This window comes from Streptosporangium sp. NPDC048886, assembly GCF_055586905.1.
In genome coordinates this window covers 55,087-277,959 of the sequence record NZ_JBVJHH010000006.1, presented here as the reverse complement: position 1 = coordinate 277,959, position 222,873 = coordinate 55,087, and the positions used below count along the sequence as shown (strand labels likewise).

The 222,873-nt window shown below is 71.8% G+C and carries 206 protein-coding genes, 1 tRNA gene, 6 pseudogenes and 1 riboswitch (2 of these 214 cut by a window edge); of the genes and pseudogenes, 100 read left to right on the top strand and 113 right to left on the bottom strand.

The window, feature by feature from the left end; all coding sequences use genetic code 11:
- Positions 1-866, top strand: partial view of a PucR family transcriptional regulator gene (locus ACZ6R6_RS09965; RefSeq protein WP_470091840.1) — the 3' portion only. It extends 658 nt beyond the left edge of the window; the window shows 866 of its 1,524 coding nt (coding positions 659-1,524); its start codon lies beyond the left edge, outside the window; the stop codon is at positions 864-866.
- Here the strand turns inward: ACZ6R6_RS09965 and ACZ6R6_RS09960 are convergent.
- Both ACZ6R6_RS09960 and ACZ6R6_RS09955 read right to left on the bottom strand, forming a co-directional pair.
- A complete protein-coding gene (locus tag ACZ6R6_RS09960; RefSeq protein ID WP_470091838.1) occupies positions 839-2,500 on the bottom strand; it encodes a hydantoinase B/oxoprolinase family protein in 1,662 nt (553 codons plus the stop codon). The genes ACZ6R6_RS09965 and ACZ6R6_RS09960 overlap by 28 nt on opposite strands.
- Entirely contained in the window at positions 2,497-4,527 is a 2,031-nt protein-coding gene (locus ACZ6R6_RS09955; protein ID WP_470091836.1) for a hydantoinase/oxoprolinase family protein, read from the bottom strand. Before ACZ6R6_RS09955 ends, ACZ6R6_RS09960 begins: the two co-directional genes overlap by 4 nt.
- A gap of 98 nt (positions 4,528-4,625) precedes the next feature.
- Here ACZ6R6_RS09955 and ACZ6R6_RS09950 point away from each other — a divergent pair, with 98 nt between their 5' ends.
- From ACZ6R6_RS09950 to ACZ6R6_RS09935, 4 genes are all read left to right on the top strand, one after another.
- The gene (locus tag ACZ6R6_RS09950; RefSeq protein ID WP_451928716.1) at positions 4,626-5,255 is read left to right on the top strand and encodes a YigZ family protein; all 630 of its coding nucleotides are present in this window, start codon (positions 4,626-4,628) and stop codon (positions 5,253-5,255) included.
- A gap of 406 nt (positions 5,256-5,661) precedes the next feature.
- On the top strand, positions 5,662-6,297 hold the full coding sequence (locus ACZ6R6_RS09945; RefSeq protein WP_470091834.1) for a DedA family protein: 636 nt from the start codon (positions 5,662-5,664) through the stop codon (positions 6,295-6,297).
- A gap of 162 nt (positions 6,298-6,459) precedes the next feature.
- Entirely contained in the window at positions 6,460-7,098 is a 639-nt protein-coding gene (locus ACZ6R6_RS09940; RefSeq protein ID WP_470091832.1) for a MerR family transcriptional regulator, read from the top strand.
- A 215-nt stretch (positions 7,099-7,313) separates the two neighbouring features.
- Positions 7,314-8,555 (top strand): S1 family peptidase, encoded by a 1,242-nt coding sequence (locus ACZ6R6_RS09935; RefSeq protein WP_470091830.1) that lies wholly within the window; start codon positions 7,314-7,316, stop codon positions 8,553-8,555.
- A gap of 212 nt (positions 8,556-8,767) precedes the next feature.
- Here ACZ6R6_RS09935 and ACZ6R6_RS09930 read toward each other — a convergent pair whose 3' ends face one another.
- Positions 8,768-9,997, bottom strand: a complete 1,230-nt coding sequence (locus tag ACZ6R6_RS09930) for an isochorismate synthase (RefSeq protein WP_470091828.1) — start codon at positions 9,995-9,997, stop codon at positions 8,768-8,770.
- 180 nt (positions 9,998-10,177) lie between these two features.
- Here ACZ6R6_RS09930 and ACZ6R6_RS09925 point away from each other — a divergent pair, with 180 nt between their 5' ends.
- The gene (locus tag ACZ6R6_RS09925) at positions 10,178-11,026 is read left to right on the top strand and encodes an SGNH/GDSL hydrolase family protein (protein ID WP_470091826.1); all 849 of its coding nucleotides are present in this window, start codon (positions 10,178-10,180) and stop codon (positions 11,024-11,026) included.
- 105 nt (positions 11,027-11,131) lie between these two features.
- Here ACZ6R6_RS09925 and ACZ6R6_RS09920 read toward each other — a convergent pair whose 3' ends face one another.
- From ACZ6R6_RS09920 to ACZ6R6_RS09905, 4 genes and pseudogenes are all read right to left on the bottom strand, one after another.
- Positions 11,132-11,737, bottom strand: a complete 606-nt coding sequence (locus tag ACZ6R6_RS09920; protein ID WP_470091824.1) for a response regulator — start codon at positions 11,735-11,737, stop codon at positions 11,132-11,134.
- Positions 11,734-12,786: a sensor histidine kinase gene (locus ACZ6R6_RS09915; RefSeq protein ID WP_470091822.1), complete on the bottom strand. Its 1,053-nt coding sequence runs from the start codon at positions 12,784-12,786 to the stop codon at positions 11,734-11,736. Before ACZ6R6_RS09915 ends, ACZ6R6_RS09920 begins: the two co-directional genes overlap by 4 nt.
- Positions 12,787-12,947: 161 nt before the next feature.
- Positions 12,948-13,682: an SGNH/GDSL hydrolase family protein gene (locus tag ACZ6R6_RS09910; protein WP_470091820.1), complete on the bottom strand. Its 735-nt coding sequence runs from the start codon at positions 13,680-13,682 to the stop codon at positions 12,948-12,950.
- A gap of 147 nt (positions 13,683-13,829) precedes the next feature.
- Positions 13,830-13,982, bottom strand: a pseudogene (locus ACZ6R6_RS09905) (AbfB domain-containing protein); the annotation flags it as partial.
- Between the two features lie 203 nt (positions 13,983-14,185).
- On the opposite strand from ACZ6R6_RS09905, the gene ACZ6R6_RS09900 reads away from it, so the two are divergent.
- Positions 14,186-14,701, top strand: a complete 516-nt coding sequence (locus ACZ6R6_RS09900) for a Pycsar system effector family protein (protein WP_470091818.1) — start codon at positions 14,186-14,188, stop codon at positions 14,699-14,701.
- 113 nt (positions 14,702-14,814) lie between these two features.
- Here ACZ6R6_RS09900 and ACZ6R6_RS09895 read toward each other — a convergent pair whose 3' ends face one another.
- Positions 14,815-15,546 (bottom strand): Crp/Fnr family transcriptional regulator, encoded by a 732-nt coding sequence (locus tag ACZ6R6_RS09895; protein WP_470091816.1) that lies wholly within the window; start codon positions 15,544-15,546, stop codon positions 14,815-14,817.
- 261 nt (positions 15,547-15,807) lie between these two features.
- On the opposite strand from ACZ6R6_RS09895, the gene ACZ6R6_RS09890 reads away from it, so the two are divergent.
- The 4 genes from ACZ6R6_RS09890 (at position 15,808) to ACZ6R6_RS09875 (ending at position 22,735) form a co-directional block, all read left to right on the top strand.
- Positions 15,808-17,979 (top strand): WD40 repeat domain-containing serine/threonine protein kinase, encoded by a 2,172-nt coding sequence (locus tag ACZ6R6_RS09890; RefSeq protein WP_470091814.1) that lies wholly within the window; start codon positions 15,808-15,810, stop codon positions 17,977-17,979.
- Between the two features lie 571 nt (positions 17,980-18,550).
- Positions 18,551-18,718, top strand: a complete 168-nt coding sequence (locus ACZ6R6_RS09885) for a hypothetical protein (protein WP_470091812.1) — start codon at positions 18,551-18,553, stop codon at positions 18,716-18,718.
- Between the two features lie 167 nt (positions 18,719-18,885).
- A complete protein-coding gene (locus ACZ6R6_RS09880) occupies positions 18,886-21,777 on the top strand; it encodes an AfsR/SARP family transcriptional regulator (protein WP_470091810.1) in 2,892 nt (963 codons plus the stop codon).
- A gap of 46 nt (positions 21,778-21,823) precedes the next feature.
- A complete protein-coding gene (locus ACZ6R6_RS09875) occupies positions 21,824-22,735 on the top strand; it encodes a zinc-binding dehydrogenase (protein WP_470091808.1) in 912 nt (303 codons plus the stop codon).
- Between the two features lie 876 nt (positions 22,736-23,611).
- On the opposite strand, the gene ACZ6R6_RS09870 is transcribed toward ACZ6R6_RS09875, so the two are convergent.
- Together ACZ6R6_RS09870 and ACZ6R6_RS09865 are read right to left on the bottom strand one after the other, a co-directional pair.
- Entirely contained in the window at positions 23,612-24,019 is a 408-nt protein-coding gene (locus ACZ6R6_RS09870) for a peptidase inhibitor family I36 protein (RefSeq protein WP_470091806.1), read from the bottom strand.
- Positions 24,020-24,205: 186 nt separating this feature from the next.
- Positions 24,206-24,952 carry an alpha/beta hydrolase gene (locus ACZ6R6_RS09865; protein WP_470091804.1) on the bottom strand — a complete coding sequence of 249 codons (747 nt, stop codon included), beginning with the start codon at positions 24,950-24,952 and terminating at the stop codon, positions 24,206-24,208.
- Positions 24,953-25,032: 80 nt separating this feature from the next.
- On the opposite strand from ACZ6R6_RS09865, the gene ACZ6R6_RS09860 reads away from it, so the two are divergent.
- A complete protein-coding gene (locus ACZ6R6_RS09860) occupies positions 25,033-25,986 on the top strand; it encodes a helix-turn-helix transcriptional regulator (protein WP_470091802.1) in 954 nt (317 codons plus the stop codon).
- On the opposite strand, the gene ACZ6R6_RS09855 is transcribed toward ACZ6R6_RS09860, so the two are convergent.
- Positions 25,958-29,125: a S41 family peptidase gene (locus tag ACZ6R6_RS09855; protein WP_470091800.1), complete on the bottom strand. Its 3,168-nt coding sequence runs from the start codon at positions 29,123-29,125 to the stop codon at positions 25,958-25,960. The genes ACZ6R6_RS09860 and ACZ6R6_RS09855 overlap by 29 nt on opposite strands.
- A 482-nt stretch (positions 29,126-29,607) precedes the next feature.
- On the opposite strand from ACZ6R6_RS09855, the gene ACZ6R6_RS09850 reads away from it, so the two are divergent.
- Positions 29,608-31,002, top strand: a complete 1,395-nt coding sequence (locus tag ACZ6R6_RS09850; RefSeq protein ID WP_470091798.1) for a sensor histidine kinase — start codon at positions 29,608-29,610, stop codon at positions 31,000-31,002.
- A 185-nt stretch (positions 31,003-31,187) separates the two neighbouring features.
- On the top strand, positions 31,188-31,469 hold the full coding sequence (locus ACZ6R6_RS09845; RefSeq protein ID WP_470091796.1) for a DUF3040 domain-containing protein: 282 nt from the start codon (positions 31,188-31,190) through the stop codon (positions 31,467-31,469).
- 46 nt (positions 31,470-31,515) lie between these two features.
- On the opposite strand, the gene ACZ6R6_RS09840 is transcribed toward ACZ6R6_RS09845, so the two are convergent.
- The gene (locus ACZ6R6_RS09840; protein WP_470091794.1) at positions 31,516-33,114 is read right to left on the bottom strand and encodes a penicillin-binding transpeptidase domain-containing protein; all 1,599 of its coding nucleotides are present in this window, start codon (positions 33,112-33,114) and stop codon (positions 31,516-31,518) included.
- 104 nt (positions 33,115-33,218) lie between these two features.
- Positions 33,219-33,869 carry a lysophospholipid acyltransferase family protein gene (locus tag ACZ6R6_RS09835; protein ID WP_470091792.1) on the bottom strand — a complete coding sequence of 217 codons (651 nt, stop codon included), beginning with the start codon at positions 33,867-33,869 and terminating at the stop codon, positions 33,219-33,221.
- A 489-nt stretch (positions 33,870-34,358) separates the two neighbouring features.
- Here ACZ6R6_RS09835 and ACZ6R6_RS09830 point away from each other — a divergent pair, with 489 nt between their 5' ends.
- Positions 34,359-34,895: a GNAT family N-acetyltransferase gene (locus ACZ6R6_RS09830; protein ID WP_470091790.1), complete on the top strand. Its 537-nt coding sequence runs from the start codon at positions 34,359-34,361 to the stop codon at positions 34,893-34,895.
- Here ACZ6R6_RS09830 and ACZ6R6_RS09825 read toward each other — a convergent pair.
- Positions 34,873-35,634, bottom strand: a complete 762-nt coding sequence (locus ACZ6R6_RS09825; RefSeq protein ID WP_470091788.1) for a TetR/AcrR family transcriptional regulator — start codon at positions 35,632-35,634, stop codon at positions 34,873-34,875. The genes ACZ6R6_RS09830 and ACZ6R6_RS09825 overlap by 23 nt on opposite strands.
- Positions 35,635-35,752: 118 nt before the next feature.
- On the opposite strand from ACZ6R6_RS09825, the gene ACZ6R6_RS09820 reads away from it, so the two are divergent.
- On the top strand, positions 35,753-36,298 hold the full coding sequence (locus ACZ6R6_RS09820; protein WP_470091786.1) for an MOSC domain-containing protein: 546 nt from the start codon (positions 35,753-35,755) through the stop codon (positions 36,296-36,298).
- 352 nt (positions 36,299-36,650) lie between these two features.
- On the opposite strand, the gene ACZ6R6_RS09815 is transcribed toward ACZ6R6_RS09820, so the two are convergent.
- Both ACZ6R6_RS09815 and ACZ6R6_RS09810 read right to left on the bottom strand, forming a co-directional pair.
- Positions 36,651-36,899 carry a hypothetical protein gene (locus ACZ6R6_RS09815; RefSeq protein ID WP_470091784.1) on the bottom strand — a complete coding sequence of 83 codons (249 nt, stop codon included), beginning with the start codon at positions 36,897-36,899 and terminating at the stop codon, positions 36,651-36,653.
- A 137-nt stretch (positions 36,900-37,036) separates the two neighbouring features.
- Positions 37,037-37,246, bottom strand: a complete 210-nt coding sequence (locus ACZ6R6_RS09810) for a heavy-metal-associated domain-containing protein (protein ID WP_470091782.1) — start codon at positions 37,244-37,246, stop codon at positions 37,037-37,039.
- On the opposite strand from ACZ6R6_RS09810, the gene ACZ6R6_RS09805 reads away from it, so the two are divergent.
- Together ACZ6R6_RS09805 and ACZ6R6_RS09800 are read left to right on the top strand one after the other, a co-directional pair.
- Entirely contained in the window at positions 37,215-38,531 is a 1,317-nt protein-coding gene (locus tag ACZ6R6_RS09805; RefSeq protein ID WP_470091780.1) for an NAD(P)/FAD-dependent oxidoreductase, read from the top strand. The genes ACZ6R6_RS09810 and ACZ6R6_RS09805 overlap by 32 nt on opposite strands.
- Before the next feature lie 969 nt (positions 38,532-39,500).
- Entirely contained in the window at positions 39,501-39,803 is a 303-nt protein-coding gene (locus ACZ6R6_RS09800; RefSeq protein ID WP_470091778.1) for an IS3 family transposase, read from the top strand.
- A gap of 59 nt (positions 39,804-39,862) precedes the next feature.
- On the opposite strand, the gene ACZ6R6_RS09795 is transcribed toward ACZ6R6_RS09800, so the two are convergent.
- From ACZ6R6_RS09795 to ACZ6R6_RS09745, 11 genes are all read right to left on the bottom strand, one after another.
- Positions 39,863-41,062, bottom strand: a complete 1,200-nt coding sequence (locus ACZ6R6_RS09795) for an MFS transporter (RefSeq protein ID WP_470091776.1) — start codon at positions 41,060-41,062, stop codon at positions 39,863-39,865.
- Positions 41,053-42,378, bottom strand: a complete 1,326-nt coding sequence (locus tag ACZ6R6_RS09790; RefSeq protein WP_470091774.1) for a hypothetical protein — start codon at positions 42,376-42,378, stop codon at positions 41,053-41,055. The genes ACZ6R6_RS09795 and ACZ6R6_RS09790 overlap by 10 nt, the downstream gene beginning before the upstream one ends.
- Positions 42,371-43,897, bottom strand: a complete 1,527-nt coding sequence (locus tag ACZ6R6_RS09785; protein WP_470091772.1) for an amino acid adenylation domain-containing protein — start codon at positions 43,895-43,897, stop codon at positions 42,371-42,373. Before ACZ6R6_RS09785 ends, ACZ6R6_RS09790 begins: the two co-directional genes overlap by 8 nt.
- On the bottom strand, positions 43,898-45,724 hold the full coding sequence (locus ACZ6R6_RS09780) for a hypothetical protein (RefSeq protein WP_470091771.1): 1,827 nt from the start codon (positions 45,722-45,724) through the stop codon (positions 43,898-43,900).
- Entirely contained in the window at positions 45,721-45,978 is a 258-nt protein-coding gene (locus ACZ6R6_RS09775; RefSeq protein ID WP_470091769.1) for a phosphopantetheine-binding protein, read from the bottom strand. Before ACZ6R6_RS09775 ends, ACZ6R6_RS09780 begins: the two co-directional genes overlap by 4 nt.
- 2 nt (positions 45,979-45,980) lie before the next feature.
- Positions 45,981-46,850: an aspartyl/asparaginyl beta-hydroxylase domain-containing protein gene (locus ACZ6R6_RS09770; RefSeq protein ID WP_470091767.1), complete on the bottom strand. Its 870-nt coding sequence runs from the start codon at positions 46,848-46,850 to the stop codon at positions 45,981-45,983.
- Between the two features lie 32 nt (positions 46,851-46,882).
- The gene (locus tag ACZ6R6_RS09765) at positions 46,883-47,884 is read right to left on the bottom strand and encodes a proline racemase family protein (protein WP_470091765.1); all 1,002 of its coding nucleotides are present in this window, start codon (positions 47,882-47,884) and stop codon (positions 46,883-46,885) included.
- Position 47,885: 1 nt separating this feature from the next.
- The gene (locus tag ACZ6R6_RS09760) at positions 47,886-48,719 is read right to left on the bottom strand and encodes a PhzF family phenazine biosynthesis protein (RefSeq protein WP_470091896.1); all 834 of its coding nucleotides are present in this window, start codon (positions 48,717-48,719) and stop codon (positions 47,886-47,888) included.
- Positions 48,720-48,721: 2 nt separating this feature from the next.
- Positions 48,722-49,699 carry a DUF6421 family protein gene (locus ACZ6R6_RS09755; RefSeq protein ID WP_470091763.1) on the bottom strand — a complete coding sequence of 326 codons (978 nt, stop codon included), beginning with the start codon at positions 49,697-49,699 and terminating at the stop codon, positions 48,722-48,724.
- 146 nt (positions 49,700-49,845) lie between these two features.
- Positions 49,846-50,631 (bottom strand): DUF6202 family protein, encoded by a 786-nt coding sequence (locus tag ACZ6R6_RS09750; RefSeq protein ID WP_470091761.1) that lies wholly within the window; start codon positions 50,629-50,631, stop codon positions 49,846-49,848.
- Between the two features lie 702 nt (positions 50,632-51,333).
- Positions 51,334-52,782, bottom strand: a complete 1,449-nt coding sequence (locus tag ACZ6R6_RS09745) for an MFS transporter (RefSeq protein WP_470091759.1) — start codon at positions 52,780-52,782, stop codon at positions 51,334-51,336.
- Between the two features lie 161 nt (positions 52,783-52,943).
- Here ACZ6R6_RS09745 and ACZ6R6_RS09740 point away from each other — a divergent pair, with 161 nt between their 5' ends.
- From ACZ6R6_RS09740 to ACZ6R6_RS09730, 3 genes are all read left to right on the top strand, one after another.
- Positions 52,944-53,567, top strand: coding sequence for a TetR/AcrR family transcriptional regulator (locus ACZ6R6_RS09740; protein ID WP_470091757.1), 624 nt, complete (start codon positions 52,944-52,946; stop codon positions 53,565-53,567).
- A gap of 385 nt (positions 53,568-53,952) precedes the next feature.
- Positions 53,953-54,612: a DUF305 domain-containing protein gene (locus ACZ6R6_RS09735; RefSeq protein WP_470091755.1), complete on the top strand. Its 660-nt coding sequence runs from the start codon at positions 53,953-53,955 to the stop codon at positions 54,610-54,612.
- A 277-nt stretch (positions 54,613-54,889) separates the two neighbouring features.
- On the top strand, positions 54,890-55,660 hold the full coding sequence (locus tag ACZ6R6_RS09730; protein ID WP_470091753.1) for an IucA/IucC family C-terminal-domain containing protein: 771 nt from the start codon (positions 54,890-54,892) through the stop codon (positions 55,658-55,660).
- Positions 55,661-56,122: 462 nt separating this feature from the next.
- On the opposite strand, the gene ACZ6R6_RS09725 is transcribed toward ACZ6R6_RS09730, so the two are convergent.
- Both ACZ6R6_RS09725 and ACZ6R6_RS09720 read right to left on the bottom strand, forming a co-directional pair.
- Entirely contained in the window at positions 56,123-57,070 is a 948-nt protein-coding gene (locus ACZ6R6_RS09725) for a M56 family metallopeptidase (RefSeq protein WP_470091751.1), read from the bottom strand.
- The gene (locus tag ACZ6R6_RS09720) at positions 57,070-57,438 is read right to left on the bottom strand and encodes a BlaI/MecI/CopY family transcriptional regulator (protein WP_470091749.1); all 369 of its coding nucleotides are present in this window, start codon (positions 57,436-57,438) and stop codon (positions 57,070-57,072) included. Before ACZ6R6_RS09720 ends, ACZ6R6_RS09725 begins: the two co-directional genes overlap by 1 nt.
- A 65-nt stretch (positions 57,439-57,503) precedes the next feature.
- On the opposite strand from ACZ6R6_RS09720, the gene ACZ6R6_RS09715 reads away from it, so the two are divergent.
- The 3 genes from ACZ6R6_RS09715 to erm all read left to right on the top strand — a co-directional run bounded on the left by ACZ6R6_RS09715 (position 57,504) and on the right by erm (position 60,984).
- Positions 57,504-58,544, top strand: a complete 1,041-nt coding sequence (locus ACZ6R6_RS09715) for a GNAT family N-acetyltransferase (RefSeq protein WP_470091747.1) — start codon at positions 57,504-57,506, stop codon at positions 58,542-58,544.
- Between the two features lie 132 nt (positions 58,545-58,676).
- Positions 58,677-59,771 carry a winged helix DNA-binding domain-containing protein gene (locus tag ACZ6R6_RS09710; protein WP_470091745.1) on the top strand — a complete coding sequence of 365 codons (1,095 nt, stop codon included), beginning with the start codon at positions 58,677-58,679 and terminating at the stop codon, positions 59,769-59,771.
- 484 nt (positions 59,772-60,255) lie between these two features.
- Positions 60,256-60,984 (top strand): ErmE/ErmH/ErmO/ErmR family 23S rRNA (adenine(2058)-N(6))-methyltransferase, encoded by a 729-nt coding sequence (erm, locus tag ACZ6R6_RS09705; RefSeq protein ID WP_470091894.1) that lies wholly within the window; start codon positions 60,256-60,258, stop codon positions 60,982-60,984.
- Positions 60,985-61,050: 66 nt separating this feature from the next.
- On the opposite strand, the gene ACZ6R6_RS09700 is transcribed toward erm, so the two are convergent.
- Positions 61,051-61,515, bottom strand: coding sequence for an Lrp/AsnC family transcriptional regulator (locus ACZ6R6_RS09700; RefSeq protein WP_306874205.1), 465 nt, complete (start codon positions 61,513-61,515; stop codon positions 61,051-61,053).
- 475 nt (positions 61,516-61,990) lie between these two features.
- On the opposite strand from ACZ6R6_RS09700, the gene ACZ6R6_RS09695 reads away from it, so the two are divergent.
- Entirely contained in the window at positions 61,991-62,641 is a 651-nt protein-coding gene (locus ACZ6R6_RS09695; protein ID WP_470091743.1) for a LysE family translocator, read from the top strand.
- 28 nt (positions 62,642-62,669) lie between these two features.
- Here the strand turns inward: ACZ6R6_RS09695 and ACZ6R6_RS09690 are convergent, their stop codons facing one another.
- Both ACZ6R6_RS09690 and ACZ6R6_RS09685 read right to left on the bottom strand, forming a co-directional pair.
- Positions 62,670-63,257 carry a DUF4865 family protein gene (locus ACZ6R6_RS09690; protein WP_470091741.1) on the bottom strand — a complete coding sequence of 196 codons (588 nt, stop codon included), beginning with the start codon at positions 63,255-63,257 and terminating at the stop codon, positions 62,670-62,672.
- A 26-nt stretch (positions 63,258-63,283) separates the two neighbouring features.
- The gene (locus ACZ6R6_RS09685; protein WP_306874196.1) at positions 63,284-63,853 is read right to left on the bottom strand and encodes a TetR/AcrR family transcriptional regulator; all 570 of its coding nucleotides are present in this window, start codon (positions 63,851-63,853) and stop codon (positions 63,284-63,286) included.
- A gap of 169 nt (positions 63,854-64,022) precedes the next feature.
- Here ACZ6R6_RS09685 and ACZ6R6_RS09680 point away from each other — a divergent pair, with 169 nt between their 5' ends.
- The gene (locus ACZ6R6_RS09680) at positions 64,023-64,253 is read left to right on the top strand and encodes a hypothetical protein (protein ID WP_470091739.1); all 231 of its coding nucleotides are present in this window, start codon (positions 64,023-64,025) and stop codon (positions 64,251-64,253) included.
- 86 nt (positions 64,254-64,339) lie between these two features.
- Here the strand turns inward: ACZ6R6_RS09680 and ACZ6R6_RS09675 are convergent, their stop codons facing one another.
- Positions 64,340-64,759, bottom strand: coding sequence for a hypothetical protein (locus ACZ6R6_RS09675; protein WP_470091737.1), 420 nt, complete (start codon positions 64,757-64,759; stop codon positions 64,340-64,342).
- 272 nt (positions 64,760-65,031) lie between these two features.
- On the opposite strand from ACZ6R6_RS09675, the gene ACZ6R6_RS09670 reads away from it, so the two are divergent.
- The 5 genes from ACZ6R6_RS09670 (at position 65,032) to ACZ6R6_RS09650 (ending at position 67,792) form a co-directional block, all read left to right on the top strand.
- Positions 65,032-65,292 (top strand): LacI family DNA-binding transcriptional regulator, encoded by a 261-nt coding sequence (locus ACZ6R6_RS09670; RefSeq protein ID WP_470091892.1) that lies wholly within the window; start codon positions 65,032-65,034, stop codon positions 65,290-65,292.
- A complete protein-coding gene (locus ACZ6R6_RS09665; RefSeq protein WP_470091735.1) occupies positions 65,223-65,441 on the top strand; it encodes a substrate-binding domain-containing protein in 219 nt (72 codons plus the stop codon). Before ACZ6R6_RS09670 ends, ACZ6R6_RS09665 begins: the two co-directional genes overlap by 70 nt.
- Before the next feature lie 169 nt (positions 65,442-65,610).
- Entirely contained in the window at positions 65,611-66,216 is a 606-nt protein-coding gene (locus ACZ6R6_RS09660; protein ID WP_470091733.1) for a helix-turn-helix domain-containing protein, read from the top strand.
- The gene (locus ACZ6R6_RS09655) at positions 66,213-67,556 is read left to right on the top strand and encodes an MFS transporter (RefSeq protein ID WP_470091731.1); all 1,344 of its coding nucleotides are present in this window, start codon (positions 66,213-66,215) and stop codon (positions 67,554-67,556) included. Before ACZ6R6_RS09660 ends, ACZ6R6_RS09655 begins: the two co-directional genes overlap by 4 nt.
- Complete coding sequence (locus tag ACZ6R6_RS09650; protein WP_470091729.1) at positions 67,553-67,792, top strand: VOC family protein; 240 nt, start codon at positions 67,553-67,555, stop codon at positions 67,790-67,792. Before ACZ6R6_RS09655 ends, ACZ6R6_RS09650 begins: the two co-directional genes overlap by 4 nt.
- Here ACZ6R6_RS09650 and ACZ6R6_RS09645 read toward each other — a convergent pair.
- A complete protein-coding gene (locus ACZ6R6_RS09645; protein WP_470091727.1) occupies positions 67,736-69,754 on the bottom strand; it encodes a HelD family protein in 2,019 nt (672 codons plus the stop codon). The two genes, ACZ6R6_RS09650 and ACZ6R6_RS09645, sit on opposite strands and share 57 nt — an antisense overlap.
- Positions 69,755-69,811: 57 nt before the next feature.
- On the opposite strand from ACZ6R6_RS09645, the gene ACZ6R6_RS09640 reads away from it, so the two are divergent.
- Positions 69,812-70,426: a TetR/AcrR family transcriptional regulator gene (locus ACZ6R6_RS09640; protein WP_470091725.1), complete on the top strand. Its 615-nt coding sequence runs from the start codon at positions 69,812-69,814 to the stop codon at positions 70,424-70,426.
- Positions 70,427-70,465: 39 nt separating this feature from the next.
- Here ACZ6R6_RS09640 and ACZ6R6_RS09635 read toward each other — a convergent pair whose 3' ends face one another.
- Together ACZ6R6_RS09635 and ACZ6R6_RS09630 are read right to left on the bottom strand one after the other, a co-directional pair.
- The gene (locus tag ACZ6R6_RS09635) at positions 70,466-71,029 is read right to left on the bottom strand and encodes a carboxymuconolactone decarboxylase family protein (protein ID WP_470091723.1); all 564 of its coding nucleotides are present in this window, start codon (positions 71,027-71,029) and stop codon (positions 70,466-70,468) included.
- Positions 71,030-71,155: 126 nt separating this feature from the next.
- Positions 71,156-71,644: a hypothetical protein gene (locus ACZ6R6_RS09630; protein WP_470091721.1), complete on the bottom strand. Its 489-nt coding sequence runs from the start codon at positions 71,642-71,644 to the stop codon at positions 71,156-71,158.
- A gap of 182 nt (positions 71,645-71,826) precedes the next feature.
- Here ACZ6R6_RS09630 and ACZ6R6_RS09625 point away from each other — a divergent pair, with 182 nt between their 5' ends.
- A complete protein-coding gene (locus ACZ6R6_RS09625) occupies positions 71,827-72,792 on the top strand; it encodes a helix-turn-helix transcriptional regulator (protein ID WP_470091719.1) in 966 nt (321 codons plus the stop codon).
- A 148-nt stretch (positions 72,793-72,940) separates the two neighbouring features.
- On the opposite strand, the gene ACZ6R6_RS09620 is transcribed toward ACZ6R6_RS09625, so the two are convergent.
- The 3 genes from ACZ6R6_RS09620 to ACZ6R6_RS09610 form a co-directional block, all read right to left on the bottom strand.
- The gene (locus ACZ6R6_RS09620) at positions 72,941-73,633 is read right to left on the bottom strand and encodes a formylglycine-generating enzyme family protein (protein WP_470091717.1); all 693 of its coding nucleotides are present in this window, start codon (positions 73,631-73,633) and stop codon (positions 72,941-72,943) included.
- Between the two features lie 244 nt (positions 73,634-73,877).
- Entirely contained in the window at positions 73,878-74,717 is an 840-nt protein-coding gene (locus ACZ6R6_RS09615) for an SMI1/KNR4 family protein (RefSeq protein WP_470091715.1), read from the bottom strand.
- Positions 74,718-74,906: 189 nt separating this feature from the next.
- On the bottom strand, positions 74,907-75,866 hold the full coding sequence (locus ACZ6R6_RS09610; protein ID WP_470091713.1) for a DUF5996 family protein: 960 nt from the start codon (positions 75,864-75,866) through the stop codon (positions 74,907-74,909).
- A 389-nt stretch (positions 75,867-76,255) separates the two neighbouring features.
- Between ACZ6R6_RS09610 and ACZ6R6_RS09605 the strand changes: the two genes are divergently transcribed.
- On the top strand, positions 76,256-78,217 hold the full coding sequence (locus tag ACZ6R6_RS09605) for a right-handed parallel beta-helix repeat-containing protein (RefSeq protein WP_470091711.1): 1,962 nt from the start codon (positions 76,256-76,258) through the stop codon (positions 78,215-78,217).
- A gap of 75 nt (positions 78,218-78,292) precedes the next feature.
- Here ACZ6R6_RS09605 and ACZ6R6_RS09600 read toward each other — a convergent pair whose 3' ends face one another.
- Positions 78,293-78,796 carry a universal stress protein gene (locus ACZ6R6_RS09600; protein ID WP_470091709.1) on the bottom strand — a complete coding sequence of 168 codons (504 nt, stop codon included), beginning with the start codon at positions 78,794-78,796 and terminating at the stop codon, positions 78,293-78,295.
- Between the two features lie 384 nt (positions 78,797-79,180).
- Here ACZ6R6_RS09600 and ACZ6R6_RS09595 point away from each other — a divergent pair, with 384 nt between their 5' ends.
- Both ACZ6R6_RS09595 and ACZ6R6_RS09590 read left to right on the top strand, forming a co-directional pair.
- Positions 79,181-79,759, top strand: a complete 579-nt coding sequence (locus tag ACZ6R6_RS09595) for an Rv1733c family protein (protein ID WP_470091707.1) — start codon at positions 79,181-79,183, stop codon at positions 79,757-79,759.
- Positions 79,760-79,895: 136 nt separating this feature from the next.
- Positions 79,896-80,099, top strand: coding sequence for a DUF1918 domain-containing protein (locus tag ACZ6R6_RS09590; RefSeq protein WP_306874153.1), 204 nt, complete (start codon positions 79,896-79,898; stop codon positions 80,097-80,099).
- A 66-nt stretch (positions 80,100-80,165) separates the two neighbouring features.
- Here the strand turns inward: ACZ6R6_RS09590 and ACZ6R6_RS09585 are convergent, their stop codons facing one another.
- Both ACZ6R6_RS09585 and ACZ6R6_RS09580 read right to left on the bottom strand, forming a co-directional pair.
- Entirely contained in the window at positions 80,166-81,185 is a 1,020-nt protein-coding gene (locus ACZ6R6_RS09585; RefSeq protein ID WP_470091705.1) for a zinc-dependent alcohol dehydrogenase family protein, read from the bottom strand.
- A gap of 332 nt (positions 81,186-81,517) precedes the next feature.
- The gene (locus tag ACZ6R6_RS09580) at positions 81,518-81,838 is read right to left on the bottom strand and encodes a hypothetical protein (protein WP_470091703.1); all 321 of its coding nucleotides are present in this window, start codon (positions 81,836-81,838) and stop codon (positions 81,518-81,520) included.
- A gap of 308 nt (positions 81,839-82,146) precedes the next feature.
- Here ACZ6R6_RS09580 and ACZ6R6_RS09575 point away from each other — a divergent pair, with 308 nt between their 5' ends.
- The 4 genes from ACZ6R6_RS09575 to ACZ6R6_RS09560 all read left to right on the top strand — a co-directional run bounded on the left by ACZ6R6_RS09575 (position 82,147) and on the right by ACZ6R6_RS09560 (position 86,148).
- Complete coding sequence (locus tag ACZ6R6_RS09575) at positions 82,147-83,469, top strand: ABC transporter substrate-binding protein (protein WP_470091701.1); 1,323 nt, start codon at positions 82,147-82,149, stop codon at positions 83,467-83,469.
- Between the two features lie 162 nt (positions 83,470-83,631).
- The gene (locus tag ACZ6R6_RS09570) at positions 83,632-84,570 is read left to right on the top strand and encodes a carbohydrate ABC transporter permease (protein ID WP_470091699.1); all 939 of its coding nucleotides are present in this window, start codon (positions 83,632-83,634) and stop codon (positions 84,568-84,570) included.
- Positions 84,567-85,403: a carbohydrate ABC transporter permease gene (locus ACZ6R6_RS09565; protein WP_470091697.1), complete on the top strand. Its 837-nt coding sequence runs from the start codon at positions 84,567-84,569 to the stop codon at positions 85,401-85,403. The genes ACZ6R6_RS09570 and ACZ6R6_RS09565 overlap by 4 nt, the downstream gene beginning before the upstream one ends.
- Before the next feature lie 181 nt (positions 85,404-85,584).
- A complete protein-coding gene (locus ACZ6R6_RS09560; RefSeq protein WP_470091696.1) occupies positions 85,585-86,148 on the top strand; it encodes a PepSY domain-containing protein in 564 nt (187 codons plus the stop codon).
- 192 nt (positions 86,149-86,340) lie between these two features.
- Here ACZ6R6_RS09560 and ACZ6R6_RS09555 read toward each other — a convergent pair whose 3' ends face one another.
- From ACZ6R6_RS09555 to ACZ6R6_RS09540, 4 genes are read right to left on the bottom strand one after another with little or no spacing between them, the layout of a single operon-like run.
- Complete coding sequence (locus tag ACZ6R6_RS09555; RefSeq protein ID WP_470091694.1) at positions 86,341-87,135, bottom strand: ABC transporter ATP-binding protein; 795 nt, start codon at positions 87,133-87,135, stop codon at positions 86,341-86,343.
- On the bottom strand, positions 87,132-88,130 hold the full coding sequence (locus tag ACZ6R6_RS09550) for a FecCD family ABC transporter permease (RefSeq protein ID WP_470091692.1): 999 nt from the start codon (positions 88,128-88,130) through the stop codon (positions 87,132-87,134). The genes ACZ6R6_RS09555 and ACZ6R6_RS09550 overlap by 4 nt, the downstream gene beginning before the upstream one ends.
- On the bottom strand, positions 88,130-89,155 hold the full coding sequence (locus tag ACZ6R6_RS09545; protein ID WP_470091690.1) for an ABC transporter substrate-binding protein: 1,026 nt from the start codon (positions 89,153-89,155) through the stop codon (positions 88,130-88,132). Before ACZ6R6_RS09545 ends, ACZ6R6_RS09550 begins: the two co-directional genes overlap by 1 nt.
- A 55-nt stretch (positions 89,156-89,210) precedes the next feature.
- Positions 89,211-89,768: an MFS transporter gene (locus ACZ6R6_RS09540; RefSeq protein WP_470091688.1), complete on the bottom strand. Its 558-nt coding sequence runs from the start codon at positions 89,766-89,768 to the stop codon at positions 89,211-89,213.
- A 345-nt stretch (positions 89,769-90,113) separates the two neighbouring features.
- Here ACZ6R6_RS09540 and ACZ6R6_RS09535 point away from each other — a divergent pair, with 345 nt between their 5' ends.
- Positions 90,114-90,284, top strand: a complete 171-nt coding sequence (locus tag ACZ6R6_RS09535; RefSeq protein WP_470091686.1) for a hypothetical protein — start codon at positions 90,114-90,116, stop codon at positions 90,282-90,284.
- Positions 90,285-90,295: 11 nt separating this feature from the next.
- Here ACZ6R6_RS09535 and ACZ6R6_RS09530 read toward each other — a convergent pair whose 3' ends face one another.
- The gene (locus tag ACZ6R6_RS09530) at positions 90,296-90,718 is read right to left on the bottom strand and encodes a winged helix-turn-helix transcriptional regulator (RefSeq protein ID WP_470091684.1); all 423 of its coding nucleotides are present in this window, start codon (positions 90,716-90,718) and stop codon (positions 90,296-90,298) included.
- Positions 90,719-90,860: 142 nt separating this feature from the next.
- Here ACZ6R6_RS09530 and ACZ6R6_RS09525 point away from each other — a divergent pair, with 142 nt between their 5' ends.
- Positions 90,861-91,268 (top strand): RidA family protein, encoded by a 408-nt coding sequence (locus ACZ6R6_RS09525; protein ID WP_470091682.1) that lies wholly within the window; start codon positions 90,861-90,863, stop codon positions 91,266-91,268.
- A 152-nt stretch (positions 91,269-91,420) separates the two neighbouring features.
- Positions 91,421-91,813 (top strand): SDR family NAD(P)-dependent oxidoreductase, encoded by a 393-nt coding sequence (locus ACZ6R6_RS09520; RefSeq protein ID WP_470091680.1) that lies wholly within the window; start codon positions 91,421-91,423, stop codon positions 91,811-91,813.
- Between the two features lie 107 nt (positions 91,814-91,920).
- Here ACZ6R6_RS09520 and ACZ6R6_RS09515 read toward each other — a convergent pair whose 3' ends face one another.
- The gene (locus ACZ6R6_RS09515; RefSeq protein ID WP_470091678.1) at positions 91,921-92,760 is read right to left on the bottom strand and encodes a GbsR/MarR family transcriptional regulator; all 840 of its coding nucleotides are present in this window, start codon (positions 92,758-92,760) and stop codon (positions 91,921-91,923) included.
- A gap of 376 nt (positions 92,761-93,136) precedes the next feature.
- Between ACZ6R6_RS09515 and ACZ6R6_RS09510 the strand changes: the two genes are divergently transcribed.
- Complete coding sequence (locus ACZ6R6_RS09510) at positions 93,137-94,366, top strand: serine hydrolase domain-containing protein (RefSeq protein ID WP_470091890.1); 1,230 nt, start codon at positions 93,137-93,139, stop codon at positions 94,364-94,366.
- A gap of 238 nt (positions 94,367-94,604) precedes the next feature.
- On the opposite strand, the gene ACZ6R6_RS09505 is transcribed toward ACZ6R6_RS09510, so the two are convergent.
- Positions 94,605-96,551, bottom strand: coding sequence for a serine hydrolase domain-containing protein (locus ACZ6R6_RS09505; protein ID WP_470091676.1), 1,947 nt, complete (start codon positions 96,549-96,551; stop codon positions 94,605-94,607).
- Positions 96,552-96,653: 102 nt separating this feature from the next.
- On the opposite strand from ACZ6R6_RS09505, the gene ACZ6R6_RS09500 reads away from it, so the two are divergent.
- Positions 96,654-98,360 carry a sensor histidine kinase gene (locus tag ACZ6R6_RS09500; protein WP_470091674.1) on the top strand — a complete coding sequence of 569 codons (1,707 nt, stop codon included), beginning with the start codon at positions 96,654-96,656 and terminating at the stop codon, positions 98,358-98,360.
- On the opposite strand, the gene ACZ6R6_RS09495 is transcribed toward ACZ6R6_RS09500, so the two are convergent.
- Together ACZ6R6_RS09495 and ACZ6R6_RS09490 are read right to left on the bottom strand one after the other, a co-directional pair.
- The gene (locus ACZ6R6_RS09495) at positions 98,301-98,909 is read right to left on the bottom strand and encodes a response regulator transcription factor (protein WP_470091672.1); all 609 of its coding nucleotides are present in this window, start codon (positions 98,907-98,909) and stop codon (positions 98,301-98,303) included. The two genes, ACZ6R6_RS09500 and ACZ6R6_RS09495, sit on opposite strands and share 60 nt — an antisense overlap.
- Positions 98,910-99,089: 180 nt before the next feature.
- A complete protein-coding gene (locus tag ACZ6R6_RS09490; RefSeq protein ID WP_470091670.1) occupies positions 99,090-101,054 on the bottom strand; it encodes a beta-galactosidase in 1,965 nt (654 codons plus the stop codon).
- A 162-nt stretch (positions 101,055-101,216) separates the two neighbouring features.
- Here ACZ6R6_RS09490 and ACZ6R6_RS09485 point away from each other — a divergent pair, with 162 nt between their 5' ends.
- From ACZ6R6_RS09485 to ACZ6R6_RS09470, 4 genes are read left to right on the top strand one after another with little or no spacing between them, the layout of a single operon-like run.
- On the top strand, positions 101,217-102,536 hold the full coding sequence (locus ACZ6R6_RS09485) for an ABC transporter substrate-binding protein (protein ID WP_470091668.1): 1,320 nt from the start codon (positions 101,217-101,219) through the stop codon (positions 102,534-102,536).
- Positions 102,533-103,402, top strand: a complete 870-nt coding sequence (locus ACZ6R6_RS09480; RefSeq protein WP_470091666.1) for a carbohydrate ABC transporter permease — start codon at positions 102,533-102,535, stop codon at positions 103,400-103,402. Before ACZ6R6_RS09485 ends, ACZ6R6_RS09480 begins: the two co-directional genes overlap by 4 nt.
- Positions 103,402-104,232 (top strand): carbohydrate ABC transporter permease, encoded by an 831-nt coding sequence (locus ACZ6R6_RS09475; protein ID WP_470091664.1) that lies wholly within the window; start codon positions 103,402-103,404, stop codon positions 104,230-104,232. The genes ACZ6R6_RS09480 and ACZ6R6_RS09475 overlap by 1 nt, the downstream gene beginning before the upstream one ends.
- A complete protein-coding gene (locus ACZ6R6_RS09470) occupies positions 104,229-105,224 on the top strand; it encodes a LacI family DNA-binding transcriptional regulator (RefSeq protein WP_470091662.1) in 996 nt (331 codons plus the stop codon). Before ACZ6R6_RS09475 ends, ACZ6R6_RS09470 begins: the two co-directional genes overlap by 4 nt.
- Positions 105,225-105,334: 110 nt before the next feature.
- Here ACZ6R6_RS09470 and ACZ6R6_RS09465 read toward each other — a convergent pair.
- Positions 105,335-105,592: pseudogene (locus ACZ6R6_RS09465) on the bottom strand (anthrone oxygenase family protein); the annotation flags it as partial.
- A gap of 165 nt (positions 105,593-105,757) precedes the next feature.
- Here ACZ6R6_RS09465 and ACZ6R6_RS09460 point away from each other — a divergent pair.
- On the top strand, positions 105,758-106,096 hold the full coding sequence (locus tag ACZ6R6_RS09460) for a hypothetical protein (protein WP_470091660.1): 339 nt from the start codon (positions 105,758-105,760) through the stop codon (positions 106,094-106,096).
- 203 nt (positions 106,097-106,299) lie between these two features.
- Here the strand turns inward: ACZ6R6_RS09460 and ACZ6R6_RS09455 are convergent, their stop codons facing one another.
- On the bottom strand, positions 106,300-108,027 hold the full coding sequence (locus ACZ6R6_RS09455) for a glycoside hydrolase family 35 protein (protein WP_470091658.1): 1,728 nt from the start codon (positions 108,025-108,027) through the stop codon (positions 106,300-106,302).
- Positions 108,028-108,125: 98 nt separating this feature from the next.
- Between ACZ6R6_RS09455 and ACZ6R6_RS09450 the strand changes: the two genes are divergently transcribed.
- On the top strand, positions 108,126-109,004 hold the full coding sequence (locus tag ACZ6R6_RS09450; RefSeq protein ID WP_470091656.1) for an AraC family transcriptional regulator: 879 nt from the start codon (positions 108,126-108,128) through the stop codon (positions 109,002-109,004).
- 47 nt (positions 109,005-109,051) lie between these two features.
- Here ACZ6R6_RS09450 and ACZ6R6_RS09445 read toward each other — a convergent pair whose 3' ends face one another.
- Positions 109,052-109,660: a TetR-like C-terminal domain-containing protein gene (locus ACZ6R6_RS09445; protein ID WP_470091654.1), complete on the bottom strand. Its 609-nt coding sequence runs from the start codon at positions 109,658-109,660 to the stop codon at positions 109,052-109,054.
- 79 nt (positions 109,661-109,739) lie between these two features.
- Between ACZ6R6_RS09445 and ACZ6R6_RS09440 the strand changes: the two genes are divergently transcribed.
- On the top strand, positions 109,740-110,477 hold the full coding sequence (locus ACZ6R6_RS09440; RefSeq protein WP_470091652.1) for an SDR family oxidoreductase: 738 nt from the start codon (positions 109,740-109,742) through the stop codon (positions 110,475-110,477).
- A gap of 27 nt (positions 110,478-110,504) precedes the next feature.
- Here the strand turns inward: ACZ6R6_RS09440 and ACZ6R6_RS09435 are convergent, their stop codons facing one another.
- Together ACZ6R6_RS09435 and ACZ6R6_RS09430 are read right to left on the bottom strand one after the other, a co-directional pair.
- On the bottom strand, positions 110,505-111,914 hold the full coding sequence (locus ACZ6R6_RS09435) for an NAD(P)/FAD-dependent oxidoreductase (protein WP_470091650.1): 1,410 nt from the start codon (positions 111,912-111,914) through the stop codon (positions 110,505-110,507).
- A gap of 186 nt (positions 111,915-112,100) precedes the next feature.
- Entirely contained in the window at positions 112,101-112,742 is a 642-nt protein-coding gene (locus ACZ6R6_RS09430; protein WP_306874080.1) for a response regulator, read from the bottom strand.
- Between the two features lie 381 nt (positions 112,743-113,123).
- On the opposite strand from ACZ6R6_RS09430, the gene ACZ6R6_RS09425 reads away from it, so the two are divergent.
- The 4 genes from ACZ6R6_RS09425 to ACZ6R6_RS09410 all read left to right on the top strand — a co-directional run bounded on the left by ACZ6R6_RS09425 (position 113,124) and on the right by ACZ6R6_RS09410 (position 117,428).
- Positions 113,124-114,101 carry an oxidoreductase gene (locus ACZ6R6_RS09425; protein WP_470091648.1) on the top strand — a complete coding sequence of 326 codons (978 nt, stop codon included), beginning with the start codon at positions 113,124-113,126 and terminating at the stop codon, positions 114,099-114,101.
- 197 nt (positions 114,102-114,298) lie between these two features.
- Positions 114,299-115,105, top strand: coding sequence for a hypothetical protein (locus ACZ6R6_RS09420; protein ID WP_470091646.1), 807 nt, complete (start codon positions 114,299-114,301; stop codon positions 115,103-115,105).
- A 179-nt stretch (positions 115,106-115,284) separates the two neighbouring features.
- Positions 115,285-116,127 (top strand): TetR/AcrR family transcriptional regulator, encoded by an 843-nt coding sequence (locus ACZ6R6_RS09415; RefSeq protein WP_470091644.1) that lies wholly within the window; start codon positions 115,285-115,287, stop codon positions 116,125-116,127.
- A gap of 278 nt (positions 116,128-116,405) precedes the next feature.
- Positions 116,406-117,428 carry a hypothetical protein gene (locus tag ACZ6R6_RS09410; RefSeq protein ID WP_470091642.1) on the top strand — a complete coding sequence of 341 codons (1,023 nt, stop codon included), beginning with the start codon at positions 116,406-116,408 and terminating at the stop codon, positions 117,426-117,428.
- Between the two features lie 16 nt (positions 117,429-117,444).
- Here ACZ6R6_RS09410 and ACZ6R6_RS09405 read toward each other — a convergent pair whose 3' ends face one another.
- From ACZ6R6_RS09405 to ACZ6R6_RS09395, 3 genes are all read right to left on the bottom strand, one after another.
- Positions 117,445-118,344, bottom strand: coding sequence for a GNAT family N-acetyltransferase (locus ACZ6R6_RS09405; protein WP_470091640.1), 900 nt, complete (start codon positions 118,342-118,344; stop codon positions 117,445-117,447).
- 163 nt (positions 118,345-118,507) lie between these two features.
- On the bottom strand, positions 118,508-119,764 hold the full coding sequence (locus ACZ6R6_RS09400; RefSeq protein WP_470091638.1) for a relaxase domain-containing protein: 1,257 nt from the start codon (positions 119,762-119,764) through the stop codon (positions 118,508-118,510).
- Positions 119,765-119,992: 228 nt separating this feature from the next.
- Positions 119,993-120,475 carry a nucleoside deaminase gene (locus ACZ6R6_RS09395; RefSeq protein ID WP_470091637.1) on the bottom strand — a complete coding sequence of 161 codons (483 nt, stop codon included), beginning with the start codon at positions 120,473-120,475 and terminating at the stop codon, positions 119,993-119,995.
- Between the two features lie 258 nt (positions 120,476-120,733).
- Here ACZ6R6_RS09395 and atpB point away from each other — a divergent pair, with 258 nt between their 5' ends.
- The 3 genes from atpB to ACZ6R6_RS09380 all read left to right on the top strand — a co-directional run bounded on the left by atpB (position 120,734) and on the right by ACZ6R6_RS09380 (position 123,939).
- Complete coding sequence (atpB, locus tag ACZ6R6_RS09390) at positions 120,734-121,507, top strand: F0F1 ATP synthase subunit A (RefSeq protein WP_470091635.1); 774 nt, start codon at positions 120,734-120,736, stop codon at positions 121,505-121,507.
- A 266-nt stretch (positions 121,508-121,773) separates the two neighbouring features.
- Complete coding sequence (locus tag ACZ6R6_RS09385; protein WP_470091633.1) at positions 121,774-122,592, top strand: putative protein N(5)-glutamine methyltransferase; 819 nt, start codon at positions 121,774-121,776, stop codon at positions 122,590-122,592.
- Between the two features lie 309 nt (positions 122,593-122,901).
- On the top strand, positions 122,902-123,939 hold the full coding sequence (locus tag ACZ6R6_RS09380; protein ID WP_470091632.1) for an ASCH domain-containing protein: 1,038 nt from the start codon (positions 122,902-122,904) through the stop codon (positions 123,937-123,939).
- A gap of 127 nt (positions 123,940-124,066) precedes the next feature.
- Here ACZ6R6_RS09380 and ACZ6R6_RS09375 read toward each other — a convergent pair whose 3' ends face one another.
- Both ACZ6R6_RS09375 and ACZ6R6_RS09370 read right to left on the bottom strand, forming a co-directional pair.
- Positions 124,067-124,963: an alpha/beta fold hydrolase gene (locus ACZ6R6_RS09375; protein ID WP_470091630.1), complete on the bottom strand. Its 897-nt coding sequence runs from the start codon at positions 124,961-124,963 to the stop codon at positions 124,067-124,069.
- A gap of 257 nt (positions 124,964-125,220) precedes the next feature.
- Positions 125,221-126,099 carry an alpha/beta fold hydrolase gene (locus ACZ6R6_RS09370; RefSeq protein ID WP_470091628.1) on the bottom strand — a complete coding sequence of 293 codons (879 nt, stop codon included), beginning with the start codon at positions 126,097-126,099 and terminating at the stop codon, positions 125,221-125,223.
- Between the two features lie 124 nt (positions 126,100-126,223).
- On the opposite strand from ACZ6R6_RS09370, the gene ACZ6R6_RS09365 reads away from it, so the two are divergent.
- Positions 126,224-129,559 (top strand): BTAD domain-containing putative transcriptional regulator, encoded by a 3,336-nt coding sequence (locus ACZ6R6_RS09365; RefSeq protein WP_470091626.1) that lies wholly within the window; start codon positions 126,224-126,226, stop codon positions 129,557-129,559.
- Between the two features lie 241 nt (positions 129,560-129,800).
- Here ACZ6R6_RS09365 and ACZ6R6_RS09360 read toward each other — a convergent pair.
- Positions 129,801-130,293, bottom strand: a pseudogene (locus tag ACZ6R6_RS09360) (transposase); the annotation flags it as partial.
- Between the two features lie 213 nt (positions 130,294-130,506).
- Between ACZ6R6_RS09360 and ACZ6R6_RS09355 the strand changes: the two are divergent.
- Positions 130,507-132,183, top strand: coding sequence for a protein kinase domain-containing protein (locus ACZ6R6_RS09355; RefSeq protein ID WP_470091624.1), 1,677 nt, complete (start codon positions 130,507-130,509; stop codon positions 132,181-132,183).
- An 86-nt stretch (positions 132,184-132,269) separates the two neighbouring features.
- On the opposite strand, the pseudogene ACZ6R6_RS09350 reads toward ACZ6R6_RS09355, so the two are convergent.
- Together ACZ6R6_RS09350 and ACZ6R6_RS09345 are read right to left on the bottom strand one after the other, a co-directional pair.
- Positions 132,270-132,470, bottom strand: a pseudogene (locus ACZ6R6_RS09350) (integrase core domain-containing protein); the annotation flags it as partial.
- Between the two features lie 15 nt (positions 132,471-132,485).
- Entirely contained in the window at positions 132,486-132,752 is a 267-nt protein-coding gene (locus ACZ6R6_RS09345) for a hypothetical protein (RefSeq protein ID WP_470091622.1), read from the bottom strand.
- 39 nt (positions 132,753-132,791) lie between these two features.
- Between ACZ6R6_RS09345 and ACZ6R6_RS09340 the strand changes: the two genes are divergently transcribed.
- Positions 132,792-133,196, top strand: coding sequence for a DUF1707 domain-containing protein (locus tag ACZ6R6_RS09340; protein WP_470091620.1), 405 nt, complete (start codon positions 132,792-132,794; stop codon positions 133,194-133,196).
- A 331-nt stretch (positions 133,197-133,527) separates the two neighbouring features.
- On the opposite strand, the gene ACZ6R6_RS09335 is transcribed toward ACZ6R6_RS09340, so the two are convergent.
- Positions 133,528-134,097 carry a hypothetical protein gene (locus ACZ6R6_RS09335; protein ID WP_470091898.1) on the bottom strand — a complete coding sequence of 190 codons (570 nt, stop codon included), beginning with the start codon at positions 134,095-134,097 and terminating at the stop codon, positions 133,528-133,530.
- Here ACZ6R6_RS09335 and ACZ6R6_RS09330 point away from each other — a divergent pair.
- From ACZ6R6_RS09330 to ACZ6R6_RS09310, 5 genes are all read left to right on the top strand, one after another.
- Entirely contained in the window at positions 133,985-134,299 is a 315-nt protein-coding gene (locus ACZ6R6_RS09330; protein ID WP_470091618.1) for a transposase, read from the top strand. The two genes, ACZ6R6_RS09335 and ACZ6R6_RS09330, sit on opposite strands and share 113 nt — an antisense overlap.
- 47 nt (positions 134,300-134,346) lie before the next feature.
- The gene (locus ACZ6R6_RS09325; protein WP_470091616.1) at positions 134,347-134,559 is read left to right on the top strand and encodes a zinc-binding dehydrogenase; all 213 of its coding nucleotides are present in this window, start codon (positions 134,347-134,349) and stop codon (positions 134,557-134,559) included.
- 55 nt (positions 134,560-134,614) lie between these two features.
- A tRNA-Cys gene (locus ACZ6R6_RS09320) sits at positions 134,615-134,693 on the top strand.
- Positions 134,694-134,980: 287 nt separating this feature from the next.
- Positions 134,981-135,799 (top strand): nitroreductase/quinone reductase family protein, encoded by an 819-nt coding sequence (locus tag ACZ6R6_RS09315; RefSeq protein ID WP_470091614.1) that lies wholly within the window; start codon positions 134,981-134,983, stop codon positions 135,797-135,799.
- Positions 135,800-136,109: 310 nt separating this feature from the next.
- Entirely contained in the window at positions 136,110-136,397 is a 288-nt protein-coding gene (locus tag ACZ6R6_RS09310; protein ID WP_470091612.1) for a hypothetical protein, read from the top strand.
- A gap of 503 nt (positions 136,398-136,900) precedes the next feature.
- Here the strand turns inward: ACZ6R6_RS09310 and metH are convergent.
- From metH to ACZ6R6_RS09295, 3 genes are all read right to left on the bottom strand, one after another.
- Entirely contained in the window at positions 136,901-140,641 is a 3,741-nt protein-coding gene (gene metH / locus ACZ6R6_RS09305; protein ID WP_470091610.1) for a methionine synthase, read from the bottom strand.
- Positions 140,642-140,655: 14 nt separating this feature from the next.
- Positions 140,656-140,730, bottom strand: a riboswitch (S-adenosyl-L-homocysteine riboswitch).
- Positions 140,731-140,906: 176 nt separating this feature from the next.
- Positions 140,907-141,329, bottom strand: coding sequence for a DoxX family protein (locus ACZ6R6_RS09300; RefSeq protein WP_470091608.1), 423 nt, complete (start codon positions 141,327-141,329; stop codon positions 140,907-140,909).
- A gap of 322 nt (positions 141,330-141,651) precedes the next feature.
- Positions 141,652-142,098, bottom strand: a complete 447-nt coding sequence (locus ACZ6R6_RS09295; protein ID WP_470091606.1) for an Lrp/AsnC family transcriptional regulator — start codon at positions 142,096-142,098, stop codon at positions 141,652-141,654.
- 93 nt (positions 142,099-142,191) lie between these two features.
- Between ACZ6R6_RS09295 and ACZ6R6_RS09290 the strand changes: the two genes are divergently transcribed.
- Positions 142,192-143,061, top strand: coding sequence for an LLM class flavin-dependent oxidoreductase (locus tag ACZ6R6_RS09290; protein ID WP_470091604.1), 870 nt, complete (start codon positions 142,192-142,194; stop codon positions 143,059-143,061).
- Positions 143,058-143,483, top strand: coding sequence for a nucleoside deaminase (locus ACZ6R6_RS09285; RefSeq protein ID WP_470091602.1), 426 nt, complete (start codon positions 143,058-143,060; stop codon positions 143,481-143,483). The genes ACZ6R6_RS09290 and ACZ6R6_RS09285 overlap by 4 nt, the downstream gene beginning before the upstream one ends.
- A 166-nt stretch (positions 143,484-143,649) precedes the next feature.
- Here the strand turns inward: ACZ6R6_RS09285 and ACZ6R6_RS09280 are convergent, their stop codons facing one another.
- The gene (locus ACZ6R6_RS09280) at positions 143,650-144,246 is read right to left on the bottom strand and encodes a TIGR03086 family metal-binding protein (RefSeq protein ID WP_470091600.1); all 597 of its coding nucleotides are present in this window, start codon (positions 144,244-144,246) and stop codon (positions 143,650-143,652) included.
- Between the two features lie 256 nt (positions 144,247-144,502).
- Here ACZ6R6_RS09280 and ACZ6R6_RS09275 point away from each other — a divergent pair, with 256 nt between their 5' ends.
- Positions 144,503-145,078, top strand: coding sequence for an ArsR/SmtB family transcription factor (locus ACZ6R6_RS09275; RefSeq protein WP_470091598.1), 576 nt, complete (start codon positions 144,503-144,505; stop codon positions 145,076-145,078).
- A gap of 112 nt (positions 145,079-145,190) precedes the next feature.
- The gene (locus ACZ6R6_RS09270) at positions 145,191-146,405 is read left to right on the top strand and encodes an MFS transporter (protein WP_470091596.1); all 1,215 of its coding nucleotides are present in this window, start codon (positions 145,191-145,193) and stop codon (positions 146,403-146,405) included.
- Positions 146,406-146,540: 135 nt separating this feature from the next.
- Here the strand turns inward: ACZ6R6_RS09270 and ACZ6R6_RS09265 are convergent, their stop codons facing one another.
- Positions 146,541-146,675 carry a helix-turn-helix domain-containing protein gene (locus ACZ6R6_RS09265; RefSeq protein ID WP_470091594.1) on the bottom strand — a complete coding sequence of 45 codons (135 nt, stop codon included), beginning with the start codon at positions 146,673-146,675 and terminating at the stop codon, positions 146,541-146,543.
- Positions 146,676-146,789: 114 nt separating this feature from the next.
- Between ACZ6R6_RS09265 and ACZ6R6_RS09260 the strand changes: the two genes are divergently transcribed.
- Positions 146,790-147,659 carry a Cgl0159 family (beta/alpha)8-fold protein gene (locus ACZ6R6_RS09260; protein ID WP_470091592.1) on the top strand — a complete coding sequence of 290 codons (870 nt, stop codon included), beginning with the start codon at positions 146,790-146,792 and terminating at the stop codon, positions 147,657-147,659.
- Between the two features lie 111 nt (positions 147,660-147,770).
- Here ACZ6R6_RS09260 and ACZ6R6_RS09255 read toward each other — a convergent pair whose 3' ends face one another.
- From ACZ6R6_RS09255 to ACZ6R6_RS09230, 6 genes are all read right to left on the bottom strand, one after another.
- Positions 147,771-148,859, bottom strand: coding sequence for a hypothetical protein (locus tag ACZ6R6_RS09255; protein WP_470091590.1), 1,089 nt, complete (start codon positions 148,857-148,859; stop codon positions 147,771-147,773).
- Positions 148,859-150,124: an MFS transporter gene (locus tag ACZ6R6_RS09250; protein ID WP_470091588.1), complete on the bottom strand. Its 1,266-nt coding sequence runs from the start codon at positions 150,122-150,124 to the stop codon at positions 148,859-148,861. The genes ACZ6R6_RS09255 and ACZ6R6_RS09250 overlap by 1 nt, the downstream gene beginning before the upstream one ends.
- A 59-nt stretch (positions 150,125-150,183) precedes the next feature.
- Positions 150,184-150,849 (bottom strand): pyridoxamine 5'-phosphate oxidase family protein, encoded by a 666-nt coding sequence (locus ACZ6R6_RS09245; protein ID WP_470091586.1) that lies wholly within the window; start codon positions 150,847-150,849, stop codon positions 150,184-150,186.
- Positions 150,850-150,878: 29 nt separating this feature from the next.
- On the bottom strand, positions 150,879-152,231 hold the full coding sequence (locus tag ACZ6R6_RS09240; protein ID WP_470091584.1) for a DUF6002 family protein: 1,353 nt from the start codon (positions 152,229-152,231) through the stop codon (positions 150,879-150,881).
- Between the two features lie 47 nt (positions 152,232-152,278).
- On the bottom strand, positions 152,279-153,751 hold the full coding sequence (locus ACZ6R6_RS09235) for an FAD/NAD(P)-binding protein (RefSeq protein WP_470091582.1): 1,473 nt from the start codon (positions 153,749-153,751) through the stop codon (positions 152,279-152,281).
- 98 nt (positions 153,752-153,849) lie between these two features.
- On the bottom strand, positions 153,850-154,746 hold the full coding sequence (locus tag ACZ6R6_RS09230) for a phytanoyl-CoA dioxygenase family protein (RefSeq protein WP_470091580.1): 897 nt from the start codon (positions 154,744-154,746) through the stop codon (positions 153,850-153,852).
- 534 nt (positions 154,747-155,280) lie between these two features.
- Between ACZ6R6_RS09230 and ACZ6R6_RS09225 the strand changes: the two genes are divergently transcribed.
- The gene (locus tag ACZ6R6_RS09225; RefSeq protein ID WP_470091578.1) at positions 155,281-156,048 is read left to right on the top strand and encodes a hypothetical protein; all 768 of its coding nucleotides are present in this window, start codon (positions 155,281-155,283) and stop codon (positions 156,046-156,048) included.
- 150 nt (positions 156,049-156,198) lie between these two features.
- Here the strand turns inward: ACZ6R6_RS09225 and ACZ6R6_RS09220 are convergent, their stop codons facing one another.
- Positions 156,199-157,110, bottom strand: coding sequence for a hypothetical protein (locus ACZ6R6_RS09220; protein ID WP_470091576.1), 912 nt, complete (start codon positions 157,108-157,110; stop codon positions 156,199-156,201).
- Positions 157,111-157,500: 390 nt separating this feature from the next.
- Between ACZ6R6_RS09220 and ACZ6R6_RS09215 the strand changes: the two genes are divergently transcribed.
- Positions 157,501-157,869, top strand: a complete 369-nt coding sequence (locus ACZ6R6_RS09215; protein WP_470091574.1) for a nuclear transport factor 2 family protein — start codon at positions 157,501-157,503, stop codon at positions 157,867-157,869.
- A gap of 43 nt (positions 157,870-157,912) precedes the next feature.
- On the opposite strand, the gene ACZ6R6_RS09210 is transcribed toward ACZ6R6_RS09215, so the two are convergent.
- Positions 157,913-159,286, bottom strand: coding sequence for an alpha/beta hydrolase family protein (locus ACZ6R6_RS09210; RefSeq protein ID WP_470091572.1), 1,374 nt, complete (start codon positions 159,284-159,286; stop codon positions 157,913-157,915).
- Between the two features lie 248 nt (positions 159,287-159,534).
- Between ACZ6R6_RS09210 and ACZ6R6_RS09205 the strand changes: the two genes are divergently transcribed.
- Complete coding sequence (locus tag ACZ6R6_RS09205; RefSeq protein ID WP_470091570.1) at positions 159,535-160,959, top strand: sensor histidine kinase; 1,425 nt, start codon at positions 159,535-159,537, stop codon at positions 160,957-160,959.
- Between the two features lie 171 nt (positions 160,960-161,130).
- Here the strand turns inward: ACZ6R6_RS09205 and ACZ6R6_RS09200 are convergent, their stop codons facing one another.
- A complete protein-coding gene (locus ACZ6R6_RS09200) occupies positions 161,131-162,759 on the bottom strand; it encodes a fatty acyl-CoA synthetase (RefSeq protein WP_470091568.1) in 1,629 nt (542 codons plus the stop codon).
- A gap of 242 nt (positions 162,760-163,001) precedes the next feature.
- Entirely contained in the window at positions 163,002-164,702 is a 1,701-nt protein-coding gene (locus ACZ6R6_RS09195; protein ID WP_470091566.1) for a right-handed parallel beta-helix repeat-containing protein, read from the bottom strand.
- A gap of 66 nt (positions 164,703-164,768) precedes the next feature.
- Here ACZ6R6_RS09195 and ACZ6R6_RS09190 point away from each other — a divergent pair, with 66 nt between their 5' ends.
- On the top strand, positions 164,769-165,599 hold the full coding sequence (locus ACZ6R6_RS09190) for a TetR/AcrR family transcriptional regulator (RefSeq protein WP_470091564.1): 831 nt from the start codon (positions 164,769-164,771) through the stop codon (positions 165,597-165,599).
- 216 nt (positions 165,600-165,815) lie between these two features.
- Positions 165,816-167,015, top strand: a complete 1,200-nt coding sequence (locus ACZ6R6_RS09185; protein WP_470091562.1) for an MFS transporter — start codon at positions 165,816-165,818, stop codon at positions 167,013-167,015.
- Between the two features lie 6 nt (positions 167,016-167,021).
- Here the strand turns inward: ACZ6R6_RS09185 and ACZ6R6_RS09180 are convergent, their stop codons facing one another.
- The gene (locus ACZ6R6_RS09180) at positions 167,022-169,484 is read right to left on the bottom strand and encodes a family 20 glycosylhydrolase (protein WP_470091560.1); all 2,463 of its coding nucleotides are present in this window, start codon (positions 169,482-169,484) and stop codon (positions 167,022-167,024) included.
- Positions 169,485-169,801: 317 nt separating this feature from the next.
- On the opposite strand from ACZ6R6_RS09180, the gene ACZ6R6_RS09175 reads away from it, so the two are divergent.
- The 6 genes from ACZ6R6_RS09175 to ACZ6R6_RS09150 all read left to right on the top strand — a co-directional run bounded on the left by ACZ6R6_RS09175 (position 169,802) and on the right by ACZ6R6_RS09150 (position 176,343).
- A complete protein-coding gene (locus tag ACZ6R6_RS09175; RefSeq protein ID WP_470091558.1) occupies positions 169,802-170,989 on the top strand; it encodes an ROK family transcriptional regulator in 1,188 nt (395 codons plus the stop codon).
- A 174-nt stretch (positions 170,990-171,163) separates the two neighbouring features.
- On the top strand, positions 171,164-172,669 hold the full coding sequence (locus tag ACZ6R6_RS09170) for a sulfatase-like hydrolase/transferase (protein ID WP_470091556.1): 1,506 nt from the start codon (positions 171,164-171,166) through the stop codon (positions 172,667-172,669).
- A gap of 1 nt (position 172,670) precedes the next feature.
- On the top strand, positions 172,671-173,480 hold the full coding sequence (locus tag ACZ6R6_RS09165) for an ABC transporter permease (protein WP_470091554.1): 810 nt from the start codon (positions 172,671-172,673) through the stop codon (positions 173,478-173,480).
- 5 nt (positions 173,481-173,485) lie between these two features.
- Positions 173,486-174,271 (top strand): ABC transporter ATP-binding protein, encoded by a 786-nt coding sequence (locus tag ACZ6R6_RS09160; protein WP_470091552.1) that lies wholly within the window; start codon positions 173,486-173,488, stop codon positions 174,269-174,271.
- On the top strand, positions 174,268-175,269 hold the full coding sequence (locus tag ACZ6R6_RS09155) for an aliphatic sulfonate ABC transporter substrate-binding protein (protein WP_470091550.1): 1,002 nt from the start codon (positions 174,268-174,270) through the stop codon (positions 175,267-175,269). The genes ACZ6R6_RS09160 and ACZ6R6_RS09155 overlap by 4 nt, the downstream gene beginning before the upstream one ends.
- A 150-nt stretch (positions 175,270-175,419) precedes the next feature.
- Positions 175,420-176,343, top strand: coding sequence for a formylglycine-generating enzyme family protein (locus tag ACZ6R6_RS09150; RefSeq protein ID WP_470091548.1), 924 nt, complete (start codon positions 175,420-175,422; stop codon positions 176,341-176,343).
- Positions 176,344-176,385: 42 nt separating this feature from the next.
- Here the strand turns inward: ACZ6R6_RS09150 and ACZ6R6_RS09145 are convergent, their stop codons facing one another.
- The 4 genes from ACZ6R6_RS09145 to ACZ6R6_RS09130 form a co-directional block, all read right to left on the bottom strand.
- The gene (locus ACZ6R6_RS09145; RefSeq protein WP_470091546.1) at positions 176,386-176,667 is read right to left on the bottom strand and encodes a hypothetical protein; all 282 of its coding nucleotides are present in this window, start codon (positions 176,665-176,667) and stop codon (positions 176,386-176,388) included.
- A gap of 215 nt (positions 176,668-176,882) precedes the next feature.
- On the bottom strand, positions 176,883-177,797 hold the full coding sequence (locus ACZ6R6_RS09140; protein ID WP_470091544.1) for an LLM class flavin-dependent oxidoreductase: 915 nt from the start codon (positions 177,795-177,797) through the stop codon (positions 176,883-176,885).
- Positions 177,798-177,882: 85 nt separating this feature from the next.
- A complete protein-coding gene (locus tag ACZ6R6_RS09135; protein ID WP_470091542.1) occupies positions 177,883-178,974 on the bottom strand; it encodes an NAD(P)/FAD-dependent oxidoreductase in 1,092 nt (363 codons plus the stop codon).
- A 99-nt stretch (positions 178,975-179,073) separates the two neighbouring features.
- The gene (locus ACZ6R6_RS09130) at positions 179,074-179,556 is read right to left on the bottom strand and encodes a MarR family winged helix-turn-helix transcriptional regulator (RefSeq protein ID WP_470091540.1); all 483 of its coding nucleotides are present in this window, start codon (positions 179,554-179,556) and stop codon (positions 179,074-179,076) included.
- Between the two features lie 271 nt (positions 179,557-179,827).
- Here ACZ6R6_RS09130 and ACZ6R6_RS09125 point away from each other — a divergent pair, with 271 nt between their 5' ends.
- A complete protein-coding gene (locus ACZ6R6_RS09125; protein ID WP_470091538.1) occupies positions 179,828-183,382 on the top strand; it encodes a protein kinase domain-containing protein in 3,555 nt (1,184 codons plus the stop codon).
- Between the two features lie 15 nt (positions 183,383-183,397).
- Here the strand turns inward: ACZ6R6_RS09125 and ACZ6R6_RS09120 are convergent, their stop codons facing one another.
- On the bottom strand, positions 183,398-184,006 hold the full coding sequence (locus tag ACZ6R6_RS09120) for an SDR family NAD(P)-dependent oxidoreductase (protein WP_470091536.1): 609 nt from the start codon (positions 184,004-184,006) through the stop codon (positions 183,398-183,400).
- On the opposite strand from ACZ6R6_RS09120, the gene ACZ6R6_RS09115 reads away from it, so the two are divergent.
- Both ACZ6R6_RS09115 and ACZ6R6_RS09110 read left to right on the top strand, forming a co-directional pair.
- Positions 183,902-184,147, top strand: a complete 246-nt coding sequence (locus tag ACZ6R6_RS09115; protein WP_470091888.1) for a TetR/AcrR family transcriptional regulator — start codon at positions 183,902-183,904, stop codon at positions 184,145-184,147. The two genes, ACZ6R6_RS09120 and ACZ6R6_RS09115, sit on opposite strands and share 105 nt — an antisense overlap.
- 68 nt (positions 184,148-184,215) lie before the next feature.
- A complete protein-coding gene (locus tag ACZ6R6_RS09110) occupies positions 184,216-184,347 on the top strand; it encodes a hypothetical protein (RefSeq protein ID WP_470091535.1) in 132 nt (43 codons plus the stop codon).
- Between the two features lie 17 nt (positions 184,348-184,364).
- On the opposite strand, the gene ACZ6R6_RS09105 is transcribed toward ACZ6R6_RS09110, so the two are convergent.
- Both ACZ6R6_RS09105 and ACZ6R6_RS09100 read right to left on the bottom strand, forming a co-directional pair.
- The gene (locus ACZ6R6_RS09105; RefSeq protein ID WP_470091534.1) at positions 184,365-185,609 is read right to left on the bottom strand and encodes a GNAT family N-acetyltransferase; all 1,245 of its coding nucleotides are present in this window, start codon (positions 185,607-185,609) and stop codon (positions 184,365-184,367) included.
- Positions 185,610-185,789: 180 nt separating this feature from the next.
- Complete coding sequence (locus ACZ6R6_RS09100) at positions 185,790-188,855, bottom strand: AfsR/SARP family transcriptional regulator (protein ID WP_470091533.1); 3,066 nt, start codon at positions 188,853-188,855, stop codon at positions 185,790-185,792.
- 94 nt (positions 188,856-188,949) lie between these two features.
- On the opposite strand from ACZ6R6_RS09100, the gene ACZ6R6_RS09095 reads away from it, so the two are divergent.
- A complete protein-coding gene (locus ACZ6R6_RS09095) occupies positions 188,950-189,810 on the top strand; it encodes an NAD(P)-dependent oxidoreductase (RefSeq protein WP_470091532.1) in 861 nt (286 codons plus the stop codon).
- A gap of 157 nt (positions 189,811-189,967) precedes the next feature.
- Here ACZ6R6_RS09095 and ACZ6R6_RS09090 read toward each other — a convergent pair whose 3' ends face one another.
- A complete protein-coding gene (locus tag ACZ6R6_RS09090; RefSeq protein ID WP_470091530.1) occupies positions 189,968-190,921 on the bottom strand; it encodes a S41 family peptidase in 954 nt (317 codons plus the stop codon).
- A gap of 95 nt (positions 190,922-191,016) precedes the next feature.
- Between ACZ6R6_RS09090 and ACZ6R6_RS09085 the strand changes: the two genes are divergently transcribed.
- Positions 191,017-192,258: an aminotransferase class V-fold PLP-dependent enzyme gene (locus ACZ6R6_RS09085; RefSeq protein WP_470091528.1), complete on the top strand. Its 1,242-nt coding sequence runs from the start codon at positions 191,017-191,019 to the stop codon at positions 192,256-192,258.
- A 501-nt stretch (positions 192,259-192,759) separates the two neighbouring features.
- Complete coding sequence (locus ACZ6R6_RS09080; RefSeq protein ID WP_470091526.1) at positions 192,760-193,347, top strand: MFS transporter; 588 nt, start codon at positions 192,760-192,762, stop codon at positions 193,345-193,347.
- Between the two features lie 64 nt (positions 193,348-193,411).
- On the opposite strand, the gene ACZ6R6_RS09075 is transcribed toward ACZ6R6_RS09080, so the two are convergent.
- On the bottom strand, positions 193,412-194,194 hold the full coding sequence (locus tag ACZ6R6_RS09075) for an alpha/beta fold hydrolase (RefSeq protein WP_470091524.1): 783 nt from the start codon (positions 194,192-194,194) through the stop codon (positions 193,412-193,414).
- 113 nt (positions 194,195-194,307) lie between these two features.
- On the opposite strand from ACZ6R6_RS09075, the gene ACZ6R6_RS09070 reads away from it, so the two are divergent.
- Together ACZ6R6_RS09070 and ACZ6R6_RS09065 are read left to right on the top strand one after the other, a co-directional pair.
- The gene (locus ACZ6R6_RS09070) at positions 194,308-194,472 is read left to right on the top strand and encodes a hypothetical protein (RefSeq protein WP_470091522.1); all 165 of its coding nucleotides are present in this window, start codon (positions 194,308-194,310) and stop codon (positions 194,470-194,472) included.
- A 223-nt stretch (positions 194,473-194,695) separates the two neighbouring features.
- Positions 194,696-195,796, top strand: coding sequence for a winged helix DNA-binding domain-containing protein (locus ACZ6R6_RS09065; protein ID WP_470091520.1), 1,101 nt, complete (start codon positions 194,696-194,698; stop codon positions 195,794-195,796).
- Positions 195,797-196,346: 550 nt separating this feature from the next.
- Here the strand turns inward: ACZ6R6_RS09065 and ACZ6R6_RS09060 are convergent.
- The 4 genes from ACZ6R6_RS09060 to ACZ6R6_RS09045 all read right to left on the bottom strand — a co-directional run bounded on the left by ACZ6R6_RS09060 (position 196,347) and on the right by ACZ6R6_RS09045 (position 198,944).
- Positions 196,347-196,658, bottom strand: a complete 312-nt coding sequence (locus ACZ6R6_RS09060) for a transcriptional regulator (protein WP_470091518.1) — start codon at positions 196,656-196,658, stop codon at positions 196,347-196,349.
- Positions 196,655-197,104, bottom strand: a complete 450-nt coding sequence (locus tag ACZ6R6_RS09055) for a hypothetical protein (protein WP_470091516.1) — start codon at positions 197,102-197,104, stop codon at positions 196,655-196,657. The genes ACZ6R6_RS09060 and ACZ6R6_RS09055 overlap by 4 nt, the downstream gene beginning before the upstream one ends.
- Positions 197,105-197,300: 196 nt before the next feature.
- Positions 197,301-197,507, bottom strand: coding sequence for a hypothetical protein (locus ACZ6R6_RS09050; protein WP_470091514.1), 207 nt, complete (start codon positions 197,505-197,507; stop codon positions 197,301-197,303).
- A gap of 216 nt (positions 197,508-197,723) precedes the next feature.
- On the bottom strand, positions 197,724-198,944 hold the full coding sequence (locus tag ACZ6R6_RS09045) for an MFS transporter (RefSeq protein WP_470091512.1): 1,221 nt from the start codon (positions 198,942-198,944) through the stop codon (positions 197,724-197,726).
- Positions 198,945-199,009: 65 nt separating this feature from the next.
- Between ACZ6R6_RS09045 and ACZ6R6_RS09040 the strand changes: the two genes are divergently transcribed.
- Positions 199,010-199,999: an ArsR/SmtB family transcription factor gene (locus ACZ6R6_RS09040; RefSeq protein ID WP_470091510.1), complete on the top strand. Its 990-nt coding sequence runs from the start codon at positions 199,010-199,012 to the stop codon at positions 199,997-199,999.
- Between the two features lie 34 nt (positions 200,000-200,033).
- Here ACZ6R6_RS09040 and ACZ6R6_RS09035 read toward each other — a convergent pair whose 3' ends face one another.
- Positions 200,034-200,282, bottom strand: a complete 249-nt coding sequence (locus tag ACZ6R6_RS09035) for a hypothetical protein (protein WP_470091508.1) — start codon at positions 200,280-200,282, stop codon at positions 200,034-200,036.
- Positions 200,283-200,459: 177 nt separating this feature from the next.
- Between ACZ6R6_RS09035 and ACZ6R6_RS09030 the strand changes: the two genes are divergently transcribed.
- Together ACZ6R6_RS09030 and ACZ6R6_RS09025 are read left to right on the top strand one after the other, a co-directional pair.
- Positions 200,460-200,732 carry a helix-turn-helix domain-containing protein gene (locus ACZ6R6_RS09030; protein WP_470091506.1) on the top strand — a complete coding sequence of 91 codons (273 nt, stop codon included), beginning with the start codon at positions 200,460-200,462 and terminating at the stop codon, positions 200,730-200,732.
- Positions 200,733-200,983: 251 nt separating this feature from the next.
- A pseudogene (locus ACZ6R6_RS09025) lies at positions 200,984-201,328 on the top strand (transposase); the annotation flags it as partial.
- A gap of 17 nt (positions 201,329-201,345) precedes the next feature.
- On the opposite strand, the gene ACZ6R6_RS09020 reads toward ACZ6R6_RS09025, so the two are convergent.
- On the bottom strand, positions 201,346-201,681 hold the full coding sequence (locus tag ACZ6R6_RS09020) for a hypothetical protein (RefSeq protein ID WP_470091504.1): 336 nt from the start codon (positions 201,679-201,681) through the stop codon (positions 201,346-201,348).
- Positions 201,682-202,320: 639 nt separating this feature from the next.
- Between ACZ6R6_RS09020 and ACZ6R6_RS09015 the strand changes: the two genes are divergently transcribed.
- On the top strand, positions 202,321-202,587 hold the full coding sequence (locus ACZ6R6_RS09015) for a hypothetical protein (RefSeq protein WP_470091502.1): 267 nt from the start codon (positions 202,321-202,323) through the stop codon (positions 202,585-202,587).
- A gap of 162 nt (positions 202,588-202,749) precedes the next feature.
- Here ACZ6R6_RS09015 and ACZ6R6_RS09010 read toward each other — a convergent pair whose 3' ends face one another.
- The gene (locus ACZ6R6_RS09010; RefSeq protein ID WP_470091886.1) at positions 202,750-203,373 is read right to left on the bottom strand and encodes a hypothetical protein; all 624 of its coding nucleotides are present in this window, start codon (positions 203,371-203,373) and stop codon (positions 202,750-202,752) included.
- Positions 203,268-204,494 (bottom strand): GTP-binding protein, encoded by a 1,227-nt coding sequence (locus ACZ6R6_RS09005; RefSeq protein ID WP_470091500.1) that lies wholly within the window; start codon positions 204,492-204,494, stop codon positions 203,268-203,270. The genes ACZ6R6_RS09010 and ACZ6R6_RS09005 overlap by 106 nt, the downstream gene beginning before the upstream one ends.
- A 253-nt stretch (positions 204,495-204,747) precedes the next feature.
- Here ACZ6R6_RS09005 and ACZ6R6_RS09000 point away from each other — a divergent pair, with 253 nt between their 5' ends.
- Positions 204,748-205,152: a nuclear transport factor 2 family protein gene (locus ACZ6R6_RS09000; RefSeq protein ID WP_470091498.1), complete on the top strand. Its 405-nt coding sequence runs from the start codon at positions 204,748-204,750 to the stop codon at positions 205,150-205,152.
- Positions 205,153-205,250: 98 nt separating this feature from the next.
- Here ACZ6R6_RS09000 and ACZ6R6_RS08995 read toward each other — a convergent pair.
- Positions 205,251-205,789 (bottom strand): annotated as a pseudogene (locus tag ACZ6R6_RS08995) (NUDIX hydrolase family protein).
- Positions 205,790-205,959: 170 nt separating this feature from the next.
- Complete coding sequence (locus tag ACZ6R6_RS08990; protein ID WP_470091496.1) at positions 205,960-207,036, bottom strand: glycerophosphodiester phosphodiesterase family protein; 1,077 nt, start codon at positions 207,034-207,036, stop codon at positions 205,960-205,962.
- Positions 207,037-207,296: 260 nt separating this feature from the next.
- On the opposite strand from ACZ6R6_RS08990, the gene ACZ6R6_RS08985 reads away from it, so the two are divergent.
- Positions 207,297-208,757, top strand: coding sequence for a serine hydrolase domain-containing protein (locus ACZ6R6_RS08985; RefSeq protein ID WP_470091494.1), 1,461 nt, complete (start codon positions 207,297-207,299; stop codon positions 208,755-208,757).
- A 193-nt stretch (positions 208,758-208,950) separates the two neighbouring features.
- Here ACZ6R6_RS08985 and ACZ6R6_RS08980 read toward each other — a convergent pair whose 3' ends face one another.
- Both ACZ6R6_RS08980 and ACZ6R6_RS08975 read right to left on the bottom strand, forming a co-directional pair.
- The gene (locus tag ACZ6R6_RS08980) at positions 208,951-209,331 is read right to left on the bottom strand and encodes an SgcJ/EcaC family oxidoreductase (protein WP_470091492.1); all 381 of its coding nucleotides are present in this window, start codon (positions 209,329-209,331) and stop codon (positions 208,951-208,953) included.
- Positions 209,328-209,993 (bottom strand): SDR family NAD(P)-dependent oxidoreductase, encoded by a 666-nt coding sequence (locus tag ACZ6R6_RS08975; protein WP_470091490.1) that lies wholly within the window; start codon positions 209,991-209,993, stop codon positions 209,328-209,330. Before ACZ6R6_RS08975 ends, ACZ6R6_RS08980 begins: the two co-directional genes overlap by 4 nt.
- Before the next feature lie 86 nt (positions 209,994-210,079).
- On the opposite strand from ACZ6R6_RS08975, the gene ACZ6R6_RS08970 reads away from it, so the two are divergent.
- On the top strand, positions 210,080-210,469 hold the full coding sequence (locus ACZ6R6_RS08970) for a MerR family transcriptional regulator (protein ID WP_470091488.1): 390 nt from the start codon (positions 210,080-210,082) through the stop codon (positions 210,467-210,469).
- A gap of 270 nt (positions 210,470-210,739) precedes the next feature.
- On the opposite strand, the gene ACZ6R6_RS08965 is transcribed toward ACZ6R6_RS08970, so the two are convergent.
- The 9 genes from ACZ6R6_RS08965 to ACZ6R6_RS08925 form a co-directional block, all read right to left on the bottom strand.
- Positions 210,740-211,738 carry a hypothetical protein gene (locus ACZ6R6_RS08965; RefSeq protein ID WP_470091487.1) on the bottom strand — a complete coding sequence of 333 codons (999 nt, stop codon included), beginning with the start codon at positions 211,736-211,738 and terminating at the stop codon, positions 210,740-210,742.
- A 169-nt stretch (positions 211,739-211,907) separates the two neighbouring features.
- A complete protein-coding gene (locus tag ACZ6R6_RS08960; protein WP_470091485.1) occupies positions 211,908-212,702 on the bottom strand; it encodes an MFS transporter in 795 nt (264 codons plus the stop codon).
- Between the two features lie 326 nt (positions 212,703-213,028).
- Positions 213,029-213,577, bottom strand: coding sequence for a hemerythrin domain-containing protein (locus tag ACZ6R6_RS08955; protein ID WP_470091483.1), 549 nt, complete (start codon positions 213,575-213,577; stop codon positions 213,029-213,031).
- Positions 213,577-214,482 (bottom strand): alpha/beta hydrolase, encoded by a 906-nt coding sequence (locus ACZ6R6_RS08950; protein ID WP_470091481.1) that lies wholly within the window; start codon positions 214,480-214,482, stop codon positions 213,577-213,579. Before ACZ6R6_RS08950 ends, ACZ6R6_RS08955 begins: the two co-directional genes overlap by 1 nt.
- A 516-nt stretch (positions 214,483-214,998) precedes the next feature.
- Positions 214,999-216,216: an MFS transporter gene (locus tag ACZ6R6_RS08945; protein WP_470091479.1), complete on the bottom strand. Its 1,218-nt coding sequence runs from the start codon at positions 216,214-216,216 to the stop codon at positions 214,999-215,001.
- Positions 216,217-216,375: 159 nt separating this feature from the next.
- Positions 216,376-216,972, bottom strand: a complete 597-nt coding sequence (locus ACZ6R6_RS08940) for a TetR/AcrR family transcriptional regulator (RefSeq protein WP_470091477.1) — start codon at positions 216,970-216,972, stop codon at positions 216,376-216,378.
- A gap of 89 nt (positions 216,973-217,061) precedes the next feature.
- On the bottom strand, positions 217,062-217,880 hold the full coding sequence (locus tag ACZ6R6_RS08935; protein ID WP_470091475.1) for a nucleotidyltransferase domain-containing protein: 819 nt from the start codon (positions 217,878-217,880) through the stop codon (positions 217,062-217,064).
- A 104-nt stretch (positions 217,881-217,984) separates the two neighbouring features.
- Positions 217,985-218,641, bottom strand: coding sequence for a class I SAM-dependent DNA methyltransferase (locus tag ACZ6R6_RS08930; RefSeq protein WP_470091473.1), 657 nt, complete (start codon positions 218,639-218,641; stop codon positions 217,985-217,987).
- A gap of 174 nt (positions 218,642-218,815) precedes the next feature.
- A complete protein-coding gene (locus tag ACZ6R6_RS08925) occupies positions 218,816-219,181 on the bottom strand; it encodes a YybH family protein (protein ID WP_470091471.1) in 366 nt (121 codons plus the stop codon).
- A gap of 96 nt (positions 219,182-219,277) precedes the next feature.
- Between ACZ6R6_RS08925 and ACZ6R6_RS08920 the strand changes: the two genes are divergently transcribed.
- Positions 219,278-220,183, top strand: a complete 906-nt coding sequence (locus ACZ6R6_RS08920; RefSeq protein ID WP_470091469.1) for a LysR family transcriptional regulator — start codon at positions 219,278-219,280, stop codon at positions 220,181-220,183.
- A 217-nt stretch (positions 220,184-220,400) separates the two neighbouring features.
- Here ACZ6R6_RS08920 and ACZ6R6_RS08915 read toward each other — a convergent pair whose 3' ends face one another.
- Positions 220,401-220,970, bottom strand: a complete 570-nt coding sequence (locus ACZ6R6_RS08915; RefSeq protein WP_470091467.1) for a dihydrofolate reductase family protein — start codon at positions 220,968-220,970, stop codon at positions 220,401-220,403.
- Positions 220,971-221,323: 353 nt separating this feature from the next.
- Between ACZ6R6_RS08915 and ACZ6R6_RS08910 the strand changes: the two genes are divergently transcribed.
- Positions 221,324-221,812 (top strand): hypothetical protein, encoded by a 489-nt coding sequence (locus tag ACZ6R6_RS08910; protein WP_470091465.1) that lies wholly within the window; start codon positions 221,324-221,326, stop codon positions 221,810-221,812.
- 76 nt (positions 221,813-221,888) lie between these two features.
- Here the strand turns inward: ACZ6R6_RS08910 and ACZ6R6_RS08905 are convergent, their stop codons facing one another.
- Positions 221,889-222,873: the 3' portion of an ArsR/SmtB family transcription factor gene (locus ACZ6R6_RS08905; RefSeq protein ID WP_470091463.1), read on the bottom strand. It continues 29 nt past the right edge of the window; only the last 985 of its 1,014 coding nucleotides appear in the window; its start codon lies beyond the right edge, outside the window; the stop codon is at positions 221,889-221,891.

Here is a 222,873-nt window from a genome sequence, read left to right as displayed (position 1 = left end):
TGGGTGCGGTCCTGTCCCTGGCGGCCGCCCCGCTGGCCGCCTGGGCCGCCACCGGACGGCTCGCCGCCGAGCGGGACGCGGCCGTCCGGTCGGCCCTCGCCACCCGGCTGCTGGCCCAGGCCGCCTCGCGGCCGCAGGCCCCCGCGGCGGCCGGGGGCGGGACGGCGACCGGCCAGGACGTAGGGACGGCCGGGCCCGCCGGTGACGGGGCCGGTACGGAGGCGGACGGGGCGCTCGCCCGCGCGGTCGCCCTCGGCTGGCCGGTCGGCGGGCCGCTCACCGGCTATGCCGTCCGGCCTGTCGGCGGCGGTCGGGACGAGACCGGGACGGCCGGATCGGTCATCGCCGCGATCCTCGGCCCCGGTCCCGTGCTGTCGCGGGGCGGGAGCTGGGCGGGCTGGTCGGACCTGCCTCCCGACCGGCTCGCGGGCCGCCTGACCGAGTGCCTCGCGGCCATGCCGATCCCCTGCTCGGCGGGGGTCGGCGCCCGGGTGCCCGATCTGAGCGGCATGCAGGAGTCACTGCTCGGGGCGGAGGCCGCCGCGGCCGCCTCCCCGGCCGGCGAGGTCGCCCGCGCCGACCGGCTGGGGCCGGCCAGGCTGCTGGCCGCGCTGCCCTCCGGTGTGCTCCGCGCCCAGGCGCGGGTGATCCTCGGTCCGCTGCTGGAGGTGGACCGGGAGGGGACGCTGCTGGAGACCCTCGCCGCCGTCCTGGATGAGGGAGGGGCCTCCCGCGCGGCCGAGCGCCTCGGCGTCCACCGCAACACCGTCACCACCCGCCTCGACCGGATCCGCGCGGCCGGCTTCGACATCGACGACCCGGCGTCCCGTCTCGCCCTTCACCTGGCCTGCCACGTGCTGTGCTGACGGCTCCGGGCGGTGACCACGCCCTCGGCGAGGTCGTGGGCCGTGGCCGAGCGGTCGCGGAGTCCGGCCGGGCCGTACCCGCCGCCACCGCCTGACTCGCAGCGCAGCACGTCGCCCCTGCGGACCGGCAGGGCGTTGACCTTGAGCATCTCGCGCTCGCCGGAGGTGCCCGGGTTGAGGGTGACCCGCGGCGGGGCCCCGGCACCGCCGCCGGCCAGACCCCAGGCGGGCGTGACCGAGCGTTCGAACCACAGCGACAGCGAGGTGTCCGCGCCGAACTCGTACTCCCGGACGACGCCGTGGCCGCCACGCCAGCGGCCGGCGCCACCGGTGTCCGGACGGATCTCGTACCGGGTGACGCGGACCGGGAAGAGGGTCTCCAGGACCTCGATCGGCATGTCGCGCAGGGAGCCGTTGACGCTGTTGATCAGGCAGGTCTCGCCGTCGCCGCCCTCCCAGGCGCCCCAGCCGCCGACGGTCGCCTCCTGGGAGACGTACAGCTTGCCGGTGCGCGGGTCCACACCGGACATCTGGACGATGAGGGAGTCGCCGTAGCTGGCCGCCGCGGCCCTGCCGGGCAGCGCCGGGGCCAGGGCCCTGACCACCAGGTCGATGACCAGACCCAGGTGGGAGTAGTAGTACTGGCAGGCGGCGGGAGACTCGGCGGCGAGCATCGAGCCGGGGCGGGTCGCCACCGACAGCGGGCGGAAGGAGCCTCCGTTGAGCGGCACCTCGCCGCTGACCAGGAGCTTGTAGGCGACCCGGACGGCTGCCACGGCCTGGGCGGCGCCGCAGTTGACCGGGCCGGTGGCCTGGTCGGCGCAGTCGGTGAGGTCCACCGTGACGCTCTCGCCGGCCACGGTCACGGTCACGTTCACCGGCAGCGGGGTGGCCAGGTCGATGCCGTCGTTGTCCAGGAACCCCCCGGCCCGGTAGACGCCGTCGGGGACGGCGGCGATCGCGGCCCGCTCCAGCCGTTCGGTCTGCGCGAAGATCTCATCCCGGGCGGCCGTCACCGTGTCGAGGCCCCAGCGGGAGACGATCTCGGCCAGGCGTCGCCGCCCGGTCGTCACACAGGCCACCTGGGCCCGCATGTCGCCGAGGGTGGCGTGCGGGAAGCGCACGTTGCGGGCGATCACCTGGTGCAGGTCCGCGCAGGCCGCGCCGTCCTCGTAGATCTTGACCGGACCCAGGCGCAGCCCCTCCTGGAAGATCGAGGTGGAGTCCATCGACCCGCCCGGGTCCTTGGAGCCCATGTCCAGCCAGTGCGCGCGGGAGGCGGCGAAGCCGGCCAGCTCGCCGTCGACGAAGATCGGTCCGTAGACGGTGACGTCGTTGAGATGCGTACCGCCGATGTAGGAGTCGTTGAGCATCCACACGTCGCCCTCGCGCCACACCTGGCGGCCGTGCAGGCGCTCGGTCTCGCGGGTGCAGACCTCCAGGTTGCCCAGGAAGATCGGCAGGCCGGAGGACTGGCCGAGCACGTTGTGGTCGCGGTCCAGCAGGGCGACCGCGCAGTCCTTCGCCTCGTAGATCACCGGAGTGTAGGAGGACCTGATCAGGGTGGTGTTCATGTCCTCGGCCGCCTGCAGCAGCGCGCAGCGGATGATCTCCGTGGTCACCGGGTCGATCATTTGGCCCCTCCCACCTTGATGACCAGAAATCCGTTGTCGTCCACCGAGGCCACGCAGCCCGGCGGGATCACCGTGGTCGCCGTCTCCTCCACGACGATCGCCGGGCCGGTGAGCTCCCCCTCCAGCGCGCCGCGGCGCAGCACGGGGGTGGGATGCGCCTCGCCGTCGAAGATCACATCCCGTACGGTCCGCGGCCCGCCGTCCGGCTGGGCGGCGTGGGTGGCGGCGGCCCGGGGGAACACCCCGAAACCGGTGCTGCGCAGCGCCACGAACTCCACCGGCGCCTCAGGGGTGGCATGGCCGTACCGCCTGGTGTGCGCCTCGGCGTAGCGGGCCGCGATCCGCTCCGGGAAGCCGGGCGCGCCCGGTTCGTCGGCGCTTTCCAGGGGGATGGTCAGGGTGTAGTCCTGGCCCTCGTAGCGCATGTCCACCGCGTGCTCGACCCGCATCCGGCCGCCCGCCACCCCCTGCCCGGCCAGCGCGTCGAGCGCCTGGGCCTGCAGGTCCGCCAGCCGGGCCGCCATGTCGGCGCCGTCCAGCTTCTCGCCCGCGCGGAAGTAGGGATGGCTCAGGTCGCGGCGGACGTCGGCCTCCAGCATGCCCCAGGCCGAGAACGCGCCGGGGAAGCGGGGGATGACCACCTCGGAGACTCCGAGCTCGCGGGCGATGAAGACCGCGTGCATGGCGCCGGCGCCGCCGAAGGCGACCAGGGCGAACTCGCGCGGCTCGACGCCGTGCTCCACGGTGAGGGTCCGGATGGCCTGGGCCATCTTGGCGTTGGCCACGCTGCAGACGCCCTCGGCGGTCTGGAGCGTCTCCAGGTGGAGTTCGTCCGCCAGGCCGGCCACGGCCCGGTGGGCTGCCTCGACGTCCAGGGTCATCAGCCCGCCGGCGAACCAGGCCGGGTCCACCCGGCCGAGGACCACGTTGGCGTCGGTGACGGTCGGCTGGGCGCCGCCCCTGCCGTAGCAGGCCGGCCCGGGGACGGCCCCCGCCGACTCGGGGCCGACCCGCAGCGCGCCGGCCTCGGCGTAGGCGATGGAGCCGCCGCCCGCGCCGATCGTGTGGAGGTTCACGATCGGCATCAGCACGGGGAAGCCCTCGACGCGTGCCTCGGCGCTGATGTCCGGCCTGCCGTCGACCACCAGGGACACGTCGAAGGAGGTGCCGCCCATGTCCACGCAGATGGCGTTGGGCCGGCCCAGGAGCCGGGCCGCCGCGACGCCGCCCATGGTGCCGCCGACCGGACCGGACAGCAGGGTCTGCAGCGGCCGCCGCATCGCGTAGGAGGCGTTGACCAGGCCGCCGGAGGACTGCATGACGTGCACCGGGACCGTCAGGCCCCGCTGGGCGAACCGTTCCTCGATCCCGGCCAGGTAGCGGCGGACCACGGGCCCGGTGTACGCCTCCAGCACCGCGGAGGAGGTCCGCTCGTACTCGCGCCATTCGCGGGCCACCTCGTGGGAGAGGACGACGAGGACGTCCTCGCCCAGTTCCTCGGCCAGGATCTCGCCCGCGCGGATCTCGTGGGCGGGGTTGACGTAGCTGAACAGCAGGCAGAGCGCGACCGCGTCGAAGCCCCCGTCGCGGGCGCGCCGGCCCGCGGCCCTGACGGCGTCCTCGTCCAGGGGGACGATCTCCTCCCCGCGCCAGTCCAGCCGCCCGGCGACCTCCACCACGTCCGAGCGGGGGACCAGCGGCTCGGGCTTGCGGTAGCGCAGGTCGAACATCCGGTCCCGGTTGCCGCGGGCGATGCGGTAGACGTCCCGGGCGCCCTCCCCGGTGACCAGCAGCACCCGGGCGCCCTTGCGCTCCAGCAGCGCGTTGAGCCCCTGGGTGGTGCCGTGCACGAAGAAGGAGATCTCGGCCGGGTCGTCCACGACCCGGCCCAGCGCGGAGAACACGCCCTCGGCGAGGTTCCCCGGCGTGGTCGGCGCCTTGGAGGCCACCACGCCGCCGGTCCGTTCGTCGTAGCGGACGACGTCGGTGAAGGTGCCGCCGATGTCCATGGCGGTTCGGAAGCTCATGCGGCGAAGGTATGTCAGGGCGCCGCGCCGCCCCTGGGCGCTCCGCACAGCCCGGGCCGTCCGCCCGGGCGATCCGCCCTCGCCGGTAGCCTGGCGGGATGGCCGCGCCGTACCTCACGTTGGAAGACGTCATGGAGCACGAGATCGAGATCAAGCGGTCACGCTTCATCTGCGCGCTCGCCCCGGCGGCCTCGGAGGAGGCGGCCCGGCGGTTCGTGGCCGGGCGCAGGCGGCTGTACGGCGACGCCACGCACAACTGCTCCGCCTACGTGATCGGCGGGGACCGGCTGGTCCAGAAGGCCGACGACGACGGGGAGCCCGGCGGCACCGCCGGGACCCCGATGCTGGAGACGCTGCTGCGCCGCGGGCTCGGCGACGTGGTGGCGGTGGTCACGCGCTACTTCGGCGGGGTCAAGCTGGGCGCGGGCGGTCTGGTCCGGGCGTACGGCTCGTCGGTCGGCAAGACGCTGGACCTGACGCCCCTGGTCGAGATGGTGCCGGCCAGGGTCATGTCGGTGACCGTGGACCATGTTCAGGCCGGGCGTCTGGAGAACGACCTGCGCGCCTCGCCGTACGAGGTCAGGGAGGTCGTCTACGGCGCCGAGGTCGGCTTCCGGATCGCGGTGCGGGAGGCGGAGCTGCCCGTCTTCCCCGGCTGGGTCGCCACGCACACGGCCGGCCGGGCGGAGGTCGGGGCCGGGGAGAGGGTCTATCTCAGGAAGATCTGAGTCTCCCCGGGGAGGGCCTGGGCGGTCCTCCGCCGATCCCGGGGAGGGCCCGGGCGGTCCTCCGCCGATCGGCCGCCTCCCGGGCAGCCGCCCGGCCCGGCGGAAAAATATGGGATGGATCACAGGCGGTCGCGGAACTTTACCGCGACCGGCCGGCCGGGGCCCGCCCGGCCGGGGACGGCGCCCGGTCCCCGGGCCGGCCCGCCGGCCGGCCGGGGGCGGCAGGTGGGGCGCTGACGTGCGGGAACCCCGGAACTCCCTGATCATCTGCGCGGACGGTCCGGATGCCGGGGCCGCGCGGCCGGGACCTGAGGTTTTCCGCACCCCGCGTGGTGGGGTGCGTGCGAGGCGGGTCCGACGGTCGCCCTCATTTCTGGCGTATTCAAACCTCTTTAGCCTTGTCGCCATGAGTGCAACCAACGTTGGCGGGATCGCCGGGTGGGCGATCAATCTTATGGAGACCCTGGGCGCGCCCGGGGCCGGGGTGGCGATCGCGCTCGAGAACCTGTTCCCGCCGCTGCCGAGCGAGGTGATCCTGCCGCTGGCCGGGTTCACCGCCAGCAAGGGGAACATGACGTTGTTCGACGCCGTCCTCTGGACCACCCTGGGTTCCGTGATCGGCGCGCTGGCACTCTACGGGATCGGGGCGCTGCTGGGCCGCGAACGGGTGGTGGCCATCGCGGCGAAGCTGCCGCTGATCAGCGTCTCCGACATCGAGAAGACCGAGGCATGGTTCGCCAGGCACGGCAGGAAGACGGTCTTCTTCGGCCGGATGATCCCCATCTTCCGCAGCCTCATCTCGATCCCGGCAGGGGTCGAGCGCATGCCGATCACGGTCTTCACCCTCCTCACCACGCTGGGCAGCCTCATCTGGAACACGGCCTTCGTGATGGCCGGCTACCTGCTCGGGGAGAACTGGTCGCTGGTCGAGGACTACGCCGGGATCCTGTCCAAGGCCGTGCTGGGCATCGTGGTGCTCGCCGTTGTGGTCTTCGTCGTGGTCCGGCTGACGGACCGGCGCAAGGGGAAGCACCACGCGTAGCGATGAACGGGTGACAAGGGCCCGCCGGGCGCCCGGCCGGACCGACGCCGGGGGTCCCGGCGGAGCCGGCAGGCCACCGCGGCGCCCGTCCGACCCGATCCGCGCTCATCGGAACCGGTAAGCAGTGATACTGATAACCGCGGACGAGGCAGAGGGAGAATCATGCGGATCGGCGAGCTGAGCCGGCGGAGCGGGGTCCCGATCCCCACGATCAAGTTCTACATGCGCGAAGGCCTCGTCTCCCAGGGCGAGCGCACCGGCCCCAACCAGGCGCAGTACGACGAGGACCACCTCAGGCGGATCAAGCTGGTGCGGGCGCTGGTCGAGGCCGGCGGCCTGTCCATCGCCGCGGCCCGCGAGGTGCTCGTGTTGGTGGACTCCCAGGTCACCGACCTCGGAGTCCTCGGCAAGGCGCAGTACGCGCTGACCCCGCGCAAGGAGGAGCCCGCCGAGCCCGACGAGGCGGGACGGTGGGCGGCCGGCCGGGTGGAGGAGCTGATCGGCGAACGCGGCTGGGCGGTGAAGCCGACCAACCCCGCCCGGCGGACCCTCGCCGACGCGCTGGCCGCGCTCCACCGCCTCGGTCAGGAGGACTTCGCGCCGATCCTGCGGGAGTACGCCGAGGTGGCCGAGCGTCTGGCGACCGTCGAGGTGGAGGCCATCCTGCGCCGGCCCGACCCGGCCGCGATGGCCGAGGCGGTCGTGGTGTGGACCGCCGTCGGTGACACGGTGCTGGGCTCCCTCCGGCGGCTGGCGCAGGAGGCCGAGTCGGCCAGGAGGCTCGGCCCGGCGGAGGGATGAGCGGTGGCTGTTTCAGCGGCCGGCTGTTCAAAATATGTGAATATAACGTGATTTCGTCGACCAAAAAGCCTTCCCGGGCCGTTCAATATCCCACGCCGGCAGACCGTGGGCACGGGGCCGGGTGAGAGGATCTAAGGGGCCGCGGGCCGGTGGCGGTAAAGGACGACGGGAGGGGGAGCGCTCATGGGTCGGCCGGAGAAGGAGGCTGGCATGCCATGGACGGACTTCTGCGCGTAGTCGCCTCGGCGCTGGCCGCGACGTCGCTCGCCGCGGCGGGGTGCGGCAGCGGCGCCACCTCGCAGGCCCCGCCGGCACCGCGGACCGCTCCGGCCACCGGGACCGCTCCGTCCGCGCCGGCCACCGGGACCGCTCCCTCTGCGCCGTCCGCTCCGTCGTCTCCGGCGTCCTCGGCCGCACCGGGCCGTCCGGCCCCCGGCCGCTCCCCTCCGGTGATCACCCCCGAAGAGCGCGCTTCGGCCCTGGTCCGTCCGTCCATCGTCTACATAAGGACGAACTGGTCGGGTTATCTCCGGAACCTGTCGACCGGGAAAATCTGGAAGAGCCGGCTCATAGGATTCACCTCCACCTGCACCGGATTCGTGGTCAATCCCGACGGATACATCGTCACCGCGGGCCACTGCGTCGACCCCGGCATCGATGGCGCTTCCCGCATATTCTTCGACACGGTGATAAAAGAGGAGCGGAAAGAGGGGAACAAGCACACCAAGGAGGAGCTGGACAGGGAGCTCGTCGGCGACTGGGTCGTCGAGGGACAGACGGCGGGGACGCCGGCGGACCGGGAGGTCCGCGTCCAGCAGGGCGTCGATTCCCTGGACGCCGGCGACTACGTGCAGAAACGCGCCCGCGTGCTCATGTTCGAGCCCGTCGGCAAGGGAGACGTCGCGCTGCTGAAGATCGAGAGCGAGAATCTGACGGGTGTCGAGATCGCCCCGGAGGGCGTGGTCGAGATAGGGCTGCCCGTCCTGGCGATCGGCTACTCCGGCAGCAAGGGCAAGGTGACGGACCGGACGCTGGAGCCGAGCAACAAGGACGGAAGGGTCAGCGCGCGGGACACCAGGGACGGGGTGCCCGTCTACGAGATAAGCGCGCCGGTCTCGGACGGCATGAGCGGGGGACCCGTCGTGGAGACGTCCTCCGCCAGGGCGATAGGGCTGGTCAGTTTCAACCTCTCGGAGGAGAGGCAGCCATTCAACTTCGTGGCCTCCTCCGCGCTCATCCGGGAGCTCCTCGGCCGGAACGCGGTGCGGAACGACATCGGCGCCACGGGCAGGCACTACCGCGCCGCGCTGGAGGACTACTGGGCCGGCGACTACGCCGGGGCGATAAGGGAGTTCGACGTCGTCCTCACCCTGGTCCCCTCGCATCGGCAGGCCCAGGAATACCGGACCAGGGCCGTGGCGCGCATGGCGGAGCGGTCCGGCCCTTCTCCCTCATGATCCGGGCCCCCTCCCGCGCAGCCCGCTCTCTTCACGGCGGATCCTCCGCCACGGCCTGGCCGTCCTCCCTGACCCGGCGGCGGGCCCCGCCGGGTCAGCCGTCCACGGGCATGGGAAGGGAGCCCTGCGCGCGGGAGGGCGCGGGCGTCTCCGGCCCCGTCCGGCGCCCGCGCCCGCGCCGCATCCGCGCCCGCGCCGCATCCGCGCGGTGCTCAGCCCTCCAGGGCGTACTGCATCACCCGGAGCTTGGCCTGGGCCTCGGCGAGCTCCGCGGCCGGCACGGAGTCGCCCATGATGCCGCAGCCGGCGAACAGGCGGGCCCGGCGGCCCTCGATCTGGGCGCAGCGCAGCGCGATGCCCCACTCGCCGTCGCCCCGGGCGTCGATCCAGCCGACCGGGCCGGCATAGCCGGCGCGGTCCATGCCCTCCAGCTCGCGGATGACGTCGAGCGCCGTCCCGGTGGGCGTGCCGCCGACGGCGGCCGTCGGGTGCATGGCGGCCACCACGTCCAGGACCGAGGTCCCGGCCGACAGGCGCCCGGTCACCGGGCTGGCCAGGTGCTGGACGTTGGACAGGACCAGGAGCTCGGGCTCCTCGGGCACCTTCAGCTCCGAGCAGAGCGGGGCCAGTGCCTCCCGGACCGACTCCACCGCGCAGGTGTGCTCGTAGCGGTCCTTGTCCGAGGCGAACAGGGCGGCGCCCCGCGCCATGTCGTCGGCCTCGTCGGTGCCCCTGGAGACCGTGCCGGCCAGCACCAGGGAGTCGACCGTCTCACCGGTGCGCCGGACCAGCAGCTCGGGGGTGGCGCCGACCAGCCCGGCGCAGGAGAAGGTGTAGCAGCCCGGATAGCGGGCGGCCAGGCGCGACAGCAGCAGGCGGACGTCGATCTCCCGCTCGGCCGTGGCGGTCAGGTCACGGGCGAGCACGGCCTTCTCCAGGCGCCCCGACCTGATCTGCCGGACGGCCCGCGCCACGGCGTGCTCCCACTCGGGAGCGGTCAGGCTGCCGTCGCCGTAGCGGATCCTGCCGGGGTCGCGGAGCGGGGCGACCAGGTCGAGCCGCTCCTCGCCGAGGGTGGTCAGCCAGGCGCGGCCGTCACGGCGGGCGAGGACGACCTGCGGCACGACGAGGACCGAGCCCGGGGCGTCCGGGTCGAAGGTGAACGAGCCGAAGGCGAGCGGGCCCGAGCCGGGGGCGCCCACGTCGTCGTCGACGTGGGCCTCGCCGAAGGTGGCCGACAGCCAGTCGCGAGCCCACTCGAAACGCCTGGGGCCGGGTGGCACAGCCACACGTGCGGCCTCTCCCCAGGCCACCAGACCCTCACCGTGCCTGATCCAGGCATAGGGGGCGGCCTCGGGAAGTCGCGCGAGCAGGTCGCCGGGGTCGCCGACGAGGGTGGTTCTCACCACGAGGGGACGGTTCAATCCGAGCGCGACACTCACCCGGAACACTCTATGCGGGAAACTGAACGTGTTCGGCGGGTGTCCCCCACTCTGCACGCCCGCCACGCTCTGTCAAGAAAGCCAAGGCACTCGGTCAATGGAGGGCACCGCGCTGTCCTGCGGTGATACATCCGATGCAGACCCGATCTCTCAGCCGGAGGTGCCATGGCCTGCAAGACTGTGACCGCATTCACAGGGATCGTGGTGTCCGCGGTCACCTGGGCGATCCCTCCGGCGGCGCTCGCCGCCGAGCCGTGGCGCCCGGTGGTGATGGCCGCGGTCGGAGACTCGATCAGCGCCGGGTTCAACGCCTGCGGCTGGTACGTCCCCTGTCTCGCCCGCTCCTGGTCCTCGGGTGACGGCCGGTCCTTCCAGAGCCACTACACCAGGCTCCGGAGCCTGGACGACGGCATCGCCGGGCACAACGTGAACCTCGCCGTCCCCGGCGCGACCAGCGCCGACCTCCCCGGGCAGATGGCCAGGGCCGTCGCCGCGCGTGCCGACTACGTGACGGTCCTGGTCGGCGCCCAGGACGTGTGCATGTCCGACGAGCAGCGGATGACCCCGGTGGCGCTCTACCAGAGCCGGGTGGCCGCGGCGCTGCAGCGGTTCCGGGAGGGGCGGCCCTCGGGCAGGGTGTTCCTGGCCAGCGTCCCCGACCTCAAGCGGTTGTGGCGCGTGGGCAAGGACAACCTGGTGGCACGCGGATTCTGGGCGATCGGCCGGATCTGCCCCACCATGCTGGCCAGGCCCACCTCGACCGCCGCGGCCGACCGGGCCCGCCGCCAGCGGGTGCACGACAGGGTCGCCGCCTACAACGCCGCCCTGGCCAGGGTCTGCGCCGCCTACGGCCCGACCTGCAGGTTCGACGGCAACGCCGTCTTCACCGCCCCGTTCACGCTGAGCCACGTCAGTAAATGGGACTTCTTCCATCCCAACGCCGCGGGCCAGGAGCTGATCGCGGAGCGGACCTTCCAGGCGATCCGCGACTGGGCCGAGGGCCCCGTGTGGGAGCCGGCGGAGCCCTGAGCCCCGGCCGGGCCGCCGGACGGGTGGTCCGGCCTTGAGCCCCGGCTGGGCCGTTGGACGAAGTGGTCCGGCCTTCAGCCCCGGCCGGATGACCGCGGCGACGGCCTACAGCCAGCCGTTGTGCCGGGCGCTGCGGGCGGCCTCGATGCGGTTGCGGGTGCCGGTCTTGCCGATCGCGGCGGACAGGTGGTTGCGGACCGTGCTCTCCGCCAGGTGGAGCCGGAGCGAGATGTCGGCGATCGTCGCGCCGTCGGCCGCGGCGGCCAGCACGTCCCGTTCCCGGCCGGTCAAGGGGTTGGCGCCGGTGCTCAGCGCGGCCGCCGCCAGGGCTGGGTCGATCACCTTCTCGCCCGCCAGGACCCGGCGGACCGCCGTGGCCAGCTCCTCGACCGGCCCGTCCTTGACCAGGAACCCGGCCGCCCCGGCCTCCATCGCCCGGCGCAGGTAACCGGGCCTGCCGAACGTGGTCAGGATCAGCACCCGGCAGCCGGGCAGCCGGTCCCGCAGCTCGGCGGCGGCGTCCAGGCCGCTGGTCCCCGGCATCTCGATGTCCAGCAGCGCCACGTCGGGGCGTGTCCGCAGCGCGGCGGGGACGACCTCGTCTCCCGTACCGACCGTGGCCGCCACCTCGATGTCCTCTTCCAGCTCCAGGAGCATGGCCAGCGCACCGCGCATCATGCCCTGGTCCTCGGCCAGCAGTATTCTGATCATGGAATCGTCACCCTCAGCAGGAAGCCGTCTCCGGCGCTCGTCTCCAGCGTCCCGCCCAGGGCCACCGCCCGTTCGGCCAGGCCGCGCAGGCCGTTGCCGGAGCCGGAGCCGCCGGGTCCCCGGCCGTCGTCGTGGATCTCCAGGATGGTCCCGTCCAGCCTGATCTCACAGGTGCGGGCGGCGCTGTGGCGGATGACGTTGGTCACCCCCTCCCGTACGGCCCAGCCCAGCAGGGCGTCGGCCTCCGGGGCGAGCGCCGCCGCGGGCACGGCCACCGTGGCGGCGATGCCCGCCTCGGCCAGAGCCGTGCGCGCGGCGGCCAGCTCGGCGGACAGGCCGCGGCCGCGGTAGCCGGTGACCGCGGCCCTGACCTCGGTCAGCGCCTGCCGGCCGATGGTCTCGATGTCGGCGGCCTGCCGTGCCGCCGCCTCCGCGTCACGGGGGACCAGGCGCCGTACGGCCTCCGCCTTCACCACCATCACCGACAGAGTGTGCCCGAGCAGGTCGTGCAGGTCCCGGGAGAAGCGGAGCCGCTCCTCGGCCACCGCCGCGCGGGCCAGCTCCTCACGGGCCTCGTGGAGCTCGGCGATCACGGAGAAGAGCTTCAGGACGACGCTGACCACCAGGCCGCCCGCGGCCGCTCCCCAGACGGCCACGGAGATCTGCTCCCCACCGGCCCCCGTGCGCCACATCAGCAGGACCATCGCGGCCGTCAGCGCCACGAGGACGGCGTAGGCCGCCCTGCCCCGGACCACCACCCCGCAGGCGATGGTCGTCAGCGGCGCCAGATAGAACCAGCTCTCCACGGACCGGGCCAGCAGGAAGGTCACCAGGAGGAGCGCGGCGAGCGCGACCGTCGCCGCGCCGCGACGGTCGCGGAAGGACAGGGCGACCGACAGCGCGTAGAGGGCGGCGAAGGCGGCCAGGCACAGCGCTGCCGGGCCCACCGGCCGGGCCGTCCCCTCGACGAGGTCACGGACCGGAGGGTAGGCGAGCAGCAGCCACGGGTAGAACGCGAGCTCGCCCGGTCCCCGATGCCTGCTCTTCACCGGTCATCCCTATCACGTGAGGCGCCACCGCGTGAGGCGTCCCGCGCGGCCCGGCGGCCGGACCCGCGTTCCCCGGCGCCGACGCCGCCGTCCCCCCGCCCCCCGCCCCGGACGTCGTCTCGCCCGCGGGGCGCCGGCGGCCCGGTCCGGGCTGGTCCTCCTCAGGGGGCCCAGGGAGCGCCGACGGCCCAGGTGGCGCCGGGCACGGAGGACAGCGCGGCGTACCATGCCGAGGCCATCCTGTCGTAGCCGGTGCGGTTGGGATGCACCCCGTCGGCCAGGTCGGCGGTGGTGACGGCGGCGTGCATGTCGACCAGGTGCACGCGCCCGCCCGCGGCGGCCTTGCTCCGGACGATGCCGGGGATCGCGGCGTTGTAGGCGACGGCCCGGGCCTCCAGCACGGGATCGGCCAGCGGGATGATCGTGGCGACGAACAGCTCGGCCTGTGGGGCCGCCGCGGCGATGCGGTCGATGAGAGCGGAGAGCCTGGCGGGCGCGCCGGCCAGGTCCCGGTTCTGGACCATGTCATTGGTGCCGATGTGCAGCAGCACCGTCCGCGGTGACGTCGCCCCGATCCACCCGGAGACCTGGGCGTCGATCTCGTCGATCCGCCATCCGGAGTGGCCCTCGTGGTCGTGGTCGGCCAGCTCGGCGGGGCCGTTGAAGCCCGAGCCCACGAAGTCGACGAGGTGGCCGGCGTCGGCGAGCGACCTCCACAGGTTGACGCGGTAGCCGCCGGGGACGTTGAAGCCGTCGGTGATGGAGTCGCCGAGCGGCATGATCCGCACGCCGCCGTTGGACTCGTCCGGGGCCGCGACGGGACGGGAGAGGGCCGGGGCGGCGCTGATCGCCACCATGAGCAGCGCGGCCGTCAGCCGCCTGAACCGAGAAGTCATGATGGGCTCCGTCGTGGGGGCGTGGCGCCCGGCGGTGACCGCCGGCCGCCGGGGTGGGGTCAGGGCGCGAGCGGGGCCGTGACCCGCCAGGTGGTGTCGGCGGCGTAGGAGAGCGGGCTGTCGGCCGGGTCGGGGGCCTCCGCCGGAGGCGATCCAGACCTGCGCGGAGATGTGCCGGACGCGATGGCCAGGATAGTTCAGCGACCTGAGGGAGACGCCGGAGCCCGACAGCCCGGGCTGCGAGCAGAACGTCGCGTCCCGGGTGAGCAGCGGGGAGCCGTCGTCGCGGTCGAGGCGGATCCTGATCGTAAACCGGGAGGTAATCGTGGCAAACGGTTGAACGTGTAGATATTTGCAGCGGATTGGCGGCGAATAAAAGGGCCGTCATCGACGGCACTCCTCCGCCAAGAAAAGGCGGAAAAGCAGCGGAAATGCGGATCCGCCCGCCGTGGGAGACCTGAAGCTGGAGGTGTCCGAGCAGCCCTGTTTCCGCGGAGGTCCCGATGGTGCGACGCAAAGTGAACAACGAGTTGAGTGCGGTCGAGTCCCTCAACATCGCGCTGCAGACACTCACCATCTTCCACGGGTACGTCCAGCAGGCCGACGCCAAGCTGGCCACCACGGCCACCGTCCATCTCGGCTTCACCGCCGTCGCCGCCACTCAGATCGGCGGCATGGGGAAGGTCTGGGCGGGCGGTCCACCACTGGCGGTCGCCGCGGTCATCGTGGTCCTGCTCTTCACGGCCGGGTTCCTCGTCGCGGGCCATCATCTCGTCGCCGCGTTGCGTCCCCGTCTCACCGGCCCGGCCGGGGCCAACAGGTTCGGTCTGGTGCGGACGGGCGGGGTGCCGTCGCCGGCCGACGCGGTGAGGCAGCAGCGCGAGGTGTGGGCACTGATCTCCACTCTCGCCGACGTCGCGCTGCACAAGCACGAGCGGATCCGGCGGTGCCTGCCCTGGATGGTTCTGATGCCCCTCGCCACTGTCGCCTGGCTGGCACTGACGGCGCTGACCGGCTGACGCCCGCAGAGGGCGGAGCGGACCGCTGAGCCCCGCTCCGCCCTCGCCGGTCTCCCGGAGCCCTTCAACCCGCGGCCGCGGCCCGCGTTCTGATCCCGTACCTGCCGGTCGACCTACGCCTGACCTTCGCCCGGGGGAGGCGGGCCGAGGTCGGCGAAGGCCGCCAGGCCCGGAAGGTCGGTGACGGTGACTCGCCGGTGGCCGGTGCGCACCAGCCCGCGCGCCGTCAGATCACGCAGGATCTTCTGGACAGTGCTCTCCTTGGCGCCGATCAGGCCGCCGAGCTCGACCTGAGTCAGCGGGACGCCCAGATCCGTGCCCTCCGGTCCGGTACGGCCGTGCCGGGCGAGCACGGCCAGCAACAGGCGGGCCAGGCAGATGTCGCTGTCGTATCCGGCGAACTCCAGCCGCCGCTGATTCGCCCAGCGCAGCCGGTCGCCCATCAGGGTGCTGAGGGTGAGCGCGGCGGAGGGATGCCGCCGGAGGTAACCGAGGAAGACCTCACCCTTGATCAATCGGACGACGGTCACTCCGCAGGTGACCACGTTCGCCGAGCGCGTCGACCCGTCCAGCACGGCCATGTCGCCGACCACGTCCCCTCTGACCTGCACCGCGAGCAGGGCCTCCCGGCCGTTCTCCGTACGGGCGGTCACCTTGACCAGGCCGTGCACGACGACGGAGACGAGGTCCGCGGACTCGCCCTGGCGGACGATCACGTGATCGGCGGGATAGGTGTGGATGACCCCCAGCGCGAGCAGTGTCTGCCTGGACGGCTCCGGCAACCGTGCCAGGAAGGTCTCCGACGGCCAGGGGGACGCTCCCGACGAAGCCGGAACCCACCGCATAGGAGCCCTCCCGGAGGTATGGGGCGAGATACTCTGCCAGCGCGAGAAATGCTATCCACGGAAAGGCTTTCAGCGCCCTGAAAGGCGGGGGCGGCATGGAGATCCCGACTCTCCGGCGGGTGCGGGCGTCGATGTGAAGGCTCCTTGACGCGGTGCCGGTGGTGCGACATGCTCGGCTTCCGCCTCGGCGTCAAGGAGCCTTCACATGAGGTGGCAGCACGGAAGGGGCGGTCCGCCCGCGACGCGGTCACGGAGTGAACGGTGGCCGAACTGTTCCCGCTGAGTGAGACCGACCCCCGCCGGATCGGCGACCACCGCCTGAGCGCCGTCGCGGGAGAAGGCGGTCAGGGCGTGGTCTACCTGGGGCACTCCCCGTCGGGCGCCCGGGTCGCGATCAAGGTGCTGCACGCCCGGATGGCCCGCGACCCCGGCGTGCGCCGGCGTTTCCTGCGCGAGATCGACCTGGCCCGTAAGGTGGCGCCCTTCTGCACCGCCCGTGTGCTCGACACGGGCATGACCGGCGATCGCCCCTACGTGGTCAGCGAGTACGTGCCCGGCCCCTCCCTGCAGGACCTGGTCACCGGCGACGGGCCGCGCACCGGGGGCGGGCTGGAGCGCCTGGCGGTCACCACGCTCACCGCGCTGGCCGCCATCCACCGCGCCGGCATCGTGCACCGCGACTTCAAACCGGCCAACGTGGTGATGGGCCCCGAGGGTCCCGTCGTCATCGACTTCGGCATCGCCCAGGCCCTGGAACAGGTCACCACCCGCTCCGGCCCCGTCGGCACCCCCGCCTACATGGCCCCCGAACTGTTCGCCTCCCAGCCGGCCACCACGGCCTGCGACGTGTTCAGCTGGGCGGCCACCATGGTGTTCGCCGCCACCGGCCGCCGCGCCTTCCCCGGCGACGACGCCACGGCGGTGATCGGCGCCATCGTGCTGGGACAGGCCGACCTGAGCGGCGTGCCCGCCCCGCTGGACGACCTGCTGGCCGCCTGCCTGGACAAGGACCCCGCCGCACGCCCCACCCTCACCGCCATGCTGGGCGTCTTGACCGGCGAACACGCCACCCCCGTCCGGGCGGCACCCGCCGGGGCACCGGCGGCGGCCCCTGGCTCCGGAGACTCGACCGGTCACGTCGTCGCCCGTCCCCCCGACCCCGTGCCGCCACCGGCACACGGCGACCTCGACCAGCCGATGGCCCCCTCCCGCCGACCGCCCACGATGCCCGCCGGCCCGGCCCGGCGGCGCGTCCTGCTCTCCCTCGCGGCGGTGGGAGTCGTCGGCGGGGGCGCCGCGATCATCCGCACCCTGCAGCGGGAGACCCCCACGACGCAGCGGGAGACCCCCGCGACGGGGTCGCCGGCCGTGGGCCGATCCGGCCGGCCGGCATCCGCTCCCGCGACGCCTCATGCCCCGGCGCAGACCTCCACACCGTCGCCGAGCACGGCGCGACCGCCGTTCGGGACCCCGCTCAGCCCCCCGCTCACCGGGCACACCCGCGAGATCAGCGCCGTGGCGATCGCCGCCGTGGACGGCAGGACCGTCGCGATCTCCGGTACCAACTACGACTACACGCTGCGGATCTGGGACCTGGCGGCAGGCCGGCAGATCCGCAGGATCGGTATCTCCTACTCCGTCTGGACGCTGGCCACCGGCACGGTGAACGGCACGCCCGTCGCCGTCACCGGCGACAACGCGGGCAGCGGCGGAGACAAGGGGGGCGCGCTCAACGTATGGGACCTGACCTCGGGCAAGCAGATCGGCGAGCCGGTCACCGGTTACACCGACGCGGTCAGCACGCTCGCGCTGGGCACGATGAACGGCAACGCCATCGCCGTCTTCGGCTACGACGACCGCTACACGATGTGGGTCTACGACCTGACCGCGGGCCGCCGGATCGGCCGGCCCCTCACCGGTCACACCGACGCGGTGACGGGAGCGGCGATCCATGCGCTGGGGGACAGGACCGTCGCCGTCACCGGCAGTTATGACAGAACCCTGCGCGTGTGGGACCTGGCCACGGGGCAACGCGTCGGCCGCCCCCTCACCGGTCCCGACCCCGTCCAGTCGCTGGCGCTCGGCACCTTGGACGGCAGGGTCGTCGCCGTCACCGGCGGCGGCAGAAAGATCCGGGTATGGGACCTGGCCGCCGGTGAGCTGATAGGGCGGCCGCTCACCGGCCACACCGATTCCGTCAACTCGATGGCCTTCGGCACCCTGGAGGGACGGCCCATCGCCGTCTCCGGCGGCGCCTACGACCGCACCGTGCGGGTGTGGGACCTGGCCGCAGGACGTCAGATCGGCAGAGCCCTCGTCGGCGACACCGGGTGGGTCCACTCGGTGGCGGTCGGGACCCTGAACGGCGTGACCGTCGCCGTGGCCGGCGGCGACGACCGCAAAGTCCGGGCGTGGAGTCTGGGCGCGACATGAGTGGAGTCCGGGCGCGACATGAGTGGAGACGCCAGCCCCGCAGGTCGAGGACGGGATCGACACCCCGGCCGTTGAAGCCGCACACCCGTTGAGGACATCCGCCGAGGGTCCCCGCCGACCTGGCCCCGCCCGGCACGCGTCCGGCGACGGCCGCCGCGGCGGTCCTGCCGGGCGGTCCCCACGAGGCCGGCTCCGGCGGCTCGCCCGCCTTCGCGCCCGTGCTGAGCCCGCTCCAGGGCGAAGTGCTACGGCTGGTCGCCGCGGGCGCGTCCAACGGGCAGGTCGCCCGCCGGCTGTACTGACCCGTCAGGCGGTGGACTACCACCTGGTACGGCTGCGCGCCAGGCTCGGCGCCGAGAGCCGGTCGGCGCCGGCCGGGGGGCGTTCGTGCTGGGCCTGTCCGTGTCCGGCGTGTGGCCGCCGGTCCCGCACCCGCCCCTGGCCGGGGTGGGTGCGCTGGAGTGCGGTTACTGGACGCCGGGGAACTGAACGGACCATGATCTCCCGGCTCGCGGACTCCAACCGGCCGCCAACGCTCACGTGACGACGGCACCGGCGGACGTCAGCGGACATGGTGGTGCTCACGGTCGTGGTGCTCCTCGAGGGCGTCGAGCAGGTGTTCGGCGGAGGAGTCCGGAGGGGGCCGGTGAAACGGGAAGCTGACGGGCTCGCCGACGCACACCGCTCCGAGGGCGGCGAACACCGGCCGGAGCTGTTCGACGGCTCGCAGACCGCCTGAGGCCTGCCCGTAGCCAGGCCGCGGCGGTGGGGCCGAACCTGCCCTCCCGCACGCTGCCGATGACGATCGCCACTCGCATTCCGCCTCCTGCCGTCCTGTTGGTGGATTCCACTGTGTCGGTGGCCGCGCACGATCGGCTGGGGGTCGGCTGGAGATAGCTTTATCCGGTGCGATTTGGAGTGCTTGGTCCGCTTTCGGTGTGGACCGCCGACGGGACGCCCGTCCGGGTCCCCGAGTTGAAGGTCCGCGCGCTGCTCGCCGACCTGCTGGTGCACGAGGGGCGGCCGGTGTCGGCCGACCGGCTCCTGGACGATCTGTGGGGCGAGGAACTGCCGGGCAACCCCTCCAACACGCTGCAGACCAAGGTTTCCCAGCTACGCCGCGCGCTGGGTGACCGGGAGCTGGTGGCCTACCAGCCGACTGGATACTCGCTGGTCAGCGACTCGGTGGACGCCGTCGAGTTCGCCCGGCTGCTCGCCGGTGCGCTGGCGAGCGATGATCTGCGGGCGAGAGCCGACCTGTTGTCCGACGCGCTGGCACTGTGGCGCGGTCCCGCCTACGCCGACTTCCGCGACTCCTTCGCGCACGCCGCGGCCTCCCGCCTCGACGAGCAGCGCCTGACGGCGCTCGAAGAGCAGGCGGAGGTGCGGCTGGCGCTCGGCGAGCACAGCCGCCTGGCCGACGAGCTGGGAGAGCTGGTGGCGGCGCACCCCCTCAGGGAGCGGTTGCGGGCGGCTCATCTGCGCGCGCTGTACCGCGCCGGGCGGCAGGGCGAGGCCCTGGCCGGATACGCCGAGCTCCGTGCCCTGCTGGCCGACGAGCTGGGTCTCGATCCCAGCCCCGAGCTGGCCGCGCTCCACCAGGCGATCCTGGTGCAGGACCCGGCGCTGACGCCCGCGCCCGTGTCCTCCTCGACGAACCTTCCCGTGCAGGTCACCTCGCTCCTGGGCAGGGACGGGGCGGTGGCGGAGGTCCATGGCCTGATGGATTCCTCCCGGCTGGTCACGTTGACCGGTCCGGGCGGGGTGGGCAAGACCCGGCTGGCGCTGGCCGCCGCGTCCTCGCTCGCCTTCCCCGACGGCGTGTGGCTGGTGGAGCTGGCCGGGGCCACCGGGCAGGTGGCCGAACTGGTGGCCGCCGCGCTGGGCGTCCGGGACGAGACCTCCTCGCCTCCTCAGGTGCCGGTGTCCGACCTGGCGGACCGGTTGGCCGCCGCGCTGCGCGGGCAGCGGCTGCTGCTGATCCTCGACAACTGCGAGCACCTGGTCGAGGAGGCGGCCGCGCTGGTGGAGCTGCTGCTGCGGACGGCTCCGGCGGTGCGCGTGCTCGCCACCAGCCGGGAGTCGCTGGCCCTGCCCGGGGAGGCGCTCTTCGTGGTGCCGCCGCTCGACCAGGCGAGCGCGGTCGCGATGTTCGCCGACCGCTCGGGCACGTCGCTGGACGCGGAGAGCACCCTGTGGGCCGAGGCGATCTGCCGGCGGCTGGACGGACTGCCGCTGGCGTTGGAACTGGCGGCGGCGCGGGTGCGGGCGCTGGGCGTACAGGGGGTGGCCGAACGGCTCGACGACCGGTTCCGGCTGCTGGGGGGCGCGGGCCGGGGCCGGCCTGCCAGGCAGCAGACGCTACGAACGGTGATCGACTGGAGCTGGGAGCAACTCACCGAGCCGCAGCGGGCCGCGATGCTGGCGCTGGCGGTCCATCCGGGCGGGTGCACGCTGGAGGCGGCCGAGGCGGTCGGGGTCGAGCTCGACCTGCTCGACCAGCTCGTGAACAGATCGATGGTGACGGGCGCGCCCAGATACCGGCTGCTGGAGAGCGTGGCCGCCTACTGTCTGGAGCGGCTCGACCAGGACGATCCGGTGGTCGGGCTCAGGGACGCCTACTACACCGAGCTCGCCGTACGGGCCGCGCCTCACCTGTACGGCAGCGCCCAGCGGCGGTGGCTGTCGCGGCTGGACGAGGAGGTGCTCAATCTCAGGGCGGTGCTGGAATCGGCGGAGTCACCGCGATTGGTCGAGGCGCTGACCTGGTACTGGTATCTGCGGGGCAGGTATCAGGAGGGGTATCGGCACACCAAGGGGACGGCTTGGGGCTCCGGGTTCGCGCTGCTGGCCGGCGCCGGCCGTACCGGGGGGACGGAGTTCCCCGACGCGAGGTCACGCTGGTTCCTCGCCCACGCCTGCATGAACTTCGGGGACGTGAGCACGGCGGCCGGGTTGCTGGAGGAGGCGCTGGCACAGTTCAGGGCGCTGGACGATCGCTGGGGTGAGGCGGCGGCCCTGGCCGGCCGCGCCAAGCAGGCGATGTTCCAGGGCGACTTCGACCTGGCCGCGCGCAGTGGCGCCGAGAGCATGGCGATCTTCGGCGAGCTAGGGGACCGGTGGGGGCAGCTCCAGGCCTCCGACATGCTCGGCTACCTGGCCGAGGTCACCGGTGACTACGCGCGCGCCGGCCGGCTGCACCGCGAGGGGCTGCGGACCGCCGAGGACCTGCGGTTGTGGACGGACGCGTCCTACCGGCTGTCCAGCCTGGGGAGGATCGCCCTGCTGACCGGCGAGCTGGAGCGTTCGGCGGAGTTCCACGAGCAGGGGATGCGGCTGGCGGGCGAGCAGGCGAACAGGTTCGCCGAGGAGTTCGCCAGGGTGGGGCTCGGGCTGGTGGCCCGTCGATCGGGTGACCTCGACCGGGCGGAGGAGCTGTTGCTGGAGTCGCTGGCCTGGAACCGGCGGCTGAAGACGGAGTTCGGCGTGCCGTTCTACGGGGTGACGTTGATCCTGGCCGAGCTGGGGTTCATCGCCTCGGGGCGGGGGGAGGCGGCCGCCGCCCGTGCGCTGCATCTGGAGGGGCTGGCCGCCGCCCGCGAGGTCGGCGACCCGCGCTCGGTGGCGTTGGCGCAGGAGGGGCTGGCGGAGGTGGCGGCGCTGGAGGGCTCCTTCGAGGAGGCGGCCCGGCTGCTGGCGGAGGCGGCGGCGCTCAGGGAGTCGGTCGGCGCGCCCCTGCCGCCGTCCGAACGCGGCGATGTGGACCGCGTCCTTCAAATGATCGCTTCGGGCCCGTAGGCCGACCATCAGCCGATCGTGCGTGGCGGTCGGCACAGTGGGACGCATGAGAGCACTGATCTTCAACCCTGACCTGTCCTTCGGCGTCGTCCCCGACCCGGTTCCCTCGCCCTCGCAGGTGCTGATCCAGGTGTCGGCCGTCTCGCTCAACTACGGGGAGATCGCCTACCGGTCCGTGCGGCTCCGGCCCGACCACGTCTCGGGATGGGACGCGGCCGGGGTGGTCGTACGTGCCGCCGCCGACGGCTCGGGGCCCGCGGTGGGCACGCGTGTGGTGACGTTCGGCTGGTCGGGGGCGTGGGCCGAGTTGCGGGCCGTGGACACCGCCGAACTGGCCGTCGTCCCCGACGGCGTCGATCTCGCCCTGGCCGGCGCGCTGCCGGTCGCCGGGGTCACCGCGCTGCAGGCGGTGCGGCGGCTCGGCCCGCTGTCCGGGCGCAGGGTGCTGGTCACCGGGGCGTCAGGAGGCGTCGGCAGGTACGCGGTCCAGCTCGCCGCCCGTGCGGGAGCACACGTGATCGCCTCCGTCGGCGCTGCGGCGCGGGCCGAGGGACTGCGGGAGCTGGGCGCGGCCGAGATCGTGCTCGGACCCGCCGGCCTGCGCGAGCGAGTGTACGGCGTGCTGGACAACGTGGGCGGGCAGCAGCTGGCCGAGGCGTTCTACCGGTTGGAGGACGACGGCGTGATCCAGGCCATCGGGAAGGCGTCCAAGGAGCCCACAGTGATCGACTTCGAGGAGGCCAGGACACGGTCCCAGCGTGGGCGGATCGAGAACTTCAACGTCACCACTCCCTTCGGCGACGACCTCGCCCACCTCGTCGACCTCCTGTCCAGAGGCGAGCTGGACGCCCAGGTGGGCTGGCGCGGCCCATGGGAGCAGGCCATGGCCGCGGCGGACGCCCTCCTGACCCGCCGGGTCCAGGGCAAGGCCGTCCTCACCCTTCTCCGGACCGACTGAACGGGTTCACCCGGCGACGCCCGCCCCGCCGGACGCCTTCTGGGAGTCGTCGCACCCGGCCGTGGGCAGCTCGCCGCGTCCGGCCATGACCCGAAGACGGCCGCATAGCCGCCCGGCGAGCCGCTCGGGCAGACCTCGCCGGGACCAGCGCAGCAAGAAAGCGCAGGAAGAAGGCGTACACCGCCTCGTGCGGGGGGAAGTCGACCGGCAGGGCCCGCCACTCGATCCCGTACCTGGTCACGTAGTTGATCGCGGCCAGCCTCCCGTAGGTTATGGACCATCGGCCTGCCCATGGGCGCGACCGGCTCGACCATCACCGCTCGCGCCTCGCCTCCCAGCACCCTTCACTCGGCATCGGTCGGATCCGACGGATATGACGGCTCCCGGCCATGACATCGGCGCCTCGGTGAAGCACAACCACGGGCGCCCACGGACGCGGGCGTGCAAACAGACAACCACGGGCTCCTGGCCGCCGAGATGCGTAGACAACACCTCAGCCACCAGGAGCCCGCTCCTGCCCGCAGGCGCATTCGAGATGCCCTCGGCCAGGGCCTCCCGGGTCCCGGCCTGAGCGACCGGATTCATTGTCAGCAGGCTCTTACGCGCGATCGACAAGGCCCCTGCGAGTGACAAGGCTCCCGCGACCGAAGGTTCCGCTCATTCGGGGGACGTCACTCTCCCGGGATGTCGCCACACCGGCTGGTGCCGAAGAGGTGTCCCACGTGTCGCCGTCCGCCCGCCGTCGTTGTCCGCCCACCATTGCCATACCCACCGCCCCGACCTCTCGTCCCAGTCGTAGCCGTAGACGTAGTGATTGCCGGGTCTTCCTCGATGATGTGACCGAACCGGGTGGGAGCGCCGGCGCCGGCGGATCGGTCAGCAGGCGCCGATCCGGTCCACGGCGTCGATCCGCTTCCCGAAGTTGGTGTCGTAGGCCTTGGCGTAGTCGCCGGGATTGGCCCTGCGCTTCTCCCTGGGGTCCCAGTCGATGAAGCAGGCGGAGGCGTTGGCGTAGAAGGAGTAGACGTGGTCGTGCAGGTTGGAGGGCATGTCGCGGTAGCCGCTCGAAGGCGTCCACCGCCACGGGGTGCCGCTGAAGTTGCGGGAGCGCCAGAAGCAGACCTGGCCGCTCCCGCACTGCTCGGCGGCGCGCCTGAGCGCGGCGGCCTGCTCGGCCCGCCCGGTGGACGGTCCGGTCTCCGCCTGGGCCGCAACGGTGGGTCCCGTGCACAGGACGCCGACGGCCGCGGCGGCGAGGCATGCCTTCCGGATGTTCGATCTCACTGTGGATCCTCTGGTCGGGGGTCTGCTCTTGCCCGACCGATGCTTCCTCAGCCACCGTCATCACTTCAAGTGAGTATTCCGTTACTAAAAGTGATCGCGATGTGATCGCGTCGCCCGCCGGGGCCGTCGGCGGGCGACGGCCCCGGCGGGCGGTGGGGGGCGGCCCGTCCGCCCCCCACCGCGATCTCAGCGCCCCAGCGCGGCGAGCGCGGCCGCGGTCTCCGCGGGCTTGGAGAACATCGGCCAGTGGCCGGTGGGCACCGCGTCGAAGCTCCACTCCGGCCCGGCGAGCGCCGCGAAGAGCGGATGGCCGGCCGCGATCATCGCGTGGACCTGCTCCAGCGGGAACGAGCAGGCGATGAGCGTCTTGGGCAGCCCGTCCACGCCGCCCTTCAGCGTCAGCGGCTGGGTCATGGTGCCGTACGGCTGAGCCGCCGCGCGGGAGGCGAACCACTCGCGTTCGGCCTCGCCCAGCCCCTCCAGGCTCGCCCCGGCCTGCTCCTGCTCCTCCCAGGAGATCAGCGGATAGCCCGTCCCGCCCCCCTGCTCGGCGACCCGCGTCTCGATGAACGCCTTCCACTCGGGCTCGTTGAGGTCCATGAACGTCATGCCGTCGGCCGCCGGGCCGGAGTCGAGGTAGACGAGCCGGGCGACGCGCTCGGGGATCCGGTCGGCCGCGCCCGTGACCGCGGCGCTGGCGCCGCTGTGGCCGACGAGGATCACCTCGCGCAGGTCCGCGGAGACGATGGTGCCGACGATGTCCTGGATGTGCGTCTCCAGGTCGACCTCGGGGCCGGCCAGGTGCGCCCGGTCGCCGAGCCCGGTGAGGGTGACCGGACGGACGTCGTGGCCGGCCTCGCGCAGCGCCGGGACGACCTTCTCCCACGCCCATGCGCCGAGCCAGAAGCCGGGGACCAGAACATATGTGCTCATCGCGTTCTCTCCTCTTTCGATTGGTTTCAGGCTAGGATCGAATCCGGACAGAATCAGTCCTGATTTCTGGGGAATCTCCGATGACCGTCACCCGTGTGCTCGCGCTGCTGGAACTCCTGCAGGCCAGGCCGGGCCTGACCGGGCCCGAGCTCGCCGCCCGGCTGGAGGTGGACGAGCGCACGGTGCGCCGCTACGCGGTGCGGCTCTCCGAACTCGGGGTCCCGGTGGAGGCCGAGCGCGGGCGCCACGGCGGCTACCGGCTCCTGCCCGGCTACAAGCTGCCGCCGCTGATGCTCACCGACGACGAGGCCACCGCCGTGGTGCTGGGCCTGCTGGCCGGGCGGCGGACCGGCCTCGCGGTGGGGGAGACGGCGACCGAGAGCGCGCTGGCCAAGATCCAGCGGGTGCTGCCGCAGGCGCTGCGCGAGCGGGTCGCCGCGGTGTCGGCGACGCTGGAGCACACCCGGGAGCCGGCGCCCGCGAGCGCCCCGAAGGCCGGGCCGCTGCTCGCGCTCGCCGACGCCGTCCGGCGCGGGCAGACGGTACGGCTGGCCTACCGGTCCTGGCGGGGCGAGCCCTCCGAGCGCGACCTGGACCCCTACGGCATCGTCTTCCACTCCGGCCGCTGGTATGTCGCCGGGTTCGACCACGACAGCGGGGAGATGAGGACCTTCCGGGTGGACCGGGTGGCGAGCGCCGCGGGGACCGGGCGCTCCTTCGACGCCCCGGAGGGCTTCGACCCCGTCGCGCACGTGGTCGGATCGCTGTCGGCGGTGCCGTACCGGCACGAGGTGAAGGTGCTGCTGGCCACCACCATGGAGGAGGCGCGTGGGAGGATCCCCGCCTCGACGGCGACGCTGACCGAGACCGCCGACGGGATCCTGCTGGAGACCAGGGCCGAGCGGCTGGACGGGATGGCGCAGATGCTGGCCGGGCTCGGCTGGCCGTTCACCGTGATCACACCGGACGGGCTGCGCGGGGAGATCAGGGCGCTGGCCGGCCGGCTCAGCGAGGCGGCAGGCGCGGGACCGTGAGCCGTGGCCGGTCGGCCGGGTTGGGCGTGTGCGGGGGGTGGACGAGCAGGCGCCCGAGGGCCACCTCGATCGCCCTGTCGAGCTGGGTGTCCACGCCCCGGCCATAGTCCTGGGGGGTGATGTCCACCTCGATGTCGGGGTCGGTGCCGTAGTTCTCCACCCGCCAGCCCACGTCGTCGAAGGCGAAGGAGAACTCCGGCTGGGTGGTCACCGTGCCGTCGGCGAGCTGGTGCCGGGGCCAGATGCCGACCACCCCGCCCCAGGTGCGCTTGCCGATCAGCGGGCCCAGGCCCAGCAGTTTGAAGGTGTGGCTGAAGATGTCGCCGTCGGAGCCGGCCCACTCGTTGGTGATCGCGACCATCGGCCCCCGCGGCGACTCGTCGGGATAGGGCTCTGGCACGCCCCAGCGGGGGAAGTTGTAGCCGAGGCGGCGGCGGGCGAGCTTCTCCAGCAGCAGCGCCGACACGTGGCCGCCGCCGTTGAAACGGACGTCCACGATCAGGCCCTCGCGGTCGTACTCGGTGAGGAAGCCGCGGTGGAACTCGGAGTAGCCCTCCGGGCCCATGTCGGGGATGTGCAGGTAGCCGATCCGGCCGCCGCTGCGCTCGTGGCAGTGGGCCCGGTTGGCCTCCACCCAGTCGCGGTAGCGGCCCGGCTGCTCGTCGCCGATGGCCCTGACGTTGAAGGTCAGCCTGTCCTCCCCGCGCCCGACGGTGAGCTGGACCTCCTGGTCGGCCTGGTTGACCAGCCGCTCGTCAGGGCCGGCCAGGGGCCCGACCGGCTGGCCGTTGATGGCCAGCACGGTGTCGCCCGGCCGTACGTCCACCCCGAGGCGGTTGAGCGGCGAGGTGGCGCCGGGGTCCCAGCGGTCCCCGTTGACGATCCTGGCGATCCGGTAGCGGCCGTCCTCGAAGGACCAGTCGACGCCGAGCTTGCCCTGCCGGTAGTGCGGCCGGGACCGGTAGGCGCCGCCGCTCTCGTAGGCGTGGGAGGTGCCGAGCTCGCCGAGCAGCTCCCACAGCAGGTCGGAGAACTCCCCCCGGGTGGTGACCCGGTCCACCAGAGGGAGATAGCGCTGGTAGACGCCCTCCCAGTCGATCCCGGCCATGTCCTGGGTCCAGAAGTTCTCCCGCTGCAGCCGCCAGGCCTCGCGGAACATCTGCCGCCACTCGGCCTCCGGGCGGATGGACACCTTGACCCGTGACAGGTCGACCCATCCGCCGGCCCGGCCCGGCGTGTCGTCGTCCTCGGGCGCCTCGCCCGCCTTGATCACCCGTAGCCGCTTGCCCGACTGGTAGAGCAGGGTGGCGCCGTCGCGGCCGAGCTGGAACTCCGAGACGTCCCCGACCAGGGTCTCCTGCTTCTGGTCGGCGAAGTCGTAGACCTGCAGCGTGCCGTCGGAGGAGTCGGCGTAGTCGTCGCCGAGGCTGCCCTCGACGGGGAAGGTCAGGTAGACGGCCTTGCCCTTGATCCCGGCGATGCGGTCGTAGCGCCCCTCGGGGACGGGGAAGACGACGACGCGGTCCTGGATGCCCTCCAGGTCGATGACCACCTCGATCTCCTCCTCCTCCTCCTCGTCGTCGTCCTCGTCGTCGTCCTTGAGCGGCCGGGGCTCGGGGACGAAGGGGGAGCGGACATCGGCGCGGAGCCCGATGGCGTAGGGGCGGGAGCCGAGAGGGAAGCCCAGGTCGAACTGGAGCTCGTCGTAGACCGGGTTGAAGACCCGCTGGCCGATGAAGTAGAGGTAGTCGCCGCCCGGATCGAAGGCGGGGCAGGTGTCCCACAGCACCGGGCGGGTGGCGGTGAAGGTCTCGCCCGTCTCGGCCCGGCACAGCTTGACGGCCATGGTCTGCGCGGTCTCCCGGCAGGCGTAGGCGAGCCAGCGGCCGTCGGGCGACCAGGCGAGGTCCTCGATCGGGCCGAACCTGCTGGAGTCGATCACCGTGCTCCCGGCGCCGGCCGCCGTGCCAGCGGTGAGGTCGATCATGAGCAGTTCGTTGCGGTGGTTGGCAATCGCGACCCGGTCCTCCTTGGGGGAGACCTCCAGCGCGGTGACGCGCCCGGTGTCGAGATGGCCGAGGCCGACCGGCTCGGCGCCGCCGTCGGCGGTGAGCACGGCCAGCACCTCACGGTCGCCGTCGTCGCTGGCCGCCGCGATGAGCCGCTCGCCGTCGTTCAGCCAGGTCAGCAGGCGGTAGCGGACGCCGTAGGGCGCGCCGTGCTGGCGGACCGGGCCCTCCCAGGCGGCGAAGGAGAACGCCTTGCCCCGGGTGGTGATGGCCAGGCCGCTGCCGTCCGGGCTGAGTGTCGCGCTGTCGAGGAAGTCCTCGGCCGGGGCGAAGCGGCGGTTGCGCTGGGTGCGGGAGCTGCGCAGGCAGACCCCGATGTGGTGCGACTCCCCGTCCTCGACCAGGTAGAGCTCGGCCCCGGCGTGGTAGACCAGCCGGCGGCCGTCGCCGGAGAGGTTACGGGCGTAGTAGTCGGCGTGGTCGGAGTGCCTGCGCAGGTCGCCGCCGTCGGCGGTGCAGGAGTAGACGTTGCCGACGCCCTCGTGGTCGGAGATGAAGTAGACCCGGTCCCCGGCCCAGCAGGGCGAGGCCAGGTTGCCCGGCAGGGCGATGAGCCGCCGGAACCGCTCGGCGCCGATCCACAGGTCGCCCACGGTGCCGCCCCGGTAGCGCTTCCAGCGGGCGGGGTCGGCGGTGTTGCGGCCGAGCACGATCTGCGGGCCGTAGGAGATGGAGTTGGCCGGGCCGTACGGCAGGCGCTCGGGGATCCCGTCAGGCTGGACGCGGTGCAGCCACTTCTGGCCCTCGAAGGGCTGGGCCTCGTCGCTGGCGTACAGGATGGCGCCGTCGGGATCCCAGCCGGTGACGGTGGAACGGGCCCCGTGGTAGGTGACCCGCCGGGCCGCCCCACCGTCGGCGGGCATCACGTAGACCTCTTCCGGACCCTCCTCGCGTCCGGCGAAGGCGAGCTGGTCGCCGCGCGGGGAGAAGCGGGGGTAACCTGCCTCGGCCACCCCGGCGGTCAGCCGGAAGGCCCGCCCGCCGGTGGCGGGCACCATCCACAGATCGTCCTCGGCGGCGAAGACGACCGTCTCGCCGAGGATCGTCGGGAATCGCAGGTAGGCGGACATCGTGTCACTCCATGATCGGGTGACCGGGGGGCGTGCTCCGGTCGCCTGATCATGATTTCACGGTTGCGGGGACCCGGTCCGTTCCGGGCACCTTGACCGGTTTATGGGTTTTCGGAGCGTTTATCCTTACGTTTGGCCTGCTTGGCCGTACGTACCGCCTTGATCGCGGCCTTCTTCTGCTTGCCCGAGGCTTTGGCGGATTTCTTCTTGGCGTCTGCCACGGTCCCCCCAATTGCTAAGTCAGACAATAAGCCTGTTTATCCGTATCAGGGTGGTTAGTACCCTTTAAGGGATTAACCACCCGTCCTCCGCGACGGGTGAGCCGCACCGCCGGGCAGGCGGGAGCGGGGATGCCCGGGGGGACGAGGTGCGCTCAGAGCCTGGCTGGAATGCTTGTGACATGCGGATACGCGTCGTCGAAGCCGCCCGGGCGCCGTGCGGGGCGGTGGCCGGCGGCTCAGTGGCGGCCCGGGCGGCCGGCGGTGGCTAGGTGGCGGCGGCTGCTGCGCTCGGTGCGCGGCCGGGCCGTGAGCGTCAACATGGCGATCACGGCGGTGATCCTCGCGCTGACCTTCGCGGTGCTGGTGACCCACATGCGCGACGACGCGGGAGACCGGGCCACCGCGGAGGCGGCGCAGGCCGCGCGCATGACCGGCGTGCACCTCTACAGGAACCCGGCGCCGGACCCGATCCCCACCGGGCCGGGCGGGGTGTCCCTGATCCAGGTGGTCAGGCCGGGCGACGGCCGGGTCATCGCGGCCGGCGCCGAGTTGGAGGGCGCTCCGAGGATCTCCCACCTCGTCCCCGTCGCCGGCGACAGCCGGGTGGACGGCGAGCTGTGCGGCCCCTACCTCACCCCCTGCGGCAAGCTCGTCGGAGTGCTCATCAGGACCGCCTACTACGGAGAGGTGCTGATCTACGCGGCGGCGCCGGTGCCCTACTTCACGGGATGGATCCTGCCGTCGGTCCTGGCGCTGCTGCTGCTGTTCGTCCTCCTGTGCGGCATCGTGGGCACCTGGCGGACCGTGGGCCGGGCCCTGCGCCCGGTCGAGGCGATCAGGGCCGAGACCGCCGAGATCACCGCGACGGGCCTGAGCCGGAGGGTCCCGGTGCCGGACACCGGCGACGAGGTGGCGGCGTTGGCCAAGACGATGAACTCCACGCTTGACCGCCTCCAGCACGCCGTGGAGAACCAGCGGCGGTTCGTCTCCGACGCCTCCCACGACCTGCGCAGCCCCATCACCGGGCTGCGCACCCGGCTGGAGGTGGCCTTGGGCGCCCCCGGCGAGGAACCCTGGGAGGAGACCGCGCGTGCGGCGCTGAGCGATGTCGAGCGCCTGCAGGAGGTCGTCGGCGACCTGCTGGAGCTCGCCAGGCTCGACGCCGGGGCGCTCTCGGACCGGTTGGAGCCGCTCGACCTCGGCCGGTTCGTCGAGGAGGAGGTCGCCTGCCGCAGCGGGCACGTGCCGATCAGGATCGAGCGGATGGACGGAGTGGTCGTGCGCGCCGACCACCTCAAGATGGCGAGGCTGCTGACCAATCTGCTGGCCAACGCCGAGCGGCACGCGGACCGGGAGATCGTCGTGAAGGTCTGCGCGGAGGAGGGGGAGGCGGTCCTGGAGGTGATCGACGACGGCGACGGGATCGCGCCGGCCGACCGGGAGCGGGTGTTCGACAGGTTCACCCGCCTGGACGCCTCCCGCAACAGGGACGCCGGAGGGAGCGGCCTGGGGCTGGCGATCTCCAAGGAGATCGCGTCGGCCTACGGCGGGCGCCTGTACGTCGCCGACAGCCCGCGAGGGGCCCGGTTCGTGTTACGGCTCGCGCTGGCCGGGACCCGAGGCGGCGGCCTGGACACACCGGAGGGGACCGCCTGACGGACGCCCCGCGAGGCGCGGCCGGGCGCCCGGCCGGGCGCGGCCGGACGCCCCGCGGGGACGGCCGCGCCGGGGCAGGTGGCGGGCGCGAAAAGAAGCGGTAAATCGCAGGGCTCGGAATGGATAACGATCTTCACGATTGGGCAGGAAACCCGCACACGCCTTGCGTTCCGGGGAGGTACGGCATGGCCTGGTCGCAGGACGAGGAGCGACTACTGCTGCAGATCGAGCGTCACCTCATCGATGAGGACCCGCGGCTGGCGGCACGGCTCGAGTCGTTCAACGAGCGTGTCCAGCGCAGGGAGCACGGCCGCCGCAGGCGTGACGCGAAGAAGGACAGGGGGTCCGGCCGGGCCCCCCGCCGCTCGACGGTCATCATCATGGTCAGCTGGGTGCTGATCGCGACTTTGATCACCACCCTGCTCATCCTGGTCCTGCGGCACGAGGCCGCCGCGCTCCCGCTGTAGCGCTCTCGCCCGGCGGTGCGACGGCCGGGCGGGCCACCGTGGGGCCTCAGCCCAGAGCGCGCAGGAAGGCCGCGGCCACCGGTGCGGCGACCGCGCCACCGCCCGAGCCCTCCTCCACGATGACCGCGAAGGCCAGGTCGCCCCGGAAGCCCATGAACCAGGCGTGGGTCTTCAGCGCGTCCTGCGCGCCGTACTCGGCGGTGCCGGTCTTGCCGCGGGTGCCGGACGGCAGGCCCGCGTCCTTGGCGGTGCCCTTGGTGACCACCGCGGACATCATCTGGTGCATCGGGGACGTGACGCCCTCCGGGAGCTCCTGCGGCGCGGCCTTCTGCTCCATGGAGGGGACCAGCGTCGGCGGGCGCCAGGTGCCGTCGGCCAGCGCGGCGGCGACCGAGGCCATCAGCAGCGGGCTGGCGGTGATCCGGTCCTGGCCGAAGGACTGCGCGGCGAGCTCTGCGTCGCTGCGGGCCTTGGGGAAGCTGCCCTTGGCCGCCGGGACGCCGATGCCGAGCGGCTTGTTGAAGCCGAACAGTTCCGCGGCGCTCAGCAACTTGTCGGCGCTCAGCCGCTGCCGGGCCAGCGGGGCGAAGGTGGTGTTGCAGGAGTAGGCGAAGGAGTCGGAGAAGGTCACCGAGCCGTATCCGGCGTGGTGGGAGTTGCGGATCGGCAGGCCGCCGACGTTGACGTCCTTGGGGCAGGTGGTCCGCTCGCCGGGGGTCATCCCCTCGGCCAGCAGGCCGACGGCGGTGATGGCCTTGAAGGTCGAGCCGGGAGGGTAGGCGCCGTCCAGGGCGCGGTTGAAACCACCCTGGTTGTTCACCACGGCGAGGATCTCGCCGGAGGACGGCTTGATCGCGACCAGCGAGGCGGTCTGCTTCAGGTCGCGCACCGCGTCGGCTGCGGCCCGCTGGACCCGCAGGTCCAGGCTGGTCTCCACGGCCTCGCCGCTCTCTCCCTCGATCTTGCCCAGGGACTTGACGGTCTTCTTGTCGGCGCCGACGAGCTGGATCTCGGTGGTGGGGGTGCCCGCCAGGCGCTGCTGGAAGGTCTCCTGCAACCCGCCTCGGCCGATCGCGTCACCCACCTTGTAGGCGGAGCCGAGCGCCTTGACGTCCTTGGCGGTGGCCTTGTCGAGGTAGCCGACGAGCTGCTGCACCGAGCCGCCCGCGTCGCCGCCGTCGATGCGCTCGCCGCCGGCGGCGACGATCCCCGCCCTCGCGGGCCATCTGGTCTTCAGCGCGAACGTGCCGCCGTCGGTCAGGTCGGGGTGGACGGCCTTCGGAGACCACTTGACCCGCCAGTTGCGGTCGACGACGGCCAGGTCGAGGACGCCGGAGTAACTCCACTCGCCGATGTTCTTCAGCTTCAGCGTGGCGGTGTAGGCGGCCTGGCCGGTGTCGTCGCCGGTCTCGCGCACCGAGTCGAGCCGCACCGTGGTGGCCTCGACCGCCAGGTTCTTGCGCATGTCCTCGTACGGCCGGCCGAAGGCGGGGTCGGCCACGCCGAGCTCGGCGCGCATGGCGGCCAGGTCGGCACGCTGCCACGCCTGGGCGAAACGCTGGGCGGTCTCCTGGGGGGTCCCCCGGGTGTGCAGGAACCACCAGGCCCCACCCCCGGCGGCCCCCGCCACCAACACGGCGGTCACCGATGTGATCGCGATCGTCCTACCACGTGGCATCTGACTACCCCCAGTCCTCTGGCCCAAGGGCGCAGCCTAGCGCGGACGCCGCGGCGCACTCCGGAAAATGATCACTTGGCCTGGCCGCGGGCGGGGGTGTAGTTCGGCACGTACTCCTGCCCGGACAGGTCCCGGATCGCCGCCATGATCTCGTCGGTGACCCGGCGCCGGTCGCGCGCGCTGGTCTCCGAGCCGGTGAACGTCATCGGCTTGCCGATCCGCACCCCGACCCGGCCCAGCTTGGGCACCGAGGCGCCGATCGGGAGCACCTTGTCGGTGCCGCTCATCGCCACCGGTATCACCGGCGCCCCGGTGGCCAGGGCCAGCCAGGAGACCCCGACCTTGCCCCGGTAGAGGCGGCCGTCGGGGGAACGGGTGCCCTCCGGGTAGATCCCGAACAGCTCGCCGTCCTTGAGCACCCGCGCGGCCGTGTCCAGCATGTCCTGGGCTGCGGTGGGGCTCTGCCGGTCGATGCTGAGCTGGCCGGTGGCCCGCATCCACGCCGCGGTGACGGGGTTGCCGGTGAAGTATTCGGCCTTGGCGACGAAACGGACCTGGCGCGGGAGCACCAGAGGCAGGAAGGTCGAGTCGAGGACCGACAGGTGGTTGGAGGCCAGGATGGCCGGGCCCGAAGAGGGCACGTGCTCTGCCCCGGTGACCTCGGTGGGCCACAGCAGTTGCAGGAAAGGAGTGCTGACGATCTTGGTCAGGCGATAGAGCACGGGCTCTCCTCATGAGGCGGGTTCACCACACTAGGTGGTGGCTGGACGGGCGGCAGGTGTGCGCACCCGCACAAGCGGAGCCCCCAGGTTTGTAGCCCTCCTCCAAAGTCGCGCCCCTTTTCTGGGCGGAGCCGGAGAAACAGAACGCCCCACGGGTGCCGGGGCACCCGTGGGGCGAGACGTCTAGTGCCGATGTGGCGGTCGCCTCCTCGGCGAGAGGCACAACACGGCTCCAGCCGAACGGTATTCCGTGAAGGCGGTAATTTGCGGCCCGGGGGACACAAACCACATCGGCACGATTACTCTAACTGACGTCCGCCGGTAGTTATTCCACCCCTGGGCCCCGGCGTGTCGGATGTGGCCGGGCGGTTCCGCCGCCCCGCAGGTCACGGTCCTCCGGTGCGGCTGGCCGCCCGTTTTCCGTATGCTCCCGTGGCGCGCGGTCCCCACTCGGCCGCCGCGGGAGCCGACGACCCGAGGAGAGGTGCGGTGGAGACCGAACGTCTGATCATGCGCAGGTGGCGGGAGGCCGATCGGGAGCCGTTCGCGGCGATGAACGCCGACCCCGAGGTGATGGAGCACTTCCCCGAGCCGCTGAGCCGTGAGCGGTCCGACGCGATGGTGGAGCGGATCGAGTCGGCCTTCGACGAGCACGGCTACGGGCTCTGGGCGCTGGAGGTGCGTGCCACGGGGGAGTTCATCGGGTTCACCGGGCTGGCCTGGCAGACGTTCGAGGCGCCCTTCACCCCGGCGCTGGAGGTCGGCTGGCGGCTCGCCCGCTCCGCCTGGGGGCACGGCTACGCCGGCGAGGCGGCCCGGGCGGCGCTCGACCACGGCTTCGGCCCGGCGGGGCAGGAGGAGATCGTCTCCATGACGGCCGTGGCCAACCTGCGCTCCCGGGCGGTGATGGAACGCCTCGGCATGACCCGGGACCCGGCCGACGACTTCGACCATCCGCGGGTCGCGGCCGGCAGCCCGATCCGGCCGCACGTGCTCTACCGGATCAGCCGCGACGCCTGGCGATGAGCATCTCGACGCCGTCGAGCACCCGCTCCAGGCCGAACTCGAAGAGCTGCTCGGGCGGGACGTAGGCGGCCTGGTAGGTCTGGCCCACCGCCCCGCCGACCCTGACCGCCGTCGGGTAGCTGGCCGGGTTGAAGATCTTCTCGAAGATCGGCCGGTGGGCCTGCCACCACTGCTCGCCGGTGACGCCGGTGTCCTGCTCGACCCGCGCGGCCGACACCGCGCCGCGCACGGTGCTGTGCACGTGGCCCAGGACCAGGCTGAGCACGGAGTCCATCTCGATCTCGGTCAGGCCGGTGCCGGCGACCGCGCCCAGCTCGTAGTCGTATTTCGCCATGAGGTTGGGGCCCAGCGGCGGACGCCCGATGTCGACCTGCAACATCCACGGGTGGCGGCGGCACAGCTCCCAGTTCTCCCGGGCGACGAGCGTGAGCCTGGCCCGCCAGCCCCCGGCGACGTCCTGGGGGCGGGCCGTCTCGCCGTACACGGTGTCGAGCATGACGTCGAGCAGCTCGGCCTTGCCCGGCACGTAGGTGTAGAGGGACATGGTGCCGACCCCGAGCCGCTCGGCGACGCGCCGCATCGACAGCGCGGCCAGCCCCTCGCCGTCGGCGATCTCGATCCCGGCCCGCACGATCCGGTCCACGCTCAGGTCGGGCTTGCCCTTGCGGCTGCTCCGCTCGCTGGTCCGCCAGAGCAGCGCCAGGCTGCGTGCCGGATCCCCCTTGCCGCTGTGTTCCATCGTGGTGAGCTTATCGGTCACGGCGGCCCGGGGCGGGCAGGGCGATTCCTGTAGAAATGATCATAAAGATGCGGATCGGTGCCATGACAGGGCAGACAGGACAGGGCAGGATCGTCTCATGAATGACGGACGAGTGACAGCAGTGAGCCGTAGCGCCACGCACACCTTCACCAAGACCCGCGAGCCGGGCATCCGGCTGCTGGCCGGACTCGGTGTCGAAGGCGACGCGCATCTCGGGGTGACGGTCAAGCACCGCTCCCGGGTGGCCCAGGACCCGACCCAGCCCAACCTGCGCCAGGTCCACCTGATCCAGGCCGAGCTCCACGACGAGCTGGCGGGCGCGGGATTCTCCGTGGCGGCGGGCGAGCTGGGGGAGAACGTCACCACCCGGGGGGTCGACCTGCTCGGGCTCCCGGTGGGGGCGCTGCTGCGGCTGGGGGAGGAGGCGGTGGTCGAGATCACCGGGCTGCGCAACCCGTGCCTGCAGATCGAGGCCTTCCAGTCCGGCCTGCTGAAGCAGGTCGTGGGCCGGGACCCGGCCGGCGAGCTGGTCCGCAGGGCCGGGGTGATGGGCATAGTGGTGGCCGGCGGCGAGGTGCGGCCCGGTGACGCGATCGAGGTGGCGCTGCCGGCGCCGCCGCACCGGCCGCTGGACCGGGTCTAGGGCCTGTGTCGAAGTCGGTCGGAGCCGTTCGTTGATCGTGGTGATGAGGATCGTGGCTGCGTGGCGCACGGTGGGCCTGTCGTACCGTGTGGCCGCAGCGCGAGGGCGGTAGAGCCGGTCGATGTCGCACCCGACGGCGTGGCGCTGCGGGTAGATCCGAGGGGGCGAGAGCGGGTGGCCGGCCGTCCTCGGATCCTTCGGCCCGGTGGTCGGTGTCCTGGGCGGCCTTGCCGGGATGGTGGCTTCGGTGCCGCGTCGCCGTAGACGGGTGCGGTCGGTCGTGGCGGTGTGGGCCTTGTCGGCCAGGATGCGGTCCGGTCGGGTCCGGGGGCGGTCCGCTGCCCAGGCGGTTTCAGCTCGAGGGCCCCCGGACGCCGTCGATGACCGTGGTGGACTGCGGGCTGTCGCCGCGCCGGTCGGCGGTGAGCACGATCGGCGGCGGCTTCTGGCCCTGTTCACGGGCCAGGGGCAGTTCGGTGGTCAGGCCGCCGCGGGAGCGCCGCTCGCTGAACAACGGCGGCCGCCCCGACCGCTTGGGCGTCGGCGGCAGCGCCTCCGGCGCCGCCCATCGCGCATCGGTCAGGTCGAACCGTCTCGTCACCGTTCAGACGGCCACGACCCGCCCGACCAAAGTCGGTCGGCCCTTCACCCGCTGGTCGATCCGCGAACTCCCTTGGAGCAGGCCGTGCGTAGCGGATCCGGGCCGGCCTCAGGGCCGACCCGGAGCAGGGATGCCGGCTAGACCAGGACTGCCTCGTAGCCGATCTCTTCGACCGCCTCCACGACTCGTACGTCGTCGAGCTGTCCTTCGCTGGTCACGGTGACGTGTCCGGTGGCGAGATCCACATCGATGCCGCTGACCCCGGCGACGTTGCCGATCTGAGCCTTCACCTTTCCCGCGCAGCCGTTGCACGTCATGCCGGTGACCTTGTACGTACTGGTGCTCATGCCCAACTCCTCCCTAATACCCCTGCTGGGTATTACGCCCAGGAAGTTACGCCACGGGCCGAGTTCACGCAACCCTAACCCCGTAGGGGTATATTCCCTCTCCAGGAGAAACCTGAACAGAGCCGCCGTCGTTGGCGCATCGCTCGCCGGCTTGCGTGCCGTACAGGCACTTCGTCGAGGGGGGTTCGACGGAGAGCTCACACTGATCGGCGTCGAAGCCCACATCCCCTACAACCGACCGCCGCTGTCCAAGAGTGTCCTGCAAGGAGATGGCGACGTCTCGTTGCCAGGAGCCGAGGACCTGGGAGAGGACTGGCTACGGGGGCGTGTGGCGGTGGGCCTTGACCCCGTCGGCAAGGCGGTCGCCCTGGACGACGGCTCCACGGTGCACTACGACGGACTCGTCATCGCGACCGGTGCGCGGCCCAGGCGGCTGGCCGAGCACCCGGCAGGCGTGCACACGCTGCGCACGATCGAGGACTCACTCACCCTGCGCGCAGAGCTGAACAACGGCCACCGGCGGGTCGTGGTGATCGGTGGCGGGTTCATCGGGGGCGAGGTGGCCTCGACCGCACGCGCTCTCGGTCACCAGGTGACGCTGGTAGACAGCGCACCGCACCCCACGCTCGCCGCGTCCGGCACGGACGCCGCCCGATGGCTTGCCCGGCACCACGAGAGCAACGGGGTGGAGTTGATCTCCGGAACTCGTGTCGTCGGCTTCGAGGGTGCTCCCCGGGTGACAGCGGTACGACTGGACGACGGCCGGTCCATCCCCGCCGATCTCGTGGTCGCGGGCATGGGGGTGATGCCCAACACCGAATGGCTCGAAGCCGGCGGCCTCATCGTCGAGGACGGACTGGTCTGCGATGCGACGCTGTACGCGCAGGGCGCCTCCGACATCGTGGCGGCGGGCGATGTGGTGCGCTGGCCGCACAGTCTGTACGGCGATGTCCTGGTCAGGGTGGAGCACTGGTCCAACGCGAACGACCAGGGAGCGGTGGCCGCCGCCAACCTGCTGGCGGGTCCCGAGAACGCCAAGCCGTTCGCGGATCTTCCTTCGTTCGCCACTCACGTACACGGCGCTCGGATCCAGAGCGCCGGGCTCCCGCAGTTGGCCGACGAGGCCAGGCTGGTGACAGGCGCGTTCGAGGAAGACAGCTTCGCGGTCGGCTTGGCCAGAGGCGGCGTGCTGGTGGGCGCGGTGGCGGTCAATTCCCCGAAGGACCTGATCAAGCTGGAGCGAGGCATCGTCGCCGGCAGCTCCCTCGATGCGGTCGTGGCCTGAATCGAGACACCGCCAGGAGACGGAGAAGGCGGGCGTGAGCACGGCGCCCACTCCTGCGCCGAGCAGCAGGGAGGTGAGAGCCGCTGAGTGGGCGATCCATCTCACACCTCCCCTCGGCGAGGACCGCATCGGCTCCGACCGGCCGGAAGGCAGGCCTGATCCAGTGAGCTCTTCGCAGATGCCTACGATGATGCATAGTAGACTGCGGCTGCACGGCTCACCGTCAGCGAGGTCGCCACATGCATGGAACGCGTCCCCTGATCCGGGCCGCGGCGTTGGTCATGGCTGCAACCGCCTGCACCCGGTCGCAACCCGGAGGCCGGGCGCACGGCCAGGATCCGGGGATCGGCCATATCCATGGGCTGGGCGTCGATCCCGCCGATGGCGCCATCTACGTCGCGGGCCACTACGGGTTGTTCAGGTTGAAGGACGCCCAGACGTCGGGCCGGACGCGGACGGCCGTATCCACATCAGCCGTGACGGCGGCCGGACGTGGGGATCCGGGGGCGAGCTCCCCGGCCCGGCGAGTGCTTTCACCGCCGTCGACCCACGGCGGCTGCTCGCCTCCATGGAGGACAACGCCGTCCTCGAGTCGAAGGACGGCGGCCGGACTTTCTCCACGATCTTCCGGCCCGCGAATGGCTGACGAATGCGCCGTGGCCAGGAGGCGGGAGAACTAACTAAACCAGATAGTAGGCTGCCGATCAGCTGACACCCCGGCGCATCCAGTGCTGCACTGCTCCGGCGATGAGCTGCACGGCTATCGCCGCCGCGAGCAGGCCCATGACGCGCGTGACCAGGTTGAGGCCGTTGGTACTGGATCCGCCATGCCGAGGTCGACACCGGCGATCGAGACGGGCTGACCAGTGGTGAACGCGAGGAGTTGGCCGCGCTGCGGCGCGAGAATCGTCGGCTGCGCGAGGACGTCGACATCCTCAAGCGGGCCACGGCTTTCTTCGCGGAGACCCGGTGAGGGTGCATCCCCTCATCAAGGCGGAAAAGCAGAGCGGACACAACGTCAAACGGGCGTGTGAGCCGCTGGAGGTCTCCCGAGCCGCCTTCCATGCCCGTCGTCCGGGCGTACCTGGCCCTCGTGCGGTGCGTGATGGGCACCTGGCTGAGCGCATCACTGAGATCCATCGGCACTCGCACGGCACCTACGGCGCTCCGCGCATTCACGCCGTCTCGCAACGAGAAGGGGCCGGCTGCGACCGGCGCCCAGTAGCGCGGCTGATGAGAGCGGCCGGGTTGCAGGGCCGTCACCGACGGTGATCTTTCATTCGGATCGCGGCTGCCGACACACCAAAGGTGTCCGCCAAAACGGAGCAAGCTCAGGCAGGGCGGGAGACATGGGCCATGAGGGGGCGGCAGGCCAGGCCCGTGGCGAGGAGCAGTGTGGCGAGCAGGAGCCAGCCGGGAAGGCCCAGTGCCAGGGGGAGGGCGCTCATGACCGCTGGTGACACCCCTTCGGCCAGCCCGTGACCCAGGCCGAAGACTCCCGCGTACTGGCCCTGCGCGTGAATCGGCGCAAGGCCGAAGGAGTACTCAGCTGAGGCGGCGCTGTGCCAGATCTCTCCCAATGTGTAGGCGATCACTCCTGCCGCAAGGAGGAGAACACCGAACCAGGGCGGGGTTCCCTCGGCCAGCGCCATCAGGAGCATGCCCACCCAGAGGGCCACGCCTGCCCAGCGCATCGCGCGTCCTGCGGACGGCACGTCGGCGACGTTCCGGCTGATGCGGACCTGGAGGACGACCACCAGGATCGTGTTGAGGACGAGTACCGCGGAGATCGTCCATCGGGGAGCGGCGGTGTGATCCACGATCCACAGCGGGAGCAGGAACGTGGGGACTGCGAAGTGCAGGGACATCACCGCGTTGATCGCGGTCGCGGTCAGATAGGTGCGGTCGCGCAGAGCCGCCCAGCCGCGGTCGGCGCTGCCGGAGCCTTCGGGGGTGAGGGGCGGAAGCCACAGGAGGATCAGCCCGGAGATCAGGTAGGTCAGCGATCGGCAGATCATGACGGTCAGGAAGGCCGCCCTGGTGTCCAGCTGGATGGCGAAGCCCGCCGCCACCGCGCCGAGCGCTATCGCGAGATTGCCCACAGACCGCAGATAGCCGCGGAAGACGGCCGGTGTCGGCCCGCCGAAACCGCGCACGAGCGGGGCCAGCGTCGACCAGCTCCCCGCGATCACGGCACCGGACAGCATGGAGACCAGGAGGTAGGTCCAGAACGTGTCGACCAGCAGCAGACCGGTGTTCACCACCGTTCCACAGACCGCTACCCCGATCTGGACGCGCTTCGGCCCCCACCGGTCCGCCAGGTGTCCGACATACACACCCGCGACCAGCCCTGTCATCGCCGCCGCGAACAGTCCGCCGGCCACCTGTGGCGCGGGAAGGCCGACAACCCGGGTGAAGAAGAGCGCGCCGGCCGCGATGAACAGTCCCGAGCCGAAGCTGTGCACGAAGGACGTCATCGCGACCACCCGCTGGCCCCTGTCGGCCGGGAGCAGGACGGCCGTCACCGCCACAGAGTGTCCCTGAAGTCGGCGGCCGGCCGCCATTCCCGCTGGAAGTCCCGCCTGCCTCTGGTCGGCAGCTCCTCGGGAAGCACCCAGAGGCGCTCGTCGAACCAACCTCTGACGTCCTCGAAGCGTTGGGTGAGCTGCTCGATCGAGTCCGCCACGACCATGAACTGCCCGACCCTTTGACTGGTGTTGGCCGGACCGGCGGCGAAGTGCGTGCCGACCGGGTGCTCGATCCGGGCGAACTCGACGTACGGCAGAGCGAGGAGGTCGGCCGGCGTGGGGCAGTCGAGCAACGTCCCCGGACGTCCGGGCAGGTAGGTGCCTCCGAAGACCTCCGGCCTGACTTTGGCCTCGATCCCGGGACGGCGTCCGAGGGCGATCTGGACAGCGCACTCGGCGATGTTCACCCCGAACTTCGCCTGGATCTGCTCGTGGATCAGCGCGCCCCCGCGACGGGCGCCGCATTCGCCGAACGTCAGCGCTCCGGACGATCGGTCGTGGAAGAGCTCCATGTGGAATGCCCCGTCTTGAAGCCCGAGTGCTCCGAGCGCGGATTCCACGAAGCCCTGTGCCTTTCCGTATACCCAGCTCTCCTCGACCGGGTCGAAGTGGCGCAGCCAGAGCGGCTTCCCGCTCTGGATGGCGGTCAGGCACGGATCCCCGTAGGTGCCCACGGCGCAGAACAGCAGTTCCCCGCCGTGGACGATCCCGTCCACGAACCACTCGTCGCCGGCGACGTACTCCTCCAGTACGAAGGTGCGCTGGCTGATCTTCTTCCGCCCGTACTCCTCACTCTGGGCCCGGAGGTCGTCGACGTTCCCGACCATCGAGGTGAGGGCAGTCGCGGCACCGGCTACCGGCTTGAGCACGGCAGGCTCGAAGGGCAACTCCTCGAGGCCGGAGACGGAGAGGACGTCCTCCACGACCACACACCGTGCTGCGGGCAGACCGGCGTCGCGCACCGCGGCCTTCTGCAGGCTCTTGTCGCGGAAGCGCACCGCCACCTCCGGATCGAGGCACGGCAGACCGAGATGGCGGGCCAGGATGCTCGCCGAGACCATGGAGTACTCGTCGGAGGTGTGTAGGGCGTCGAAGTCGTCGGCGCCCAGCCCGGCCCGGCGCAGCGCCATCAGCACGGCTTCGACGTCGCTCTGATCGTCGACCCTGAGCACGGAGAGCTCGGAGGGGATGGTTATGAGCCCGTCGTCCCAGCTGGCCGCGCCGCAGACGACGACGGCGGCCACGCCCAGGCGGACACAGGCGTCGAGGGTATACCGATCCAGTCCCACGATCAGCAGGCGGGGATGGCGCTCAGTCATGGTTGTTCCTCCTGAAATGCGTGCTTCCCCAGGCCTCCAGAGCGGCCCGGTCCAACTTTCCGTTCGGCGTCAGGGGCAGCGCGTCGACGGCCACCGCATGCGTCGGCACCAGATACTCGGGGAGCACCTCGGCCAGGGCCGAGCGCACTCCGAGCGGGTCGGCGGAGTCGGTCACGCCCTTCGAGCCGGACGTGTAGGCCAGCGCCATGGACTGGTAGCTGCCGTCCGCTTCGCGGATCGGTACCGCGGCGCAGTCGAGAACGCCCGGCACCGAGCGGGCGGCGTGCTCCACCTCGGCGGGCTCGACCCGGAAGCCGCGGAGCTTCACCTGGCGGTCCCTGCGGCCGAGGTAGCGCAGGTTGCCGTCGCCGTCCACGCGTCCCTGGTCGCCGGTGCGGTACACCCGCGTCGGCACACCTCCGATCGACACGGTGCGGAACCGCTCCGCGGTCAGTCCGTCCTGCCCCAGGTAACCCACGGCCAGGCCGTCGCCGGCCACGCAGATCTCGCCCTCTTTCCCGGAGGGGCACACCTCGTCGCCGGCCATCACGAAGATCCGTGTGCCCGGCGCCGCCGTACCCAGCGGGACGCCGTCGGAGACGTCGCAGTCCCGCGCGGAGACCTGGTGGGAGGAGACGAACATGCAACATTCGACGGGGCCGTAGCAGTTCACCAGCGCAGTCCCCGGATGGGCCCGGATGAACCTGGCGGCGTGCGCGCCGGACATCGCCTCACCGCTGACGAGGACCGTCCGCAGGCCGCCGAAGCAGCTGTGGTCCACATCGACGAACAGGTTGAACAGAGCGGTCGGCATGTGCACCGTGTTCGCGCCGTGCTCAGTGACGGCGGCGCGCAGGGTCTCCGGGAGGAAGATCCGGTCGTCCGGGAAGAGACAGGTTCCTCCCGCGACCAGAGTTCCCCAGACCTCCAGGGCGTACATGTCCCATGCCGCGTTCGACACCTGCGGCATGACGTGGCCGGGGCCGAAAGAGGCCGGGCTGTCTCCGCGGAACAGGCGCAGCGCCGCCCGGTGCGGCAGAACCACCGCTTTGGGCACCCCGGTGGTCCCCGAGGTGAAGATGACCATCGCGGGTGTGGCGCCGTCGGCGTCCCGCTGCGGCGGGGCTGCCGCACGGTCCGCGGATTCCCGCGCTGACTCCTGGGGCGGGGTCCAGACGGGGAACCCGTGTGCCTGCGAGTCCGCAACGGCCAGAGGCGACGGCAGGCGCCCGACGAGCGACTCCAGCCGCTCGGCGGGCCATCCCGGATCGAGCACGGAGTAGGCCGCCCCGCACTTCAGCAGTGCGAGCTGGACAACGACCAGACGCGTGGACCGGGGAAGGACGACGGGGACCGTGCTCCCGGGGCCGACGCCCAGGTCGGCGAGGAGCGACGCGAAGAAGTCAGCCGCCCGGTCGAGGGTGCGGTAGCTGACGGTCACTCCCCGCTCGACCAGCGCCGGATGGTCCGGCCGCTCCCGTGCCCGGCGGGCCACCGCCGCGTGGAGGGTACTGTCCACCTATGCCTCCTCGGGTGGCAGGACTGCGAAGGGGCAACGCAACAGGGAGATCGCGAGATCCTGAACGCCGAAGACCGTGAAGTGGTGCTCCTGCGGCGGCGCCGACGGGTCGAGACGTATGTCGAACAGGACGCTCCGGCGCTCCCGTCGGCCGAGCCGTACACCGTGCAGCGCCGGGGATATCTGGGCACGGAGGCTCCAGGGGACGATCACGCCCACCTGCACCGGCCCCGGCCGCGCCGGCTCGACCGTGGCCTCGATGCGCAACGTCGCCCCGGCGGAGACGGCCGGGGCGGCGTCCGCGTCGAGCCGTACCCCGCCGTCCATCGTGTATCCGACCGGGCCGCAGCTCAGGCAGACGTGCGCGGTGGTGTCGGGGACACACGCGCTGAACCCGCGACGCCGGTACTGCCACGCCGTCCGCCCGCACAGGACGCACGGCGTGGTCGTCGCGCCCGACAGGGAGACCGAGCTCCGGTCGCCGAAGAAGCGGGGGAACTCGGTGAGCCCGTCGTCGGGACGTTCCGCCATGCGTACGGCCATCGCCTCGTCAAGCGACCGGGTGTCGTCCCGGAGCGAGCGCAGGAACGCGGACCTTTCCGCGGCCAGGCCCATGACCGGCCGGACGGCCGTTGTCTCGGCCTTCTCCGCCACCCTCTCGAACCCTTCCCGCAGGGGATGGGCGGCGGGCAGCATGCCGGTCATGAGGAAGCCGCGGGCCCGGGAGCTGAGGTCCCTGACGAGTCCCGCGGGTTCCTCCTTGACTACCGGAGCCGGTGGCGCCGGGTCCCCGTAGGCCGAACTCGGTAGCCCTACCTGGATGAACGTGGGATATGGGTGCATGGTCGTGAGACTCGCGTTCAGCAGCCGAGCCGTACTGCCGCCCAGGTCCGCGGAGTCCAGCCAGATGAGGTTCTCCACCCGGGCCGACTGGTGCATGGACAGTGCGGCCACCACCGTCTGGGCAGGACCGTCGACGGCGTTCAGGAGCAGCTGGTAGCGCGGGCTGTAGGAGGCGAGATCCGCCAGGGCGCCGCTGTCGCAGCCGCTGAGCACGAGCTCCGCGGTGCGGACCCGATGTGCGGGGAGCAGCTTGTCCTCGGGTTTGTAACAGCCGCGTCGGTAGGCGCAGGTGGGACCGGGCCGCTCGGGACCGGCGACCGGGCTCCGGCCGCATACCGTGTGCGCGCCCAGGTTGATGCTGTCCTCGGTGCCGTGACCGCTGACCATGACGCGTTTCCAGACGCGCTCCGTCGCGACGCGGGTGAGATCCACACCGTCCACGGTCCGCGAGTCGTAGTAGGTCGCCGAGGTGGACACCGGCTCCGTGTCCAGGTCGGTGAACAGCCCGGTCCCGCCCCCGGCGGCCACCTCCCCGTACTGCTTGGCGATCATCCACGTGAGCGAGTGCAGGTCGCGGCCCGTCAACAGGAAGACGTCCCGGTCACGGCGGTAGGCGTCCACCAGGACCGGCCCGAGGACCTCCATCCGCAGATCCTCGTAGCGGCCGAGGACCACCAGCGAACCGTCGCCCGCGGACGGCCTGCCGTCCGTCCACTGCCGGGCCAGCGGGCGGGCGAACGAGCGGACCACCTCTGGAACGTCCCCCAGGACGACTCCCGCCGCGTACCTGGGGGGCTGCCGTATCGCGAGGTAGAGCCCCGCCGCGAGGTCGAGCGCCGCCCTGAGGTCGGCGCGTTCGCCGACCCACACCGGAACGGCCGCCTCGCGGCGGTCCTCCGACCAGGCCTCCTGGAACTCGGCCACCGCGCGTTCGAAGTCGGCGGCGCCCGCCACGGCACGGAAGACGCCCTGGAGCCCCGTCATTTCGTCGCTCCGATGTTCATGATCGCCGATGCGAGGGCCTCGACCGTGCGGTGCTCGAAGATCGCGCGGAGGGACAGATCGCAGCCGAGGTCGTCCATGAGCCGCGCGGCGGCCCGCATCGCCCCCAGTGAGTGGCCGCCGAGGTCGAAGAAGTCCTGGTCGGGCTCGATCCGGTCGAGGTGGAGGATCTCCCGCCAGACCGTGGCGATGTGCCCGCACAGCTCCGGATACGACAGCTGGTCCTTGCCGGTCATGCTCACCTTGGTAGGAAGGTGAAGTCCTCGTTGACTTCACGGGAGAGGACGAAGAACTCCTTGGCGCGTTCGGCGATGTCGATCAGCTCCGCGTCGCCGGACTGCCGGGTGATGTCGATGAGCCAGTCCCACGAGGCCCCGATCGGCACCTCCTCCGTGAGGTGGATCCGGCCCAGCAGGAAGGCGATGTCCTTGATGTTGTGCCGGGACACGACGGTGCTCAGGGCGCGCAGCCGTTCGGGCAGGTCCGGAGCGGCCGGCTTGCGCTCCACCAGGGTGGGCCGGAGGCTGGGGTCGTAGAATTCGGGCCGGGCGAAGATGTCCGCCGGCTGGAAACCCGGACCGGCGGCGAAGTCGAGGCAGAGCGACCAGCGGCTGCGTGAGGACATGTTCATGGCCGCGTGGACCTGGGCCGCGTCCAGGAACCACACCTCGCCCTTGCGCATGTGGAAGACCATGTCCTCGTCGGAGTTGACCGAGTGCTCGTTGTCCTCCAGAAGAATGATCACCCGGAAGAACTGCTCCACCTCGCCGGCCTCGATGAAGTCCCGGTGCGGGATGATGGAGAACTCGACGACGTTGCGCCCGCGCACCATCGTCAGCCGGTCCGGGGCGAACCAGGTGGTCAGGACCTCGTGAAGGTAGGGAACCTCGTCGAGGAGCGGGGTGGGGCGTCCGGGGCGCTGCTCGTGGCCGTACCAGAAGCCGTCGGCGTGGTCGCCGGAGGCGTTCCACAGGTTGATGTTCAGCCAGGTGCCCGTGGTGAAGACCCGGTACGGCTCCTGCGGGATCGGCAGGGACGCGAGCCTGGTGATGTCCTTGGCGATGCGCTCGTCGTCGAACGGTATCCGGCCAAGAATCGTGGAGGCCATGGGGAGGCGTGTCCTTCCTGACGGAGGGGTGGTCAGAGCTCGAAGCCCGCGGGGAAGGGGTCGTCGGGGGACAGGAAGTACTGCGCGGTGCCGGTGATCCAGGCCCGTCCGGTGACGGTCGGCACGACGGCCCTGCGATCGGCGACGGTCGTCTCCTCGGCGAGGCGGCCGATGAACTGCGACCCGATGAAGGACTCGTTGACGAAGTCGGCGCCGATCTCCAGCTCGCCGCGGGCGTGCAGCTGCGCCATCCTCGCGCTGGTGCCGGTGCCGCACGGCGACCGGTCGAACCAGCCGGGGTAGATGGACATGGCGTGGCGCGAGTACGACGCGTCGGATCCCGGCGCGGCGAAGTACACATGCCGGACGCCTCGGATCCGCGAGTCCTCGGGGTGGACCGGCTCGGCCGTGGCGTTGATCGCCTGCATGGTGGCCAGGCCCGCGGCGGTGATCTCGTGCTTGGCCTTCCTGTCGAACGGCAGCCCGTAGTCGTCGAGCTGCACGATCGCGTAGAAGTTACCGCCGTACGCGAGGTCGTAGCGGACGGAGCCGAACCCGGGAACCTCGAGCTCGGCGTCCAGCCGCTCGCAGAACGCCGGGACGTTCCGGAGGGTGACGCTCTGCGCGACCCCGTCGGAGACCGCCACATCGACGACGACCAGACCCGCCGGGGTCTCCAGGCGCACGGTGGTGACGGGCTCGGTCACGGTGACCATGCCCGTCTCCACCAGAACGGTCGCGACCCCGATCGTGCCGTGCCCGCACATCGGCAGGTAACCGGACACCTCGATGAACAGCACGCCCCAGTCCGCGTCGGACCGGGTCGGCGGCTGGAGGATGGCCCCGCTCATCGACGCGTGCCCCCGCGGCTCGGTCACGAGCAGGGTTCTGATGTGGTCGAGGTTCTCGCGGAAGTAGATGCGGCGTTCCGCCATCGTCGCTCCGGGGATCACCCCGATGCCGCCGGTGATCACCCGGGTGGGCATGCCTTCGGTGTGGGAGTCGACCGCGTGGAAGATTCGCTTGGTGCGCACGTTATCCCTCTCGGTTCTGGTCGAGGTCGTCTTCGGACAGGTGAATCGTTCCGGCCATGTACTGTCTGGCCGCGCCGGACAGGGCGACCCGGTCTCCGTCCAGGCCGCAGTCAAGGCTGATCGTGTGGGTGCGGCCCAGTCGTGGCGAGAACTGCTGGGCACGCATCCGGGACTTCCCCAGCCGTCGCGCCCAGTACGGAACGAGCGCGCAGTGTGCCGACCCGGTGATCGGGTCTTCGGGGATCGACAGCTTCGGCCCGAAGAAGCGCGAGCAGAAGTCGGCCCCGGCTCCCGGCGCGGTGATGACCACGCCACGCAGGTCGAGCGCGGAGAGAGCGACCTGGTCCGGCGCGACCGACCGGACCTGGTCCTCGGTGTCGTAGACCGCGACATAGTCCATGGACCTGTAGACCGCTGACGGTGCCGGCGACCCCAGTCCTCGCAGGAGGCTCTCCGGCGGTTCGACCGGGGAGAGGCCGAGAGCGGGGAATGTCAGGCCGAACCTGTCCCCGTGCCTGGCGACCACGAGCGGTCCGCTGGCCGAGTGGAACGTCACCTCGTCCCGGTCCGGCCTGAGATGTGTCAGCACGACGTACGCCGCGCCCAGTGTGGCGTGCCCGCACAGGTCGACCTCGGCGGCCGGGGTGAACCAGCGCAGATCGTAGGCGTCCCCGTTCCTGACGATGAAGGCCGTCTCCGGGAGGTTGTTCTCCAGGGCGATGGCCTGCATGACGGCCTCGGGCAGCCATTCTTCGAGCGGGCAGACCGCCGCCGGATTCCCCCAGAAGATCCGTTCGGTGAACGCGTCGACCTGGAAGATCGGGATACTGATCATGCTCACACGCCCAGCTTCCGCTTGGCCTCGGCGAAGAAGGGGATGTGACGGTAGTCCCTCGCCTCCTCGTCGTAGTCCGTGTACTTGTTGGTGAATCGCAGCAGCCGTTCCCTGACCTGTTCCGCGGGCTCGCTGTGGATGTGCCGCTCGATCGCCTGGATCTCGCCGAGAAACTCGGCCAGTACGGCAGGCAGATCCGGGCGGAGGTGAATCAGGCCGTTGTGCAGCCGGATCCCGTCCGCGGCGACGAGGTAGTTGAAAAGCAGCTGAGAGGCGACCGCGTCGTAGTTGGGCCTGGGTATTCCCTCCACCGCGTAGCGGAGCAGCCGCTCGGACAGCACGTACTCATAGGTGAGCCTCGCGCCGCGCTCGGGCAGGGCGGAGTCGTTGAGGCAGGCGAGCATCGCCGACACGTCCACCCGCAGTTCCTCGAGGCCCGCCAGCGGCTTGGACTTCTTCACCGGGAGGAAGTCGGGAATCGGCATGTCCCCCTGCCGGTGGTGGTATTCGTGCAACCGCACCCACCACGCCGAGGCCTGTTCGATGTCGCCCGGCCCCGCGGCTCCGACCAGCGGGAACGACCCCTCCGCCATGACGTTGGTCACGAGGAGCCGGGTCAGACGCAGATGCCGTTCGACGAACTTGTCGATGAAGTAGAAGATCAGGTCGCCGCTCTCCTGGCGGCCGTCGATGTGGTTCTCCGGGAAAAGCGCCACAACCGGCCGAGCCTCGAAGCCCTTCGACATCTGTTCGATCGTCACGGGCATCGTCGGGCTGGGGTACCCGGCGACCAGACGGTCGTCGGTCGGGAGCGGCCGGTACGTCAGGAAGTCGAGGGACAGCGTCGGGAAGTAGGACGCGTCGAACAGCGAGAAGATGAAGTTGTCGGTCTGGTTGTTGATGTGCGCCTTCGTCTGGAGCAGTCGGGGGTCCCGGCCGAAGGTCATGGCGTCGTCAGCGAACGCCTGGACGATTTGCACGCGCCGGAGCGTGGGTGAGGTGATCAGCTCATTGGACAGGTGCTTGAGGAATGCCTCGTCCCGGACTCTGTCACGTTGGACCAGGCCCCGTAGTGCGTTGACTGCGTCAATGACGTCGTTCACTGGCTTCGCACGCCCTTCCCGGGTCAGCCAGGGGAGATCTGATCGGCGAAGTCGTCGAGCGCGTCTGCCCAGTGGGCCGCGTAGTCCGTGGCGAGCAGCACGAACTCTTCGGCCTCCGCTCCGCTCTCGACCATGGCCGTCATGCCGGTCTCCTCGTCGCTGACCGACTTGGCATGGCCCGTCTCGGCTCTGATGTGCGCGTCGATCCATGTCAACGCGTCGGGCGCCGCGAACGGTCTCTGCCCGTCGACCAGCACCTTGCCGTACATGCGCCGGAACGCGACCGCGATGTCCAGCGCGATGGCCTCCACGACCCGCAGCTGCACCGCCGCGCCCAATCGGTGGTCGGCCATCGCCTCCATCGCCCCCAGGAGCTTGGCGACGCCTTTCGGAAGATCCCCTGCGGGCTCCTCGCCGACCACCCCGGCCAGCGGCTTCACGATCGAGTCGGCCCACCACAGATAGTGGATTCCGGCTGCACCCCGTGGCGCCACCGCGCTGAAATCCTCGGCCAGGTTGTCCAAGTCGTCTCCGATGACCCGGTAGGCCGTTTGGAACGCCGCCAGCACCTCCCGATCCGGAGCTTTCTGTGACGTGAAGTGCCGCGCCGCCGCACCCAGCCCCGAAATCGTGGTGAACATGAAGGTCTTGGTCATCACCTCCCACTGCCGCGCCACGGCCAGCGCGCCCGCCGCCGCGACCTGGTCGACGGCCTTCGCCTCGGCGAAGAACCGGTTTTCCGGCCTGACCAGCTGAGCCGCTTTCACCACTTCGGCTACACGTTCGTCAAGTCCTGCACTGCTTGACATGACACCCCTCCTCGGCCCGGTTGGGGAATTAATATGTCACACATCATAGATCACCTTGTATGAGATTGACCATTATGAGTCACTTGAGACTTCAGAAACTTTTCGGTCGGACCGAAATTCGCAACGGAGCAAGATTTTGGGCTGCCGGTCCGCTGGTTCCTTATGTGATGATTAGGGAAAACAACGGATACACAGTGCGACTCCCGGCTCTCCTGCCGGAAAACGCCGCCATTGTCCAAATCCCGCATCCCGCCCCGCTGGCCGACCTTGACCAGCGGGCTGGTCCCTCAGTGCTCACGCTGTCCCGTGAGGAGTCGTCCGCGGTAATCGAAGGCTCGGGCGCAATTCGACTCGCCCAAAACAACATTTATTGCATTGACGCGGGTCAGCAGGGTCCGAATCGAACTTTCCGGGTTCTCTCCGATGCTCTTCGACGAGTTCGATCGCGCGTACATCAGCTCCGCTGAGAACGCTCCTGACTCCGGTCGCGCGCGTGGACTTCCCTCCGCGGCCCGAAGGGGACGTGCTGGGTGACCCGCGCAGGTGGCCGGGGGCGTAGGCGCCGTCGGCCGGGCATGGATGCGGGTGGCGGCAAGACGGTGCGCGCCCCGCGGACCGGCGACATCCTCAAGGAGGTCGGACTCGACGACTGCTGGTGGGAACGCCTTCTCGGTGCTGTCCGGCCTCGATGAGAGTCGGCCTTCAGTGCCCGTGCCCATGCCCGACGGAAGCTCCGGACGGCTTGCCGGGCGGCACCAGGCCGAGTGCGACCACCGCCGCGGCCGCCGCGGTGACCGCGCACACGGTGAGCGCGGAGGTGAAGCCGCCGACGCCGGCGGCGCCGGGTGCGAGACTCGCGGCGGCCACTGTGGAGACGACGGCGACGCCGATCGATCCGCCGAGTTCGTGGAAGGTGTTGACGACGCCGGAGGCCACGCCGGCCTCGGCCGGAGGGACGTTGGCCATGGTCGTGGCGGTGGCGGTGACGAACGCCGGGCCGATGCCGAAAGCGGCGATGACGAAGCCCGGCAGGAGGGCGGCGTAGGCGTTGTTCCCGGGGGAGATCCGGGTCATCAGGGCCGCGCCGACGGCGGTGAGCAGGAACGCGGCCACGGCGACGGGCCGGCCGCCGACCTTCCCGATGAGGTGGCCGCCCAGGTGCGCGCCGATGGTGATGGCGATCGCGACCGGCAGGAACGTCAGGCCGGTCTGCAGTGCGCTGAACCCCAGCACGTGCTGGAGGTAGAGCGAGCTGAGGAAGAACAGCGCGAGCATCAGCCCGGTGGCGATCAGCATCACGAACGTGCCCGAGACCACCGGGCGGCGGGTGAGCGTCCCGGCTCGCATCAAGGGCGCCTCGACGGTGCGCTCGACCACCACGAACACCACGTAGAAGATCACCGCCGCGATCAGGGGGAGGAGGGTCCCGGCCGCGCCCCACCCGGCGTCGCCGGCGTTGACGAGACCGTAGATCAGCAGAGCGGTGGCGGCGGTGACGGCGAGCGCACCGGGCACGTCCACCCGCTGCCGCACCGGACGCCGTCCGTCGGCACGCACGACCGCGGGAAGGGCGAGGAGGACCAGCAGCCCGATCGGCACGTTGACGAAGAACACCCACTCCCAGCCCGGGCCGGCGGTGAGGATGCCGCCGAGCAGCACGCCCACCGCGGCTCCCGTCCCGCCGATCGCCGCCCATACGCCCAGGGCGCGGTTGCGCTGAGGACCGTGGAAGACGGTTGTGACGATCGCCAGAGCCGACGGCGACAGCAGGGCGGCGCCGATTCCCTGCGCGGCGCGGCCTGCGATGAGCACGGGGCCGTTCGGGGCCAGGCCGCAGGCCAGCGAGGCGAGAGTGAACAGGGCGAGCCCCACCAGCAGCGTGCGTCGTGCCCCGAACGCGTCGGCGAGTCGCCCGCCGAGCACCATCAGACCGCCGAAGCACAGCGTGTACGTCGTCACCACCCAGGTGAGCGCCTCGCGGTCGAGGGCGAGGTCGCCACCGATGGTGGGCAGGGCGACCTGGACGACGGTGATGTCGACGATCAACATGAACTGTGCCAGGCAGAGCAGGACGAGCGCGCTCCATCCCCGGGAATCGGGCGAGGTTCGAGCTTCGGGCGGCGCGGTGTGCGTGGGATGGCCATGACTCATGACGTGATCTCCTGATGATTCGCGAGCTCGACAGTGAGCAACAATAATCCGAACACTAATGTTCGGATTAGTCTAACCATACCGGGGTACGGCATGTCGAACCCCGGGGGTGTGAACCAGGGGCAGACGGGAGCGGGGGAGGTATCGCCTACTCTTCCGTCATGGCCACCACGCACAAGGACGCAGGCGCTGGAGAACCGACGCACAGCTCACCCTCCCGGGGGCGACGTCGGGCCGACGCCGAACGGAGCATCGCGGCCATCGTCGACGCCGCGACGGTGGCCTTCAGTGAGAACCCTGAGGTGAGCATGGTCGACATCGCGCGCGTGGCCGGCGTCGGCAGGGTCACCCTCTACAGCCATTTCTCCTCTCGGGAGGAGCTCATGGACGCGGTCATGGCGCGCGCCGTCCGCGAGGCCAACGCCGTACTCGGCGGGCGGGCCTCATCGGAGGAGATACCGGCGCGGGAGGCGCTGGGCGGCCTGATCCGCTCCTCCTGGCAGGTTCTCAGCCGGTACGGCCGGCTGCAGGCGGCCGCCCTGCGGGTGCTGGGCCCGGAGCGCACGCGCGAACATCACGACGAGCCGCTGGTCCGCGTCCGGAACATCATCACCCGGGGACGGCGGGAAGGGGTGATCCGCGATGACCTGCCCGAGGGCTGGCTCGTCTCCGTCTTCTACGGTCTCCTGCATACGGCCGCCCTGGAGGTCGACTCGGGCCGTCTGCGGCCGGAGGCCGCCGCCGACGTGCTGGAGATGACTCTCCTGTCCGCTATCGGGGCATAGCGCACCGACGGCGCGTCTCCATGCTCCAGCTGTGGAGCGGAGTCTCCAGGGAGTAGATGCCGTGTCTGAGCAGAGCGTCAGGAGGCGTTGAGGCGAGCAAGCGCAGGGTCGGATCGTGCCAGGGCGTTCTGGTTGGTGATGCCGACTGCGGTCGCGGTCCTGCTACTTGTCGTGCCACTGTCCAGTCAAAGCGTCAATCTTCAGCTGTGCTTGCCAAAACCTGCAGGTCACCCGTATAGCCAGGTCGCCTCCGGGCACATACGCGCTACGCCTGGCATGGCTTTCGGTTCTCCGTATATGGAGGCCGAGCGCACACGTGGGATGTTTCCGGGGTTTGCCCCTGCAAGGCGTGACGGGATTCGAGGATCCGAAAGGAGCAACATCCATGTTCGCCAACCGATCCGTCACCCGCAGGTCCGCGCTGACCGCCGCGACGGGAGCCGGTGCGCTCGCACTGCTCACCGCCTGTGGGGGCGGCGACGGCGTCACCGCCGGCCTCATCGACAGGCCCAGCGCTCCAGCTACCTCCCCGAGCCGGCAGCCAGGCGCGTCGGTCGACAACGTGGATCGCATGTTCACGCAGATGATGATCGAGCATCACAAGCAGGCCGTGGAAATGGCCGAGCTGGCCGAGACACGTGCCAAGAGCCCGGAGGTCAAGGATCTGGCGGCCAAGATCGGTGCTGACCAGAAGCGGGAAATCGCCACCATGACAGGCTGGCTGTCAGAGTGGGGCAGGACTGCGATGCCCTCTGGGGGAGAGGGGCATGGCATGTCCCCGATGCCCTCCGGCGGGATGGGGGGCCATGGCATGCCCGGGATGATGACCGATGAGGACATGAAGAAGCTCGAGGCGGCCAAGGGCACGGAGTTCGACCACATGTTCCTGCAGATGATGATCGACCACCACAGGGGCGCGATCGAGATGGCGAAGATGGAGCAGGAACAGGGGGCCAGCCCTCAGGCCAAGGAACTTGCCAGGGCCATTGAGACCACTCAGCAGGCGGAGATCAAGGAGATGCGGAAGCTGCTCGACCGGCTCTAGACCGAGTAACGGCCGGTGACGTCCAGGCGCGGCTCGCGCCTGGACGCCCCGGCTCCCAGCACTTCCAGGGCGCCGTCAGGCCGCGTTCGCCGGGAGAAGGCTCGTACTCGGCGAGTGGCGGACCTTCGGGGCGGCATCAGGGCGATCAGCCCGAGGCGCTCTGCGGCCCCCTGAATCAGTCCAGGTAGCGCGATAGCGCAGAATTGTTCGCGGCTACCGCCGTCCGTTACTCCAGGAGCTACCAATCGTGCCCCATCCCTCCGCTGACCTCGTCACCATGCTGGAGACCCTCGCGAGCTACGGCGAGCGCTATCGGCTGGAGGCCGGCCTGGATCCGGAGGAGGACTGGATCCCCGCGGACAGATTGCTGGACCCCGCATCGACGGAGTTGACCCGGGTTCTCGAGGCTGAGCGTATGGGCAGCGGCCAGGTTTCTGCACACGCGGTGGCTCTCACGGTCATGGCGGTCTACGCCGGCACCGTGACCGCTCCCACGCTGCTGGCTTGGGCGTTGTACGGCGTGGTGCTGGATGTCCGGCCGGAGAACGTGGCGCTCCGGCTCAGTGATCATCACGGGTTCGAGGCCGTCGCGCTACGCAGGCCGCAGCTGGCCGACGTCTCGGGCATGACCGCCGGCGAACGGCTGGGGCTGCTCGTGAACCAAGTGCTCGACGATCACCTGTTTCCTCTCGCCGACGCGCTGCGCGTGCGCAGCCGGGCAGGCAGGCGCCAGCTCAACGGCGGTATCGCCCAGGGATGTGCCGCGGCCTTCGGGGCCGCGAGCAGGATCCCGGGCGCCGACGTCGACGCGCTGCAGCGCGCGTATAAGGAATTCCTCGCCGCCTGCCCACCGGAGCTGGGCAGGCTCGGCGAAATGGTCCGGCTTGCCGAGGGCGACCGGGAAGGACTGTTCTATCTGCGCCGGACGTGCTGCCTGTTCTACACCGCGGACCACGGCGAGAAATGCGCCAGCTGCTGTCTCGACAGCGTGGAGGACCGCGTGGCCAACTACCGTCGGATCCTTACAGGCGGCGCTGTCCCGCACTGATCCGCTCACGCGGTTCATAGCGCCTTACCCGCAGGTCCACCTGGTCCGGGTCCGGAAAGTCGACCTGGGTTCCGGGGAGTCTGCCACACCTTGTTCTCGACCGCCCCCGCGACGTCGCTCAGGGGAGTCAACGTTTTGGCGGGGCTCCACGTCGACGGGTGAGTCGTCGAAACTCAGCTCAGAACGGGCCGGTAGACGATGGAGAACATGCGCCCTCCGTCTGGCGACTCCATGACTGTTCATCCTCCACCGTCGCGAGGAGACGCTGCCGGCTGACGGCGGTGAAGGCGGAGGCATGGCCAGGCAAGCGGCTGGACACCCGCCAGGTCTCGCCGCCGTCCTTGCCGGCTTGCGCCTGGCCGTCAGTGCCGACCCCGGTCAACTCGTTTCGCTCCGATCGATGAAGGTCATGCCGGCAGCCTGTCCCCATCTACTACTTATAGTCGTAGTTGGTTCGGCGGGCTAGAAGATCGAGATGTTGTGGCAGTGATGGGCCAGGAACGAGCGCAGGCCGGGAACCGCGGCCACGATCACAGGGCCGGCGAGGAGGAGAGCCACGGCGGCGAGCCCCGCGATACGTTCCCGGCGCCCGAGAGGAGCGGCCGGGCTGAGCATACGCTTGACCCGGGTGAGGGCCGTCGCGCCGCCGGCGCCCAACGTGAAGGCCGGAGCTCGACCGGTGGCCAGCCGTACCAGGGCGGCGGCGATGTGGATGCGGGAATGGCGGCGGGCCGCGATGTCGTCGGCGAGGAGCTCGATCAACCGCACGACCTCGCTTCTCGCCCGGACGAACAGCGGCAGGCGGGGGAAGGCCCGAGGGAAGGCTTCGGCGGCGGCCAGCACCAGGTGATGCCGCCCCCGCAGATGGGCCCGCTCGTGCGCGAGGACCGCGGCCACCTCTTCGGGGGCCAGGGATCGGAGGGCCGCGGTGGTGATGACCGCCCTGCCCTTCCGGCCGGGTAGGCAGTAGGCGGCGGCCTCGTCGTGATCCAGCACGACCGCCCCCAATTCGCCGTCGTGACGACCGAGGATGTTCAACATGTCGGCATGCTGCCGCCGCTCCCACCGAGCTCTGACCAGAATGGCCACGCCGCAGTAGGTGATTCTGGTCGTGACCAGAGCGGCGCCGAACAGGGCGGCACGGGCGCCGGAGGAGGTGGGGCCCGCATCATCGATGAGCATGCTCGCGCACGCTTCGAAGAAATCGGCCAGCCCGTGTCCGATCACATCGGCAGGGATCGCGGCGGCGAGTGCCGAGAGGGCCGCGGAGACGACCGCGGAGGTGCAGGCGGCCAGCCACACGGAGATCGCCAGACGGGGAGCACGTCCGGCCCATTCGCCCCGGCTCAGCAGCCGGGGAAGCACGACCACGGCGACCATGGCGTACAGCGCCAGGACGGCCGCGGCCATCACGTGTGGCCTCGGAGCGGATACACCTTGAGCGCGGCATCGAGCGCCTCGGCCTCCTGGGGAGTCAACCGCTCCAGGAAGTGGACGAGCGTGGCCGCCTGGTTGCCGCCGGAGGCCAGCGTGTTGCGCATCAGCTCGGCGGTGTAGGCCTCTTTCGTGCCGACCGTCTCGTAGATGTAGGCGCGGCCGACCGGCTTGCGGCGGAGCAGGCCCTTGGTGTGCAGCTTGTCCATCACCGTCATGACAGTGGTGTAGGCGATCTCCCGCTCGCGGCGCAGGTCCTCGAGCACGTCCCTCACCGATGCGGGCCGGTGATACGACCACAGACGATCCATGATCACCGACTCCAGGTCTCCCAGGGCGCGCATCGTGTGAGACTCCCATCTACCTGCGGATTGTTTGATGCTACCGGCCGTCGTAGACGCCTGGCCATGTGTCGTTCCTGCCATCCGCCTTCGCCCCGCGGATCTACCCGCAGCGCCACGCCGTCGGGTGCGACATCGACCGGCTCGAACGCCCTCGCGCTGCGGCCGCGCGGTACGACAGGCCCGCCGTGCGCCACGGAGCCACGATCCTCATCGCCGCGATCGACGAACGGCTCCGACCGACTTCGATACGGGCCCTGGACCGGCGGCCGCGGGCCCCCGGCGGCCGGCGCTGTGATTGGGTGGTCGCAATGGACATCTCATCGCGGGCTCAGGCCTATCTCCACGCCTATGACGGACAGCTGCGGGGCAGGCCGGTGCCCGGCCGTACGGTCGAGAGGGTCGGGCCGGTGCTGCGGACCGTCTCCGACGGGCATGGGCAGGGCTCCCTGACCTACCGGGACCTGGGCGGGCTGGAGGGCACGGAGCTGGACGCGTTCATCGTGGCCCAGCGCGACTTCTTCACCGAGATCGGCCGGCCGGTGGAGTGGAAGTACCACGGCTACGACCTGCCGGCGGACCTGCCCGTCCGGCTGGCCGCGGCGGGGTTCGAGCCGGAGGAGCGCGAGACCGTCATGGTGGGCGAGGCGGCCGGGCTGGCGGTGGCCCCCGTGCCACCCGAGGGGGTGCGGCTGCGGGAGGCGGTCGGCCGGGCCGACCTGGAGCGGATCCGGGAGATGGAGGAGGCGGTCTGGGAGGCCGACCGGGGCTGGCTGCCCGACCTCCTGGAACGGGACATGGCCGGGCCCGGTGACCGGTGCGCGGTGGTGCTGGCCGAGGCGGGGGAGCAGGTGGTCTGCGCGGCGTGGATGCGCTTCCACGAGGGCACGGACTTCGTCTCGCTGTGGGGCGGCTCGACGCTGAAGGAGTGGCGGGGCCGGGGCGTCTACCGGGCGATGGTGGCCCACCGGGCGGGGCTGGCGGTGGCGCGAGGGTTCCGCCTGGTGCAGGTGGACGCCTCCGAGGACAGCCGGCCGATCCTGGCCAGGCTGGGCCTGACGGCGGTCGCGACGACGACGCCCTACGTGTGGGTGCCTCCGACCGCCTGACCGGGTGGGGCGACGCGTCCGGCGAGCGGTTCGCGGATGTCGCGCATGCGCCGCACCGCCGGGATTGAGTGGAACGGACTGTTCCATTCTGTTAAGGTGAGTCCTGAGGAAGATCACGAGAAGAGGAGACGCATGCCCGAGGTGCTCAGCAGGCGCGCGCTCAACCGAGCCACCCTGGACCGCCAGCTGCTGCTGAGCCGGGCGGAGCTGCCGGCCTTCGACGCGGTCCGGCACCTGTACGGCATGCAGGCCCAGGCGCCGGACCCGCCCTACATCGGGCTGTGGAGCCGCCTGGCGGCCTTCGGTCACGAGGATCTGTCGCGGCTGCTGCACGAGTGCAAGGTGGTGCGGCTGGCCCTGATGCGCTCCACCATCCACCTGGTCGCCGCGGACGACTGCCTGGCCCTGCGCCCGCTGCTGCAGCCGATGCTGGTGCGGGCGCTGCTGGGCTCGCGCGGCAAGGGGCTGACCGGGCTCGACCTGGACGAGCTCGCCGCCGCCGGCCGGGCCCTGGTGGAGGAGGGGCCGCTCACCTTCGGCGAACTCGGGGAGCGGATGCGGGAGCGGTGGCCGGAGCGCGCGCCGGCCGACCTTGCCAACGCCGTGCGCAACACGGTGGCGCTGGTGCAGGTCCCGCCCCGGGGCATCTGGGGCGTGGGCGGGCAGCCCGCCCACACCAGCGCGGAGGCGTGGCTGGGCCGCCCCCTGGACGGGCGGGCCTCCCTTGAGGAGATGATCCGCCGCTATCTGGCCGCCTACGGCCCCGCGGCGGTGATGGACATCCAGCAGTGGTCGGGCATGACCCGGCTGGCCGAGGTCGTCAAGGGCATGGGGCTGCGGACCTTCGTGACCGAGGAGGGCGCGGAGCTGGTGGACCTGCCCGAGGCGTCCAGGCCCGGTCCCGACACCCCCGCGCCGGTGCGCTACCTGTCGGAGTTCGACAACATGCTGCTGTCGTTCAGCGAGCGGACCCGGACCAGGATCATGGCCGATGAGCATCGCGGGAAGGTCTTCACGGTCAACGGCATCATCAGGGCGACGGTGCTGGTGGACGGGTTCGTGCGGGGCAGGTGGAAGGTGGCCCGCAAGCGGGGCGAGGCGGTGCTGGAGGTGGAGCTGTTCCAGCCGGTGACGGCGGCGGAGCGGGCGGCGCTGGAGCGGGAGGGGATGCGCATGCTGGACTTCGTCGCCGGGTCCGCGGCGGTCCGGGACGTCCGGTTCGGCTGACGGCGCCGGGCCGCCGGGGCCGTGGTCAAGGTCCTCGCCGCCGGGCGCGCCGCCGGGAAGCCGCCCGCGTGCCCGGCGTGAGGCGGGCGGGCGGCGGTCCCGTCGGGCGGCGGCCCCAGCGCGGGAACGCGGCCCGGCCGGTGGCCGGGCCGCGAAAACAAGTTGCGCAGATGGCGAGACGATCCGTAGCGTCTGTGCCATGTGCATGTGCTCCGCCCCCTTCATGGGTGGCCTCGTGACGCGTCCCCGCTGCGGCCAGGCTCTGGCCCGCTAGGACGCGCTCCTTCCCCTTTCTCTTTTCTCCGCGTGTCCCCGATGCGTGCGCCCAGGGCCTCCGAGACCTGTTCACCTCGGACCCGAAAGGGCAACAGCTGTGGCGAAATCCTTCGCGCACGGAGACCATTCACACACCCAGAAGCAGGTCAGGAACGTCGGTGGCCGTACCGACCGTGACCGGGCCAGGCGTGTCCTCTCGCAGAACTTCCTGATCGATCCGCACGCCGTGCACCGGGTGGTCCAGGCCGCCGGGCCGCACGGGCTGGTCCTGGAGCCGGGTGCGGGAGAGGGCGTCCTCACCCGCGCGCTGACCGCGACCTGTAAGGAGATCGTCGCCTATGAGATCGACCCGCGGCTGGCGGGCAGGCTCGCCGGAAGCACCCGCGGCGAGGACGCGGTCAAGGTGGTCAGGGGAGACTTCCTGAGGGCCCGCGCCCCCCGGGAGCCGTTCGCGGTCGTCGGGAACATCCCCTACGCGATCACTTCCAAGATCGTGTCCTGGTGCCTGGCCGCGCCCGCGCTGACCTCGGCGACGCTCGTCACCCAGCTGGAGTACGCGCGCAAGCGCACCGGAGACTTCGGCCGGTGGAGCCTGCTGACCGTGCTGACCTGGCCGGAGTACTCCTGGCGGCTGCTGGGACGCATCGACCGGGAGAGCTTCCGCCCGGTGCCGCAGGTCGACTCGGCGATCCTGGGCGTCGAACGGCGGCCCGAGGCCCTGCTGCCCGGGGAGGCGTCGGCCGCCTACCGGGCGTTCGTCGAGTACGGCTTCACCGGGGTGGGCGGCTCGCTGCACGCCTCGCTGAGGCTGCGCCACCCGGCCCGCCGGGTGGACGCCGCGTTCGAGGCCGCGCAGGTGCGGCCCGACACGGTGGTGGCGTCCGTCCACCCCGAGCAGTGGCTGACCCTGTTCGGCCACCTCCACCCCGTGGGGTGACGGTAGCCGCACCGACGGTGCGGCGGTGTCCGTGGCCGGTCCGCGAGGGCCGGCCCCGGGCACGGCTCACGCCGGATCGGGCAGGCGGGTGAGCACGGTGTTGTGGACCCGCTGGAAGATCACCGAGGTGCGGAAGCCGGAGATCTCACGGCGCTGGCTGAGTTGGTCCAGCAGGAAGGCGTGCAGGTGGTCCAGGTCCTGCACGGCGACATGCAGCAGGAAGTCGTCGCCGCCGGCCAGGACGAAGACGCTCAGCACCTCGGGCAGGGCGCCGACCGAGTCCTTGAAGGTCTCGATGACGGCCCGGCTCAGCGGGCGCACCTGGACCGAGACCATGGCCTGCACGCCGCGGTTGAGCGCGGCGTGGTCGATGTCGGCGTGGTAGCCCCGGATCACGCCGCGCCGGGTGAGCGTGCGGACCCGTTCCAGGCAGGTGGAGGGGGCGACCCCGAGCTTGCGGGCCAGTTCCCGGTTCGACTGCCGCGCATCTGTCTGCAGAAGTCGGATGATCTCCGTATCAAGTTCGTCCATGGCCGGGATAATGGCACTCTGTCCAGTCAAACGTGCGCCTGATAGCGAGATTTGACGGCTATCTGGCTAATCTGTCCCTTGCGGAGCCGTCCGTTTGAAGGTGCACGGAGATGGAGCTGACGGCCAGGCTGGTCCTGGTGATCCGCGAGGGGCCGGGGCCGGCGGTGACACCCGCCGACTACGTCGCGGTGGCCTTTTCGGCCCCCGCAACCGGGTCACCGCGCTGACCGGACGGCTGCCGCTGCGCGTCTGAGGTCCGCGCGACGCTCTCCACGGCGCGGCCCGGACCCCGGGCCCAACATGATCTATCTGGTCTCCCGGTCGGTGACGCAGGGGCGCCGCGCCGGCCGGGTCCGCGCTGCGCCTCGCCACCGACCGCTCCCGCGCGGTCATCACGACATGGCTGCACGACGGCATGCTGCACGGCGGCATAGGCGGCGGATACCGCCTGTCGCCGGGAATCTACACTTCTGGGGTGATCGCCTCCGCTCTCGCCTTCATGCTCGTCGCGTTGATCCTCACCGTCTCTCCCGGGCCGGACACCGTGATCGTGCTCCGCACCACGGTCTCCTCGGGCCGTAGAGCCGCGTTCTTCGCCGGGCTGGGGGTCACCCTCGGCTGCTACACCTGGGGGGTGGCCACCGCGCTCGGCCTGACCGCGCTGCTGGCCGCCTCCGACGTCGCCTACACCGCCGTGCGGATCGCCGGCGTCGCCTACCTGGTCTGGCTCGGGGCGCGCGCGCTCTGGAACGCCCGCCGTCCCGCCGGCCCGGACGGATCCGCCGGCCCGGTCGGCCTCGCGGACGGGCTCCCCGGTGCTCCCGCCCGGGCCCTGGCGCTCATGCGGACCGGCTTCGTGACCAACCTGCTCAACCCCAAGGTGGGGGTCATCTACATGACCCTGCTGCCGCAGTTCATCCCCGCGGACGTCCCCGTGCTGCCCGCCACCCTGCTCCTGGTCACCCTGCACAACCTGCTGGGCATGGTGTGGTTCGCGTTCGTGGTCCTCGCCGCGAGCCTCATGCGGCGCGGCCTCACCCGGCCGAGCGTCCGCCGTCGCATGGAGCAGCTGACCGGAGTGGTGTTCATCGGCTTCGGCGTCCGCCTGGCGGCCGAGTCGGGCTGACGCGCGGCCGCACCCGGGCCGGGCCGGCCTACCACTGCCGGCCCGTTCCGATGTCGGCGAGGTGCGGGGCCGACAGGTGGAGCACCTCGTAGCGGGTGTCGGCCGTCTCCGGGGCGGCGTGCTCCCAGAGGGTGAAGTGGACCAGCTCCCAGCTCCGGGGGTCGACCCCCAGGGCGCCGGTGTGCACGCCCTCGGCGCGGGCCTGCCGCCGGAGCTCATCCAGCGCCCGCTCCACCGCCGGGGCCGGGTCGGCGCCGGCCGGGATCGGCTCGGTGCGGCGGGTGGCCGCGCGGGGGACGGCCCCGTGCGCGGGGCCCCGCTCCAGGGCGACGCCCGTCCAGTGCCGGACTTCGGGGCGGCCGAAGTCGTCGACGATCCCCCCGAATCCGGCGCCGCCCCACAGGAAGCGGTTCATCCCGCCGGTCCCGGCCCACAGGTAGAACGGGGCGTACTGGTTGACCGGCGAGCCGCCGCTGCCGCGTTCGCGGATGACGAACGCCTTGAGCCCGAGCCCGGGGAAGGCGTCGAGGGCCGAGCCTCTCGTCGCCACCCGGCGGCGGATGACGTCCATGTCGTAGTCGGCGGGCAGCGTGATCTCGTACTGCATGGCGTACATGAGGGAGGGCCTCTCCTGCGGGGCCGTCAGGCGGCCGTGGTGCGGGCGGTGAGCAGGCCGAGCACGCCGTTGACGGCCCGGTCGAACGGCTCGGCCGAGCCGGCGGCCCTGGCCAGGACGTAGCCGCCCTGCAGCACGGCGACGATCGTGGCCGCGGTGTCGTCCGGATCGAGGCCGGCGGCGAGTCCGTCCCGGGGCCGGTCCTCGGCGAGGATCCCCGCCAGCCGGCCGCGCAGCCACGCGAAAGTCTCCTCCAGCGGCTGCCGCAGGCTCGGGCTGGCGACGACCTCGGGGTCCTGCGTCAGTCGCCCGATCGGGCAGCCGCGCAGCACGTCCCGCTCCCGCCGCAGATAGGCCGAGATCCGCTCGACCGCGGTCCCCGGGCCGGACAGCTGCGCCTCGGCCGTGGCGCGCATCTCCTCGGCGGTGCGCCGTACGGCCGCCAGCGCGAGGTCGGGCTTGCCGGAGAAGTGGTGGTACATGCTGCCTTGGCCGGCACCCGCCCGCTGCTGGATCGCCTTGGGGCTGGTGCCGACGTAGCCCCGTTCCCAGAGCAGTTCTCGGGTGCTCTCGATCAGACGTTCCGGGGTGCTCATGCCATGACTGTACATACTAGTAGGTACAGTCTCAAATGCCTCGGCGACGACCGGCTCCCCGCGCCGCCGGAGAGGCCGGGAGCGCCGGAAACTTTACGGCGCGCAGGGGTTACCCGGCGCCGGAGGCGATCAGGGAGACCCTTGGGAGTGCTGGTGGAGGGCCGATGTCATGAACGGGTACGTCGAACTGGCCGCGGTCTGGAAGGTCATGGCGACCGGGGTCGGCGGTGGCGTGGGCCTGGTCGCGATCTACGCGCTCGGTCTCGCGGAGCTGTCGGCCGGCCTCGGAAGAGGCGGGGCCGGCGGCCGGCGGCCGCTCGCCCTTCTCCTCGCCGGAGTGTGCTTCCTGATCGTCGTCGCGGGGGTCGGCCTCGGGCTGTACGCGCTGCTGGCGAGGTGAGCCCGCGGCCGGCGGAGCCCTCGTACGCGAAGGGCAGGGCCGTGAGGGGGTGGGCCGTGAGGATGGGCCGGATGCGCCCGGCCGGCTCAGTCGCGGGTGAGCTCCTCGACGACCAGGCCGGCGCCGATCCCCAGGAGCCAGACGTCCTTGGCGACGCTGAGCCCTTCCTGGGTGGGCCGCAGGCTGCCCTCCTGCCGCAGGCCCGGCGTCCGCAGGTAGAGGCCGACCAGACCGCCGGCGAAGGCGGTGAGCGCGGCGCCCGCCAGCAGCGACGGCACCAGCGGGACCAGCAGCGCCGTGCCGACGGCGATCTGTCCCTTGGCGAGCCATCGGGTGAACTGCTCGGGGTCCATGTCCTTCAGGAAGGGGTAGGCCGTCGCCGCCATCCCGTGGATGTGGGCCGCGCTCTCCTTGTAGGAGTCCGCCAGGGTCAGCCCCGAGTTCAGGATGAAGGCGCCGGCGGCGAGCCGGACCGGGAACTGATGGGGACGGGTCAGGATCCGCATGAGTCCTCGCAGTGGTCGACGGGGCAGAAAGCATGCTCTTTCCCTGGTTTCTCGCAGGTCATCCGCTTATTGATCGTTTCTTGAACGTGGCGGGGCCTTCCATGGCCTCCCTGGTCCGGGGGAAGGGGTGGCTGTGGTGCGGGGGTCTCAGCGGGGGAGGGGTCTCAGCGGAGGGGCCTCGGAGGGAGGGGGCTCAGCGAGAGGGGCCTCAGGACGGGGTCTCCAGCCGTACGCCGCCGATGTCGGCGTACGGGGGCGGCCCCGAGGCGGCGATGACCGTCTCCCGCGTTCTCAACACGCCCGAGAAGGTGCGCCAGGACACCCGGGCCCGCGTTCTCGACGCGGTGCGCGAGCTGAGCTACCGGCCCAACTCCGCCGCCCGCTCGCTGGTGACCGGCCGCTCCGGGGTGCTCGGCGTGGTCAGCTTCGACACCACCCTGTATGGTCCCGCCTCGACGCTCGGGTGCCCCAGGACGTCAGCGTGGTCGGCTTCGACGACGTCCCCGAGGCCGCCTATCTCTGGCCGCCGCTGAGCACGGTCAGGCAGAACTTCACGGAGGTCGGGCGGCTGTCCTTCCGGCTCCTGCTCGACCGGATCGACGGCGGGACGGGCGCGCCGCACCAGATGATCGAGCCCGAACTCGTCGCGCGGGAGAGCACGGCCGCCCGCCTGCCCGGCTGATCCGTTCCGGCTGATCCGCCCCCGGCCGCCGCCCGGCCGGCCGTACCCGTGCGCCGGGCCCCGCCGCTCCCGCTCGATCTCGCGGAGACGCGGGCTGGACCCCAACTTGCAGAGGACACTCTGCCAACATCACTATGCAGAGGGTCCTCTGCAAGTTATGGTGACGGGCATGATCGACGACCCTGGCCCCGCGGCCGGAGCCCCCAGGCCCGTCCGGACAATCGACGCCCGCAGCCTGCGCGGGCTGGCGCACCCGCTCCGCATGCGACTGCTGGAGCTGCTGAGGCTCGACGGTCCCGCGACCTCCGCGGTCCTGTCCGAGCGGCTGGGGGAGAAGACCGGGACCGTCAGCTGGCACCTGCGTCACCTCGCCGAGCACGGCTTCATCGAGGAGGAGGCCGGGCGCGGCACCAGACGCGAGCGCTGGTGGCGGGTGGCGAGGGACCGGACGGTGCTCAACACCGCCGAGTTCCGCGACGACCCCGACACCCGGGGCGCGCTCTCCGTCTACCTGCACGAACTGGTGAGCCAGCACTTCAGCCGGGTCGTCGACTCCCTCACCGAGGACTGGGACGACCGGTGGCGCGACGCCCGGACCATCTCCGCCTGGAGTGAACTGCGGATGACGCCGGCTCAGCTCGCCGCGCTGAACGAGGAGCTGACCGCCGTCGTCGAGCGGTGCCTGCCGGACCCGGACGCCGAGCCCGACCCGGACGCGCTCCCCGTCATCGTGCAGCTCCAGTCCTTTCCCCGCCGGGAGCGTGGCGGCGCATGAACCAGGGCACGCGTGGCAGCCTGCTGCGCCGCCACCGCGACTTCCGGCTGCTGTGGTGCGGCGAGGTCGCGGGCAAGTTCGGCGCCTCCGTCACGGGGGTGGCGATGCCGCTGGTCGCCGTCTCCGTCCTGCACGCCGGCACCTTCGAGGTTGGCGTGCTGACCGCCGCCGCCTGGCTGCCCTGGCTCCTCGTCGCCCTGCCGGCCGGGGTCTGGGTGGACCGGCTGCGCCGCAGACCGATCATGCTGACCGCCGCGGCCGTCTCCTTCCTGCTGTTCGCCTGCGTCCCGGTCGCGGCGTGGTCCGGCGCCCTGAGCGTCGGGCTGCTGGTGGCCGTCGCCCTGCTGGCCGGCACGGCGGCGGTGTTCTTCCAGACCGCCTACAGCGCCTATCTCCCCTCCATCCTGGAGCCCGGCGACCAGTCCGAAGGCAATGCCAAGCTGCACGGGAGCGCCTCGGCCGCGCAGATCGCCGGACTCGGGGCGGGCGGTCTGATCGCGCAGCTGGCCGGGGCGGTGAACGGGCTGACCGCCAACGCCGTGACGTTCCTGGTGTCCCTGCTCTGCCTGGCCGGCATCCGGCACCGAGAGCCGCGCCCGGCCAGGGCGGAACGGCGGCCCGGGGCACTGGCCAGGGAGATCGGCGAGGGGCTGCGCCTGGTCGCCGGAGATCCCTGGTTCCGGACGTTGACGCTCTTCGGGGCCACCTCCAACCTCGCCCTGATGGGCTACCAGTCGATCCAGGTGGTCTTCCTGGTCCGGGACGTCGGCCTGGCCCCCGGGACCGTCGGCGGGTTGATCGCGGCCGCCGGCGCCGGCGGCGTCGCCGGGGCCTTCGCCGCCCGCCGGGCCGCCGTGAAGATCGGCACCGCCCGTGCGACGCTGCTGTTCGAGCAGGGGTTGGCCGTCTTCGCCCTGCTCATCCCGCTCACCTTCGACGGGGCCGGTCTGCTGCTGTACGTCGTCGGCGGCTTCTGCGTCTCCGCCGGCGTGGTGGCCGGCAACGTCATCAAGACGAGCTTCCAGCAGAGCTACTGCCCGCCCGGACTGCTCGGCCGGCTCACCGCGAGCACCGCGTTCCTCAACTACGGGACCATCCCGCTCGGCGCGCTGCTCGGCGGCACGCTCGGCACCGTCCTGGGGAACCGCCCGGCGATGTGGGTGATGACGGCGGGGGTCCCGCTGGCCGGGCTGATCCTGTGGTTCTCCCCGATCCGTCACCACCGCGACCTGCCGTCCTCGCCGCGACCCGCCGTCCTCGCCCCGGCAGGCCGCCGCGCCCTCGGCGCGGACGCGCCGGTGGGAGCCCCGGGCGGGCGGAAGGAGCGGGAGGAATCATGACCAAGATCGCAGTGGCCAGTGTCCTCGTCGAGGATCAGAGCAAGGCTCTCGCCTTCCACACGGAGGTTCTGGGCTTCGAGAAGAGGCAGGACATCCCGCTCGGAGCGGCCCGGTGGCCGGCCGTGGCCTCGCCCGCCGGGCCGGAGGGGGGAAGCTGCTCCCCGTGGCGGCGGGCCGTCTCACGCCCCGGCCAGCTGCGGCGGCAGCGGGCGGCGGTGCAGCACGTCGAGCCGTGAGACGGCGCGGGTGAGCACCACGTACAGCCGGTTGAGGCCCCGCTCCCCGGCTTCCACGATCTCCGCCGGCTCGACCACCACCACGTGGTCGTACTCCAGCCCCTTGGCCACCGTCGCGGGCACGACGGTCACCCGCGCGCCGCCCGCCTCGCCGGTCTCGGCGATCGTGACGCCCGCGTCCCACAGCGCCGCCGCCAGCCCTTCGACGGCGGCGTCGGCGGCCACGACGGCGATCGAGCCTTCGCGCAGGAGGGCCTCGCGCACCGCGGCGACGGCGGCCCGCGGGAGATCGGGCACCTCCTCGACGCGGAGCCGGCCGTCGGACCGGAAGGAACGGGTCGGCGGCACGTCCACCTCAAGCTCTCCCAGCAGGCGGTTGGCCAGCGCGACGACGGCCGCGGGCACCCGGAAGCCGGTCGTCAGCGCGATCACCTGGGCTTCCGGTTTGCCCAGATGGGCCAGCCGGTCGCGCCAGTCGCGGGCGGCCCACGGCGTCGTGCCCTGGGCCAGGTCGCCCAGCACGGTGATCGAGCCGTGCTCGCTCCTGCGGGCGACGGCCCGGCACTGCATCGCCGACAGGTCCTGGGCCTCGTCGACGATCACGTGCCCGTAGCTCCGCGGGCGCTCCAGCAGGCCGGCGACCTCGTCGATGAGCACGGCGTCGGCCGCCGACCACCTGGCGCTCTTGAACGTCCGCGGCGGTCTGGCCCACCCGATCGCCGCCTGCTCCTGCGGGGTCAGCGTCCCGTCCGCGGCGCGCGCCAGCGCCGCGGGGTCGCCGAGCAGCTCCGCCACCACCTCCTGCGGCCGTACGGCGGGCCACACCGCGTCCAGGAACGGGGTGACGGCCCTGCCCATCTTGCGTGTCCAGGCGGCGTTGACGGTCCGTCCCCGCGCTTCGGCCTGCCGTTGCAGCATGGCGACGGTGCGGGAGAGCACACGTTCGCGTCCGACGGCGTAGGGCGGAGCCTCGCGCCGGGTGTCGTCGACGATGCGGCGCAGCTCCTCCTCCGCGACGCGCCAGCGGTAGGAGCCGTCGGGGACGGTGACCGGCCCGGTGGGCCTGCGCACCCGCCCGTACAGCGCCCGGCGCAGCACGTCCGTCATGCGGGCGTCGTGCTTGACGGCCGCGGCGGCGTCGCCGTCCACTCCCTGCACCGGCCCGGGGGCCAGCAGCCGCTCCAGGGTGGTCTGCTCGACGTTGACCTCGCCCAGGGCGGGCAGCACCGCCGAGATGTAGCCGAGGAACGCCCGGTTGGGGCCCAGGACCAGCACGCCTCCGCGTTCGAGCCGCTGCCGGTGGGCGTACAGCAGGTAGGCGGCCCGATGCAGGCCGACGGCGGTCTTGCCGGTGCCGGGGGCTCCCTGGACGCAGATCGACTCCTCCAGGCCGGCGCGGACCAGCTCGTCCTGCTCGGGCTGGATGGTGGCGACGATGTCCCGCATCGGGCCGACGCGGGGGCGCTCGATCTCGGCCGCCACGATCCGGCTCGTGGCACCCAGATCCTCGCCGCGGTCGAGCCGCTCGTCCTCGAAGCCGGTCAGCGTCATGCCCGCCCAGCCGAACCGGCGGCGTACGGCGACGCCCTGGGGGTCACGGGCGCCGGCCCGGTAGAACGCCCTGGAGACGGGGGCGCGCCAGTCGATCACCATCGGCTGCTGCCCCACGTCGCCGGAGATGTGCCGCCGGCCGATGTAGTAGCGCTGGGCGCGGTGGTCGCCGGCGGCGGCGTCCGAGCCGAAGTCGAGGCGGCCGAAGAACGGCGGGCCGCCGGGCTCCTCTCCCAGCTCCTTGGCGAGGCTTTTGAGGTGCCGCCCGAGCCGCTCGGCGCTGTAGCGGTCGCCCGCCACCCGCTCGCCGATGACGACGTTCAGGCGGGCGCCGTCGAGCATCCTGCGCAGCGCCGCCTCGCAGCGTGCGACGTAGGCCTTCTCGTCGTCGAGCACGGTCACTCCAACCATCAAACGTTAACTCGGTTAAGATATTAACCAGGTTAACAGCATTGGTAGAGTGGAGGCATGACAGGACTCCGGGACATCAAGCGGCAGCGGATTCATGAGGCGATCTCCACGGCGGCGATCACGCTGTTCCTGGAGCGGGGCTTCGGGGAGGTTTCCGTCGCCGAGGTCGCGGCGGCCGCGGAGGTCTCCAAGCCCACCCTGTTCAAATACTTCGCCACGAAGGAGGACCTCGTCCTGCACCGGATCGCCGACCACCAGGGCGAGGCCGCGCGCGTCGTCCGGCGGCGCCGGCCGGACGAGGGGCCGCTGGACGCGCTGGAGCGCCACTTCATGGCCGGTCTGGACCGGCGCGACCCGGTCACCGGCCTCAACGACCACGCGGAGGTGCTCGCCTACCACCGCATGGTCTTCTCCACCCCCAGCCTGGCGGCCCGCCTGTTCCACCACATGGCCATGGACGAGGAGGCGCTGGCCGGGGCGCTCGCCGAGGACACCGACGATCTCACCGCGAGCCTCCTGGCCGGCCAGGTGCTCGCCGCGCAGCGCGTGCTGGCCCGCCGGAACTGGCTGCGGCTGGCCGAGGGGGAGACGGCCGCACGGCTCCATCCCGAGGCCGTCCGCGCCGCCGCGCACGCGTTCGCCCTGCTGCGCCGGGGCCTGGAGGCCGCGTGAGCCTCCGCGCGGTCCCCGGCGCGGCTCGGGCGGGGGCCGCTAGACGGCGTCGCCGTCCCAGGCGAAGGCCGCCAGCGGCGGGTCGAGGGGGGCGTCGATCATCCGGTTGGCGAAGGTCGAGATCGTGTAGGCGCCGATCCCCAGGACGACTTCGAGGGCGTTCTGCGGGGTGTAGCCGGCGTCGAGGAAGGCCCGCAGGTCCTCGTCGCCGACCGCGCCGCAGCGGTCCATGACGGTGTGGGTGAACACCCGCAGCGCCTCCAGTCGCGTGTCCGGGAGGGGTCTGCGGGACCGCAGCGCCTCGACGAGCTCGGGCGCGGCCTCCTGCCGGACCAGCGTGGCGGTGTGCATCGCCACGCAGACGTGGCAGCTGTTGCGGGTGGCGACGGTCAGGATGAGGACCTCGCGGTCGAGGGGGGCGAGGGTGGTCTGCTCGAAGATGCCGCTGACCGTCAAGAACCCCTTGAGCGTCTGCGGGGAGAGGGCCATCCGCCCGACCGCCTCGGGGACGTAGCCGAACTTCTGCTCCGAGGCCTCCAGGATCGGGCGGGCGGCGGCCGGTGCGCTCTCGGCGGTGAGGGTGGCGAAGACGTTCTCGGACATCAGACCTGCTTTCGGGGATGGGCGTGCCGGTGCACGCCGCGACATAATCGTCAACGTGGTTGTCCAAATGGTAAACCTGGTTGACGATTATGGCAACGAGGCGCCGGAACCCGGTGGTGCGCCGGCCTATGCGTGAGCGCCCACGGTCACGGTGCCGATCGTCAACCGGGGCTCCCCTTCGAGGAACTCCCCGACCCGCTCCACCTGGTCGTCGAGCTCGCTGCGCCGTGCCGCGGTGAGCGGGGCGAAGAAGTAGGGCAGCCACCGGCGCGGGCTGGTGTAGGTGACCTTCCGGCCCCGGTTGGGGCCGAAACACGGCGCGCCCCGGTCCGCCGCCGTGGCGAGAGCCTGGCGCCAGCGCGGCCACATGTCCTGGAAGCCGGGCATGACCAGGTCGCCGGCCCAGGGGCCGGTGGCGGCGATGACCTCCTGGCTCAGCTCGTCGATGGACAGCCCGGCGGCCGACAGCACCTGGGCGTGCGCGCCGCACATGGCGGCGACGACGTCGGCGGGCCGGGCGTCGCGGGACGGGACCGACAGGGCATGCCGCTCCAGGCGCCTGGCGCAGACCTCGCTCCATGACAGGTGTGACATCTGGCCCGTGCGGATGCTCATTCGGTGGTGCTCCTTCGAGGATCCCGTTCCGGGAGGGCGGAGCCGCCCGGAAGTCGGATGCGGCCACCGGGGCCACAGTCCGTTCCGCGATGCGGCGAGGCGAAGTGAGGTGAGGTGAGGTGTCCGACCCTGGAACCTATATAGGTCGGTTCCTGTCCCATATGACTGGCATCCTGGACTGCATGAGCGACACTCCCGCCCGGCTGTTCACCCTCCTGTCCCTGCTCCAGACCCCGCGCGAATGGCCCGGCAGCGAGCTCGCCGACCGCCTGCAGGTCAGCCCGCGCACCATCCGCCGCGACATCGACCGGCTGCGCGAGCTGGGCTACCCGGTGCAGGCGACGATGGGCGCGGTGGGCGGCTACCGCCTGGTCGCGGGCGCGGCCATGCCGCCGCTGCTGCTCGACGACGAGGAGGCCGTGGCCATCGCGGTCGGCCTGCGCACGTCGGCCGGACACCCCGTGGAGGGCATCGAGGAGGCCTCCGTGCGGGCCCTCGCCAAGCTCGAACAGGTGCTGCCCTCCCGGCTGAGGCACCGGGTCGGCGCCCTGAACGCCGCCACCGTCCAACTGCCGGTCAGCGGCGGGCCGACCGTCGCCCCCGAGGACCTGACCGTGCTGGCCGCGGCGATCGCCAACCGCGAGCGGCTGCGCTTCGGCTACCGCGCGGGCGACGGGACCGAGACCAACCGCCTGGCGGAGCCGCACCGCCTCGTGGCGGCCGGACGCCGCTGGTACCTGGTCGCCTACGACAACGACCGCGACGACTGGCGGATCTTCCGCGTCGACCGGATCCGGCAGCCGTGGCCGACCGGCGCGCGGATCACCCCGCGCGAGCTGCCCGCCGACGACGCGGCCGCCTACGTCACCCGCAAACTCCGCAGCCTGACCCCCACCTACCGGGCGGTGGCGACCCTGTACGCGCCGATCGAGGAGGTCGCGGGGCGTCTCGGCAGCGCCCCCGGCGACCTGGAGCCGATCGACGAGCACAGCTGCCGGTTGCACAGCCAGACCGACACGCTGGAGTGGCTGGCGTTCCGGCTGGCCATGCTCGGCTGCGAGTTCGAGGTTCACGGACCGCCGGAGCTCGCCGAATACCTGCGCGCCCTGGGAGGCCGGGCGTCACGCGCGGCGGGCGCGGTCTCGTAGCGCTCCAGCCGCGGATCGTGACCAGGCCGCCGGCCGACGGCAGGGACCGGTCCGGGCGCCGCGCCGCCGGCACCGGACGGCCCGGCTCAGTGGCGGGTCAGCCGGCACCCCGCCGGGAACGGGGCGGACCGGCGACGGGACGCGGCGCTCACCGCGATCGGGCGAGCCGGAAGCCGAGATCGTCGACGCGGAAGGTCGGATGGCTCTTGCGGCGGCACGACGCCCGGCATCCTCGGGGCCGATCGGACCAGCCTCCGCCGCGGAACACGCGGTAGGGGCCGTAGACCGTGGGATCGTAGACGTCCCAGCACCACTCCCACACGTTGCCGATCATGTCGTAGAGGCCCCACGCGTTCGGCGCCTTGGCCGCGACGTCGTGCACCTCGCCGCCGGAGTTGTCGCGGTACCAGGCGATCTCGTCCAGCTCTCCGTAGCGGACGCCGGAGGTCCCCGCCCTGCACGCGTACTCCCACTCCGCCTCGGTCGGGAGACGATAGCCGTCGGCCTCCACGTCGCGGACCACGTCTTGCCCGTCGGGGTCGTCGCCCATCGCGTAGCAGGGTCCGAGTCCCGCCGCCCGCGAGAGCAGGTTGCAGAAGCGGACGGCCTCCTTCCAGGAGACCTCGGTGACCGGGGTCCGCGGCCCCGCCGAGCTTGGCGGCCTCTCGCCCCGGACGGAGTGGTACAGCTCGCGGGTCACGGGGTAGGGCGCCAGCCGGAAGGCCCCGACCTCGACCTTCCAGTCCGTCTCCGTGCCCTCGTCCCGTAGGACGATCTCCCCGGCAGGGATCTCGATCATGGGCTCGGCAGGCGACCGGCGCAGCGTCGATTCAGGTCTCATCGCGGGCCCGAGCCTACATGATCGATACGCGGCGGTGACATGCGGGCACACCTGCGGCAGGGGCGGCTCGTCCGGGTCCGCGCCGACCGCCCCGCGGGGCGGTCCGGAGGTGTACTGCGCGGCGTTGCCCTCGACGTACTCGTTCTGCTGTACAAGGTGCTCCGCCGGGCCGGCTGCTGAGGGCCGAGAACCGGGGAGCCGGTGGTGGGGCCGCCTCGCGATCACCCGTGATCGTCGACAGGCCTCAGGTCCAGACGGGTTCTCCGAGGTGTGTCGTCGTCGACAGCACCTGGCAACCCATGCGGCGGGCCGCCTCGAGCAGCGTGACGCGGGCCCGCTCTCCGTCTTCAGGCGGGAAGGCGGCCCGGATCTGGTGACCGTAGGCCGTCTCGTAGGTCAGCAGCCAGCCGAGCTCCGTGGCGGCGAAGTGGTCCTGCCGGTCGCCGTCCTCGTCGCTGTAGCCGCCCCGGTCGGCCGTGGGCGCGAGCGCCTCACGCAGGATCCGCAACCGCTCGTGATAGGGCGACTCGCCCTCCGACAGCTTGATGTAGACGTGTTCGCGCTCGCGGAACGGCTCGAACCACGGCGACGCCTCGACCTCGTCGGGCAGTATCGGCGTGGTGAGCCGCCCGCTCAACCAGCCGTGGAGGAACTCCACGGCGCCGACGTCATGTGCGGCGTAGGCGACGTTGCGCGGATTCCAGACCACGACGCGCCAGCTGTCCGGTTCTCCCTCGGTCAGCCAGCAGAGCGAGTCACCGTTGTCGGTGCCGGCCCACTCCAGCAGCCCGCCGGGCTCCGGGTAGAACGGGTAGGGGCACTCGTCGGGATACTTCTCACGGAAGGACCGCTCCCTGTCCAGCAGCCGCCGAGCGTGCCGGATCAGCGGCTCGTGAGCGCCGAACGGGGTCAGCGGCGTGATGAGGTCGACGAACTGGCCGCGCCCGTACCGCTCGACGAGCGCCTTGAAGTCGGTGGGCAGCTCAAGCCCGAGGGCGGCCTCGGCCTCACTCCAGTCGCCTTGCGCGTCGACCGGTTCGGTGGGCGGCGGCACGAGGCGGATCAGTCCGTCAATCACTGTCATGGCCCGCGAGTGTAACGAGCCGGCGCGGCCGGAGGTCCGTCCCCCGGTCTCGCCGGGCCGCGTGAAGGCCGCGGCCGCCGCGCGGTGGCGTGGCGCTGCCCGCGGGAGAGCCGGCAGGTGGGGGAGGGGCACTCCCAGAAAGCCCCATGCGGAGGATCGACGGCTCGGGACAGGCCCGGGGCGGCACGGCTAGGGCTGCTCCGGCGGTCGCTGCGGGGCCTCCTGCTCGATGAGCGGGTCGGTGATCCCGGGCGGGCTGACGAGCAGGGCCCTGTCCCAGCGGGCCCGCCGGGCACCCGCCTGGTAGGCGCAGTCGAGGAAGTCCAGCACGGTGGCGACGGGATCGTCGTGGGCGCGCGCGTCGTCGTAGCGCAGGACGGCCAGGTGGCTGCCCCGCTGCGGCAGCCAGGCCGCCTCCTCGGGGCGGAGCGGCTCCTCGGCGAGACCCGCCGGTTCGGGTGCGGTGTAGGAGTAGAACGCCGGCCAGGGCATCGCGTCGTCGCCGAACCAGAATCCGCTGCTGACGACCTCCCGGGAGTAGGCCTCCCTGGTGACGGGATCGGCCTGGGGCTGTGCGCCGACCGAGCGGCCCGAGAAACGGGTTACGGCGATGTCGAAGGTGTGCCAGAAGTGGTGCACCGGGCTGATCTTGCCGCAGAACCTCGCCGCGAAGCGTTCCAGCACCAGGTTGACCTGCGACAGGACCTGCCAGTAGCGGTTGACCAGCACCGGGTCGTAGGCCGCGTGCTTGGTGTCCTGGGCGAACGGCGTGCTGTCGGCGAGCCCGAACGGCTCGGCCTCGATCGTCACCTCGATGCCCAGGTCCTCCAGCGCGGCGAAGAAGGTCCGGTGGAAGGAGGAGACCGACTGGCCCGTCAGGCCGAACGACACGCTGTGCCCGTCCAGCCGGTTGACGATCAGCCGGTGGGCGACGAAGTCGAAGTCGACGGTGAAGACCGGCACGCCGTCGAAGCCGCCTGACGGGCGTGTGGTGATGCCCCGCCCGGTCAGGTGGAAGGGGACGTTCCACCAGTGGTTGCGGCGGACGCTCGTGGCCAGCCGTACTTTGCCGACGATCTGGGTGAACCGGTGCACGGTCTCCTTCGAGTCGGCCCACTCCTCCAGCGGCATGGCGGGAAACCATTCCATCGCTGCCCCTCCCCTCGTCCGGCGCCGCGGCCCCTGACCGGCGCCCCCGGGGAGCCGGGGCCACGGCTCCCCGAGCATTTCCACTAAAAGTAGTCATATCATGGCTTAAAGTGATCACTTGCTGTGGAGGCCCCGGCGGACCGTACCGCAGGGGAGCGCGCGGCCGGCCCTGGAGAGCCCTGCTGATCTGCGCTTACTTCACCGGGAGGGAGGGAATCCAACTCCTGACCGGCCGTCCGGACCGGTCGGTCCTGGGGCGGGTGCGCCGGGGACCGTCACCCGCCGATACCGCCGCGGCCGATGTGACGCGGCCGATGTGACACCCGCCTCCGCGGTCCTCGCCCCTCGCGCCGCACCGGCGGGCCCAGTTTCGCCGAGAGGAGCCCGGGATGTATCTGCCCGGAGACCTGCAGACCGTCGTCGTGACCGGACAGTATCTGAACCCCGACGGCGAGCCCCGCCGCGGCAGCGTGCTCATCGAGCCCGAGCCCGCCACCCTCACCAGCGCCGAGCACGGCCTCATCGTCCTCGGTGGGACGGAGGCCCAGCTCGACGAGTCCGGTCGCTTCAGGCTCGAACTGCTGGCCACCGACGCCGCGGGCGTGACCCCCTCCCACTGGGTCTACCGCGTCACCGAGCGGTGGCCCGACGCCCCCGGCCGCACCTACTCCCTGGCGCTGCCCGCCGCCGTGCCGGTCGTCAGCCTGCCCGCGGCCGTCGTCCCGGTGGACCCCCTCGTCTACGACGCCCGCGAGCACGGCCTGGCCGGCGACGGCGTCACCAACGACCAGCCGGCCCTGGCGGAGCTGGTCCGCCGGGCCGGGGACGGCTACGCCGCCGACGGCCGGGCGCGCGTCATCTACTGCCCGCCCGGCGTGTATTCGATCCGGGACGCGGGCACCGTGTGGAGGAGCGGGGTCTCCCTCGTCGGCGCGGGTCCGGCCGCGACCCGGTTCGTGCTGTCGAACCCCGGCAATCCCACCGATCCGACACCACTGGCCTTCTTCACCGCCCTCCAGCACGGTGCCGGCCGCGACAACCACATCGCCGACTGCACCTTCGCCGACTTCGAGATCGACGGTTCCGGCGTCGGGCTCGGGGAGTACGACGTGCTCGCCAAGGGACTGGGTCTGCAGTACGTGCTCCGGGGCCATTTCCACGACCTGTACATCCACCACACCGCCGCCTCGGGCTTCGGCTGCGACTTCCTGCAGGACACGGTGGTGGAGAGCGTCATCGCCGTCGGCTGCGGGCGGCTGGACAGCGGCACGCAGATGGGCGGGGCCGGTCTGGGCATCGGGATCGGCGGCTGGGGCGCCGTCGAGCGCCTCACCATCACCGGCTGCACCGCCGTCGGCAACGGGACCAACGGCGTCTTCCTGGAACTCCAGGACCGGGATTGGACCCCGCCCCGCGGCATCCGCATCACCAACTGCCACGCGGAGGGCAACCGGTACGGCATCTCCGACTGGGGCGCCGACGGGCTCATCGTCGCCGCCTGCACCATGATCGGCAACCACGAGGCGGGCTACGACGTCTCGGGCCTGGGCACGACCTCCGTCGCCGGCCGGGGCGGCATCGTCACCGGCTGCGTCGTCGACGGCAACGTCCTCGACGGCATCAGCATCGGCAACACGCCCGGCCGTTACAGCGTCCAGGGCAACCGCGTCAGCCGCAACGGCCGCTACGGCTACCGCCAGCACAACATGCCCGGTGGCCCCGCGCACGCCTCCACCGAGATGGTCCTCGACGGCAACGACATCTGGGGCAACGCCCTCGACGGCGTCCGTGTCGACGGCACCCTCGTCGACGCCGCCCTGCTCGACAACCGGATCCGCGACAACGGCGAGCAGACGGCCCCCGCGGCCTCCGGCGAGGGCGACGGCGTCACCTACACCGCCACGTCCCTGACCGACACCGCCGCCGCCTGGCTCCCCGGAGGTCACCGCGGCAAGACGCTCACCGCCGGCGGGTGCAGGGCGATCGTCACCGCCAACACCGCCACCGAGCTGTTCCTCGCCCCCTTCCACCCCGGCGTGGCGACGGCCTGGGAGGGGGAGCCGCCCGCGGCGGGCACCCCGTACAGCCTGCCCGACCGTCCTGCCGTCCGCGCCGGCCTCACCCTGAACGCGCCGACCCTCAGCCCGATGATCCGCGGCAACCGCGTCTGGGACAACCAGGACCCCAAGACGCAGACCCATGGTCTGTGGATCACCGGCAGCGGCGGTTGCGTGGCGGGCGCGGTGCAGGACAACGATCTGGCGGGCAACGCCGCGGCCGCCGTCTGTTTTGACACCGCCCCCTCCGGCGGGCGCTGGGAGCGCAACCACGGGGTCGCCGCCCATCCCTGACCGCCCGGCACGGGGTGACCGCCTGGTCCGGGGCGGGCCCGCCGCCGTGCCGGGAAGGGCCCGGACCCCGCGGGATCAGCGGGACGCCAGGTCGCGCGGCCGCGCCGGCAGCCGGACGGTCCACGACAGGCGATCCACCGTGTCCGGGGAGGAACAGATCAGGATCGGGCACGGGCCCTCCCGCAGGACGGGGTCGAGTGTCGAGCCGTCCAGGGGCGTCCCGGCGGCCCTGGTGCCGATGATCAGCAGCTCCGCCTGCCGGGCGTGCTGGATGATCACATGGGCGGGGTCGCCGTGGGCGATGATCGTGCGGGCCGCCGCGGCGGACCCGTCCGGTAGGGTCGCGGCGACGAGCGCGTCCACCTCGCCCGCCCGGAGGCGGTCCCGGTCACCGGGACCGCCCGGCCCGTCGGCCCCGTCTGTCCCGTCCGGTCTGAGCGGCCTGTCCGGAAGGACGTGGACGACCACCAGCTGCGCGCCCGTCGCGCCCGCCTCCGCCGCCCCGCGGCGGAGTGCGGCGATGGAGCCCGGCGAGCCGTCAAGGGCGACGACGACATGGCGTGACGCGGGGAGGGGCATCTCGGTCGGGTCTCCGTTCCTGGGGTGGATGGCGTGCGGAGCCACTCTTGCGACGTCGAAAGGGCCGTTTCCAGAGGCGCACGGCCCTCTGCGGCCGGTCTTTGGTCCTTATCCGGGTACGGCTCCGCATAGTGCGTAATACGCGCAAGCCGTACAGAGTGCAGCAGGAGGGGCATCTCGCCCGCGGATGGCCATGACGGCGGGCAGGTCCCCGCCACACGGTGTGGGGGAGGAAAGCCGGGGAAGGACTCCCTGAGAAGGACCCAAGGTACCGGCCGGCGATGAGGCCGAAGGTCCCGGGTGGCCACGTCCAAAGACCCTGGCAGCACCGGGCGCGCGGGCCGGACCGTGAAGGTGTGCATATCGGCGGCAGGAGGTGGCCCGATGCGTTCCCTTGCCCGTTGGGCGATGCGCTGCCTGAATCTTCACCGCTTCGACGGCAACCCGTTGCGCAGGCGCTCGGACCGGATCGACACGGTGATCGTGCTGGTGAGCTTGATGATCTTCGTTGCCTTCCTGTGGCCCGCGGCCGCGTTCGGCCGGCAGGTCTACGCGAGCGGCCTGCGGGCCGAGCTCACCGGCCCAGGCCACCGGCAGACCGTCGCCGCCGAGGTCGTGGACGCGGCGCACGGCGCGGGATGGCGGACCCGGACGGTGCGGTGGACCACCCCGCAGGGCGGCACGCGGACGGGCCAGGTGGTGCTCTCGCCGAGCACACCGGTCGGCTCCCACACCCAGATCTGGCTCGACGGGAGCGGCCGGATCACGGCGCCCCCGCAGCGTCACGTGAAGACGATCACCGACAGCGCGGTCGCCGCGATCGCGGTGGCGGGAGGGGGCGGAGCGGTCCTGCTGCTCTGCCTCGCCGGTGCCCGGGGGCTGCTGAACCGGCACCGCGACGCCGAGTGGGAGAGGGCGTGGGTCCTCGCCGACCAGCGGTGGCGCCGGCCACGGCAGACCTGACCGCGCGGCCCCGGCAGGGGAGGGCCTCCGGCCGGGCCGCCCGGCCGGGCGGGCCCCTCCGGACGGCAGGCCGCAAGCGGCGGATTCTCCCCCCTGGGGCGGCGATGGCGGCCGCGTGAATGAAAAGGAGAGTGCTATGAAGGCAGCGATAGGTGACAAGCTGGTCGTCGAGGGCACCCGGCACGGTGAGACCCGGCGGATCGGTGTGATCGTGGAACTGCGCCACCCGGACGGCTCCCCGCCCTACGTGGTGCGGTGGATGGACGCCGACCACGAGAGCCTCGTGTTCCCCGGCCCTGACGCGCACGTGATGACCGAGAGGCACATGCCGGCCGGGTGACCGGCGGCCGGTCCCGGTCACGGCCCCGCGGCCGGCGCGCCACGGGCCGCCCGGAGCCGCCTGGGGCTATCTGAGGAGTACGGCGGCGCCTTCGACGCGGCCGGCGGCCAGGTCCTCCAGCGCCTGGTCCGCCGCGTCGAAGGGATAGGGGACGGTGGTGACCCGCGGGGGACGGGCCGTGGCGAGCTCCAGATATCCCCGGCCGTCGGCGCGGGTGTTGGCGGTGACGCTGCGCAGCGTCCGCTCCTGGAACAGGTGGCGCTGGTAGTTCAGCACGGGGATGTCGCTGAGGTGGATGCCCGCCACCGCGAGGGTGCCGCCCCGGTCCAGGGCGGCCAGCGCGACGGGCACCAGCTCGCCGGCCGGGGCGAACAGGATCGCGGAGTCCAGCGGCTCGGGCGGGGCGTCGGCCGCGCCGCCGGCGGAGGCCGCGCCCAGCGCCATGGCCAGCTCGCGGGCCCCGGCCGACCGGGTGAGGACGTGCACGCTCGCGCCCTGGGCGATGGCGAGCTGGGCGGTCAGGTGAGCCGAGGCGCCGAAGCCGTAGACGCCCAGCCGGCCGCCGGGGGGCAGATCGCAGCGGAGCAGGGCGCGGTAGCCGATGATCCCGGCGCACAGCAGCGGCGCCAGCTTCTCGGCCGGAGCGTCCTCCGGGAGCGGGTAGACGTAGTCCTCGGGGGCGATGAGATATCCGGCGTAGCCGCCGTCGGCGTCCCAGCCGGTGTAGGTGGAGGCGGGGCAGAGGTTCTCCATGCCCCGGCGGCAGTAGCGGCAGAGCCCGCAGGTCGAGCGGAGCCAGGCCACGCCCACCCGGGTGCCGGGCGCGAGCCGGGGCGCGTCCGGGCCGCTCGCGGCGACCCGGCCGACGACCTCGTGGCCCGGCACGGTCCTGGGACGCCGGGGGAGCAGGTCGCCCTCGGCGAGGTGGAGGTCGGTGCGGCAGACGGCGCACGCCTCGACCTCGACGAGCACCTCGCCGGGCCCCGGCGAGGGGATCGGGAGCCGGGCCCGCTCCAGCGGGCGCGAGGCGATCGGCCCCGGGCGGGCGACCACCCAGGCGTCCATCCCGCCGGTCCCGCCGGTCACCCGGCGCACCGGGCGCGGCGGCGGGTGACCCCGGCCCGCGGCCCACGGCGGCCGGGCACGTCGCCGGTGGCTGTCATGCGTTCGGTCGTCGAAGTCACGCCGGATCTCTCATACCTGCGCCTCCCATTACGGGGAAGGCTACCTGGGCGACGGCCGGAAGTCCCTGAGGACCGGGCCTCCGGCCTTCAGGGCCGGCTCCGGTCCCTGCCGGACCGTCCCCTCGTCTCCGGCGGTGATGACGGCGGCCCGGACCGTACGGCCGGCCGCGCCCGGCAGGCCGCCGCCCAGGGGCGGTGTCCTCGCCGCCCACCGGCGCGACCGCGATGTCCCCGCTACGGGATCCGGGCGGCTGCGGCGACCCCGACGTTGATCTCGGCGACCGCCGTCCACGCGTTGCCGTTCACCTCCGACAGCGCCCGCAGCCGCACGTAGCGCGCCGACCGGGGCGCGAACGTCACCGCCTGCTCGGCCGTGGCGGCGGGGAACGTGCCCGTCGCCGCGGCCGTCCAGGCGGCGCCGACCGACAGGGCGGCGGAGGAGATGGTGACGGGGCCGGCCGCGACCGCGGGCGGCGGCGCGGCCACGGTGGCGCCGAGGGCCGCGACGGCGATGCCGAGCGCGGCCGAGAAGGAGCAGCGGGGACGACGCATCACGCGTTCTCCCTTCCGAGAAGGTCACGCCGCATGGCGGAGCAGTCGGCTCCAGCATGAACAGCGGGTTCACGGCCCGGTAATGGACAAAGGGGCGCGGCACTTGGACGTTTGGCCGGCACTCCGGCGGCGGCCGGTCAGCGCCCTGCGGGGCCGCCTGTCCGGGAGTGCGCGGGGCCGCGGATCGGGAGAGCGCGGGGCTGCGGATCGCAAAGTGCAAGAATCCGGCGCCGTTTGTCCATGGAGGGGAGAGGTACCGACGGCGGAGGGTTGCCGCCACGGAAAAGGGTGCGCGGAAGGATATCCACGTCATGCGTAACGCACGAGCGGTCGCCGGGGCGGCGACCGCACTGATCACCACTCTCGCCGCGGCGGCCTGTGGTGGCGGCGACGGGACGCCGCGGCCCGCGGCCGCGTCCGCCTCCCAGGCGGGGCCGGTCACGATCGAGTGGTGGGGCTGGGCCCCCGGATACGACAAGGCCGCCGCCGCCTGGAACGCCTCCCACCCGGACATCCAGGTGAAGTACACCCAGGTCGAGCCGGGCGGCAAGGGCGGCTACCAGAAGATGCTCGGCGCCGTCAAAGCGGGCAACGCGCCGTGCCTGGCGCAGGTCGGCGCCGAGACGATGGCCAGTTTCCTCATCGAAGGGGCGCTGGAGGACATCACCGACCTCGCGAAGGACGCCAACTCCAAGATCCAGCCGTGGGCGGTCAACACGGTGACCTTCGGCGGGCGTCAGTTCGGCATCCCCGTCGACACCGGCCCGATGGGGATGTTCTACCGCAAGGACCTGTTCGACAAGTTCGAGATCGAGGTGCCGAAGACCTGGGACGAGTTCGCGGCGGCGGCCGAGAAGATCCACAAGGCGGACCCGGACGTCTTCCTCACCTCCTTCAACCCCGACGACATGTACGGCTTCAGCGGATTCGCCTGGCAGGCCGGCGCCCGGTGGTTCGCCACGGAGGGGGACTCCTGGAAGGTGAACGTGGCCGACGCACCGACGCTCAAGGTCGCCGGCTACTGGCAGGGCCTGCTGGACAGGAAGCTCCTGGACGTCAAGCCCGGCTGGTCGGACGCCTGGTTCAAGGACTTCAACGACGGGAAGATCGCCTCGCTGGTGTCGGCGGTCTGGATGACCAAGGTGCTGGAGGACTCGATCCCCAAGACGAAGGGCAAGTGGGCGGTCGCGCCCATGCCCCAGTGGGAGGCGGGCCGTACCGTCACCGGCAACGTCGGCGGCTCCCCGAACGCCGTGCTGAAGGGGTGCGCGGCCCCGCGGGAGGCCGTGGAGTTCGCCGGGTGGCTGTCCACCGACGCGGCCGCGGTCGACGGCCTGATGGCCGACGGCGGCCTCTTCCCGGCCGGCGTCGCGGGAGGGGCGTCGCCGAGCATGCAGGCCGGGCGGCCCTTCTACGGTGACCAGCCGGTCTTCCGGACCTTCGCCGACTCCGCCGGGGCCGTGGCCCCGGACTTCGGCTGGGGCCCGACCACGCCGGCGCTGAACGACGCCTTCGTCGCCGCGGTCGGGCGGGCCGTCTCCGGCGGCGGCACCCTGCAGGAGGCGCTCGGGACCGTCCAGGAGAAAGCCGTGGCCTCGATCAGGGACAAGGGCCTGAACGTCTCCCAGGGCTAGGCCGGTCCGCGTGATCCCGGGGCCGGGCCGGTCGCCGGGACCGCAGGGCCAAGCCGGTCGCCGGAATCCCGGGACCGGCCGGAAACACACGCGGCCACGCGGCGGCCGGCGGGCCCCGCGTGGCCTCCGCGTGGCACAGATGTCAGGAAAGGCGATCACCTCATGACAGTCTCCGAGTTGGAGGCTCCCCCGGGACAGGCCGCGGCCGTGGTGCGGCGGCGCGGCACGCGCGGGCGCAACCGGGCCGCGCTGATCTTCCTGCTCCCCTTCGGCGCGCTCTTCGCGGTCTTCTTCCTCCTGCCGATCGGCTACGCGATCGACGAGAGCTTCCACCGGGTCAAGCGGTCGGGGCTCGGGTTCGGCACGCCCGAGCGGGTCTTCGCCGGGATCGGGAACTACCTGGCGGTCTTCCGGGACGACACGTTCGTGGACGGTCTCGGCCGGCTGCTGGCGTTCGGCGTCGTACAGGTGCCGGTCATGCTCGGCGTGGCCCTGGTGCTGGCACTCCTGCTGGACAGCCAGTCCGCCCGGTTCGCACGGTTCTTCCGGCTGGTGTATTTCCTGCCCTACGCCGTCCCCGGGGTCATCGCGGCCATCGTCTGGTCGTTCCTGTACACCAAGGAGATCTCACCCCTGGCCTTCCTCGGGATCGACTTCCTCGCCGACGGCGTCGTCCTGTGGTCGATCGGCAACATCGTCACGTGGACCTGGACGGGCTTCAACATGCTCGTCGTCTACGCCGCGCTCCAGGCCATCCCGCGCGACCTGTACGAGGCGGCGTCCCTGGACGGGGCCGGCGCGTGGCGGATCGCCTGGTCGGTCAAGATCCCGCTGGTCCGGCCCTCGCTGATCCTGACCGGCGTCTTCTCGATCATCGGGACGCTGCAGCTGTTCAACGAGCCGACCGTGCTGAGCGGGGTCACCACCGCCGTCTCCAAGAGCTACACCCCGCTGATGTGGTCGGTGCAGGTCGCCCTGGACAACAACGACTACGGGCAGGGCTCGGCCATCGCCATCGTGCTCGCGATCGTCGCCGGCGGGCTGTCGGCGGCGTTCCTGCGCCTGTCCACCTGGCTGACCACCCGAGGAGTACGCCGATGAGGGCCACCGTCCGCTCGCAGGTCCTCACCACGGCCGTCCTGTGCGTGGTGGCGGTCTACGTCCTGCTGCCCCTGTGGTGGCTCGTCGTGTCGGCCACCAAGTCGGGCGCCGACCTGTTCGACACGCCCGCGCTCTGGTTCGGGAGCGTCGACCTCGGCGGCAACCTCGACCGGCTGATGTCGCAGGACAACGGGCTGTATCCCCGGTGGCTGCTCAACACCCTGGTCTACGCCGGGGGCGGGGCCCTGGGAGCCACCCTGCTGGCCGCCATGGCCGGATACGGGCTGGCGAAGTATCCCTTCAGGGGGCGCGGGGCGGTGTTCGCGGTCATCATGGGCGCGGTCCTCATCCCGACGCCGCTGCTCACCCTGCCCCTCTACCTCCTGCTCAGCGAGGTGGGGCTGCTCAACTCCATGTGGGGGATGCTGCTGCCGTGCATGGTGAGCCCGTTCGGCGTCTTCCTGGCCAGGGCCTACGCCGAGGCGGCCGTCCCCGACGACCTGCTGGAGGCGGGCCGCATCGACGGCGCCGGTGAGCTGCGGATCTTCTTCACCGTGGCGGTACGCCTGATGGCTCCGGCGCTGGTCACCCTGTTCCTGTTCCAGTCCGTCGCGATCTGGAACAACTTCTTCCTCCCGATGATGGTGCTCAACGACCAGTCGCTCTGGCCGATCACCCTGGGGCTGGCGAAGTGGAACGGCATCCGGACCGGTTTCCTCCGGGACGCCGTGGTGATGGGCTCCCTCATCTCGGTCATCCCGGTGATCCTGGCCTTCGTCGCGCTGCAGCGCTTCTGGAAGGCCGACCTGGCGGCCGGGAGCGTCAAGCTTTAGGCGGCGGCCCGCCCCCGGCCGGGCCCGCCCCCGGCCGGGGCCGCCGCCGCGCGGTCCCCGGGGGCGGGCGTGGAGCAAATTGCCCGACTTCCGGGCGTGCCTTTGTAGGGCCCCGGGCAGTGCCACCAGTATGAATGATGGAAAACGGACAAAGGCCATCATTAGTGCTATCTTCCCGGGCTTGGCCCTGCTCGCGGCCGCGGCCTGCGGGAGCGCCCACACCTGGTCCGGTGCCGTCAAGGCGGCGCCCGCGGGCGGCGCCGTCGCCGCTCTGGTGTCACCGTCGGGGGCGCCGGGCGACCCCAGCGGGGAACCCGGCGGCATGGCGAGCCTCGAGAAGGTGGCCGCCGCGGCCACGAACGCCGTCAAGGGCTCCACGGTCCTGTCGGTCCAGGCGGAGAACGACGGCCGGATCTGGGAGGTCCAACTGGCCGGACCCGACGGCACGGAGCGGCTGCTGGAAGTGGACGCGTCAGGGAAGGCGGTCTCGGGACCCAGGGTGAAGGACACCGGCGACGAGGAGAAGGCCAGGGTCATGGGCATGGTCAAAGACTCCGAGCTCACCTTCGGGGCGGCGGCGGAGAAGGTGTCCTCCTCGATGCCGCAAGGAAAGATCACCCACATGAGCCTGGACAGGTACGACGACAACCTCCTCGTCTGGGATGTCGATGTCGTCACCCCGGACGGCACCTGGCACGAGGTCAAGGTCGACGCCAGGAACGGCACCGTGACCAAGAACGGCTAGCGGAGCCGGGCCCGCGTCCGGCGCCGCGGACCCGCCTGCCGTCGAGAGGGCCGGCGTGAACGCCGGCCCTCGGTGCCCGGTCACCGCCTCGGCCACCGCCTCGGCCACCGCCTCGGCCTGCCCGGTACGGCGGACCTCTTCCGGCGACCGCCGCGCCGGGCATGCCCGGCGCAGCGGCTCATGCCGGAGGGATCACCTCTGCGGAGCGAGCCGGTCGGCCGCCAGGGGCCGGGCGGCGTAGGTGACACGTATGATCCCGTCGGGGTCGCGCGCGGCCCGGGCGTCCACGCCGAACACGCGGCGCAGCACCTGCGGTGTCAGAGCTTCGAGCACGGGCCCGGCCGCGGCGACCCGCCCGCCGTGGAGAACGACGAGCGAGTCGCACACGCGTGCGGCGAGGTCGAGCTCGTGCATGACGGCGAGTGTGGTGGTGCCGAGGTCCCGGACGAGGTCGAGCAGCTCGAACCTGGCCTTGATGTCGAGGTGGTTGGTGGGCTCGTCCAGGATGAGCAGGCACGGCTCCTGGGCGAGGGCGCGGGCGAGCTGGACGCGTTGCCGCTCGCCACCGGACAGCGACCCGAACCGGCGTCCGGCCAGGGCGAGAACCCCGGCGCGCGACATCGCCTCCCGCACCACCGCCCGATCGCCGGGGCCGTTGCGGTCGAACAGCCCGTGGTGCGGGGTCCGGCCGAGTTCGACCACTTCGGTGACGGTCATGGTCGCCGGTGTGGTGTCGTCCTGGAGCACGGCCGCGATCCGGCGGGCCGCCGTGCGTGCCGGCCAGGCCCACACGTCGTGTCCGCCGAGCCGTATGCCTCCCGAGTCCGGGCGCAGCGAGCGGTAGACCGTGCGCAGCAGGGTGGACTTGCCGCTGCCGTTGGGGCCGACCAGCCCGACGACCTCGCCCGCTTCCGCGGCGAGAGAGACGTCGAACAGGATGGGGACCCCGCCGAGCTTGACGCTGACGTCGTGGACGCGCAGTCTCATGCCTCCTCCCGGCGTAGCAGCCAGATGAAGAACGGGGCGCCGAACACCGCGGTGAAGATGCCCAGGGGCAGCTCCGCCGGGCGGTCCACGGTCCGCGACAGCAGGTCGACCAGCACCATGTAGATCGCCCCCACGAGCGTCACCAACGGCAGCAGCCGGCGGTGATCGGTGCCGAAGGCCAGGCGTACCAGGTGAGGGATCATCAGCCCGACGAACCCGATGCCGCCCGCGACCGCCACGACCGCGCCGGTGAGCAGGGAGGAGACGACCAGCAGCCCGATGCGGGCCCGCCGCACGTCAAGGCCGAGGGCCGTCGCCGACTCCTCCCCGGTGACCAGGGCGTTGAGCCGGCGGCCGTACAGCACCAGGCCCAGGGCGCAGGCGGTCACGGCGACCGCCACCGCGGGAAGCTGGTGCCACTGCGCGCCGGCCACGCTGCCGAGCATCCAGAACATCACCTTTCTCAGCTCGTCGGGGTCGGCCTGGAGCTGCAGGTAGCTGGTGGCGGCCAGCAGCACGTAGCCCACCGCCACCCCGGACAGCACCAGCCGCGTGGGGGTCAGGCGGCCTCGGCGCTGGCCGAGGGCGAACACGATCAGCGCGGCGGTCATCGCGCCGGCGAACGCGGCCGAGGAGACGCCGAGGCCGCCAGCGGCGGCCGAGCCCACCGTCATGACGAGGACCGCGCCGACGGAGGCCCCGGAGGAGATCCCGAGGACGTACGGGTCGGCGAGCGGGTTGGTCACCAGGGCCTGCAGGACGGCGCCGGCGATGGACAGGCCCGCCCCGGCGAGCGCCGCGAGCAGCACGCGGGGGATCCGGTAGTCCAAGATGATCTTGACGTTGACCGGGTCGCCCCCCTGGCCCGTCACGACGCTCCAGGTCTCGGCGAGGGGCACGTTGACCGATCCGATGCCGACGGCGACCAGCATGCCGGCCAGCAGCGCGGCGGTGAGGACGGCCACGCAGGGGATCAGGGGGAGACGGCGCAGCATCAGAATCTCCCCGGGTGGAGCAGCTTGGCGATCTTCTCCACGGCGACGGCGTTGTCGGGACCCAGATAGGCGGAGTCGGACAGCACGACGTAGCGCCTGTCCCTGGCCGCCTGCCAGTGCGGGAACTGGGCGAAGAGCTTCGCGGCCTCGGCGTCGGGGTCGGGATTGCGCCAGTTGATGATCACTATCGCGTCGACGTCGGTCCTGGCCACCTGTTCCTTGCTGAGGTTGGCGAAGATCTCATCGGTGACGCCGCCGAACGCGTTGACGCCACCGGCCCTTTCGAAGATGTCGTTCCAGATGCCGTTGGCGCCGATCGAGCTGAACTCCGCCGAGCCCATCTCCATGCCCGGGATGATGTACATCACCTTCGGCCTGGACGCGCCCCGGACCCTGGTCTCGATCTCCTTGATCCGCTGTTCCGACTGCTCGATCAACTTCTCCGCGCGGCCGCCGACCCCGTAGAGCTTCCCGAAGTCACGGAGCATGTCGTAGCTGTCCTCGATCGTCTGGGTGCCCCTGACGGTGCCGGGGCCGCCGCAGGTCGAGTCGGGCAGCCAGGAGTTGGCGCCGATCTCGAGCAGCTCCTGCCGGGTCGCGTAGCCGTTCTGGGCGTCGAAGTCGTAGCCGGTGGTGCCGATGACGAGGTCCGGGCGGAGCGAGAGCATCTCCTCGCGAGAGATGTCCCAGCCGCCCTCCCGGATCTTCGCCCTGGGGAGTCCGTCGATCGCCTCGGCCCGGCCGGGCACGTCCGAGGAGCCGTACGACTGGGCGTTGCCGATGATCCGGCCCTCCACCCCAAGGGCGATCAACGTGGACACCTGGCCGACCGCCCCGCCGCTCATGAGGACCGTACGGCTGGGCGCCCTGTCGAAGGTGTACGGCCGGCCGCAGTTGGTGATCGTGACGGGATAGCCGGGAGCGGGGGGCTGGGGGGCCGAGGCCGGTCGGGGCGGTTGCCCGCCGCACCCGGTCGCCGCCAGGCAGAGCACGGCGAGCAGGGGCAGGGCATGCGTGAGACGCATGAGAGAAGTCCTTTCAAGGCACGCCAAACAGGCGCTTTCTGGCAGAAGCAGGGATTCAGCGACAGAAAGCGACCGTGGGCGGGCCTCGCCTGCTGACCACGGACCGGAGCAGGACGGACCGTAGCCGGAGGACCCCGGGGAAGGTGGGAACGGGCCCGCGGCCGACCGCCGGCTCCGGTGCCAGCCAGGCGAAGATCAGCCGGATGACGCGGGCGCCGATCAGCCGCAACAGCGCCCACATACCCGCTTCGCCCCTGGCCAGCCAGATGGCGGTCAGCGTCACGGCGACCCCGTGCAGGACCGTCATGCCGGGGCCGGGCGTCGCGCAGTGGAGATGCTGGATGAGACTGTCTCCGGAAGGCGTGGCGTCCACGAGCGCGAAGATCACATGCATCCCGGCCTGCACACCCGCCAGCAGCGGAAGTATCACAGGCAGACCGCGCTCGCGCCCGGTCAGCGGCAGTGCGGCGAGCAGCGACAGACCCTGCCCCCACGCGGCCGTCTCCACGGTCACCGTGCCTCCGGCGAACACATGGGCGAGCACCCCGAGCCCGACGCACACCGTCGCGAAAGCGGTGGCGCGGGCCAGGCGTAGAAGGGGGGCCGCCAGCATGATGGAGACATCATGGCACGGGCGCCGGCCGCCCTCCCCGGCGGCGGTGACCCCGGGTGCGGACGCGCCGCACCCGGGGCCGCACCGGGATGGGCCGCACCCGGGGTCATGGATTTTCCCGAATGGAAATGGCGTTCCGGGCGACCGACGCCCTTTCTCGTCCGATCTGACGCGCCTCCCGTCAGGTCCGGCCCGTCCGCCCGGGGCGCATCATCAGGTCCCGATGACAGCCGGTCGAACTATTGATGGACACGCGCCGGTCGCGTGCTCACAATTCGAGGTGCCACGGGCTGTTCACCGACGCGATTCGGAGAAATCACGAACGGGCTGATCCGTAGGTCGAGGTTGTTCAGGGCGTCGGCCTCGCTGGTCGCCATGGTCGTCTTCTCCGTCGGAGCCGTGACAGCCGCCGCCACCGAGGCGCGGGCGGGTATGGTCGAGATCATCGACAGCCTCGAGGGCGGCGTCAAAACATGGGTCCGCTTCGACGACATGCAGCTCCGCTGCTACCACTGACGCCCCGCCGTTCACAGCGGCCGCCGGTGACCTGATCTCCGATGTTCATCATGAATGGAGTCGAAGCGGCGGCGGGAGGCCTCGATGTGACCGAGGTACCGGTGGGTCCAGTCGCACATTCCATGGACCGTCGCCCGTAGGGCCTGGCCCGACTCGGTGAGGGTGTATTCGACCCGCGGCGGCACGGTGGGGTGCACGTTCCGCTCGACCAGGCCGTTGCGCTCCAGCATGCGCAGGTTCTGGGTGAGCATCTTGTGGCTGATGCCCTCGATCCCGTTCCGCACCTCGCCGAAGCGCAGGGTGCGTTCCCCCAGAGCCTCGATGATCAGGAGCGCCCACTTGTTGGCGACGTCCGAGAAGATCTCCCGCGCCAGAGAGTCCGCGCGCCTCAGGTCCGCTTCCTCGGGCGAGCCCCTGAACTGCTTGGTCACCATAAGGTTCCCCAGTCACTGAAAAGTGCGTTCTTCCATGTCAGCGGACACTCTCCTACAGTTCCTCAGTAACCACAAGAGACCGAGAGCGTCTTGGTTCAAGGGAAGCGAGCCCACGGGCTCTCGTGACGAGGAGGCGGGCAGCATGGCCATCACCCTGGTTGACCCCGGCGGACTGCCGGAGATCGACGCCTACCGGCAGGTGTCGATCGCGACTGGGTCGAAGCTGGTCTTCATCGCCGGGCAGGTCGCCTGGGATGCCGATGGGGTCACGGTCGGCGAAGGTGACCTCGCCGCTCAGGTCGAGCAGTGCTACCTCAACATCGGCACCGCCCTGGCCGAGGTCGGCGCCTCCTTCGGCGACGTGGCGAAACTGACCGTCCACGTCGTCGACTGGACCCCCGACAAGATGCCCCTGCTCCTGGAGGGGATCTCCCGGGCGGCCGCGAAGCTGGGGGTCACCCCGGTCCCGCCGGCCACGCTGCTGGGCGTTGCGGCACTGGACATCCCCGACCATCTGGTCGAGATCGAAGCCACCGCGATCCTCGACTGAACGCTCCTCGCCGTGCGGAGTCACGGTCCCCGTACGGCGGGCCGGCTCCGTACGGCGGGCCGGCCCCGACCCCACCTTGCGGGTTGGAATTCCCAACCCATACGCTCCCTGCTGAGTTGGGTTTTCCAACCCACTATCGCTTGGGGCGGGATATGCAAGATCAGGGCATTGATCTCCAGGGCTGCACCGCCTTGGTGGCGGGCGCCAACCGCGGGCTCGGCAGGGCCTTCGCGCTGGCACTGCTGGAACGGGGTGCGCGCACGGTCTACGCCGGCGCCCGGGACCCGGGCTCGGTGACCGACCAGGATCTTGTCCCGGTCGAGCTCGACGTCACCGACCCGACCTCCGTCGCCGCGGTGGCCCGTAGCTGCGGCGATGTCACGCTGCTGATCAACAACGCCGGCATCGGGCTGCGCAGCGGGCTGATCGCGGCGCCTTCGCTTGAGGCGGCACGTGCCGAGATGGAGGCCAACTTCTTCGGCGCGCTGGCGATGTGCCGTGCCTTCGCCCCATCCTCGGCCGTAACGGCGGCGGAGCGATTGTGAACATGCTGTCGGTCCTGTCCTGGGCCACGCTGCCGGCGGTGGCCTCGTACGCCGCCTCCAAGTCGGCCTGCCCGCCGCCTGACCCGCACGGCATCGCGCGGAGCAGGCTATGAAACACCCTCCGCCCCCGAGGCGGGCCTGTCAGAGCGTTGCCGATCAGCCGCCGGCCGCCCGCTCGTCTTCTCGGTGCAGTCCGCGAGTCCGTCCCGTGTGGTCAGCGTGTCCGGGTGCTGGGCGCTCCGGGCGGCCGGGCGCTGCCGCCACTGCTCCATGACCTGCCGGTGGGCCTCGCTCACGAGGAGAAGGAGTTCGGCGGAGGACTCGAAGCGGGCGCCCGCCGGGGTCGCGACCCCGAGAATCTCGGCTCCGCGCTGCGATGCGGCCGCCAGGGCGTCGTTCCTCTGCAGAGCTGCGAGGAGGGACCGGAGCCAGATCTCGTCGTCGACGACATAGCGTTCGCGCCGCGCGCCGGGAGCCCGTTCCCGGCTGAGCATTCCCTGCTGTTCGAGGAAGGTGACGGCGTGCGAGACGGACGCCGGGCTGACGCGGAGCCGCTGGACCAGGTCGGCGGCGGTGAGGGCGCCGGAGTCGGTGATGTACAGGCAGGCCAGCACCCTGGCCTCCATGCGGGGCAGGCCCTGCTGCACGAGGAGAGCGATGAAGGACTCCGTGAAGTCCCGCACCGCCCGGGGGTCCCGCCCATGGCCGCTGTCGAGGATCGGCGGCGCCGGAGGCCGAGCCTGCTTGTGCCGGCGCGCACGGTGCCGGGTGGCCTCCTGCGCCCGGTCCGCCCGGTAGTCGTCGGGTCCGCCGTTGCGGGTGACCTCCCGCATGACGGTCGAGGCGGGCCGCTCCAGGCGCCGGCCGATCTCCGCGTATCCGAGTCCCTCGGCCAGCCCCGCAGCGATGTGCTGACGGTCCTCATCGGTGAGTCTGCCTCCGGGCATCGGTGCTCGTCCCCCAGCTGTCGACATGCGCGGGCTCGGCGCCCGCACACCCGCTGCACAGTATGTATTCACACGGATTCCATTGCAATGCAAATTCGATCATACATTGCGTTCAGCCTCATATTCATTGCAAAGAAAACCCTGTCATCTGGAGAGAGCAGGGGCAATGAACCTCATTTGCTGTTGACTGATTTATGAACGCAATGTAGCGTCGCAGGCGTTCAGCGATTCCCGAACGATGGCGGATGTCGGTGACGCCGTAGAGGGAGTCGCCAGGACTGAGCTCACCCCGCCCCGTGCGTCACTCGTCGAAACCGTGAGTGCCAGGCCGGGGTGGGTCTCGCAAGATCGAAAACTGTATGTAAGGGGATTCATGATGGGAACGGGCAACAGCGGCTTCTCCGAAGCGGGGTTGCGCAGGCTGCGCGAGGTGCTGGCACGGCATGTCGATTCCGGGAAGATTCCCGGGCTGGTCGCCCTGGTCGGCCGGGGCGGACAGACGCACGTCGAAGCGCTCGGGACGATGCGCCATGACGGTGGCGCGCCGATGCGCCGCGACACCATCTTCCGGATGGCGTCCACGTCCAAGCCGGTCGCGGTGGCGGCGGCGATGGTCCTGCTGGATGAGTGCCGGGTGCGGCTGGACGACCTGGTAGAGCAGTGGCTGCCCGAACTCGCCGACCGGCGGGTGTTGAAGCGGATCGACGGCCCGCTGGACGACACCGTGCCGGCGCGGCGGCCGATCACCGTGCGGGACCTGCTGACCTCCACCTTCGGACTCGGCATGGACATGACGGCGCTGGGCGCCCCGATCATGGGCGCGATCTTCGAGCAGGGGCTCACGCCCGATCTGCCGGAGCCGATGCCCGAGCCGGATGAGTGGATGCGCCGCCTCGGCGCGCTTCCGCTGATGTACCAGCCCGGCGAGCGCTGGCAGTACCACATCAGCGACGATCTGCTCGGCGTGCTGGTGGCCAGGGTCACCGGCCAGTCGTTCGAGGAGTTCCTGCGCGAGCGCATCTTCGATCCGCTGGGCATGAGGGACACCGCCTTCCACGTGCCGGCCGACCAGATCGACCGGCTGCCGCCCCTGTACGCCCCCGACCCGCAGACCGGCGAGTTCCACGTGTGGGACGAGGCGGCAGGTGGAAGGGTCGGCAAGCCTCCGGCGTTCCAGGGCGGCGGCGGCGGGCTGGTCTCCACCGTCGACGACTACCACGCCTACTTCCAGATGCTGCTGAACGGCGGGATGCACGGGAGCGAACGGATCCTGTCCCGGCCCGCCGTCGAGCTGATGACCACCAACCGCCTCACGCCCGAGCAGAACGCCGTCCGAAACGCCATGGCCACCAACAACGTCCATATGTCACACGGCCAGGGGCAGCACGGCGGCTGGGGCTTCGGGATGGCGGTGCGCACCTACCGTGGCGACTACGCGCCCATCGGCCAGTTCGGCTGGGACGGCGGAGCCGGCACCACCACATACGCCGACCCGGACAACCAGCTCGTCGGCATCCTGCTCACCCAGACCGGGATGTCCACCCCGGATTCGGCGCGGGCCATCCACGACTTCTGGACCACGCTCTACCAGGCCATCGACGACTGACACCGAGCCGCGCCCGGTAGGCCCGCCCGCGACCCACGGCACCCAACGGTCAGCCCCTGGCGGCCGCGCCGTCGACGGTTGCGCGCGGGGTCGGGCTCGACCCTGCCTGCCTGAGCCCGGGGTCGCCCGCCGTCGTCCGTCAGGACGGCCCTCCGCCCGGGGCCGTGCGATGAGCCCCGAGGTGGAGCGTTGTCGCGGGCCGGAGCGGGTGACCGTGGCGATCCGCACGGTCGGTTGATCAGTTGGTCGGGAAGGGCAGGGCGAGGAGGTTGTAGGTCATGGCGATCTTGAAGAACGCCACGCCGGCCAGCGCGAGCGCGGTGTAGCACAGCCGCCCGGGCCGGCCCCACCAGCCCTTCACCCAGGCCGGCACCGCGGCGGCGGTGACCAGGACGGCGGACAGGAGCCCGGCCGTGGCGAGGACCGGCAGCGCGGCGAGCCGGGGCGCGTTGAGGACGGTCAGCTCCATGACCACGTTCGGGTCGGACATGGTCATCGCGATCCCGACGACGAAGGCGGTCACCAGCGCGGCCGTGATCCAGGCCAGGAGCCGGGCGACACGGGCGCCGGTCGGCTGCTGCGGGGCACCGGCGCGGGAGCGCCGCCGCAGGAGGCGGACCGAGGCGCTGATCGGCAGGAGAAGGAAGGCCGACACGAACGCCAGGGCGCTGAGGCCGAACAGGATCAGGTGCGGCATCGGGGCGTCGTACCAGGCCAGCTTCTCCAGGGCCTCGGACGGGTTCATCGAGCTGGACAGCGTTCCCTCGCCGTCGAAGGCGATCCGCGCCTGGCCGTCGCGCTCCTGGAAGAGACCGGGACCGGCCGGCACCCAGTGCTGGGTCGTCCTGGCCGGGTCGGGCGACAGTCCGGTGGTCGTCAGGGTGCCGTCGGCGCCGGCCCGCACGGTCGGCGCGGCGAACAGGGAGCTCACCTTCATGAGGCTGGTACGGCTGGTGCGGGTGGAGCGGTAGGTACCGGCGTATCGCGTCATGTCGCCGTCCCCGGCGCCGGCACGTGCGGTCCCCGCGGTGGCCGATTCCGCGGGGAGGTAGCGGTCGACGATCCGGTCGACGAGGCTCTGGCCGTCCCAGCTCGCGACGGCGCCGGCGCCGTCGCCGTTGTAGACGACGTGGACACCGATGTCCTTCTCGGGGAGCAGGGCCATGACGTTGTGGTGGCCGGGCACGTCGCCGTCCTTGTAGACGAGCCGGTGACCGTTGCGCGAGCGCTGCTCGAAGGCGTAGCCCATGCTCGGGATGCGGGAGTCCTGGGCGTAGTGCCGCTCCTGCAGGCGGCGGGCGAGGTTCCTGCCCAGGCGAGGGTCGTCGTGGAGCTGGGCGAGCATGAAACGGCCCATGTCGGCCGGGGTGGAGACGGGGCCGGTTCCCGTGGGGGCCCACGGCGCGTACTGACCCTTGACGGCGGCGTAGCCGTCTCCGCTCGGGCGGTAGGCGCCGGCGAGGTCCGCGTTCAGCGCCGCGGCGTGCGGCACGGCCATGCTGGTGGCGTGCATTCCGAGCGGCTTGAGGATGTGCCGCTCGACGTACTGCGCGAACGGTTGCCCGGAGGCGGCCTCCACCAGATGGCCCGCGAGCGCCATGCCGTAGTTGTCGTAGGCGACGCGCGTGCCCGGAGGGCGCACGCGTCGCGGTTGCCGGTCGGCCAGGCTGCGCGCCAGCGGGCCGACGTCCTCGGGATCGGCCTCGGCGAGCCCGACGACGTCGTCGTCGAAGCCCGCGGTGTAGGTCAGAAGGTGCTCCAGGGTGACGGGCCGGCCGGGATAGGAGTCCTCGATCTTGAAGGAGGTCAGGTACCGGTTGACGTCCGCTCGCAGGTCGAGCCTGCCGTCGTCGACGAGTTGCAGCGCGGCCGTGGCGGTGAACAGCTTGGCGAGCGATCCGGTGAAGAATCCGGTGCGGCCGGGGTCGACCGGCCGCCCCGTGGCCACGTCGGCGACCCCGTACCCCCTGGCGAGGACCGTGCGCCCACCGGAGACCACGACGACCGCCGCGCCGGGGATGCGGTCGCGGGCCAGCTGCTCGGGGACGACACGGTCGACCAACTCGGCCAGTCCCGGCAGGCCGGCCTGTGGGGGCGGCTCGGCGGCCGCCAGGGCCGGTCCCGAGGCGAGGACCACGGCGCCGGCCAGCGCCGCCGCCAGGATGCGGGTGAGGCGGGTTTTCATGAGGTAGACCCTGCCGACCTGGGGCGATACCGGGCCAGTGTCAGGAGCACCGGCACCGCATGCAAAATCCACAATCAGTACATATCGCTATGATCCTCCGCTGTGACGGTCATCCTGGTGGTCCTGGCAGGCGTGATGTTCGACCCTCTGGCCCCACTGCCCGGCGTTCCGGCGGCCGCCATGCTCGCCCTGCAGATCGTGCACAGCCTGCCGCGCCTGCGCCGCCTGCGCGGTCCGTGGACGCTCGCCGCACAGGCGCTGCTGTTCCCGTGGGCCGGGCAGGGCGCCCCCGGGTTGCTCGCCGCCTCCGTGCTCCTGATCGCGCGAGGCCCCCTGCGCCGGGTGCTGTTCTGCGCCGTCGTGGCCGCCGCCGGCCTGCTCAACACGGCCGACGCCTACGCCTGCGTGAACGCCATGGTGAACGCGCTCACCCAGGGCCTGGTCGTCTTCGGCGTCACCCGGCTGAACGAGCTGCGCATCGAACTGCACGCCGCCCGCCACGAACTGGCCGAGGCGTCGGTCGCCGAGGAGCGCGAGCGTGCCTCCCGCGACCTCGAAAGCGTCCTGGGCTCCAGCCTGTCGGCCGTCATCGCCCTGGCGGCGCAGGGGCGCACCGGCGAGATCCTCACCCTGGCCCGCCGCGCCGCCGCACGTGCCCGGCAGGCTCCCCCCGCCCCGGCGCAGCCGTCCTTCGACGACCTCACGCCCCGGCTCGCGCTCCCCATCCTGGTGACCGCGCACCTGGGTTTCCTGATCGTCTCGGCGGTGTTCCTGTGGCGGGCGGCCCTGCCTCCCGCGGTCCTGGCCGTCGGCCTGCCGACCGTGGTCGCCGTCACGGTCCTGCAGCTCCACCACTCGCTGCCCCGGCCGCCCGGCGTCCGGCCCCGGCACGCGGGGTGGACGCTCGCGCTGCAGTCCGTCCTCGTCCTGGCGCCGCTGTTCTTCCCGGACCGCCCCTACCCGCAGTTGATCGGCTTCACCGCAGGCTCGATCCTCATCCTGTGGACACGCCGGGCGGCCTTCCCGGCGGTCGGCGCCGTGCTGCTGGCGACGGCCGCCACGATGGCGCTGCGCGGCACGCCCTCGGCCGAGAACCTCTACTGGACGTTCAACGCGCTGGCCATAGCGGTCATGTTCCACGGCCTGGCCCGGCACACCGACATGGTCACCCAGGTGCGCCAGGCGCGCCTGGCCCTGGCCGGGATCGCGCTGGCCGGGGAACGCCGCCGCATCTCCCGGGACATCCACGATCTGCTCGGCTACAGCCTGTCGGCCATCGTGGTGAAGGGGGAGCTGGCCGTCCACGTCCCCGAGCGGGCCGCCGAACAGCTCGCCGACATCGCCCGCATCGCCGAGCGCGCCCTCACCGACCTGGCCGCCATCCCCCGAGACAGCGGCCACGCGCTGTCGCTGGGGACCGAGCTGGCCTCCGCCCGCGAGGTGCTGTCCGCCGCGGGCGCGACCGTCCACGCGGATCCCGTCGTCGAGCTGCCGGGGGAGATCGACGCGCTGCTGGCCACCGTACTGCGCGAGGCGGTCACCAACGTCCTGCGGCACAGCCGCGCCCGGCACTGCCGCATCGAGCTCACCCGGCGGGACGCCACCGCACGCCTGCGGATCACCAACGACGGTGTCGGCGAGGCCACCGCGCAGCCCGGTCAGGGCCTGACCAATCTGGCCCAGCGGGTGACCGCCCTGGGCGGTGTCCTGCGGACCTCCCGCGTCCCCGAAGGGTATGAGCTCCTCGTCCTACAGCCAACCGGCCTCGGTCGCGATCCGGACGGCGTCAAGGCGGTTGCGCGCGTCTAGCTTGGTGACGATCGCCCCCAGGTAGTTGCGCACCGTCCCCTTGGACAGGAACAACGTCGAGGCGATGGCGGCCGGCTCCGCGCCGCCGGCCGCCATCCGCAGCACCTCGACCTCCCGGGCGCTCAGCGGGTTCGGCCTGCCCATGATCGCCTGCGCGGCCAGATCCGGGTCGAGCACGCGCTCTCCCGCGGCCACCCGCCGGATCGCCTCCGCCAGCTGCGCGGGCGGCGCGTCCTTGAGCATGAACCCGCTGACCTCGGACGCCAGCGCCTGGCGCAACGTCTCCGGACGCCCCAGCGACGTGAGGATCACCACTCGGCACTCGGGAAGCAGCTCCGCCAGCACACCGGCCGCGGCGAGCCCGTCCATCTCGCCTGGCATGTGCACATCGAGCACCGCCACGTCCGGCCGGTGCTCCAGGGCCGCCGCCACCGCCGCCCTCCCCGACGCGACCTCCGCCACGACCGTCAGGTCGCCCTCCAACCCCAACAGCGCGACGAGGGCCCCGCGGATGAGTTCCATGTCCTCCGCCAGCAGTACTCGAATCACGCTCGCTCCTTCATCCTCGCCGCACCGGCAGGGCGGAAGACTCATCATCCGCCCTGCCGCCGGACCTCGGCGCGGCGGGGGTCGGCCCGCGCGGCCGTCCGCGCGTGGAGTCCGGGCAGCCGGCCGCGACGCCGGCCCTCGGCGGCCCACAGGGTGGTGGCGAGGGGAGTCGCTCCGTCGTTACTCTTCTTCGCGGATGACGGCCACGGCTCCCGCGGGGACCGTGGCCGAGCCGGTATGGGGGGTGCCGTCGAGCAGGTCCGTACCGGTGACGCCCGCGACGGTCACGGGCGCGTCGCCGTGGTTGATCAGGAAGAGGTGGCGGCCCCGCCGTACGAGCTCCAGGGTGTCGGGCAGGTCGCGCGGCCTGGAGACGCCGGCGTGATCGAGCACCTCCGACAGCAGTTCGCGCAGGCCGGTGACCGGGGCGGTGGCCAGGTACCAGGCGCCACCCGCGCCCAGGTCGTGGCGGGTGAAGGCGGGATGGCCCGCGTCGGGGCCGGTGGTGAAGGAGCGCACCGGCGTGGCGCCGGCGGGGCGTACGCGCTCGGACCAGATCCGCCCCGGCAGGCCGCCGTCCACGGTGACGGTCTCCTGCTCGCGCAGTGGATGGAACTCCTCCACCGACAGCCCCAGCACCTCGCGCAGCACGCCGGGGTAGGCGCCGGGGTGCAGGGTGTCGTGGGCGTCGACGATGCCGGAGAAGAAGGAGACCAGCAGCCGGCCGCCGGCCTCGACGTAGCGGTGCAGGTTCTTGCCCGAGTCCTCGGTCAGCAGGTAGGCGCTCGGCGCGACGACGAGCTTGTAGGCCGACAGGTCGGCCGACGGGTGGACGAAATCGACGGTGACGTGCTCACGCCACAGCGCCTCGTAGAAGGCGTCGACCCGCTCGCGGAAGGCCAGGTCGACAGAGGGGCGCCAGTCGAGCTCCAACGCCCACCACGACTCCCAGTCCCAGACCACGGCCACCTCGGCGGTGACCCTGCCGCCGGCGACCTCCGCCAGCGCCGCGACCTCCCTGCCCAGGGCGACCACCTCACGCCACTGCCGGGAATCGGTGCCGGCGTGCGGGATCAACCCCGAGTGGAACTTCTCGGCGCCGAAGCGCGAGGCCCTGATCTGGAAGAACATCACGCTGTCGGAGCCGCGGGCCACGTGCGCCAGGCTGTTGCGGCGCATCTCGCCGGGCCGCTTGGCCACGTTGCGCGGCTGCCAGTTGACCGCGCCGGTGGAGTGCTCCATGAGCAGCCACGGCCCGCCGCCGGCCACCGAACGCGCCAGGTCGGCCGACATGGCGAGGTCGATGTGGTTGTCGGGCCGCTCAGCCACCAGGTAATGGTCGTTGGCGATCACGTCGATCTCACGCGCCCACCGCCACAGGTCGGTGGACTTGCAGTTGACGGTGCCGGCGAAGTTGGTGGTCACCGGCAGGTCCGACACCTCGCGGATGAGGTCGCGCTGCAGGGCGTAGTGCTCGCGGTGCTGCTCGTCGCTGAAGCGGGCGAAGTCCAGTCGCTGAGCGGGGTTGACCACGGTGTGGTTGAACCGGGGGGCGTCGATCTCCTCCCAGTCGCCGTAGCACTGGCCCCAGAAGGCGGTGCCCCAGGCGTCGTTGAGCGCCGCCGGGTCCCGGTAGGTACGGCGCAGCCACCGGCGCCAGGCCCGCACACTGTGGTCGCAGTAGCACTCGCCCAGCGGCGCGCCGTACTCGTTGTGCACGTGCCACATCACCACCGCCGGGTGGTCGTGGTAGCGCCCGGCCAGAGCGCGGACCAGGCGCTCGGTGGCGGCGCGGAAGGCGGGGGAGCTGGAGCAGGCGCTCTGCCTGCCGCCGAAGCCGATGCGGACGCCCTCCCGGTTCACCGGCAACGAGTCCGGATGTTCCCGGACGAACCATGCGGGAGGGACGGCCGTCGGTGTCGCCAGGTCCACCGCGATCCCGGCCCCGTGCAGGCGGTCGAGGATCTCGTCCAGCCAGCCGAACTCGAAGTGGCCCTCGCGGGGCTCCATCAGGACCCAGGAGAACATGCCGAGGCTGACCAGGTTCACCCCGGCCTCGCGCATGAGGACGATGTCCTCCTCCTGCGTCTCCCGTGGCCACTGCTCGGGGTTGTAGTCGCCGCCGAACGCGATCCCTTGCCGCATGGATGCCCCCAGATGACTTGTTCTGTGAACGTGCACAGTAGCGCTCACATCGGTGCACTGGGAAGCTACCTGGAGTTTAACGAGAACGTAACGACCCCTTGACGGTGGATTCTGGGCGTTCCAGTCTGTGCACGTTCACAGAGTTATCTCCGGAGGTCCCCCATGCGTACCCGACTTCTCGGCGTGGCCGTCCTCGCGGTCACCCTGACCGCCGCGGGCTGTGGCGCCCCGTCGCAGGAGGCCGCCGCGGCCCCGGGCGCGGCGCAGAGCCCCGCCGCCCCCGTGGGCCCGGTCAGGCTCACCTACTGGACCTGGGCCCCGAACATGGACAAGGTCGTCAAGGTCTGGAACAGCGCCCACCCCGACATCCAGGTCGCCATCAGCAAGCAGGCCGGCGGCGACGACGCGGCCGCCAAGTTCCTCACCGCCGCCAAGGCGGGCAACCCGCCGGACCTGGTGCAGGCCGAGTACCAGCACCTGCCGTCCTTCATCGCCGCCGACGCGGTCGCGGACCTGGCCGCCACGCCCGCCGGCGCCACCAAGGGCGAGTTCTCCGAGGGCCTGTGGGCCCTGGTCACGCTCGGCACCGACGCGGTCTACGCCATCCCGCAGGACAGCGGGCCGATGATGCTCTACTACCGCAAGGACCTGTTCGACAAGTACGGCATCGAGGTGCCCAGGACCTGGGACGAGTACGCCGACGCCGCCCGCAAGGTCCACGAGGAGGACCCCGAGGTCTTCCTCGGAACCTTCTCCAGCAAGGACCCCGGCGCCTTCACCGGCCTCGCCCAGCAGGCCGGCGCCCAGTGGTGGGGCATCAGCGGCGAGTCGTGGAAGGTCGACGTCGCCGACGCGGCCACCGTCAAGGTCGCCGACTACTGGGGCGGCCTGGTGAAGGAGGGAGTCGTCGACGACATGCCGTACTTCACCCCCGAGTGGAACAAGGCGCTCAACGACGGCAAGCTCCTCACCTGGCCCTCGGCCATCTGGGCGCCGGGCGTGCTGGAGAGCAACGCGCCCAAGGCCAAGGGCAGGTGGGCGGTCGCCCCGCTGCCGCAGTGGAACGCGGGTGAGAGCTACAGCGGCTTCTGGGGCGGCTCCTCCGTCGCCGTCACCGCCAAGTCCCCGCACCAGGCCGCCGCCGCCCAGTTCGCCACCTGGCTGAACACCGACCCGCAGGCCGTCGACCTGCTGGTCGAGGAGGCCTTCATCTACCCGGCCTCCGCCAAGGGCCAGGCCGCGCTGAGCGAGCCGCCCGCCTACTTCTCCGGCCAGAACGACTTCTGGCAGCAGGCGGCCGCCGTCTCCGCCGGTGCCCGCGGCTTCACCTTCGGGCCCAACATCGGCGTCACCTACAACTCCTTCAAGGACAACTTCGACAAGGCCGTGCGGGCCAGGTCCTCCTTCTCCGACGCCGTCCGCGCCATGCAGGAGACCACGGTCGCCGACATGCGCAAGGCCGGATTCCAGATCGCGCCATGAGCCGACGCGTCAAAGCCGCGCCGTACCTCTTCCTGACCCCGGCCATCGCGCTGTTCGCGCTGTTCCTGGTGGTGCCGATCGGCTACACGGTCTACCTGTCCACGCTCCGCACGAAGGTCTCCGGGCTCGGACTCGGCAGGGGCTCGCGCCAGGAGGTCTTCGTCGGCCTGGACAACCTCGCCGCCGCCGTCGCCGACGGTGAGCTGTGGGCCGGATGGCTGCGCGTCCTGGGGTACGGCGCGCTGGTCCTGGCCGTCATGCTCGGACTGGCCCTGCTCTTCGCGCTGCTGCTCGACTCGGCTCACGTACGGCTGGCCCGCTTCTCGCGGATCTCGCTCTTCCTGCCGTTCGCCGTGCCGGGGGTGGCGGCCACCCTCATGTGGGGCTTCCTCTACCTGCCCTCGCTCAGCCCCTTACCCCTCGACTTCCTCGGTGAGGCGGCCGTCACCTACTCGATGGCCAACATCGCGGTGTGGGGCGGGGTCGGTTTCAACATGCTCGTCCTGTACACCACGCTGCGGGCCATCCCGCGCGAGCTGTATGAGGCGGCCAGGATCGACGGGGCCTCCGAGATCCAGATCGCGCTCCGGGTGAAGATCCCGATCCTGATCCCCGCGCTCATCCTCACCACGGTCTTCTCGATCATCGCGACGATCCAGGTGTTCGCCGAGCCGACCACACTGCGCCCGCTCACCAACACCGTCAGCTCGACCTGGAGTCCGCTCATGAAGGTCTACCGCGACGCTTTCGTCACCGGCGACCTCTATTCCGCCGCCGCCACCTCGATCGTCATCGCGGGCATCTCGCTCGTGCTGTCGTTCGGATTCCTGCGCGTCGTGCGCGGCCGCGCCTTCGGGGAGGGCTGATGACACGCCGCCTCGGACTGGCCCCCACCGGACTCCTGCTGCTGGGCGCCGTCTACGGTCTGTTCCCCGTCGGCTGGCTGGCGCTGGCGGCCACCAAGTCGCCGGGCGAGCTGTTCACCCTGAACACCCTCGCCCCCGGCACCGGCCTGCTGTCCAACGTCGCCGAGCTGTTCGCCTACCGCGACGGCGTGTTCTGGCTCTGGCTGCTCAACACCGTGCTGTATGCCGGAGGCGGCGCGCTGCTGTCGACGGCCGTCAGCGCCGTGTCGGGCTTCGCGCTGGCCAAGTACCGCTTCCCGGGCAGGAACCTGATCTTCAACCTGCTCATCGGAGGAATCCTCGTGCCGGCGGTCGTCCTGGCCGTCCCGCAGTATCTGCTGTTCTCCAAGATCGGTATGGCCGACACCTACTGGGCGGTCCTGCTCCCGCAGATCCTCCACCCCTACAGCATCTACCTGGCCCGTATCTACGCCACCGCGGCCATACCCGACTCCCTGCTGGAGGCCGGCCGGCTCGACGGGGCGGGGGAGTGGCGGCTGATGTCGCGGGTGGCCGTACCCCTCATGGTGCCCGGTATGGTGACCATCTTCCTGTTCCAGTACGTGGCCATCTGGAACAACTTCCTGCTGCCGTTCATCATGCTCGGTGACGACGGCAAGTTCCCGCTCACGGTCGGCCTCTACACGCTGCTCGCGGCGGGCGCGAACCAGCCCTCGCTGTACAACCTCATCCTCACCGGGGCGCTGCTGTCGATCATTCCCTTGATCGCGCTCTTCCTCACCTTGCAGCGATACTGGAGGACCGACCTGTCCTCCGGAGCCGTGAAGTGAAGCGTCCCACCATCCACGACGTCGCCGCCTCCGCGGGCGTGTCCCGCGGCACGGTGTCGCGCGTGCTCAACGGCGACAAGTACGTCAGCACGGCGGCCCGCGCGGCCATCGAACGCGCCATCGCCGAGACGGGGTACGTCGTCAACCGCGCGGCACGCAGCCTGGTCACCCAGAAGACCGGGTCGGTGGTCATGGTGCTGTCCGACCCCCATGAGAAGCTGTTCGAGGACCCCAACTACAGCGTCCTCATCCGTACGGCGGTGCGGCGCCTGGCCGAGCGCGACATCTCTCTCGTCATGATGATGGCCGCCGACGACGGCGACCGGCAGCGCGTGATCCGCTACGTCCGCGGCGGCCACGCCGACGGGGTCTTCCTGGTCTCCACGCACGCCGGTGACCCCCTCGTCGACGCCCTGGGCACCGACGTGCCGGTCGTGGCCCAGGGCGCGGTGATCGGCAAGGAGGGCGTCATCCCCTACGCCGCCGCCGACGAGCGTCTCGGCGCCCGCCAGATGACCTCCTACCTGGTCTCCCGGGGCCGCAGGCGCATCGCGATGATCACTGGCCCGATGGACACCCCCGGCGGGACCCAACGCCTGGAGGGCTTCGCCGACGTCCTCGGGCGCAAGGCGTCCAAGAAGCTCATCGCACACGGGGACTGGTCGCGGGCCAGCGGGGAGCGGGCGATGAACGAGCTGCTGGGCCGGTCGCCCGACCTCGACGCGGTCTTCGTCGCCTCCGACCTCATGGCGGCGGGAGCGCTGGCGGCGCTGCGGGCCGCGGGGCGGCGGGTGCCCGACGACGTGGCGGTCGGAGGCTTCGACGACTCCTCCGTGGCCGTGTCGACGCATCCTCCGCTGACGACGATCCGGCAGCCGCTCGCGCTGGTGGCCGAGGAGACGGTGCGGTTGCTGCTGACGTTGATCGACGGGGCCGGGCAGGTGGCTCCGGTGATACTGCCCACGGAGTTGGTGATCCGCGAGTCCGCCTGACGGGCCGCCGCCTCGCCGGAGCCCTGGAGTCGCGCGGCCGAGTGCGTGCCGACGGTCTCACCTCCTGCCCGGTCGACCACCTGGGCGACCAGGAGAGCGAGGAAGGCCAGCGTCGCCATCGCGGTGCGGACCGTGTGCAGCCTCCACCAGCGCAGGCGGGCGTCCGCCCAGCCGGACGGCGGCTGATCGGCGTTCCAGGAGTCGGCGAGTCGATTGAGCGGATCCAGCGCGGTCACGGTGAGCGCGATTGTGGCCACCACGAGCAGCGAGGCGGCGACGGTGAGCCAGAAGACGGGCCGGCCGCGCTGATAGGACGCGGCGCAGGTCACCAGGAGCAGGGCGAGGCAGGTGAGCAGGAGCACGGGCATGGCGCGGCGGTAGTCGGCGTTGAGCGCCTGCCAGTACCGGACATAGGCGGGGCCGGGTAATGATCGCAGCGATGGAGCCAGCAGGGTGAACACGAGGCCGCCGGCGAACAGGCCGAGCAGTGACGTCGCACCCGTCCGGGCGACCTCCAGCAGCACGATGCGCAGATGGCACTGGCGATCTATCAACGTGTCGGTCCGGTGCATCGTGTGCTGCGCGCCGCCGCGGCCACCGACGCCGGCCTGGCCGGCCTGCTGGCCGAGACCGAACGGCAGCGATTGACGGGCAGCCGTGGTCCTGCCGAACATCTGGCGGCCGTGGGCGCGCTGCGTGCCGGTCTGAGCGTCGAGCGGGCGGCTGATCACATCTACGTCCTGACGTCGATCGAGCTGTTCGAGCGGTTGACCGAGGTCTGCGGCTGGAGTGTGCGTGACTGCCAGGACTGGCTGGCCCGGACTCTGGGCGAGACCCTGCTCGAACCGGCCGGCTTCTCCTCCGAGGCATAGAGATCGCAGGCGGAGGGGCGGCCGTGGGGCCGCCCCTCCGCTTCCGGCGCAGCCGTCGGCCAGGGGCGCGACCTGGTCGAGCGGTGTTCCGGCAAGCTCGGGCGGTGGCCGCGGTGGCCACCGGTTCCGGCGGACTCGCCGGCCGCTGTCTCGCGGGCGCCGTCATCGCGTCCTTGACGCTCCGGCTCCGCCGGGTGGGATCGTCAGGCACGCTCCGGCCGGCCGAGGTCGGGCGAGGCGCGGATCTCGACGACCGGCTCGCCCACGGCGTCGAGTTCGAGGACCACGATCTCGTTGGCGCCCGGCCGCAGCACGGGGCCGGGCAGGTACAGGGTCCGCTGCGGGCCCCGCGACCAGTATCGGCCCAGGCCGAAGCCGTTGACCCACACATAACCGTGCTCCCACCCGGGCAGGGCGAGGAAGGCGTCGGCGGGCTCCTCCACCTCCAGCGAGCCGCGGAAGAAGGCCGGCACGGGGCTGCCCGTGCCCTCCCGGAACGGGACCGGGGGGAGCTCCTCCAGCGACAGGGCCTGGGCGGTCACGCCGTGCAGATACTGCCGCTCGTGCAGGATGCCTCCCACGATGCCCTTGCACTCCCCGAGCCGGGTGCCGTAGTTGACCCGGCCGAGCGATTCCACCAGCAGTTCGACCCGGGCCGGTCCGGCGACGTCCACCGACTCGCCGCCGTCCCGCGACAGGGTCGCCACGCGCGCGCCGTCCACGTACACGTGGGCGCGGTCGTGCAGCCCGTCCACGGTCAGGGGGTACGGCTGCCGCGGTCCGGGCACGTCGACCCGGTAGCGGACCAGGCCGTGGACGAGACCGAGCTCCTCGAAGGTCGGCGGCACCGGAGCCGTCACCGAGTCCGCGGGGAAGGCGTCGGCGAGGGCGGCCGACCCGGTCATCCTGACGCGGGACGGGGGCAGGACGGGCGGGGCCGGCGGGGGCTCCGGCGTGCTGTTGTAGCGGCTGAGGATCTCCCGGAACCGCCAGTACTTCTCGGTGGGCCTGCCGTCCTCGGAGATCGGCGCGTCGTAGTCGTAGGAGGTGACGGTGGGCCGGTAGGTCCCGTCGTGGTTGGCTCCGGCCCAGGTGCCGAAGTTGGTGCCGCCGTGAGCCATGTAGATGTTGACCGAGCCGCCCTCCTTGAGGAGGCGCTCCAGCACGTCGGCGGCGTCGGCCGCGGCGCGGGTGACGTGTCCGCTGCCCCAGTGGTCGAACCAGCCGAGCCACAGCTCCATGCAGGTGGCCGGATCGTGCGGGCGGTGGCGGCGGAGGGCGGCGAGGGCGGCCTCCGGCTCGGAGCCGAAGTTGGCGGTCGCCAGGATGCCGGGGACGGCGCCGCCGGTCAGCATGTGGTCCTCCGGCCCGTCGGAGGTGAACAGGGGGACCTCGATCCCCGAGTCGCGCAGGAGGTCCACGAGGTGGAGCAGGTAGCCCGAGTCGGATCCGTAGGAACCGTACTCGTTCTCCACCTGCACCATGATCACGTTACCGCCCTGGGTGATCTGATGCTCGGCGATCCTGGGTATGAGCTGGTCGAACCAGTGGTCCACCCGTTCCAGATAGGCGGCGTCGCCCGTGCGGACACGCCTGCCGAGGGTGTGGGTCAGCCAGGAGGGGAGACCGCCGTTCTCCCACTCCGCGCAGATGTAGGGACCGGGGCGGACGATCGCGAGCAGGTCGTGGCGGGCCGCCGCCTCCAGGAAGTCCGTGAGCTCCTCCAGCCGCCTGAAGTCACCCGGCCGTGGCTCGTGAAGGTTCCACGGGACGTAGGTCTCCACCGTGTTCAGGCCCATCGCGCGCAGCATCGCCAGCCGGTGATCCCATTGACCCGGATGCACGCGGAAATAGTGCATGGCCCCTGACAGGAGCCTGAAAGGCGCACCGTCCAGGCGGAACTCCCCGCCCGCCGCCGAAAATTCACGCATCAACCGGTCCCTTTCATCCTGTGATGGGATCGTCATCCTGAACTACTACGATCCCCAGGTCAGCACCGCAAGCCTGCCGATCGCAGGCGGGGGAGGCCATGGACAATTCGCGGCGGCCTGTTGGACCGATCGAGTGGATCGAGGGGCAGGAACACTGGGATCACTGGTGGCGTTATCTGACGCCCAGCCCCGCTCACCAGCGGCTGGGCCTGACCTGCCTGGGCGTGGGCATGCAGCAGGGCCGGCTGCCGGCCGTCGGTCCGCGCACCCTTGACCACTATGTCGCCGTGGTCATCACCTCCGGTGCGGGCTGGTTCTCCTCGGACGGGCGGCCTCCCGTCGACGTGCGGGCCCCCGTCCTGCTGTGGCTGTATCCGGGGGTCGTCCACCACTACGGCCCGTACGAACCGGGCTGGTCGGAGTGCTTCGTGGACTTCACCGGATCGGCCGCGGCCGCCTACCAGGAGCTGGGCTTCATCGACAGGCAGGAGCCCGTCGTCCCGCTCTCCTCGGCCGAGGCCGTACAGCACCTGATCAGGAAGATGGCGACCGTCTGCCGGCAGGGCGGCCCGCACGTGGAGGTCGAGACCTCGGCGGGCGTGCACGAACTGCTCGTCACCCTCCGCCGCGGCCGGGCCGACCAGGACCCGAACGGCCACCCGGTGCTGGACAACCTGGCCAGGGACGCCTGCCTGCCGCTGACCATCCCCGAGCACGCGCGGCGGATGGGCATGACCGTCGCGGAGCTGCGCGACTCCGTCCGCAGGAGCGCCGGCTGCAGCCCGAAGGACTACATCCTGTCGATCAGGCTGACCCGGGCCAAGGACCTGCTCGCCGGCACCGACCTCGGTGTCGCCTCCGTCGCGCGGCGCGTCGGCTACGACGATCCGGCGTACTTCACGCGCCTGTTCACCCGGCGCGTCGGATCGGCGCCCAGCGCCTTCCGGGAGCAGCAGACGCGGGGGCTCACCGGCTGAGCCTCGGCCGCCGCGCGCGGAGGGGGCCGGTGACCCGGGAGCGGGGCTCAGGGGCGGCTGATCCCGGTGAGCAGGTTGGCGACGACCGCCTCGGCGAACTCGTCGGTCAGCGGCTGGTCGGGGATGAGCAGGCGGTGGTAGCAGGCGCCCCAGAGCTGGTCGACGACCACCTCGGGGTCGACGTCGGCCCGTATCTGACCCCGCTGCTTGGCCCGCTCCAGGGCCTCGACGGCCAGTTCCCGGCGCGGGGCCGAGTAGCGCTCGCGGTAGAGGGCCGACAGTTGGGGGTCGGTCTGGGCCTGGCCGATGAGCTCGGGCATGACACGTCCCGCCCGAGTGTCGCGCATCAGGCGGACGAACGCCCGCACCTGCCCGGTGAGGTCGGCGGCGATGTCGCCGGTGTCGGGGAAGGCCAGGGTGGGGCCGACCACGCTGAAGTAGCCGTCGAGTGCCAGTGCGCCCCTGGAGGGCCACCACTTGTGGAGCGTCACCCGGCTCGCGCCCGCGAGGGCGGCGACCTTCTCGACGGTGAAACCGGCCATCCCCTCCGCGAGCAGGAGCTCACCGGCCGCCCGCAGGATCTCCCGTCGCACCTCGTCGGCCGGGCGCCGTCCACGCCCCCGGCGGACCGGCTGGGCGGATTCGGTCACGCTCACCTCCAGTGAATATATGGACACTGTGTTCATAATCCTATATATGTACATAGTGTACACAGATTTTCGAGGGGGATCGATCATGAGCACTCCAGCAACCCGCGTCGCGATCGTCACCGGAGGCTCGCGCGGCATCGGCCGTCGGGTGGCCGAACGCCTGGCCGCCGACGGGTTCGCCGTCGTGGTGAACTACGCCGGCAACCAGACCGAGGCCGAGGCCGTGGTCACCGCCGTCACCGGAGCCGGGGGCCGGGCGATGGCGGTCCGTGCCGACGTCGCCGACGAGGCCGCGGTGGCCACGCTGTTCGACGCGGCCGAGGAGACCTTCGGCGGCGTCGACGTCGTCGTGCACGCCGCCGGGGTGATGCGCCTGTCCCCGGTGGCCGAGCTCGACCTCGACGACCTGGACCGGATGCACCGCACCAACGTCCGCGGCACCTTCGTCGTCGACCAGCAGGCCGCCCGCCGGGTGCGCGGGGGCGGGGCGATCATCAACTTCTCCTCGTCGGTGCTCGGCCTGGCCCTGCCCGGATACGCGGCCTACGCGGCGACCAAGGGCGCGGTCGAGGCGGTGACCCTGGTCCTCGCCCGCGAGCTGCGCGGCCGTGACGTCACCGTCAACGCCGTCGCCCCGGGGCCCACCGCCACCGCGCTCTTCCTGGACGGAAAGGACGAGGAGACCATCGCCAGGATGGCGGCCCAGCCGCCGCTGGAGCGCCTGGGCACCCCCGATGACATCGCCGAGGTCGTCGCCTTCCTCGCGGGCCCGGGCCGCTGGGTCAACGGCCAGGTCATCCGGGCCAACGGCGGCATCGTCTGACCCGTGCCCGGTGCCCCCGACGGCCGGTCAGGCGGCCGGGCCGCCCGGAGCGGGGCCCGCCTTGGCGGAGGTGCCCGCCTCTGGCGGGGCGCCGGTCGTGGCCGGGGCGCCGTCCCCGGGGGAGGCGCCGGTCGCCGGGGAGGCGCTGGTGTCGGGGGAGGTGCTGGCGAGGGGCACCTCCTGGCCGTGGACCAGGTCGAGGTGGACCGTCTGGCGCGGCAGCAGCGCGTCCAGCAGCCAGTCCCCGGCGATGCGCGCCCGGCCGCCGGGCACGGCCAGCAGATGGTATCCCCGGGTGATCGCCTTGGCCGGGAGGCCGGACAGCGGCACGCCCAGCGGGTTCGCCGCGGCCCTGGCCCCGCCCAGATCGACGACGAACCCCAGGTCGTGGTGCTTGTACGGCAGGCGTTCCGCGCGACCGTAGGAGGCGGCGACGTTGTGCGCGACACGCTTGCCCTGACGGCTGGCGTGCTGGGCGGTCATCGGGGTGTATTCGCCCGGCCTGGTCAGGTCCGGCACGGCGGCCGCGTCCCCGCAGGCGAAGATCTCCGGGTGGCCGGGGACGTTGAGATACTCGTCCACCAGCAGCCGCCCCTTCTCGGTGGCCAGCCCCAGCGACTGCACGAGGGGGTCGGGCCGTACGCCCACGCACCAGATCAGCGAGCGGGTCGGCACGGACTCCCCGTCGGAGAGCGTGACCCCCTCCGAGGTCGCCTCGGTCACGCTGGTGCCGGTGCGGATCTCCACCCCGCGCTCGGCCAGGGTGCGGTGCGCGGCCTGTGACAGGCGCTCGTCCAGCTCGGGCAGGATGCGCGGGGCCAGGTCGGCGAGGATCCAGCGGATGGTCTGCTCGCGCAGGCCCGGCCGGCGCCTGCGCGCGTCGAGGGTCAGCAACTGCCCCTGCGCGGCCACCTCGGTGCCGGTGTATCCGGCGCCCACGACGACGAAGGTGCAGCGCGCCTGCCGTTCCTTGGGGTCGCCGGTGGCGTCGGCGAGCTCGATCTGGCGGATGAGATGGTCGCGCAGGTAGAGGGCCTCGGCGATGCTGCGGAAGCCGTGCGCGTGCTCGGCCACCCCGGGGACGGGCAGGAGCTTGTTGACGCTGCCGACCGCGAGTACCAGGCGGTCGTAGCCGAGGTCGCGGGGCCTGCCCTCGGGATCGGTGCACCTCAACCGCCGGCTCCGCACGTCCACGGAGTCCACCGTGGCGAGCAGGTGCCGCACTCCCGGGCAGCTGCCGGACAGCGGGATCGCGACCTTGCGCGGGTCGAGGATCCCGGCCGCCACCTCGGGCAGCAGCGGCAGGTAGAGGAAGTAGTCGGTCGGGTTGATCAGGACGATCTCGACCGCCCCCCGGGCGATCCGGGAGAGGGTCCGCGCCGCGGTGAAGCCCGCGAACCCCCCTCCCACGACGACGACTCTCTGCCGTTCGGCCATGCCCGTGGTCCTTCCCGGTCGCGGAGTTCCAGCTCATAGCCGCGTGCCCTTTTTACGACGGATCAAGCATCCGTCCGGGGGCTCCGGTGTCACCGCGTCCATGCGCGCGATCAGGGGGCTCCGGTGTCGCCGCGTCCACGCGCGTCGTCCGGCCGCTCCGGTGTCACGCCGTCCGGCCGCCCGGCCTCATCTCCAGCGGTCGGCCTTCAGCCGTGCGGCCAGGGCCGCCGCCTGGGTGCGGCGCTCCATGCTGAGCTTGGACAGCAGGTTGGAGACGTAGTTCTTGACCGTCTTCTCGGCCAGGTAGAGCCGCTCGCCGATCTGCCGGTTGGTCAGGCCCTCGCCGATCAGCTCCAGGATGTGGCGCTCCTGCTCCGACAGCGCCTGCAGCGGGTCCTTGCGGGTGGCCTGCTCGCGCAGCCGCGCCAGCATGGCGGCGGTGGTCTGGGGGTCCAGCAGCGACTGGCCGGCCGCCACCGTCCGTACGGCGCCGACCAGGTCCGAGCCGTGGATCTGCTTGAGCACATAACCCGACGCGCCCGCCATCACCGCGTTGAACAGGGCCTCGTCGTCGGCGAAGGAGGTCAGCATCAGACAGGCCAGCTCCGGTGTCATGGAGCGGACCTCGCGGCAGACGTCCACCCCGCTGCCGTCGGGCAGGCGCACGTCCAGGACCGCGACGTCCGGCCGCAGGGCGGGGATGCGGGCCATGGCCGACTCCGCGGTGCCGGCCTCGCCGATCACCTCGATGTCGCCCTCGGACTCCAGCAGGGCGGCCACGCCCCGGCGCACCACCTCATGATCGTCAACGAGGAAAACGCGAATCATGTCCTGAACGCTAGCGCTCCCGCGAGAGCGCCGGTAGGGACCAAGGTCCCGGGTCTCGCCGCCCGATGCGGCGGCCGGTGAACCGCGGTGCCGATCCCCCCGATGCCCGCCGTGTGGCGCACCGATGGCGGCGGTGTGCCGTGCGCGGGGCTATCGCAACTTCTGGTTGCGATGGAGGGCGCCCTGTGGCAGGCTCGGCCCATCGCAACAAGGAGTTGCGATAGCGGGCGGTCCTGCCACGGATACGGCCGGCGCGGCGTCGTCCACGAGAAGGCGCCCGCCGTGCCGGCCCGGCATCCGCCCACGGAAGGAGACAGCCATGCAGACCGCCCTCACCGGCGCGTTCGCCGCCGGACCCGCAAGCTCGGGGGAGGACCGGACATGACGACGGCATCCCGCGCCGCGCGGTACGGGCACGGCGCCTCCTCGGCGTGGACCTTCGGCTCCATCCCCGACCAGTCCGGCCGCCTGGCCGTGGTGACCGGCGCCAACAGCGGCATCGGTCAGGTCACCGCCCGCGAGCTGGCCCGCCGTGGCGCCCACGTGGTGCTGGCCTGCCGTGACCCCGGACGCGGACGGCTCGCGCTGGACCGCCTCCGGGACGAGGTGCCGGGCGCGCGGGCCGAACTGCGCCGTCTCGACCTGGGCAGCCTGGAGTCGGTCCGCGAGTTCGCCGCCGCGTGGGACCATGACCGGCTCGACCTGCTGGTCAACAACGCCGGCGTCGCGATGGTGCCCCTCGCCCGGACGGCCGACGGGTTCGAGTCGCACTTCGGCGTCAACCACCTGGGCACGTTCGCGCTCACCGGCCTGCTGCTGCCCCACCTGCTCGCCGCGCGGGCTCCCCGGGTGGTCACCGTCAGCAGCGAGGGCCAGCGCTTCGCCCGCTTCGACCTGGCCAACCTCAACGCCGAACGCGGCTACAGCGCGGTCCTCGCCTACGTGCAGTCCAAGCGGGCCAACCTCTACTTCGCCGTCGAGCTGCAGCGCCGGGCCGCGGCGGCGGGCCCGGCGCTGCGCAGCATGGCCGTCGCGCCCGGCCTCACTCGCACCAACGTGCTCACCGGAGGTGCCAACACCGGCCGGGGCCGGCTGTATCGGACCCTCGTGCCGCTGCTCGTGCGTTCCCTGTTCCGGCCCACTCCCGAGGGCGCCAGGACCTCCCTGTACGCCGCGACGGTCCCCGGCCTGCCGGGAGGCTGCTATGTCGCCCCCGACGGGTTCCTGGAGCTGCGCGGCGACCCCGTGACCCGCCACGGGCACCGGGCCGTCCACGACACCGCCACCGCGCGCCGCCTGTGGGAGATCTCGGAGAGGCTCACCGGCGTGCGCTACCGGTGGCCGGCGGACACCGCGTGATCCCCAGCGGGCCGCGCCGCCCCGGGTGGTCGCGGACCGGTGCCGTCGGCGGCGCCCGCGCTCTGATCGACCGATGCCACCATCGCGAGGCCGGGCCGTCCCCGCTTCACGCGGTCGTGATCATGATTTATCAAATCATGATCTTAGGTGTCATGAGATGAGTAAAGCCGAGGTAGATCAATAAATATCATCCTGCCATGAAGAATCACGGGGTGGCGCGGATGGCGTTGGCGGGATGTCTGGCGGCGACGCTGACGGGGTGCGGGGTGCTCGGGGAGCTGGCGGCCGACCAGGCGGTGATCACCGCGAGCCAGCCGTTCCGGGGGTCGCCCGCGGAGAAATTCGCCGAGGGGATCGGCGGCATCGTCGTCCCCGAGGCCAGGCCGGTGAAGAACTTCTCCGCCAAGGACGTCCGCTCGGCCTTTCTGACCAGCCGGCGGATGTTGGGGGCCGCCCACCTCGACAGGCGGACTCTGCTCGGCGGAGAGCCGGACGCCTTCGCCGAACTGCTCGACGCCGAGCAGCGAAAGTTCTTCCTGCGCGACCTGGACCACAAGGACCAGAAGAAGAACACCCGCAGCTGGGTGACCAGTTTCGCCCCTGGCTCGGCCGAGTTGGTCGGCGACGCGGTCAAGGTGCGGGGGAAGATGGCCGCCGAGTCGGCCGTCGACGAGGACGGCCGGCCCCAGCTCCGGGTGAACTACGAGGCCCGGTTCGTCTACGCACTCCGCCCGGCGGCCAAGAGCGGCCCCATCGTCCGGGTGATGGTCTACGTCAAGGCCCGGCACGAGTTCTGGCGGGATGAGCCGGGCGCCCGGCTGCGCAACTGGGACGGTGAGAGCGTCGAATTCTGGTCGGCGGGGACGGAGTGCGAATCTCCCGACGGGTTCCTGCGGCCTGACTACACGGGCGAGGGAGGCGGGGGCGGCCCGGTGGACGACGCTTACGACGACAGGGCCGCCCCGCTCAAGGAAGGCGAGTGCGGGACGGTCGATGAGGTCTGACCCTCCACCCCGCGGTACGGCTCCCGCCTGCCGGCGCGCAGGACCGGGGGGCGCGGCATGATCGGCCGCGCCGCCCCGGCCGGTGACCCGGCGGCGGGGCCGGGCCCGTCCTCCCTGATATCTTTAGGGCATAAGGAGATGGCTGGGGAGAGCCGGTTCAGGCCATAAGGAGCTGCGAGTTGGTCGTCTTCGCCGGCCAGGGTGACGCACGCCGTTCGATGGCCCTGCTGTGGCGTGCCGCCAGGCCCGAGGGGGCGCGGACCGCTCCCGGGCCCAAACCCGGGCTGAGCGTGGACGTGATCGTGGACGCGGCGATCGCCGTCGCGGACGAGCAGGGGATGGCCGCGCTGTCCATGCGCGCGGTGGGTGAGCGGCTCGGGCGTACGGCCATGGCCCTCTACACCTACGTCCCCAGCAAGAGCGAGCTGGTCGACCTGATGTACGACCGGGTCCTCGCCGAGCTGCCCGCCGACTACGGGCGGGCGGCCGGCTGGCGGGCGGCCGCGACGGCGTGGGCGGACGACGTCTGGGCGTTCTACCTGCGGCACCCGTGGGTGCTGCAGGTGTCGCAGGCACGGCCGGTGCTGGGGCCCAACGAGTACGTCATGCTGGAGACGGTGCTGCGGATCCTCCACGGGGCCGGGCTGGAGGCCGGGACCGTGCGGCGCGTCGTCGGGACGCTGTTCCACTTCGTGCGCGGTGCGGCGCAGACGATCGCGGAGGCACGGCAGGCCCCGGCGGCGACCGGGGTGTCGGACGAGGACTGGTGGTCCGCCCGGGCGGCCCTGCTGGAGGAGGTCGCCCCCGACTTCGCCGGGCGGTTCCCGATGGTGGCCGCCTTCGAGAGCGCGTGGGCGCTCCAGCGGGACGACGAGGACGAGGACAAGGACGAGAGCGTCCCCTACCTGGAGCGCGAGGCGAAGGAGACCTTCCGGATCGGGCTCACCGTCATCCTGGACGGGATCGAGATGGCCAGGGACCGGACCGGGGCCGCTCCCGCGGCCGGTGCCGACGGGCGGTAGCCGGAGGATCCCCGCCCGGCCGCCGGGTGTCCCGGAGCAGGCCGGTGGGAGGCATGCGTCCGGAGCCCGTGCGGGCCGTCCCCGACCGGCCGGCCTGGATCCTGTGGGGTCAGCGGTCGGGACCGGTGAGCCACGGCGGGCGGAGCCTCCGGCGGCGCGCGACGGTGCCTCTCCCGCCCACCGGCCCGGTGCCGGGGTGATGCTCTCCCCCGCGTGGGGGAAGGGCGTCCCCCCGGGTGGGGAGGCGCCCGCCGTACGGCCGCCGCAGGATTGTGATCATGTTGAGTCGAACAGTGCGGGGACGGTCGCCGGCGGCCGGCGGGCCCGCGTCGGGTAAGCCCGCGCGGGCGGGCGGGCTGACGGGTGTCGCCCTGGGACTGGTGGTCCTCTACGGCGCCCTCCGGATCCGCTGGCAGTCCGGCCACATGCCGGAGCAGCTGTCTCCGGTCGGTCCCGACCTCGTGGTCTTCACCGGCTGGTGGGCCGTCCTCCTGTGCGCGCTGGCCGCGCTGGCCCTGACGGTCATGATGACGGCCCGGCTGGGCGGGCTGCCCCGGCGGTTGCTGCTGGTGGGGGCGTGGGCGGTGAGCGCCGCGCTCGTCGCGGCGGGGGCGCTGCTCCTCCTCGACGTGGTCGGCGGGATCCTGCCGGGGCTGGGGATGGGGTTCTACCCGCTGGGCGCGCTGAGCAGGGCGGCGTGCGTCGGCTCGGGGATCCTGCTCGGGCGGGCGGCGCGGACCTACCAGCGCGGGACCCGCCGGGGCTGCGCCGAGTGCGGGAGCACCGAGACGTCGGCGGGCCGGCTGGAGCGCACCCCGGCCTGGGCGTTCTGGGCCGCCTACGCCGCGGTCGCCGGGTGCCTGATCAGGGTCATCGCGCAGGTCTGCGTCGGGTTCGGCGAGTCCCCGTTCGCCGGTGGCGCTTCGATGGTGCTGTTCGAGATCGGGTTCCTCCTCGGCGGCCTGCTGCTGCCGCCGGCGCTGGTGCACGGCTGGGGGCGGGTCTGGCCGCGCTGGGTACCGGGGCTGGCCGGACGGCCGGTCCCGCGCCGGCTGGTGCTGTGGCCGGCCGTCGGGGTGTCGGGCGGGCTCGTGGTGTATTTCGGGCTGATGTTCCTGACCATGGTTTTCGAGCGGCTGAACGGCCGCGATCCGTTCCCGCCGGAAGGCGGGCTGGACCTGCCCGAGATCTTCTTCTGGGCCGCTGTGCCGGGCTATCTGATCTGGGGCGTCGGGATGGCCGTCGCGGCGCTGGCCTACGCGCGCCGTACCCGTCTCCCCTGCGGGGCCTGCGGCCGGTGAGCCGGGCCGCCGGGCTTCAGCGGTCGCGCACGTAGGAGACGTTGCGGGCGTAGGGGCGGAACCCCAGGGCCTGGTAGGTCGCCCGGGCGGAGGGGTGGTCGTCGTCGCCGCGGGCGCAGACGCGTGCGGATCCGGCTCCTAGCCGCCGGGCGGCGTGCAGGGCGGCGAGTATGGCTGCGCTGGCCAGGCCGAGGCGGCGGTGTTCCGGAGCGGTCCCGACCGGCTCCAGGACGGCGCTCCGGTTGTGCCCGTCCAGCCAGACGAGGCAGAAGGCCGCGGGCGTGCCGTCCGGCGCTTCGACGAGCCAGTCCAGCTCCGTGCGGTAGGGCCAGGCGCGCATGACCTGGAGGTAGCTGTCGGCGGTGACCCCGGAGGGGGGCAGGCCCGGCAGTGAGAACGCGGCCCGGTGAACGGCGGCGCGGGCCTCGGCGTCGTCCTCGCCGCGCACCGGGCGTAGCGTGTATCCGTCCGGGACCCGGGGCTGCGGAAGGCCGTCGAGGCTCCGGCGGAGGTGGACGAAGAACGGCCCCGCGGTCCGTTCCCGGTATCCGTGCTCGCGCAGGGCGTCGATGAGGGCCGTCTCGGCGTCCAGGAGCGTGACCGTGCGCTCTCCGTCGTGAGGCGTGCCGTCGAACCAGCGCAGGATCTCGCCCGCCAGCTCCGGGTGCGCGGGGTCGAGATGCAGGTCGAGGCGGCCGGGCGGGCGGGCCCATGCCCAGGCGACGACCTCCGGCCCGGCCTGCCACAGGGACGTCCGCCACTCCGGCTCCCGGCCGAGGTGCTGGAGGCGGAGCCAGGCGAGCTCGCCGGCATGCCACCGGCTGGCCGGCGACCACAGCCGCTGGGTCAGTGACTGCATCGAGCGCAGGTCGGCCGGGCCGGCGTAGAGCCGCTGCTGGTATCGCGTCTGTCGCATTGGTGGACGATAACCGAATGATCGTCGGCCTTGGGCGCCGCCCGCCCGGGAGGACGGCCGGGCCGCCGGCGGGCCTGCCGTGCGCCCCGCCACCGGAGACCGGCGATGGAGCGGGTGGCGGTGACGTCCCGGGGCGGACGGCGCGGGCCGGCATCACCCGCTGTCAATGAGATGTGCGGTGGGGAGGGATGAGGTAACACTGGCTGTTGCTGAGGACGGAGGGCCGGTCGGCCGGCACCGGCACGGCGCGCAGATGGGTGAGGACCTCGTCGGTGAGGCGCTCGGCGTCGGGCAGGTCGGCGACGCCGTCCGGCATGGCCTGCAGCACCTCGCGCAGGACGTTGACCCGGGCGGCCTCGTCGTGGTGCGCGGTGACGCCCCGCTCGGGCCGCACCACCCACCGGGTGATCTGCGCCGTGCCGGGGCGGCGCGGCGGCCGGAGGGCGGTGCTGAGGCACTGGACGACCAGGCGGGCCGGATCGACGCCCAGCTGCCGGACCTGGCGGCGCCAGGCCGCGCGCACGTCGCAGAAGTGAAAGGACGTGCTCGGCGTGGCGGGCGCGTCGCCGGAGGCGGGCTCGATCGTCCCGTCGTCCTGGCCGGTGTCGTCGGGGTCCTGGGGCCGCGCCTGCCGCTGGGCCGGCGGCGTGTGATGTTCGGAGAACAGCTCGCGCACGTGGGCGGGGACGGCGTCGACCTCCCACAGACCGCGGTGGGGGTCGAGGGCCCAGCCGAACCCGAAGCGCTCGGAGGTCATGCGGCGCACCCGGGCCTGCAGGTAGGCCTGCGCGAGCAGGGCGTGGCGGCGCAGGTCGCGGCCGCCGCCGCCGGCGACCGCCGACCAGCGGCCGTCGCGGCCGCGCACCATGTTGGCGATCACGAGTTTGGCGTGCAGCCGGGGGGCGGGCAGGATGCGGCCGGCGGGCAGGGTGAGGTATCCCCACACCACCCACCCCAGCAGCCCGCTGCCCTGGATCCGGGCGGCCGCCCGCCCGGCGCCGTTGCCGCCGCGCAGTCCGTAGGCGGTCCACTGCTCCAGGACCGCCACGGTCTCGGTCACCGCGGCCGCCACCGCGTCCTCCAACTGCAGGGCCAGGTGGTGCGGGGCCAGCCCGTGCAGCACGCTGACGGACCGCGGAAGCCCGAGGGTGACCTGATGGCCGTGATTGCCGGCGCGGACCAGCCTCCGCCCGGTGCGCGGATCGCGGCCGTCCATCAACGCCCGGGCGATCGGGCGCTGGTCGGCGCTCAGGACGGTGCCGGGCTGTAGACCGAGATCGCGCAGGCCGTTGCCGGCCCAGTTCAGGGTGCGCTGCCCCGGCTGGCGTCCCTGGCGGGTTTCGTGCAGGAGCAGGTGGCTCTGCCGGAGCCGGTGCTCGACGCTCCGCATGGATCCTTCGATGGCGTACAGGCGAGCCATGGCGAATCCCCCCAAGATCACAGAAGATTGTCGGATATTTTTACTTCATCCGTCAATGTTGTGTCTACGGGCGTGTCCGGCAGGGCCGTCTCGCGCTGTCACGGGTGGAGACGGGACGGCTGTCCTGGACACGCGGGGGAGCGCCGGACTCCGCGGACGCGGGTGGTCCGGACGGAGGCGGGGCCGGACGGGCCCCGCCTCCCTCGGGGCGGGCTGTCGCCGCCTCCCTCAGGACGGGCCGGTGTGGAAACGGCGGTGCAGGTCGCGCACCTGCTCGGCGAGTTCGGGGATCGGTCCCTCGACCACGAGACCGGGGACGATCTCGTTGATGGGCAGGGTCCGCACCGGAGGCGCGGGGACGCCCAGCTCGGCGAGCCAGGCCGCCAGCTGCTCGGAGGAGCTCACGTACACGATGCGGCCCAGCCCGGCCCAGCCGTGCGCGGCGGCGCACATCGGGCAGTGCTCGCCCGAGGTGAAGACGGTCGCCGCCGCCCGCTCCCCGGGGGTCATGTTCGCCGCGGCCCAGCGCGCCAGCTCGAACTCCGGGTGGCGGGTCCGGTCGCCGGAGGCCACGCGGTTGTGGTCCTCGGCCATGACGGTGCCGTCCGCGGCGACGAGCACGGAGCCGAACGGCTCGTCGCCCACCCGCAGGGCCTCGGCCGCCAGCTCCACGCAGCGGCGCAGGTGCCGCAGGTCGGCGTCGTTCACCATGATGACCTCCCTGAATGTGATCTTCAGTGCAATGCTAGGTCGTCGGCCCGTCCGGCCGCCCGCACCGGGGGAGCGGGCCGGACGTGGTCCGGGCCGCCGCCGGCGGGGGTGCCCGCGCGGTGCCGCGCGTCCGCCGGGCGGCCGGCGGACGCGCCGCGCCGCAGCCCCATGATCATGATGTTGACCCGCCGGGGAATGGCCGGACGGCAGGCTTTGTGAAAGCTTTCACAAAAGGCCGTCCCTCCGAAGGAGCCGTCAATGAGGCCATCCGACGACTTCCAGGCGCCAGGTCTCGACCTGTTCCGTTTCCCCCCGCTCTGGCCGGGCGCGCCGTACTGGCTGACCAAACCGATCCTGATGGCCGGGGTGGGGGCCGTCCTGATCTGCGCCCTGCTGTGGGCGGCCTTCGCCAGGCCCGCGCTGGTGCCGCGCGGCCTGCAGAACATCGCGGAGATGGGTTACCTGTTCGTCCGTGAGCACGCGGCCAGGCCCTTCCTCGGCAAGGACGCCGACCGCTGGATGGGCCTGCTGCTCAGCATCTTCCTGCTGACCTGGATCTGGAACCTGATGGGCGTGATCCCGCTCGTCCAGCTCCCGGTCACCTCCTTCCTGGCCTTCCCCGCGGTGATGGCTCTCACGGTCTACGTCATCAAGATCTACGTGGGTGTCCGCAAGTGGGGGGCGGGGGCATACGTCGGCAACCTCATCCCCCGCGGCCTGCCCAAGCTCGCCTACGTCCTGCTGGTCCCGCTGGAACTGCTGCAGAACTTCGTGACCTCGCTGTTCACCCACATGCTCCGGCTGGCCGCCAACATGTTCGCCGGACACCTGCTTCTGGCGTTCTTCAGCGCGGTGGGCTTCTGGTTCCTGTTCGAGCGGCCCACCCCGCTGGGCGTCCCGGTGGGCGTGCTCGGGGTGGTCATGGCCATCGTGATGACCGGGTTTGAGATGTTCATCCAGTTTCTCCAGGCATACCTCTTCGTGCTGCTCACCGCTATGTTCCTCGGTGACTCGCTGGATCCCGAGCACTGAGCGGACCCCGGCGCGCGCCCCGGGGCGGTGGGAGGCCGGCGGGCGCCGCCGGCCGCTCACCGCGCCGGCCCCTCCCCCGGGCAGGCCGGGGGGCCGTCCGCGCGGTGGCCGGGCTCTGGTAGCGTTTCGGTCCTCAGCAGTGAACGATCGAGGAGGTGAGACCCATTACCGCTGTATCAGTCTGGGTGCTCCCATCTCACAGCCGTGCGGTCCCTCTGCCATAGGTGACCGCGGGAGCGCCCATCGGCATCCCGAAAGGTTTTCCTGTGTCGGTCTCTCCCTCCCCGCTGCCTCGATCCGTCATCATCACCAGGCTCCGCTCCGCCGGCTGTGTCTTCGCCGAGGACGAGGCGCAGTTGCTCATCTCCACGGCCCGGACGCCGGCCGACCTCGCCGACATGGTGGAGCGGCGAGTCGCCGGCCTGCCCCTGGAGCACGTCCTCGGCTGGGCGGAGTTCTGCGACCTGCGGATAGCCGTGGACCCCGGGGTCTTCGTCCCCCGCCGCCGCACCGAGTTCCTCATCGGCCAGGCCGCCGGCCTCGCCCGCCGGGCCGCCGGGCGGCGGGCCGTCGTCGTCGACCTGTGCTGCGGCTCCGGCGCGATGGGCGCCGCGCTGGCCGCGGCCCTGGACGGGGCCGAGCTGCACGCCGTCGACATCGACCCCGCCGCGGTGCGGTGCGCCCGCCGCAATCTCGCCGCCGTCGGCGGCCAGGTATACGAGGGTGACCTCTACGAGCCGCTGCCCGCCACGCTGCGGGGCCGCGTCGACGTCCTGATCGCCAGCCCGCCCTATGTGCCCACCGAGGCGATCAGGCTGCTGCCCCCGGAGGCCCGCATACACGAGCCGCGGGTGGCGCTCGACGGTGGCGCGGACGGGCTCGACATCGTGCGGCGGGTGGCCGCCGCGGCGCCGCTGTGGCTGGCGCCGGGCGGTCGCCTGCTGGTCGAGACGGGCGAGCACCAGGCGCCGCAGACCGTCGAGGCCATCGCCGGCAACGGGCTGATCCCGCAGGTGGCCGGCTGCGACGAGCTGAACGCCACCGTCGTCATCGGGACCGTGGGCCGGCCTTCCACGCCCTCCTGACCGGTAAACGCCACTGCCGTCATCGGGGTCGTGGGCCGGCCTTCCGTGGCCTCCTGATCTGTAGCGGCATGGTCTTCCGGCGGCGTACGGCGGGCCGCGCCCGCCGTACGCCGCAGCCCGCCGGACCGGCCCCCTCCCGATGCGGCGGCGCCGGGCCGGGACGGCGCCGAAGGCCCTGTCGTCCCGGGGCCGGCGGGCGCGCGCCCGAGCGGGGCGGTGCCGCGTTTTTTCACGGATGACGGTCGCATTGTCCGCCGCCGCGACTTGCCGCCCGAATTTTGTCGGATAGCTGCCGTAGCGTGATGTCTCGTGAGTGATCTGTCGGCAAGTCAGATATTGAGCTCTCGAGAGGAAACGCGTCTCCGCTTCAAAGAGGCGCGCCGTGAATTGGATTGGGCCAAAGGCCGCTACGGCCGGGCCCAGGACGCGGTCGAGGCCGGTAAGGGATCGGCGTTCGAGCTCAACCAGGCGCGCCAGTCGTGGAGCTGGGCGCAAATGGAATGGGTCCGTGCGCTGATCGCCCGTGAATCGTCCCAAGACGGATTATGGTGGCCGGACATGCCCGGAGTCGAGGATTCAACGCCGGGCGCCGGGTGGCCCGCGGGCATTCCCGTCGCGCTTTCCGAGGCCCGTCACCAGGTCGAACAGGCCACCAACGGATACGAACGGATCCGCCGGGGCAACGGATCACGCGCCGATCTCATCCGGGCACGCCGGTTCTGGGCCATGGCATTGACGGCGTGGGCCCAGGCGTTGATCGCCCGGGAAGAAGCGCGCGACCGGCTACGGCTCGTGGTGTGTGATGACTGGGAAATGGGCGGCTCGCAGAGCGCCCTCGACGACGTATCCGGGGGCGGCGCTATTCCGTGGCCGGATGCGCCGTCCCCGATACCGGTGGATGCGCCGCCCCGGATACATGAGCTCGTCCCTCATGGCCGGGAAAGCTCCCGGGCCGATAACTCCGCGCTCCGCGATCATCTGCCCCGGGGCAGACCCATGCCCCCCGGACGGGTGAGCCGCTCGCCGTTCGTGATGAGCGTTTCCGAGCGCCGTTTCCGGCTGATCGTGGCCGGCCGGGTGACGGTGCTGCCCGAGATCGCCTCACCCCCGGTGCGCCGGCTCCGCGCCGGAGACTACCTGCGGATCTCCTGCGGCACGGTGGTGGAGCACTGCGAGCAGGTCCGGCGGGTGGAGCTGTACGCCGACTTCGACAGCCTGCTGGCCTCCGAGGGGCCGATCCGGCTCGATCCGGACCAATCCCACCACCAGCAGCTGGCCATGCTGCGCGGCCGCTACGGCTCGGGCAAGGAGGCCCGGGGGGTGCTCGCCATCGACATCGGCCCCTGAGCGACATCGGCCCGTGAACGCGGGGAGACGGATGCTCCCTCCGGGCCTCCGGGCTCCGCGGGTGGCCTCCGTCCGGGGCGTCCCGCGGCCGCCGGAGGGATGCCCTCCGGCGGCCGGTGACCTGTGGCTAGCGGCTCCCCACCTGGGAGGCGAGCCACGGGCGCAGTATCGGCAGGACGCGCGCGGCCTGCATGGCCTGCATGTGGTCGAGCCCGTCCAGGACGTGCACGTCCCAGCCGAGGGCTTCGAGCTCCCCGCGCCGCTCCATGACCCTGCCGCCCAAGCTCACGTGCACGCCGCCCCAGCGTTCGCTGTAATCTATTTCGTCCGCCGAGCCCACGAAGCAGAGGCGGGGACAGCCGATCCGCGCCTGGGCGGCCCGGTCGTCGAACTCCTGCAACGCCTGATACAGCGTGACGAACTGCATGGTCTGTGCGGTCGTCATGGTCACCTCTACCGACGACCAGTCGGGCCCGTCCGACGTCTGCGGGGCCTCACCGTCCGATGCCCGCGGGGTCTCACCGGTCGCCGTCCGCGGGGCCTCAGGGGTGTCCTGCGGCGATACGGCCATCTCATGGGTCGCCACGGTCACGCGCAGCATCTCCTCGTACGGTCCGTCGAGCGGCGGGAAGCCGCCCATGACGAGCGCCGAGAGGCGGTCGGTCCGGATCGCGAGCTGGAGTCCGCTCAGCGCGAGCCAGGAGTAGCCGTAATAGGCGAACCGGTCGGCTCCCACGGCGTCGGCCACGGCGAGCAGGTCGGCGGCGACGTTGGCGGGTGTCAGCGTGTCCGGTCTGGGGTTGCCCAGGACATGCCCCTCGTAGTCGAAGGCGACCACCTGGAAGGCGTCGCTGAGGCCCTCGATGAGGGAGCGGCCCAGGGCCGGGTCGGTGCCCCACCTGCGCATCTCGTCGGCCTGCGCTCCCTCGATCGGCTTGGGGTTGACCGGGAGCAGCAGGGTGGGGCCGGCGCCGTGGACCTCCACGTCGACAGTGGTTCCGTCATGCAGTTCTGCCTTGGTCATCGAGTCGTCTCCAGCTTCGGGGCGGATAATTCCGTATGGCGTAAGGTATTGCCTGCAAGACAATAGCTTATGCCGTAAGGAGTTGTCTCCGAGGCGCTCGCCGCCGACCCGTGCCCGTGATCGTCAGGGGAGGCCGGCGGTGAGTTCCTCTCCACCACGGCGCCGGGCCCGGCACTCTCCACCATGGCGCCGGGCCCGGCACCCGTCGTGCGGTCACGGGCGGCCGGCCGCCGTGGCCCGTGCCGCGGCGGGGCCCGCTACCTGGCGAGCAGGTCGCGCAGGGCCTTGATGACCTCGGCCGGGGCCTCTTCGGCCATGAAGTGCCCGCAGGACACGGAGCTGTGCTCCAGGTCCGGTGCCCATGCCCGCCAGCGGGCGGCGGCGTCGAAGCCGAGGGCGGCGCCCCAGTCCTGCTGCAGTACGGTCACCGGCATCCGCAGCCGGTTGCCGGCCTGCCGGTCGGCCCGGTCGTGTTCGACGTCGAGGGCGGCTGAGGCCCGGTAGTCGGCGACGATCGAGGGGATGGCCTCACGGGAGGCCTTCAGGTAGGCGGCGCGGACGTCGGCGGGGATCGCGTCCGGGTCGATGGCCCAGATGTCGAGGAAGTGGCCGAAGAACGCGTCCGCCGATCCGCTGATCATGGTCTCGGGCAGTCCGGGCGGCTGGGCCATCAGGTAGAGGTGGAAGCCGACGGCGGCGGAGGCGCCACGCATCACGTCCCACATGTCGAGGGTCGGCAGGACGTCCAGCGAGGCCAGGTGGGTGACCGCGCCGGGGTGGTCGAGCCCGGCGCGGATGGCTACCAGCGCGCCCCGGTCGTGGCCGGCCAGCGCGAAGCGGTCGTGCCCGAGGGCCCGGGCGAGGGCGACGATGTCGGCGGCCATCGTACGTTTGGAGTAGGTCTGCCCGTCGATGTCGGCAGGCTTGTCGCTGTCGCCGTAGCCGCGCAGGTCGGGGCAGATCACCGTGTGATCGGCGGCCAGGTCGGCGGCGACGTGCCGCCACATCAGGTGGGTCTGGGGGAATCCGTGCAGCAGCACGACGGGGCTGCCCGAGCCGCCCACCGCGACGTTGAGCTCCACGCCCTCGGCGACGGTGACGCGCCGCCGGGCGAATCCAGTGATCTTCGGTGCCATCTCGGCTCTCCCTTTCGGTCTGGTCGGGGTAGGCCCCCAACCTGCCGTCCGCCGATCAGCACGCGGTCAGCGGCGACTCAGCAGGGCGGCGGGGAGGGCCACGCGGGCGGATAGGTTGGTGCCGATGGTGCGTTTTGGTGTGCTGGGCCCGCTGGAGGCCGAGAACGAGCACGGCCCGGTCAACCTCAGGGGCCCGCGGCACCGGGCCGTCCTGGCCCGGCTGCTGGTCGCCGGGGGCCGGGTCGTGCCGGCCACGTGGCTGATCGGCGACCTCTGGGACGACCCGCAGGAGGGTGCCCTCGGCGCCGTCCAGACCTTCGTCGGCGCGCTGCGGAAGGCGCTCGAACCGGACCGCCCGCCCCGTACGCCCTCCCGGCTGCTGGTCACGGCGTCACCCGGCTACGCGCTGCGCGCCGAGCCCGAGGCGGTGGACGCCTGGCGCTTCGAGACCGCGGTCGCCGAGTCCGCCCGGCTGCTGGCCGGGGGCAAGGCCGAGCAGGCCCGCGTCCTGCTGGACGATGCGCTCGGGCTGTGGCGGGGACCGGCGTATGCGGAGTTCGCCGAGCAGGACTGGGCGCGTGGCGAGGCCGCCCGGCTGCACGAGCTGCGGCTGCTGGCCGTGGGACGCCGTGCCGAAGCGGCGTTGGCCTTGGGGCGGGCAGCCGAGTCGGTGCCCGACCTGGAGGCCCATGTCGCGGCTCATCCGCTGAGCGAGGACGGCTGGCGGCTGCTGGCGCTGGCGCTCTATCGGACCGACCGGCAGGGCGACGCGCTGGCCACGCTCCGCCGGGCCCGCGAGGTCCTGCGCACCGAGCTCGGCGTGGACCCCGGCCCGAGCCTGCGGCAGCTGGAGGCGGACATCCTCGCCCAGGCCCCGCACCTCACCGCCCGCCCCGCTCCACAGCCTCGGGGTCCGGCACCGGCACCGGCACCGGCACCGGCACCGGCACCGGCGCCGGCCGGCCGGCCCCGACCGGTCGAGCACCCGTTCGTCGGCCGCGCCGGCGAGCTGGCCGGGTTGGAGGAAGCCGCGAGGGCCACGGCGACGGCAGGCCGGCCGCGGCTCGCGCTGCTGTCCGGAGCCGCCGGCGCGGGCAAGACCGCGCTGGCCAGGATCCTGACCACACGCCTGGAGGCCGCCGGCTGGACCACCGCGTGGGGCACCAGCCCCGAACTCCCGGGCGCGCCCGCGGCGTGGCCGTGGACACAGCTGCGCGAGAGCCTCGTCGCGGCCGGACACGGGCCCGCGCCCACCGACGCCGTCGGCGGCGAGGCCCCGGGGGACGATCCCGTCGCGGCACGCTTCCGCCGGCACCGCGCGATCGGCTCCCACCTGGCCGCGGTCGCCGCGCAAGGCCCGGTCCTGCTGGTCTTCGACGACCTGCACTGGGCCGACGAGGAGACCCTCGCCCTGCTGAGCGCGCTGGCCACCGACCTCGACGCCGGGCCCCTGCTGATCGTCGGAACCTACCGTTCGACGGAGATCTCCGCCGGCCTGGCCGAGGCGCTGGGCCGCGCCGCCCGCGCCGAACCGGCCCGGATCTACCTGGGCGGCCTGACCGAGCCGCAGGTACGAGAGATGGTCCAGGCCATCACCGGCCGCGAGACGGCCCCGCGCGAGGCACGCGTGATCCACGCGCGGAGCGCGGGCAACCCGTTCTTCGTCCGGGAGCTCACCCGGCTCTGGGAGAGCGAGGGCGAGGCGGCCCTGCACGCCGTGCCGGCAGGCGTACGCGACGTCATCCGCCACCGGGTGGCCAGGCTCACCGAGACGGCGCGGACACACCTGCGCCAGGCCGCGGTCGTCGGCCAGGAGGTCGACCTCGACGTGCTGGTCCCGCTCGCCGGGGACGAGGACCTGGTCCTGGACTCCATCGAGTCCGCCCTCCTCGCGGGCTTCCTGGTCGAGCAGGACGCCGACCGTCTGCGGTTCGCCCACGCCCTGGTGCACGAGTCGCTCTACGACGACATCGCGCGCGCCCGCCGGGCCCGGTGGCACGCCGCGGCCGCCGAGATCATCGAAGGGGCACGGCCCGGCGACGTGGAGGCGATCGCCCACCACTACCTGCGGGCGGGGAGCCGGGCCACCGCGGCCCGTACCGCGCATTACACGCGCGCCGCGGCCGAACGGGCAGAGCACCGATCCGCCCCGCACGAGGCGGCACGCCTGTGGCGGGAGACGGTCGCGGCCCTGGACCGCTCGGGCGACGGCGACGCCCGCGCCCGTCTCGAGGCGGTCATGGGCATGGTCCGGGCCCTGGCGGTGACCGGCGACCTGCGGCGGGCGCGGCGCCACCGGGCGGCGGCGATCACCGCGGCCGAGGCCCTCGACGACCCGGTGCTGACCGCCGGTGTGATCGGCTCCTTCGACGTGCCCGCGATCTGGACGGCCAACGACGACGAGGCCCTGTCCGCCCGCCTCGTCACGGCCGCCGAACACGCGCTGGCCACCCTGCCCTCCGGCCACGAGGCCGAACGCGCCCGCCTCCTCGTCACCATCGCGATGGAACGGCGCGCCGACGCCGGGCGACGGGGTGACCAGGCGGCCCGGGAGGCCGAGACCATCGCCCGCGGCCGGCCCGACCCCACCCTGCTGGCCTACGCGCTCAACGGCCGTTACATGCAGACCTTCCACCGGGCCGGGCTCGCCCCGCACCGGGCCCGCATCGGCGAGGAACTGCTCGACCTGGCCACCCGGCACGGCGGCCTGGTGACCTTCGAAGTGCTCGGACACCTGATCCTCCTCCAATCCCGCGCCGCGCTCGCCGACCTCGAGGCCGCCGACCGGCACGCCGCCGCGGCCGACCTCCTCGCCGAACGCTACGGACTGCCCCTCGTCGGCGTGTTCACCGGCTGGTACGCCGCGCTCCGGCTCGCGGTGACCGGCAGGCACGACGAGGCGCAGACCGCCTACCGCGCCGCCGCCGCCCGGCTCACAGGCGCCGGGATGCCCGGCGTGGAGGAAGGGATCCTCCCGCTCGCCCTGCTCTGCCTCGGCGCCTCCGACACGGGGCCGGCCGGCGTGACGGACGCCGACTGGGGTCCGTACGAGAGCTGGGCCCGCCCGCTGGTCCTGCTCGCCCAGGGCGACCGCGACCAAGCGCTCACCGCCGCGCGCGCCATCCCGGACTCCCCGCGCGACCTGCTCTTCGAGGCGCGGACCTGCCTACACGCCATGATCGCGATCCAGGCCGGAGACCGGTCGAGCATGGAACGTCTCTACACCCGGCTGCTCCCCGCAGCCGGAGAGCTCGCCGGAGCCGGCAGCGGCCTGCTCAGCCTCGGCCCCACGGCACACCACCTCGGCCACCTGTCCACCGCCCTCGGGCGACACCACCAAGCGGCGGAGCACTACCGGCAGGCACAGGCGGTCGCCGACAGAGCTCGGGCGCCGCACTGGTCCGCCGCCGCCCGCAACGCGCTGCACCGCCTCGGCGAGCGGTCCGCGACGGCGGGCTGACCGGCGACCGCACGACGTCGGCACCGCTGGGCGTCCAGCATGCGGGGCCTGTGTGGGGGTGGTGCCGGAGGCGGTGGGATCGGGGACGGGGCGCTGGACGTACTGGGCCTGGCCGCCGTCGCGCCAGCGCGGTGCGACGCAGGAGCGGGCGACCTCGTTCCATGGCCATCGGGCCCCTACCGGGGGTCTTTCCGCCCGGGCAGCCTTAGGGCCTGTTCTGAGTTCGGATCTTTAGGCGGGGTCAAGGCTTCGGATCCATAGGTATGGCGCCTCGTATGTAAAGCCCGGCGAGGTAGCTTTCCGGGGTCTTGTCGAAGCGGAAGGCCGGCCCCCGCCATTCCTTCATCAGGTTGATGCAGCGCTCGGCGGTGTTGCGTTCCTTGTACAGCACCGCGTCCCTTGTACAGCACCGCGTCGTGACCGATGGGGCGGCCTCCGCGTGAGCCTCGCTGCTTGCGGTTGGCCGCCTGGTCCTTCTTCTCCGGGATGACCGCCCGGACACCGCGCCGACGCAGGTAGAGGCGGTTGGCGCGGGAGGAGTAGGCCTTGTCCGCGGCCACCGCACCGGGCCGGGTGCGGGGCCGGCCAAGCCGGAGGCGGACCTTGATGGCGGCCAGAACGGCGATGAAACGAGGACTGTCGGCGGCTTGGCCAGGGGTGGGCAGGAACGACAGCGGACGGCAGCGCCGGTCGGCCGACAGGTGCACCTTGCTGGTCAGCCCACCCCGGTCGCGCCGCTCGACATTCGCCGACGCGACCGACTGGGCAGTGTCCTCAGGGAGTACCACCATGCGGCTTGACCTGGCCGGATGAATAATCGGCACCCGCAACCGCCGTCCGGTCTAGCGGATCGCTCAGCCTCTGCGCCATGATCGTCCTTCAGAACGCGCGCCTTTTTGGGATCATCGGCACCGACAGACGAAGATCCACGACGCGAAAGTGGTGCCATGCCCGACCCCCTGCACGACGACGATCCGGCTCACATCGGCTCCTACTGGTTGCACGCGCGGCTCGGCGGGGGCGGGATGGGGCAGGTGTTCCTGGGCCGTTCCCCGGGCGGGCGCCTGGTGGCCGTCAAGGTGGTCCGTCCCGAACTCGCCGACAACACCGACTTTCGGCGCCGCTTCGCCGCCGAGGTGGACGCCGCTCGCAAGGTCGGCGGGTTCTACACCGCCCAAGTCGTGGACGCCGACACCGACGCCGCCCGGCCGTGGCTGGCCACCGCCTACATCCCCGGCCCCTCCCTGCACCAGGCCATCGAAGAGCATGGGCCGCTCCCCCTGGAGTCGGCCGCGGTGCTAGGTGCCGGGCTGGCCGAAGGACTCGCCGCCGTGCACACCTGCGGGATGGTGCACCGCGACCTCAAACCCGCCAACGTCATCCTCGCCGACGACGGTCCCCGCCTGATCGACTTCGGCATCGCCCGCGCCCTGGATGCCACCAGCCATACCCAGACCTCCACCGTGCTGGGCACCGCCGCGTTCATGTCCCCCGAACAGGCCGCCGCCCAGGAGGTCGGGCCGCCCTCGGACGTGTTCTCACTCGGCTGCGTCCTCGCCTTCGCCACCACCGGCCGCAGCCCCTTCGGAAGCGGCCCGGCCCACGCGGTCGTCTACCGCGTGGTGCACGCCGACCCCGACCTGCACGGCATGCCCGCCCCCCTGGCCGATCTGGTGGCCGCCTGCCTGGCCAAGAACCCCGCCGCCCGGCCCGGCCTGCAGCACGTGCTGACCCACCTCACCGCGCTCGCCGCTCCCGACCAGAGACGATGGCTGCCGGAGACGCTCACCCAGGTCATCACCGAACGCCGGACCATGGCATTGACTTCCTTGCACGACCGGGCTGCCACCGGCGGCGGCCCCCAGACGATGGCACCGCTGCTGGACGACCCAGGTAAGTCGCGCGCACCCCAGCCGTTACTGGTCAACGAACGCCGTCGGCGCCGCGGTAGCGAACCACAGCCTGCCTCCACCGGCTACCAGATCGCCGTCTACGTGCTGCTCGCCCTGTTCGCCCTGGTCTCCGTGAGCACGGTGATTCACCAGATCGATGTTGCCGACGATGCAGGGCGGTGGCACGACGAGTTGACCTTCGATGGCATACGCGACTTCAACGAGATGGTCAGCAAGGTCCTGTTGGCGGCGCAGGTGATCTCCGGCCTGGGGCTGGTGGCAGCCTGGCTGCTCTGGTTCTACCAGGTACGGGCCGTCGCCGAACGACTCGCGCCCACTCGGCTGCGCTACCACCAAGCTATGGCTGTGTACGGCTGGCTCATCCCGATCGGCAACCTGGTACTGCCCAAGCAGATCGCCGACGACATCTGGCACGCCTCGAGCCCGCCGGAACGCGGCGGCACGCCAGCTCCGGCCGGCCTCCTGCACACATGGTGGGCCTTATGGGTGGTCACCTTCCTGACCTGGCCTTTGTTCTGGATCGAGTGGACGACACTTCTCAAAAATCATGCCGAGCCTCAGCAGGACAACACGCTTGATCTCATGTACGAGGTCGCGCCGGCTGCCTGGGCCAGCCTGGCCCTGCACATACTGGTCGTGCCGACGGCGATCGTCACTGCCCTGTTCGTGCGGCGGCTGGGCGCCACGCAGGCGGCCAGACTCGACAGCTGACAACCGCGCGCAGGCCAGCGCAAGTGTCGGCCTGTACCGCCTCAAAACTCGTACACGTGGTCTGAGCTGGCGTTTCATCAGGTCAGTCACGCGGCTCGGTGGTACTCGTTGATCGCTCCGCTGAGCACCTTTCGGCGCCGAATCCGGCCCTCCAGTGGCACGACGATTTGTTTGTCTTGGTTGGGTGGGCGTTGTTGGCGGGACTGGTGCGGTCGATGCTCGTTGTAGTGCTTGGCGTACTCTTTCAGGACTGATCGAAGGCGGCGTTCGCCGTAGATCAGCATCTGGTCGGTGCATTCGGCTCAGACGGTGCGGACCCAGCGTTCGGCATAACAATTGGCTCGAGGCGTCCGCGGCGGAGTCTTGAGCACCGTGACACCTGCGCCGGCGAAGATCTCATCGAAGACGGCGGTGAACTTGGCATCCCGGTCACGGATGAGGAACCAGAATGAGCCGGCCCTCTGCCCGAGGTTGATGAGCAGATTTCGGGCCTGCTGGGCCGTCCAGGCGCCTGTTGGACGGGCGGTCACACCCAGGACGTGCACGCGCCGCGTCTCCACCTCCATCACGAACAACACGTACAGGTGTTTCAAGAAGACCGTGTCGACGTGGAAGAAATCGCAGGCCAACAACCCTTTCGCCTGCAGGCGCAGGGACGCCCGTCAGGAGGTGTCCAAGCTTCGGGAAGCCGGGCCGGATCGGCGGGAGCGCAGGATCCGCTCGAGTTCGACGAGCGGCTGGACGCGGCGCTGACCGCCCGCACCATCGACGCGCTGGCCCCGCTCATCACCGATCTGATCGCGGTGTCAGGCGGCGGCGCACTCACGCTCCCGCTCGCTGGGACACCGGCCGAGCCGGCCGCCGAACGGCTCACCATCAAGAAGCACCACGGCTCGGTGCGCCGTGACGGCCGGTGGATGCTGCCGCACCGGCTGGCCCTGCGTACCGCGTGGTGCGAGGCGATGCTGGACCTGACCAGCGCGGCATCGGCGCTCAACACCCTGAGTAACTGATCATCGAGAGTGAACCAGAGTAATTGATGTCAGTGTCGACGGCGTCCCCGTCGTTCGCGGTGGGCGACGAGTGGGCGCCCTGCCAGCTTTGCCCCATGATCATGGGAGCTTGGACGCAGCGCCGGCGCCGACCCGGCTGCCGGGCTTCACGACCAGGTCGCGAACGTCCCGGCCACGGCAGTCATCGCAACGACCCTCACCCAGCTCCGGTGGTGGCGGTGCCGACATAGAGATGCCGACGGGATGGGCTCTGCCGTGGAAGCCGGGCATTCAACTCGGCGAGAAGGAGCACCTCAACGCCTGTCATCGGAGATTGTCGGAATCTGGGATGTCAGCTGATGAGCAGGTCCCGGCGGCGAAGGCCGGTGAGTCCGGCGACGGCCAGCGCCACGGCGACGGCCGACAGCCATACGAGCGGCGCCACGCTGAATTGCCCACCGGGGAGCCGGGGGAGGTGGGTGAACGGCGAGATGTCCAGGACCCACTGGTCGAACCCCGAAGCGGAGCCGACCAAGGCGACCAGCAGGCAGATCGCCAGCGCGCCCCAGCTGACGGCCGCGAGCCGGGGCAGCAGGCCGAAAAACGCGATCGTGATCGCGGCCAGAACCCAGACCGCGGGCAACTGCACCATCGCACCGGCCGGAATCCGCGGCAGCTCACGGCCGATCTCACCGGTGTTCAGAGCGTGGGCCAGCCCCATGGCCAGCCCGGGGGCGGCCAGGACGGCGGCGGGGCCGAGCAGAGAGAAGACCAGATGGCTGTCCGCCCGATGGAACCGCCCGACCGCGGTGCCCAGCACCGGCTCGGCGCGCGACTGGTACGAGAGGGTCCGCCTGGTCTGGGCCGACAGCGCCTCCGCGGGCAAGCTCGTGACCTGGGCCAAGAAGCACGTCCAGCTCACCTTGGAGATCGTAAAGCGCAGTGATGATGTCAGCGGCTTCGTGATCCTGCCCCGCAGGTGGGTGGTAGAGAGGACGCTGTCGTGGATCTCCCAGCGCAGGCGGTGCGTGCGGGACCATGAGCGGTTGTCCGAGCATCACGAGGCCATGGTCCTGTGGGCAATGATCATCCCCATGGGACGACGACTGGCCGAAACGACCTGACGATCAGTTTGTACACGGGCACTTAGGAAGGCGTCGGCCACCTGGCCGTGCAGATCGTCAAGGCTCGCGGCGCGTACGCCATCGGTACGGCCGGCGCCGCCGAGCACGAGCTGCTGCGCGAGGTCACCTCCCTGGTCGAGGGCGGCCGCCTGGGCGTGATCGTCGATGAGGTCTTCCCCCTCGAAGAAGCCGCCCGGGCCCACACGCTGGGTGAGGCCGGCCGCACCACCGGCAAGATCGTCCTCTCCGTCACCCCCTGACCCCCGCTGCTTCTGTCCTGCGGCAGCCATGCCGCCGGCTCCCCGGCCTGTGTCAGGCAGGACCCAGTTCGCGGGTGCCGGGAGCAGGCCTGCACAGCCCGTCCGTGCGAGTTCGACTCTCGCCCGAGTCTCCACTGAAAGGGGTTCCGCTGCGGAGTCCGTACGGCTTGACACTTCTTTGGGAATGTGGGCGTAATAGCTGCCGCGTCGCGTGTCGCCGCCAGGAGGACGGACGGAGGCATGGAGGCGCCGAATCAAAGGGGATGACACCGTGGCCACTCACACCGTCGGTCGTGCCTGAGCACACCGCGCCCGCGCGTCGTCCCATGCCTCTTGCGGTGTCGTAGAACCCGCTTGCGCCGGCATGCCCGTGCGGGTTTCCCATGTCATCGACACCCGCCGCAAGGAGCCAGAACTCAGCATGCCCATGGACTTCAACCAGCAGATCATCGACGAATACCGCGCCAACAAGGGCCAGGTCGGCGGCCCCTTCGAAGGAGCCCGGCTGCTCCTGCTGACCACCGTGGGCGCCAGGACCGGCGCCGAGCACACCACGCCGCTCGGCTGCCTGCCCGACGGCGACCGCATGCTCATCATCGCCTCGGCCGGCGGCGCGCCCCGGCATCCGGCCTGGTATCACAACCTGCTCGCCAACCCGCAGGTCACCGTGGAGGACGGCGTCTGGACGTACCAGGCCAAGGCGGTCGTGCTCGAGGGGGAGGAACGAGAGCGCGTGTTCGCCCGCGCCGTCGAGGCGGACCCGGGTTGGGGCACGTACCAGGAACAGTCGGGCCGCGTCCTGCCGGTGGTGGCGCTGATGCCGATCGAATACCGGCCGATCGCCGACACTTTCGGCGACGTGCTGATCACCATGCACGACGGCTTCCGCCGCGAGCTGGCCCTCATCCGCGCGGAGGTGGCCCGGTCGGGGCCCCGCGTGGTCGCGCAGCTGCGGGTCAACTGCCTGACCATGTGCCAGGGTCTGCACGGTCACCACTCGAAGGAGGACGCGTTCATGTTCCCGGACCTGGAGAGCCGCCATCCGGAACTGGCCGCGGTGATGGCACGGCTGCGGGCCGAGCACGGAGTGATCGCGCAACTGCTCGACAAGCTCAAGACGCTGCTGGCCGCCGACGATGTCGCCCCTGAGACGCTGCTGAGCGAGGTGAACCGGCTCACCCAGGAGCTGGAGGCCCACCTGGACTATGAGGAGGAGCAGCTCGTACCGCTGCTGAACTGATCTTCCGGGGTGCCGCGGAGGCGGTCGCGGTGGCGTCGAGCCGGCCTGGCCGACACCACCCGCGCCCGCTCATCGACGGAGAAGCCGACACGGTGCCGGCCGTTTACGTCTTCCATGGCCAAGGTGACTACGAGGACCGGCGCCGCGACCACGGCGACACTCCGGCTGTTCGGTATGTCCTGACCCGATGGCAGGAAGCTGCCAGGGGCGGGGAACTTGCTGACTCCGTTTCACCTGGTTCACGGGCCCGCCGGAGCGCAGAGTTGGTTGTGCGAGGACAGGACAACCACTCAAGAAATGAGAAAAAGAAATGCAGAACTCCGCCGCCTACCCGGTCAAGAACGCTTTCGCCGCCAAGCTGTCGACCGCGATCGTCACCGGGGTCATCGCCTGCACCGCCGTCATCGGCGGCTACTCCGTCACGGGCGCGGCGGGCACCACGTGGGACTCGGCGTCGGCGGTCGTGGCGGGCACCACCTGGGACTCCACGGACGGCACCACCTGGGACAGCACGGACGGCACCACCTGGGACAGCACGGACGGCACCACCTGGGACAGCACGGACGGCACCACCTGGGACTCCGCCGGCACGCTGTGAACCACTCCGGTAAAACAATTCAGAGAACGGAAAAAGAGAACAGAAAAACGCCGGCCGGGCCGTACCGGCGGCAGGCCGCATCGGAAACACCGCGTGAATTCACCGATCGGCGGAGTGCGGGCAGTAACCCGCCCGCCCGGACCGCGGCATAAGAGCTCACGACAGCCGCCGCGGACAGCCTCATCCGGACGCACACCGACGGGGACGCCCCCACCGCACAGACCCGCGTGACGACGACCGCGGATCCCCTCCAGACGACGGCCGCCGGCCCCCGGAGACCCGCCGCACCACGGCGCCGGCCACCGGTCACACCACAGCCCCCGGCCGGTCACCCGCCGCCGGCGCGACGATCTCCGATCCGGGCCCGAGGTGGACGGCCCCGTGCCGCCGGAGCCTCCTCCACCCGGCTCTCCACGACCGCGCCCGGCTCTCTCCCCGATCGAAGATCTCCGCGGGCGTGCCCCGGACGCGGCCGGCACCGCGGACGGCGCCGGCCGCCCGGGTCACTGGGGGTCGTAGGCGAGGTTCGGGCGCAGCCAGCGTTCGACCACGGAAAGGTCGAGCCCCCGCCGGAGGGCGTAGTCCTCGGTCTGGTCCTTGCCGACGCGTCCCACGGTGAAGTATCGCGACGACGGGTGGGCGAACAGCAGCCCGCTGACGCTGGCGGCCGGGGCCATCGCGAAGGACTCGGTCAGGGTCATGCCGAGCTGCCCCGCGTCGAGCAGGTCGAACAGGACCTGCTTCTGGCTGTGGTCGGGGCACGCCGGATAGCCGAGCGCGGGACGGATGCCGCGGAAGCGCTCGGCGTGCAGATCCGCCAGCGAGGGATCGGCATCCGGCTCGTACCAGTCACGCCGCGCCTGGAGATGGATGTGCTCGGCGAACGCCTCGGCGAGCCGGTCGGCGAGGGCCTTCACCATGATCGCGCGGTAGTCGTCGTGGCGGGCCTCGAAGTCGGCGGCCAGGGCTCCGGCTCCGTGGACGGCCACGGCGAACCCGCCGATGTGGTCCCCGGCCGGGGCCACGTAGTCGGCCAGGCACCGGTTGGGCCGTCCCTCGGGCTTGGCCGTCTGCTGGCGCAACATCGGCAGACGGAGACCGCCGCGCTCACCCGTTCCCGGTGCCCCGGCCTCGATCAGGATGTCGTCGCCCTCGGACCGGGCCGGCCAGAAGCCGTAGGCGCCTCGGACGTGGAACGAGCCGTCCGCGATGATCTGGTCGAGCAGGGCGTTCGCGTCGTCGTAGAGCTCACGGGCCACCGGCTGGTCGAGGATCGCCGGATACTTCCCCTTCAGCTGCCAGGCGAGGAAGAGGAACTGCCAGTCGATCATCCCGCGGAGGGTGGTCAGGTCCGGCTGGACGGTGCGGACACCGGTGAAGGGGGGGACGGGCAGGTCGTCGAACGGGACCCGCTCCCGGTTCGCGCGGGCCTGCGCGAGGGTCAGCAGGGGACGCCGCTCCTTGGTGGCGTGCTGCTCGCGCAGGCGCTCCTGCTCGGCGCGGTTGGCGACGGCCAGTTCCTCGGCACGCTGGGGGTCCAGCAGATCCGCGACCACGCCGACGACGCGGGAGGCGTCGAGCACGTGAACCGTGGTGCCGTCGTAGGCGGGGGCGATACGGACCGCGGTGTGCTGGCGTGACGTCGTGGCGCCGCCGATCAGCAGGGGCAGCTTCAGCCCGCGGCGCTGCATCTCCGCGGCGACGGCGACCATCTCGTCCAGCGACGGGGTGATCAGCCCGGAGAGCCCGATGGCGTCGGCGCCTTCGGTGACCGCGGTGTCGAGGACGCGGGCGGCGGGGACCATGACACCGAGGTCGATGACCTCGTAGTTGTTGCAGCCGAGGACGACGCCCACGATGTTCTTGCCGATGTCGTGCACGTCGCCCTTGACGGTCGCGAGCACCACCTTCCCGCTGCCGCGACCGGTGTCGGCGCGTCCGGCCAGCCGCGCCTGCTCCTTCTCGGCCTCCATGTAGGGCTCGAGGTAGGCGACCGAGCGCTTCATCACCCGCGCGCTCTTGACCACCTGCGGCAGGAACATCTTCCCGGAGCCGAACAGGTCGCCCACGGTCTTCATGCCGTCCATGAGCGGTCCCTCGATCACGTCGAGGGGGCGGGCCGCCCGCTGCCGGGCCTCCTCGGTGTCGGCCTCGATGAAGTCGACGATGCCGTGCACGAGCGCGTACGCCAGCCGCTCCTCCACCGGAGCGTCGCGCCAGGACAGGTCCACGCTCCGGCGGGTGCCGGCCCCGCTCACCGTCTCGGCGAACGCGACGAGCCGGTCGGTGGCGTCGGCCCGCCGGTCGAAGATCACGTCCTCGACGAGTTCGAGCAGGTCCGCGGGGATGTCCTCGTAGACCGCGAGCTGTCCCGCGTTGACGATGCCCATGTCCAGCCCGGCGCGCACGGCGTGCAGCAGGAAGGCCGAGTGCATCGCCTCACGCACGACGTCGTTGCCGCGGAAGGAGAACGACAGGTTGGAGATGCCGCCGCTGGTCCGTGCCCCCGGGCACCGCTGTTTGATGAGCGGCAGCGCGTCGATGAACGCCTTCGCGTAGCCGTTGTGCTCGGCGATGCCGGTGGCGACCGCGAGCACGTTGGGGTCGAACACGATGTCCTCGGCCGGGAAGCCGGCCTGCTGTGTGAGCAGGTCGTAGGCGCGGGCGCAGATCGACACCTTGCGCTCGGCGGTGTCGGCCTGCCCCTGCTCGTCGAAGGCCATGACGACCACGCCGGCGCCGTAGTCCCGGATGCGCCGGGCCTGCTCCAGGAACGGGCCCTCGCCCTCCTTGAGGCTGATCGAGTTGACGACGCCCTTGCCCTGCACGCACTTGAGCCCGGCCTCCAGCACGCTCCACCGCGAGCTGTCGATCATGACCGGGATGCGGGCCACCTCGGGCTCGGTCGCGATCAGGTTCAGGAACGTGGTCATGGCCCGCTCGCTGTCGAGCAGGTCGGCGTCCATGTTGACGTCGAGCAGGTTGGCCCCGCCGCGCACCTGCTCCAGCGCGACGTCGACGGCGGCCTGGTGGTCGTCCGCCTCGATCAGGCGCCGGAAGCGCGCCGAACCCGTGACGTTGGTGCGCTCGCCGATCATGACGAACCCGGTGTCCGCGCCGATCTCGAAGGGCTCCAGACCGCTGAAGCGGGTGCGCGCCGGCGGCGCCGGGACCGGACGCGGCGGGAGGGCGGACACGGCGGAGGCGATCTGCGTGATGTGCGCCGGCGTCGTCCCGCAGCAGCCGCCGACGATGTTGACCATTCCCGACGCGGCGAACTCGCCGAGCATCCCCGCGGTCTCCTGCGGCGTCTGGTCGTAGCCGCCGAACGCGTTGGGCAGACCGGCGTTGGGATGGCAGGCCGTGTAGACGCCGGCGAGCCGCGACAGCTCGGCGACGTGGGGACGCATCTCCTCGGCGCCCAGCGAGCAGTTCACGCCGACCACCAGCGGATCGGCGTGCTCGATCGAGTTCCAGAACGCCTCGACGGTCTGCCCCGACAGCGTGCGCCCGCTCAGGTCGACGATCGTCACCGAGATCCACAGCGGCAGGTCCGGCGCGACGTCTCGGGCGGCCGCGAGCGCGGCCTTCGCGTTGAGCGTGTCGAAGATCGTCTCGATCAGCAGCAGGTCGACCCCGCCGTCGGCCAGCGCCTGGATCTGCTCGGCGTAGGCGGCGTGGACCTCGTCGAACGACACCGCGCGGAACGCGGGGTCCTCCACGCGCGGGGACAGCGAGAGCGTGACGTTCAGCGGGCCGATCGAACCGGCGACGAAACGGCCGCCCGCCTCGTCGGCGGCCTGGCGCGCCAGCTGGGCTCCCCGCAGGTTCATCTCGCGCACCAGCGGCTGCAGCAGGTAGTCCGACTGGCCGATGCTCGTCGCGGTGAACGTGTTCGTCGTGGTGATGTCCGCGCCCGCCGCCAGATACTGCCGGTGAATGTCGAGGATGACATCCGGGCGGGTCAGGTTCAGCAGGTCCGGGTCGCCGGTCACGTCACACGGGTGGTCCGGCAGCAGCTGTCCGCGGTAGTCGGCCGGGGTGAGCGCGGCGCCCTGCAGCATCGTGCCCCAGGCTCCGTCGAGCACCGCGACCCGCCGGTCCAGAAGCTCCTTCAGGGCCTGCGTCCGGCTGCCCGTCCCCGCCGTGGGGCTCGCCTGCCGCGCTCGGTCCGCCCCGATGCCGGGTGCGTGCCGGACGGTGTCACGCCCGTGCCCGTCACTGTGGTTTGAAGACGACCTCACCTGAGCACCTCCGCTGCCGGAGGCGCCCTTGGGTAACAGCCCAGACCGAGCGTGGCGGGCCTGAGCCCGTCGCAGCGCCTCTCGGCCTGGAGGTCGAGAATATCAAGAGGAACGGCGCGCCGGAACGCCTCCACGCCATGCCGGGCCGTACCGCCGCGGACGCGGGGAGCCGCGGGCGGCCGCAGATCCGGCCGCGGGGTGGCCCAGCCGGAGGCAGGCAGGGCCAGGACGTGGTCGCGGGGCCGGCGAGGTGGCTGCCGCCGGGTCAGGCCGCCCCGACCGGTGTGGCGGACGCCCGCCCGCGGGTACGGCCCAGCCATGTGTCGAGCGCCCACGCTCCGGGACCGGCCACCGCGATCAGCAGGAAGGCCCAGGAGTAGACGGCGGCCAGCTCGCCGTCGTTCTCCAGCGGCCACAGGGCCTTCGGCTGGTGGACGACGAAGTACGCGTAGGCCATCTCGCCCGAGCAGATCAGCGCCGTGATCCGCGTGCCGAGGCCGAGAACGAGCAGGATGCCGCCGAAGAGCTCGATGACGCCCGCGTACCAGTGCGGCCAGGAGCCGACGCTGACCGCCTCGGCGCCGAACGCGCCGAAGATCTTGGCCGCGCCGTGGCAGGCGAAGAGCAGCGCGACGACGATGCGGAACACCGACAGGACGTACGGTGTGGCCGGCTCGACGGATTTCATGGTGGCTTTCCTCTTCTGCTGCGCCCCGCCCCGGATGGGAGCGCGGAGGCGGAATGGGAGACGGCGTCCTCCGCACAGGCGTCGGCTCGCCGGAATCACCATGGTGTTCAGGCGCAAGCCGCCGATCTGCCCCTTCTCACCCTTTCGGGGCTGGTGACAAGCCTGCCCGCCTGGCGGGCGGCTTCCCGGTAGCTCAGGGAAATTTTGGCTGGATTTCGCTGACCTGCGAAAAACCGGTGGGTTGGCGGCCCCGGACCATCCGAAGGCCAGGTCGGATCGGTGACCGTCATATATCCGGCCGGCCCCCTGCTCCCGGCCCCGGTCAGGGCCCCTGGGGGCCGCGGTAGGGCAGGGTCTGGCTGTAGACGATGTTGGTGGTGGTGCTGCCGAACTGGGCCAGTTCGTTGATGAGCTGTTCGAGGTGGGCCATGGAGGCCGCGGCCACCTTGAGCGTGTAGCAGTCGTCGCCGGTGGTCCGCAGGCATTCCAGGATCTCGAAGCGCTCGCCGAGAAGCTGGTGCAGGGGCTGGTGCCGGCTGCCGGGATATTTGAGGCGCACCACGGCGAGCACCGCGAAACCGGCCTTCACCAGGTCGACGGTGGCCTGGTAGCCGGTGATGACGCCCGTCGCCTCCAGCCGCTTGACCCGCTCGGTCGTCGCGGAGGCGCTGAGGTTCACCCGCCGTCCCAGCTCGGTGAGCGGGATGCGGCCCTCTCGCTGGAGTTCGACCAGGATGGACCAGTCGGTCGCGTCAAGATTCTCGGCCATCTGGCAAAGATACCGGCAGATCCACGGCCGATCAGCCGCTGCGCCGGGAAGAATCTCTTCCGGCCGGATACGATCACTGGATAGCCTGAAATAGTGCAAATAGGAGTTAACGTCCCGAATTTCGGGCCTGGCACCGATCCCGGCGTGCTACGGCGCTGGGCGCAGACGGCGGAGGGTCTCGGCTTCGACCTGCTGATGGTCTCAGACCACATCGTGGTGACACCCGATGTCGCCGAGCAGTATCCGGGGCCGTTCTACGAACCCTTCACCACTCTCGCCTGGCTGGCCGGCATCACCGACCGGATCCGGCTCGGGACCACGGTGCTCATCGTGCCGTACCGGCATCCGCTGCTCGTCGCCCGCATGGCGGCCAATCTCAACCAGCTCAGCGGGGGACGGCTGGTCCTCGGCGTGGGCGTCGGCTGGGCGCGGCAGGAGTTCGACGCGCTCGGGGTCCCGTTCCAGCAGCGCGGGAAGCTGACCGACGACCACCTCCGGGCGATACGTGCCGCCTGGGACGATGACGAGGACTACCGCAGCGGGCGGATACCGATCTGGATCGGCGGCAACAGCGACGCCGGCCTGCGCCGGGCGGTACGGCTCGGCGAGCCGTGGCATCCGCTCCGGTCCACCCTCGCCTGGCTGCGCGAGGCGCCGGCGCGGATGAAGGCCGCCGCGGACGAGCAGCGGCGGCCGGTGCCCGCCCTGATCCCCCGCATCGCCCTGCGGCTCACCGACGCGCCGATCACCGACCCCGGGCGGCTCGCCGGTGAGGGCACGATCGACCAGGTCCTCGACGACCTCGAACAGCTACGCCTCCTCGGAGCCGACACCGTCGTGCTCGACCCGTTCAACGGCGACCCGTACGAGACCTGCCGCCCGCAGGTGGCGTGGCAGGCGCTCGCGACCCTGGCCGCCCACCGGGACCGGGGCGCCCACCACACACAGACGGAGCAGCCGTGACACACGACGACGAACGCTTCCTCCGCAGGGCCATCGAGCTCGCCGCGACGTCACGGGCCACCGGGGACGCGCCGTTCGGATCGCTGCTGGTGGGACCGGACGGCACGGTGCTCGCCGAGGACCACAACACGGTTCTCAGCGACGCCGACATCTCCGCCCACCCCGAGCTGAAGCTGGCCAGATGGGCGGCCCGGGAACTCGACCCCGGCACCGCGGCCGCCACCACCATGTACACCAGCTGCCAGCCCTGCGGCATGTGCGCGGGCGCCATCGAACGGTCCGGCCTCGGCCGTGTCGTGTTCGCGCTCTCCAACGAGCAGCTCGCCGCCCTCAAGCCGGGCGGCGGCTGGCCGCACGTGCCCCAGGAGGGGCCCGCACTGCTCGACGAGGCGCGCGTCCCGATCGAGGGTTACTACCACTGATCCACCACGGCGGAACGGATCCCCGCGCGGGCGTCTCGTCCATACGCCTCATACGCCTCATGCGCCGGCCGGGTGAGTGCCCCTCGCCTGGAGGTGGGGCGGGTCCGGCTCCGGCCGGACCCGCGGTCCCCTCCGGACGACCGCCGAGGGTGAGGCGGATCGCCGGTCAGGCGGTCCAGTCGGGACGGCGGCCGAGGTAGCGCAGCAGTGCGGCGACCTCGTCGTCCCCGTCCTCGGCTCCGAGCGCCGGCGCGTAGGCGCCGAACGCCCTGAGCGGCTCGACGATGGCGGTGGCGACGGGCATCAGCTCCCGGGCGAGCTCCGGGGTGAGCGGTGAGGGCCGGCCGGTGGCGACGGCGATGTCCCAGGCGTGGACCGCGGCGTCGAGGGCGCAGGCGCCGGCCCCGAGCGGGGCGGGCATCTTGCCGGGCGGCACCGGGACCGAGACCTCCTGGACGTCCTCGCCGACGGTCGCCCAGGCGTCGGCGGCGGCCTTCATCGCCTCCTCCGCCGTGTCCAGGGGGGAGCCGTCCAGCTTGCCGGAGGGCGCGAACGGGTTCTCGGACGGCCCCGGGCCTCCCGTGATGAAGGAGGCGAAGCCGATCTGGTCGCCCGCGGCGTGCTGGAGCACCTGGGTCACGGTCCACCCCGCGCAGGGGGTGGGGCGGTCCCAGTCTTCGGCGGCCACGCCGCGGACGGCCGTGCGCAGCGCCTCATGCGCGTCGTTCAGCACGGTCCACCCGGTCACGGTGTTGTCGCTCATCGCTTCCCCGTCTCTCGATCCGGTCGGAACCGCCGCCCTCCGGGGCGGTCCGTCATGTCTTCATCATAGCAGAACGGAATCATCTATTCCATAATTCTCGGCCAGGCCTTCCCGGGTCGGACCGGCCGCCTCCCGGGTCGCTGGAGCTCGTCCCGGCGGCCCCGCGCCGCCGGCTTCCCGGGACGGCCGGCTTCGGTCGCGCCAAAAGCCAAAGAGTTGTTTGACACTTGGCATATGCCAAAGATATCTTTGGCATATGAAGATCACCGATCCGCGCGCCATGCGTGCGCTGGCCCACCCCCTCCGGCTGGAGCTGATAGACCTGCTGGGCCGGATCGGCCCCGCCACAGCGGCGGTCTGCGCCCGGCACCTGGGCACGACCCAGGCATCCTGCTCCTTCCACCTGCGCCAGCTCGCCAAGTACGGCTACGTCGTCGAGGCCGAGAGCGAGGACCAGCGGGAGCGGCCCTGGCGGGTCGCCGACATGGAACAGAGCTGGTCGTCGAGCGCGGGCGGCGTCGCGGCCGCCGAGCTGGAGCGGGTCTTCGTCGAGCGCGAGGCCACGCGGCTCCTCGACTGGACCCAGGCCCGCCCGCACACTCCTGAGGAGTGGCGCACGGCCGCCTTCCTCAACGGTGTCACCGCGCCGATGACCGCGCAGGAGCTCGACGGACTGGGCGAGCAGCTCGCCGCGGTGCTGGCCCCCTACATCGAGCGGGCGACCGGCCGCGCCGCCGTCCCGCAGGACGCCAGATACGTCCGGATCCTGCTCTCCGGGACACCGCTCCCGGACTCCCCGCCCGGCCCCGCCTCCCCGCCCGTCCCGGACTGACCGCTCCGGAGCGCCACCCCGGACCGCCCCCTGGCACTCCGCCGTCCCGGGGTGACCGGCCCCGGGCCCACTCCGCCGCCTTCCCCTTCCCCCCGCCCGCGAAAGGTCGACAGTGACCGCCCTGCGCAACCCCCTCTTCCGCCGGCTCCTGGTCGGCGAGGCCGTCTCCAGTTTCGGAGACAGCGCGCTGTACCTCTCCCTGGGCATCTGGGCCAAGGACCTCACCGGCTCCGACGCCGCCGCCGGACTGGTCTTCCTCTTCCTCGCCCTGCCCGGGCTGATCTCCCCGCTCTACGGCCACGTCGTGGACCGCGTCCGCCGCAGGCCGCTGCTCGTCGCGATGTACGGCACGATGGCGCTCGTCGTCCTGGCCCTGACCCTGGTCCGCTCCGCCGACCAGATCTGGATCCTCTACGCCGTCGCCCTCGCCTACGGGGTCACCTTCTCCGTCCCCGCGCACGGCGCGCTGCTGAAGGACATCCTGCCCTCCGCGGCGGCGGTGAGCGCCCGTGCGGCCCTGATCACGGTACGGCAGGGGGTGCGGATCGCCTCGCCCGTCGCCGGAGCCGGCATCTACCTGGCCTTCGGCGGCGGGACGCTCGCGGTCGTCGACGCCGTGACGTTCGTGGTCGCGATCCTCGTCCTGGCCTCGCTCAAGATCGTCGAATCCGAGCCGGAACCTGTCGGCCAGCTCTTCCTCCCGGCCGTCACCGCCGGATTCCGCTACCTGTGGCGCGTGCCGCTCCTGGTCCGGCTGGCCCTCGCCTCGACGATCTTCATGGCGACCGTGGGCCTGATGGACACGGCCGTGTTCATCGCCATCGAGCGTGGCCTGGGGCAGCCCGCCGCCTTCTTCGGCGTCCTCACCACGGTCCAGGGCGCGGGCTCCGTCGCCGGCGGTCTGCTGGCCGGGACGCTGGTCCGGCGCCTCGGCGAGGCGCGCGGGTCGAGCGTCGGCTACGCGGTCTTCGCCCTGGGCGCCGGGACCTTCCTGGTGCCCTCGCCCGTGCTCTTCCTCACCGGAGCGGCGATCTACGGCCTGGCCATCCCCCTGTTCGACATCGCCCTCGGCACCGCGCAGCACCTGTACGTCCCCGCCCGGCTCCAGGGCCGCGTGGGCGCGGCCATCGGCATGCTCTCCACCGTGGCCCAGTCGGTCTCCATCGCCGCCGGAGCGGCGCTGGCCGGAATCGTCGACTACCGCATCATGTACGCCCTGATCGCCCTGACGGCTCTGGTCTGTGCGGCGCTCATCCTGCTCCGCCCGGCTCCCGTCCCCGAGGTAGTCCCCTCCGTCGCCGACGAACGGGCCGTCGAGCACGCGTGAGCCGTTCGCCGGCGGGGGCCACCGCATGGTAAGGGCGGTGCTCCTCGCCACCGCCAACCGGCGCGGCCTGATCGTCGTCATCACCGACAATCTGTCCAGCCATTTCAGCTGGCGAGTTCGCCAGTGGCCGGCCCGTCATCCGCGGATCCGCCGTTCACGGCCGGCGCCGGGCCGATCTCCCAGCCCGTCCAGACCTTCGGCGTTGAAGCGTGCCAGCCGGTAGCGCACCGTCTTGTCCGCACAACCGAGCTCGCGGGCGATCTGCGGCACCCACAGCCGTTCCGCTGCGATCCCCAGGGTGGTCGTTGACTCCTACATCCCTGGTTGGTAATTTTGTCAGGACAAATAATATGTCTTTACAAACTCTACCTGCGGAGGACTGTCATGGCTGCCACGGTGGGTAAGATCGTGCGCACGCGGGTGCACAACCCCGAGGCGATTGCCGAGGCGGCGAAGCGACGTGTGCCGGCGTCTTCCGTGGTGGGGGAGCATGGCCGGGCGATGATCATCGCTGCGGACCATCCGGCGCGCGGCGCGCTCGGCGCCGGCGGTGATCCGATGGCCATGGCCGATCGGGGTGAGCTTCTGGACCGGCTCTGCAGGGCGCTCGAACGCCCTGGGGTGACCGGGGTGATGGGCACCGCCGACATCCTGGAAGACCTGCTGCTGCTCGAGGTGCTGGATGGCAAATCGGTGTTCGGTTCGATGAACCGGACCGGCCTGGCCGGCTCGACGTTCGAGATCGACGACCGCTTCACCGGCTACGACGCGGAGACCATCGCCGCCATGGGCTTCGACGGGGGCAAGACGCTGACCCGGATCGCGTTGGAGGACGCGGCGACGCCTTCTGTGCTGGAGAACACGGCCCGGGCCGTGAACGAACTCAACGACCGCAAGCTGATCGCGATGGTCGAACCGTTCATTTCCCGATGGGACAACGGCAAGATCTACAATGACCTGTCGCCGGAGGCCGTGATCCGGTCGATCACGATCGCCTGTGCGCTGGGGCGGCACACCGCCTACACCTGGCTGAAGCTCCCCGTGATCGAGGACATGACCGAGGTTCTGGCGGCATCGACCTTGCCCGTGTTGCTGCTCGGGGGCGACGGCACCGACCCGGAGCAGGTGTTCGCCAGGTGGGAACGCGCGCTGAAGATGCCCACCGCGCTGGGACTGGTGCCTGGCCGGACGCTGCTGTATCCGGCCGATGGAGACGTGGCCGGTGCCGTGGACAGGGCCGTCAGCCTGCTGTGATCCAGCTCTGCGCCCGGCGCATGAAGGTCGCCTTGGACGGGGTGGCGGACCGTTCAAGGCGGACCGTCCGGGGAAGGCCCCCTCGGGCGGGGCGGCGGCAGGGCGGATCATTCAATGGTGGTCGGCTGAGGCGGCTTGGATCCGCCGCAGGCGGCCTCTCAGATCCAGCAGGCGTGAGCAGAGCTCCGGGATGTCCCTCGCGTGCACCGTGCTCGGGAAATCTGGAAGCTCGGACCTGATCGCGAGCGAGGCCCACGCGGAGAACCTGATCTCCCCGTTCTCCTCGACGCTGACCCCGTCCCGCTCCGCCCACGCGCTGTTCAAGGCGACGGCCTGCGCCGGCGGCATGCTCGCGGGCAGATCCAATGCGAGGCTCCGCCCGTAGATGCGGACGGGATACCCACCGGGCAGCCCGAGCGGGCCCGGCAGGCTGGTCCGCACTTCGCGCCCGGTGACGAGGTCCGCCAGCAGCAGCGCGGTGACGTGGCCGGTCACGGCGTTCAACTCGGATCGGGCCGCGGCGCGCTGACGCCGGAGCAGCGGGCCGACCTCGCGGACCGGCGTCCCATCCAGCCAGGCCAGCGCCTCACCGGCGGCGTCGGGGGTGTGCAGGTGCCAGTGATGCCCCAGGACCTGAAGGCGTCCCCCGCGGGCCGGGCGGAGTGATTCTCGCAGCGAGGCGGCGAGCAGCGCCACGTTCCCCACGCCGCAGAAGATCGGCAGTTCGAGCGTTTTGAGCAGCGGATTCACCGCGTCGGGAAAGCAGGCGTTGAGGAAGAGGGCAGGTAGGTCCAGGGCGGCGATCGCCGAGGCCGCTTCGATGGCGACGGCCGCCTGGAGGGGGAGGGTGAGCCCGAAACCGGATCTGTTCATCAGCGCGGTCCACGCCGAAGGCGCGCGGGTCTTCTCCCAGGGAGACTGGTAAGAGGCACAGTTCAGGACGATCCGCGGACGGACCTGCCGCAGGATCGAGGAGATGGACTCGGCCGCGTACCGGTCCACCGACAGGGCACGGAACCGCACCGGGGTGCCGCTCAACGCCGCCCGGACATCCGCGACGTAACACACTTCCGCTGAACTCGACGGCGTCGTCGACACGACGGTCACGACGCATTCCTCGGCGCAGACGGCCGCCAGGGAGTAACAGATCGATCGGGCCAGCGAGCCGCTGCCCAGAATCACGATGCCGCACTCGGTCATCACATCACCTTCCGACTGTGTCGCGGCGGAGACCACGGGGTGCTCCGCTCCCGGTAGCTCATGACGATGCCGGCGCCCAGGAGCCCGAGTACGGTCAGAGCCGTCAAGGCCGTCCCGTACCCGCCGGTGCTCTGGACGAGGTAGCCGACCAGCGCGGGGCCGAGGGCGGAGCCCGCGCCGAGCGCGGTGAACAGCAGGCCGAGCAGCCTTCCGAGGCGTGCCAGGCCGAACTGGTCGGCCAGCACGACGGGGAGGAGGGCGCTGTAGCCGCCGTACATGGCGCCGTGGATGATCGCGAACGTCAGCAACCCCCCGTAACCCCGTGCGGTCGTCCACACCACCAGGCCCAGGCCGACCCCCGCATGACAGGCCTTGAAGAGGGCGAGTGACCCGAACCGGTCGGCGAGGGCGCTGATCACCAGGCGGCCCGCGATGCTGCTGATGCCGATGGCGGAGATCAGGGCCGCGGCGGCCAGGGCGCCGATGCCCAGGCGCTGCGCCGAGGGAACGAGGTGCGCGAACGGAACGTAGTTGGCCATGCAGACCAGCAGCGACGCCGCGTAGAGGGTGCGGAATCCACGGGCCGGCGGCCGTTGCGCGGCAATGGGGAAGTCCGGCGCCTGTGGCGGCCGGCCGACGAGGGCGGCGGCCAGCAGCAGCAGAGCGGCTCCCCCGACGGCGTAGTACTCGTAGGCGTGCCGCCAGCCGAAATGGCTCACCATCCAGGCCGACAGCGGCGAGCTGACGACCGTGCCGATCCCCACGCCGGTGACCACGCTGCCGGTGGCGACCGCTCGGTAGCGGTCGAACCAGCGGCCGGTGGCGGTGACCACCGGGACGTACACGCACCCGACTCCCAGCCCAATACCGAGCCCGTAGGCCAGGTAAGCCTGCCACAGCGCGTCCGAGATCGCGGTGAGGTGGAGGCCGAGCCCCAGGCAGACGGCGCCGACGAGCAGCATCACGCGGGGCCCGGCGCGGTCCGCGACAGGGCCGGTGACGGCGCTCAGGCCGAATCCCAGCAAGGTCGTGATCGAGAAGACCACGGATGCCGCGCCGTCACCGGCACCAAAGGCCTGGGCCATGGGCCCGAAGAACTGCCCGTAGCTGTACGCCAGCCCGTAGACCACGGATGCGGCGAGCGTCGCGCCCGCCGCCGCCAGCCACGCGCGGCGCGAGTCTCGCGCGCCGCCGGCAGGCGCGTGCGCGGGCGCCGACGGACACCCGGCCCCGGCCACGGCCGGTGGTGTTTCGGGGAACGACATGGTCACTCACCTGCGCTTTCTGGAACGCTGCTGAGACGGCCGGGGGCGGGCACGCTCCGTCACATCCGGCGGGAGCGGATGTGCTCCGGCACCGGCAGCCCGTCGGGCACCCGCGCCTCAGGCTGGGGGACGCCGAAGGACGTGCGTACCGGCAGCAGACCGGCCCACTTGTCCAGGTCGACCTGGTCGCCGTGATCATTGGGTGGCGCGTCGCGGATCTTCACCGACGCCTCGGTCAGGTCCAGGGTCATGACGGCGACCCGGGCCAGCACCTTGCGGTCCGGTCCGTGCCCGTAGTCCCACGCGCTCGGCGCGAGATGCTCGGCCACGACCCACATGCCGTGCCGCTTCTCCTCCTCCTCGCGCAGGAGCCGGCCGGTTCCGTGGACGATGGCCGAGCGGTAGTTCACCGAGTTGTGGTAGACCGAGCGCGCGTAGACGATGGCATCGAGATGGGTCACCGTCACGCATATCGGCGCTCCGGCGGCGAGGACGCGCGCGCTGCGGGCGCCGGCCGATGCGTGCAGGTACAGCGTGTCGCCCTCGCGGCCGTACACGCTGGGCAGCACGACAGGTCCGCCGTCCGCGACGAAGCCCAGGTGGCAGACGAGCCCGGCGTCCAGCACCTCGTACAGAGCCTGACGGCCGGTCGCGGCGCGCTCGTGGTAGCGGCGTACGGTGCTGCGTGCCGTGGGTGACAGGGGGCCATGCCCGGTACTGCTCATGTCGGCCTTCTTTCTGTTCCGCCGCGCGTTTACAGCACGGCCTTGGCGACGTCTTCGGCCGAGCGGACCTCGATGACCTGAGACCGTTCCGGCATCTGGTCCGGTTCGGCGACGTACATGCCGGAGCCGTGCAGCACCACGCCGTCGAAGCCGCAGACCAGGCCCCGGTCCAGGCTGTTGAGCACGCCGGTGAGCCCCATGACCAGCGACCATTCGGCCAGGTGGCGGGGATCGGCGGGCAACGGCCGGTCGCTGGCTTGGAAGTGGTGTCGTACGGTGCCGTAGCGCTGAACGCACTCCAGCAGCGACACCACGACGGCCGATCCTCCGTGCTCGGCGATCAGCGCGGTCATCTCCGGCGCGGTGGGCGGATTGCAGGTGTAGAAGGTGGGCTCGAGATTCTCCCGCGGATCCCACGTCACCTGGGGGAAGTGCGGGGAGTCTTGCTGCTCGTACACCTCGTCGGCGTCGCGGCGCTTCCAGTTCGGCTGCGGGTCGTGGTCTTTCGTCTCGGTCAGGTAGTGGCGGACCATGTCACTGGTCGCCAGATGCTGGACCAGGAGGAATCCCGGCTGCGGGTGCGTGATGCCCAGCGCGGCCATGGTGTCGATGCCGTGCTGATAGCCGAGCAGGCCGTACGCGCTGGAGACGGCGTGCGCGTGCAGGAGCCGGTGGCCGGGCCGGTCGTCGCCGAATTCGTGCTCGTAAAAGGCGCGGCAGGCGTCGGCCACCTTGTAGTTGGCGATGTCGAGGGAGTACCAGACCCTTTCATCCATCCCGGCCGCAGCTTCGGCGAACGTCCGGCCGATGGTCTTGACGGCGCCGGCCTCGGGCCCGGAGTAGACGAGGATCGGATTGCGGGCCCGCAGTTCGTCGGACTCGGTCAGGACGTTGCGCCGGAACTTGTACAGCGTGGCCGCCGGCGTCAGCGTGACGATGCGCAGTTCGTCGGGGGTGGCCAGCTTCAACTCCAGAGCACGGGCCACGGCGTCGCGCAGGGCGACGGCCTTGTTTCCCGAGGACGGGGTGAACAGGAGGACCGATTCGCCGGTCCGATCGATGTGCTGCACCGCCCGGGCCACCATCAGAAGGGACGCCGTGGTCTTGGTCGTACGGGTTCCCGGATTCTTCATCAGGTCCAGCAGGACCAGATTCCGGCCGGCGTAACTGCCCAGCGGACTCAGCGAGGCGCCGGCGACGGCGAAATACTCCTCCCACGCGTCGGTCAGCACTGGGTAGGAGAATTCCGGGGCGAAGCCGGTGGACCGGGCCGGTGCGCAGCGCCGGGAGGCCTCCCGCACGCCGTTGTAATAGCGGGTGATGACGCTCTCGGAGTCGGTGGTCTTGATTTTGGCCGCGAAATTGCGCGCGCCAAGGCTCATGGAATGGCACCTTTCGCTCAAGGGAAGGCGTGCGGGTGGGGGCGGATCTAGTAGTGGCGCAGGAGCTGGTCGGCGACGATGCGGGCCTGCCGTCCGATGATGAGCATCGAACTGGTGTAGTAATGGGTGCCTGCTGTCAGATGCCCCAGAGCGAACAGGTCCCGGTTCTCGCTCCCGTCCGCTGCCAGGACCCTGTTGGTGTACCGGGCCACGTCCACGCCTCCCAGGGGATGCCGCCGCGCCACGCCGGCTTTCACCAGGCTCTCGACCAGCGGAACCGCCGCTTCAGGAATGGCCGCGGCGGCCGGGCGCGTCGTGTTGACCACGATGTCGGCCGCGATGTCGCCCGCACCGGTCGAGGCGAGAAAGGCGGGAAGCGGGAATTCGCCGGGCCTTATCCCGCGGACACCGCGCACGACCCGCAGTTGTCCCGCGTCGGCGGCCGTCTGCAGCCGGACGGCCGTCTGCTGAGGCATCGGGCTCAGCAGGCTGACGAATTTCCGATGCCAGCGAGTGAGAAACCGGCGCCGTTCAGCGTCGGGCATGGCGTGCCAGATGAGCTCGACCGACTCGTGCATCGCCTCGATGATGACGGGCTGCCAGAGTGCGCCGCCGTCGCGGGCCTGCTGGAGCTGGCGGCGCAGCCGGCGGGCGACTGGCTCGCCCGGTACGGTCTCGGCGCACGCGCGGTTCAGGCCCGTCCCCGCCCCCTGCAATTCGCGGTCGAGCAGCGCCAGCAGCCGTTCCCCGGTCATGACCGGGTCGACCGCCAGGGCGGCGCGAACGGCGGCATGGGAGAGGTGCCGCAATTCAGGCGTGGGGGCGCTGGTGCGCACGGTCGGCAGCAGCCCGTTCCTCGACGCCATGGTGATGCCGCCCCGATGGCCGTTCTCCAGCAGGAACAGCACGGTGTCGACGGCGGTCAGACCCGTTCCCAGCACCAGGACATGGGCTTCATGCTGTATGGCGGCCAATTGTGCGCTCAGCGGATAGGAGTCGTTGATATATCCCGGCGCCCGGGCCAGCCGGTACACATCGACCGGCCCTCCGGTGCCCACGCACAGCACGACGCGGTCCAGGCCGTCGAAACGCCGCCCGTCCTCGGTGAGCGCGTGAAAGCCGACCGGCCCCTGACGCAGCCGTATCACCGGCGATCCCACCGTGCGCACGCTTTTCCCGCGTCCGGCCAGCCGATCGGTGATCTCGGCCGCCACGTCGGCGAGATACTCGCCGAACAGCCGACGGGGAAGAAACGCCGCCGGGGAGACAGGGCGTCCGTTCAGGCCGCCCCGTTCCTTGACCCATTCCAGGAAGTGCCCGGGTGCGTCCGGCAGTACGGACATGCGCTCGGCCGAGACGTTCAACAGCGCGATGTCGGAGTCAGGGAGATAGGCCCGGCCGGGCCCGACGTTCTTCGCCGGCTCGAAAACCGTGATGTCGAGGTCCGGCAGGCGGTCGCGGGTGAGTGCGGCCAGCAATGCGACGGCCGCACCGCCGCCCCCGATGATTCCCAGCTTCATGTCGTCCTCTTCGTGCGCGGAGGTACGGCCAACGGCGGAATTCCGGGCAGCACTGAGCGGCAGCGCGGCTCCCGTTTCCTGCGAGATACGCCGCGCCTCTAGCGCCGCGTGGTCTCCCGCTGCTGGGTCACGAACAGGCTGGTGTAATCACCGCCGGACCAGTCCGGCGGCAGGAGACAAGGGCGAGGGTCGTGCACCGCCCACCGGGCCGGCTCACCGCGTACGATCTCACCCGCATGGCTGCTGGGCAGCGGATTCGCGGTATAGGGCATGGAATTGGCCGCGCTGTACACGTTGAGCAACAGCGGCCGGCCGAGGTCCGACTCGTTCTTGGCCGAGCAGTGCAGGGTCCGGCAGTTGTGAATGGTCACCGATCCGGCCCGCCCCGGGAGATAGACCGCGCGGTCGGCGGGCAGCGCGGCGGCGTCGGAATCGTTCAGCGCCCCCGTCCAGACGCCGTCGGAGCCGTAGAGGTCGTAGAGTTCGCCTTCATGGCTGCCCGGAATCACGCCGAGCGGCGCCTGGTCCGGGGAACAGTCGTACAAATAGGTGCCGAAGGTCAGCGAACTGTAGTTGGTGTGCGGCCAGAACTGCACATCCTGGTGCCACTTCACCTCGGCGCCGCCCCGGGCCCACTTGAAATTCAGCTTGGAATGATGGAATTTCACGTCCGGGCCCACCAGGTCGGCCGCGATGTCGGCGAGCACCGAGTCCCGCGCGAAGCGCCAGTAATCCGGGTGCTGGTCGACCGGGCTGGTCACGCGCCGTAGCCGGGGGGTTTCGGCAGAGTGCCCCGGCTCGATGTCGAACACCGCGTCGGAGCGGTCGATCGTCCGGCTGTGCTCGACCATCTCGTCGGTCGCCGCCCGGAGGCGGGTGAGCCATTCGCTGGAGATCACCTCCTCCAGGAGCAGATAGCCGTTGCTGAAGTAGCACTCCCGCTGCTCTTCCGTCAGGACCTTGGGGGTAATGCGACGGACCTCATCGACCAGCATGTACGTTCTCCTCGACCAGAGACACGGACCCGGGGTGTACGCACATCCTTGTGCGATATGTCCTTACATATGGACAAGCTATTGTCCGCATCGGCTGTTGTCCAGCGTTCCGATCAATCTTTGCCGCGGGGCGCGGCCGGTCTGAGGAAGGTTCTCGGCGGGCGATGGGCGGAGCCGGACCCGGGGTTGCGAAATAGCGGAACGGCCATTAGCGCTGGGGTATCCCGTCGCAGGTCAGGAGAGGGTCAGGCGGACGCGGCAGCAGTTTTCGCGTGGTCGTGGCCCTCGTTGTGCTGCGTTCCTCATAGCAGGTAGACGAACTTGCGGCGTAGGGTTCGGGGCTGTGGCGGTGGTCGCCCCCAGACCCAGGGTGGGCGCGGGCGTTGAGTTGCGCGGTGGCAAGGGTGCCCACCGGGGGGAGCACGGCTCGCCACGGAGGTTCAGGACCGGACACCTTCATGCGCACCCACGGGTCCGGTAAAGTAGCGATCTTCGGCTGGCACGAGCCCCCGGAGTCCATGAAGGCGAACGCCCATGATGAGCTTCGACCAGACGCCCACACGAATCCGTCTCGACGCCGCGCTGAACCGCGTGGCCGTCACCTTCCACGGCATGACCGCCCGTCCCGACGAGCGCAACTGCGAGTGCCACTGGGGCAGCGCGGAAGAGCTCGCGCAGCTGAAGGTGCCGGATGTGGAGTTGGACCCCGACCTGCTGCGTCGCACCTGGGAGGCCGTCGACTGGGATGACCATGCATCCGTGCTGCGCCGCATCCTGCCTCAGTTCTCCAGGGCCCTCGTCCACGGCCTCGTCGAGCCTCTCTTCGGCATGGATGAGGTCGGACATTCACTCGCTCGCGGTCACTGGCAGCAGTGGCCTGCCGAGCAGGCCGCGGCGGTACGGGAGTTCCTGCACGCCTGGTGGGCCCACACTCTCACCGACCCGGATCCCGCCGTGCCCGCGCACGAGGTCCTCGCCCTGTGTGCCGAAGCCTCCGCCACGCTCAGCCCATGGCTGCACGCCTGGGAAGCGCAGCCGCACACCGTGGCTGACCGGCATCTGGTCGCAGCGGCGGCGCACTGGGAGTACGACCTGCTGGGAGATCAACTCCCTTGGGAGGCCCGGAACTGGGGGGACCAGGAAGAGACGCGTACCGAGTTGACGGCCTGGCTGATCCGTCATGCTCCTGCCCGGCTCCACACTCAGAACGCCCCCGCGGAACTGCTCCACCGGATACGGCTGCTCGGCCTCACCGGCCCCGCCCGCTGGGAGGACCCGCACTGGCCCGGCCACAGATACTGAGCCACCGCCCACCGCTGATCTCCGCACTCAGCCTTCTCGAAGGCCGCACGGTGACGTCGCCACGGGCCGGCGGTCGCCGGGATCCCCCTGAGCGGCGCCGATCGACATGCCGGTCACGCGTTGCACGATGGGAGGCCGTATCGGCGGCCGTCAGCCTCTGGCGTTGCGGCGCAGGATGTCGATGGCGCGCACGGTGACGTGGCCGCGCCAGTCGAGGGCGCCGCCCGGTGAGATCTCGGCGTAGTCGACCGTCCATCCGCCGTCGTCCTGTTGCAGGGCCGCCAGGCGGTCCAGGTCGGCGGAGATCACCTCCGGGGCGAACAGCGCCCGCGCCGGGCGGCCGGGGAACGGCGCGAAGTCGAGCGGGTGCAGCGTCTCCTCCTCGGTGCCGCCCTCGACGTGCAGCCGCCCGTCGGCGGGGATGTGCCCGCCGAGACGGCTCAGCAGGCCGGCCGCCTCGGGGTGGACGTCGTGCACGCTGTCGAGGAAGCGCACCGCGAAGGCCAGCACGTACGCGTGGGGCGTCCGGTCGATCGCCTCGATGGCGGCCAGGCAGTAGCGGGTGACCCAGTCGAGCCAGGGATGGGCGGCGACGGCCGGATCGTGGGCGGCGACGCGGCGGGCGGCGGCCGCGGTCACGGCGCTGATCTGCAACGAGGAGACCGTGGGGTCGGCGCTGCTCCACCAGGGGGCGGTGCCGGCGCCGGTGGTGAGGGGCAGCGCGAACGGCAGGCCGCCGTCGGGCAGGGAGACCGATTCCAGCCAGTCGCACAGGGCGGTGGCCTGCGGGGCGGTGGCCGGGGCGATGTCCTCGAACACCTCGAAGGCGTGCAGCGCGGCCCCCGGCTGGCTCTCGGGGGAGCGCAGGTCGGGCTCCAGCCCCCAGCCGTAGCCGCCGTCGGGGTTGCGGTAGCCGTCCAGCGCGGTCAGCGCCGGTGCGGGGTCCCCGCCGCCCGTCAGCAGCTGGAAGCGGCGGCGGTCCAGGACGCGCGCGTGGCCGGCCATGAATGAGGCGGCCGCCGAGAGGTCGATGTCCGTGCGTTCGTGTCCTGGCCCGTTCATGCGTCCATCCTGTCCCAGTCGTGGAGGTGCGGGTCCGCGGGCCCCGGCCGTCGCCGGACGCCGGCGGGCGTCATGGACGGTCGCCGCCGGTGGTGATCCGATCCCCGCCCGTCTGTCACCATCCTCCCGACGGCGCCGGCGGGGCGTCTTGCAGATTCCGGACACGCCTGGCCCGGAGCCGCCGGGTGGGAGACCGACGCCCACCCGGCGGACCGGCTCACCGCCGTGCCTGGCCAGGTCATCGCCTGGGCGGTGCCACGAGGACGCCGCGGAACGGCTGAGGCGCCGCCGCGTGGGCGGAGGGCAGTCCGTTGACCAGGAGTTCCCAAACACCTCCCACCGGACGGGTCGCGGGCCCCGGCCCGCCGGCCGGTGAAGTAGAACGGCTCCATGACAGATCTCAGCCGTGTCACCACGTGGATCGACGGCTACGTCCAGGCATGGAACTCCAACGATCCGGCTCACATCGGCGCCCTGTTCACCGAGGACGCCACGTACTACACCGCACCCTTCCAGCCGCCCTGGCGCGGTCGCGGGCAGATCGTCGAGCGCTGGCTGGAGGCCAGGGACGAGCCTGGCGAGACCACGTTCGACTGGCGTCCGGTGACCGTCACCGACGAGGTGGCGATCATCCAGGGGACCACCGCCTACCCGGACCGCGCCTACAGCAACCTGTGGGTGATCCGCCTCGACCCCGAGGGCCGCTGCCGCGAGTTCACCGAGTGGTGGATGGAACACCCCTCCTCTCCGGCCGGCTGAAGGGCGGCAGGGGAGGCGGGGACGGGGCGCACCGGGCGATGCCCTACTCGCAGGTCTTCGTCTCCGGAGCGCAGAGCTTGACCTCGGGGTAGCGTGCCGACGGCCTGTCCAGCAGGGGCTGCGCCTTCTTCAGCAGGTGCAGGTCGAAGAAGGCGCGGACGTACCTGCGGGTGATCTCCAAGGAGCGGGCCCCGGACAGCTCGGCGCCGCCGTCGATGCCGAATTGGTCCGCCAGCGGCATGATGTCGGTGAAGGACTCGTGCGCCGCGCCGGTCAGCAGAAGCCAGCGCTTCCATCCGGTCAGGAGCTTCCAGTCGCGCTCCCAGGTGTCGGCCGGGCCGCCGGCCCCCGGGGTGTAGGTGGCGGGCTTGCCCAGGAACATGAACGGCCGCGACAGCCCGCTGTCGAGGATCCCGGTGGGCGTGGTGCCGTCGATGTCGATCCCGGCGCGGAGCCGGGAGTCCTTGACCATCGCGGCGATGGTGCTCGCGCCGCCCGCGGAGTGGCCCGCCATCGCGATCCGGGACGGGTCGATCAGTGAAGCGCCCTTCCACCTGGGGCGCGGCCCGGTCAGCTGATCGATCACGAAGGAGACGTCGGCCGCCCGGCCCTTCGACAGCTTCGTGAAGAGCGACTGGTCGTGGTCGCCCTCGCAGGGGACACAGGTGGTGACCCGTCCGTCGGGGAAGGTCGTGGCCACGTTCTCGTAGGTGTGATCGATCCCGGCCACCACGTAGCCCCTGCTCGCCAGATCCTCGGCGAGCGCGGTCAGCGTGCTGCGGGGCTTGGTGAAACCGGGGGAGAGCACCACGAGGGGCAGGCCGCGCCTGCGCCCCGCCGGTTTCACGTCGGTGAAGGCGTTGGTGCGCGTCCTGCTGAGCACATCGAGCGGCACACCGGTTATCTTGCCCTCTTTGAGGAGGAGCTCCGACTCCTTCGGCGTCATGTACTGCGCCCGCCGGCGGCCCGGTGACTTCGCCGGGTACCACAGGGAGACCATGAGCTCCCGGGCCTTCACGGTGGGGACCCAGGGATCGGGGCGGGAGGTGTCCTTCAGGTACAGGGACGTGGTGCCGACCGGATGGGAGCCGGTCGGCTCGGGCAGGGACGGCGTGCGGCTCGGCGCGGCCGAGGAGGCGGCGGAGGCCGGCGCGGGCGCGGACGCGGAGGAGGCGGCGGAGGCGGGCGCGGCGGCGGATCCGGACGCCGAGGAGGCAGGCGCGGGCGCGAGGGACGCCGACCCCGCGAAGGCGAGCAGCCCGGCGACGGCGACCACGCCGCCACGCAGGACCGGATTCCGCCACCTCGGCTCTCCGCGGCCGGAGGGCCCCGTCACGGCGGCGGCCTCGCCTTCTCCGGCGGGGAGCGTCGGCACGCCTCCGTCGTACCGCCTGGCCGCGCCTTCCGGCTCTGTCACACGACGCATGGGATATCCGTTCTTCCGGTCGGGAGGGCCGCCTCGACGGGGAAGCCCCGCGGCGGCCTGGTGGCGGGAACGAAGCTAGGCGCAGCCGATCTTCACGCGCATCGGCCGCCGCGCCGACATCGGATACTTCCCGGGAACGACCCGCCCCGACGTCATCCCTGGGATGTACTCCCGACGGGCACCGCCTTGGTCACTCGGGACGATGCGCGGCTGATCACGCGGACGCGACAATGTCGCCGGTGACAGCAGATGAACGACGGCTCCGGCGGCGGTACACGCTCGACATGCTGCGACCGGAGGCGCGGACCGCCCGGCCGTCTCGCGGAGCACTCGTCGCCGACGCGCTGCTCGCGGCCGTCCTGACCGTCGCCGCGGTTTTCGCGGCGACGGGCTTCCAGAGCCCTGACCGTCACGTCGGCGAGGGGCCGCACCCGGTGTTCGAGCTGCTGCAGCTCCCGTCCGATCTCCGGGCCTCACCTCCCTCACCTCCCCTGCCGCCACCCTTGCCGGCCCTGCCGCCCCCGGGCGCGAGCACCGGCACGCGGCCGCCCGAGCCGGTCCGGCCCACTCAGCCCGTTCCGCCCGCTCCGCCCGGTCCGCTTGTTCCGCCCGCGGAGGCCGGTCTCGACGGGTACGGCCCGCCTCTGCCCCTGGTGGTGCTCACCGCGTCGCCGCTGGCGGTCCGGCGCCGGTATCCCCTCACCACCTTCTGGGTGGTGCTGTCCGCGACGCTGGCCACGAACGGGGGCGAGACGTGGATCACCGTGTTGACCTGTGCGATCGCCGCCTACAGCGCCGTCGCCCACAGCCGCAACCGGGTGCTCGCGGTGGCGGGCATCCTGCTCGCCGCCGTACTGGCCGGCGCGGTGGACCGGGACATCGTCCCCAGCCTCCCCAGCTGGCTGGGGCCCTACGTGATCCTGCTCAGCGCCGGGGCTTTAGCGAGCTTTGTCCGGTTCTGGCAGCGCAGCCGGAGCCGGCTCGCCGAACTGCAGCAGGCCCAGGAGGACGCCATGCGCAAGGCGGTCCAGGCCGAGCGTTCCCGGATCGCGGGCGAACTCCACGACGTGGTGACCCACAACGTCAGCGTGATGGTGATCCAGGCCGGTGCCGCGCGCAAGGTGATGGACATGCGGCCGGAGCAGTCCAAGGAGGCCCTGATCGCGATCGAGGCCAGCGGCCGGGCGGCCATGGCCGAACTGCGCAACGTCATGGGCCTGCTCGCCGGCCCGGAAAGCGGGCGCTCCGACGGCTCGGGTGACGGACTCGAACCGCAGCCCGGTCTCGACCAGCTCGACGGCCTCATCGAGCGGGTCCGCGCCGCCGGGGTGGCCGTGGACGTCAAGGTCTCGCCGCCGCGCGGCCCCCTTCCTCCCGGAGTCGACCTGGCGGTCTACCGCGTCGTGCAGGAGGCCCTGACCAACACGATGAAGCACGCCGCCGGCGCGGCGGCGTCCGTCGCGATCGGCCACCACGGCGACTTCCTGGAGATCGAGGTCACCGACACCGGAGGCACGCAGACCGCCCGGTCACGGAGCGGCGACGGCCGCGGGCTGATCGGACTGCGCGAGCGGCTCGCCCTCTACGGCGGAACCCTGGACGCCACCCGCGGCACGGGCGGCGGATACCGGCTCAGGGCCCGCATCCCGTGGAGAGCCGCGTGAGTCCGCCGCGTGGCGGACCGCCCGTCGGACAGGGGCGGGCGTCAGCACGTGACCGGCGCGGCGGCAGGCCGCCGCGACCCGGCCGACGTCGATCCGCCCGCTCCGCCACGGTCTCCTCCCACGCGGCGGCGTGATCCCCGAGAAGGCTCCGGAGGCTCGAGCGACGGCCGCTCAGCGTCCGGCGCCCGCGCCGGCGATCCGGTCCGCGAGCCCGCCGTGCAGCTCCCGGAGCTCGCGCTTGAGGATCTTGCCGCTGGGGTTCTTCGGGAGCGCGTCGACGAACGCGAACGCCTTGGGAACCTTGAACGGCGCCAGCCGTTCACGGGCGTGCGCCCGCAGCTCCTCCTCGGTGAGGGCCGCACCGGCCCTGGTCACCACGATCGCGACGACCGCCTCGATCCAGCTCGGATGGCTGACTCCGACGACCGCCACCTCGGCGACGGCGGGGTGCAGGTAGAGCGTCTCCTCGACCTCGCGGCTGGCGACGTTCTCCCCGCCGGTCTTGATCATGTCTTTGATCCGGTCGACGACCGTGAGGTAGCCCTCCTCGTCCATCGTCCCCAGGTCGCCGGAGTGGAACCAGCCGCCGCGGAACGCTTCGGCGGTCTTGCCGGGGTCGTCGAGGTATTCGAGGATGGCGTGCGGGCTCCGATGGACGATCTCCCCGATCTCACCGGCGGGCACGTCCCGGCCCTCCGCGTCCACGACGCGGGTCTCCACGTTCAGGGCGGCCTGACCGGCGGATCCGGCCTTGCGGATCTGGTCCTCGGGTTGGAGCATGACGGCGACGGGCGCCATCTCCGTCTGGCCGTAGAAGTTCCACAGGCGCACGCCGGGCAGCCGCTCGCCGATCTCCCGGAGCACCTCCACGGGCATGATCGCCGCTCCGTAGTAGCCCTTGCGCAGGGAGGAGAGGTCGCGCTTGTCGAAGTCCGGATGGCGCAGCAGGCCGATCCACACCGTCGGCGGCGCGAAGAACTTGGTCACCCGGTGGCTTTCGATGGCGGCGAGCACCGCGGCCGGGTCGGGGCCGGGCAGGATGACGCTGGAGGCTCCGAGCTGTATGTCGGGCACCAGGAAGCAGTGCTGCTGCGCGCAGTGGAACAGCGGCATCGAGTGCAGCTCCACGTCATCGCGGTCCATGCCGCCGTCGATAATGCAGCTGCCGTACTGGGCGATCAACGCGGCGTGGGACAGGACCGCGCCCTTGGGGCGTGACTCGGTGCCCGAGGTGTAGAGGATCTGGGCCGGCGCGTCCGGCGCGATGGGCACCGCGGGCTCACGGGAGTCGGCGTGCTCCAGCAGCGCCGAGAACGGCTCCCACCCCTCCGCCGCCGCGCCGTACACGATCCGGGTCCGCGGGCCCTCCGTCGCCTCGATCGCCGCTTCGGCGACCGGCAGGAGCGACTCCTGCACGAGCAGGGCGACAGCCGAGGAATGACGGACGACGTATCCGACCTCCTCACCCCGGAGCATGAAGTTGATCGGCACCAGCACGGCCCCCGCCCGGGCGACGGCGAAGATCGTCTGGACGTACTCGACGCTGTTGCGCGACAGCACCGCCACCCGGTCGCCGGCGCCCACGCCCCTTTCGACAAGCGCGTTGGCGATCCGGCAGGCGTCCTCGTCGAGCTGGGCGTAGGTCCGGCTGCTCACGCCGTCCGACACGGCGAGCCGGTCGGGGTGGCGCCGGGCGGACCGGCGGAGCAGGTCGGCCAGCGATTGACGACGGGCAAGCGCGACATCCGCCTGTTCCGATGCTCCGGCAAGAGACATGGGCTTCTCCAGAATGGTCGCCACAGACAAAACTTCTGGTAAGAGTAGCGATATCCACCCTTGTCGCGTCCAGTGGCGATCCGACCTGGCCGGCGCTCCGCGGACCGCCGCCGCCCGCCGCCTCCGCGTCCCGGACGCCCGTCATCACCGCCCGCCGTCACCGCCCGCCGTCACCGCCCGCCGTCACCGCGTCCCGGACGCCCGCCGCCTCCGCGGACCGTCACCGCCCGCCGCTTCCGCGGCCCGGACGCGTGCCGACCGGGCCGCTACGGAATGACGGAACGGAGGGGCCCGCTCGGCCCCGCACCGGCCACGATGTCGGCGACCGCCGGATCGTCGCCGAGCGCCCCGTCCGGCAGCGTCGTGTTGCCGGCCAGCGTCACGCCCGCGGGGGGATCACCGGGATCGGCGTCCCAGAAGTTGCCGAGGAACGCCACCTGCTCCAGCGGCGGCGAGACGTTCAGCGCCACCGGGGCGTCGGCCCGGTGGACGAGGTTGCCCTGGACCGTGACCCAGGCGGCGCCGTAGTCGGTGTAGAGGCCGAAGTTGTAGGGGGTGATCGTGTCGCGGACGACGTTGCCGCGGACCAGCGCGCCGCTGGCGTGCGAGGTGCCCTGGCTGCCGGACAGGTAGATGCCGCCGCCGTCGGCCAGCACCTGCATCGTGTCGTGCACCAGGTTGTTCAGCACCTGGGCGCCGCGCCCCTCGTAGACCACGATGCCGGCGTGCGGCACGTCGTTGACCTGGTTGTGCGCCACGACGGTGTCGCGGGTGCCGCTCAGCAGGACGGCCGGTGAGCCGTGGTAGTCGCGGCCGACGTGGTGGATGTGGTTGTTCTCGACCCGGTGGCGGCGCGCCCCCGAGCCGATCACCACGCCTCCGCCGGACACCTCGTCGACCACGCTGTCGCGCAGCACGTTGCCCGTGCCGTCGCCGCGGAACTCCAGCGCGACCGCGCCCAGCCGGGTGAACCGGCATCCCTCCAGCGTGACCCGCGAGGCGTTCTCGAAGATGACGTTGCCGGGCATGGCCACACTGTCGCCGGGGATCGTGACCTGCCCCTGGCCCTCGGCGAAGGTGACCGTCCGCAGCGGGCCGCCGTCGTGGTAGCCGTTGCCGTGGTAGTGCAGGAATCCCTCCGGCGCGCTGGGCCGCAGCCAGGTCGCCTCGGCGAAGGTGATGCCGCGGAAGGCGACATCGTGCACGTCCCGGGCGTGCAGCAGCGTCTCCAGCACCGGCGCCACCACGTCGTCGAGGTCCTCGCCGGGGAGCGGCAGGTAGTGCAGGACGCCGCCGCTCAGTGCGAAGGTGCCCTCGGTCAGGAACGCGGGGCTGTTCTCGGCGAAGGTCGGGGCGTCGACGCCGTTGAACTCCCCGGCGCCCGGGCCGTCCCAGGTGATGACCGACCGGTAGAGCCGCGCGGCCCAGCCGAAGGCGGGCTGCGCCATGGTGACGGTGGTCGAGCGCCCGTCCCCGGAGATCCGCGCCACCTGGCAGCGGGCCTCGGACCAGGGGTAGGCGCCCCGGTAGACGAACTCCACCTCGCCCTGCCAGGAGCCGGGCGCGGGGTCGTCGGTGACGTAACCGGTCTCGGTCCTGGTCAGGCCGTGCTCCAGGGGGACGGCGGCCCGTACGGCACGGCGCCCGGAGACGTAGAGCTGGCGGGTGGCCAGGCCGGGGACCTCGGCCAGGCGGACGCCGCCGGCGCCCTCGCGCCAGCCGCTGATCTTCCGGCCACCACTGACCACGACCTCCTCCTGGGCGGCGGTGCCGTAGCCGTGGGCCTGGTAGACGACGCCGGAGTCGGCGGCGGCCAGCCGGAACGGCTCGGTGAGGCGGTAGGTGCCGGCTCTGAGGGTGACCACGGTGCCCGGCACCGCCGCCGCGCGGGCCCGCTCCAGTGTGGCGAACGGCCGCTCCGGGGTGCCCGGGCCGGAGTCGTCACCCGACGGGTCAACAAAGAACATTGAGTGTCCTCTCATGTGTATGGCGTACACATCTGGTATACAGCATATACAGGGAGGGGAGTCAAGATGGGGGATCCGGAGCGCAGCACCGAACTGCTGTGGGGGACGGGCTCCAGGCGCGGACTCAGCCTGGAGCGGATCGTGCGGGCCGCGATCGAGCTGGCCGACGCGGAGGGCCTGGCCGCGGTCTCCATGCGGCGGGTCGCCGAGCGGCTCGGCTTCACCACCATGTCGCTCTACCGCCATGTGCCGGGCAAGTCGGAGCTGGTCGCCCTCATGCGCGACGAGGTGCTGGGCGGGCCGGAGGACTCCGGTGCCGATCACGCGGGAGGCTGGCGGGCGGAGTTGGAGGTGTGGGCGAGGGAAGGGCTGGCGCGCTGCCTGCGGCATCCGTGGCTGGTCGAGTCGTCGGAGCCGCGGCAGGTGCCCGGGCCCAACGCCGTGGCCGGCTTCGAGCGGGCGCTGGCGGCGGCGTCGCGGGCCGGGCTGCCGCCAGCGCAGGTGGTGGCGGTGGTGACCCTCGTCGGCGGGTTCGTCGAGAGCGCCGCCCGGCAGGTGGTGCGGACCGAGCGGACCGAGCGGCGCACCGGTGTCGGCGAGGAGGAGTGGTGGGGGGCCCGCGCCTCGCTCTTCCAGCACCTGGACCGGTATCCGACGCTGAGCCGCATCTACCGGGAGGGGGGATACGACGCGCCGCTGGACCCGTTCGAGTTCGGCCTGCAGCGGGTGCTCGACGGGATCGAGGCGCTCATCCATGACGGAACCAGTGACGAAAGTCGTGACGAAACACGGTGTGCGGTGTGCGGTAAGCCGGTTGCCCCCGCGGCCACCGGCCGGCCGCGGGACTACTGCTCCCGCGCCTGCCGGCAGCGCGCCTACCGGATGCGCAAGGGCTGAGCGTGCCGCCGACGCGCCGGGCACGCCGCGGGGTGGGCGTCTGCGGCCCATGACGGCCGTGACCGTCGCCGGAGCCGCGCCGGTCCGAGCCGGAGCCGGAGCCGGAAACAAGACGGAAACGAGACGGCGACGGAGGCGTGGGCCGGGCCGCCCGGCCCCGGTGGTGAGGTCTCAAATCCGCCAGCCGACGGCCGCGACGGCTGCTGGACTGGGCGCATGTCCACGATCACCTCCCCTACCGCCCCTGCCGCCGCTCCGACGCGATCACCGCTGATCGGCTGGCTGGCCGTCGTCTCAGTGATGTTGGGGATCTTCTCGATCGTCACCGCCGAGATCCTGCCGATCGGCCTGCTGACGCCCATCGGGTCCAGCTTCGACGTCTCCGACGGCGCGGCGGGCCTGATGATGACGGTCCCCGGCGTCCTGGCCGCGGTCGCCGCCCCGGTGGTCACCGTCGCGACCGGACGGCTCGACCGGCGCCTGATGCTGTGCGCCCTGATGCTCCTGCTGGCCGTCGCCGACTTCCTCGCGGCCGCCGCGCCGGCCTACTGGGTCATGGTGGTCTCCCGGGTCCTGGTCGGGCTGGTCATCGGCGGCTTCTGGTCGATCGGCGCCGGTCTCGCCGGACGGCTGGTGCGGGCGGAGCGGGTCGGCACCGCGACCGCGGTGATCTTCTCCGCCGTCCCGCTGGGATCCGTGCTCGGGGTGCCCGCGGGCACCTTCATCGGGCACCTCGCGGGCTGGCGGACGGCCTTCGTCGTCATGGGGGTGCTGGCGCTGGGGGTGCTCCTCGCGCTGATCGTGCTGGTGCCGCCGCTGCCCGCCGTCCAGGTGACGCGGCTGAAGGTCCTCGGCGGCCTGTTCCGCAGTCCCGGCGTCCGGGTCGGGCTCGTTCTGACGTTTCTCGTAGTGACGGCCCATTTCGGCACCTACACCTATGTGACCCCCTTCCTGCGGCAGGTCACCGGGGTGAGCCCCGACCTGATCACCGCGTTCCTGCTCGTGTACGGCGTCGCCGGCATCGTCGGCAACTTCATCGCGGGCGTGACGGTGACCCGCCGCCTGCGGGCCACCTTCATCACCAGCGGCTGCATGCTCGCCGGCGCGACCCTGCTGCTCCCGGTCCTCGGCACGGGAGACATCGGTGCGGTCGTGCTGCTCGTCGTGTGGGGACTGGCCTACGGCGCCGTCCCGGTCTGCTCGCAGATCTGGTTCTCCACCTCGGCGCCGCACGCCACGGAGGCGGCCTCCATCCTGTTCACCTCGTCCTTCCAGGCCACCATCGCCATCGGTGCCCTGCTCGGAGGTGTCGTGGTGGACGCCGCCTCCCCGTCGGCCGTCATGGTGCTCGGCGGCGCGATCGCGGTCCTCATGGTGCTGACCGCTGCCGCCGCCGGCCGGGCCGTACGGGACTGATCGACGTCAGTCGTGGTCGCCGACGGTGACGGTCAGCCGCCCTTCGACCGCTGATCGGCCGGGCACGCGGACCGAGAGCGTCCCGGTGTACTTCCCCGGCCGGTCGAAGACGCGTCCGGACTCCGCGGTGAACGCGTCGTTGACCTGCATGCCGGGGATGCTCGCCGGGCGCGCGGTCGTCAACGCGACGTCCTCCTCCACCCCGTCGCTCCAGGTGACGGTGGCCGTGAGGTCGCCGGACGCGTGTCCCGGAGCGGTGACGGTCCAGGTGGCCCGGGCCGGCTCGCCGCTCCTGGCGGTCGTCGGCGCGCCGAGCACGTCCATCCGCCAGGCGACGTCGGCGGTGGGGAAGAAGTTCGTCCCCTGGACCGTCAGCCGGCCGCCGACCTTGGACAGGCGCGTGGTGAAGTCGCCGTGATCGCGCCGCGACTGCGGGCTCCAGCCGACCTCGGCCGTGGCGATGACCCGCGGGAAGCTGTAGTACTGCGCCTGCCCGACGCGCCGGATGAACTCCCCCCACAGGGCCGACTCGACGCCCAGCACGCTGCTCTCCTGGATGCCGGGGATGAACGTGCCGGGATCCCAGTTGTAGTGGCGGTCCAGCCCGCACGGCCCGCCGCACGCCCATGTGCCGCCCTGAGGCTGGCGGGAGTCCTGCTTCTGCGGCACGTAGGTGTTGGCCGCGGGGGAGAGGATCACCTTGGCGCCACGGTTGTTCACCGCCGCGGCCACGGCGTTGCGGTTGCCGTTCCAGAACTGGACGACGGCCTTGCCCTGCGGGAGCGCGGTCCCGGCGTATTCGTTCCAGCCGACGACGGTCTTGCCGAGGGAGGCGACGTCCCGCGTGAACGCGTCGACCATCGTCGTGTAGTCGGCGTGGTCGGTGACATGCGCCTCGTCGCCGCCGATGTGCAGATACGGCCCCGGGGTCATCTCGGCGATCTCGGCGAGGACGTGCCTGACGAACTCGTACGTCACGTCGCTGCCGGCGTCGAACGACGAGTAGCCGACCGAGCCGGTGCCGTTGTGCGGCACGGTCGCCTGCCCCGGTTGCGGCCGTGGCCGGGCACCGGGGGTGTTGAGCTGCGGGATCGCGTGCAGCGCGGCGTTGGTGTGGCCGGGCATGTCGATCTCGGGGATCACCGTCACGCCGTTCTCGCCGGCGTAACGGATGATCTCGGCGTAGTCGGCCTTCGTGTAGTGGCCGGTGATGCCCAGCTCGGTGCCCATCAGCTGGCCACTGGCGTTGTACGTCATCGCGGTGGCGCCGCTCACCCCGGTGAGCAGGCCGTAGTCGATGCCGGACGGGTTGTCCCGCGGGTCGTCGATCGCGATGCGCCACCCCTGGTCGTCGGTCAGGTGCAAGTGGAGGCGGTTGATCTTGAACTGCGCCGCGGCGTCGATGGTGGCCTTGACCTCCCCCACGGGGTAGAAGCTGCGGGCGACGTCGAGCATCACGCCGCGGTGCTCGAAGCGTGGGTAGTCGGTGATCGTCACCGCGGGCACCGTCCAGTCGGCGGCGACGACGGTGTCGGACTCCACCCACTGGGGCAGCAGCTGGCGCAGCGTCTGCACGCCGTTGAGCGCGCCGTTGGGCGTGGCGGCGCCGATCCTGACGCGGTCGGCGGAGGCGGTGAGCGTGTACCCCTCGGCCTCGTGACCGGCGGGCCCCTTCCCCGGCCCGACGTCGACGACGATCGGCGCGGGCCCCCATCCCCGGCCGACGACGGGCAGGCGGTGCCCGGTCGAGCGGCGGAGCACACCGGCCAGATAATCCGCCGGTGCCTTCGCGCCGTCGCCGAGGGCGACGATGCGGGTGTTGGCGTGCAGGGTGAACGGCGTGCCGCCGTGCTCCTGGACCGACACCGGCTCCGGCAGCAGGCCGAGCGTCGGCTCGGGCGGCGCGGCCGGGAGGTCCCAGATCTCGAACTCCGAGACCGAGTATCCGTAGCTTGCCCAGCGCTGGCGTCCCTGCATCCGGACGAAGGACACCGGGTCCTTGGACCTCACCTCTATGACGTCGGTCCGGGGACAGGTGTCGCGCCGCAGGTCGGCGACGTCGGTCCAGGTGGCGCCGTCGGCCGAGGTCTGCAGGACGAACTCACGGGCACAGGCGTTGGGCCAGGAGATCTTGACATGGTCGACCGTGGCCGGCCTGGCCAGCGCGACCTGCACCCAGTTGTCGTCCTGGTACTTCGACGACCAGCGGGTGCCCGGGGCGCCGTCGTTGACGTGCGCCGCGACGAAGTCGCCGCGGTCGAGTTCGACGCTGGAGGCGGTGGCCGTGCCGGCCAGGGCCAGGTTGACCGGGGTGGGGGAGGAGGTGGCGGACGCCTGCGCGGCGCCCGGTGGCGCCAGCAGCGCCGCGGCGAGCAGGGCCGGCAGGGCCGCCGTGAGCAGGGCCGGCAGGGCGGCGGAGATCGGGCGGCGTCGTGGTCGCAAGGGGGGACGGGACGGGGCATCCGGCATGGGGGCTCCTTCGCGGCATCCGCCCGGTACCGGCCGGGCGTGCTTCCGATGTGGCACTCGGTAACGCCAGAGTGTGGGCGCCGCGCCCTATTACGTCAATGCTTGGGACATAAATAGCCAGGGTGGTGGTCCACTTTCTGGGACGCGGCCTGCCCGGTAGGCGGTCTTCTGTCAGCGTGACTGTTTTTCCATCAAGGGATCGGAAAATATCGAGGGAGCAGGGGCCCCGGCCCGGCGCCCCGGGCTGGAGGTGCCATCTGGACGCCATTTATTCCGAAGAGTTGACTATATTGGTCAGGGGGCGTCATCATGGCTCCATGACCAGGCCCACCGACGCGCTGCAGCGACTCCGCCGGGTGCACGAGGAGGCGGTGCTCGACGCGCTGCGCTCATCGGGGGCGCTGAGCCGTACCGAGCTGATCAATCGTACCGGCCTGTCCCGCACCACGCTGTTCGCGATCATCTCCGAGATGGTCGAGCGGGGCGCGGTCGTCGAGATCGAGGCGCCCGTCTCCGGCGCGCGCGGGCGCGGCCGTCCCGCGACGCTTGTGGCGCTCAGCCCGGAGGCGGGCCAGCTCGTCGGTCTCGACCTGGCCCGCCACCGGGTCCACCTGGCCGTGGCCAACGTCTCGCACCAGATCATCGCCACCGGCATGGAGGACGTCCCCGAGGACGCCGGCGTCACCGAGCAGGCGGAGGCCGCGGTGCGGCTGATCCGGCGGGTGATCGGGGAGCGGGGGGTGCGCCTCGGCGCGCTGGAGGCGATCGGGCTGGGCCTCGTCGGGGTCATGGACGACCCGGCCCTGCCCGCGGGCATCGTGCCCGCGCGCTACACGCCGGTCACCGAGCGCCTGGAGCGGGAGTTCGGCGTGCGCGTCGCGGTCGACAACAACGCCAGGCTGGCGGCGCTGGCCGAGAACACCTGGGGCGCGGCCCGGTCGGTCGACGACATGGTCTACGTGCGCTGGTCGGTCGGGGTGGGGGGCGGGTTCATCGTGGGCGGCCGGCTCGTGCGGGGCGCGCACGGCGCGGCGGGGGAGATCGGCCACGTCTCGCTGGATCCCGACGGCCCCGCCTGCCACTGCGGCAGCCGGGGCTGCCTGGAGCGGCGTATCGGCGGCCGGGCGCTGCTGGAGTCCTGCGCGGCGCGGGGCGTCCGCCTCGCCGACCTCGACGCACTGGTCGGCGCGGCGCAGGACCGGGTCCCCGAGGTGTGCGAGCTGATCTCCGCGGCCGCCGCCGACCTGGGACGGATCCTGGCCGACACCGTGGTCCAGCTCGATCCCGAGCGCGTGGTGGTGGGCGGTGAGCTCGCCTCGCTCGGCAGCCTGGTCCTGGAGCCGATCCGCGCCGCGATCGCCCGGCTCTCCCTGCCGAACTCCCCCCGCGCCATCGAGGTGACCCCCGCCGATCTCGGCGTGAACGCCTCGGCCATGGGCGCCATCGCCCTCCTGCTCCACGAGGAGCCCACGATCCCCGCGCACCTGCGCCCCGCCAGCGGCTGATTTCCGCCGCCCTCCGGAAGATCCACGCTCCCGTCCCGGGCCGCCACGCGTCCCTTCGGACGGGTCCACCCGGGGCTGAGCAGGCACCATCCGGACGGGCGGTCGCTGCAAAGGATCATGTCCTGCCTCTTGCCGCACTCTTTCGCGGTCATTAATGTAAAGCCTCGGGAATAAATGATGATCGGAGAGAGTGTGACCACCCCACGCAACGTCCTCTTCCTGATGACAGACCAGCATCGGGTCGACACCCTCGGCTGCTATGGCAACCCCGTGGCGCGCACGCCGGCACTGGACGGTCTGGCCGCGGAGGGCGCCCGCTTCGACCGTTTCTACACGCCGACGGCGATCTGCACCCCCGCGCGGGCGTCGCTGTTCACCGGCCTGCACCCCTTCAGGCACGGCCTGCTGGTCAACCCCGAGCGCAACGGCGGCGCCCGCGACGAGGTCGCCGACGGCCACCCCGTCCTGTCGGCGCCGCTGCTGGCCGCGGGCTACAACCTGGGCCACGTCGGCAAATGGCACATCGGCCGTGAGCGCGGCCCCGAGTTCTACGACATGGACGGCGAACACCTGCCGGGCGCGCTCAACCCCTTCCACCACCCCTCCTACGAGCGCTGGCTCAAGGAGCACGGCCACCCGCCGTTCGCGGTGCGCGAGGCCGTCTTCGGCCGGGCGCCCAACGACTCCGGGCGCGGCCACCTGATCGCCGGCCGGCTCCGGCAGCCGGCCGAGGCGACCGTCGAGGCGTTCCTCACCGACCGCACGCTGGAGCTGCTGGAACGCTACGCCCGCGACTTCCACGACGGCGGCCGCCGCTTCGTGCTCTCCTGCCACTGGTACGGCCCGCACCTGCCGTACCTGATCCCCGACGAGTACTACGACATGTACGACCCCGAGCTGGTGCCGCTGCCCGCCTCGATGGCCGAGACCTTCGCCGGCAAGCCGGACGTGCAGCGCCGCTACGCCGAATACTGGTCGGCCGACCACTTCGACGCCGACGCCTGGCGCAAGCTGATCGCGGTCTACTGGGGCTACGTCACGATGATCGACGACCAGGTCGGCCGCCTGCTCGGCGCGCTGCGAGAGCTGGGGCTGTGGGAGGAGACCGCGGTGGTGTTCACCGCCGACCACGGCGAGTTCACCGGCGCCCACCGGCTCAACGACAAGGGCCCGGCGATGTATGAGGACATCTATCGCATCCCCGGCATCGTCCGCGTCCCCGGCGCGCCGCCGCGGGCCGTCGACGAGTTCGCCACGCTGATCGACCTCAACCCGACGGTCCTCGACCTGGCCGGGCTGCCCCCGCAGGAGCCCTGCGACGGCCGGAGCCTGCTCCCGCTGGTCAACGGGGAGCGGGTGGACGGGCGCTCACAGGTGGTCGCCGAGTTCCACGGCCACCACTTCCCCTACTCCCAGCGCATGCTCAGGGACCGCGGCCACAAGCTGGTGTTCAACCCCGAGAGCGTGCACGAGCTCTACGACCTGGAGGCCGACCCGCACGAGCTGCACAACGTCTACGAGGCCCCCGCCTACGCCGAAGTGCGGCGCGACCTGACGGCGCGGCTCTATCGGGAGCTGCTGCGCCGCGGCGACCCCGCCTACACCTGGATGAGCTACATGGCCGACATCGGCGGGGAGCGCGCCCCCGACGTCGACGGCGTCGCCGACGAGGTGGCCTGAGATGACCGTCGTGCAGAAGCGGTCCGCCGCGCGGACCTCGCCCGGGGCGGGGCGGGGGGGAGGCGGGACACGCTCGACGCTGGCGCTCACCGCGGGGTCGGGCATCCTGGGGCTGCTGGTGTGGGTGGTCCTGGCGGGCAGCGGGATCCAGGGCTTCCCCGGTCCGGTCGCGGTCGTCGAGCGCGCCGTGCAGTCGATCGGCGACGGCACGCTGCCCGGTGATCTGCTGGCCAGCCTGCGCCGGGTCCTGACCGGTTTCGTGCTCGGCGTGGCGCTGGCCGTACCGGTCGGGTTCCTGATGGGCTGGTACCGGCCCGTGCGCGGGCTGGTCGAGCCCTGGCTGCAGTTCTTCCGCATGGTGCCGCCACTGGCGATCATCCCGCTCGCCATCGTGCTCATGGGCATCGGGGAGACCCCCAAGATCTTCGTGATCTTCCTGGCCTCGTTCCTGTCGTCGGTGGTCTCCACCTTCCAGGGGGTGGTCTCGGTCGACTCCACCCTGATCAACGCCGCCCGGGTGCTCGGCGCCAGGGACCGCACGGTCTTCACCGGGGTCGTGGTGCCGGCCTCCACCCCGTTCATCCTCGTGGGCATGCGCATCGGCCTGGGCGCCTCCTGGGCCACGGTGGTCGCCGCCGAGCTGATCGCCGCGCAGGAGGGGCTGGGCTACCGGATGCAGCAGGCCCAGCTCTACTACGACCTTCCCACGATCTTCGTCCAACTGATCGTCATCGGCCTCGTCGGGCTCGTCATGGACCGCGCCCTGCTGCTCGCGGAACGTCGCCTGACGAGCTGGCAGGAACGGAGGTGAACGCGGTGGCTCCCAAGATCGAGTTCCGCGGGATCTCGCACCGGTTCGACCTCGGCGGAAGCGACTTCGCCGCGCTCGACCACGTCGATCTGGACATCGCCGACGGCGAGTTCGTCACCGTCGTCGGGCCTTCGGGCTGCGGCAAGAGCACGCTGATGAACGTCGCGGCCGGCCTGCTGGAGCCCGCCGAGGGCTCGGTGCTGGTCGACGGGGTCCCCGTGCGGGGACCGAGCCCGCAGCGCGGAGTGATCTTCCAGCAGTACGCGCTCTTCCCCTGGATGAGCGTCCGCAAGAACGTCGAGTTCGGCCTGAAGATCGCCGGAGTCGGCGCGGCCGAGCGGCGCGCCAGAGCACAGTACTTCATCGACGTGGTCGGGCTCACCGACTTCGCCGACGCGCTCCCCAAGACGCTGTCGGGCGGCATGAAGCAGCGCTGCGCCATCGCCCGCGCCTACGCGGTCGACCCCACCGTCCTGCTGATGGACGAGCCCTTCGGCGCCCTGGACGCGCTCACCCGGGTGCAGCTCCAGGACCGGCTCCTGGACACCTGGAGCCGGGAACGGCGCACGGTGCTGTTCATCACCCACGACGTGGACGAGGCGGTCTACCTGGCCAACCGGGTGATCGTCATGGCCGCCCGACCCGGCCGCGTCCACCGTGTCATCGAGGTGGACCTCCCCTACCCGCGTACGGAGGAGATCCGGCTGTCGGCGGAGTTCGCCGAGCTCCGCGGGCAGGTCTGGCACTCCGTCTACCACCAGCCCACCCCCCTGGAAAGGACCTCACCATGAGGCGTCCCCGCAGGCTGGCCGCGGTCCTCACCGCGGTGCTGGCCCTTGTGCTCCCCGTCGCCGCCTGCGGCTCGTCCGCCGGCGGAGCGGGGGCGGAGAAGGTGCGTTTCGGCTACATCGCCGACTTCTCCGGCGCCGCCGTACTCGCCGCGGCCGACAAGCAGGGACTGTGGGCCAAGCACGGCCTGGAGCCCGAGCTGAAGGTCTTCACCAACGGCCCCCTGCAGATCCAGGCCCTCGGCTCCGGCGACATCGACTTCGGCTACATCGGCTCCGGCGCGGCCTGGCTGCCGGCCAGCGGCAGAGCCCGCATCATCGCACCCAACATGCTCGGCCAGGCCGACCGCGTCATCACCCACGCCGATTCCGGCATCACCTCCGTCGCGGGGCTGAAGGGCAGGCGGATCGGCGTGCCCGAGGGGACCTCCGGCGACATGATCCTGGAGCTCGCGCTCAAGAAGGCGGGGCTGACCGGCAAGGACGTCGAGAAGGTCAACATGGACCCGAGCACGGTGGTCACCGCCTTCTCCTCCGGGCAGATCGACGCCGCGGCCATCTGGTACCCGCTGATCGACACCATCAAGAAGAACGCCCCCGACCTGGTCGAGCTGACCAAGAGCGAGGACTACTACCCCGAGCTCAGCTTCCCCAGCTCCTTCGTCGCCCGCAACGAACTGGTCAAGGACGGCCCGGCGACGGTCACCAAGGTGCTCAAGGTCATCCAGGAGGCCAACGACTGGGTCGCGGCCCACACCGCCGAGGCCGAGCAGCTCACCGCGGCGTTCGTCAAGGCCCCCGCCGAGCAGTTCAAGGGCGCCTCCGCCGTCACCAAGATCCTTCCTACCGCCGAGCTGGTCAGGCTGACCGAGGACGGATCGGTCGCCGGCTGGTACAAGGGCCTGGCCGACATCTTCGTCACCATGGGTAAGCTGACCGAATCCCCCGATCCAGCCACCTACTACACCGCCGACCTGTACCGCTCGGCCGCCTCCGGATGAGGCCGGGCGGCCCCGGCCGGCCACGGTCGGCCGGGGGCCTCCGCGGCCCGGCCCGCCGGCCGGGGCCGCGCGGAGCGGCGGGGCGGCGGGGCGTCCCCGCCCACGGGGACACCCGTGGACGTGCCCGGGCACATCGGAAAGGACTGAGCGATGCCCTCATGCTGTGGCGGTGGCCGCGGCGACCTGCCGGCCCCGGCCGTGGCGCCGATCGGCCGGCCGCAGACGCCGGACGGGGTGACCGTACCGGGATGGCACCGGGAGGCGGTGGCGCTGGACGGCGGCCGGTTCCTGATGGGCGCCGAGGACGCCGACGGTTTCCCCGAGGACGCCGAGGGGCCGGTGCGCCCGGTGGCGGTGGAGCCGTTCGCGGTGGACCGGTACGCGGTGACCAATGCCCGGTTCGCCGGGTTCGTCGAGGCCACCGGCCATCTCACGGAGGCCGAGCGCTTCGGCTGGTCGTACGTGTTCGCGGGGTTCCTGCCGGGCACCCTGCGGCGGGTGTCACCGCGCCCGCCGCAGACACCGTGGTGGTGCGGGGTGAGCGGAGCGGACTGGCGCCATCCGGAAGGGCCGGACTCGGACCTGGAGGGGCGCTGGGACCATCCGGTGGTGCACGTGTCCTGGAGCGACGCGGTGGCGTTCTGCGCCTGGGCCGGCGGGCGCCTGCCGGCTGAGGCGGAGTGGGAGTACGCCGCCCGCGGCGGCCTGGAGCAGCGGCGCTACCCCTGGGGGGATGAGCTGACCCCGGACGGCGAGCACCGCTGCAACATCTGGCAGGGCCACTTCCCGACCCGCAACACCGCCGAGGACGGCCACCGGGGGACGGCGCCGGTCGACGCCTACGCCCCCAACGGGTACGGCCTGCACAACTGCGTGGGCAACGTGTGGGAGTGGTGCGCCGACTCCTGGGCCGCGGGGGAGGGGGCCAAGGTGATGCGGGGCGGCTCCCACATGTGTCACGACTCCTACTGCAACCGCTACCGGGTGGCCGCCCGCACCCGTAACACCCCCGACAGCAGCGCCGGCAACATCGGCTTCCGCATGGTCTCCGCGTGCGTGCCGCAGAAGGTCTGAACGGATGACGCCTGGCGGTCACCCCCGCGTTGAGCGGGCGCCTCAGCCGGCGAGGCCGGGGGTCTCCTCCTGGCCGAAGGCGATCACGATGTATCTGCCGTTGGCGTAGCTGACCACAGGCCGTCCGAGCTGGTCACCCACCCTGCGGGCGACCGCCTGGAACAGCTCCGCCATCTCCGGCGTGTCGGCGCTCACCCTGAACCGTCCGTCGGCGACGAGTCGCTGGGCGACAAGGGGGACGAAGTTCGCCTCGGCCCGGACCCTCTCCTCCGCGCTGAGAGGGGTGTGCCGGGTCGCGGGCTGCGTGCCGAAGGGGTGGGTCATAACTGGGCTCCTCGTGATCGCGGTCCTTCCAGGATGCCATCCGCGCCTCCCCTCCGGAGCACTCCCGGGCAGCCGGTGACCCCATGGGAGCCGCCGAGGCCGGATCGCCCGGGCCGACGGCTCAAGGCGGCCGTCTGGGCCGGCATCCGCACCGAGGCCGAAGCCGAGGCCGTCCTGAAGGAGCCGACGCCGTCCGCAAGGAGCCGGAGTGCGGTTCAGCCGGTCTCCTCCGCGATCGCGCCGCGTACGGCCGGGGCGATCTCGCCGGCCCACCGGCCGAGGAGGACGGGGTCCGGCGCGCCGTGACCGGCGGAGAAGAGCGTGAAGCCCGACGCGCCGTGCTCCAGCACGGCACCGGTCAACTCCTCGACCCACTGATCGACGGAGCCGCCGATCCAGCGGCCGTCGCGGTCGCGCGTGGCGGGCAGCGGCCGGTCGGTGACGCGTCCGGGGAGATTGAAGACCGTGCGGATCTCGCGTGGGTCGCGGCCCACGGCGGCCGCCGCTCCGTCGATGACCGGCCGTGACGTCCGGTACCGCTCGCTGAGCCAATCCGCCGCGTGGCCGGGGATCCAGCCGTCGGCCACGCGGCCGGTGGCGGCCAGGGACTTCGGGCCGACCGATCCGGTCCACACGGGAGGCGCGGCCACCGGAGCCGGCTCGATCTGCTCCACCCGGTAGTGACGGCCCTGGTAGGTGACCGGCGGGCCGCCGCCCGACAGCGCCTTGACCAGGACGATCGCCTCCTCGAAGGCGTCCACCGCATCGCTCGGTGACAGCCGCGGCACTCCCATGTCGGAGATCCGGTCCCACAGCCCCCCCGCGCCCATGCCGAGCACGACGCGGCCGCCGGACAGCGCCGACAGCGACGTCACCGTCCGCGCCAGCATGGGGGCGGGCCGGGTCGGCAGGTTGGTGACGTTGGCGAAGCCGGAGATGCGCTGCGTACGCCCGAGGATGAACGCGAGGGAGGCGTAGGCGTCCAGACGGTCGCCGATGTAGGGATGGTCCGACAGCGAGAAGTGGTCGAGCCCGTCACGGTCGGCCTGCTGGACCATGCGCAGCAACTCCGGCGCCTGGTCGACGCCGCTGTGCGCGCCGAAACCGAAGACGACTTCTTGAACAGACAATGGTCTCTGCCTTTCTTTCCAGGGGTATGGTTCACCATTCGGTCCGCTGCGGCCGAGGTGGGGGTATTCCGTGTGTCCCAGCGCTTCAGTCGGCGCCGAACTGTTCGGTGAAGCGGCCGGTGAACAGGTCGGCGCCCTTGTACTGGGAGACCGTCTCGGCCGTGACGACGGCCGGGCCGTCGGGGGTGGGCAGCTGGCCGACGCCGCCACGCGGTCCGAGCGGGAGCAGGATCATGGGGTGGGGCAGGGGCCGGTAGCCGGCCGTGGGCCGCTCACCGTTCAGGTGGGCGGCGATGTTGCGCGCCACCACCTCGGCGTGCTGCATCGCGTATCCGGCCATCTTGGCCTCGGGCACGTCGGTGATGTCGCCGATCGCGTAGACGTGGTCGTAGCCGCGGACGTTGAGGGTCTCGGTGACGGGGACGCGTCCCTGCGGGGTTCGGGGGGTGAGGCGGCCGTCGGCGAGGTAGTCGCTGTTGACGCGCCCGCCGTAGGCGCGGAACCAGATGTCGGCGGTGATCTCCTCCCCACCGGTGGTGGTGACGGTGAAGGTGTGCGCGTGGCCGGGCTCGGTCGGCGGCGGCGCGGCCAGGCCGGTGCCCAGCCGTAGCCGGACGTCCAGTCCGTCGAGCTGGCGGTACAGGTCCTCGCGCAGCTCCGGCCGGAAGTCGGCCAGGTGCTGCTCGGTCGGGTCGACGATGGTCACGTGCTTGTGCGGCCAGACCTCCTTGATCTCCCCGGCCAGTTCCAGGCCGACCGGCCCGGCGCCGAGGATCAGCACCCGCTCGGCGCCGGCCAGTTCCTTGTGGGTGCGGCGGAGGTCCTCCAGGACCTCACCGGTGGAGTCGGCGTTGGGCTTGGCCGGGTAGGTGTAGCTGGAGCCGGTGGCCAGGACCAGGTAGTCGGCCTCGACGCGCCGGCCTGAGGCCAGGGTGACGCCGCCGGGGTCCACCGAGACCGCGCGGTCGCGGATCACCGTGCCCCGCGTCAGCCACCTGTCGTAGGGGAAGAACATGTTGCCTCCCCAGTCGGGCTGGGTCAGCGCCCGGAGGGACCCCGCCGAGTTGACGAACGCGTCCCGGGGGTCGATGAGGATGACGTCGGCCTCGGCGTCCAGCGCCTTGGCGAGCGCCGAACCCCCGTAACCTCCGCCGACGACCGCGACCGTACGACTCATGATTTCACGTCCTTACCGACAGAAAGAGTTGCAGTTCGTGCTACGAACAATATTAGTTCGTGGCACGAACTGCAACCCTCGCCTCGGGAGCGGACGGTCTCAGCGCTTGCGATCGGCGGGGTCCCCCTCGTCGGGCTCCAGAAAAACCGCCGGAACCTTGTTGTCCAGCACGACCCGGCCGAGCAGCCCGGCGAGCGTGTCGCGTTCGGCGGCGGGGAGCTCCGCCGTCAGTCGCTCGACGCGCCGGCAGGTCTCGACGTAGAACTCCTCCGCGAGCCCGCTGCCCCGCCGGGTGAGCGAGACCCGTACCGCACGCGAGTCCTGCGGGTCGGGCCCGCGCTCGACCAGGCCGTTGCGCTCGGTGCGGTCCACCAGGCCGGTCAGGCTCGACTTCGCCAGCCCCAGCGTCGCACCCAGCTCGCTCATCCCGTACGGCCGTGCCATCAGCACACACAGCAGCTGGCCCTGCTGCGAGGTGAGGCCGTACTCCCGGGCGGAATCGGCGTACACGGCATTCACCAGGAACGTCGACCGCACCAGCGCGGCCACAACCCCGATCCGGCCATCATCATCTCTAACCACCCGGCCATGCTACATTCACGAGCCTCACAATTCGTGAGGCGAACTAGCGGGCGGGCCCGGTCGCCGGCGGATCCGCCGGGCCGTGATCACGGTGGCCGGGCCGTCCGGCGTTGGAGTGCGCCCGCGCCGTGAACCCCTCCGCGGTCCCTCCCGTGAACCCGGTCGGGCCGCTCGGCGGGGATGTCCTTCCGGCGTGTTCCGGCCGCACCCTTATTGCGGATGAAGGCATGGAGGTGGCACCACAAACAAACAATCTTGTATATCTGATGCCATGGTTACGCCGCTCCTGCCCAGTGACCCTCGGCAGCTCGGTCCCTACTGGCTGGCCCGACGGCTCGGGGCGGGAGGTCAGGGCGTGGTCTACGAGGCCTACGACAGCCTGGGCGGCCGGGTGGCGGTCAAGGCGCTGCGCGAGGACTTCATCACCGACGCCTACCGCGACCAGCTACGCAGGGAGGTCGCGGCGCTCAGCCGGGTGGCCTCCTTCTGTACCGCGCGGATCATCGAGGCCGACCTCGACCACGTCCCACCGTATCTGGTCAGCGAGTATGTCCCCGGGCCCGATCTGCAGAACCGGGTGGACAAGGACGGCCCCTACCTCCCGGACGACCTGCACCGTCTCGCGGTCGGCATCGCCACCGCGCTGTCGTCCATCCACCAGGCCGGCGTGATGCACCGGGACCTGAAGCCGGCGAACGTCCTGATCGGCCCGGACGGTCCTCGGGTCATCGACTTCGGCATCGCGCGCACCGAGGAGATGTCCCAGAGCGCGACCGGGCAGCTGAAAGGCACCCCGCGGTGGATGGCTCCCGAGCTGTTCGGCGGCCACCGCGCCTCACCGGCCGTCGACATCTGGGCGTGGGGCGCCGTCGTCCTGTTCGCCGCCACGGGCAGGTCGCCCTTCGACGGCGACAGCATGCCCGCGCTGATCTACCAGGTCCTTCATCACCAGCCCGAGCTCGACGCGGTGCAGGAGCCGCTGCGGTCCCTGGTGGCGCGGGCGCTGTCCCGCGACCCGGCCCGCCGCCCCACATCGCGGGAGCTGCTGGAAGGCCTGATCGGCGGCCGGGGCGCGATCGAGGAGGCCACCGCGGTCGCCGGGGCTCTTTCGACCACGGCGCTCCCCCCGTCGCTGGCACAGGTGGCCGAGCAGGTCTACGCCGAGCTCACCCCGCACGAGCAGGCCACCGTTCCGCGCATCCTGCTGCGGATGGTCGCCGCGGAGCCGGAGGCCCGGCACACGCTGCGCAAGGTCGCCGCCGCCGAGTTCCTGGACATCGAGACGGCCGAGCAGAGCGTCTGGCGCATCCTCGACCGGCTGGGCGAGGCGGGGCTGGTGGTCCGCGACGGCGACTTCTTCACGCTCGCCACCCCGGCGCTGGTGCGGGCCTGGCCTCGGCTGCGCGCCTGGGTCGCCGACGAACGTGAGGTCCTCGACGCCCACCACGAGCTCGCCGACGCCGCGCGGCGCTGGCAGAGTCACGGCCGTAAGAGCGGTGACCTGCTGCAGGGCAGCTCGCTCGACGAGGCGCTCACCCGTGTCGCGGCCAGTCGCCGGCACCTCACCCTCAACCTGGTCGAACGCTCGTTCCTCGATCAGTCGGTGCGTGCCGCGCAGCGCAGGCGGCGCTACCGTACGGTGCTGAGCGCCGTCCTGGCGGTCCTGCTCGTCGTGTCCACCGCGACGGCGGCCACCGCGATCGTCCAGGGCATCGAGCTGGCGGCCACGAACGAGACCATCTCCCGGCAGCGGGACGCGGCCATCGGCGACCGGGTCGCCAACCTCGCCACCACGATGCGGCGCCTCGATCCCGCCACCGCCAAGCAGCTCGCCGTCGCCGCCGCGACCCTGGCGCCCGACGGCCAGCCGGCCAGAAACGCGCTGGCCACGCTCTACAGCCAGTGGGAGCAGTACACCTACCGGCCACCCGGCGTCGACGGCGACTGGTGGATGAACGGAGACGGCACCCACCGCCTGACGGCGTACGCGCGCGGCCACGAGGTGAAGCTCGCCGACGTCGACTCGCGCCGGGTGATACGGACGATCACCCTGACCGGAGAACCGGTCAACGACCGTACGCTCGGTCACGTCCTGTCCTTCACGGCGGACGGCAAGACCCTCTCGCTGGTCAGGAAGGACGGCACGGTCGGCATCTGGGACACGGCGACCGGCCGGCCGCGGCCGGTGAAGATCCGCATTCCCGAGCCGTACGCGGCGCTCGATCCCACGGGCACCCGCCTCCTGAGCTTCTCGGCGACGCAGGCGATCGTCTGGGACATCGGATCGGGCAGGCCCCTTCTCACGATCCCGCACCAACTCCTGGCCGCGACCTTCACCCCGGACGGGCGGTCGCTGGTCAGCCTCCGGGGAGGAGAGTTCGAGTACTGGGACGTCGGCCGGGGCACGAAGAGGCCCCTGCCCCGGCTCGGTGAGGACTCCGAGAGGATCAGCGGCATGGAGGTCAGCCCGGACGGCAGACGCCTCGGTGTGATCAGGGGCGACCGGCTGTGGGTCGTCCGCCTGGACAAGGAGGACGTGAGCTGGCGGCAGCTCCCGAAGAACGACGACAACACCGGGATCGCCTTCAGCCACGACGGCAGGTTCGTCGCGGTCGGCGGCACCGTCTGGGGCACCGAGGGCGTCCACGACCAGTCGTGGGACCTGGTGGGCGAACGCGACGAGCCCGTCTTCAGGAACCCCGGCGGCTGCGTCAACCCGGTCTTCGGCCCGGGAGACCGCACCCTGCGCTGCACGGATCGCGCCACGAACATCATCACCGTCCTGTCCCTCGCTCCCATCGCGGACTCGGTCAAGCTCACCGACGCCTTCGTCGGCTCCACGGCGGTCCTCAGCGAGGACGGCTCGACCCTCGCCATCGAATCCCGCCGTGACCTGGAGATCTGGGATCCGGTCAGGCGGGTCAGACGGGGAGCGCTGCCGCTCAACGGTGTCAAGGGCACCAGCGAATCGCTGTTCGCGCTGTCGGCGGACGGAAAGCTCCTGGCGAGCAGCTTCCGCCGCAGCGGGAAGGTCGAGATCTGGGACGTCGCCTCGGCGACCAAGAAGATCACCCTGCAGACCGGGCACGCGATCAACGACCGGCTGCCCCTCAGGTTCTCGCCTGACGGCAGGACGCTCGCGGTGTTCACCACCCCTCCCGGCTTGACCTCGCTCGAACTGTGGGACGTGGCCTCGGGAACCCTGCGGGTCAAGTCCGCCGGGGTCCAGGTGGAGCCCGGCCAGTCCGTCGGCGGCGAACCGCGTGTCCTCTTCAGTCCCGACGGACGGACCGTGATCTCCGGGCCGGACCAGGGGGTCGTCGACGTCGCCACCGGCAAGAGAGTCCTCGCCCCCAACCTCGAACTGGGCCCCGCCATGGCCCGCAGCCGGGACGGGCTCGTCGCCGTGGTCGACGGGGACAAGGTCGGGTTCTGGGACGCGCGGACCCTCCGGCACAGGTATGACGTGCTCCCCGGCGCGGAGTTGGGCAGGGCCGTCGCCTTCGCTCCCGACGGGAGAGTGCTCGCGCTGGCCGACACGACGGGCCGGATCCGCCTGTGGGACGTTCCGAACCGACGCGCCCTCGGCCTTCCGCTCTCCGGTTTCCTGACGTCGAAGGCCGATGCGGGCCCGGACAGGATCAGGACCATGGCCTTCTCGGCCGACGGCGCGGTGCTGGCGGCCGTTGACGACGACGGCCGCCTCCGCACCCACCTCGTCGCCCTCGACAAGGTCAAGCGTACACTTTGTGATCTTTTCGGCCCGCTCTCCGCGGCGGACTGGAAGACCCACATTCCGGAGATTCCCTACCGCCGCACCTGCTGAGCGGCGCCGGCGGACTCACCCGCCGAAAGCGCCGACCAGGGCCTCCACACGGTCGCGCCCGGCGTACAGGTCCCAGAAGCTCCCGGCGAACACGTCGGGGGGGATCACCTCCGGCTCGAACCCGAGCGGCTCGGCGGACGATCTGACCGCCTGGTGCGGCACGCTGCCCTCGATCAGCGCGCCGATGTTCACGGCGCCGACGTAGACGCCCTTGCCCGCGAGCGTGCTGTTGAGGTTGTAGAAGTAGTTACGCAGCGCGGCCTGCGCCATGCCGATGTTGCCGAGGGAGGGCGTCGGGTGGAGGCCGGACTGTCCCGCGGTGATCAGGATCGCGCCGTCGCCGCGCTCGACCATGCCCGGCAGCACGGCTCGGACCAGGGCGACCCCCGAGAGCAGGAAGCGGTCGAGGATCAGTTGCAGGCTCTCGGGGTCGACGTCCGGCACGGCCTCGACGCCGTCTCCGGCGAGCTCGGCGACGAGACGGTCGAGGTTCTCGGCGGTACGGGCGACGAGCGCGACCTGATCAAGGCGGCCCGGGAGCTGTACGCCTCGCGCGGACTGGACGTCTCCCTGGATGAGATCGCCCGTACGGCGGGGGTGAGCAGCGGCACGCTGTACAACCACTTCCCCGACCGCGCCGACCTGATCGAGGCCGTCTTCGCCGACCGGTCCGCGACCGTGGTGCGGATCGCCGAACACGCCCTGGCGATGGAAGACCCGTGGGCGTGCCTGGTCCACTTCGTGGAACGGGTCTGCGAGCTATAGGCCGCCGACCGCGGCTACAACGACCTCGTCTCCCGCCGCGTCCCGCAGGCTCCCCGACCGAAGAACACGTGCGCGGCTACGAGCTGATGAAACAGATCATCGAGCGGGCACGGGATTCCGGCGCGCCGGCGGCGCACCCGCTGCCGGAGCCGCCGTTGCGGCCCGACGAACTGGTGGAGGCCATGCGCGCGTGCTCCTGACGCGCCGGATCCCGGCGTCAGTACGGCAGGTAGTAACTGAGCACGTCGGCGGTGAGCGGCGGGAACAGCGCGTGGAACAGCTGCTTGTCGGGGCCGGGGTAGACATCGGGCCGGATCCGGGACAGCCCGTCGATCCCGTGCGGGCCGAACAGCAGCGCCGGCAGGTAGTCGGGTGCCACCCCGGCGCCGCCCACGGCTCCGGGCCCCTGCATCGCACCGCCGGCGGTGACCGCGCCCAGGCCGTCGGCCCGGACCGGTATCCGGTAGTGGGCGCCGAAAGTGGAGATGACGATGTCACGGCCGGTGCGGTCGATCCCGGCCGCGACGAGGCGGCGCCACAGCACCGGCCGCAGCCGCTCCAGCAGTGCCGCCACGTCCGGGACGCGGATGTAGTACTGCTCCGCCTCCGTCCGCCGCTCATCGGGGAGGGGGAGGAGGTCGCTCCAGGCCGCCGCGGCCACCGTGCCCGCCCGCTCGACGACCCGCACCTGCCCGCCGGGGACGAGAGCGGCCACGCCGCGGAGCAGATCCAGCGCCGCCGCCCGATCGAGCGCGGCGGCCTCGGCCAGGAGCACCTCGTCGTCGTCCGGCGGTGTGGTGCGCCCGGTGGCGACGGTGTCGGCGCCGCGCTCCACCACCCAGACCGTGCTCGCCTCGTGGTCCAGCAGCCATCGCCAGCGCGCCGCCGGATGCGACACGGCCACGTCGGACCGGCTCTGCGCCATGTCCTGCAGCGCCGCCATCGCCGGGATGTCCGAGGGCCGGGCGGCCCGTAGCACGGGTGTCCCGTCACCGGCCGGTGGAGTGCGCACGACCGGCGCGGGCGGGATGTCGACGGCGTACTCGTAGCCGAACAGCCGGTAGAAGTAGGGGATCCCGATCATTATCTGCAGAAGGTGACCCCGGGCGGCGGAACGGTCGTGCGCCCACCGCATCAGCGCCCGCACGAGCCCACGCCCCTCGTACTCCCGGTCCGTGGCCACCAGCTCGATCTGGCCGGCGGGGAGCCGCACATCGGCCAGGCGCAGCTCCTCGTCGAGGAGCGTCGCGGTGGAGACGACCCGGTCGCCGTCGACCACCACGGCGCAGGCCGGCCACCCGGCGTCGGGATCCGTCACGACCAGCCGGTGGTCGAGGGCGTCGGCGGGCTCACCGCGTTCGGCCAGGAGCGCACCGATCTGGTCAAGGTCCGCCGGACGCGCCTGTCGCAGGACGAGACCGTCAGCCAGCGAGATCGGCGGGGGAGCGGCAGTCACGATCACGCTGGGGACTATTCCACCGTCCGGGCGACCCGTCCATCCATTTTCGCCGCCCGCCGCCCGCCGCCCGCCGCCCGCCGTCGCCTACAGCCCGCCGCCCGCCATCCGCCGCCCGCCGCAGAGGCACGGCGGGAAGGACAGGTGTCCGATCGGGTTCCTCATCGCACCGCCGGCAGCGGCGGCTCAGTGACTACCACGGCGCCGTTCCCCCAGGGCGGCGTGGATCCTGGCGGCGATGCGGTCGACGTCGCCGCGTTCGGCCGGCGGCAGCGGGGCGCCGGCCGAGCGCCTGGCCGCGGCGGCGTCGTCCAAGAGCCTGGCGGCGTGCTCGTGGTCGCCGGCCAGGGAGTGCGCGCCGGCCAGCCCTTCCAGGGCGAGCGCGATCGCGCGGGGGTCGCCGGTGGCGCGGGCGATGGCGTGCCCCTCCGAGTGCAGGGCGAGGGCGGTGCCGGCGTCGCCGCGCTGCTCGGCGACGAAACCGAGCTCGGCCAGGGCCAGGGCGGTGCCGGGGTTGCCCTCCAGCCGCCGCATCCAGCCCAGCCACCTGCGCAGATGGGCTTCGGCGGCGTCGAGCCTGCCCTGCCGTCTGGCTCCCAGGGCGAGACCCATCTCGGCGAACTCCTCGGCCGGCCGGTTGGCCTGCTCGGCCGCCAGCCGCCGGGCGCGCTCGTGGAACTCCCGCGCGCCGTCGTGGTCGCCGGACAGCAGGGCGAGCCTGCCCAGACCGGAGAGGCGCCAGGAGACCTCGCCCCACAGCCCCAGCTCCTCGGCCATCCGCAGGCCCTCGCGGCGCAGCCGGGCGGCCTGGCCGTAGTCGCCGGTGATCTCGGCGAGCACGCTGAGGCTCTCGCCCGCGCGTAGCCGGCCCCAGCGGTCGCCGAGCTCGCGGAACAGCGCCATGCTCTGCTCGCCGTGCTGTCGCAGCGCCGTAAGGTCACCTCTGGTCAGGGCCTTGGACGCCAGGGTGCTGAGCGCGGCGGCGACGCCCCAGCGGTCGCCGAGGTCGCGGAAACCGTCGAGAGCGCGGGCGGCCAGTTCCTCGACGGCGGCCGGGTCGCCGATGCCGCGCTGGACGTGGGCGAGCAGCCACTGCGCCTCGGCCAGCGCCGCCGGGTCGTCGAGGTCGTCGTGGAGCCGCAGGGCCGCGCGCCCGGCGGCGATCAGGTCGCTCCCCTCGCCCGCCAGCATCGCCAGCGCCGCCTGCCAGGTGACCGCCTTGACCCGCTCGGCCCCGGCGGGGGCCTCGGCCAGGACGGTGTCGAAGGAGCGCCGGGCCTCGGTGAGGCGGCCGCGCAGCAGCCAGTACCAGGCCAGGGCGTTGACCAGTCTCAGCGCGGTCCCGCTCGGAGCGTGCTTGAGAGCGGCGCGCAGGTTGGCGCCCTCGGCGTCGAGGCGTGCCAGCCACTCCCGCTGGCCGGGCCCGCGCAGGTGCGGGGCGGCCCGTTCGGCCAGCGTGAGGTAGTAGGCGGCGTGGCGCTCGCGGACGGCGCCGAGCTCGCCCGCCTCGCCCAGGCGCTCCAGGCAGTAGGCGGCCACCGACTCCAGCAACCGGTAGCGGCCGTCGCCGGTGACCAGGACCAGGGACCGGTCGACAAGCCGGGCCAGCAGGTCGACGACGTCCAGCCCCGGGTCCGCGCAGACGGCCTCGGCGGCTTCGAGGGTGCACCCGTCGGCGTGTACGGCGAGCCGGCGCAGCACCGTCTGTTCGGGCCCGTCCGCCAGCGACCAGCTCCAGTCGATCATCGCCCGCAGGGTCCGCTGGCGCGCCGGAGCCCCCCGCCTGCCGGAGGTCAGCAGCCGGAACCGGTCGTCGAGCCGGGCGAGCAGCTCGTGGACGCCCAGCGCCCGCACCCGGGCGGCGGCCAGCTCCAGGGCCAGTGGGATCCCGTCCAGACGGCGGCAGATCAGGGCCACGGCCTCGGCGTCGTCGTCGCCGAGGGCGAAGCCGGGGGCGGCCGCGGCGGCCCGGGCGACGAACAGGTCGACGGCGTCGGAGCGCCACCCGGACACCGGCAGGGCCAGGGGCGGGACGCTCCACAGGGTCTCGCCCTGAATGTCGAGCGGTTCCTGGCTGGTGGCCAGGATGCGCAGCCCGGGCGCGCCGCGCAGCAGACGCTCGCTCAGCGCGGCGGCCGCGTCGATGACGTGCTCGCAGTTGTCGAGGACGAGCAGCAGCCGTTTCGTCCCCAGGGCCTCGGCGAGCCGCTCGGCCGGCGGGGACGCCGGCCCCTCCTCGCGGATGCCGAGCACGGTCATGAGAGATTCGGCGGGGTCTCCGCCGGCGGCCAGTTCGGCGAGCCACACCCCGTCCGGGTAGGCGGCGGCGGCCTGGTGGGCGGCCGCGATCGCCAGCCGGGTCTTGCCGACGCCGCCGGGCCCGGTGAGCGTCACGAGCCTGTTGCCCTCCAGCAGCGTGCGCACCGAGACGACGGCCCCGTCCCTGCCGATCAGCTCGGTGAGCGGCGCGGGCAGGTTCGTGCGGGGGGCGGGCCGCGCGGGCGTGGACGTCAGGGACCGGTCCTGGCGCAGGATCGCCTGGTGGAGGGCGGCGAGCTCGGGTCCGGGGTCGAGGCCCAGCTCCTCGGCCAGCCGCGAGCGGAACTCGGTGTAGCCGGCCAGCGCGTCGGCCTGCCGGCCCGCTCGGCAGAGGGCGAGAAGGTGGGCCGCGCGCAGCCGTTCGCGCAGCGGGTGGCGGGCCACCAGATCCCCGAGCTCGCCGATGAGCATCCCGTGCTCACCCAGCGCCAGCCGCGCCTCCGCCTGCTCCTCCAGAGCGGCCAGCCGCGACTCCTCCAGCCGCTGGACGGCCGCCCTGACGAACTCCTCGTCGCCGAAGTCGGCGTAGGCGGGCCCGCGCCACAGGCCGAGCGCGTCGGCCAGCAGCCGGACCCTGGTGTGCGGGTCGTCGTGGTCGCGGGCCTGCCCGGTCAGGGCGGTGAAGCGTCCGACGTCGTCGGGCACGGCGCGCAGCAGGTAGCCGGCCGGGCCGGACACCACCAGGTCGCGGCCGCCCGGCTCGGCCGACTCCAGCGCCCTGCGCAGGTGCCACACCTTGTTCTGCAGGGCGGCCGCCGGGTTGGCGGGCAGCTCGCGCCCCCACAGGTCCTCGGTCAGCCGGTCGGCGGACACCGGCCGGCCGCCGTGGATGAGCAGGTCGGCCAGGAGCGCGCGCACCTTCGTCTCGGGGACGGTGACCGGCTCGCCTCCGGCGGTCTCCACCAACAGTGGACCGAGCACCCCGAAACGCATGCCGATCACGCTAACGCAGCCGTGCGAGAGCCCGTCGAGAGGGGGACGAGAGCGGCCTCGGGCAACGTGGAGCCCATCGAGATGGGAGTACGACATGGATAACAAGACACCCGTCACCGTCGTCGGGCTGGGGCTGATGGGACAGGCGCTGGCCGCGGCGTTCCTGGCGGCGGGATACCCGACGACCGTGTGGAACCGTACGGCGGGCAAGGCCGACGACCTGGTCGCCAGGGGAGCGGTGCGCGCGGCGACGGTGGCCGAGGCGGTCGCGGCGAGCCCGCTGACCGTCGTGTGCGTGGTGACCTATGAGGCGGTGGACGACGTCCTCGACGCGGCGGGCGGCGGCCTGACGGGCCGGGTGCTGGTCAACCTCACCAACGGCACGCCCGAACAGGCCCGCCGGACCGGCGCGCGCGTCGCCGGGCTGGGCGCGGACTACGTCGACGGCGGGATCATGGCGGTGCCGCAGATGATCGCCGGCCCCGGGGCGCTGATCCTCTACAGCGGCGCGCGGACCGCCTTCGAGACCCACCGGCAGGCGCTGGAGGTCCTGGGCGAGGCCAGATATCTGGACGGCGACCCCGGCACCGCCCCGCTGTACGATCTGGCGCTGCTGACCGCGATGTACGGCATGTTCGGCGGTTTCTACCAGTCGCTGGCCATGGTCAGGGCGGCGGGGATCAAGGCGGAGGAGTTCACGCCGATGGTGACGGCCTGGCTGGCGGCCATGGCCGCGAGCATGCCCGCGGCCGCGGCGGAGGTCGACGCGGGGGAGTACGCCACCAAGGTGTCCAACCTGGCCATGAACCAGGCGGCCTTCCCCAACTTCATCGACGCCAACAGGGCGCTGGGACTCAGCCCCGACCTGTTGCTGCCCATCAAGGCGCTGATCGACAGGGCGGTGGCCGAGGGACACGGCGGCGACGGCCTCGCCCGGCTGGTGGAACTGATCTAGCGCCGCCTCCCCCGGAAGGAGCGGGCGGACCTCGGAGGGGGCGGGCGGACCGGCGGCTCGGCCGCCCGTGCCGGCCGCCCGTGCCGGCCGGTCGTGAGCGGAGGTCCCGCCCACGACCGGCCGGCGCCGGCGCTTCCGGCGTCACCCGGCCGGAGCCTCAGAGGGCGGCGAGGGCCTGGCGGGCCTCGGCGGTCACCGCGCGGCGGGCACCGTTCTCGCCCAGCGTGAGGACGTGCCGCAGCGCCAGGCCGTAGGCCCGGCCGAACGCCTCCTCGGCCGTCACCTCGATGTCCGGCGCCACGCCGACGCCCTCCCAGTTGTCGCCCCTGACCGGGTTGATGGCGCGGCCCGAGGGGACGGCCGACTTCAGGTGCGGGCCGACCCGGTAGCGGGTGCCGGGGTTGGCGCCGCCCATGGTGCGTTCGCCGATGATCACGGCGCGGTCGCGGGTCTGCAGGTCGTAGGTGAACTCCTCGGCTGCGGAGAACGTCAGCGAGCTGGTCAGGACGTAGACCGGCCGGTCGGGGCCGAAGCGCGGGCCGGGGACGTAGGGCAGGGTCCAGGACTGCTGGGTGCCGCCGGTCTCGCGCCGGTAGATGGAGTTGAGGTGGGTGGGCTCGTCGAAGCCGAAGAGGTAGCTGCAGATCAGCGCCACCATGCCGGGGGAGCCGCCCCGGTTGCGGCGCACGTCGAACACGAGCGCGTCGGCGTCGGCCACCAGCGTCATCGCCGCCACCGCCCGGTCGCCGGCCACTTCGGGCCAGTGGAACGCCGTCGTGTCGATGTATCCGATGTTCCCGGGCAGCCGCTCCACGCGGGCGAAGCCGTACCCGGACAGCGAGATCTCCGCCCGGTACAGGGCGGCGTCGAACGGGTCGTCGACCGGCACCTCGTCGATGCTGTGGATCAGCCGCAGGTGCTTGTCGCCGTTGACCGACTGGAGGTCCTCGGTCACGGCCGCGGCGAAGGCCTCATCTTCCGAGATCCCGGCGTAGGCGCCCGCGGCCAGCCGCTTCCGCAGGATGTCCGCGATCTCCACCCCGATCTCGGGGAAAACGTAGTGTTCGACCAGCTGTGCGCAGAGCGCCGTGATCTGTGGTGTCCAGTCCATGGTCACGGACTCTAGTGTTCCGGCGACATCTTTGGATCTTCCGGGCGGGCACCGGGCAGGCTGGTCGTCAATTAACGGAAGTGCTACCGTAATTCATGAGAATTGATAGTAGCACTACTGGTGACAGTCGAGAATCACTACTGGACGTCGCGGCCCTGCGGGCCGACACCCCCGGCTGCCGGGAGGTGGTGCACTTCAACAACGCCGGCTGCGGCCTGCTGGCCGCACCGGTGCTGGCCACGATGCTCGACCACCTGAACCTGGAAGCGCGCATCGGTGGCTACGAGGCGTCGGCCGCCCGCGCCGAGCAGGTCCGCGGGTTCTACACGGAGATCGCCGCGCTGACCGGCTGCACGCCGGACAACATCGCCTTCGCCGGCAGCGCCACCCACGCCTACTCCACCGCCCTGTCGGCGATCCCGTTCGAGGCCGGCGACGTCATCCTCACCACCCGCAACGACTTCATCTCCAACCAGATCGCCTTCCTGTCCCTGCGCAAGCGGTACGGCGTGCGGGTCGTGCACGCCCCCGACACGCCGGACGGCGGGGTGGACGTGGCGGCGATGGCCGCGCTGATGCGCTCGCACCGTCCTCGGCTGGTGGCCGCCACCCACATCCCCACCAACTCCGGCCTGGTCCAGCCGGTCGCGGAGATCGGCCGGCACTGCCGCGAGCTTGACCTGCTGTATCTGGTCGACGCCTGTCAGTCGGTCGGTCAGTATCCCGTCGACGTGGCCGAGATCGGTTGCGACCTGCTCACCGCCACCTGCCGCAAGTTCCTGCGGGGCCCCCGGGGCTCGGGCTTCCTGTACGTGTCCGACCGCGTCCTGCGCGCCGGCTACGAGCCGCTGTTCATCGACATGCACGGCTCTCGCTGGGTCGAGCCGGGCCGCTACCAGCCCGTCGAGTCCGCCGCCCGGTTCGAGGAGTGGGAGCTCCCCTACGCCACCGTGCTCGGCTGCGCGGCCGCCGTGCGCTACGCCCGCCAGGTCGGCGTGGACGCCATCGCACGCCGCTCCCCGGCGCTGGCCGCCCGGCTGCGCGACCGGCTCGCCGCCGTCCCCGGGGTGCGCGTGCTCGACCGCGGACCCCGGCTGGGCGCCCTGGTCACCTTCGCGGTCGAAGGCTGGCGGCCGGAGCCGTTCAAGGCGGCCCTGGACGCGCGGAACATCAACTCGGCGCTCAGCTTCCGCGAGTTCGCCCAGTACGACTTCGGCGACAAGGACGTCGACTGGTGCCTGCGCCTGTCGCCGCACTACTACAACACCGAGGACGAGGTCGAGGGGGTCGCCGCCGCCGTCGCCGATCTCGCCGGCCGCCGGGCGGGTGCCCGCTGATGCCGGAGACGGCCGCACCGGCCGCACCGGCCGCACCGGCCGCACCGGCTGGTGCACCTACGGAGAGCCTGTGGCGCGACGGCGACTTCCTGAAGTTCTGGCTCGGGGAGAGCGTGTCGCTGCTCGGGGCACAGGTGACGAACCTCGCGCTGCCCCTGACCGCCATCCTCGCCTTCGGCGCCACCGACGAGCAGGTCGGGATCCTGCGGTTCCTGCAGCTCGCCCCCTATCTCGGGCTCGCCCTGCTGATCGGGGTGTGGGCCGACCGGGTACGGCGCAGACCCCTCATGCTCGCCGCCAACCTCGTCAGGATGTCCCTGCTGGCCCTCCTCGTGCTGCTGCACTGGTGGCATGCCTTGAACCTGGTCACGCTGCTGGTCGTCGCGTGCGCGATCGGCGTCGCGTCGGTGCTGTTCGACGTGAGCTGGATCTCCTACGTGCCCACCTTACGGACCGCGCGGCGGCACGCGCTGACGGAGCTCGCGCGACGGGCTCGGCTGGGTGCTGCGCGACGGGGTGCTGCGGGCGCTGGCGCTGATCGGGTTCTGCTGCAACTTCTCCATGGTCACGGTGTGGACCATGTTCCTGCTCTACGGCACGCGGGATCTCCACCTCGGCTCGACGACCCTCGGCGGCATCTTCGCGACGGCCTCCGTGGGCGGCCTCATCGGCGCGACGATCTCCGGACGGGTCATCGAACGGTTCCCGCTCGGACGCGTCTACCTGGTCGCCCAGTCGGCCCTGCTGCTGGGCCCGACGCTGATCGTCACGGCCGCCGGGCCCCGGCCGGTGATGATCGGGATGTTCGTCCTGTCCTTCTTCGTCACCTACCTGGGCCTGGGCGTCGCCGGGGTCATCATCGTCAGCCTGCGCCAGGCGGGCACGCCGCAGTCGATGATGGGGCGGATGACCGCGGTGTTCCGGACGCTGCTGTTCGGCGGCGCCGCCCTCGGGGGCCTGACCGCCGGTCTCCTCACCGGCCAGATCGGCGCCAGGGGCGCGCTGACCGTGGCCGCGGCCGGCTCCGCCGTCGTGGTCGGACTCCTCCTCTCCCCGGTCAGCAGGCTGCGCGCCCTGCCCGCGGCGTGAGAGGCGGGGCCGGTGACACCGGGGGAGGAGCCGGTGACCGCTCCGCCGCCTCGGGCGGACGGGCTCAGCCGGCGTGGTCCCGGGACGCGAGGAACGCCAGGACGGCGGGGCCGGCGAGGTGGCGGAACTCTTCGAAGTAGGCGTGACGGGCGCCCGGTATGAGGTGCATCAGGGCGCCCGGAATGCGGCCGGCGAGGAGGGGCGCGTTGGCGGCCGGGTTGAAGAGGTCGTCGGTGCCGTGGATGACCAGCGTGGGCGCGGTGATGCGGGGCAGCGCGTCCCAGGCGTCGTGGCCGGCGCTGGCGGCCAGGTGGCGCCGTCGCGCGTGATCCGGCATGCCGGGGTCTCCGACGGTGTGGTGGGGACCGGGGTGGGCGGCCAGCCAGGCAGGGGTGTACATCAGCTCCAGCAGCGCCCGCCGGGCGGCCTGCCGGTCGGGCTGGGCCAGCGACTTCCTGACGGTGTTGTCGCGTTCGACGCCGTGCGCCCCGCCCGGCGAGCTGCATCCCAGGATCAGCGACCCGACCCGGCCGGGGTGCTCGGCCGCCAGCCACTGGGCGACCCGTCCGCCCATCGACGTCCCGTAGACGTGGGCCCGGCCGACGCCCAGGTCGTCGAGGATCGCGATGACGTCGGCGGCGAAGCCCCGGGTGCTGTAAGGCAGGTCGGGGCTGTCGCTCGCGCCCGTGCCGCGGTAGTCGAAGGTGATCGTGCGGTAGTCGGCTTCGAAGTCCTGCCGGACGCCGTCCCACCAACGGTGGCTGTTGGCCTGGCCGGCGAGCAGGACGAGAGGCTCGCCCCGGCCGCGGGTCTGGTAGGAGATGGCCGTGCCATCCCGGGTGGTCACCGTCGGCACCGTACGGCCCCCATCATGCCTCCAACCTGATCGCCCGCCCCTGACCGTCGCCCGACCGAGGTCCGGTCGCGGAGACTACCGCACCCGGCGGGCCCTTTGTGTGCATGAGGAGCGACGTCAACGCCCCTGCCCCGAGCTTCGACCCTCCGTACGCCCCCTTCACGGCCTACGCGGTGAACGTCGACACCGGCAAGGCCAGGAAGCTCGCCGCCTACACCGCTCAGGGCCTCTTCCACCTCGTGCTCCCCGGCTTCCCCGGGACCCTGTGACGGGAGGGAGCGGGTCCGGGCCTGCCGCTCGTGTCCTTATATAGGCCGGAAATTGACCTATATCCGTCATAGGTTGGCTCTCGGAGCCGGTCGAAGATCCGGCCGCGCTCCGCTGAGCCGATCGGCAGGAGGAGGACGATGGACACCGGCATGACCCCGAAGAGCCCGCCCAGGGCTCGGGAAGTACGGCCGGCCGGGCGCACGGAGGGGGAGCCCACCGACAATGACTGACGCGTCCGTGCTCTCCCAGCGCACCCTCAACCGCACCCTGCTGGAACGCCAGCTGCTGACGCGCCGCGCCTGTCTTTCCGCGCTCCAGGCCGTCGAGCACCTGGTCGCGATGCAGGGGCAGGAGCCCAACTGGCCGTATGTGGGCCTGTGGACCCGGCTGGCCGCCTTCCGGCACGACGACCTGACGGCCCTGCTCCACGACCGCCGCGTGGTGCGCTCCACGGTGCTGCGCAGCACCCAGCACCTGATCGGCGGCGACGACTACCGTTGGCTGCGGCCGGCCGTCCAGCCCGTTCTGAACCGTACGGCGCGGGCGGCGTACTTCGCCCGGGAGACCGCGGGGTTGGACCTCGCCGAGCTCGCCGCCGCCGGACGGGAACTGCTGGCGGGCCGGACGCTCTCCCGCCGGCAGCTCGCGCGGCTGCTCACCGAGCGCTACCCGGGCCGGGACGGCCGGGTGCTCGCCGGGGCGGTGGAGCTCCAGGTGGAGCTGGTGCACCCACCGCGCACCGGCGCCTGGGGCGGCTGGGGCAACCGTCCCGCCATCTCCGTCACCCTGGCGGAGACGTGGCTCGGCCGGCCCATGGAGGCGTCACCGCACGTCGAAACGGCGATCGGCCGCTATCTGGCGGCGTTCGGCCCGGCCGGTGTCATGGACGTCCAGGCCTGGTCCGGGCTCACCCGTCTGCGCGAGGTGATCGACGGCATGCGGTCCCGGCTGCGGGTCTTCCGTGACGAGCGGGGCAGGGAGCTGTTCGACCTGCCCGGCGCGCCGTTGGCCGAGGCGGACATGCCCGTCCCGGTGCGTTTCCTGCCCGCCTTCGACAACATCCTCCTCGGCCACGCCGACCGGACCCGGGTGATCGGCGACGAGGACCGTAAGCGGGTGATGCCCGGCGGCGCGATGGTACGGCCCACCTTTCTCGTCGACGGTTACGTCCGCGGCGTCTGGTCGATGAAGGACTCGACGCTGCTCATCTCCCCGTTCCGGCCGCTGTCGGCGGCGGATGCCACGGCGGTGCTGGGAGAGGCGGAGGATCTGCTCGCCTTCGTCGTGCCGGACGCCTCCACGTGGGACATCGCATTCGCCTGAGCCCGCCTGAGCCCGCCCGGGCCCGTCTGAGCGAGGTGGGGCCGGCGTTGCCCGGGATGTCCGTGGCACTAGAGTCAAGAATGTGACTGCCGGGTCGGCCATGGGCCAAGAGCGAGTGGGGCACCCGGCCACGGCGCCGGTGCCGGGCCTGCCCGGGGTCCGCGTGGACGAGGGCCTCTGGCGGATCCGGTGAGTCTGGATGCTCCCGGATCGTGATGCCCGTTCCCCCGCCGGCCGCCGCGCCGGAGTGCCTGCCGTACGCGCTCCGCGAGGGCGGCCGCGATGCCGACGGCGGGAAGTGGTCGGCGCGTCGTCCGTAGCGGCGGTGGAGCCGGCGAGCCAGGCCACGGGCGGCCCGCCCATCCGGCCGATGCCGGCCCGGCCGCCCACCAGGGGTTCCAGAGCAGGGCTGTCGCGGGGGGCCAGGAACGGTGAAGGCGGGTCTTGACCGGTCGGTGGTTTCAGGATCGCCGAAGGCCGCACACTCTGCGAGGTCATCCCTTCAGCGCCCTGGCCGGCGGCACGGCGGACAGCGCCGCCGCGTGGATCATCACTCCTGCGGTTCTCCGACGATGGCGCGCAGGGCCGCGACATGCGCGTGGTATGCCGCGCGGCCGGACTTGGTGAGCGAGAGCCAGACGCGCTGCCGGGTGTCGCGTACGGCCTTGGCCTGCTGCACGTATCCGGCGTCCATCAGCACGCTGACATGCTTGCTCAGCACCGAGTCGCTGACCCCCAGCCGCTCCCGCACCAGGCCGAACTCGACCTGCTCCGCCGGCTCCAGCAGTGCGCATATCCGCAGCCGGTTCGGTGCGTGGATCGTGGCGTCGAAACCGTCCTGGGCCCTGTCGGTGACCTTCACGCCGAGATCCGCGCCCGCCGGTTGTGGAGGAGGCCGTATCCGGCCGTCCAGCATCCGCCCACCGCGGCCGCGACCACCCAGACCCAGCCCCACCTGGCGTCGAGGATCTCGCCGGCGATCCAGAGCGCGGCCAGGGGTGTCGTGAGAACCAGTTGCTGGCCGAGCGTGAGGTGCCGCGGCGCGATCCCGGACCGGCTGACCTGCCTGTTGTAGACGCGCTCGGTCACCACGTAGCCGGCTGTCACCACTGCCACGGCCAGCAGTGCCAGCTCAGGGGCGATGACGTCGATCTGGAACAGCATGACGCCGGCCACCAGCAGGCCCACGGCGGGGAAGAACCATGCCGGGACCGGGCGGTAGCCGGCGGCACGGGCCTGCCCGGCCGTTTCCAACGCGGCGGCGGCCTCAGTGGGGGAGGGGCGCTCGAAGCCCTCATCTGTTTCCATATCGGAAACAGTCGCTCAGACTTTCCAGGTTGTCAACACTTGACTTTCCATAATGGAAACCAGATGGGCCGTGATCGCGCAACAGGTGACGCCGGAGGAAGGCCGGGCCGCGTCCGCCGAGGACGGCGCGCAGCACGCCCGTCGCTTTTGGCTCCATGCCATGCGGCGTGCGGAGCCGGCTCCTGTTCTGTGGATCTCAGCGCAGCCGTAGCGGCAGGCGGGCGATGATCATGGCTGAGTGGTGGCGACTGGCGAGCTTGTCATGGCGGGTGGCGATGCCGTTGAAGTGCTTGAGCCGGTTGAGGCGGCGCTCGACGACCTGGCGCCCGGCGGTGATCGCGCCGTCGGCCACCGCGTTCGGGACCGGCGGATGGCAACGGGGCGATGCGCTCCCGGGCGCCATCGATCGGTTCGACGTTCGGCGATCCATGAAACAGGCCCGGAGACATGCGGATGGACCGACCCGCTCCCCGGCGCAGGCCCGGCCTTTCCAGCGGCGGGCCGGGGAGGACGTCCCGCCTCGAATGCGAGTTCGGCGAGAAGCACGGCTGTGCCCGCGGTCGCTGTCTCAGCGGCCATCACCTTGCACCGACAACCCCTGACGGACCAACAGGCGTGATCATCGGTCACGCATGGCACGGATCAGTACGGGCGTCGCGGCCAGCAGCGCGATCCCTCGCAGCACACCCGCGACGGGGTAAGGCGCGCGCAGCCCGAACGCGTGTGCCACCAGTCCGCCGGCCAGTGCTCCGAGCGGGATCAACCCCCAGCCGAGCATCTTGTAGACACTGTTCACCCGGCCGAGCATCTCGGACGGCACGATCTGCTGCCGGAGGCTGACGGTCACGATGTTCCAGAGCGTGATGACGGAGCCGTTGACGGCCAGCAGGGCGCCGAGCACGATCGCGTTCGGGCTCAGCCCGATCCCGACGAAGACGACGACGTTCGTGGCGAGCGCGGTGAGCAGTGCGGGAAGTGCGCCGACCCTGTCGACGACGCGCGCGCTGACCAGGCCGCCGAGCAGGCTGCCGATCGCGGCGCAGGCGAGCAGCAGGCCGTAACCGCGCGCGTCGAGGTGCAGCGTCCGGGTGGCCAGCAGGACGAGTGTGACGTTACCGAGTTGGCCGCAGAAGGTGTTGACCCCGAGCAGGACCGCGAGGGTGCGCAGCAGCCGGTGACGGGCCAGCAGGCGCAGGCCGTCCGCGATCGCCGTGCGCATCGGTGGGTGCTCGACCTGCGGACGCCTCCGCCGGGGCAGTGTCGCCAGCAGCACGGCGGACAGGGCGAACGAGCCGGCGTCCATCCCGAACGGCAACGCCACGGCGACTGCGAAGAACAGGCTGCCGATCGGTGCTCCCAGGAACTGGTGGCCGACCGTTGTGATCGTCTGCTGACTGCCGTTCGCCTTGTGCAGCAGGGGCTTCGCGACGATATCCGGCAAGATCGCCTGCGCCGCGTTGGCGGAGACGACCTCGCACGTTCCCAGCCCGAAGGCCATGATCGCGAGCGCCGGGATGCCGATGTGTCCGAACGCGGCAAGGACCGCGATGACGCTGACGATCACTGCCTGGATCGCCCGCGAGCGCCACATGAGGCCGATGCGGTCGTACCGGTCGACAAGCGCGCCGGCGGGGAGCGAGAGCAGCAGCCATGGTAGGTACGTCGCCGCGGATACGACCGACACGAGCCGCGGGTCGCGCGTGACCGTGACGGCCAGCAGCGGAACGGCCGCGGCGAACGCCCCGTCACCAACGGTGTTGATACCCGTCGCCCACCACAACCGCCAGTAGGCCGGAGACAAGCGTGGCCCGGCGTCGGTCTGCGTCCTGTCCGGCTTCATGCCGGGATCTTCCGGCTGCGGACAAGGCCCCGACACCATTTAGGCCATTGCTACATAATCAATCGATGGCCTTGAGAGTCGATCTCGGTGTGGCCGAGCTGGCGGCGACGCGATTTGCGATCTCACCGCTGTCGGAGACGGTGGCCGGCCTCCAGCAGTTGAGCGGCCGCGATCGAAACCCGCTCAACCTGCGGTGGCTGCGATGGGCGGTGGACGAGCTCGCCGGGCATCCACTCGGCCTGTCGCGTACCTGGCCGCTGATCGTGAGCGACCAGCCGAGCTGGCCGGAGTTCCTTGTCCCCGCTCCGCTCGACGCGGTGGCGTCGATAGAGGACGACCTGGCCGCGCTGCGACGGACGACGCCTCGTCAGGTGCGGAGCAGCCTCCGGCGGGTGTTCGGCGGAGAACTCCCTGACGCCGCCGCCACGCTCGCCGCACAGCCGGCGGCAGGCCTGCGTACGATCTCCGCGGAACTGCGTGCGGCACACGACCGGCTCATCGCGCCGCACTGGCCACGGATCCGAGCCGTGCTCGATGCGGACGTCATCCATCGCGCCAAGCAGTTGGCCGCGGGCGGTGCCGAGAGGCTGTTCGCCGACCTGCACCCGGATCTACGCTGGTGCGATGGCCGGCTGGTGCTGGAGGAAGCGTGCCGGCGGACCGACCGCGTCGTGGATCGCGGCCCGGGTGGTCTGGTCCTCATGCCCGTCGTCCTCGGCCCGCCCCACGTAATGATCAAGAAGAGCACATCCACGCAGACCACCGTGCGGTACCCGGCACGAGGCGTCGGCACGTTGTGGACCGCGGGAACGCGGCCGCCGGCAGGTAGCGCGGTCCGGTTGCTCGGTCGGGTGCGCGCCGAACTGCTGGAGGCGCTGCGCTCGCCCGCAACGACGACGGACCTGGCTCGTGCGCTCGGCGTCACGCCCAGTGCGGTGTCGCAGCACCTTGGCGTGCTGCGTGAGAGCGGATTGGTCGCGCGCGAGCGATCCGGGCGCAACGTCCTGTATATGACGACCGCTCTCGGGGCGTCCCTGAGCGGGACACCTACCTAGCGCTGCTCCGCAGAAGTTCGTGGAGGGGTGTTGATCAGATGGCCGATCCGCTGAGGTAGCGGTCGCCTGTGCAGTCGAGGGCTTCTTCCGGGGAGCCGGCGGGCGGTCCGCTGGGCAGGATGTTGTCCTTGTAGCTGTCGCTGCCGGTCAGGTAGAGCGCGAAGCCCCAGGTGTGCAGCACGCCGGTGAAGCGCAGGCGGCACAGTGGGACGGTCTGCTCGCCGGGCGATTCGGCTGCCAGGTAGGCGAATCCGGAGCGGAAGCGGACCGTGATGGCGTCCACGCGCGGCCAGCGTTCGCGGGCGTGGCGGTTCGGGCGTTGGCGCAGGTGGTGCTGTATCGACTCCGATGGGTTGCCGGGTGCGGCGGCGGCCCGCCATGATCGTTGGCCGTGCGTGGTGGGCGACGGGCGGGGACAGCGGTTGCGGTGGCGATCGATCGGCAGGACCGCGAGCGACTCATGAGGACGGTGGCTTCGGCCGAGTCCGAGGTGCGGGCGGTGTCGCGGGCTCGGATCGTGCTCGCGGCGGCGGACGGGCTCGCCAACGGCGCGATCGCCCGGGAGTCGGAGGTCGGCGTGAATACGGTGCGCAAGTGGTGGGGCCGGTTCGCCGCTCACGGCCCGGACGGCCTGCGGGACGCCGAACGGTCGGGACGCCCGAAGGCTTACGGGCCCGACATGCGCGTGGCGATAGTGGCACCGCGACGAGCGCGCCGCCGCATCCGGAGGTGACCTGGTCGCACCGGACCATCGCCCAGCGGGTAGCCGGCACCTGCTTCGCGCCGGTCGCCGCTTCCCGGGCCGGCCGGATTCTGGCGGATCTGGACTTCAGGCCGCGCAGGGTCCGCAGCCGGCTCACCCGCCGGGACACCCCCGACTCCTGGCGGCGGGCCGGTGTGTGCCCTCTCCCCTGACCCGCCCGAGGGAGCGGTGGTGCTCTCGATCGACGAGAAGACCGCGATGGCCGCCCGCTCGCGCCGCAACCCCGGCCGTCCCGCGCGCCCCGGGGAGCCCGGCGGGAGTTCGAGTATCGGCGCCACGGCACCGCCTCCCTCATCGCGGCTCTCGACGTTCGCAGCGGTGAGGTGCTCACCGAGGTGATCACCCGCAACGACGTGGTGACCCTCACCGCCTTCCTGGGCCGACTCGGCCGGGCGATCGCACCCGGCGAGGAGATCCACGCCGTGCTCGACAACGGTTCCTCCCACACCGCTGAGCACACCAAGGCCTGGCCGGCCGCGCACCCGCGCCGCACGTCCGCCGGACCCCGCCGCCCGCCTCCTGGCTCAACCAGATCGAACTGTCCCTCTCCGCGTGCAGCGGTCTGACAGCGTCGGCGAGGTGTCTATGCGCCGTGGGATGACACCGGCGTCTTCTCGGGCTTCGCGGCCGGCTGCTCAACGACCGGTCGCCGGTGCAGCCAGACGAGGGCCGCCACGGTGCCGAGCAGGGCGACCAGGGCGCAGAGTTGCGTCCCGTGGTTCATCGCGGCGGTGAACGTCTCGTTCGCGGCGGCGACCAGTTGGCCGGCCGGACCGGGGGGCAGCCCGGGGGCGAGCAGGCGGGCGGTGATCAGCATCGCGGCGAACACCAGGGTGTAGGCGTTGTTGATCCACTGGAGGTCGGCGGTGGAGGCCGGCAGTGCCTCGGCGAGTGCGGGCAGGGCCGTGTTGAGCTCCACGGCCAGGTCACCCTCCGTGCCGACCTCCCCGACTTCCCCTGGCCCCCACCGGCACTGTCGAACAGATGGCCCGCCGCCTCGGCCGCATCAACCCCTGATCTGTCCGGCGAAGCAAGGCGTCGCACGCTCCAGGCCACGCACAACACCCCGACGGAGCGCGCCCGCTACCTCTACGGTGACGAGTATCGGCCCCGCCTGCGTGCGACCGCGACTGTTGTGGGCGCCGCCGGTCGATTCCACAGCAATCGCCTCGCCCAACTGCGGCTTCCCACAACGAGACCGCCGAACCCCACCGCCGGACCTGCGACGGCAGGCCACTCAAGGTGGCCTGACCAGCCACGATGGCCGGCGTGATCAGCGACTCGGCCCGTAGTGGTGGATCCCCGAGCGGTGGTACCCCCTTACCAGCCCATGTCCTTGGCGACATCTGCCCGCACTGCGGCGACCTCCCCGGCCGTTGCGCCGGTGATGTCGGTGTCCGTCTCGAACCGACCCGGCAGATCCACGAGGGCCCGTTTCTGCGCGGGGTGCCCAGTCGGTTGGAGGCGGCAGCCCCTACGACACCCCTCCACGGACTTGCGCGGAGCAGCACTGGTGCCGCATCAGGCAACGTTTGCCCTGTTGGAGTATGGTCAGCCGATGAACGGCGATGAGCAGCCGGGTCTGGATGAGATCGAGCGGTGTTTCATCGCGGTTCTCGACGGACGGATGAGCCGGGATGAGGCGGACCGCTGGGCATGGCGCTGGATCGCCGATGATGATCACGTCCGGGACGACGTGGCATGGTGGGCATTGAGCCTTCTGCACGGGATCGACCTGCGCAACGGTCCGGATGAGGACTTCCTGCATGACGACGAGCAGGTGCGCCGATGGCTTGAGGAGCTACGGCGCCGTCGAGCCGGATGACATGCCTCCGGTCGCTGTCGCAGGAGCGCATGCCGTTCACCAAAATGATCGAGTGGCTGAACGTGTACGGGTCCGGGAGACTGACGACGCCGAGGGGTGACGGCTGCCGCGGACCGTCCGCCGCGGCACCGGGGCGGCGGACGGGGCGGGAGGGGGCGTCGGCTAGACCCTCCGCATGACGTGCAGCAGGTATTCCTTGCGGTCGAGCGGATTATGGTCGGTCCGCGGCCGTGCCGGGACCGTGCCGGAGACCGGCTGGTAGCGGTTGAAGGCGCTCTCCAGCACGCCCTCGCCGCGAGCCAGCGCCGGTAGTTGTCGCTGCAGTCCGTGCACCCGGGCCGCCGGGATCTCATCTTCCAGCACGCACCACGGGCCCCGCGTCTCCGGCGTCCGCGGTACGGCGCGCAGCCGTGTCAGTACGGGCATGATCTGTCCGAAGGTGTCCACCGGGATCTCGAGGCGGAAGCGGTGCATCGGCTCGTACACCCTGGTGCCGGACCGCTTGAGCGCCTCCGCCACGACCAGCGGCGTCAGGCCGCGGAAGTCCCAGCCGGTGCTCGACATGCTCTTGTCGAAGCTGGCGTGGGCGTGGCTCTGCCGTGGCGCGTAGCCGGAGTGCGTCATGGTGACGGTGCAGTCGGTGACCTGCCATCCGTGGATCCCCTGGCGCAGCGCCTCCTTCACGGTGTCCTCGACGACCTTGAGGAACGCGGGCGGCAGTGCCCCGAGCTCGATCCCCGGCCGGAATTCGACGCCGGCGCCGGTCGGAGCCGGGTCGACGCGCAGCCCGACGGCGGCGAGGAACGGATTGGGTTCCTTGCCCATCGTCTCGACGGCCGCACCGGAGCCGACCGGCCGTTCGACGCAGCTGGTCGTCGTCTCGCGGAACGTGACGTCGAGGTCGAAGGCGTCCGCCAGCGTCGCCTGGATGACCTCTTTCCGATCTCCCCTGCGGACAGCGACGCGCGCCGGACGGCCGTGCCGCGCTCGAAGACGCTGATCGCGGTGACCTTCGCCCCGTCGTCACCGGCGCGTGGCAGCCGGTCCCGCGTCCGGACCGTTCCCGAGAACATGCGGACGTAGGCGATCTTCTCCCCGGCCGGGCCGCGTTCGACCTTGAAGACGGTGCCCGAGACCGGGCCGTCGGCCTCGCCCTCCGCCGCGGGCAGGAACGCCTCGACGCCCGCGCTCAGCGCCTCCACGCCCGCACCGGTGATCGCCGATCCGAAGAACACCGGATGTACCAGCGCCCGCGCGGTCTGCGCCGCGAGCTCGGCGCGGAGCCGGCTGTGGGTGACCGTGGCCTCGTCATCGAGGTACGCGGCCAGGAAGGCGTCGTCGTGGTCGGCGAGCAGTGTCGTCAGCCTGGCGGTGAAAGCGCCGTCGGCCGCGCCGTGAGGTGTGAGGGCGGCGCCGCGCGTACCGAGGTCGCGTACCGATCCCATCGGGACGACCGCCGGGGTCAGCTTCTCGCGGATGCTCCGCAGCACGCCTCCGTACTGCGCGCCACCGCGGTCGATCTTGTTAACGAAAATGAGGGTGGGGATGCGCAGCCGCTGCAGCGTCCGCATCAACACGCGGGTCTGCGCCTGCACGCCCTCGACGGCGGAGATCACCAGTACGGCGCCGTCGAGCACGCTCAGCACCCGTTCCACCTCGGCGACGAAGTCCGGGTGGCCGGGCGTGTCGATCAGGTTGACCGTGACGTCACCGATGACGAACGACACGACGGCGGATTCGATCGTGATGCCGCGCTGCCGTTCCAGCGCCAGGGAGTCGGTCCGGGTGCTGCCGTCATCGACGCTGCCGATCTCGTCGATGACACCGGCGGTGAACAGCAGCCGCTCGGTCAGGCTCGGCTTACCGGCGTCTACATGCGCCAGAATCCCCAAGTTCAACGTTTGCACGGAGCGTCATGTCCTCTGGAGGGATGGAAGTTCTCTGCTGGGGGGACATGAACGTTTCCCGCGTTTTCCGTCTCCTCGGTCGGTCGACTGTCGCCGTGCTGCTGTCGGGAGTACAGCAGACGGCCGCCCGGCGGGACAACCGATTTGTGGGCCGCCCGGCGGCGGCCCCCGGCAGCTCCCCGACCCTGGCGGGGGTGGCCCGTACGGACCGGGTGATGTACTTTCTACGCCCGCCCAAGCGAAGGAGTTCACCGTGCCCGCGACTCCGCAGGAGATCTTCGAGCGTTACGTCTGGTCCGGGATGACCCGGAACGCCGCCGCGCTGGCCGAGATGTTCACCGTGGACGGTGTCTTCGAGGCGCCGCTCGTCCCGGCCGGCCGCGCCTTCCCCCGGCGTCTGGAGGGACGCGAGGAGATCCGCGAGGCGATGGCCGCCTACTACGAGCGGTCGGCGGACGCCGAGCGCTCGGTGAACGTGGAGGGGTCCCGGTACGTGCTGCACGCCACCGCCGACCCCGAGGTGTTCATCGCCGAGATCGACACCGCCCTCGACGGGCCCGGTGGGGCCACGGTCATGTCACTGGTCCAGATCTTCCGCCTCCGCGACGGGAAGATCGCCCAGCTGCGTGACTACTTCGCGCCCGAGCAGGTGGACTGAGACCGAGGGAGTGCCGGCGGTGCCCTGCCCCCGCGGGGGAGGCGTCACCGCCGGCGTCCGTCGCGCCGGACGCCCCGGCGCTCCTGCTCCCGCAGAGCTCAGGGAAGGCAGCCGACGTGCGCGAGGGCCTGCTTCAGCAGGACGCCGTGGCCGCCGGACATCTCCTGCTGCACCAGCGGCGACGCGGCCTCCTGCGGGGTGAACCAGACGAGGTCCAGGGCGTCTTGCCGGGGCCGGCAGTCGCCCGCGACCGGGACGACGTAGGCGAGGGAGACCGCGTGCTGGCGGGGGTCGTGGTACGGGGTGACGCCGAGCGTCGGGAAGTATTCGGCGATGGTGAACGGCTGCGGAGAGACCGGGACGTGGGGGAGCGCCACCGGGCCGAGATCCTTCTCCAGGTGGCGCATGAGCGCGTCGCGGACGCGTTCGTGGTGGAGCACGCGGCCGGAGACGAGGGCGCGGCTGACCGTCCCGTCCGATCCGATGCGCAGCAACAGGCCGACATGCGTGACCACTCCCTTGTCGTCGACCCGCACCGGTACGGCGTCGACATAGAGGATCGGCATCCGCGCGCGCGCGTGGATTCCAGCTCTTCAGGGGAGAGCCAGCCGGGCCTGGCTTCGGTCATTTCGGTCATTGATCGATCGTACTTCCCGCCCGGCTCCGGAGTCGCGATCACTCTCCGGAGTCGCGGTCACTTTCAGGAGTCGCGGCGGGAGGGGGAGATCGCTGACCGGCACCGGAGGCAGGCGCGGCCGCGGCCGAGCCCCGGGGCCGGCGGCCCGGAGCGGGCGGCCCGAGAGGCCGTCACGGCCGGTCGCCGGACGGGCCGAGGGCGTACCGCCTGGGGAGCTTGAACCCGCGCTCGGACAGCAGCAGCCGCAGCCGGTCGGGGTAGTCGGTGATCATTCCGTCGACGCCGTCGTCGATGAGCTTGTTCATCGTCGGCACGTCGTCGACGGTCCACGGGATCACCCTGATGCCCAGGCTGTGCGCCTGGTCGACCATCTCCCCGGTGACGTAGGGCTGGTAGCCGGGGTCGGTCACCTTCCCGTTCTGCGGGAAGCCGTGCACGGGCGAGAACGCGTCGGCGCCGAAGGACTTGACCGCCTTGAGCGGGTCCCCGCCGAAGTCGTCGATGTCGATCCCGCCGAGCCAGGGCGAGGCCCCGGGCCGGCCGGTCTGCAGGAAGTCCCGGTTGGTCAGGGCCACGATCGGCAGGCGCGGTTCCAGCTCCCGCATCCGCATCAGGGAGCCCCAGTCGAAGCTCTGGACGGTGACCTGCCGCAGCAGGCCGGCCCTGCGGATCTCCTCCCGGGTGACCTGGACGAACTGCTCCCTGGGGGCCGTCTCCTGCGGGGCGCCGGCCTCTACCTTGGTCTCGACGTTGAGCATGACGCGGCGCGCGCGGTAGCGCTTGACCAGGTCGAAGACCTCGCGCAGCAGCGGCATCCCCGCGCCGGGGGCCGGCCGCTGCCCGGGGAACTCCGGCAGGGTCCGGGTGCCGCAGTCCATGGTCCTGATCTGTGCGAGGGTCAGGGTGTTGACGTATTTGCCGACGTAGGGGAACTCGGGGTCACCCGGGACGGCGGGGGCGGTGTCCGCGCACTTCCTGCCGCTGACCTTCCGGTCGTGGGTCACGACCGCCTGGCCGTCCTCGGTGATCTGAACGTCGAGTTCGAGCGTGCTGACCCCGATCTCCAGCGCGTTGGCGAAGGCGGGGAGCGTGGCCTCTGCCACCAGCCCCAGCCCGCCCCGGTGGGCCTGGAGGTCGAAGGCGCGAGGGGACCCGCCGTGGATCTCATCGGCCCCGGCCGTCCCGGGCAGCGCCGCCACGGCGGTGCCGAGGACCGTGATCGCCGTGATCGCGCGCCATCTGTTCATCGGGCATCCGTTCCTTCCCCTCGCGGGTGCTGCGGAGGGCCGGAACCTGAGGGGCGGCCGGCCACCGTGACCAAAATCGGCGGCGGGCACGGCCGGAGGGCGTATGGGAGTTGAGCATGAGACGAAGGTTCCGTGAGTAACGGGGGTCACCGATGCGCGTCCCGCCCGGCGGAGCCCGGGCCGGGATGGCGGTTTTCCGCAAGAAACGCAGAGGAATCTCGCAATGGTCCCGGAAGTCGGGTCGTAACTAGCGTCGACGGGTGCTCAGAAACACTCTTGCCGCGATCTCCCTCGCCCTGCTCCCCCTGCCCGGCCACGTCCAGGCACACGACATCGCCCCTGCGGCAGTGGACGCGTTCGTCGAGCGCTACCGCGAGGCGACGGGGCTGCCCGGGGTCGCGGTGGCGATCACCAAGGGGACGGAGGTCGTCCACGCCGCCGGGTACGGCGAGACCGCCTCCGGCGATCCTGTGACAGCGGACGTCCCCATGGCCGTCGCGTCGGTCAGCAAGTCCTTCACCTCCCTCGCCGTCATGCAACTGGTGGAGCGGGGCCAGGTCGGACTCGACAGACCGGTGCGCGCCTACCTGCCCGAGTTCACGATGGCCGATCCCCGGGCAGCGGAGATCACCGTACGGCAGCTGCTCAACCAGACGTCGGGCATGGCCGACCCGGCCTTCCACGAGAAGAGCCTGCCCCAGCCCGGCACGTTGGAGGGCGCCGTGGCACGGCTCAGGACGGCGGAGCTCGCCGCGGCCCCGGGGACCGCCTTCAGCTACCACAACACCAACTACCAGGTCGCCGCGCGGCTCGTCGAGGTGGTGAGCGGCGAGCCGTTCGCGGCCTACCTCGACGCGCACGTGTTCACGCCGCTCGGCATGCGCGACAGCATGACCATCGACACCGATCGGGACCTGCCGGACAGCGCGCGGGGCCATCTGTACATCCTCGGACAGGCTGTCGCCCTGCCGGAGCCGACCGGGTTCGGCAACGGCTCCGGCGGGGTCCTCAGCACCGCCGACGACATGGCCCGGTGGCTGATCGCGCAGAACAACGGCGTCCTGTCCCCCCGGAGCGTCACCGAGATGCGCACCCCCTCCGAGCAGAACGGGCAGTACGCCCTGGGCTGGTCGCTCGGCGAGACCAGGCGTGGCACACCCGTCGTCGAGCACGGCGGCGACCTGTTCACCTCCACGGCCCATCAGCTGCTGATGCCGGAGTCCGGATACGGCGTCGCGGTCATGGCGAACACCGGTACGGCCTTCGCCGACGCCGGCGCCCTGACGGACGGCCTGGTCGCCATGATCGAGGGAGGCGCGCCGGAGATCCCCTCCGGGCCGCCCGTCCTCCTCACCGACGTCGTCTTCGTGCTGCTGACCCTGGTGACCATCGGGCTGGCGGCGCGCGGGGTGGCCCGCTCCCGGCGGTGGGCCGCCCGCCGTACGGGATGGCAGCGGTGGCGGCTGCTGCCCTTCCTGGCGCCGCTCGCGCTGTGCGCGGCGATCGTCCCGGTCTTCCGGGTGCTCGCCCGGGGCGCCGACATCATGTGGATCCAGGTGGTCTACCTCTACCCGACGTTCATGATCTGGCTGGTGACGGCCGCGACCGCCGGTACGGCGGTGGCGGTCGCACGGGTCTGCGGCGCCGCCCGCCTGGTCAGGGCCGCCCGTCGAGATGCCGGGAGGCGTCGCCGAAGCCCCAGGGCGAAGTCTGGGCGATGAAGTCGGCGGGGAATTCCCACGGAGAACCCGGTCGCAGCCGAGCCGGGCCCCTCTGCCGGAGGCCCCCTGACCCGCCAGGCGCGAGACCGGCGATTCCCCCTCAGACACCCCGTTCCCGGGTGGGGCGGGCCGAGATACGGCCGGTCCCGCGTGTCGGCCAGGCCGGCGACCATGCCCGGCCTCCCCGTCGCCTTCAGCGGATCGATCGGTGATCGGCCGCGTGATACTGGCGGATGAGCCACGCGTCCTCGACGCGCTCCGCGACGACGGAGAGGCGTACCGGGTGGACCTCACCGGTGCGGGCGGTGAAGGTCACGTCCGCGAACCCGCCCACGAGCCCCTCGCCCAGCCGGGCGCAGCCCAGCACCTCGACCTCCGCCGTCGCGCCCTCGGCGACAGCGGCGTAGTATTCGGCGATCTCCGCCCGGCCCACGCGCAGGCGCGGGCTGATGCCCTGGAAGAGCGCGTCCTGGCTGAACAGCGAGGCGATCTCGGCCACCCGGTGGCCGTCGAAGGCCCGCTGCCAGGCGCCCAGCAGCCCGGCGACGACATCGGTGCCGGTGACGCCGGTCAACGCCGGCCGTCCAGCCCGCTGTGGAGGGCCTGGTGCTCCCATCGGTGTCGCGGCTGGGTGTGCAGCCGCCAGTAGTGTTCGGCGATGTCGTCGGGGTCGAAGTCGGTGCCGGGGGCGACGGGGCCGGCCACGGTGACGCTGGCCACGTGCACGCCGGAGGCCCCGTAGGCCTGGTCGAGCAGCGTCACCAGGGTGCGGACCCCGGCCTTGCCCAGCGAGAGGCTCACATACTCCACTTTGGGCTCGGGCATGCCTCCGGTGATGAGGAACGAGCCGCCGCCGCGCCGCGCCATCGCGGGCGCGACGTGGGCGGCGGCGGTGAGCGCGCCGACCACGTTGACCGCCCAGGCGTCCAGATGGGCACGGACCGACAGCTCGCCCGGCGCGTCGGCCTGGATGACCGCGGCGTTGTACACCACGACGTCCGGCGGGCCGAGTTCGCCGGCCGCCGCGTCGAGGGCGTCGCGCAGCGCGGTCTCGTCGGTGCTGTCGGCCGTCAGGGTGACGACCGGTACGCCGGTGGGAGCGACGGCCTTGGCCGCGGCCTCCAGCGTCTGGTCACTGCGTGCGATGAGAGCGATCGGCAATCCCTCCCCGGCGAACCGCCGGGCGACCGCCTGCCCGATCCCCGGGCCCGCCCCGATGACCACCGCTCCAGACATCCCTGTCTCCTCTGTTCTCCGCGATCGGTAACAATGGGGACGCTAAGGGGTCACATCAATGTGAGGGTCAATCCTGGAGGAAGCACGTGCGGATCGGCGACCTTGTCCAGGAGACGGGGGTGAACCGGCGGTTGCTGCGTTACTACGAGGAGCAGGGCCTGCTCAGGCCGGTACGGCTGGCCAACGGCTACCGCGACTACTCCGAATCCGACGTCGCCGCGGTGGGCCACATCCGCACCCTGCTCGCGGCCGGCCTGCCCACCACGGTCATCGCCCGGTTCCTGCACTGCGTCCACGACGAGGACGGGCAGATGGTGACGTCGGCCTGCCCGGCCGTGATCTCCAACCTGCAGCGGCAGCGCGCCCGCATCGCCGAGACGATCACCCAGCTCCAGGCGTCCCAGCGGAAGCTGGACTCGGTGCTGGCCGTCGCCCTGCGGCGGCCCGCGCGCGGGCCGGATGAGGCCGAGGAATAGGGCAAGGGGCAGCCTTTCCGGCGGGCCCCAGAATTGGACGGTTGGTGACACGCCTTTCAACGGCGGCCCCGTCCGTCGGACGGGGCGCCGCACCAACGCCTTTTCTGATTCATGGTTCTGTCATGGAGACGGACCGGGCGATAAAGAAGGCGGGGAAATCCGCCGTGCGGATTTCTTACCCGGCGACGGCTCCGGCCGTCCTGGTCGGGGGCGGCGCCGGAACGTGCGGGGAGCGCGGAGCCCGGGCCGGGACCGCCGCGCGCGGGCGCGTCACGACCACGGCGCCGTCGGATACCACGGGATGATCTCTCGGCGGGCCAGCATCCGCACATCCCAGTACAGGAAGGTGAACACCCCGGCGACGATCAGCGACGACGCCGTCAGGACCGCGATCCGGCTCGGCTTGGCCATCAGCCACCGCTGCAACCGGCTGCCCGCGACGAACGACAGGATCAAGAACAGCAGCGTCATGATGACGATGTTGCCGACCGACTGCAGGACGAAGGCCGCCGCGCCGTACAGGGGGTTGCCGCTCTCCGCCGCCTCCCGGAACATCTGCCGGAACAGCGCGAAAGGCCGTCCGATCAGGAACCCGCCGATCAGCGCGCCCATGAACACCATCGGTGCGTTGGGGAAACGCCGGGAGACGCGGGCGAACGGATCACGGACGACGCCGAGCGCGGCCAGCCCCAGATAGAGCATCGCCAACCCGATCAGACCATAGACCACCATCGACTGGATGCCGCGCGGCGAGAGGGTCCCGGGCGTGTTCTGCACGGTCGAGAACTGCGGCATGCTCGTTCCCACGGCCCCGACGATCGCGCCGTAGACGGCGGACACGGTGATCATGCCGATCGACAGCCAGCCCAGCGGCTTCAGCGTGTGGGCCAGCCGGCCCCACCGGCTGCCGACGTTGCCCAGCAGGGGGGCCACCGCGCCGAACGCGGCGATGTTGCAGGCGGTGAACGAGCCGGCGAGCCCGCTGACGAACGCGAACGCGATACCGGCGGCGATGCCGGCGATCGGTGTCTCCTTCGCGTCGTGTCCGAGCAGCGTGTTGGCGACGTTGTCGCCGATCGTCTGGTCGACGAACTCGGCCGACCAGACGATCGTCAGCAGAAAACCCACGAGACCGCTGATCAGGATGATCAGCCCCCGTCTGCGCGGGAACTGCCCGTTGACGAAAGTGGAGGTGGCCGCCTGCGGGGCAGGTTCCCCTGCGCGGCCGAGGGTCCCGGTGGGGCCCTGAATGGTGTCGTCCTGCGTCATGGCCATCTCCTCAAAGGCGCGACGGCAACCTTACGAAACGTGGCTTAAACGATCAGAACTTTAGCTCTGTATCCCGTATGGGGACACTCTTGACTTGGCTTCAAAATAGCCACAACATGCGGCCTTGAGTCGGGTGATGCTTTTTCGAATTTCGTGACCGCCGAAATAATCAGGTATTCCGAAAACCCGTGCTCCGCACCCGCCACACCGACGGCACCAGCAGGGCCGCAACGGTGATGAGAACGGCCAGTGCCGCGCTGACTCCGAGGACGGCGCGTGTGCCGAACACGGCTGCCACGGGGCCGGCCAGGCCCATGCCGAGCGGCGCCGCCACCAGCGCGCCGAGCATGACCACGGAGCTTGCCCGCGCGACGAGCTCCTCGGGAAGGTTCTGCTGGATGGCGGTGGTCTGGATCACGTTGTGGACCACCAGCTGCATACCGGCCGCGATCGCCGCGAGCACCAGGTGCCAGGTGGCGGCAGGCAGCGCCAGGATCGAGGTCGTGCTGCGCGAGATCGAGAGCAGGGAGTTGGCCTCCTGCAGCCGCTCCCTACCGGCCAGCGACATCACCAGGCCCACGGCGGCTGGATTGAAGAAGGCGGCTCCCGTGCCGGCGATGAGCTGCAGCGCCACCAGCATCCAGAGGTGCGCGGCACCCGTGATCACAAGGGCCGCGGTGGCGCCATGCGCCAGGAAACGCGTCATGTCGGCGAGCAGCATGACGCCGCGGCGCGAGAACCGGTCGCCGAGCGCACCGCCCAGGAGGGTCAGTGCGATCACGGGTAGCCGGGTGCTCAGCACCACGATCCCCAGATCCGCCGGGGATCCGGTGAGGTGCAGCACGGCGAACGCGATCGCCAGAGGGGTCAGCGCGTCCCCGAAAGCAGAGGCCGTCTGCCCCAGGTAGTAGTGGCGGAAATCCCGCTCCGCCAGGGGCGCGGCCACCGCAGAGAACGACTTCACGCACCACCGCCGGCGTCCGCGGCGGAGTGGGCACGAGGTGCGGCGGTCCCGGGCCGGCTGCCTGCCGGCCGGCCGCTGTCGATCCGTTGCGAGTCATCCACGCTCAACCGGTCGGCATCGGGCACCGTGCACCTCTTCCGCAGTTTTCTCATCGGCCCCCGGGACCGGCCGCGGGGACGGCGCCCCAACGCCGTCGCCGGGGCCGGCCGGGGATGTCCGTGGCACCCTGCCACCCCCCACCGACAATTCGCCGCCCGCGCCGGCGCGGCCCGCCGACCGGGGTGACCGGCCCGTGCGGAGGCCCGCGGCCGTGGGCGCGACCGGCCTCAGCCGCCGGTGTTCACCGAGATGCCCAGCAGCTCCCCGGCCGTCCAGGATCGGGTGTTCAGCGAGTTGAGGGCTGAGACGATCCGCCTCTCCTCGTAGCCGAAGTGCGACTCCAGCAGGGCGGCCAGGCCGTCCAGCTCGGCTCGCACCCGCTGGGCCCCGGCCCGATCCGCCTCAAGGCGGTCGAGCAGTCCTTCCAGACTGCGCAGGATCTCCGCCACCAGATGGTGATCGCGCTCCAGTTCCTCGAGCACGGGGCGTAGTTCGGGGAACTGCTCTGCCAGGACGGGGAACGCCCCGCCGTCCTCGCCGGAGTGATGCCGGCTCAGTGCCGAGCAGAACGTCAGGCAGTGCGCCCGCAGCTCCCGCGGCCGCCCGCCGCGGCCGTCGAGGTAGGAGTCGACGTCCTCACGGAGCCGGGCCAGCTCCTCGCGGAGCCAGAGGTGAATGTCGATCAGCTGGGTGCCGAACGCGGTAAGGCGGTCATCGGGGCCGGGAGGTGTCTCCGCGGGGACCGCGGACGCGTGGTCCGGAGCCGGGGTGGTCATCAGGTCCGGTCCTGCGCGACGGGAACTTGGCTGATCCACTCCGAGACGCGGCGGAGCAGAATGGCGGCGACGGGCAGCGGGGTGGCGGACAGTACGGCCGCGTGGAAGGCGTGGGGCATGCCGTCGTAGATGTCGAGGTGGACGCTTCCGCCGGCGGCCGAGACGGCTCCGGCGAACCGCCGCGCGTCGTCGAGAAGCACCTCCTTCGAGCCCACCATGAGCAGGAGCGGCGGCAGGCCGTGAAACTCGCCGTGGAGGGGGGACTGCGGCGCTCGGTCCGGACGTGCCCCAGCCAGATACTGGGTGCGGACGTGGTCGAGTACGGCCCGGTTGACGACGTCCTGGCCGTCGTTGGCGTCGATGGACGGGCTGGACAGAGTGAGGTCGGTCTGCGGAGAGACGGCCAGCGCCGCCGCGGGGAGGGGGCCGCCCGCCTGCCTGAGCACCAGCAGCGCCGACAGCACCAACGTGGCACCGGCGGACTCACCGGCCAGAACGATCCGTGAGGCGGGCACGCCCTGGTCGAGCAGGCTCCGATAGGCGGCCACCACGTCCTCGAGCGCGGCCGGATACGGGTGGGCGGGGGCGAGCCGATAGCCCACCGCCAGGACAGGGCGGCCGGTCATCTGGGAGAGGCGGTAGGCCATGATCCTCTCCAGGTGAGGGTTGGTGTACTCGAATCCGCCCCCGTGCACGTAGATCGTCACCCCCGTCCCGACCGCCGTCCGGCCTGCCGCATGGCGGGAGGCGGTGACCCACTCGCCGGGAACGCCGCCGGTGTGCGGCAGGACGGGCGTGCGGTCGGCGTCGGCGGGCAGGACGGGGGGACTGGACTGCAGGGCCCTCATCTCCGCCATGACCGCGGCGCTGTCGTCGGGGGTGGCGGGGATGTGCGTGAGGTTCAAGCTGTGATCCGTTCTGTTGGGCAGGCAGCCGGGCATGCTCCATGCATGGGGGAGACCTGCGGGTGTGCGCGGTGATGGTGAACGACTGCGATACGGGCAGGGGGAGCCGTCGCATGCCGGCCCCGCAGGGTGGGGAGACCTCGATGAGCACGCGGGGCGGTGGACCGTCAGCCGGTCACTGATCGGTCGGATCCAACGGGAGCTCGCGTGCGAGAGCGGTGCTCAGCACCATGGTGCACGGGGACGACGCGCGGGCGCCGATGCGGTCAGGCGCGGCCTGTGAAGTATGAGTTCACGACATTATCCCCTGCTACGTTGCCTCCATGCCGCCGCCGTCCTCCCGGCCGGCGGCACGCGACATGCAGATCATTACAGACGCTCACGCCGGACGCTGTCAAGGCGGACGTTCTTCGACCCCCCTGACCTATCTGGCATCCTCGACCTGCCCGGCCTGCCCGGAGGACCACGGCCGCTCGGTGACCCGGCCCCCTCCCACACGTGATCTTCGCCGACCGGCTAGACCACCTGCTTCTCGGTGTCGGCGGCGGCCCCTCCAGGGGTGCCGGGCGCGTTGGGCGCGGGTGCCGGCCGGGGGCTGGAGCGGTGGGTGAGCTCGGGCAGAAGGGTCAGGACGCCGAGCGCGGCCAGCGCGGCGCCCAGCCACAGCGGGGCTCGCAGGCCGAAGTCGTCGATGGCCACTCCTCCGGCGAAGGAGCCGATGATGACGCCGAGGGTGATGAAGGAGGAGTGGACGGTGTTGACCAGAGGCCGGGCATTGCCGGTGCGCTGGACGCGGGTCGCCATCGCCGGGTTCATGGTGACGCCGACCAGGCCGATGCCCAGCATGAACACCACCGCGAGGACGCTGAGGTGGGCCAGCAGGGCGAACCCGGTCAGGAAGACCAGGTTCAGGGCCAGCCCCCACAGCTGGACGCTGACGGTGTGCCGGTCGGCGAGGCGTCCGACGATGTTGTTGCCGATCACGGTGGCGGCGCCGTAGGCGATGAGCAGAAGCGGGACGGTCCCGGCGCTGAACCCGGTGACCTGGGTGAGGATCGGGCTGAGGTAGCTGAAGGCGGAGAAGGTCGCGCCGATGATGAGGGTGCTGGTCGCGAACACCAGCCACAGCTTGGGACGGGTGAAGACGCGCAGCTCCTCCCGGAGGTCGCCGCCGCCGCCTCCGGCGTGCTCCAGCCGGGGCATACCGATCATCGTGGCGAGCGCGGCCAGGACGGTCAGGGCGCTGACGGCCCAGAAGGCGGCACGCCAGCCCAGGTGTTCTCCGATCAGCGTGGACAGCGGCAGCCCCAGCAGGGTGCCCACCATCAGCCCGTTCATGACCACCGCGATGGCCCGGCCGCGTACGTGCGGAGAGGTCAGCTGGACCGCCAGCGAGACGGCGACTCCGAAGAACGCCTGGGCGGCGATGCCGGTGATGACGCGCGCCGCCATCATGACCGGGTAGGAGGGAGCGGTCGCGGCCAGCAGATTGCCCACCAGGAAAATCGCGAACAGCGCGATGAGCGCCGGCCGGGGGCGCGCTTTCAGCACCGCGATGGTGAGGAACGGCCCACCGGCGGCCATGGCGACCGCGAAGGCGGTGATGAGATAGCCGATCTGCGGGATGGTGGCATCCAGTCCGTCGGCCATCTGCGGCATCAGACCGGCGACGGCGAACTCGCTGGTCACCATGGCGAAGATGCCGAGGGCCAGCAGATATACAGCACGGTGCATGACAGGTGCTCCTGTGTCGGCGGGTTTTGCATCGATCGGTGTAAAATATGGGCAGGCGGAGGCGCCTGCGGAGGGCCCGCGGTGCGTCGGCGAACGTGGCAGGTCGGGACGTCGGCGCGTCAAGACGTCAAGACGTCAAGACGTCAAGACGCCAGCAGGTCAGCAGGTCAGGGCGTCTACCGCCGTTGCCGCGATGGCCTCCAGGGTGACGCGGTCGGCGCCGCCCTGGGCGGCCACCCGGATCCCCGCGATCACCGCGTTGAGGAACCGGGAGAGCGAGTCCGGGTCCCGTGGGGAGGTGATGTCGCCATCGCGCCGCCCGGTCGCGATGACGGCCTTGAGGGACTCCAGCCGCCGGGCCATGTCCCGGTCCAGCAGCCGGGCGATCTCCGGGTCGCGTCCGGCGAGTTCGACCGTGGTGTTGACGGTCAGGCAGCCGCGGCCGTAGCCGTCCCGCCGGTTCGCGGACTCGGCCTCGATGATCTCGGCGAACAGCGCGCGGATCCGCTCGACGGCCGGCCGCCCCTGCTTCTCCAGGATCTCCAGCTGGGTGGCGGTCGTGGTGTCGATGTAGCGGGTCAGCGCGCGGATGAACAGCCCGTGCTTGCTCTTGAAGGTGTTGTAGATGCTGCTGCGGTCCAGGCCGACGACGTCGCACAGGTCCCGGGTCGAGGTGGCCTCGTAGCCGTTCTCCCAGAAGGCGTGCATCGCGGCGTCCAAGACCCGGTCCTCGTCGAATGTCCGCGGTCGAGCCATGCGGACACGCTACCTTTTTTGCATCGGTCGATGCAATACGGCGTGCGGGGCCTCCGCGCCGGACGGGTCCTTCCGGAGCGCCGGGGCGGTCAGCGGCCGACAGCCGTCCGCACCTCTCCCATCAGGGTGGCCGCGTCGGCCACGGTCCGCTCGATCTGCCGCGCCGACTCGCCGACATGGCCGAGCAGCCTCCGCGCCCGTGCGGCGAAGTCCCGCGGGGCCAGGGGCAGCCGGCCGGCCGAGGCCACCATGCCCTTCTCGTTGATCAGCCACTGGCCTGCGTGGCCGTGCAGTGCCTGACAGGCGACGCCGACGGCGCGGAACAGGCAGCCGGCCGCGTAAGCGGGGTCGACGCCGGCCGCTCCGTACCGCGCCAGCTCCACGGAGAAGTCCGCCTCCCACAGCCCGTCCACGAGCGCGGCGCCCAGCGCCGCGGGATACGCCTGGGTGCTCTCCCGTAGCCCGGTGAGCTCCCCGCCGGGATCGGCCAGCACCCGGCACAGCGCCACCTCGCCGGCATAGGCGTGGGAGTGGAAACCCAGCGGATGGCCGGCCTGGGCTCCGACTTCGTAGCGGCCCTCCTGGCAGCCGGCCCAGACCCGGCGGACCCGGTCCAGGTCGCGGTAGATCCAGTCGACCCGCCGGCCGCCGATGGTCAGCCAGCCGCCGCCGTCGACCCATGGCCCCCAGCCGCCCGGCGCGGTCATTTCGACCTGCTCGCCGGTCTCCTGTACGGCCAGCGCGCGCAGCGCCGTCACGTCCAGGTCACCCCGGTAGTACAGCCCCAGATCGATGTCCGAGTCCGGACGGTGCGTGCCACGGGCCCGGCTGCCGCCGAGCGCCACCGCGACCACCCCGGGGATCTCTGTCAGTCGCCGGGCAAGCGCCTCCAGTGCCACATCGTCCACAAGGACGCATTCGATCACACTCGACGCTCCACCCGCCTCCGGATTCCCCGCGAGAGGACGGTCACGCCCCTGCCGGCGGCAGGGACGCGACCGCCGTCGGACGGCTACGGCCTCCCAGGCTTGCCGGCCAGGAGGAAAGCCTGCGGGGTCTTCTCGGCCTCATCGGGCTCACGCACCAGCCGGGCGACCTCGACGAGCCCGGCCCGGCTCAACAGCTCGGCGACATGGTCGGGCGGAAACCTGTAGACGTCGAGCGACACCGCGTGGCCGTACGCCTGCTCCAGGCGCACCCGCTCGTCGCCGACCTTGAAGGCGAGCAGCAGGTGACCGCCCGGGGCCAGGACCCGGTGGAACTCGGCGAACACCGCCGGCAGCTCCTCCGGCGGGGTGTGGACGGTGGAGTACCAGGCGAGGATGCCGCCGAGCACGCCGTCCTCCAGGTCCAGGGCCGTCATCGAGCCCTCGTCGAAGCGCAGGCCCGGGTATGTCTGACGGGCCACCGCGACCATCCCCGGCGACAGGTCGACGCCGAAGGCGCTCAGCCCGAGAGAGCTCAGGTGCGCTGTCACGCGGCCGGGCCCGCAGCCGAGATCCGCGACCGGCCCCACGGCGCCGCCGGCCTGGACGAGTTCGGCGAACGCGGCGAGCATCGCCCGGTCCAGGGGCTTGCCCGCGAGTTCCGTGCTGAGGAGTTTCGCGTAGTCGACGGCGACGGTGTCGTAGGACGCCCGGGTGGTGTGCAGATACGAGGCCTCGATCATGGTGAGGACAGTAACCCTATGGAGCCCTATGGCGAAGCTGGGTTCACCCGGCCGGTGCGGGCTTCCCGGCCGTCCGGCCGTGCCGCGGGTCCGGTGCCCGGGGCCGCGCGTCGCGCGGGCGGTGCGGAGGCCGCCCGGCGCGACGGCGCCGGAGGCGGAGCCGGACCGGCGGGTTCAGCGGGTGGGAGGGGCGAACTCGGGCTGGTCGAGCAGGCGCAGCCAGCTCCCGTCGGGCTGGCGCCGGACGACCTGCGCGCGGGCGCCGGACCCGTCCTTGGGCGGAGTCGAGGTGAGGGCGATGTCCCCGCTCACCAGCGTCGGCAGCGGCTGCTCCGGCTCGAAGCGGGGACGGCCGGCCAGCACCTTCTCCCACAGCGCGCGGATCGCCTCCCGGCCCACCGTCTGGCCGCCGGGCGGATAGGCCAGCACCGCGTCCTGTTCGTAGAGCGCGGCGACTCCGGCCGCGTCCCCGGCGTTGGACCGCTCGACGAACAGGCGGGTGATGTCTTCGGGCCGCATGGCCTTCTCGTACTCCGGCATGGATCCTCCTGAGATCGGTTTCGGCACTCCCTAGCCTCGCCGCCCACCCACTAGAAGTCCAACAGATTGAACTGCTGATAGCTAGAATCTCTGGTTATGGAGCTGAGGCAGCTGGAATACTTCGTCGCGGTGGCCGAGGAGCAGAACTTCACCCGGGCGGCCGAGCGGGTGCACATCAGCCAGTCCGGTGTCAGCGCCCAGATCCGCCGGCTGGAACGCGAACTCGGTGCCGAGCTCTTCGACCGGTCGGCGCGCACCACCACCCTTACCGTCGCGGGAAAGGCCGCGCTCGAACACGCCCGCGCCGCGCTCGCCGCCGCCGGGGCGGTCGGCCGGGCGGTGGGTGAGGTGACGGGCCTGATCCGGGGCCGGATCACGGTCGGGATGGTCATCGGCTGCACCGTCACGCCGCTGTTCGACGCCCTCGCCGCCTTCCACCGGGCGCATCCCGATGTGGAGATCTCGCTGCTGGAGGACAGCTCCGACCGGCTCGTGGAGGGGGTGCGCGGCGACACCGTCGACCTGGCGCTCGTCGGCGCCGCGGCCGCTGCCCCCGACGGGCTGGAGGCGATGACGATCATCAGTGAGCGGCTCGTCGTGGCGGTCCCGGACGGACACCCCCTGGCGCGGCGGCGCCGGGTCGTCCTGCGCGACCTGGCCGCCTACCCGATCGTGTGCATGCCGCCCGGCACCGGCCTGCGCGCGGTGTTCGACCAGGCATGCGCGGCGCAGAGTCTCCAACCGGTGATCGCGCTGCAGGCCAGCGCCGCCGACGCCATCGCCGACCTCGCCGCCCGCGGGCTCGCCGTCGCCGTCCTCAGCGACTCGATGGCCGAGCACTACCGCGACCGGCTCACCGCCCTCACCATCGACGACGTCGAAATCCCCGCCCTGCTGGCGCTGGTCTGGAAGGGCACGCACAACCCCGCGGTGCGCGAGCTGCTCGTCCACGGCCGGCGAGCGTTCGCCGGGCCCGGCCCTGACCGGGGGGAGAACGGCTGAGGGGCTGTCCCTCAGGGGCCCGTCAGGTGGTGCGGTGGGGGTTGTCGGTGACATACCGCCGCCGGCCGTCCGGACTGCGCCGGACCGGTGACGGGATGGCCGGGCACCGGGACGAGGATCCCCCCGTCGTCATGGACGCGGCCGACGGCGTGGGGTCACCGGTGCTCGTGGCCGCCACGGTGAGGGAGGCGGGACTGTCCGGGGCGCCGACCGAGGATCACCCCTGCGCGGCGGCACGCCGCTGCCGCAGCAGCACGACCTGGGAGTCGAAGGTCCGCGACTCGACGAGTTCGAGGCCGACCCGGTGGCGCTGCTCCCGGAAGACCGGCTTGCCGCCGCCCAGGATCACGGGGTGGACGAAGATCCGGTATTCGTCGATCACGCCGTGCTCGGTGAGATGGGCGGCCAGCGCGGACCCGCCGAACAGCACCAGCGTGGCGCCGGACTCCTTGAGCGCGGTCAGCTCCTCGACGACGTTGTCGCAGATCACCCGGGTGTTCCAGGCGGCCTTCTCCAGCGTGCGGGAGACCACGACCTTGGGCGCCTCCCGCCAGATCGGGGCGAATGCCAGGTCGTGCTCATGCGTCGAGTGCTGCTCGGCCTGCGGCCAGAAGCCCGACATCATGTCCCACACCACACGTCCGTAGAGGAACACCTTGTCGCCGCCGGTCAGTTCTCGGGAGTAGGCCGACAGTTCCGGGCCCATCTGAGGCCAGTCGAACTCGCCGTCAGGACCCTCGATGAAACCGTCGAGGGACTGGTGCACGAAGTGGATGAGCCTGCCCATGATGGCGTCCCGTCTCTGTGGATCTCTCACGCCCTCGGGCGCGCTGTCACCGGGGAGTCGGAGCCGCCGGCGGGTCCTCGACATCCGGCGACAACTTTTTTCCTGTGCTCTCCGCGGCCGAGCGCTCCGGCCGGCGTGCTGGCGGGTCCTGAGCCCGGCCGGAGCGCTCGGCCGGTGAAGGTGGGCCCGACCGCGGGGACGGTCTTGCCGTCGTCCCGGGACAGGCTCTGACGTGGGTGTTTTCCGCCTGGATGGAACAGGGTGACCGGTCGAGGCGAGGGCCGGTGAAATGACACCACCAGATCGGGGCCGGGCAGAAGGCCGGCGCCGGAGAGTCGGAAGGATCCATCCGTATGGTCAGCACGACATCAGTCCGCCGGTTCGTCACAGTGGCCGCTGCCGTCGCCCTCGCGGGCGCCGCGCTGTCGGGCCCTGCCTCCGCCGATCCTGTCGAAGCGCCGGTCGACGACTCCGGCGCGGTCACCGCGGCCGCCACCTGCGGTGACTGGCCATGGCCCACCAACGCCACCGGCAGCTGGACCGAGACCAGAGTCTCTCTGGGCGTCGGTACGAAGGCGGCGGAACTCCGCTTCGGCTATATCGGGGGCAAACAGGCCGGGTGGGCGCGCCTGGCCGGCGGCTACGAGACCGGGGACCTGTTCTGGTTCGACGTGTCCCACGACAAGGGCAAGGGCTGGTACCAGTGCGGTCCTTTCGCATTCGTGAACGGCGGGCACAACTACACCCGCGCCCACTACAGCAGCGCCGATCCCAACCTCGTCTTCCGCGCCTGTGGCAGGGCGAAGAACTCCTCCTCCACGCACTGCACGGCATGGCGCTGAGGAAGGTCACCGGCCGACCGCCTGCTCGTGAGCCGCGGGCCGGGGCCTGGGCTCCGGGCCGCGGCTCACCCGCGGGTCAGCCGGGCGGGTGCTGCGTCCGGTAGCGGCGCAGGAGGCCGGCGCCCAGGTCGCTCAGCTGGTGCAACACCAGGTTGGCGTGGCGGGTGCTGGTGATCAGGCCGGCGTGATGGAGCACCTGGGCGTGTTTGCTGGTGTTGGACAGCGACGCTCCGATGCGGCGGGCCAGCTCGCTGGTGCTGCAGCCCTGGTCGGCGGCGATGGTGTGCAGGACGGTGGCGCGGGTGGCGCCCAGCAGATCGACCAGGGGGTCTTTGCGGCCGGGGGCGGGGCGGGGCCGGCGGGGTGCGGGGTAGACCAGGACGGGAGGGAGCCGCTGGTCGACCAGGGCGACGGGGGTGATCTGGCAGAAGTAGGAGGGGATCACGGTCAGGCCCCGTCCGTGCAAGCGGATCTCCCGGTCTCCCGCGGGGTAGGCGGCCTCCAGGACGGGGGGCCGCCAGCGCAGCACCGGCGCCAGCCGCGCGAGCATGGTGTCCACGCCGTCGTCGGCCAGACGGCGGACCAGGCTGCCGCGCTCATGGCCGAGGGCGGCCTCCATCATCTGCTGGTGGGAGGCGAAGGCCGTGCGGCAGTAGCCGTCCACCAGGCGGCTGAGGCGGCGGACCGAGCGCGGATCGCCGCGGGCCAGATCCTCCAGGGTGGCGGGCAGGCCGGCGTGGCCGCGCAGCACGTCCAGCTCCGCGCGGACACGCGCTCGTGGAGTGCCGGTCAGGGCCTCGATCCCGGCCTGGAGCCCGGTCTGGGCTTCGATCGGTGTCAGGAAGTCGGGAAAGTAGGCCCCCTTCGGGACCAGCGGGAGGAGGACCTCCCGCACCCGGGAGAGCAGCCCCGCCGATGCCAGGTCGTCGCGGACCCGCCGCCGCCAGCCGGTCATCGCCGTGCCGCCGCCGCGTTCTTGCAGGCGGCACAGGCTCATCACCATCTCCCACATCGGATCGGCCCGGGAGGCGATCCGGACACGGGCGAGGTCCTCGGCGGTG

Excerpts from the sequence above, each read along its gene's own strand:
- ACZ6R6_RS09485 (WP_470091668.1), top strand. The coding sequence starts at position 101,217 with ATGCGTACCCGACTTCTCGGCGTGGCCGTCCTCGCGGTCACCCTGACC.
- ACZ6R6_RS09225 (WP_470091578.1), top strand. The coding sequence starts at position 155,281 with ATGATGAGCTTCGACCAGACGCCCACACGAATCCGTCTCGACGCCGCG.
- ACZ6R6_RS09425 (WP_470091648.1), top strand. The coding sequence starts at position 113,124 with ATGACGACGGCATCCCGCGCCGCGCGGTACGGGCACGGCGCCTCCTCG.
- ACZ6R6_RS09250 (WP_470091588.1), bottom strand. The coding sequence starts at position 150,124 with ATGTCGTTCCCCGAAACACCACCGGCCGTGGCCGGGGCCGGGTGTCCG.
- ACZ6R6_RS09660 (WP_470091733.1), top strand. The coding sequence starts at position 65,611 with ATGATCGACGACCCTGGCCCCGCGGCCGGAGCCCCCAGGCCCGTCCGG.
- ACZ6R6_RS08910 (WP_470091465.1), top strand. The coding sequence starts at position 221,324 with ATGGTCAGCACGACATCAGTCCGCCGGTTCGTCACAGTGGCCGCTGCC.
- ACZ6R6_RS09430 (WP_306874080.1), bottom strand. The coding sequence starts at position 112,742 with ATGATTCGCGTTTTCCTCGTTGACGATCATGAGGTGGTGCGCCGGGGC.
- ACZ6R6_RS09260 (WP_470091592.1), top strand. The coding sequence starts at position 146,790 with ATGGCTGCCACGGTGGGTAAGATCGTGCGCACGCGGGTGCACAACCCC.
- ACZ6R6_RS08925 (WP_470091471.1), bottom strand. The coding sequence starts at position 219,181 with ATGCCGGAGTACGAGAAGGCCATGCGGCCCGAAGACATCACCCGCCTG.
- ACZ6R6_RS09235 (WP_470091582.1), bottom strand. The coding sequence starts at position 153,751 with ATGAAGCTGGGAATCATCGGGGGCGGCGGTGCGGCCGTCGCATTGCTG.
- ACZ6R6_RS09170 (WP_470091556.1), top strand. The coding sequence starts at position 171,164 with ATGATGATCGGAGAGAGTGTGACCACCCCACGCAACGTCCTCTTCCTG.
- ACZ6R6_RS09515 (WP_470091678.1), bottom strand. The coding sequence starts at position 92,760 with ATGCCCGGAGGCAGACTCACCGATGAGGACCGTCAGCACATCGCTGCG.
- ACZ6R6_RS09775 (WP_470091769.1), bottom strand. The coding sequence starts at position 45,978 with ATGACCGGCAAGGACCAGCTGTCGTATCCGGAGCTGTGCGGGCACATC.
- ACZ6R6_RS09520 (WP_470091680.1), top strand. The coding sequence starts at position 91,421 with ATGCAAGATCAGGGCATTGATCTCCAGGGCTGCACCGCCTTGGTGGCG.
- ACZ6R6_RS09680 (WP_470091739.1), top strand. The coding sequence starts at position 64,023 with ATGAACGGGTACGTCGAACTGGCCGCGGTCTGGAAGGTCATGGCGACC.
- ACZ6R6_RS09595 (WP_470091707.1), top strand. The coding sequence starts at position 79,181 with ATGCGTTCCCTTGCCCGTTGGGCGATGCGCTGCCTGAATCTTCACCGC.
- ACZ6R6_RS09150 (WP_470091548.1), top strand. The coding sequence starts at position 175,420 with ATGCCCTCATGCTGTGGCGGTGGCCGCGGCGACCTGCCGGCCCCGGCC.
- ACZ6R6_RS09895 (WP_470091816.1), bottom strand. The coding sequence starts at position 15,546 with ATGCGGTGGGTTCCGGCTTCGTCGGGAGCGTCCCCCTGGCCGTCGGAG.
- ACZ6R6_RS09085 (WP_470091528.1), top strand. The coding sequence starts at position 191,017 with ATGAGAATTGATAGTAGCACTACTGGTGACAGTCGAGAATCACTACTG.
- ACZ6R6_RS09545 (WP_470091690.1), bottom strand. The coding sequence starts at position 89,155 with ATGCGTCTCACGCATGCCCTGCCCCTGCTCGCCGTGCTCTGCCTGGCG.
- ACZ6R6_RS09875 (WP_470091808.1), top strand. The coding sequence starts at position 21,824 with ATGAGAGCACTGATCTTCAACCCTGACCTGTCCTTCGGCGTCGTCCCC.
- ACZ6R6_RS09740 (WP_470091757.1), top strand. The coding sequence starts at position 52,944 with ATGGCCACCACGCACAAGGACGCAGGCGCTGGAGAACCGACGCACAGC.
- ACZ6R6_RS09090 (WP_470091530.1), bottom strand. The coding sequence starts at position 190,921 with ATGGACTGGACACCACAGATCACGGCGCTCTGCGCACAGCTGGTCGAA.
- ACZ6R6_RS09220 (WP_470091576.1), bottom strand. The coding sequence starts at position 157,110 with ATGAACGGGCCAGGACACGAACGCACGGACATCGACCTCTCGGCGGCC.
- ACZ6R6_RS09540 (WP_470091688.1), bottom strand. The coding sequence starts at position 89,768 with ATGCTGGCGGCCCCCCTTCTACGCCTGGCCCGCGCCACCGCTTTCGCG.
- ACZ6R6_RS09710 (WP_470091745.1), top strand. The coding sequence starts at position 58,677 with ATGCCCGAGGTGCTCAGCAGGCGCGCGCTCAACCGAGCCACCCTGGAC.
- ACZ6R6_RS09860 (WP_470091802.1), top strand. The coding sequence starts at position 25,033 with ATGACCGTCACCCGTGTGCTCGCGCTGCTGGAACTCCTGCAGGCCAGG.
- ACZ6R6_RS09215 (WP_470091574.1), top strand. The coding sequence starts at position 157,501 with ATGACAGATCTCAGCCGTGTCACCACGTGGATCGACGGCTACGTCCAG.
- ACZ6R6_RS09185 (WP_470091562.1), top strand. The coding sequence starts at position 165,816 with ATGTCCACGATCACCTCCCCTACCGCCCCTGCCGCCGCTCCGACGCGA.
- ACZ6R6_RS09410 (WP_470091642.1), top strand. The coding sequence starts at position 116,406 with ATGTTGAGTCGAACAGTGCGGGGACGGTCGCCGGCGGCCGGCGGGCCC.
- ACZ6R6_RS09570 (WP_470091699.1), top strand. The coding sequence starts at position 83,632 with ATGACAGTCTCCGAGTTGGAGGCTCCCCCGGGACAGGCCGCGGCCGTG.
- ACZ6R6_RS09100 (WP_470091533.1), bottom strand. The coding sequence starts at position 188,855 with ATGCGTTTCGGGGTGCTCGGTCCACTGTTGGTGGAGACCGCCGGAGGC.
- ACZ6R6_RS09730 (WP_470091753.1), top strand. The coding sequence starts at position 54,890 with ATGCTGGAGACCCTCGCGAGCTACGGCGAGCGCTATCGGCTGGAGGCC.
- ACZ6R6_RS09530 (WP_470091684.1), bottom strand. The coding sequence starts at position 90,718 with ATGGTGACCAAGCAGTTCAGGGGCTCGCCCGAGGAAGCGGACCTGAGG.
- ACZ6R6_RS09240 (WP_470091584.1), bottom strand. The coding sequence starts at position 152,231 with ATGAGCCTTGGCGCGCGCAATTTCGCGGCCAAAATCAAGACCACCGAC.
- ACZ6R6_RS09230 (WP_470091580.1), bottom strand. The coding sequence starts at position 154,746 with ATGCTGGTCGATGAGGTCCGTCGCATTACCCCCAAGGTCCTGACGGAA.
- ACZ6R6_RS09920 (WP_470091824.1), bottom strand. The coding sequence starts at position 11,737 with ATGATCAGAATACTGCTGGCCGAGGACCAGGGCATGATGCGCGGTGCG.
- ACZ6R6_RS09525 (WP_470091682.1), top strand. The coding sequence starts at position 90,861 with ATGGCCATCACCCTGGTTGACCCCGGCGGACTGCCGGAGATCGACGCC.
- ACZ6R6_RS08915 (WP_470091467.1), bottom strand. The coding sequence starts at position 220,970 with ATGGGCAGGCTCATCCACTTCGTGCACCAGTCCCTCGACGGTTTCATC.
- ACZ6R6_RS09720 (WP_470091749.1), bottom strand. The coding sequence starts at position 57,438 with ATGCGCGCCCTGGGAGACCTGGAGTCGGTGATCATGGATCGTCTGTGG.
- ACZ6R6_RS09910 (WP_470091820.1), bottom strand. The coding sequence starts at position 13,682 with ATGACTTCTCGGTTCAGGCGGCTGACGGCCGCGCTGCTCATGGTGGCG.
- ACZ6R6_RS09855 (WP_470091800.1), bottom strand. The coding sequence starts at position 29,125 with ATGTCCGCCTACCTGCGATTCCCGACGATCCTCGGCGAGACGGTCGTC.
- ACZ6R6_RS09770 (WP_470091767.1), bottom strand. The coding sequence starts at position 46,850 with ATGGCCTCCACGATTCTTGGCCGGATACCGTTCGACGACGAGCGCATC.
- ACZ6R6_RS09605 (WP_470091711.1), top strand. The coding sequence starts at position 76,256 with ATGTATCTGCCCGGAGACCTGCAGACCGTCGTCGTGACCGGACAGTAT.
- ACZ6R6_RS09280 (WP_470091600.1), bottom strand. The coding sequence starts at position 144,246 with ATGAGCGACAACACCGTGACCGGGTGGACCGTGCTGAACGACGCGCAT.
- ACZ6R6_RS09510 (WP_470091890.1), top strand. The coding sequence starts at position 93,137 with ATGGGAACGGGCAACAGCGGCTTCTCCGAAGCGGGGTTGCGCAGGCTG.
- ACZ6R6_RS09575 (WP_470091701.1), top strand. The coding sequence starts at position 82,147 with ATGCGTAACGCACGAGCGGTCGCCGGGGCGGCGACCGCACTGATCACC.
- ACZ6R6_RS09620 (WP_470091717.1), bottom strand. The coding sequence starts at position 73,633 with ATGAGACCTGAATCGACGCTGCGCCGGTCGCCTGCCGAGCCCATGATC.
- ACZ6R6_RS09600 (WP_470091709.1), bottom strand. The coding sequence starts at position 78,796 with ATGCCCCTCCCCGCGTCACGCCATGTCGTCGTCGCCCTTGACGGCTCG.
- ACZ6R6_RS09370 (WP_470091628.1), bottom strand. The coding sequence starts at position 126,099 with ATGGCACCGAAGATCACTGGATTCGCCCGGCGGCGCGTCACCGTCGCC.
- ACZ6R6_RS09065 (WP_470091520.1), top strand. The coding sequence starts at position 194,696 with ATGACTGACGCGTCCGTGCTCTCCCAGCGCACCCTCAACCGCACCCTG.
- ACZ6R6_RS09845 (WP_470091796.1), top strand. The coding sequence starts at position 31,188 with ATGGCCTGGTCGCAGGACGAGGAGCGACTACTGCTGCAGATCGAGCGT.
- ACZ6R6_RS09175 (WP_470091558.1), top strand. The coding sequence starts at position 169,802 with ATGACCAGGCCCACCGACGCGCTGCAGCGACTCCGCCGGGTGCACGAG.
- ACZ6R6_RS09420 (WP_470091646.1), top strand. The coding sequence starts at position 114,299 with ATGAAGAATCACGGGGTGGCGCGGATGGCGTTGGCGGGATGTCTGGCG.
- ACZ6R6_RS09555 (WP_470091694.1), bottom strand. The coding sequence starts at position 87,135 with ATGAGACTGCGCGTCCACGACGTCAGCGTCAAGCTCGGCGGGGTCCCC.
- ACZ6R6_RS09155 (WP_470091550.1), top strand. The coding sequence starts at position 174,268 with ATGAGGCGTCCCCGCAGGCTGGCCGCGGTCCTCACCGCGGTGCTGGCC.
- ACZ6R6_RS09810 (WP_470091782.1), bottom strand. The coding sequence starts at position 37,246 with ATGAGCACCAGTACGTACAAGGTCACCGGCATGACGTGCAACGGCTGC.
- ACZ6R6_RS09030 (WP_470091506.1), top strand. The coding sequence starts at position 200,460 with ATGAGGACGGTGGCTTCGGCCGAGTCCGAGGTGCGGGCGGTGTCGCGG.
- ACZ6R6_RS09145 (WP_470091546.1), bottom strand. The coding sequence starts at position 176,667 with ATGACCCACCCCTTCGGCACGCAGCCCGCGACCCGGCACACCCCTCTC.
- ACZ6R6_RS09725 (WP_470091751.1), bottom strand. The coding sequence starts at position 57,070 with ATGGCCGCGGCCGTCCTGGCGCTGTACGCCATGGTCGCCGTGGTCGTG.
- ACZ6R6_RS09095 (WP_470091532.1), top strand. The coding sequence starts at position 188,950 with ATGGATAACAAGACACCCGTCACCGTCGTCGGGCTGGGGCTGATGGGA.
- ACZ6R6_RS09400 (WP_470091638.1), bottom strand. The coding sequence starts at position 119,764 with ATGGCTCGCCTGTACGCCATCGAAGGATCCATGCGGAGCGTCGAGCAC.
- ACZ6R6_RS09900 (WP_470091818.1), top strand. The coding sequence starts at position 14,186 with ATGGTGCGACGCAAAGTGAACAACGAGTTGAGTGCGGTCGAGTCCCTC.
- ACZ6R6_RS09960 (WP_470091838.1), bottom strand. The coding sequence starts at position 2,500 with ATGATCGACCCGGTGACCACGGAGATCATCCGCTGCGCGCTGCTGCAG.
- ACZ6R6_RS09745 (WP_470091759.1), bottom strand. The coding sequence starts at position 52,782 with ATGAGTCATGGCCATCCCACGCACACCGCGCCGCCCGAAGCTCGAACC.
- ACZ6R6_RS09940 (WP_470091832.1), top strand. The coding sequence starts at position 6,460 with ATGCGGATCGGCGAGCTGAGCCGGCGGAGCGGGGTCCCGATCCCCACG.
- ACZ6R6_RS09650 (WP_470091729.1), top strand. The coding sequence starts at position 67,553 with ATGACCAAGATCGCAGTGGCCAGTGTCCTCGTCGAGGATCAGAGCAAG.
- ACZ6R6_RS09760 (WP_470091896.1), bottom strand. The coding sequence starts at position 48,719 with ATGATCAGTATCCCGATCTTCCAGGTCGACGCGTTCACCGAACGGATC.
- ACZ6R6_RS09460 (WP_470091660.1), top strand. The coding sequence starts at position 105,758 with ATGGCACTGGCGATCTATCAACGTGTCGGTCCGGTGCATCGTGTGCTG.
- ACZ6R6_RS08955 (WP_470091483.1), bottom strand. The coding sequence starts at position 213,577 with ATGACCACCCCGGCTCCGGACCACGCGTCCGCGGTCCCCGCGGAGACA.
- ACZ6R6_RS09625 (WP_470091719.1), top strand. The coding sequence starts at position 71,827 with ATGAGCGACACTCCCGCCCGGCTGTTCACCCTCCTGTCCCTGCTCCAG.
- ACZ6R6_RS09295 (WP_470091606.1), bottom strand. The coding sequence starts at position 142,098 with ATGGCCGAGAATCTTGACGCGACCGACTGGTCCATCCTGGTCGAACTC.
- ACZ6R6_RS09475 (WP_470091664.1), top strand. The coding sequence starts at position 103,402 with ATGACACGCCGCCTCGGACTGGCCCCCACCGGACTCCTGCTGCTGGGC.
- ACZ6R6_RS08975 (WP_470091490.1), bottom strand. The coding sequence starts at position 209,993 with ATGTCTGGAGCGGTGGTCATCGGGGCGGGCCCGGGGATCGGGCAGGCG.
- ACZ6R6_RS09435 (WP_470091650.1), bottom strand. The coding sequence starts at position 111,914 with ATGGCCGAACGGCAGAGAGTCGTCGTCGTGGGAGGGGGGTTCGCGGGC.
- ACZ6R6_RS09865 (WP_470091804.1), bottom strand. The coding sequence starts at position 24,952 with ATGAGCACATATGTTCTGGTCCCCGGCTTCTGGCTCGGCGCATGGGCG.
- ACZ6R6_RS09440 (WP_470091652.1), top strand. The coding sequence starts at position 109,740 with ATGAGCACTCCAGCAACCCGCGTCGCGATCGTCACCGGAGGCTCGCGC.
- ACZ6R6_RS09365 (WP_470091626.1), top strand. The coding sequence starts at position 126,224 with ATGGTGCGTTTTGGTGTGCTGGGCCCGCTGGAGGCCGAGAACGAGCAC.
- ACZ6R6_RS09375 (WP_470091630.1), bottom strand. The coding sequence starts at position 124,963 with ATGACCAAGGCAGAACTGCATGACGGAACCACTGTCGACGTGGAGGTC.
- ACZ6R6_RS09505 (WP_470091676.1), bottom strand. The coding sequence starts at position 96,551 with ATGAAAACCCGCCTCACCCGCATCCTGGCGGCGGCGCTGGCCGGCGCC.
- ACZ6R6_RS09935 (WP_470091830.1), top strand. The coding sequence starts at position 7,314 with ATGGACGGACTTCTGCGCGTAGTCGCCTCGGCGCTGGCCGCGACGTCG.
- ACZ6R6_RS09310 (WP_470091612.1), top strand. The coding sequence starts at position 136,110 with ATGCAGAACTCCGCCGCCTACCCGGTCAAGAACGCTTTCGCCGCCAAG.
- ACZ6R6_RS09685 (WP_306874196.1), bottom strand. The coding sequence starts at position 63,853 with ATGAGCACCCCGGAACGTCTGATCGAGAGCACCCGAGAACTGCTCTGG.
- ACZ6R6_RS09955 (WP_470091836.1), bottom strand. The coding sequence starts at position 4,527 with ATGAGCTTCCGAACCGCCATGGACATCGGCGGCACCTTCACCGACGTC.
- ACZ6R6_RS09125 (WP_470091538.1), top strand. The coding sequence starts at position 179,828 with ATGGTTACGCCGCTCCTGCCCAGTGACCCTCGGCAGCTCGGTCCCTAC.
- ACZ6R6_RS09315 (WP_470091614.1), top strand. The coding sequence starts at position 134,981 with ATGCCCATGGACTTCAACCAGCAGATCATCGACGAATACCGCGCCAAC.
- ACZ6R6_RS09395 (WP_470091637.1), bottom strand. The coding sequence starts at position 120,475 with ATGGTGAACGACGCCGACCTGCGGCACCTGCGCCGCTGCGTGGAGCTG.
- ACZ6R6_RS09245 (WP_470091586.1), bottom strand. The coding sequence starts at position 150,849 with ATGAGCAGTACCGGGCATGGCCCCCTGTCACCCACGGCACGCAGCACC.
- ACZ6R6_RS09750 (WP_470091761.1), bottom strand. The coding sequence starts at position 50,631 with ATGTCAAGCAGTGCAGGACTTGACGAACGTGTAGCCGAAGTGGTGAAA.
- ACZ6R6_RS09180 (WP_470091560.1), bottom strand. The coding sequence starts at position 169,484 with ATGCCGGATGCCCCGTCCCGTCCCCCCTTGCGACCACGACGCCGCCCG.
- ACZ6R6_RS09820 (WP_470091786.1), top strand. The coding sequence starts at position 35,753 with ATGAATGACGGACGAGTGACAGCAGTGAGCCGTAGCGCCACGCACACC.
- ACZ6R6_RS09640 (WP_470091725.1), top strand. The coding sequence starts at position 69,812 with ATGACAGGACTCCGGGACATCAAGCGGCAGCGGATTCATGAGGCGATC.
- ACZ6R6_RS09355 (WP_470091624.1), top strand. The coding sequence starts at position 130,507 with ATGCCCGACCCCCTGCACGACGACGATCCGGCTCACATCGGCTCCTAC.
- ACZ6R6_RS09050 (WP_470091514.1), bottom strand. The coding sequence starts at position 197,507 with ATGGCGCCCGGGAGCGCATCGCCCCGTTGCCATCCGCCGGTCCCGAAC.
- ACZ6R6_RS09550 (WP_470091692.1), bottom strand. The coding sequence starts at position 88,130 with ATGCTGCGCCGTCTCCCCCTGATCCCCTGCGTGGCCGTCCTCACCGCC.
- ACZ6R6_RS09255 (WP_470091590.1), bottom strand. The coding sequence starts at position 148,859 with ATGACCGAGTGCGGCATCGTGATTCTGGGCAGCGGCTCGCTGGCCCGA.
- ACZ6R6_RS09805 (WP_470091780.1), top strand. The coding sequence starts at position 37,215 with ATGCCGGTGACCTTGTACGTACTGGTGCTCATGCCCAACTCCTCCCTA.
- ACZ6R6_RS09070 (WP_470091522.1), top strand. The coding sequence starts at position 194,308 with ATGAGGAGCGACGTCAACGCCCCTGCCCCGAGCTTCGACCCTCCGTAC.
- ACZ6R6_RS09590 (WP_306874153.1), top strand. The coding sequence starts at position 79,896 with ATGAAGGCAGCGATAGGTGACAAGCTGGTCGTCGAGGGCACCCGGCAC.
- ACZ6R6_RS09040 (WP_470091510.1), top strand. The coding sequence starts at position 199,010 with ATGGCCTTGAGAGTCGATCTCGGTGTGGCCGAGCTGGCGGCGACGCGA.
- ACZ6R6_RS09690 (WP_470091741.1), bottom strand. The coding sequence starts at position 63,257 with ATGTACGCCATGCAGTACGAGATCACGCTGCCCGCCGACTACGACATG.
- ACZ6R6_RS08945 (WP_470091479.1), bottom strand. The coding sequence starts at position 216,216 with ATGCACCGTGCTGTATATCTGCTGGCCCTCGGCATCTTCGCCATGGTG.
- ACZ6R6_RS09300 (WP_470091608.1), bottom strand. The coding sequence starts at position 141,329 with ATGAAATCCGTCGAGCCGGCCACACCGTACGTCCTGTCGGTGTTCCGC.
- ACZ6R6_RS09450 (WP_470091656.1), top strand. The coding sequence starts at position 108,126 with ATGGACAATTCGCGGCGGCCTGTTGGACCGATCGAGTGGATCGAGGGG.
- ACZ6R6_RS09015 (WP_470091502.1), top strand. The coding sequence starts at position 202,321 with ATGAACGGCGATGAGCAGCCGGGTCTGGATGAGATCGAGCGGTGTTTC.
- ACZ6R6_RS09405 (WP_470091640.1), bottom strand. The coding sequence starts at position 118,344 with ATGCGACAGACGCGATACCAGCAGCGGCTCTACGCCGGCCCGGCCGAC.
- ACZ6R6_RS09675 (WP_470091737.1), bottom strand. The coding sequence starts at position 64,759 with ATGCGGATCCTGACCCGTCCCCATCAGTTCCCGGTCCGGCTCGCCGCC.
- ACZ6R6_RS09885 (WP_470091812.1), top strand. The coding sequence starts at position 18,551 with ATGGTGGTGCTCACGGTCGTGGTGCTCCTCGAGGGCGTCGAGCAGGTG.
- ACZ6R6_RS09455 (WP_470091658.1), bottom strand. The coding sequence starts at position 108,027 with ATGCGTGAATTTTCGGCGGCGGGCGGGGAGTTCCGCCTGGACGGTGCG.
- ACZ6R6_RS09165 (WP_470091554.1), top strand. The coding sequence starts at position 172,671 with ATGACCGTCGTGCAGAAGCGGTCCGCCGCGCGGACCTCGCCCGGGGCG.
- ACZ6R6_RS09825 (WP_470091788.1), bottom strand. The coding sequence starts at position 35,634 with ATGGAACACAGCGGCAAGGGGGATCCGGCACGCAGCCTGGCGCTGCTC.
- ACZ6R6_RS09635 (WP_470091723.1), bottom strand. The coding sequence starts at position 71,029 with ATGTCCGAGAACGTCTTCGCCACCCTCACCGCCGAGAGCGCACCGGCC.
- ACZ6R6_RS08920 (WP_470091469.1), top strand. The coding sequence starts at position 219,278 with ATGGAGCTGAGGCAGCTGGAATACTTCGTCGCGGTGGCCGAGGAGCAG.
- ACZ6R6_RS08965 (WP_470091487.1), bottom strand. The coding sequence starts at position 211,738 with ATGACGCAGGACGACACCATTCAGGGCCCCACCGGGACCCTCGGCCGC.
- ACZ6R6_RS09045 (WP_470091512.1), bottom strand. The coding sequence starts at position 198,944 with ATGAAGCCGGACAGGACGCAGACCGACGCCGGGCCACGCTTGTCTCCG.
- ACZ6R6_RS09565 (WP_470091697.1), top strand. The coding sequence starts at position 84,567 with ATGAGGGCCACCGTCCGCTCGCAGGTCCTCACCACGGCCGTCCTGTGC.
- ACZ6R6_RS09195 (WP_470091566.1), bottom strand. The coding sequence starts at position 164,702 with ATGTTCTTTGTTGACCCGTCGGGTGACGACTCCGGCCCGGGCACCCCG.
- ACZ6R6_RS09950 (WP_451928716.1), top strand. The coding sequence starts at position 4,626 with ATGGCCGCGCCGTACCTCACGTTGGAAGACGTCATGGAGCACGAGATC.
- ACZ6R6_RS09615 (WP_470091715.1), bottom strand. The coding sequence starts at position 74,717 with ATGACAGTGATTGACGGACTGATCCGCCTCGTGCCGCCGCCCACCGAA.
- ACZ6R6_RS08930 (WP_470091473.1), bottom strand. The coding sequence starts at position 218,641 with ATGATCGAGGCCTCGTATCTGCACACCACCCGGGCGTCCTACGACACC.
- ACZ6R6_RS09190 (WP_470091564.1), top strand. The coding sequence starts at position 164,769 with ATGGGGGATCCGGAGCGCAGCACCGAACTGCTGTGGGGGACGGGCTCC.
- ACZ6R6_RS09275 (WP_470091598.1), top strand. The coding sequence starts at position 144,503 with ATGAAGATCACCGATCCGCGCGCCATGCGTGCGCTGGCCCACCCCCTC.
- ACZ6R6_RS09630 (WP_470091721.1), bottom strand. The coding sequence starts at position 71,644 with ATGAGCATCCGCACGGGCCAGATGTCACACCTGTCATGGAGCGAGGTC.
- ACZ6R6_RS09655 (WP_470091731.1), top strand. The coding sequence starts at position 66,213 with ATGAACCAGGGCACGCGTGGCAGCCTGCTGCGCCGCCACCGCGACTTC.
- ACZ6R6_RS09055 (WP_470091516.1), bottom strand. The coding sequence starts at position 197,104 with ATGGAAACAGATGAGGGCTTCGAGCGCCCCTCCCCCACTGAGGCCGCC.
- ACZ6R6_RS09610 (WP_470091713.1), bottom strand. The coding sequence starts at position 75,866 with ATGGAATGGTTTCCCGCCATGCCGCTGGAGGAGTGGGCCGACTCGAAG.
- ACZ6R6_RS08940 (WP_470091477.1), bottom strand. The coding sequence starts at position 216,972 with ATGGCTCGACCGCGGACATTCGACGAGGACCGGGTCTTGGACGCCGCG.
- ACZ6R6_RS09735 (WP_470091755.1), top strand. The coding sequence starts at position 53,953 with ATGTTCGCCAACCGATCCGTCACCCGCAGGTCCGCGCTGACCGCCGCG.
- ACZ6R6_RS09490 (WP_470091670.1), bottom strand. The coding sequence starts at position 101,054 with ATGCGGCAAGGGATCGCGTTCGGCGGCGACTACAACCCCGAGCAGTGG.
- ACZ6R6_RS09645 (WP_470091727.1), bottom strand. The coding sequence starts at position 69,754 with ATGGTTGGAGTGACCGTGCTCGACGACGAGAAGGCCTACGTCGCACGC.
- ACZ6R6_RS09790 (WP_470091774.1), bottom strand. The coding sequence starts at position 42,378 with ATGACTGAGCGCCATCCCCGCCTGCTGATCGTGGGACTGGATCGGTAT.
- ACZ6R6_RS08990 (WP_470091496.1), bottom strand. The coding sequence starts at position 207,036 with ATGAACAGATGGCGCGCGATCACGGCGATCACGGTCCTCGGCACCGCC.
- ACZ6R6_RS09670 (WP_470091892.1), top strand. The coding sequence starts at position 65,032 with ATGACCGTCTCCCGCGTTCTCAACACGCCCGAGAAGGTGCGCCAGGAC.
- ACZ6R6_RS09480 (WP_470091666.1), top strand. The coding sequence starts at position 102,533 with ATGAGCCGACGCGTCAAAGCCGCGCCGTACCTCTTCCTGACCCCGGCC.
- ACZ6R6_RS09135 (WP_470091542.1), bottom strand. The coding sequence starts at position 178,974 with ATGAGTCGTACGGTCGCGGTCGTCGGCGGAGGTTACGGGGGTTCGGCG.
- atpB (WP_470091635.1), top strand. The coding sequence starts at position 120,734 with ATGAGGCCATCCGACGACTTCCAGGCGCCAGGTCTCGACCTGTTCCGT.
- ACZ6R6_RS09700 (WP_306874205.1), bottom strand. The coding sequence starts at position 61,515 with ATGGACGAACTTGATACGGAGATCATCCGACTTCTGCAGACAGATGCG.
- ACZ6R6_RS09780 (WP_470091771.1), bottom strand. The coding sequence starts at position 45,724 with ATGACGGGGCTCCAGGGCGTCTTCCGTGCCGTGGCGGGCGCCGCCGAC.
- ACZ6R6_RS09945 (WP_470091834.1), top strand. The coding sequence starts at position 5,662 with ATGAGTGCAACCAACGTTGGCGGGATCGCCGGGTGGGCGATCAATCTT.